The 224,518-nt window shown below is 68.6% G+C and carries 201 protein-coding genes and 1 pseudogene (2 of these 202 only partly in view); 101 read left to right on the top strand and 101 right to left on the bottom strand.

Going from position 1 to position 224,518, the window contains the following annotated elements; all coding sequences use genetic code 11:
- Together fliG and fliF are read right to left on the bottom strand one after the other, a co-directional pair.
- Positions 1-651: the 5' portion of a flagellar motor switch protein FliG gene (gene fliG / locus FFI97_RS15355; RefSeq protein WP_062469343.1), read on the bottom strand. It extends 351 nt beyond the left edge of the window; the window shows 651 of its 1,002 coding nt (coding positions 1-651); it begins with the start codon at positions 649-651; its stop codon lies beyond the left edge, outside the window.
- Complete coding sequence (gene fliF / locus FFI97_RS15350) at positions 644-2,344, bottom strand: flagellar basal-body MS-ring/collar protein FliF (protein WP_139700347.1); 1,701 nt, start codon at positions 2,342-2,344, stop codon at positions 644-646. Before fliF ends, fliG begins: the two co-directional genes overlap by 8 nt.
- Positions 2,345-2,624: 280 nt before the next feature.
- On the opposite strand from fliF, the gene fliE reads away from it, so the two are divergent.
- The 24 genes from fliE to FFI97_RS15230 all read left to right on the top strand — a co-directional run bounded on the left by fliE (position 2,625) and on the right by FFI97_RS15230 (position 26,608).
- Positions 2,625-2,942 (top strand): flagellar hook-basal body complex protein FliE, encoded by a 318-nt coding sequence (fliE, locus tag FFI97_RS15345; RefSeq protein WP_139700348.1) that lies wholly within the window; start codon positions 2,625-2,627, stop codon positions 2,940-2,942.
- A 166-nt stretch (positions 2,943-3,108) separates the two neighbouring features.
- Positions 3,109-4,764 carry a flagellin gene (locus tag FFI97_RS15340; protein WP_139700350.1) on the top strand — a complete coding sequence of 552 codons (1,656 nt, stop codon included), beginning with the start codon at positions 3,109-3,111 and terminating at the stop codon, positions 4,762-4,764.
- Between the two features lie 163 nt (positions 4,765-4,927).
- A complete protein-coding gene (locus FFI97_RS15335; protein WP_139700351.1) occupies positions 4,928-5,293 on the top strand; it encodes a flagellar protein FlaG in 366 nt (121 codons plus the stop codon).
- A 54-nt stretch (positions 5,294-5,347) separates the two neighbouring features.
- Positions 5,348-6,796, top strand: coding sequence for a flagellar filament capping protein FliD (gene fliD / locus FFI97_RS15330; protein WP_139700353.1), 1,449 nt, complete (start codon positions 5,348-5,350; stop codon positions 6,794-6,796).
- A 14-nt stretch (positions 6,797-6,810) separates the two neighbouring features.
- Positions 6,811-7,230 carry a flagellar export chaperone FliS gene (gene fliS, locus FFI97_RS15325; protein WP_070061560.1) on the top strand — a complete coding sequence of 140 codons (420 nt, stop codon included), beginning with the start codon at positions 6,811-6,813 and terminating at the stop codon, positions 7,228-7,230.
- The gene (locus FFI97_RS15320) at positions 7,230-7,595 is read left to right on the top strand and encodes a flagellar protein FliT (protein WP_223301366.1); all 366 of its coding nucleotides are present in this window, start codon (positions 7,230-7,232) and stop codon (positions 7,593-7,595) included. Before fliS ends, FFI97_RS15320 begins: the two co-directional genes overlap by 1 nt.
- A gap of 31 nt (positions 7,596-7,626) precedes the next feature.
- The gene (locus tag FFI97_RS15315; protein WP_260685033.1) at positions 7,627-8,847 is read left to right on the top strand and encodes a flagellar hook-length control protein FliK; all 1,221 of its coding nucleotides are present in this window, start codon (positions 7,627-7,629) and stop codon (positions 8,845-8,847) included.
- The gene (locus FFI97_RS15310; RefSeq protein ID WP_139700357.1) at positions 8,844-9,128 is read left to right on the top strand and encodes an EscU/YscU/HrcU family type III secretion system export apparatus switch protein; all 285 of its coding nucleotides are present in this window, start codon (positions 8,844-8,846) and stop codon (positions 9,126-9,128) included. The genes FFI97_RS15315 and FFI97_RS15310 overlap by 4 nt, the downstream gene beginning before the upstream one ends.
- Before the next feature lie 350 nt (positions 9,129-9,478).
- Complete coding sequence (gene flhD / locus FFI97_RS15305) at positions 9,479-9,841, top strand: flagellar transcriptional regulator FlhD (RefSeq protein ID WP_370869944.1); 363 nt, start codon at positions 9,479-9,481, stop codon at positions 9,839-9,841.
- Positions 9,838-10,428, top strand: coding sequence for a flagellar transcriptional regulator FlhC (gene flhC / locus FFI97_RS15300; protein WP_070061562.1), 591 nt, complete (start codon positions 9,838-9,840; stop codon positions 10,426-10,428). Before flhD ends, flhC begins: the two co-directional genes overlap by 4 nt.
- 62 nt (positions 10,429-10,490) lie before the next feature.
- Complete coding sequence (gene motA, locus FFI97_RS15295; RefSeq protein ID WP_070061563.1) at positions 10,491-11,351, top strand: flagellar motor stator protein MotA; 861 nt, start codon at positions 10,491-10,493, stop codon at positions 11,349-11,351.
- Positions 11,352-11,364: 13 nt separating this feature from the next.
- Positions 11,365-12,273 carry a flagellar motor protein MotB gene (gene motB, locus FFI97_RS15290; protein ID WP_139700362.1) on the top strand — a complete coding sequence of 303 codons (909 nt, stop codon included), beginning with the start codon at positions 11,365-11,367 and terminating at the stop codon, positions 12,271-12,273.
- 52 nt (positions 12,274-12,325) lie between these two features.
- Positions 12,326-14,353, top strand: a complete 2,028-nt coding sequence (cheA, locus tag FFI97_RS15285; protein WP_144004461.1) for a chemotaxis protein CheA — start codon at positions 12,326-12,328, stop codon at positions 14,351-14,353.
- 22 nt (positions 14,354-14,375) lie between these two features.
- Positions 14,376-15,662, top strand: a complete 1,287-nt coding sequence (locus FFI97_RS15280; protein ID WP_144004460.1) for an EAL and HDOD domain-containing protein — start codon at positions 14,376-14,378, stop codon at positions 15,660-15,662.
- Positions 15,663-15,720: 58 nt separating this feature from the next.
- Positions 15,721-16,581, top strand: a complete 861-nt coding sequence (locus tag FFI97_RS15275) for a CheR family methyltransferase (RefSeq protein ID WP_260685006.1) — start codon at positions 15,721-15,723, stop codon at positions 16,579-16,581.
- Complete coding sequence (gene cheD / locus FFI97_RS15270; protein ID WP_095946640.1) at positions 16,578-17,171, top strand: chemoreceptor glutamine deamidase CheD; 594 nt, start codon at positions 16,578-16,580, stop codon at positions 17,169-17,171. Before FFI97_RS15275 ends, cheD begins: the two co-directional genes overlap by 4 nt.
- A 2-nt stretch (positions 17,172-17,173) precedes the next feature.
- Positions 17,174-18,265 carry a chemotaxis response regulator protein-glutamate methylesterase gene (locus FFI97_RS15265; RefSeq protein ID WP_139704682.1) on the top strand — a complete coding sequence of 364 codons (1,092 nt, stop codon included), beginning with the start codon at positions 17,174-17,176 and terminating at the stop codon, positions 18,263-18,265.
- A 37-nt stretch (positions 18,266-18,302) separates the two neighbouring features.
- Positions 18,303-18,695: a chemotaxis response regulator CheY gene (gene cheY / locus FFI97_RS15260; protein WP_056582361.1), complete on the top strand. Its 393-nt coding sequence runs from the start codon at positions 18,303-18,305 to the stop codon at positions 18,693-18,695.
- On the top strand, positions 18,692-19,336 hold the full coding sequence (gene cheZ, locus FFI97_RS15255) for a protein phosphatase CheZ (RefSeq protein ID WP_070061569.1): 645 nt from the start codon (positions 18,692-18,694) through the stop codon (positions 19,334-19,336). Before cheY ends, cheZ begins: the two co-directional genes overlap by 4 nt.
- 134 nt (positions 19,337-19,470) lie before the next feature.
- Positions 19,471-20,613 carry a flagellar biosynthesis protein FlhB gene (gene flhB / locus FFI97_RS15250; RefSeq protein WP_095744088.1) on the top strand — a complete coding sequence of 381 codons (1,143 nt, stop codon included), beginning with the start codon at positions 19,471-19,473 and terminating at the stop codon, positions 20,611-20,613.
- Complete coding sequence (flhA, locus tag FFI97_RS15245; protein WP_139704656.1) at positions 20,610-22,718, top strand: flagellar biosynthesis protein FlhA; 2,109 nt, start codon at positions 20,610-20,612, stop codon at positions 22,716-22,718. The genes flhB and flhA overlap by 4 nt, the downstream gene beginning before the upstream one ends.
- Positions 22,715-25,039 carry a flagellar biosynthesis protein FlhF gene (gene flhF / locus FFI97_RS15240; protein ID WP_139704658.1) on the top strand — a complete coding sequence of 775 codons (2,325 nt, stop codon included), beginning with the start codon at positions 22,715-22,717 and terminating at the stop codon, positions 25,037-25,039. Before flhA ends, flhF begins: the two co-directional genes overlap by 4 nt.
- 5 nt (positions 25,040-25,044) lie before the next feature.
- Positions 25,045-25,848 (top strand): MinD/ParA family protein, encoded by an 804-nt coding sequence (locus tag FFI97_RS15235; protein WP_139704660.1) that lies wholly within the window; start codon positions 25,045-25,047, stop codon positions 25,846-25,848.
- Between the two features lie 25 nt (positions 25,849-25,873).
- Positions 25,874-26,608, top strand: coding sequence for an RNA polymerase sigma factor FliA (locus FFI97_RS15230; protein WP_139704662.1), 735 nt, complete (start codon positions 25,874-25,876; stop codon positions 26,606-26,608).
- A 6-nt stretch (positions 26,609-26,614) separates the two neighbouring features.
- Here the strand turns inward: FFI97_RS15230 and FFI97_RS15225 are convergent, their stop codons facing one another.
- From FFI97_RS15225 to FFI97_RS15205, 5 genes are all read right to left on the bottom strand, one after another.
- Positions 26,615-27,478 carry an oxaloacetate decarboxylase gene (locus FFI97_RS15225; protein WP_139704664.1) on the bottom strand — a complete coding sequence of 288 codons (864 nt, stop codon included), beginning with the start codon at positions 27,476-27,478 and terminating at the stop codon, positions 26,615-26,617.
- A gap of 29 nt (positions 27,479-27,507) precedes the next feature.
- Positions 27,508-28,698 carry a 2-methylaconitate cis-trans isomerase PrpF gene (gene prpF, locus FFI97_RS15220; RefSeq protein WP_139704666.1) on the bottom strand — a complete coding sequence of 397 codons (1,191 nt, stop codon included), beginning with the start codon at positions 28,696-28,698 and terminating at the stop codon, positions 27,508-27,510.
- Positions 28,699-28,700: 2 nt separating this feature from the next.
- Positions 28,701-31,295, bottom strand: a complete 2,595-nt coding sequence (acnD, locus tag FFI97_RS15215; RefSeq protein WP_139704668.1) for a Fe/S-dependent 2-methylisocitrate dehydratase AcnD — start codon at positions 31,293-31,295, stop codon at positions 28,701-28,703.
- Between the two features lie 61 nt (positions 31,296-31,356).
- Entirely contained in the window at positions 31,357-32,514 is a 1,158-nt protein-coding gene (gene prpC, locus FFI97_RS15210) for a 2-methylcitrate synthase (protein WP_139704670.1), read from the bottom strand.
- Positions 32,511-32,912, bottom strand: a complete 402-nt coding sequence (locus tag FFI97_RS15205) for an acyl-CoA thioesterase (protein WP_139704672.1) — start codon at positions 32,910-32,912, stop codon at positions 32,511-32,513. The genes prpC and FFI97_RS15205 overlap by 4 nt, the downstream gene beginning before the upstream one ends.
- Before the next feature lie 120 nt (positions 32,913-33,032).
- On the opposite strand from FFI97_RS15205, the gene FFI97_RS15200 reads away from it, so the two are divergent.
- Positions 33,033-34,460 carry a short-chain fatty acyl-CoA regulator family protein gene (locus FFI97_RS15200; protein WP_139704674.1) on the top strand — a complete coding sequence of 476 codons (1,428 nt, stop codon included), beginning with the start codon at positions 33,033-33,035 and terminating at the stop codon, positions 34,458-34,460.
- 12 nt (positions 34,461-34,472) lie between these two features.
- Here FFI97_RS15200 and FFI97_RS15195 read toward each other — a convergent pair whose 3' ends face one another.
- The 4 genes from FFI97_RS15195 to FFI97_RS15180 all read right to left on the bottom strand — a co-directional run bounded on the left by FFI97_RS15195 (position 34,473) and on the right by FFI97_RS15180 (position 41,487).
- Positions 34,473-35,930 (bottom strand): efflux transporter outer membrane subunit, encoded by a 1,458-nt coding sequence (locus tag FFI97_RS15195; RefSeq protein WP_144004459.1) that lies wholly within the window; start codon positions 35,928-35,930, stop codon positions 34,473-34,475.
- Complete coding sequence (locus FFI97_RS15190; protein ID WP_139706415.1) at positions 35,930-39,094, bottom strand: efflux RND transporter permease subunit; 3,165 nt, start codon at positions 39,092-39,094, stop codon at positions 35,930-35,932. Before FFI97_RS15190 ends, FFI97_RS15195 begins: the two co-directional genes overlap by 1 nt.
- A 9-nt stretch (positions 39,095-39,103) precedes the next feature.
- Positions 39,104-40,339: an efflux RND transporter periplasmic adaptor subunit gene (locus tag FFI97_RS15185; protein ID WP_139706413.1), complete on the bottom strand. Its 1,236-nt coding sequence runs from the start codon at positions 40,337-40,339 to the stop codon at positions 39,104-39,106.
- 197 nt (positions 40,340-40,536) lie between these two features.
- Positions 40,537-41,487 (bottom strand): LysR substrate-binding domain-containing protein, encoded by a 951-nt coding sequence (locus FFI97_RS15180; RefSeq protein ID WP_139706411.1) that lies wholly within the window; start codon positions 41,485-41,487, stop codon positions 40,537-40,539.
- A gap of 182 nt (positions 41,488-41,669) precedes the next feature.
- Between FFI97_RS15180 and FFI97_RS15175 the strand changes: the two genes are divergently transcribed.
- The gene (locus FFI97_RS15175) at positions 41,670-43,034 is read left to right on the top strand and encodes an amidohydrolase (protein ID WP_139706409.1); all 1,365 of its coding nucleotides are present in this window, start codon (positions 41,670-41,672) and stop codon (positions 43,032-43,034) included.
- Here FFI97_RS15175 and FFI97_RS15170 read toward each other — a convergent pair.
- Positions 43,010-43,951, bottom strand: coding sequence for a LysR family transcriptional regulator (locus FFI97_RS15170; protein WP_139706407.1), 942 nt, complete (start codon positions 43,949-43,951; stop codon positions 43,010-43,012). The two genes, FFI97_RS15175 and FFI97_RS15170, sit on opposite strands and share 25 nt — an antisense overlap.
- A gap of 144 nt (positions 43,952-44,095) precedes the next feature.
- On the opposite strand from FFI97_RS15170, the gene FFI97_RS15165 reads away from it, so the two are divergent.
- Complete coding sequence (locus FFI97_RS15165) at positions 44,096-45,298, top strand: MFS transporter (protein WP_139706405.1); 1,203 nt, start codon at positions 44,096-44,098, stop codon at positions 45,296-45,298.
- Between the two features lie 64 nt (positions 45,299-45,362).
- On the opposite strand, the gene FFI97_RS15160 is transcribed toward FFI97_RS15165, so the two are convergent.
- Positions 45,363-45,764, bottom strand: coding sequence for a phage holin family protein (locus FFI97_RS15160; RefSeq protein WP_062482043.1), 402 nt, complete (start codon positions 45,762-45,764; stop codon positions 45,363-45,365).
- A 198-nt stretch (positions 45,765-45,962) separates the two neighbouring features.
- On the opposite strand from FFI97_RS15160, the gene FFI97_RS15155 reads away from it, so the two are divergent.
- Complete coding sequence (locus FFI97_RS15155; RefSeq protein ID WP_070061585.1) at positions 45,963-47,378, top strand: sensor histidine kinase; 1,416 nt, start codon at positions 45,963-45,965, stop codon at positions 47,376-47,378.
- Positions 47,379-47,481: 103 nt separating this feature from the next.
- Positions 47,482-48,675, top strand: a complete 1,194-nt coding sequence (locus tag FFI97_RS15150) for a hypothetical protein (RefSeq protein WP_139706403.1) — start codon at positions 47,482-47,484, stop codon at positions 48,673-48,675.
- Positions 48,676-48,765: 90 nt separating this feature from the next.
- On the opposite strand, the gene FFI97_RS15145 is transcribed toward FFI97_RS15150, so the two are convergent.
- The 8 genes from FFI97_RS15145 to FFI97_RS15110 all read right to left on the bottom strand — a co-directional run bounded on the left by FFI97_RS15145 (position 48,766) and on the right by FFI97_RS15110 (position 56,695).
- The gene (locus FFI97_RS15145; RefSeq protein WP_056578680.1) at positions 48,766-49,368 is read right to left on the bottom strand and encodes a LuxR C-terminal-related transcriptional regulator; all 603 of its coding nucleotides are present in this window, start codon (positions 49,366-49,368) and stop codon (positions 48,766-48,768) included.
- Positions 49,369-49,444: 76 nt separating this feature from the next.
- The gene (locus tag FFI97_RS15140) at positions 49,445-50,776 is read right to left on the bottom strand and encodes a tryptophan--tRNA ligase (RefSeq protein WP_062482122.1); all 1,332 of its coding nucleotides are present in this window, start codon (positions 50,774-50,776) and stop codon (positions 49,445-49,447) included.
- Positions 50,777-50,793: 17 nt separating this feature from the next.
- Positions 50,794-51,465, bottom strand: a complete 672-nt coding sequence (locus tag FFI97_RS15135) for a site-2 protease family protein (RefSeq protein WP_062482125.1) — start codon at positions 51,463-51,465, stop codon at positions 50,794-50,796.
- 43 nt (positions 51,466-51,508) lie between these two features.
- Positions 51,509-52,144, bottom strand: coding sequence for an L-threonylcarbamoyladenylate synthase (locus FFI97_RS15130; RefSeq protein WP_139706401.1), 636 nt, complete (start codon positions 52,142-52,144; stop codon positions 51,509-51,511).
- Between the two features lie 16 nt (positions 52,145-52,160).
- Positions 52,161-53,138: a DMT family transporter gene (locus FFI97_RS15125; protein WP_139706399.1), complete on the bottom strand. Its 978-nt coding sequence runs from the start codon at positions 53,136-53,138 to the stop codon at positions 52,161-52,163.
- On the bottom strand, positions 53,135-53,992 hold the full coding sequence (locus FFI97_RS15120; protein ID WP_062482136.1) for a 3',5'-nucleoside bisphosphate phosphatase: 858 nt from the start codon (positions 53,990-53,992) through the stop codon (positions 53,135-53,137). Before FFI97_RS15120 ends, FFI97_RS15125 begins: the two co-directional genes overlap by 4 nt.
- Before the next feature lie 132 nt (positions 53,993-54,124).
- On the bottom strand, positions 54,125-55,699 hold the full coding sequence (locus FFI97_RS15115; RefSeq protein ID WP_139706397.1) for a GMC family oxidoreductase: 1,575 nt from the start codon (positions 55,697-55,699) through the stop codon (positions 54,125-54,127).
- A 9-nt stretch (positions 55,700-55,708) separates the two neighbouring features.
- Positions 55,709-56,695: a Bug family tripartite tricarboxylate transporter substrate binding protein gene (locus tag FFI97_RS15110; protein ID WP_139706395.1), complete on the bottom strand. Its 987-nt coding sequence runs from the start codon at positions 56,693-56,695 to the stop codon at positions 55,709-55,711.
- Between the two features lie 107 nt (positions 56,696-56,802).
- Here FFI97_RS15110 and FFI97_RS15105 point away from each other — a divergent pair, with 107 nt between their 5' ends.
- Positions 56,803-57,744 carry a LysR family transcriptional regulator gene (locus tag FFI97_RS15105; RefSeq protein WP_185993615.1) on the top strand — a complete coding sequence of 314 codons (942 nt, stop codon included), beginning with the start codon at positions 56,803-56,805 and terminating at the stop codon, positions 57,742-57,744.
- 13 nt (positions 57,745-57,757) lie between these two features.
- Here the strand turns inward: FFI97_RS15105 and FFI97_RS15100 are convergent, their stop codons facing one another.
- The gene (locus FFI97_RS15100) at positions 57,758-58,792 is read right to left on the bottom strand and encodes a transporter (RefSeq protein ID WP_144004458.1); all 1,035 of its coding nucleotides are present in this window, start codon (positions 58,790-58,792) and stop codon (positions 57,758-57,760) included.
- A 194-nt stretch (positions 58,793-58,986) separates the two neighbouring features.
- Here FFI97_RS15100 and ppk2 point away from each other — a divergent pair, with 194 nt between their 5' ends.
- The 3 genes from ppk2 (at position 58,987) to FFI97_RS15085 (ending at position 62,559) form a co-directional block, all read left to right on the top strand.
- Entirely contained in the window at positions 58,987-59,913 is a 927-nt protein-coding gene (gene ppk2, locus FFI97_RS15095) for a polyphosphate kinase 2 (protein ID WP_174254434.1), read from the top strand.
- A gap of 49 nt (positions 59,914-59,962) precedes the next feature.
- Positions 59,963-60,997, top strand: coding sequence for an alpha/beta hydrolase family esterase (locus FFI97_RS15090; RefSeq protein WP_139706974.1), 1,035 nt, complete (start codon positions 59,963-59,965; stop codon positions 60,995-60,997).
- Between the two features lie 71 nt (positions 60,998-61,068).
- Positions 61,069-62,559: an MFS transporter gene (locus tag FFI97_RS15085; RefSeq protein WP_144004457.1), complete on the top strand. Its 1,491-nt coding sequence runs from the start codon at positions 61,069-61,071 to the stop codon at positions 62,557-62,559.
- On the opposite strand, the gene FFI97_RS15080 is transcribed toward FFI97_RS15085, so the two are convergent.
- Positions 62,508-62,936, bottom strand: a complete 429-nt coding sequence (locus FFI97_RS15080; protein ID WP_139702788.1) for a hypothetical protein — start codon at positions 62,934-62,936, stop codon at positions 62,508-62,510. The genes FFI97_RS15085 and FFI97_RS15080 overlap by 52 nt on opposite strands.
- Positions 62,920-63,615 carry a nucleotidyltransferase domain-containing protein gene (locus tag FFI97_RS15075; protein ID WP_260685005.1) on the bottom strand — a complete coding sequence of 232 codons (696 nt, stop codon included), beginning with the start codon at positions 63,613-63,615 and terminating at the stop codon, positions 62,920-62,922. The genes FFI97_RS15080 and FFI97_RS15075 overlap by 17 nt, the downstream gene beginning before the upstream one ends.
- Between FFI97_RS15075 and FFI97_RS15070 the strand changes: the two genes are divergently transcribed.
- The 6 genes from FFI97_RS15070 to urtE all read left to right on the top strand — a co-directional run bounded on the left by FFI97_RS15070 (position 63,598) and on the right by urtE (position 70,100).
- Positions 63,598-63,921 carry a nucleotide pyrophosphohydrolase gene (locus FFI97_RS15070; protein WP_139702783.1) on the top strand — a complete coding sequence of 108 codons (324 nt, stop codon included), beginning with the start codon at positions 63,598-63,600 and terminating at the stop codon, positions 63,919-63,921. The two genes, FFI97_RS15075 and FFI97_RS15070, sit on opposite strands and share 18 nt — an antisense overlap.
- A 117-nt stretch (positions 63,922-64,038) precedes the next feature.
- On the top strand, positions 64,039-65,307 hold the full coding sequence (gene urtA, locus FFI97_RS15065) for an urea ABC transporter substrate-binding protein (protein WP_013543023.1): 1,269 nt from the start codon (positions 64,039-64,041) through the stop codon (positions 65,305-65,307).
- Between the two features lie 193 nt (positions 65,308-65,500).
- Complete coding sequence (urtB, locus tag FFI97_RS15060; protein WP_139702782.1) at positions 65,501-67,048, top strand: urea ABC transporter permease subunit UrtB; 1,548 nt, start codon at positions 65,501-65,503, stop codon at positions 67,046-67,048.
- The gene (urtC, locus tag FFI97_RS15055; RefSeq protein ID WP_139702781.1) at positions 67,045-68,268 is read left to right on the top strand and encodes an urea ABC transporter permease subunit UrtC; all 1,224 of its coding nucleotides are present in this window, start codon (positions 67,045-67,047) and stop codon (positions 68,266-68,268) included. The genes urtB and urtC overlap by 4 nt, the downstream gene beginning before the upstream one ends.
- Positions 68,265-69,143, top strand: coding sequence for an urea ABC transporter ATP-binding protein UrtD (gene urtD / locus FFI97_RS15050; RefSeq protein WP_139702780.1), 879 nt, complete (start codon positions 68,265-68,267; stop codon positions 69,141-69,143). The genes urtC and urtD overlap by 4 nt, the downstream gene beginning before the upstream one ends.
- A 264-nt stretch (positions 69,144-69,407) precedes the next feature.
- Complete coding sequence (gene urtE, locus FFI97_RS15040) at positions 69,408-70,100, top strand: urea ABC transporter ATP-binding subunit UrtE (RefSeq protein ID WP_139702778.1); 693 nt, start codon at positions 69,408-69,410, stop codon at positions 70,098-70,100.
- 4 nt (positions 70,101-70,104) lie between these two features.
- Here the strand turns inward: urtE and FFI97_RS15035 are convergent, their stop codons facing one another.
- Positions 70,105-70,917: an IclR family transcriptional regulator gene (locus tag FFI97_RS15035; RefSeq protein WP_139702777.1), complete on the bottom strand. Its 813-nt coding sequence runs from the start codon at positions 70,915-70,917 to the stop codon at positions 70,105-70,107.
- Positions 70,918-71,015: 98 nt separating this feature from the next.
- Between FFI97_RS15035 and FFI97_RS15030 the strand changes: the two genes are divergently transcribed.
- The 8 genes from FFI97_RS15030 to FFI97_RS14995 all read left to right on the top strand — a co-directional run bounded on the left by FFI97_RS15030 (position 71,016) and on the right by FFI97_RS14995 (position 79,896).
- The gene (locus tag FFI97_RS15030) at positions 71,016-71,801 is read left to right on the top strand and encodes an enoyl-CoA hydratase-related protein (protein ID WP_139702776.1); all 786 of its coding nucleotides are present in this window, start codon (positions 71,016-71,018) and stop codon (positions 71,799-71,801) included.
- A gap of 2 nt (positions 71,802-71,803) precedes the next feature.
- On the top strand, positions 71,804-72,970 hold the full coding sequence (locus FFI97_RS15025) for a CaiB/BaiF CoA transferase family protein (protein WP_139702775.1): 1,167 nt from the start codon (positions 71,804-71,806) through the stop codon (positions 72,968-72,970).
- Between the two features lie 46 nt (positions 72,971-73,016).
- Positions 73,017-73,982, top strand: coding sequence for a Bug family tripartite tricarboxylate transporter substrate binding protein (locus FFI97_RS15020; RefSeq protein WP_139702774.1), 966 nt, complete (start codon positions 73,017-73,019; stop codon positions 73,980-73,982).
- Positions 73,979-74,746: an enoyl-CoA hydratase/isomerase family protein gene (locus FFI97_RS15015; protein ID WP_139702773.1), complete on the top strand. Its 768-nt coding sequence runs from the start codon at positions 73,979-73,981 to the stop codon at positions 74,744-74,746. The genes FFI97_RS15020 and FFI97_RS15015 overlap by 4 nt, the downstream gene beginning before the upstream one ends.
- Before the next feature lie 117 nt (positions 74,747-74,863).
- Positions 74,864-76,120 (top strand): MFS transporter, encoded by a 1,257-nt coding sequence (locus tag FFI97_RS15010; protein WP_139702772.1) that lies wholly within the window; start codon positions 74,864-74,866, stop codon positions 76,118-76,120.
- A 36-nt stretch (positions 76,121-76,156) separates the two neighbouring features.
- Positions 76,157-77,707: an alkaline phosphatase D family protein gene (locus tag FFI97_RS15005; RefSeq protein WP_139702771.1), complete on the top strand. Its 1,551-nt coding sequence runs from the start codon at positions 76,157-76,159 to the stop codon at positions 77,705-77,707.
- An 89-nt stretch (positions 77,708-77,796) separates the two neighbouring features.
- Positions 77,797-78,807 (top strand): aldo/keto reductase, encoded by a 1,011-nt coding sequence (locus FFI97_RS15000; RefSeq protein WP_139702770.1) that lies wholly within the window; start codon positions 77,797-77,799, stop codon positions 78,805-78,807.
- Between the two features lie 150 nt (positions 78,808-78,957).
- Positions 78,958-79,896 (top strand): VTT domain-containing protein, encoded by a 939-nt coding sequence (locus FFI97_RS14995; RefSeq protein WP_139702769.1) that lies wholly within the window; start codon positions 78,958-78,960, stop codon positions 79,894-79,896.
- Between the two features lie 16 nt (positions 79,897-79,912).
- Here the strand turns inward: FFI97_RS14995 and FFI97_RS14990 are convergent, their stop codons facing one another.
- Entirely contained in the window at positions 79,913-80,209 is a 297-nt protein-coding gene (locus FFI97_RS14990) for a hypothetical protein (protein ID WP_260685004.1), read from the bottom strand.
- A gap of 125 nt (positions 80,210-80,334) precedes the next feature.
- Positions 80,335-81,078 (bottom strand): LysM peptidoglycan-binding domain-containing protein, encoded by a 744-nt coding sequence (locus tag FFI97_RS14985; RefSeq protein ID WP_139702767.1) that lies wholly within the window; start codon positions 81,076-81,078, stop codon positions 80,335-80,337.
- Between the two features lie 158 nt (positions 81,079-81,236).
- Here FFI97_RS14985 and FFI97_RS14980 point away from each other — a divergent pair, with 158 nt between their 5' ends.
- From FFI97_RS14980 to FFI97_RS14970, 3 genes are all read left to right on the top strand, one after another.
- On the top strand, positions 81,237-82,601 hold the full coding sequence (locus FFI97_RS14980) for a cache domain-containing protein (RefSeq protein WP_095744124.1): 1,365 nt from the start codon (positions 81,237-81,239) through the stop codon (positions 82,599-82,601).
- Between the two features lie 5 nt (positions 82,602-82,606).
- On the top strand, positions 82,607-83,287 hold the full coding sequence (locus FFI97_RS14975; protein WP_144004455.1) for a response regulator: 681 nt from the start codon (positions 82,607-82,609) through the stop codon (positions 83,285-83,287).
- A 386-nt stretch (positions 83,288-83,673) separates the two neighbouring features.
- A complete protein-coding gene (locus tag FFI97_RS14970; RefSeq protein ID WP_260685003.1) occupies positions 83,674-83,916 on the top strand; it encodes a hypothetical protein in 243 nt (80 codons plus the stop codon).
- Positions 83,917-84,080: 164 nt separating this feature from the next.
- Here FFI97_RS14970 and FFI97_RS14965 read toward each other — a convergent pair whose 3' ends face one another.
- Positions 84,081-85,430, bottom strand: a complete 1,350-nt coding sequence (locus FFI97_RS14965; RefSeq protein ID WP_139702765.1) for an ImmA/IrrE family metallo-endopeptidase — start codon at positions 85,428-85,430, stop codon at positions 84,081-84,083.
- A 153-nt stretch (positions 85,431-85,583) separates the two neighbouring features.
- Between FFI97_RS14965 and FFI97_RS14960 the strand changes: the two genes are divergently transcribed.
- Entirely contained in the window at positions 85,584-86,231 is a 648-nt protein-coding gene (locus FFI97_RS14960; RefSeq protein ID WP_139702764.1) for a DUF938 domain-containing protein, read from the top strand.
- Positions 86,232-86,336: 105 nt separating this feature from the next.
- Positions 86,337-86,894 (top strand): C40 family peptidase, encoded by a 558-nt coding sequence (locus tag FFI97_RS14955; protein WP_062472146.1) that lies wholly within the window; start codon positions 86,337-86,339, stop codon positions 86,892-86,894.
- A gap of 22 nt (positions 86,895-86,916) precedes the next feature.
- Here FFI97_RS14955 and FFI97_RS14950 read toward each other — a convergent pair whose 3' ends face one another.
- From FFI97_RS14950 to FFI97_RS14910, 9 genes are all read right to left on the bottom strand, one after another.
- Positions 86,917-88,209 carry an FAD-dependent oxidoreductase gene (locus tag FFI97_RS14950; RefSeq protein WP_139702763.1) on the bottom strand — a complete coding sequence of 431 codons (1,293 nt, stop codon included), beginning with the start codon at positions 88,207-88,209 and terminating at the stop codon, positions 86,917-86,919.
- 106 nt (positions 88,210-88,315) lie between these two features.
- The gene (locus FFI97_RS14945; RefSeq protein ID WP_139702762.1) at positions 88,316-89,692 is read right to left on the bottom strand and encodes a DUF5666 domain-containing protein; all 1,377 of its coding nucleotides are present in this window, start codon (positions 89,690-89,692) and stop codon (positions 88,316-88,318) included.
- Complete coding sequence (locus FFI97_RS14940; RefSeq protein WP_139702761.1) at positions 89,689-90,537, bottom strand: DUF6502 family protein; 849 nt, start codon at positions 90,535-90,537, stop codon at positions 89,689-89,691. Before FFI97_RS14940 ends, FFI97_RS14945 begins: the two co-directional genes overlap by 4 nt.
- A gap of 118 nt (positions 90,538-90,655) precedes the next feature.
- Positions 90,656-91,180, bottom strand: a complete 525-nt coding sequence (locus FFI97_RS14935; protein ID WP_139702760.1) for a GspH/FimT family pseudopilin — start codon at positions 91,178-91,180, stop codon at positions 90,656-90,658.
- 16 nt (positions 91,181-91,196) lie between these two features.
- Complete coding sequence (locus FFI97_RS14930; RefSeq protein WP_139702759.1) at positions 91,197-94,268, bottom strand: pilus assembly protein; 3,072 nt, start codon at positions 94,266-94,268, stop codon at positions 91,197-91,199.
- Between the two features lie 26 nt (positions 94,269-94,294).
- Positions 94,295-94,906, bottom strand: coding sequence for a PilX N-terminal domain-containing pilus assembly protein (locus FFI97_RS14925; RefSeq protein WP_139702758.1), 612 nt, complete (start codon positions 94,904-94,906; stop codon positions 94,295-94,297).
- A complete protein-coding gene (locus FFI97_RS14920; protein WP_139702757.1) occupies positions 94,903-96,033 on the bottom strand; it encodes a PilW family protein in 1,131 nt (376 codons plus the stop codon). The genes FFI97_RS14925 and FFI97_RS14920 overlap by 4 nt, the downstream gene beginning before the upstream one ends.
- Positions 96,030-96,581, bottom strand: a complete 552-nt coding sequence (locus FFI97_RS14915; RefSeq protein WP_260685002.1) for a prepilin-type N-terminal cleavage/methylation domain-containing protein — start codon at positions 96,579-96,581, stop codon at positions 96,030-96,032. Before FFI97_RS14915 ends, FFI97_RS14920 begins: the two co-directional genes overlap by 4 nt.
- The gene (locus tag FFI97_RS14910; RefSeq protein WP_139702755.1) at positions 96,578-96,982 is read right to left on the bottom strand and encodes a type IV pilin protein; all 405 of its coding nucleotides are present in this window, start codon (positions 96,980-96,982) and stop codon (positions 96,578-96,580) included. Before FFI97_RS14910 ends, FFI97_RS14915 begins: the two co-directional genes overlap by 4 nt.
- A 230-nt stretch (positions 96,983-97,212) precedes the next feature.
- Between FFI97_RS14910 and FFI97_RS14905 the strand changes: the two genes are divergently transcribed.
- A complete protein-coding gene (locus FFI97_RS14905) occupies positions 97,213-99,285 on the top strand; it encodes a carbon starvation CstA family protein (protein WP_095744137.1) in 2,073 nt (690 codons plus the stop codon).
- Between the two features lie 17 nt (positions 99,286-99,302).
- Entirely contained in the window at positions 99,303-99,509 is a 207-nt protein-coding gene (locus FFI97_RS14900) for a YbdD/YjiX family protein (RefSeq protein ID WP_062472123.1), read from the top strand.
- A gap of 52 nt (positions 99,510-99,561) precedes the next feature.
- On the opposite strand, the gene FFI97_RS14895 is transcribed toward FFI97_RS14900, so the two are convergent.
- Positions 99,562-100,446: a LysR substrate-binding domain-containing protein gene (locus FFI97_RS14895; RefSeq protein ID WP_221937674.1), complete on the bottom strand. Its 885-nt coding sequence runs from the start codon at positions 100,444-100,446 to the stop codon at positions 99,562-99,564.
- A gap of 70 nt (positions 100,447-100,516) precedes the next feature.
- Between FFI97_RS14895 and FFI97_RS14890 the strand changes: the two genes are divergently transcribed.
- The 3 genes from FFI97_RS14890 to FFI97_RS14880 all read left to right on the top strand — a co-directional run bounded on the left by FFI97_RS14890 (position 100,517) and on the right by FFI97_RS14880 (position 102,641).
- Entirely contained in the window at positions 100,517-101,569 is a 1,053-nt protein-coding gene (locus FFI97_RS14890) for a YeiH family protein (RefSeq protein ID WP_139702754.1), read from the top strand.
- Positions 101,570-101,674: 105 nt separating this feature from the next.
- Entirely contained in the window at positions 101,675-102,094 is a 420-nt protein-coding gene (locus FFI97_RS14885) for a sel1 repeat family protein (RefSeq protein ID WP_139702753.1), read from the top strand.
- An 82-nt stretch (positions 102,095-102,176) separates the two neighbouring features.
- Complete coding sequence (locus FFI97_RS14880) at positions 102,177-102,641, top strand: hypothetical protein (RefSeq protein ID WP_139702752.1); 465 nt, start codon at positions 102,177-102,179, stop codon at positions 102,639-102,641.
- Between the two features lie 20 nt (positions 102,642-102,661).
- On the opposite strand, the gene FFI97_RS14875 is transcribed toward FFI97_RS14880, so the two are convergent.
- The 3 genes from FFI97_RS14875 to FFI97_RS14865 are packed head-to-tail and all read right to left on the bottom strand — an operon-like array spanning position 102,662 to position 105,067.
- Positions 102,662-103,492: an urease accessory protein UreD gene (locus FFI97_RS14875; protein ID WP_095744141.1), complete on the bottom strand. Its 831-nt coding sequence runs from the start codon at positions 103,490-103,492 to the stop codon at positions 102,662-102,664.
- Positions 103,493-103,514: 22 nt separating this feature from the next.
- Positions 103,515-104,042, bottom strand: a complete 528-nt coding sequence (locus FFI97_RS14870; RefSeq protein WP_139702751.1) for a nucleoside deaminase — start codon at positions 104,040-104,042, stop codon at positions 103,515-103,517.
- The gene (locus tag FFI97_RS14865) at positions 104,039-105,067 is read right to left on the bottom strand and encodes an ABC transporter substrate-binding protein (protein ID WP_139702750.1); all 1,029 of its coding nucleotides are present in this window, start codon (positions 105,065-105,067) and stop codon (positions 104,039-104,041) included. The genes FFI97_RS14870 and FFI97_RS14865 overlap by 4 nt, the downstream gene beginning before the upstream one ends.
- 351 nt (positions 105,068-105,418) lie before the next feature.
- On the opposite strand from FFI97_RS14865, the gene FFI97_RS14860 reads away from it, so the two are divergent.
- Positions 105,419-106,492 carry an aromatic ring-hydroxylating oxygenase subunit alpha gene (locus FFI97_RS14860; protein ID WP_139702749.1) on the top strand — a complete coding sequence of 358 codons (1,074 nt, stop codon included), beginning with the start codon at positions 105,419-105,421 and terminating at the stop codon, positions 106,490-106,492.
- A gap of 11 nt (positions 106,493-106,503) precedes the next feature.
- Here FFI97_RS14860 and FFI97_RS14855 read toward each other — a convergent pair whose 3' ends face one another.
- The 5 genes from FFI97_RS14855 to FFI97_RS14835 form a co-directional block, all read right to left on the bottom strand.
- The gene (locus tag FFI97_RS14855) at positions 106,504-108,003 is read right to left on the bottom strand and encodes a carotenoid oxygenase family protein (protein WP_139702748.1); all 1,500 of its coding nucleotides are present in this window, start codon (positions 108,001-108,003) and stop codon (positions 106,504-106,506) included.
- 12 nt (positions 108,004-108,015) lie between these two features.
- Positions 108,016-108,453 carry a DUF2141 domain-containing protein gene (locus FFI97_RS14850; RefSeq protein WP_139702747.1) on the bottom strand — a complete coding sequence of 146 codons (438 nt, stop codon included), beginning with the start codon at positions 108,451-108,453 and terminating at the stop codon, positions 108,016-108,018.
- A gap of 145 nt (positions 108,454-108,598) precedes the next feature.
- Positions 108,599-109,708, bottom strand: coding sequence for an AI-2E family transporter (locus FFI97_RS14845; RefSeq protein ID WP_139702746.1), 1,110 nt, complete (start codon positions 109,706-109,708; stop codon positions 108,599-108,601).
- Between the two features lie 161 nt (positions 109,709-109,869).
- Complete coding sequence (locus tag FFI97_RS14840) at positions 109,870-110,577, bottom strand: GntR family transcriptional regulator (protein ID WP_062472095.1); 708 nt, start codon at positions 110,575-110,577, stop codon at positions 109,870-109,872.
- 5 nt (positions 110,578-110,582) lie between these two features.
- On the bottom strand, positions 110,583-111,914 hold the full coding sequence (locus tag FFI97_RS14835; RefSeq protein ID WP_062472092.1) for a C4-dicarboxylate transporter DctA: 1,332 nt from the start codon (positions 111,912-111,914) through the stop codon (positions 110,583-110,585).
- Between the two features lie 236 nt (positions 111,915-112,150).
- Between FFI97_RS14835 and FFI97_RS14830 the strand changes: the two genes are divergently transcribed.
- The gene (locus FFI97_RS14830) at positions 112,151-112,798 is read left to right on the top strand and encodes a nucleoside/nucleotide kinase family protein (RefSeq protein ID WP_139702745.1); all 648 of its coding nucleotides are present in this window, start codon (positions 112,151-112,153) and stop codon (positions 112,796-112,798) included.
- A gap of 12 nt (positions 112,799-112,810) precedes the next feature.
- Here FFI97_RS14830 and FFI97_RS14825 read toward each other — a convergent pair whose 3' ends face one another.
- The 5 genes from FFI97_RS14825 to FFI97_RS14805 all read right to left on the bottom strand — a co-directional run bounded on the left by FFI97_RS14825 (position 112,811) and on the right by FFI97_RS14805 (position 118,731).
- Positions 112,811-113,713, bottom strand: coding sequence for a helix-turn-helix domain-containing protein (locus tag FFI97_RS14825; protein ID WP_070061640.1), 903 nt, complete (start codon positions 113,711-113,713; stop codon positions 112,811-112,813).
- Between the two features lie 41 nt (positions 113,714-113,754).
- Complete coding sequence (locus tag FFI97_RS14820) at positions 113,755-115,059, bottom strand: ABC transporter substrate-binding protein (protein WP_139702744.1); 1,305 nt, start codon at positions 115,057-115,059, stop codon at positions 113,755-113,757.
- A gap of 211 nt (positions 115,060-115,270) precedes the next feature.
- Positions 115,271-116,470, bottom strand: a complete 1,200-nt coding sequence (locus tag FFI97_RS14815; RefSeq protein WP_139702743.1) for a dihydrolipoamide acetyltransferase family protein — start codon at positions 116,468-116,470, stop codon at positions 115,271-115,273.
- A complete protein-coding gene (locus tag FFI97_RS14810) occupies positions 116,471-117,484 on the bottom strand; it encodes an alpha-ketoacid dehydrogenase subunit beta (protein ID WP_139702742.1) in 1,014 nt (337 codons plus the stop codon).
- A gap of 5 nt (positions 117,485-117,489) precedes the next feature.
- Entirely contained in the window at positions 117,490-118,731 is a 1,242-nt protein-coding gene (locus FFI97_RS14805; protein WP_139702741.1) for a 3-methyl-2-oxobutanoate dehydrogenase (2-methylpropanoyl-transferring) subunit alpha, read from the bottom strand.
- A gap of 184 nt (positions 118,732-118,915) precedes the next feature.
- Between FFI97_RS14805 and FFI97_RS14800 the strand changes: the two genes are divergently transcribed.
- The gene (locus tag FFI97_RS14800) at positions 118,916-119,890 is read left to right on the top strand and encodes a hypothetical protein (protein ID WP_139702740.1); all 975 of its coding nucleotides are present in this window, start codon (positions 118,916-118,918) and stop codon (positions 119,888-119,890) included.
- On the opposite strand, the gene FFI97_RS14795 is transcribed toward FFI97_RS14800, so the two are convergent.
- Positions 119,859-120,473, bottom strand: coding sequence for a DUF308 domain-containing protein (locus FFI97_RS14795; protein ID WP_139702739.1), 615 nt, complete (start codon positions 120,471-120,473; stop codon positions 119,859-119,861). The two genes, FFI97_RS14800 and FFI97_RS14795, sit on opposite strands and share 32 nt — an antisense overlap.
- Before the next feature lie 150 nt (positions 120,474-120,623).
- Between FFI97_RS14795 and FFI97_RS14790 the strand changes: the two genes are divergently transcribed.
- Positions 120,624-122,093, top strand: a complete 1,470-nt coding sequence (locus tag FFI97_RS14790) for an HD domain-containing phosphohydrolase (RefSeq protein ID WP_139702738.1) — start codon at positions 120,624-120,626, stop codon at positions 122,091-122,093.
- A 25-nt stretch (positions 122,094-122,118) separates the two neighbouring features.
- On the opposite strand, the gene FFI97_RS14785 is transcribed toward FFI97_RS14790, so the two are convergent.
- A complete protein-coding gene (locus FFI97_RS14785) occupies positions 122,119-125,664 on the bottom strand; it encodes an indolepyruvate ferredoxin oxidoreductase family protein (protein WP_139702737.1) in 3,546 nt (1,181 codons plus the stop codon).
- A gap of 236 nt (positions 125,665-125,900) precedes the next feature.
- Here FFI97_RS14785 and FFI97_RS14780 point away from each other — a divergent pair, with 236 nt between their 5' ends.
- The gene (locus FFI97_RS14780) at positions 125,901-126,815 is read left to right on the top strand and encodes a LysR family transcriptional regulator (protein WP_260685001.1); all 915 of its coding nucleotides are present in this window, start codon (positions 125,901-125,903) and stop codon (positions 126,813-126,815) included.
- 9 nt (positions 126,816-126,824) lie between these two features.
- On the opposite strand, the gene FFI97_RS14775 is transcribed toward FFI97_RS14780, so the two are convergent.
- The gene (locus tag FFI97_RS14775; protein WP_139702736.1) at positions 126,825-127,478 is read right to left on the bottom strand and encodes a dihydrofolate reductase family protein; all 654 of its coding nucleotides are present in this window, start codon (positions 127,476-127,478) and stop codon (positions 126,825-126,827) included.
- 71 nt (positions 127,479-127,549) lie between these two features.
- On the opposite strand from FFI97_RS14775, the gene FFI97_RS14770 reads away from it, so the two are divergent.
- Positions 127,550-127,984, top strand: coding sequence for a VOC family protein (locus FFI97_RS14770; RefSeq protein ID WP_139702735.1), 435 nt, complete (start codon positions 127,550-127,552; stop codon positions 127,982-127,984).
- 64 nt (positions 127,985-128,048) lie between these two features.
- Here the strand turns inward: FFI97_RS14770 and tuf are convergent, their stop codons facing one another.
- Positions 128,049-129,245 carry an elongation factor Tu gene (gene tuf, locus FFI97_RS14765; RefSeq protein WP_139702734.1) on the bottom strand — a complete coding sequence of 399 codons (1,197 nt, stop codon included), beginning with the start codon at positions 129,243-129,245 and terminating at the stop codon, positions 128,049-128,051.
- A 999-nt stretch (positions 129,246-130,244) separates the two neighbouring features.
- Positions 130,245-132,134 (bottom strand): FG-GAP repeat protein, encoded by a 1,890-nt coding sequence (locus FFI97_RS14760; protein WP_139702733.1) that lies wholly within the window; start codon positions 132,132-132,134, stop codon positions 130,245-130,247.
- Between the two features lie 591 nt (positions 132,135-132,725).
- On the opposite strand from FFI97_RS14760, the gene FFI97_RS14755 reads away from it, so the two are divergent.
- On the top strand, positions 132,726-133,388 hold the full coding sequence (locus FFI97_RS14755) for a tRNA-uridine aminocarboxypropyltransferase (protein ID WP_062472152.1): 663 nt from the start codon (positions 132,726-132,728) through the stop codon (positions 133,386-133,388).
- Positions 133,389-133,438: 50 nt separating this feature from the next.
- Here FFI97_RS14755 and FFI97_RS14750 read toward each other — a convergent pair whose 3' ends face one another.
- Positions 133,439-133,834, bottom strand: a complete 396-nt coding sequence (locus tag FFI97_RS14750) for a hypothetical protein (protein WP_221937673.1) — start codon at positions 133,832-133,834, stop codon at positions 133,439-133,441.
- On the opposite strand from FFI97_RS14750, the gene FFI97_RS14745 reads away from it, so the two are divergent.
- Complete coding sequence (locus tag FFI97_RS14745) at positions 133,771-134,106, top strand: ATP-binding protein (RefSeq protein ID WP_390350013.1); 336 nt, start codon at positions 133,771-133,773, stop codon at positions 134,104-134,106. The genes FFI97_RS14750 and FFI97_RS14745 overlap by 64 nt on opposite strands.
- Before the next feature lie 117 nt (positions 134,107-134,223).
- Here the strand turns inward: FFI97_RS14745 and FFI97_RS14740 are convergent, their stop codons facing one another.
- Both FFI97_RS14740 and FFI97_RS14735 read right to left on the bottom strand, forming a co-directional pair.
- The gene (locus FFI97_RS14740; protein WP_139702732.1) at positions 134,224-134,604 is read right to left on the bottom strand and encodes a cupin domain-containing protein; all 381 of its coding nucleotides are present in this window, start codon (positions 134,602-134,604) and stop codon (positions 134,224-134,226) included.
- Positions 134,589-135,059, bottom strand: a complete 471-nt coding sequence (locus FFI97_RS14735; RefSeq protein WP_139702731.1) for a hypothetical protein — start codon at positions 135,057-135,059, stop codon at positions 134,589-134,591. Before FFI97_RS14735 ends, FFI97_RS14740 begins: the two co-directional genes overlap by 16 nt.
- A gap of 465 nt (positions 135,060-135,524) precedes the next feature.
- On the opposite strand from FFI97_RS14735, the gene FFI97_RS14730 reads away from it, so the two are divergent.
- Positions 135,525-135,920, top strand: coding sequence for a hypothetical protein (locus FFI97_RS14730; RefSeq protein WP_139702730.1), 396 nt, complete (start codon positions 135,525-135,527; stop codon positions 135,918-135,920).
- Between the two features lie 27 nt (positions 135,921-135,947).
- On the opposite strand, the gene FFI97_RS14725 is transcribed toward FFI97_RS14730, so the two are convergent.
- The 3 genes from FFI97_RS14725 to FFI97_RS14715 form a co-directional block, all read right to left on the bottom strand.
- Complete coding sequence (locus FFI97_RS14725; protein WP_139702729.1) at positions 135,948-138,077, bottom strand: tripartite tricarboxylate transporter substrate-binding protein; 2,130 nt, start codon at positions 138,075-138,077, stop codon at positions 135,948-135,950.
- 144 nt (positions 138,078-138,221) lie between these two features.
- Positions 138,222-138,668, bottom strand: coding sequence for a hypothetical protein (locus tag FFI97_RS14720; protein WP_062479342.1), 447 nt, complete (start codon positions 138,666-138,668; stop codon positions 138,222-138,224).
- Between the two features lie 140 nt (positions 138,669-138,808).
- Positions 138,809-139,132 (bottom strand): winged helix-turn-helix transcriptional regulator, encoded by a 324-nt coding sequence (locus tag FFI97_RS14715; RefSeq protein ID WP_139702728.1) that lies wholly within the window; start codon positions 139,130-139,132, stop codon positions 138,809-138,811.
- Between the two features lie 58 nt (positions 139,133-139,190).
- Between FFI97_RS14715 and FFI97_RS14710 the strand changes: the two genes are divergently transcribed.
- The 4 genes from FFI97_RS14710 to FFI97_RS14695 all read left to right on the top strand — a co-directional run bounded on the left by FFI97_RS14710 (position 139,191) and on the right by FFI97_RS14695 (position 141,775).
- Complete coding sequence (locus tag FFI97_RS14710; protein WP_185993614.1) at positions 139,191-139,733, top strand: carboxymuconolactone decarboxylase family protein; 543 nt, start codon at positions 139,191-139,193, stop codon at positions 139,731-139,733.
- Positions 139,734-139,770: 37 nt separating this feature from the next.
- Complete coding sequence (locus FFI97_RS14705; protein ID WP_139702726.1) at positions 139,771-140,097, top strand: EthD family reductase; 327 nt, start codon at positions 139,771-139,773, stop codon at positions 140,095-140,097.
- Between the two features lie 41 nt (positions 140,098-140,138).
- Positions 140,139-140,849, top strand: a complete 711-nt coding sequence (pyrF, locus tag FFI97_RS14700; RefSeq protein WP_139702725.1) for an orotidine-5'-phosphate decarboxylase — start codon at positions 140,139-140,141, stop codon at positions 140,847-140,849.
- A gap of 530 nt (positions 140,850-141,379) precedes the next feature.
- Positions 141,380-141,775 carry a hypothetical protein gene (locus FFI97_RS14695; protein WP_139702724.1) on the top strand — a complete coding sequence of 132 codons (396 nt, stop codon included), beginning with the start codon at positions 141,380-141,382 and terminating at the stop codon, positions 141,773-141,775.
- 53 nt (positions 141,776-141,828) lie between these two features.
- Here the strand turns inward: FFI97_RS14695 and FFI97_RS14690 are convergent, their stop codons facing one another.
- The 9 genes from FFI97_RS14690 to FFI97_RS14650 form a co-directional block, all read right to left on the bottom strand.
- Positions 141,829-142,725 carry an NAD(P)-dependent oxidoreductase gene (locus FFI97_RS14690; protein WP_139702723.1) on the bottom strand — a complete coding sequence of 299 codons (897 nt, stop codon included), beginning with the start codon at positions 142,723-142,725 and terminating at the stop codon, positions 141,829-141,831.
- Between the two features lie 4 nt (positions 142,726-142,729).
- Positions 142,730-144,178 (bottom strand): aldehyde dehydrogenase family protein, encoded by a 1,449-nt coding sequence (locus FFI97_RS14685; RefSeq protein ID WP_139702722.1) that lies wholly within the window; start codon positions 144,176-144,178, stop codon positions 142,730-142,732.
- 188 nt (positions 144,179-144,366) lie between these two features.
- Positions 144,367-145,767, bottom strand: coding sequence for an amidase (locus tag FFI97_RS14680; protein ID WP_139702721.1), 1,401 nt, complete (start codon positions 145,765-145,767; stop codon positions 144,367-144,369).
- 7 nt (positions 145,768-145,774) lie between these two features.
- Entirely contained in the window at positions 145,775-147,268 is a 1,494-nt protein-coding gene (locus FFI97_RS14675) for an ABC transporter substrate-binding protein (RefSeq protein ID WP_139702720.1), read from the bottom strand.
- 52 nt (positions 147,269-147,320) lie between these two features.
- The gene (locus FFI97_RS14670; RefSeq protein WP_139702719.1) at positions 147,321-148,136 is read right to left on the bottom strand and encodes an ATP-binding cassette domain-containing protein; all 816 of its coding nucleotides are present in this window, start codon (positions 148,134-148,136) and stop codon (positions 147,321-147,323) included.
- Positions 148,137-148,144: 8 nt separating this feature from the next.
- Positions 148,145-149,137, bottom strand: coding sequence for an ABC transporter ATP-binding protein (locus FFI97_RS14665; protein ID WP_139702718.1), 993 nt, complete (start codon positions 149,135-149,137; stop codon positions 148,145-148,147).
- A 6-nt stretch (positions 149,138-149,143) separates the two neighbouring features.
- Positions 149,144-150,031 carry an ABC transporter permease gene (locus FFI97_RS14660; RefSeq protein WP_139702717.1) on the bottom strand — a complete coding sequence of 296 codons (888 nt, stop codon included), beginning with the start codon at positions 150,029-150,031 and terminating at the stop codon, positions 149,144-149,146.
- Positions 150,028-150,978, bottom strand: coding sequence for an ABC transporter permease (locus FFI97_RS14655; RefSeq protein WP_070061679.1), 951 nt, complete (start codon positions 150,976-150,978; stop codon positions 150,028-150,030). The genes FFI97_RS14660 and FFI97_RS14655 overlap by 4 nt, the downstream gene beginning before the upstream one ends.
- A 197-nt stretch (positions 150,979-151,175) precedes the next feature.
- Positions 151,176-152,267: a tartrate dehydrogenase gene (locus FFI97_RS14650; protein WP_070061680.1), complete on the bottom strand. Its 1,092-nt coding sequence runs from the start codon at positions 152,265-152,267 to the stop codon at positions 151,176-151,178.
- Between the two features lie 273 nt (positions 152,268-152,540).
- Here FFI97_RS14650 and FFI97_RS14645 point away from each other — a divergent pair, with 273 nt between their 5' ends.
- Positions 152,541-153,398: an aldo/keto reductase gene (locus FFI97_RS14645; RefSeq protein WP_139702716.1), complete on the top strand. Its 858-nt coding sequence runs from the start codon at positions 152,541-152,543 to the stop codon at positions 153,396-153,398.
- Between the two features lie 88 nt (positions 153,399-153,486).
- Positions 153,487-155,520 (top strand): TRAP transporter substrate-binding protein DctP, encoded by a 2,034-nt coding sequence (gene dctP, locus FFI97_RS14640; protein WP_139702715.1) that lies wholly within the window; start codon positions 153,487-153,489, stop codon positions 155,518-155,520.
- A gap of 18 nt (positions 155,521-155,538) precedes the next feature.
- Here the strand turns inward: dctP and FFI97_RS14635 are convergent, their stop codons facing one another.
- The 9 genes from FFI97_RS14635 to FFI97_RS14595 form a co-directional block, all read right to left on the bottom strand.
- A complete protein-coding gene (locus FFI97_RS14635) occupies positions 155,539-157,029 on the bottom strand; it encodes a nucleobase:cation symporter-2 family protein (RefSeq protein WP_070061682.1) in 1,491 nt (496 codons plus the stop codon).
- A gap of 222 nt (positions 157,030-157,251) precedes the next feature.
- Positions 157,252-158,013 carry a GntR family transcriptional regulator gene (locus tag FFI97_RS14630; RefSeq protein ID WP_095744177.1) on the bottom strand — a complete coding sequence of 254 codons (762 nt, stop codon included), beginning with the start codon at positions 158,011-158,013 and terminating at the stop codon, positions 157,252-157,254.
- Between the two features lie 14 nt (positions 158,014-158,027).
- Complete coding sequence (locus tag FFI97_RS14625) at positions 158,028-158,765, bottom strand: aspartate/glutamate racemase family protein (RefSeq protein ID WP_070061684.1); 738 nt, start codon at positions 158,763-158,765, stop codon at positions 158,028-158,030.
- Positions 158,766-158,792: 27 nt separating this feature from the next.
- The gene (locus tag FFI97_RS14620) at positions 158,793-160,286 is read right to left on the bottom strand and encodes an NCS1 family nucleobase:cation symporter-1 (RefSeq protein ID WP_139702714.1); all 1,494 of its coding nucleotides are present in this window, start codon (positions 160,284-160,286) and stop codon (positions 158,793-158,795) included.
- Positions 160,287-160,506: 220 nt separating this feature from the next.
- Positions 160,507-162,201: an S-layer protein gene (locus tag FFI97_RS14615; RefSeq protein ID WP_139702713.1), complete on the bottom strand. Its 1,695-nt coding sequence runs from the start codon at positions 162,199-162,201 to the stop codon at positions 160,507-160,509.
- Between the two features lie 185 nt (positions 162,202-162,386).
- Positions 162,387-163,613 (bottom strand): M20 family metallopeptidase, encoded by a 1,227-nt coding sequence (locus FFI97_RS14610; protein ID WP_139702712.1) that lies wholly within the window; start codon positions 163,611-163,613, stop codon positions 162,387-162,389.
- A 23-nt stretch (positions 163,614-163,636) separates the two neighbouring features.
- Positions 163,637-165,424: a 2-oxo-4-hydroxy-4-carboxy-5-ureidoimidazoline decarboxylase gene (uraD, locus tag FFI97_RS14605; RefSeq protein WP_139702711.1), complete on the bottom strand. Its 1,788-nt coding sequence runs from the start codon at positions 165,422-165,424 to the stop codon at positions 163,637-163,639.
- Positions 165,421-166,383, bottom strand: coding sequence for an allantoinase PuuE (gene puuE, locus FFI97_RS14600; protein ID WP_062480836.1), 963 nt, complete (start codon positions 166,381-166,383; stop codon positions 165,421-165,423). The genes uraD and puuE overlap by 4 nt, the downstream gene beginning before the upstream one ends.
- Before the next feature lie 129 nt (positions 166,384-166,512).
- Positions 166,513-167,187: a GntR family transcriptional regulator gene (locus tag FFI97_RS14595; RefSeq protein ID WP_056574067.1), complete on the bottom strand. Its 675-nt coding sequence runs from the start codon at positions 167,185-167,187 to the stop codon at positions 166,513-166,515.
- A 94-nt stretch (positions 167,188-167,281) separates the two neighbouring features.
- Between FFI97_RS14595 and uraH the strand changes: the two genes are divergently transcribed.
- Entirely contained in the window at positions 167,282-167,632 is a 351-nt protein-coding gene (uraH, locus tag FFI97_RS14590; RefSeq protein ID WP_139702710.1) for a hydroxyisourate hydrolase, read from the top strand.
- Positions 167,633-167,634: 2 nt separating this feature from the next.
- Here the strand turns inward: uraH and FFI97_RS14585 are convergent, their stop codons facing one another.
- On the bottom strand, positions 167,635-168,138 hold the full coding sequence (locus tag FFI97_RS14585) for a hypothetical protein (RefSeq protein ID WP_070061691.1): 504 nt from the start codon (positions 168,136-168,138) through the stop codon (positions 167,635-167,637).
- Positions 168,139-168,191: 53 nt separating this feature from the next.
- On the opposite strand from FFI97_RS14585, the gene xdhC reads away from it, so the two are divergent.
- The 4 genes from xdhC to FFI97_RS14565 all read left to right on the top strand — a co-directional run bounded on the left by xdhC (position 168,192) and on the right by FFI97_RS14565 (position 173,459).
- Positions 168,192-168,998, top strand: coding sequence for a xanthine dehydrogenase accessory protein XdhC (gene xdhC / locus FFI97_RS14580; RefSeq protein WP_139702709.1), 807 nt, complete (start codon positions 168,192-168,194; stop codon positions 168,996-168,998).
- A 215-nt stretch (positions 168,999-169,213) separates the two neighbouring features.
- Positions 169,214-170,425, top strand: a complete 1,212-nt coding sequence (locus tag FFI97_RS14575; RefSeq protein WP_095744185.1) for a urate hydroxylase PuuD — start codon at positions 169,214-169,216, stop codon at positions 170,423-170,425.
- Between the two features lie 69 nt (positions 170,426-170,494).
- The gene (locus tag FFI97_RS14570; protein ID WP_139702708.1) at positions 170,495-171,841 is read left to right on the top strand and encodes a glycerate kinase; all 1,347 of its coding nucleotides are present in this window, start codon (positions 170,495-170,497) and stop codon (positions 171,839-171,841) included.
- 175 nt (positions 171,842-172,016) lie between these two features.
- Positions 172,017-173,459 carry an NAD-dependent succinate-semialdehyde dehydrogenase gene (locus tag FFI97_RS14565; RefSeq protein ID WP_095946746.1) on the top strand — a complete coding sequence of 481 codons (1,443 nt, stop codon included), beginning with the start codon at positions 172,017-172,019 and terminating at the stop codon, positions 173,457-173,459.
- Positions 173,460-173,548: 89 nt separating this feature from the next.
- Here FFI97_RS14565 and FFI97_RS14560 read toward each other — a convergent pair whose 3' ends face one another.
- The 6 genes from FFI97_RS14560 to FFI97_RS14535 form a co-directional block, all read right to left on the bottom strand.
- Positions 173,549-174,124 (bottom strand): DUF2059 domain-containing protein, encoded by a 576-nt coding sequence (locus FFI97_RS14560; protein ID WP_139702707.1) that lies wholly within the window; start codon positions 174,122-174,124, stop codon positions 173,549-173,551.
- A gap of 73 nt (positions 174,125-174,197) precedes the next feature.
- Positions 174,198-174,914 carry an MgtC/SapB family protein gene (locus tag FFI97_RS14555; RefSeq protein WP_139702706.1) on the bottom strand — a complete coding sequence of 239 codons (717 nt, stop codon included), beginning with the start codon at positions 174,912-174,914 and terminating at the stop codon, positions 174,198-174,200.
- 88 nt (positions 174,915-175,002) lie between these two features.
- Entirely contained in the window at positions 175,003-177,768 is a 2,766-nt protein-coding gene (mgtA, locus tag FFI97_RS14550) for a magnesium-translocating P-type ATPase (RefSeq protein ID WP_139702705.1), read from the bottom strand.
- 24 nt (positions 177,769-177,792) lie between these two features.
- Positions 177,793-178,536: a hypothetical protein gene (locus FFI97_RS14545; RefSeq protein ID WP_139702704.1), complete on the bottom strand. Its 744-nt coding sequence runs from the start codon at positions 178,534-178,536 to the stop codon at positions 177,793-177,795.
- Between the two features lie 219 nt (positions 178,537-178,755).
- A complete protein-coding gene (locus FFI97_RS14540; protein ID WP_139702703.1) occupies positions 178,756-178,971 on the bottom strand; it encodes a hypothetical protein in 216 nt (71 codons plus the stop codon).
- A 289-nt stretch (positions 178,972-179,260) separates the two neighbouring features.
- Positions 179,261-179,539, bottom strand: a complete 279-nt coding sequence (locus FFI97_RS14535; RefSeq protein WP_260684999.1) for a hypothetical protein — start codon at positions 179,537-179,539, stop codon at positions 179,261-179,263.
- Between the two features lie 201 nt (positions 179,540-179,740).
- Here FFI97_RS14535 and FFI97_RS14530 point away from each other — a divergent pair, with 201 nt between their 5' ends.
- The gene (locus FFI97_RS14530; protein WP_139702702.1) at positions 179,741-180,217 is read left to right on the top strand and encodes a low molecular weight protein-tyrosine-phosphatase; all 477 of its coding nucleotides are present in this window, start codon (positions 179,741-179,743) and stop codon (positions 180,215-180,217) included.
- A gap of 18 nt (positions 180,218-180,235) precedes the next feature.
- Here FFI97_RS14530 and FFI97_RS14525 read toward each other — a convergent pair whose 3' ends face one another.
- Genes FFI97_RS14525 through FFI97_RS14510 form a run of 4 tightly spaced genes read right to left on the bottom strand, consistent with a single transcriptional unit; the run spans position 180,236 to position 185,506 of the window.
- Positions 180,236-180,682, bottom strand: coding sequence for an acyl-CoA thioesterase (locus FFI97_RS14525; RefSeq protein ID WP_139702701.1), 447 nt, complete (start codon positions 180,680-180,682; stop codon positions 180,236-180,238).
- A gap of 20 nt (positions 180,683-180,702) precedes the next feature.
- Positions 180,703-181,695, bottom strand: a complete 993-nt coding sequence (locus FFI97_RS14520) for a Bug family tripartite tricarboxylate transporter substrate binding protein (RefSeq protein WP_139702700.1) — start codon at positions 181,693-181,695, stop codon at positions 180,703-180,705.
- A gap of 14 nt (positions 181,696-181,709) precedes the next feature.
- Positions 181,710-183,332 carry an indolepyruvate oxidoreductase subunit beta family protein gene (locus FFI97_RS14515; protein ID WP_139702699.1) on the bottom strand — a complete coding sequence of 541 codons (1,623 nt, stop codon included), beginning with the start codon at positions 183,330-183,332 and terminating at the stop codon, positions 181,710-181,712.
- A 14-nt stretch (positions 183,333-183,346) separates the two neighbouring features.
- Positions 183,347-185,506, bottom strand: a complete 2,160-nt coding sequence (locus FFI97_RS14510; RefSeq protein WP_139702698.1) for an indolepyruvate ferredoxin oxidoreductase subunit alpha — start codon at positions 185,504-185,506, stop codon at positions 183,347-183,349.
- A gap of 87 nt (positions 185,507-185,593) precedes the next feature.
- Here FFI97_RS14510 and FFI97_RS14505 point away from each other — a divergent pair, with 87 nt between their 5' ends.
- From FFI97_RS14505 to FFI97_RS14455, 11 genes are all read left to right on the top strand, one after another.
- Positions 185,594-186,508 carry a LysR family transcriptional regulator gene (locus tag FFI97_RS14505; RefSeq protein WP_139702697.1) on the top strand — a complete coding sequence of 305 codons (915 nt, stop codon included), beginning with the start codon at positions 185,594-185,596 and terminating at the stop codon, positions 186,506-186,508.
- 265 nt (positions 186,509-186,773) lie between these two features.
- The gene (locus FFI97_RS14500; protein ID WP_139706920.1) at positions 186,774-187,553 is read left to right on the top strand and encodes a sulfite exporter TauE/SafE family protein; all 780 of its coding nucleotides are present in this window, start codon (positions 186,774-186,776) and stop codon (positions 187,551-187,553) included.
- 187 nt (positions 187,554-187,740) lie between these two features.
- On the top strand, positions 187,741-189,354 hold the full coding sequence (gene xdhA, locus FFI97_RS14495) for a xanthine dehydrogenase small subunit (RefSeq protein WP_139706917.1): 1,614 nt from the start codon (positions 187,741-187,743) through the stop codon (positions 189,352-189,354).
- A 2-nt stretch (positions 189,355-189,356) separates the two neighbouring features.
- Complete coding sequence (gene xdhB / locus FFI97_RS14490) at positions 189,357-191,816, top strand: xanthine dehydrogenase molybdopterin binding subunit (protein WP_139706913.1); 2,460 nt, start codon at positions 189,357-189,359, stop codon at positions 191,814-191,816.
- A gap of 94 nt (positions 191,817-191,910) precedes the next feature.
- On the top strand, positions 191,911-192,906 hold the full coding sequence (locus FFI97_RS14485; protein ID WP_139706911.1) for a LysR family transcriptional regulator: 996 nt from the start codon (positions 191,911-191,913) through the stop codon (positions 192,904-192,906).
- A 76-nt stretch (positions 192,907-192,982) separates the two neighbouring features.
- Positions 192,983-194,380 carry an NCS2 family permease gene (locus tag FFI97_RS14480; protein ID WP_062477503.1) on the top strand — a complete coding sequence of 466 codons (1,398 nt, stop codon included), beginning with the start codon at positions 192,983-192,985 and terminating at the stop codon, positions 194,378-194,380.
- 373 nt (positions 194,381-194,753) lie between these two features.
- Positions 194,754-196,301 (top strand): ABC transporter ATP-binding protein, encoded by a 1,548-nt coding sequence (locus tag FFI97_RS14475; RefSeq protein ID WP_139701972.1) that lies wholly within the window; start codon positions 194,754-194,756, stop codon positions 196,299-196,301.
- On the top strand, positions 196,288-197,451 hold the full coding sequence (locus tag FFI97_RS14470) for an ABC transporter permease (RefSeq protein WP_062477508.1): 1,164 nt from the start codon (positions 196,288-196,290) through the stop codon (positions 197,449-197,451). The genes FFI97_RS14475 and FFI97_RS14470 overlap by 14 nt, the downstream gene beginning before the upstream one ends.
- 3 nt (positions 197,452-197,454) lie before the next feature.
- Complete coding sequence (locus FFI97_RS14465; protein ID WP_070061710.1) at positions 197,455-198,375, top strand: ABC transporter permease; 921 nt, start codon at positions 197,455-197,457, stop codon at positions 198,373-198,375.
- Positions 198,376-198,427: 52 nt separating this feature from the next.
- The gene (locus FFI97_RS14460) at positions 198,428-199,597 is read left to right on the top strand and encodes a BMP family ABC transporter substrate-binding protein (RefSeq protein ID WP_062477516.1); all 1,170 of its coding nucleotides are present in this window, start codon (positions 198,428-198,430) and stop codon (positions 199,595-199,597) included.
- A gap of 83 nt (positions 199,598-199,680) precedes the next feature.
- Positions 199,681-200,058 carry a hypothetical protein gene (locus FFI97_RS14455; protein WP_099795720.1) on the top strand — a complete coding sequence of 126 codons (378 nt, stop codon included), beginning with the start codon at positions 199,681-199,683 and terminating at the stop codon, positions 200,056-200,058.
- A 6-nt stretch (positions 200,059-200,064) separates the two neighbouring features.
- On the opposite strand, the gene FFI97_RS14450 is transcribed toward FFI97_RS14455, so the two are convergent.
- From FFI97_RS14450 to fabA, 3 genes are all read right to left on the bottom strand, one after another.
- Positions 200,065-200,460: a nuclear transport factor 2 family protein gene (locus FFI97_RS14450; protein ID WP_139701971.1), complete on the bottom strand. Its 396-nt coding sequence runs from the start codon at positions 200,458-200,460 to the stop codon at positions 200,065-200,067.
- A gap of 104 nt (positions 200,461-200,564) precedes the next feature.
- The gene (fabB, locus tag FFI97_RS14445) at positions 200,565-201,785 is read right to left on the bottom strand and encodes a beta-ketoacyl-ACP synthase I (protein ID WP_139701970.1); all 1,221 of its coding nucleotides are present in this window, start codon (positions 201,783-201,785) and stop codon (positions 200,565-200,567) included.
- Positions 201,786-201,795: 10 nt separating this feature from the next.
- The gene (gene fabA / locus FFI97_RS14440; RefSeq protein ID WP_056574156.1) at positions 201,796-202,311 is read right to left on the bottom strand and encodes a 3-hydroxyacyl-[acyl-carrier-protein] dehydratase FabA; all 516 of its coding nucleotides are present in this window, start codon (positions 202,309-202,311) and stop codon (positions 201,796-201,798) included.
- Between the two features lie 234 nt (positions 202,312-202,545).
- Between fabA and FFI97_RS14435 the strand changes: the two genes are divergently transcribed.
- Positions 202,546-203,613, top strand: a complete 1,068-nt coding sequence (locus FFI97_RS14435; RefSeq protein WP_139701969.1) for an adenosine deaminase — start codon at positions 202,546-202,548, stop codon at positions 203,611-203,613.
- Here FFI97_RS14435 and FFI97_RS14430 read toward each other — a convergent pair.
- On the bottom strand, positions 203,574-204,887 hold the full coding sequence (locus FFI97_RS14430) for an MFS transporter (RefSeq protein WP_139701968.1): 1,314 nt from the start codon (positions 204,885-204,887) through the stop codon (positions 203,574-203,576). The two genes, FFI97_RS14435 and FFI97_RS14430, sit on opposite strands and share 40 nt — an antisense overlap.
- Before the next feature lie 106 nt (positions 204,888-204,993).
- Between FFI97_RS14430 and FFI97_RS14425 the strand changes: the two genes are divergently transcribed.
- The 3 genes from FFI97_RS14425 (at position 204,994) to FFI97_RS14415 (ending at position 209,524) form a co-directional block, all read left to right on the top strand.
- Positions 204,994-205,947, top strand: coding sequence for a LysR substrate-binding domain-containing protein (locus FFI97_RS14425; protein WP_139701967.1), 954 nt, complete (start codon positions 204,994-204,996; stop codon positions 205,945-205,947).
- An 88-nt stretch (positions 205,948-206,035) separates the two neighbouring features.
- A complete protein-coding gene (locus FFI97_RS14420; protein WP_095744210.1) occupies positions 206,036-206,845 on the top strand; it encodes a helix-turn-helix domain-containing protein in 810 nt (269 codons plus the stop codon).
- Between the two features lie 117 nt (positions 206,846-206,962).
- The gene (locus tag FFI97_RS14415; protein WP_139701966.1) at positions 206,963-209,524 is read left to right on the top strand and encodes a penicillin acylase family protein; all 2,562 of its coding nucleotides are present in this window, start codon (positions 206,963-206,965) and stop codon (positions 209,522-209,524) included.
- On the opposite strand, the gene FFI97_RS14410 is transcribed toward FFI97_RS14415, so the two are convergent.
- On the bottom strand, positions 209,514-210,686 hold the full coding sequence (locus FFI97_RS14410) for an MFS transporter (RefSeq protein WP_260684998.1): 1,173 nt from the start codon (positions 210,684-210,686) through the stop codon (positions 209,514-209,516). The genes FFI97_RS14415 and FFI97_RS14410 overlap by 11 nt on opposite strands.
- A gap of 262 nt (positions 210,687-210,948) precedes the next feature.
- Here FFI97_RS14410 and FFI97_RS14405 point away from each other — a divergent pair, with 262 nt between their 5' ends.
- Together FFI97_RS14405 and FFI97_RS14400 are read left to right on the top strand one after the other, a co-directional pair.
- Positions 210,949-211,896 (top strand): GlxA family transcriptional regulator, encoded by a 948-nt coding sequence (locus tag FFI97_RS14405; RefSeq protein ID WP_139701964.1) that lies wholly within the window; start codon positions 210,949-210,951, stop codon positions 211,894-211,896.
- 104 nt (positions 211,897-212,000) lie between these two features.
- On the top strand, positions 212,001-212,828 hold the full coding sequence (locus FFI97_RS14400) for an SDR family NAD(P)-dependent oxidoreductase (protein WP_139701963.1): 828 nt from the start codon (positions 212,001-212,003) through the stop codon (positions 212,826-212,828).
- 89 nt (positions 212,829-212,917) lie between these two features.
- Here the strand turns inward: FFI97_RS14400 and FFI97_RS14395 are convergent, their stop codons facing one another.
- The gene (locus FFI97_RS14395; protein ID WP_139701962.1) at positions 212,918-213,856 is read right to left on the bottom strand and encodes a hypothetical protein; all 939 of its coding nucleotides are present in this window, start codon (positions 213,854-213,856) and stop codon (positions 212,918-212,920) included.
- On the opposite strand from FFI97_RS14395, the pseudogene FFI97_RS14390 reads away from it, so the two are divergent.
- From FFI97_RS14390 to FFI97_RS14370, 5 genes and pseudogenes are all read left to right on the top strand, one after another.
- A pseudogene (locus tag FFI97_RS14390) lies at positions 213,855-214,970 on the top strand (BMP family ABC transporter substrate-binding protein). The gene FFI97_RS14395 and the pseudogene FFI97_RS14390 overlap by 2 nt on opposite strands.
- Positions 214,971-215,072: 102 nt before the next feature.
- Positions 215,073-216,359 (top strand): guanine deaminase, encoded by a 1,287-nt coding sequence (guaD, locus tag FFI97_RS14385; RefSeq protein ID WP_139701961.1) that lies wholly within the window; start codon positions 215,073-215,075, stop codon positions 216,357-216,359.
- 85 nt (positions 216,360-216,444) lie between these two features.
- Positions 216,445-217,011, top strand: a complete 567-nt coding sequence (gene dcd, locus FFI97_RS14380; RefSeq protein WP_099795730.1) for a dCTP deaminase — start codon at positions 216,445-216,447, stop codon at positions 217,009-217,011.
- 112 nt (positions 217,012-217,123) lie between these two features.
- Complete coding sequence (locus FFI97_RS14375; protein ID WP_095946773.1) at positions 217,124-218,011, top strand: neutral zinc metallopeptidase; 888 nt, start codon at positions 217,124-217,126, stop codon at positions 218,009-218,011.
- A 130-nt stretch (positions 218,012-218,141) separates the two neighbouring features.
- A complete protein-coding gene (locus FFI97_RS14370) occupies positions 218,142-219,611 on the top strand; it encodes a DEAD/DEAH box helicase (RefSeq protein ID WP_139701960.1) in 1,470 nt (489 codons plus the stop codon).
- A gap of 72 nt (positions 219,612-219,683) precedes the next feature.
- Here FFI97_RS14370 and FFI97_RS14365 read toward each other — a convergent pair whose 3' ends face one another.
- The 4 genes from FFI97_RS14365 to FFI97_RS14350 are packed head-to-tail and all read right to left on the bottom strand — an operon-like array spanning position 219,684 to position 224,114.
- On the bottom strand, positions 219,684-221,321 hold the full coding sequence (locus FFI97_RS14365) for a rhodanese-related sulfurtransferase (protein WP_139701959.1): 1,638 nt from the start codon (positions 221,319-221,321) through the stop codon (positions 219,684-219,686).
- Entirely contained in the window at positions 221,318-221,917 is a 600-nt protein-coding gene (locus FFI97_RS14360) for a cysteine dioxygenase (RefSeq protein WP_139701958.1), read from the bottom strand. Before FFI97_RS14360 ends, FFI97_RS14365 begins: the two co-directional genes overlap by 4 nt.
- A complete protein-coding gene (locus tag FFI97_RS14355) occupies positions 221,914-222,885 on the bottom strand; it encodes an ABC transporter substrate-binding protein (protein ID WP_139701957.1) in 972 nt (323 codons plus the stop codon). The genes FFI97_RS14360 and FFI97_RS14355 overlap by 4 nt, the downstream gene beginning before the upstream one ends.
- Positions 222,882-224,114 (bottom strand): acyl-CoA dehydrogenase family protein, encoded by a 1,233-nt coding sequence (locus tag FFI97_RS14350; RefSeq protein WP_139701956.1) that lies wholly within the window; start codon positions 224,112-224,114, stop codon positions 222,882-222,884. The genes FFI97_RS14355 and FFI97_RS14350 overlap by 4 nt, the downstream gene beginning before the upstream one ends.
- A 147-nt stretch (positions 224,115-224,261) precedes the next feature.
- On the opposite strand from FFI97_RS14350, the gene FFI97_RS14345 reads away from it, so the two are divergent.
- Positions 224,262-224,518: the 5' end (the start) of an ABC transporter substrate-binding protein gene (locus tag FFI97_RS14345; protein WP_062482537.1), read on the top strand. It continues 742 nt past the right edge of the window; 257 of the gene's 999 nt are visible here — the first part of the coding sequence; its start codon is at positions 224,262-224,264; its stop codon lies beyond the right edge, outside the window.

Raw genomic sequence — 224,518 nt, 5'->3', positions numbered from 1 at the left:
GGCAATGGCTTCTTCTTCGACCGTGGTGCTCATCAGGTTGACGATCTCGGCCGCGGTGCGCACGCCGCCCAGGCGGCTGCGGCGCAGGCCCTGGCCCGCGAGCATCTCGGTCAGCACCTCGGTCAGCTCGTTCAGCGCCGAAGGCTGCACGCCGCCGAAGGTGGCCACGCGCATGATCACGTCGTGGCGCAGGCGCGCGGGCAGTTTCTCGAGCACTTCCGACGCCTTCATGCGGTCCAGGTGCACCAGGAGCGTCGCGAGGATCTGCGGGTGCTCGTCACGGATGAGTTCGGCCACCTCGCCGGCCTCGAGTTCGTTCAGGCGCTCGATGCCGCCGTGCGGCTCGTCGGGCTGCAGGATGTCTTCCAGCAGGTTGCTCGCGCGGTCGTCGCCCAGCGCCTTCTTGAGCACGGCGCGGATGTAGCTGGTCGAGCCCAGGTGCAGCGCCGACAGCTGCTCGGTCTCCTGGCGGAACTCGGCCAGCACCGAGGCCAGCTCGTCGCGCGAGACCGCGCTCAGCTTGGACATGGCCAGGCCCAGCGCCTGCACCTCGGAGGTGGGCAGCAGGTGCAGCGCGGCGGCGGCGCGGTCTTCGCCCAGCGCCATGAGCAGGATGGCGCTCTTGCGGGTGCCTGCTTCGCTGCTAGTCATCGGAGTGCATCCAGTGCTGGATCAGGGCGGCCACGAGCTTGGGGTCCTTGTCGGCGGTCTGCTGGGCGTAGTCCATGTCGGCCTTCTGGCGTGCGGACTCGCGCTGCTGCAGGGTTTCTTCGGGCTCGGCCGGGGCCGTGCCGGTGGGGGCCACGGCGCTCGCATCGGCCACGGGCGGTGCGGGTGGCGGCGCGGCCAGGTGCCGGCGCATCAGCGGACGCCCCACGGCGAACCAGGCGAACAGCGCGAGCAGGCCGATGAGCAGGTAGGGGATCAGCGTCTTGCCGAGCGCGAGGTTGTCGCGGTCGCGCCAGAAGGGCACGTCGGGCGCGGGGCCGGCCTCGCTCTCGCCGTCGCGGGCGAAGGCGCTGTTGACCACGTTGAGCGAGTCGCCGCGTTCCTGGCTGAAGCCCATCGCTTCCTTGGCGAGGTTGCGGATCTGCTCCAGCTCGGCCGGCGCGAGTGCGCGGGCGCTGGTCTTGCCGGCGGCATCGACCGTGTCGCGGTGGTTCACCACCACGGCGACCGACAGGCGCTTCACGCCGCCGGCGGCCTGCTGCACGTGGCGGATGGTGCGGTCGAGCTCGTAGTTGGTCGTGACGTCCTTGCGCGTGTTGCTCGGGCCGGCGGGTGCGGCGGTGGGTGATGCGTTCGGTGTGTTCGGTGCGCCCGGCGCATTCGGCGGCTTGGGCGCGGTGATCGGTGCCGTCGGGTTCACCGGCGGCTGGTTCGACAGCGCGCCCGGCACGCCGCCCGGCGGCGCGCCGTTGTGCTGTGCCGATTCGCTGGACTGCTGGCTGCGGATCGCGGCCTGCGCCGGGTCCTGGTTGGGCCGGTACTTCTCGTCGGTGTGTTCCACCACCGAGAAGTCGATCTCGGCCGCGACCTGCGCGCGCACGTTGCTCGCGCCCACCAGCGGCTGAAGAATGGCTTCGATGCGGCGCACGTAGCCCTGCTCGATCTCCTGCGCGTACTTGAGCTGGCTCACGTCGAGGCCCTGGCTGGTGCCGCGCGCCGACGACAGCAGGTTGCCGCGCTGGTCGACCACCGTGACGCTCTTGGCGTCCAGGTCGGGCACGCTGCTAGACACCATGTGCACGATGGCGCTCACCTGGCCTTCGTCGATGCTGCGCCCGCGCATCAGCGTGAGCACCACCGAGGCCGAAGGCTTCTTCTGGTCGCGCACGAACAGCGACGGCTTGGGCAGCGCCAGGTGCACGCGCGCCGCTTCGATGCTGCCGATCGATTCGATGGAGCGCGCCAGTTCGCCCTCGAGCCCGCGCTGGTAGTTGACCTGCTCGGCGAACTGGCTGGTGCCGAACTTCTGGTTGTCCATCAGTTCGAAGCCCACGCCGCCGGCCTTGGGCAGGCCCTGCGCCGCGAGCTTCAGGCGCGTTTCCGCCACCTTGTCGCCCGCGATCAGGATCGCGCCGCCGCCCTCGGCGAACTTGTAGGGCACGTTCATCTGCTGCAGCGACGCGATGATCGCGCCGCCGTCGCGGTCCGACACGTTGGTGTAGAGCACCTTGTAGTCGGGGCCGCGGCTCCACAGGAAGAAAGCGGCCGCCACCGTCACCAGCGCCGCGGCGCCGAGGATCAGCGGCAGCCGGGGCTGCGCGCGCATGCGCTCCAGCATCGGGGGCAGGCCGTTGGCGCCCGCCGCCAGGCCGCCCGTGGGCGCGGCCGTGCTCATCGGCGCGCCTTCGCCGGGGCCGCTGCGCCGCGCAGGGCCGGCGCCGGAGTGAGAGAAGGAATTCGGTGTTGGGATGTCATGCCGGTGGCCGGCGACGTCGTGCGCGGCCTGTGGTTTCGCGAACGATTGTCAGCAGGCGATGTGGAATTCGATCGGTCGAACAGCCGGGGGTTTTGCCCTCAGTTGCGCGTTTGAATGGGGGTCTTCCCTTGATACGCTGCCTGCCGGTCGGAGCGCTCGCGCGCTCCGTGTCAAGTCAGCTGGAAGTGAACTTTTCCCCATGTCCATCAATGCCATCGAATCCGTCCTGCAGCAGATGCGCGCCACCGCGCTGGCCAGCGGCATGGGGCCCACGACGACTGCGCCGGCCAGCGCCGGCGGCTTCGCGGCGGAGCTGCAGCGCTCGCTCGCCAACATCAGCGGCGCGCAGCAGCAGGCCTATGCGCAGGCCGAATCGTTCGAGTTGGGCAAGCCCGGCGTGGCACTCAACGACGTGATGGTCGACCTGCAGAAGGCCAACGTGGCGTTCCAGACCGGGCTGCAGGTGCGCAACCGGCTGGTGACGGCCTACCAGGAAATCATGAGCATGCAGGCATGACGAGGCAGAGGGCGGCAACGTAGAACTTTTTTCGTTGCGGCCCTAAAGGTTTGCGGACACCCGCCGATATCCCCTTCAACGATGGCTTGAGTCTCACCGTGGAAGCGGGTCCAGCGTTACGGCCGATGGCCGGAGTCCACAACCTTTTGTCAATCAGGAGTCGAACATGGCGCAAGTCATCAATACGAACAGCCTTTCTCTTCTCACGCAGAACAACCTCAACAAGTCGCAATCGGCCCTGAACACGGCCATCGAGCGCCTGTCGTCCGGCATGCGCATCAACAGCGCCAAGGACGACGCCGCCGGCCAGGCCATCGCCAACCGCTTCACCGCCAACATCAAGGGCCTGACGCAAGCTTCGCGCAACGCCAACGACGGCATCTCGATCGCGCAGACCACCGAAGGCGCGCTGACCGAAGTCAACAACAACCTGCAGCGCATCCGCGACCTGTCGGTGCAAGCCGCCACCGGCACCAACTCGGCCACCGACCTGGACTCGATCCAGTCGGAAATCGGCCAGCGCCTGGACGAAATCAACCGCGTCTCGGAGCAGACCCAGTTCAACGGCGTGAAGGTCCTGTCGGCCAACGCCGGCAAGCTGACGGTGCAAGTGGGCGCGAACGATGGCGAAACCATCGACATCGACTTGCAGGAAATCAGCGCCAAGACCCTGGGTCTGGACAACTTCAACGTGAACGGCAAGGGCGCCACCAACAAGGCCGCCACCGAAGCCGACCTGCTGGTCGCCGGCTGGGCCAAGGGTGCCACCACCAACGGCAACACCGCCTACACGAAGAACACCGTGGCCGCCACGGCCAACGACGTGCTCGGCAAGATGCAGGACAAGGGTACGGTCGCCATCGGTGCGAACACCACCTACACGTACAGCGCTTCGTCGAAGAGCTACACGCTGACGGAAACGGGCCGCACCGGCGCGGCACTGACGGATTCGCTGAAGGCGCCGGCTGGCCAGAGCCTGTCCGCGACCGTGACCCTTGGTGGCAAGTCGACGGACGTCAAGATCGACAGCTCGGGCGGCATCACTGCAGCCGATGGTTCGGCCCTGTACATCGACCCAACCGATGGCAACCTCACGCCGACCAACAACGGCGGCGGCGCCGCCGTCCTTGCAACCGTCGCATCGCTGACCACGGCGATGGATACCGCCGGCGACACGATCAAGATCAACAACACCGGCGCCGTGTTCACGACCACGGCTGCTGGCGTGATGGACGTCAAGAACGAGCCCGTGGCTGCTGCGACGGTCAATGCCCGTGTCAACGCGTTCGCGGCTGTGGCCACGATCGACATCGACGGCGCTGCGGGCGCCACCAACCCCTTCAGCGTGGCCGTCAACGGCGCGGTGACGGGGGCTGCTGCTGCTGCCCAGTTCGTCGACATCAGCGGTGCCATTAGCGCCGCCACGTCGGAAACGATCACGATGCACGAAAACGGCGCCGTGACCGACAGCAAGGCCAACACCGTCTACGCAGACGCAACGAAGACCGGCGCCCTGACCACCAAGACGGTCAGCAACACCACCGCAACGGTCGACCCGCTCAAGGCCCTGGACGCCGCCCTGTCGAAGGTCGACAAGCTGCGCTCCTCGCTGGGTGCGGTGCAGAACCGTTTCGACTCGGTGATCGCCAACCTCGGCACCACCATCACCAACCTGTCGTCGTCGCGTTCGCGCATCGAAGACTCGGACTACGCCGTGGAAGTGTCGAACATGACGCGCGCGCAGATCCTGCAGCAGGCCGGTACCTCGGTGCTGGCCCAGGCGAACCAGACCACGCAAGGCGTGCTGTCGCTGCTGCGTTGATTCGCTGAGACCGCCGGGCGCCCCTCGCGAGGGCGGCGCCCGGTGTCTTGCTTTTTTGCTCGCAGGCCTTCGGGGCGACCCGAAGCCGCCTGCGTTGTCCTGTGCGGCCACGCTGGTGGCGAGGCCGCACAGGACAACGAACTCCAGAAGAAGAACGCAGACCATGTCCCAGCCCGTACCCGCCGCCTCCGCCGTGGAAAGCCCCTGGCTGCAGCAACTGCTCGCCGGCCGCACCGGCGGTGCCGCTGCGGCCGCCGCCGAGGCCACCGCACTGCGCAAGGCCGAGGCCGAGGTCGAGGAGGCGACGCCGGTGCAGATCGAGATGGCGGTGAAGTCCGTCAATGCCTCGCTGGAGAGCCGCTCGATCAGCCTGCAGTTCGAGGTGGACCGCGACACCGACAAGCTCATCGTCAAGGTGGTCGACCGCAGCAACGGCGAAGTCATTCGCCAGATTCCGACCGAAGAGGTCGTTCGCATCGCCAAGGTCATGGACCGGCAGGCCGGGCTTCTGGTGAGCCAGCAAGCCTGATCACGACCCGCTCCAGACCTCTTCATTTCATTCGCATTTCAGGACACCCCCGACATGGCATCGATCAGCAGCATCGGCGTTGGCGCCAACCTTGACCTGGGCGCATTGCTCACCCAGCTGCAGACCGCGGAGAACCAGCCGCTGGTGGCCCTGAAGGCCAAGCAGACCAGCTACAACAGCAAGCTCTCGGCCTACGGCACGCTGCAAAGCGCGCTCACCGGCATCCAGGCGGCCGCCAAGAAGCTGGGCGACCCGGCGCTGTTCCAGGCCATCACCGGCACACCGAGCGTGAGCGGCATCCTGGCGGCGAGCGGCACCGACCCGAGGTCGGTCGGCACCTATGCCATCGACATCTCGCAGCTCGCGCAGGCGCAGTCGGTCATCGCGAAGGGGCAGGCCAGCACCACCACCGCGATCGGCAGCGGCAAGATCACCATCGACTTCGGCAAGGTGTCCGGCGGCACGCTGGACCCGGCCACCGGCCAGTACACCGGCGCCACCTTCGACAAGGACGCCACGCGCACGGCCAAGCCGATCACCATCGATGCGACCAACAACACGCTGGGCGGCATCCGCGATGCGATCAACGCGGCCAACGCGGGCGTGTCGGCCACCATCGTGAACGACGGCAGCGGCACGCCCAACCGGCTGGTGCTCACCTCCACGCAGACGGGCGAAGCCTCGGCCATGCGCATCTCGGTGGACGGCGACGCCGCGCTGCAGAACCTGCTGGGCAACGACCCCGCCGGCACGCAGAACCTGAAGCAGACCGCCGCGGCGCAGAACGCCAAGCTCACCGTCAACAACATCGCTGTCACCAGCACGAGCAACTCGGTGACCGACGCCATCCAGGGCACCACGCTCACGCTGGTGCAGACCGGCAAGCTCAGCCTGGTGATGAAGGCCAACACGACGTCGGTGAAGACGGCCATCACCGATTTCGTGAAGGCCTACAACGCGCTGCAGAGCACCGCGAAGTCGCTCACGGCCTTCGACACCGACGCCAAGGCCGCCGCGCCGCTGGTGGGCGACTCGACCTTGCGCAACCTGCAGACGCGCATCCGCCAGGCGCTGGTCGCACCGCAGGTGGGCGGCCCGAACGACCTGAAGGTGCTCACGTCCATCGGCATCTCGTTCCAGAAGGACGGCACGCTGGCGATCGACAACGACAAGCTCGACAAGGCCATCGACACCAACCTGGAGGGCGTGGCGAAGCTGTTCTCCAGCGGCACCGGCAGTACCGCCGGCTACGGCAAGCAGCTGACGGCGCTGGTCGACGACCTCACCGGCACCAAGGGCGCGCTCAAGGTCGCCACCGACGGCGTGACGAGTTCGCTCAAGCAGCTCGACACCCAGTACACCGCGATGAAGGAGCGCGCCGACGCGACGGTGGAGCGCTATCGCAAGCAGTTCGTGCAGCTGGACGTGGCGATGAACAAGATGAACGGCACGCTGAAATACCTCGCGCAGCAGTTCGACGCGATGAACGCCAACAAGGGCTGAGGACAGGACGCGACATGTACAGCTCTCACCACTCCCGCACCGGTGCCGGCGTCTATGCGCGCGTCGGCGTGGAGACGCGCGCCATGAGCGCGTCGCCGCTGCAACTGATCCACATGCTGTTCGACGGCGCGAAGACCGCCATCGGCGCGGCGCGCCTGCACATGACGGCCGGTGACATCGGCGCCAAGGGGCAGGCGATTTCGAAGGCCATCAACATCGTCGACAACGGCCTGAAGGCCAGCCTCGACGCCGAGGCGGCCGGCGAGGCCGGCGGCGACATCGTCGGCAACCTGTCGTCGCTGTACGACTACGTGGTGCAGCGCCTGCTGCTGGCCAACCTGCGCAACGACGTGCAGGCGCTGGACGAGGCCGACCGCCTGCTCGATCACCTGGCGTCCGCCTGGCGCGAGATCGACGACAGGCCTTCCAACTGATGATGCAGAGCGTGACCTGGGGGCAGGAACAGATGGCCGTGCGCAGCGAGATCGTCCATTGCTACGAGCAGCTGGCCGCGTGCATCTCGACGATGCTGGCGCTGGCCCGTGCCAAGGAATGGGGGCAGCTGCCCGAGCTGGAGGCCCGGTGCTCGGCGTCGGTCGAGCGCCTGAAGGCGATCCAGCCGCTGGCGTCGCTGGAGCCCGCGCAGCGCGACCTCGTGCTGCGCCTGCTCGAGCGCATCTGCACCGAGCAGGCCGAGCTGTCGGGGCTCATCAAGCCGCAACTCGACGACCTGATCCGCCGCATGGATTCGCTCAACCACCAGAAGAACCTGGGCAAGGCCTACGGCCTCGCGCACTGACGCGAACCGACAGGACGACACCACCGTGGCCATGCTGGGACTCACCGGACTGATCGATGCACTGAGGGCCGCGCGCCTGACGCCGCCGCTCGACCTGCTCGGCCTGCGGCCGGAGACCACGGTGGGCGCGCCCGGTGCGGCGGTGGCCGTGCCGAAGACGGCGAACGACGTGCGCCTGCCGTCGCGCGCGGCGCTGGACCGGCTGGTGCCCTCGGGTGCGTCCGGTGGTGAGGTGGCTGCGCCGCCCGCCGGCGGCGCGCCACCTTCGATCGACACCCGCCTGTCGCTGGCCGCGCGCGTGATCGGCGCGGTGCTGGCCGACCTGCAGGCCGCGCCGGGGCCGGTGCGGGGCGAGGCGCCGTTGCTGCTGCCCGTCGCGCGCCAGGGCACGAACACCGCCGCGCTCGCGGGCACGTTGGCGCAGACGGTGGCGGACAGCGGCCTCTTCTACGAATCGCACCTGGCCGAGTTCGCGGCCGGCACGCGCACGCTCGCGCAGATGGCGCGGGAGCCGCAGGCGCGCTGGGCGAGCCCGGTGATGGTGGCGACGACGACAAGCACAACGGGGCAGGGCGCGGTGGCTGCAGCGACGGTGCTGGCTGCAGTCGATGTTGCGACGCCGCCCGCACCGAATGCGCAGACTCAGGCCCCGCAACTCGACGCGCCGGAAGCCGACATCGCGCAAGCAGCGCGTGCGGTTGCGCGCAGCGAAACCCCCGCTGCGCCCGCACCGGATGCGGCGCGCGTGCAGGCGGCCTACGGCCTCTCCGACGCCGCGCCGGAAATGCCCGCGCCCCGCATCGCAGAACACGCACGCGCTGCGGCCGACGTCGCCAGCACACCCACTCCGCGCAGCGCCGAAGTGATCCATCCGCAAGCCGTCACCGTCGTGCACCAGCTCGACCTGCTGGCCAGCGCGGCCTTTCGCTGGAGCGGCCACGCCTGGCCCGAGGTGCCGATGGCGTGGACCATCGAGGAAGAGCCCGCCAACCCAAGCGCACGCGAAGGCGAACCCATCGAAGAAGAAGGCGCGCGCCGCTGGTCGACCACCGTGTCGCTCGTGCTGCCGCGCCTGGGCGAGGTCGACCTGCGCCTGAGCCTCAGCGGCCCGACCGTGCAGGCGCAGCTGCAGGCGCGCGAGCACGCCACCGTGGCCCGCCTGCGCGGCGACGCCGGCCGGCTCGCGCAGCGCTTCGAGGCGGTCGGTCTTCAGCTGCAGCAGCTGCAGGTCACGGAGAAGGCGGCGGCATGAGCGATGACCTTCACCATCGTCACAGCGCCGTCGTGCTCTCGCACGCGGACACGCGCAAGGCCCCCGTCGTCGTCGCCAAGGGCTATGGCGTGGTCGCCGAATCGATCCTGCGCGAGGCGCGCGCGTACGGGCTCTACGTGCATGCGTCGGCCGACCTCGTGAAGCTGCTGATGCAGATCGACCTCGACCGCCAGATCCCGCCGCAGCTGTACCAGGCGGTGGCGGAAGTGATGGCCTGGATTCACCGGCTGGAAGGCGGCGCCGAGGCTGCGGCGCCTTGATCGGCGGTTGTTCTATGGAAAGTCATTGACCTATTGAAAGACCATGAATAAAGACGCCGATTAACGCTCGGCTGCGTTCGATAGTCTTTATAAATTCAATTGGCGAGGGGATTGCCAATTGCCGGAATACGCACGCTCGTAACAATTGCTTGCGCTATGTGACCGTGCGCCGATGCCAGGACTGAAACCGCTTCCCCAGAGGGAGCTCTGAAGCCTTCCATCGGAAACCGCGTCAAAACCCTTTTACTTTTTGGTCTACTTTGTCTTCGAAGTGTAAATAAGTGTGTATATAATGTATACATGTTGGATGGACGTGCGGAGTCGACATGGAATCGGAAATGGAAGTAGACGTGGAAAATTGCAATGTCAACGCAGGCGGCGTGATTTCGAAGGAAATCGGCGAGATCAATCTGGCCTACATGCTGCTCGCGCAGAAGCTCGTGAAGCGGGACCGGGCGGAAGCCATGTTCCGCCTCGGCGTGGGGCGCGAGCTGGCCGACCTGCTCATGAACATGTCGCTCAGCCAGATCGTGAAGCTGGCCGCGTCCAACTTCCTGCTGTGCAGCTTCCGCCTGGACGACCGGCCCATGTTCGCGGTGGTCGGCGAGGGCAAGGAGCCCGCGCTGCAGCAGGCCCACATGTCGATCCTGATGAGCGCGCGCCAAGCCCAGGCCCAGCCGCAGATGCGCAAAGCGGGTTCGGCCAGCGCATGACTGCCAAGAGCATCCTGGGCGAGGTGCGGCAGGTGCAGCTCGCGGTCGAGCTCATCGGCCTGGGTGCGCGCCTGCAGTTCCTGGAGGCCGTGGTCGCGCTCAGCCGCGAACGCCTGATCCGCCTGTACAAGGAACTCAAGGGCGTCTCGCCGCCCAAGGGCCTGCTGCCGTTCTCCACCGACTGGTACATGACCTGGCTGGCCAACATCCACTCGTCGATGTTCTACAACATCTACCGCTTCATGCGCGACGAGGCCGGCGAGGGCGAGCTGCCCGCGCTCATCAAGGCCTACCGCCTGTACGCCGAGCAGGTCGAGTCGCAGGGCAGCGAGGTCGTGCTCGACTTCACGCGCGCCGAGACCATGGTGCGTTTCTTCGACAGCGACATGCTGCAGCTGAGCCCGTGCAGCCGCTGCGGCGGCCACTTCGTGGCGCATGCGCACGACCACAAGCACGGCTATGTGTGCGTGCTGTGCCGCCCGCCTTCGCGCGCGGGCAAGGCGCGCAAGCCCAAGCTCGAACCGGTGCGCCGCGGCGGCCTCATTGCCGGCGGCCCGGTGCTCGACATCGGCGGCGCCGTCTCGTGAAAGTGCCCCGGCGCCCGGCGCGGGTTTTTTGTTTTGGACGCCTCAGGGCATAGGGGAAGCGCGTGCTGGTACTGGTGGGATATCTGGTGGTGATCGGCGCCGTCTTCGGCGGCTACGGCCTCATGGGCGGGCATTTCGGCGTGCTGTTCCAGCCCGTGGAGCTGCTCATGATCGGCGGCTCCGCGCTCGGCGCGTTCATCGCGGGCAACAACGGCAAGACCATCAAGGCGACCATCCGGGAGTTGCCGCTGCTGCTGCGTTCTTCCAAGCACAACCGCCAGCTCTACATGGACCTGCTGGCGCTGCTGTACGAGCTGCTCGCCAAGGCCCGCAAGGAGGGCATGATGAAGCTCGAGTCCGACGTGGAGGCGCCGGAGCAGAGCGAAATCTTCGGCCGCTACCCGACCATCCTGGCGCACGAGGGCATCACCGTCTTCCTGTGCGACTACCTGCGCCTGGTCATCAGCGGCAACACCGACGCGCACGAGATCGAGGCCCTGATGGACCACGAGATCGACACCATCCGCCACGAGGCGGCCGTGCCCGGCCACAGCCTCTCGCGCGTGGGCGACGCGCTGCCCGCGCTGGGCATCGTCGCGGCCGTGATGGGCGTGGTGCATGCGCTGGGCTCGGCCCACCTGCCGCCGTCGGAAATGGGCGCGCTCATCGCGCACGCCATGGTCGGCACCTTCCTGGGCGTGCTGCTGGCCTACGGCTTCGTGTCGCCGCTGGCCTCGCTGATCGAGCAGAAGGTCGAAGAGGGCATGAAGATCTACCAGTGCGCCAAGGTCACGCTGCTGGCCAGCCTGAACGGCTACGCGCCGCAGCTGGCCGTGGAGTTCGGCCGCAAGGTGCTGTTCTCGACCGAGCGTCCCTCGTTCACCGAGCTGGACGACCACGTGCGCGAAGTCAAGGCACGCTGACCCTGCGACGGCCATGAGCGACGCGAAGCCCCGCATCATCATCAAGCGCGCCCACGGCGGCGGGCACGGCGGCGGCCATGCGGGCGGCGGCTGGAAGATCGCCTATGCCGACTTCATGACGGCCATGATGGCCTTCTTCCTCGTGATGTGGCTGCTGTCGATCTCCAGCCCCAAGCAGCGCGAAGGCATTGCCGAGCATTTCCGCATGCCGCTGCGCGTGGCGCTGGCCGGCGGCGACAAGAGCAGCATGAGCACCAGCATGATTCCCGGCGGCGGCGCCGACGTGATGCACGCCGAGGGCGAGGTGCGCCACACCGAGGCCGACAGCGAGGACGCGGCCGACGCCAGCCGCCTGGCCGAGATGAAGAAGAAGCTCGACGAGCTGATCGAGAAGAGCCCGGTGTTCCAGCAGTTCCGCTCGCAGATCCTCATCGACATCACGACCGAAGGCCTGCGCCTGCAGATCGTGGACAGCGAGAACCGTCCGATGTTCGAGCTGGCCAGCGCCCGCGTGGTGCCGCACATGCGCGCCATTCTTCGCGAGCTGGCGCCCGTGCTCAACGGCCTCCCCAACAAGCTCACGCTGTCGGGCCACACCGACGCCATCGTCTACACCAACGACCGCGCGTACGGCAACTGGGAACTCTCGGCCGACCGCGCCAACGCCTCGCGCCGCGAACTGGTGACCGGCGGCATGACCGAGGACAAGGTGCTGCGCGTGATCGGCCTGGCCGACAGCATGCACCTGGACCGCGCCGACCCGCGCAACCCCATCAACCGCCGCATCAGCATCATCCTGCTGAACCACCGCACGCAGGAGCGCATCGAGCGCGAGAACAGCAACGACGCCGGCGCCACGCGCATCGGCCTGCCGCCACCGGCCGCGCAGGCGCGCACGGCGGCGGGACACACGGCGGGATAACAAGAACAAGGAAGCGGCTTCGCGCAAGCGCGCGGGCCCCGGAGCACCACAGATGGACCTCAGTCAATTCACCCAGGCCTTCTTCGTCGAAGCCATCGAGCTGCTGGCGGAGATGGAGCAGCTCTTGCTCGACCTCGACGTCGAGGCGCCCGACGGCGAGCAGCTCAACGCCATCTTCCGCGCGGCGCACTCCATCAAGGGTGGCGCGGCCACGTTCGGTTTCACCGCCTTGACCCACACCACGCACGTGCTCGAAACGCTGCTGGACAGGGCCCGCCACGGGCAGCTGCACCTGAGCGCTCCGATGATCGATGCCTTTCTGGAAACGAAGGACGCCTTGCAAGAACAACTCACCGCCTACCAGGCCGGCAAGGAGCCGGACGCCGAGAGGGTCGCCCACATCTGCGGCGTGCTGCAGCAGCTGGCGATGGAGAACAATGCCGCCGCCGCGCCGGTGCCGGCACCCGCGCCCGCACCGGCGCCTGTCGTGCAAGCCGCTGCGCCGGCCGAGGAAGGCGGCAGCAGCAGCGACGGCGTGCTGGTCGTGCGCTTCGCGCGCCTGTCCGACAGCGAATGCGAGCTGCTGGCCGGCGAGCTGGCCAACCTGGGCACGGTGCTGACGCGCACGCGCAGCAACGACCAGCTGACCGTGCGGCTGGCCACCACCTGCGACCCCGACGACATCGTGGCCGTGTGCTGCTTCGTCATCGACGAATCGCAGATCGACATCACGCGCGAAGTGGTCGACGTTGCCGAACCTGTGGTCGCAGTTGAAGCACCGGTCGTGCAGCCACCCGCCGCACCGGCCCCTGCGCCGGCCGCCGCCGCGCCCGCGCCTGCATCCGCCGGCGCCAAGGAGTCCAGCTCCATCCGCGTCGACGTCGAGAAGGTCGACCAGCTCATCAACCTCGTGGGCGAGCTCGTCATCACGCAGTCGATGCTCACGCAGGCCGCCACCGTGCTCGACCCCGTGGCCTACGAGCGCTTCCTGAGCGGCCTGGGCCACCTGGAGCGCAACGCGCGCGACCTGCAGGAATCGGTGATGTCGATCCGCATGATGCCGATGGACTACGTGTTCAGCCGCTTCCCGCGCGTGATCCGCGACGTGAGCGCCAAGCTCGGCAAGCAGGTGCGCCTGGACACCTACGGCAAGGAGACCGAGCTCGACAAGGGGCTCATCGAACGCATCGTCGATCCGCTCACGCACCTGGTGCGCAACAGCCTGGACCACGGCATCGAGGCCCCCGAGGTGCGCCTGGCCAAGGGCAAGGACGCCACCGGCCAGCTGCTGCTGTCGGCGCAGCACCACGGCGGCAACATCGTGATCGAGGTGAGCGACGACGGCGCGGGCCTGAACCGCGAGCGCATCCTCGACAAGGCCCGCCAGCAGGGCCTGCCGGTGAACGACGCCATGCCCGACGAAGAGGTGTGGCAACTGATCTTCGCGCCCGGCTTCTCCACCGCCGAGCAGGTCACCGACATCTCGGGGCGCGGCGTGGGCATGGACGTGGTCAAGCGCAACATCCAGGAGATGGGCGGCCATGTGGAGATCCATTCGCGCGGCGGCCAGGGCACGTCCACGCGCATCGTGCTGCCGCTCACGCTGGCCATCCTCAACGGCATGTCGGTGCGCGTGGGCAGCGAGGCCTACATCCTGCCGCTGAGCTACGTCATCGAGTCGCTGCAGCCGCTGCCCGAGCACCTGCACTCCATCACCGCCGACGGCCACGTGATCCGCGTGCGCGGCGAGTACCTGCCGCTCATCGAGCTGCACCGTGTGTTCGATGTGGCCGGCGCGCAGACGCAGCCCACGCAGGGCATCCTGGTGATCGTGCAGGCCGACGACAGCCGCTTCGCGCTGCTGGTCGACGAGCTGCTCGGCCAGCACCAGGTGGTGGTGAAGAACCTGGAGACCAACTACCGCAAGGTGCCGGGCATCTCGGCCGCCACCATCGTGGGCGACGGCAGCGTGGCCTTCATCGTCGACGTGGGCGCGATGCCGCGCATCCAGCGCGCGCAGGCCGCCAGCGCGGCGGCCCTGGCGGGCGCGGCGCGCCGCACCGACGCGCTGGCGTCCTGATCCCGACGCGAGGGACGGCCGCATGAGGTTCGATTTCTTCCGGCGCCCCGGCGTCGACGGCAACGGCGCGCAAGCCGACACAACGCCCGCCATCACGCCCGCCGTGGGCGCCGACGGCCACGTGGCCTACGCCATGCTGCTCGACGGCAAGCGCCGCGTGGTCGGCTACCGCATGGCCTGGCGCGCGGCCGGGCAGGGCACCGACGCGGGTGCGGCGGCCGGCGTCAAGGCGCTCATGGACACGCTGGGCCTGCACCTGAACCCGGGCGGCCACGGCTGGCTGCTGGGCGGGCAGATGGTGTTCGTCGACGTCACGGTCGATGCGCTGTTCCAGAGCGAGCTGCAGTCGCTGCCGCCGCGCAACGTCGTGCTGTGCATGAAGGCCGACGAGCTGATGGACGCCGACATGCGCTCCATCCTGCTGTTCCTGCGCGAACAGGGCTTCGGCTTCATGCTGTGCGGCGGCGTCGCGCTGCCGGACGACGACGAGCTGCGCGCCATCGTCACGCACCGCGAGGTACTGCCCTCCCAGCTGGCGGACGTGTCGCCCGCCGGCCCGGCGCCCATCGCTGCGCGCGTGGCGAACTGGGCCGAGTTCGAGGCCTGCGCCGCACGCGGCGTGCAGGTCTTCGTCGACGGCGCCGTGCGCCTGCCGCCGGCGCGCGACAGCGCCGACGCGCTGCAGCCCGAGTTGCAGCTCATCGTGCACCTGATGCAGATGATCCTGCGCAACGAGGACGTGCGCGCCATCGAGGGCGCGCTCAAGCACGACGCGGCGCTTACCTACCGGCTGCTGCGCTACATCAACTCGCCCTCGGTCGGGCTGGCGGTGGAGATCCACTCGCTGCGCCATGCCGTCGCGATGCTCGGCTATTCGCCGCTGTACCGCTGGCTGTCGCTGCTGCTGGCCACCAGCAACAAGGTCAGCTCGCCCTTCATGATGAAGAAGGCCATTCTGCGCGGGCGTTTCGTCGAGCTGATGGGGCAGGGCATGCTGCCACCCAGTGAGGCCGACAACCTGTTCGTGGCGGGCATGTTCTCGCTGCTCGACCAGCTGCTGGGCGTGCCGATGGAAGGCGTGCTGCGCAAGGTGCAGCTCACCGAGGCGGTGCAGCAGGCGATTTTGTCGCGCAGCGGCGTCTACGGCCCCTTCGTGGCGTTGGCCGAAAGCTGCGAGACCGACGACGGCCGCGCGGCGCGCCTGTCGGAGGCGCTCTTCCTGAGCGCCGCGCAGGTCAACGCCGCGCAGCTGTCGGCGCTGGTATGGGCGCTCGACGCCGGCCCGGCCGTGACCGCACCGCCTGCCTGACCCCCGGAAATGCAAGGCTTTTGCGCGTCTGATCGGCCGATTGGAAACGGCGGTTTCCGTGACCATTGAAAGTCACGCTTCCAGGCTGGCTGTGACGACCGAGTTCCACTTTACCGACCACGACTTCTCCAGAATCCGGACCCTCATCCATCGCCGCGCCGGCATCGCCCTGGGCGAGCAGAAGCGGCAGATGGTGTACAGCCGGCTGTCGCGGCGCCTGCGCGAGTTGCAGCTGCCGGCGTTCGCGCCGTACCTGGACCAGCTCGAGGCGCGCCACGACGGCGACGAGTGGCAGCTGTTCATCAACGCGCTCACCACCAACCTGACCTCGTTCTTTCGCGAGGCGCACCACTTTCCCACGCTGGCCGACCATGTGCGCAAGCGGCCGGGCCCGGTCACCGTGTGGTGCGCCGCCGCCTCGACCGGCGAGGAGCCGTACTCGATCGCCATCACGCTGATGGAAGCGCTGGGCGAGCGCGCGGGTTCGGCCCGCGTCATCGCCAGCGACATCGACACCGCAGTGCTGGCCAAGGCCGCCACCGGCGTCTTCACCACCGAGCAGGTGCGGCGCCTGTCGCCCGAGCGGCTGCGGCGCTTCTTCAACAAGGGCACCGGCACCAACGCCGGCAAGGTGCGCGTGCGCCCCGAGGTGGCCACGCTGGTGAAGTTCTCGCGCGTCAACCTGCTGGACAGCGCCTGGTCGGTGAAGGAGCCGGTGGACGCGATCTTCTGCCGCAACGTGATGATCTATTTCGATAAGCCGACGCAGAAGAAGGTGCTCGACCGCTTCGCGCCGCTGCTCAAACCGGGCGGCCTGCTGTTCGCCGGGCATTCCGAGAACGCCTCGCTCGTCAACCCGGCCTTCCGCCCGCTGGGGCAGACGGTGTACGAGCTGTCGCGCACGCCGGGCCTCGCATGAGCCTGGCGAGCCATCACTACTTCGACCGCGATGTCGGGCGCATGGCCGTCAAGCTGCTGCCCTCCGAGTACTACGTGACCACCGACCACACCGTGCTGAGCACCGTGCTCGGCTCCTGCGTGGCCGCCTGCCTGCACGACGCCCAGGCGGGCGTGGCCGGCATGAACCACTTCATGCTGCCCGACGACGGCGAGCCCGGTGGCGGCTCGATGCGCTACGGCGCCTACGCCATGGACGTGCTGGTGCGCGAACTGGTGCGCGCGGGCGCGCGGCGCGAACGGCTGCAGGCCAAGGTGTTCGGCGGCGGCGCCGTGCTGGCCGGCATGACCACGCTCAACATCGGCGACCGCAACGCCGACTTCGTGCTGCGCTACCTGGAGGCGGAACGCATCGAAGTGGCGGCGCAGGACCTGCGCGGGCCGCATGCGCGGCGCGTGTGCTTCCTGCCCGAGAGCGGCAAGGCCGTGGTGCGCCGCCTGCGCGCACAGACCGAGGTGCTGCGGGTGCGCCGCGACGAAGGCGAGCTGCTGCGCCGGCTGTCGGTGCCCGCCGCGCCGCACGAGATCGACAGAACCAAAGGAAGCCGGTGAGCCTGCCAAGCAAGAAAAAGATCAAGGTGCTCTGCGTCGACGATTCGGCGCTGATCCGCAGCGTGATGAGCGAGATCATCAACAGCCAGAGCGACATGACCGTGGTCGGCACCGCGGCCGACCCGCTGGTGGCGCGCGACCTCATCAAGGTCACCAACCCCGACGTGCTCACGCTCGACGTGGAAATGCCGCGCATGGACGGCCTGGAGTTTCTCGAGAAGCTCATGCGCCTGCGGCCGATGCCGGTGGTCATGGTGTCCTCGCTCACCGAGCGCGGCTCGGAGATCGCGCTGCGCGCGCTGGAGCTGGGCGCCATCGACTTCGTGACCAAGCCGCGCCTGGGCGTGCGCGACGGCCTGCTGAACTACACCGAGCTCATCGCCGGCAAGATCCGCACGGCCGCCAGCGCGCGGCTGCTGCCTGCGCGCCCAGCGGCCACGGCGACGCGGCCCGCCCACGAGGCGGCGCCCGAGGCGCTGCTGCGCAGCCCGCTGCTGAGCACCGAGAAGCTGCTGATCATCGGCGCCTCCACCGGCGGCACCGAGGCCATCCGCGAGGTGCTGCAGCCGCTGCCGCCCGACGCGCCCGCGGTGCTCATCGCGCAGCACATGCCGGCCGGCTTCACGCGCTCCTTCGCGCAGCGCCTGGACGGCCTGTGCCGCATCCGCGTGAAGGAGGCGGAGCAGGGCGAGCGCGTGCTGCCGGGCCATGCCTACATCGCGCCGGGCGGCTTTCACCTGTCGCTGGCGCGCAGCGGCGCCAACTACGTGGCGCACCTGGACCAGGAGCCGCCCGTGAACCGCCACCGGCCGTCGATCGACGTGCTGTTCGATTCGGCGGCGAAGCACGCGGGCAAGAACGCCATCGGGATCATCCTCACCGGCATGGGCAAGGACGGCGCCGAGGGCCTGCTGCGCATGCGGCGCGCGGGCGCGCACACGCTGGCGCAGGACGAGGCCAGCTGCGTGGTCTTCGGCATGCCGCGCGAGGCGGTGGCGCTGGGCGCGGTGGACGAGGTGTCGTCGCTGAACGAAATCAGTCGCCGCGTGATGGCGCATCTTCGCACGTTCGGTGAACGTGCGAACCGGGTATGACGAGTTTGAACAACGACCTGTGGAGCTGGAAAAAATCGTGATCGACAAGAGCATCAAGATCCTGGTGGTGGATGACTTCCCGACCATGCGGCGCATCGTGCGCAACCTGTTGAAGGAGCTGGAGTTCCTCAACGTCGACGAGGCCGAGGACGGCGTGGCCGGCCTGGAGAAGCTGCGCGGCGGCAGCTTCGGCTTCGTGGTGTCCGACTGGAACATGCCCAACATGGACGGCCTGACCATGCTGCAGACCATCCGCGCCGACCCCGAGCTGAAGACGCTGCCGGTGCTGATGGTCACGGCCGAGGCCAAGAAGGAAAACATCGTCGCGGCCGCACAGGCCGGCGCCAATGGCTACGTGGTGAAGCCCTTCACCGCGGCGACGCTGGAAGAGAAGATCACCAAGATCTTCGAGAAGCTGGCCAAGGCATGAGCCAGGACACCCCGGGCGCGGTGGACGCCACCAACAACACCACCGAAGAACTGCTGGGCCGCATCGGCCACCTCACGCGCCAGCTGCGCGAAGGCCTGCGCGAGCTGGGCCTGGACAAGCAGGTGGCCAAGGCCGCGCAGGCCATCCCCGATGCGCGCGACCGCCTCAACTACGTGGCGGCCACCACCGAGCGCGCCGCGCACCGCGCGCTCAACGCCATCGACGTGGCGCAGCCGCTGCAGGAGGCGCTGGCCACCGACGCCAAGGCCCTGACGCAGCGCTGGGACCAGTGGTTCGAGAACCCGATCGAACTCGACCAGGCGCGCGAGCTCGTGCTGGACACGCGCGGCTACCTGAACGACGTGCCGCAGCGCGCCAGCGCCATCAACACGCAGCTCATGGAGATCCTGATGGCGCAGGACTTCCAGGACCTCACCGGCCAGGTCATCAAGAAGATGATGGAAGTCGTCAACGACGTCGAGACGCAGCTGCTGCAGGTGCTGATCGACAACTCGCCGCCCGAGAAGCGCCACGAGGCCGTGCAGAGCCTGCAGAACGGGCCGCAGGTGAAGGCCGGCAACCCTGACGCCGTGACCGACCAGGCGCAGGTCGACGACCTGCTCGAAAGCCTCGGCTTCTGAGCCGCTCGCAGCCTGCTTGATTGGCCGAATTGCAGGGCGATACCGGCCCTGATCGGCAGATTGTTCCGCACCACCGGATCCAATAATTTGGTTCTGGGCAAGGCGTACTTCGCCAGTGCTGGTTCGGAGCATGAATGGCTGAGGAAAGCGATCTCGAGAAAACGGAACCCGCCTCCGAGCGGCGCCTGGAGAAGGCGCGCGAGGAAGGCAACGTGGCCCGTTCGCGCGAGCTCACCACCTTCGTCATGCTCGCCACCGCGAGCGCCGGCCTGTGGCTGGCGGCCGAGTCGCTCGGCGCGAGCCTGAGCGGCGCGCTGCGACGCGGCCTGCAGTTCGAACGCGCCAGCGCCTTCGACCCCGCGCACATGCTCTCGCAGAGCGGGCTCATGGTGCTGCACGCACTCATGGCCATCGGGCCTCTGTTCGCCATGATGGTCGTGGCCGCCGTGGCAGCGCCGCTGATGCTCGGCGGCTGGATGTTCTCCGGCAAGGCCGTTGCACCCAACTTCGGCAAGCTCAATCCCCTGGCCGGCATCGGCCGCATGGTCTCGGCGCAGGCGCTGGCCGAGCTCGTGAAGGCGCTGGCCAAGTCGGCGCTCATCGGCGGCGTGGCGTGGTGGGTCATCGTGGACGACATCGAGGCCGTGATGGCGCTCATGTCGCAGCCCGCGCACGAAGCGCTGCCGCACGCGCTCGTGCTGGTGGCCAAGCACTGCGCGCTCATCGCCGCCACGCTCTTCCTCGTCGCGCTCGTCGATGTGCCGTTTCAACTCTGGAACTACTACCGCAAGCTGCGCATGTCGCGCGAAGACGTGCGCCAGGAGCACAAGGAAAGCGAAGGCGATCCGCACATCAAGGCGCAGATCCGCCGGCAACAGCAGCAGATGGCGCGCCGCCGCATGATGGCCGAGGTGCCCAAGGCCGACATCGTGCTCACCAACCCGACGCACTTCGCCGTCGCGCTGCAGTACCTGGACAGCGACATGCGCGCCCCGCGCGTGGTCGCCAAGGGCACCGAGCTGGTGGCCGCGCGCATCCGCGAGATGGCGAAGGAACACAAGGTCGCGATCCTGGAGGCGCCGCCGCTCACGCGCGCGCTGTATCGGCACACGAAGCTGGGCGAGGAAATTCCCGCAGGGCTGTACACCGCCGTGGCCGAGGTGCTGGCCTGGGTGTACCAGCTCAAGCGCTGGAACAGCGAGGGCGGCGAGGCGCCGCGCACGCCGACCGACCTGCCGGTGCCGGCCGACCTGCAGTATTCGCCGGCGGTGGCATGAACGGACTGAACGACCTGATGCGCCTGCCGGCGCGGATCTTCTCCGGCTCGCAGTTCAAGGGCCTGGCGGGCCCGATCCTCATCATCCTCATCCTGAGCATGATGGTGCTGCCGCTGCCGCCTTTCCTGCTCGACCTGCTGTTCACCTTCAACATCGCGCTGTCGGTGATGGTGCTGCTGGTGAGCATGTACACCATGAAGGCGCTCGACTTTGCAGCCTTTCCGGCGGTGCTGCTGTTCTCGACGCTGCTGCGCCTGTCGCTCAACGTGGCCTCCACGCGCGTGGTGCTGATGCACGGCCACACCGGGCCCGACGCGGCCGGCAAGGTGATCGAGGCCTTCGGCCACTTCCTGGTGGGCGGCAACTTCGCGGTGGGCGTGATGGTGTTCATCATCCTCGTGCTCATCAACTTCATGGTGATCACCAAGGGCGCGGGCCGCATCGCCGAGGTGGGCGCGCGCTTCATGCTCGACGCGATGCCGGGCAAGCAGATGGCGATCGACGCCGACCTCAACGCCGGCCTGATCGGCGAGGAGATCGCCCGCAAGCGCCGCGCCGAGGTGGCGCAGGAGGCCGACTTCTACGGCTCGATGGACGGCGCCAGCAAGTTCGTGCGCGGCGACGCCATCGCGGGCCTGCTCATCATGGTGATCAACATCATCGGCGGCCTCGTGGTCGGCATGCTGCAGCACGGGCTCGACTTCTCCACGGCCGGCAAGACCTACACGCTGCTGGCCATCGGCGACGGCCTGGTGGCGCAGATTCCGGCACTGGTGATCTCCACCGCGGCCGGCGTGATCGTCTCGCGCGTGACCACCGACGAGGACGTGGGCAGCCAGCTCACGGGCCAGCTCTTTTCCAACCCCCAGGTGCTGTTCCTCACGGCCGGCATCGTCGGCCTGCTGGGCATGATCCCCGGCATGCCGAACCTGGCCTTCCTGCTGATCGCGGGCGGCCTGGTGTGGCTTGGCAAGCGGCTGGTGCAGCGCAAGCCGCAGGCGGCCGCGCAGCAGGCCGCCGCGGCCGCCGCCACGCAGGGGGCAGGCGTGCCCGCATCGGCCGAGCAGGCCGAAGCCACCTGGGACGACGTGGCCATGGTCGATCCGCTGGGCATGCAGGTCGGCTACCGGCTCATCCCGCTGGTGGACCAGTCGCAGCAGGGCGAGCTGCTGGGCCGCATCAAGAGCATCCGCAAGAAGATCGCGCAGGAGCTGGGCTTCCTGGTGCCGGTGGTCCACATCCGCGACAACCTGGAGATCAAGCCCAACGCCTACATCATCAGCCTGAAGGACGTGGAGATCGGCCGCGGCGAAGCCTTTCCCAACCAGTGGATGGCGATCAACCCCGGGCAGGTGACGGGCACGCTGACCGGCACGCCCACGCGCGACCCGGCCTTCGGCCTGGAGGCCACCTGGATCGACGCCAGCCTGCGCCAGCAGGCGCAGGTGTACGGCTACACCGTGGTCGATGCCTGCACCGTGATGGCCACGCACCTGAATCACCTCATCCACACCCACGCGGCCGAGCTGCTGGGCCGCCAGGAAGTGCAGCAGCTGCTCGACCAGATCGCCAAGACCGCGCCCAAGCTCACCGAAGACCTGGTGCCCAAGGTGCTGTCGCTGAGCACGCTGCACAAGGTGCTGCAGAACCTGCTCGACGAAGAGGTGCCGATCCGCGACATGCGCACCATCCTGGACGTGATGGCCGAGCACGCGCCCACGGTGAAAGACCCGACCGAGCTCACCACGCTCACGCGCCTGGCGCTGGGCCGCGCCATCACGCAGCAGCTGTTCCCGGGCGACGAGGAGATGCAGGTGATCGGCCTGGACGGCTCGCTCGACAGCGTGCTGCAGCAGGCCCTGAACAACAGCAGCGGCATCGAGCCGGGCATTGCCGACAACCTGCTCAAGCAGGCGCAGGCCGCCATCGTGCGCCAGGAGCAGATGGGGCTGGCGCCGGTGCTGGTCGTGCAGCACGCGCTGCGCGTGCTGCTGTCGCGCTTCCTGCGGCGCAGCCTGCCGCAGCTCAAGGTGCTCTCGCACGCCGAGATCCCTGACGCCCGGACCATCAAGATCACCGCCGCCATTGGAGGACGAGCCGTTTGAATCCACAGACCGACGTGCGCACCACCGCACGCAAATTCGTCGCCGCCACCGGCCGCGAGGCCCTGCGCCTGGTGCGCGAATCGCTCGGCGCCGAGGCCATCGTGCTCACGCACCGTGCCACGGCGCAAGGCGTCGAGATCGTCGCCATGGCCGAGGGCGATGTGCAGGAGACGGTGCAAGCCGCCGTGCCTGCAGTGCCGCCCGTCGCGACCGCATCCGCCGACCCGACCGTGCTCAGCGAACTCCATTCGATGCGCGGCATGATCGAGGAGCAGCTCGCCAGCGTGGTCTGGAGCGACAGCCAGCGCCGCGACCCGGTGCGCGGCCGCCTGCTGCGCACGCTGCTGAGCGCCGGCTTCAGCGCGCGCCTGTCGAAGGCCATGCTCGAGAAGCTGCCCACGGGCCAGAGCTACGCCGACGGCATGGCCTTCGTGCGCTCCGAGCTCGTGCGCGCGGTGCCGGTGCATGAAGACGAAGACGCGCTGTTCGCGCAGGGCGGCGTCTATGCCTTGATGGGCCCGACCGGGGTCGGCAAGACCACCACCACCGCCAAGCTGGCCGCGCGCTGCGTGATGCGCTTCGGCGCCGACAAGCTCGCGCTCGTGACCACCGACAGCTACCGCATCGGCGCCTACGAGCAGCTGCGCATCTACGGCCAGATCCTCAACGTGCCGGTGCATGCCGTGAAGGACGCGGCCGACCTGCAGCTGGTGCTGCACGACCTGCGCGACCGCCACATGGTGCTCATCGACACCGTCGGCATGAGCCAGCGCGACCGCGCCGTGCCCGAGCAGATCGCCATGCTCGGCAGCAGCCAGCGGCCGGTGAAGCGGCTGCTGCTGCTCAACGCCACCAGCCACGGCGACACGCTCAACGAGGTGGTGCACGCCTACCGCCAGGGCCATGCGCTGGCCGGCTGCATCTTCACCAAGGTCGACGAGGCCACGCACCCGGGCGCGCTGATCGACACCGTGATCCGCCACCGCCTGCCGGTGCACTACATCTCGGGCGGCCAGAAGGTGCCCGAGAACCTGGTGCGCGCCGACCGCGCGCAGCTGGTGGACAGCGTGTTCCAGCCGCGCCAGCACAGCCCGCTCTTCGTGCCGGCCGAGGCGGACCTGCCCGACGAGGCTGTGCCTTCGCCGCAGGCGCAGGGCGAGACCGATCGCCTGCGGCTGCGCTACCAGAGCCTGATCCGTGCGATGGCGCACGACGCGCAGGAGCTGGCGACGACCGCCGGCGCGCTGGCCGGTGCGCACATCGGCTTCGATGGTGCGCGCGCGCTGTGGCGCCAGGCCGGTGACGAGGCCGTCGATGCCAAGGCTGTGTTGCACGAGCTGTCGGCGTTTGCGCGCGGCGAGGTGGCTGCGGGATGCGACACCCATGTGCTCGCGCTGGCCGGGCAGGTGGGCCTGCGCGCGACCGACAGCGGCGACGCCTACGTGTGCCATGGCAGCCTGCTGCTGTCGGACCGCAACGGCCTGCCGCTGGCGGCACCGAACCAGTGGCTTTCGACTGCTGCGGCCCGCCAGTCGGCGCAGCCGGGATCGCGTCAGGCGCAGTGGCTGCAGCAACAGGATTTCGGCAAACGATTGGTGCATGTGCTGGGCAAGCCGCCTGCGGTCGAACAGATGCTGGCGTGGCAGACCGAAGGCACGCAGTGGCTGGCGCGCGCGCCGGGCAGCACGGCCGTGACGGATGCGCACACCGGCGCCGCGACCACGCTCGCGCGCCTGGCCTTCGCGTTCGACGATGCGACCGAACGGCCCGTGCGCTATCGCGGCAAGGCCGCGCTGCAATGCGAAGCGCAGGTCGAGGTGTTGCCACGTACCGCGCTCGACCGCGACACCCTGCCGACGCTGCGCTGCGTGGCCGTGCGCGTGGTCGATGCGCGCAGCCGCAAGCTGCTGTCGCAGACCTGCGTGCTCACCAACCTGGGCGACGAAGTGGGCGCGCCGCAGCTCGCGCAATGGCAGGGCTGGGCCGCCGACGTCGAGCCGTGCTTCCGCCTGCTGCGCGATGGCGTGCAGCTCGTGGGCGGCATGGGCGAGCCCGGCGATCCGCACATGATGAAGCGCCTGCTCGTCGCCGGCCAGGTCACGACCACCGTGTGGCGCCTGCTGCAGGCCGAGGGCGAGTGGGCCGACCGCACGCGCCTGCTGCTGGGCCAGCTCACGGGCCGCGCCACGCGCGCCGGCCGCGCGCTGACGGGCGGCGCGCTGTACGCGGGCGTGGGCAAGCTGTTCCTGCTGCTCGATGCGCTGGGCACCGAATCGGCCGCGCCTGCGCAAGCGCCGCGCGCGCTGGAACACCTGGGCTGAAGGTCATGAGCGCACGCGTCACGGACCAGGCCGACGGGCTGCGCCGACTGCTCGGGCAGGCGCCGGTGCGCGTCGTCGTCGTCGCGGGCATGGGCCCCGGCGCGGGCGCGACCACGGCCGCGATGAGCCTGGGCGCGGCGCTGGCGCAGCAGGGCAAGGACGTGCTGCTGCTCGACGAACATCACCCCAAGGTGCGCTCGGTGTGCGATGTGTGGGCGCTCCGTCCTCGCGGAACGCTGGCCGATGTGTCGAATCGGCGGCTGCGCATCGACCAGGCCGCTGCGAGCGCGGTGTGCGGCGTGCAGGTGCTGCCCGCTTCGCCCGGCGCGACCATCGACCCGCGCACGCTGTGGCCGCGCGGCATCGTGCTCGTCGATGCGGCCTTCGACGACGAAGGCTGCCTGTCACCGCTGGCGCAGGGCGCCGACGAACTGCTGCTCGTGCTGCAGCCGCACCCGGCAGCCATCACCTCGGCCTACGCAGGCATCAAGCGCCTGCACCGCGCGCATGCGCTGAAGCAGCTGCGCTTTCTGCTCAACGGCGTGGCCGATGCGGGCACCGCGCAGCAGGTCATGCACAACCTCGCGCAGGCCGCCAGCCGCTACCTCGCGCTGTCGCTGCTGCCCGTGGGCTGGGTGCGCACCGACCCGTGGCTCGCTGATGCGGCGCGGCTGCGCCAGACCGTGGTCGAGGCCTTTCCGGCCAGCGCGGCGGCGGTCGATTTCCGCGCCATCGCCGACGACATGGGCCGCTGGACCTGGCGCACGCCCGCGCGGCCGGCCGTGTTCCCGCAGGCGCTCGCGGCCTGAGACACGACCACGAGGACGGACGGCCGTGTACACCGCACAGGGCACCATCGAGAAATCGCATCTGCTGGAACAGCACCAGCCGCTGGTGCGCCGCATCGCGCTGCAGATGATGGCGCGGCTGCCGGCCAGCGTGGAGCTCGACGACCTGATCCAGGCCGGCATGCTCGGCCTGCTCGATGCGTCGAGCCGCTACCAGGACCACCGCGGCGCACAGTTCGAGACCTTCGTCAGCCAGCGCATCCGCGGCGCCATGCTCGACGAACTGCGTGCCAGCGACTGGGGGTCGCGTGGGCTGCGCCAGTCGGCGCGCGGCATCGAGAAGGCGATCCAGGCGCTGGGCCATCGGCTGGGCCGCGCGCCCACCGAAGGCGAGATCGCGAAGGAGCTGAAGGTCGACCTGGAGACCTACCAGTCGATGCTGCAGGACATCCAGGGCTGCCAGCTGCTGTACGTGGAAGACTTTGCCAAGGGCGACCCCGACAACCCCTTTCTCGACCTGCATGCGCAGGAGGCGCGCAAGGGGCGCGGCGACTTCGACGATCCGCTGGCGCGCCTGCTCGAAAGCGGCTTTCGCCACCAGCTGGTGGACGCCATCGGCGCGCTGCCCGAGCGCGACCAGCTGCTGCTCAAGCTCTACTACGAGGAAGAGCTGAACCTGCGCGAGATCGGCGCGGTGCTCGAGGTGAGCCAGTCGCGCGTGTGCCAGCTGCACGGCCAGGCGGTGAGCCGCCTGCGCGCGAAGCTGAAGGACTCTCTGTAGAGAAACTCAGCTGGCGTAGTGCGCGTCGAGCGCATCGAGCTCGGGCTTGCGCACCAGCCGCTGCCGTTCGGCGAAGGGCGCGACCAGCGACGGGTCTTCGTCCATGCGCCGCGTGTCGCGCAGCACCGTGAGCGCCTTCTGCATGCCGGCCAGCGCGCCCTGCAGCGCGGCGTTGGCGTACAGCACGATGCCGTAGCCGAGGCCGCCGAGTTCCTCGGCGCCGAAGATCGGCGTCTTGCCGCCGATCACCATGTTCATGAGCTGGGGCTTCGCCAGCCGCTGCGGCAGCGCGCGGATCTCGTCGGCCGTGGTCACGGCTTCGACGAAGAGGATGTCGGCGCCGGCCTCGCTGAACTTCTGTGCGCGCTCGATCGCGGCCTCGAAGCCCAGCGTCGCCGCCGCGTCGGTGCGCGCCATGACGAGCAGGTCGGGGTCGGTGCGGGCATCGACGGCGGCCTTGATCTTGTTGACCGCTTCTTCGGTGGAGATCACCTCCTTGCCCGAGAAATGGCCGCAGCGCTTGGGCGCGACCTGGTCCTCGAACTGGATGCAGTCGGCGCCCGCGCGCTCCAGCACGCGCACCGTGTGGCGCACGTTCAGCGCATTGCCGAAGCCGGTGTCGGCATCGACGATCAGCGGCAGGTTCACCGCGTCGCGGATGCGCGCCGTGTGGTCGGCGATCTCGTGCAGGCCCATGAAGCCCTGGTCGGGCAGGCCGAACCACATGTTGGTGACGCCCGCGCCGGTGACGTAAATGGCTTCGAAGCCCAGGTCTTCGATGACACGCGCCGACAGCGCGTTGAAAGCGCCCGGCACCAGCACGCCGCGGCGGGCCTCGGCCAGGGAACGGAGGGTCTTGCGAGTCGACATCGGAATTTCCTGTGAATGAATCTGAAAGCTCAAAGGGCGTCGCCGGGCACGCGGACCCAGCCTTCCATCAAGACGCGGGCGCTGCGGCTCATCACCGCCTTGGTCACCTGCCACTCGCCCTCGACCTGGCTGGCCTGCGCGCCCACGCGCAAGGTGCCTGAAGGGTGGCCGAAGCGCACGGCCTCGCGCGCGCCGCCGCCGGCCGCGAGGTTCACCAGCGTGCCGGGAATGGCAGCGGCCGTGCCGATGGCCACCGCCGCCGTGCCCATCATGGCGTGGTGCAGCTTGCCCATCGACAGCGCGCGCACGAGCAGGTCGATGTCGCCGGCCGCCACGGCCTTGCCGCTCGAGGCGGTGTAGCCCGCGGGCTTGGCCACGAAGGCGACCTTGGGCGTGTGCTGGCGGCTGGCCGCTTCGTCGAGCGACTGGATCAGGCCCATGCGCAGCGCGCCGTGCGCGCGGATGGCCTCGAAGCGGGCGAGCGCGGCGGCGTCGCCGTTGATCGCGTCCTGCAGCTCGGTGCCCGTGTAGCCAATGGCCTCGGCGTTCACGAAGACGGTGGGGATGCCGGCGTTGATCATCGTGGCCTGCAGCGTGCCGATGCCGGGCACGTCCAGGTCGTCGACGAGCTTGCCGGTCGGGAACATCGCGCCGCCCGCGCCGTCTTCTTCGGCGGCGGGGTCCATGAATTCGAGCTGCACCTCGGCCGCGGGGAAGGTCACGCCGTCGAGTTCGAAGTCGCCGGTCTCCTGCACCGCGCCGCCGGTCATCGACACGTGCGCGACGATGGTCTTGCCGATGTTGGCCTGCCAGATGCGCACGACGGCCACGCCATCGCGCGGCACGCGGTCGGCATCGATGAGGCCGTTGCTGATCGCGAACGGCCCCACGGCCGACGAGAGGTTGCCGCAGTTGCCGCTCCAGTCGACGAAGGGCCGGTCGATCGACACCTGGCCGAACAGGTAGTCCACGTCATGGCCGGGCCGCTCGCTCTTCGAGAGGATGACGGTCTTGCTGGTGCTCGACGTCGCGGCACCCATGCCGTCGATCTGCTTGCCGTAAGGGTCGGGGCTGCCGATCACGCGCAGCAGCAGCGCATCGCGCGCCGGGCCCGGCACCTGCGCCGCCTCGGGCAGGTCCTGCAGGCGGAAGAACACGCCCTTGCTGGTGCCGCCGCGCATGTACGTGGCGGGGATCTTGATCTGCGGAAGGTGCGGCATCGTCAGTCGGCTTTCGTGGCGGCGAGGAAGTCCTGCGCAAAGCGCTGCAGCACCCCGCCGGCTTCGTAGATGGAGACCTCTTCGGCGGTGTCGAGGCGGCAGGTCATGGGCACGTCGAGCCGTTCGCCGTTGCGGCGGTGCACGACCAGCACGAGGTCGGCGCGCGGGTTGCGCTCGCCGGTCACATCGTAGGTCTCGGTGCCGTCCAGGCCCAGCGTGAGGCGGTTGGTGCCGGGCTTGAACTCGAGCGGCAGCACGCCCATCCCGATGAGGTTGGTACGGTGGATGCGCTCGAAGCCCTCGGCCGCGATCGCTTCCACGCCGGCCAGCCGCACGCCCTTGGCGGCCCAGTCGCGCGACGAGCCCTGGCCGTAGTCGGCACCGGCCACGATGATCAGTGGCTGCTTGCGCAGCATGTAGGTCTCGATGGCCTCCCACATGCGCATCACCTCGCTCTCCGGCTCGACACGCGCGAGCGATCCGGCGCGCACCGTGCCGTCGGCCTTGCGCACCATCTCGTTCTTCAGCGTGGGGTTGGCAAAAGTGGCGCGCTGCGCCGTGAGGTGGTCGCCGCGGTGCGTGGCGTAGGAATTGAAGTCGTCCTCGGGCAGGCCCATGCGCTGCAGGTACTGGCCGGCCGCGCTGTCGAGCAGGATCGCGTTCGACGGCGACAGGTGGTCGGTCGTGATGTTGTCCGGCAGGATCGCCAGCAGGCGCATGCCCCTCAGCGTGCGTTCGCCGGCGAGCGCGCCTTCCCAGTACGGCGGGCGGCGGATGTAGGTGGAGGCGGGGCGCCAGTCGTACAGCGGCGCGACCTGCTCGCCGGTGTCGGGCTGGATCGCGAACATCGGCTCGTACACCTGGCGGAAGTGCGCGGGCTTCACGCTGGCCTTGACGATGGCGTCGATCTCTTCGTCGCTCGGCCAGAGGTCCTTGAGGCGGATCTCCTTGCCGTCGACCACGGTGAGCACGTCCTTCTCGATGTCGAAGCGCACCGTGCCTGCGATGGCGTAGGCCACCACCAGCGGCGGCGAAGCGAGGAAGGCCTGCTTCGCATACGGGTGGATGCGCCCGTCGAAGTTGCGGTTGCCCGAGAGCACGGCGGTGGCGTACAGGTCGCGTTCGACGATCTCCTGCTGGATCGCAGGGTCGAGCGCGCCCGACATGCCGTTGCACGAGGTGCAGGCATAGGCCACCACGCCGAAGCCCAGCTGCTCGAGCTCGCCCATCAGGCCGGCATCTTCCAGGTACAGCGTGACCGCTTTCGAGCCGGGCGCCAGCGAGGTCTTGACCCACGGCTTGCGCGCCAGGCCCACGCGGTTGGCGTTGCGCGCGAGCAGGCCCGCGGCGATCACGTTGCGCGGGTTGCTGGTGTTGGTGCAGCTGGTGATGGCCGCGATGATCACCGCGCCGTCGGGCATCTGGCCGGGCACCTCGTCCCACGGTGCGGCGATGCCGCGCGCCGCGAGGTCGGCGGTGGCCACGCGCGCATGCGGGTTCGAGGGGCCAGCCATGTTGCGCACGACCGTTGACAGATCGAACTGCAGCACGCGCTCGTACACGACCTCGCCGAGCGTGTCGGCCCACAGGCCCGCCTGCTTCGCATAGACCTCGACCAGGCGCACCTGCTCGTCGGCGCGGCCGGTGAGGCGCAGGTAGTCGAGCGTCTGCGTGTCGATGGCGAACATCGCCGCGGTGGCGCCGTACTCGGGCGCCATGTTGGAGATGGTCGCGCGGTCGCCCAGCGTGAGGCTGGCTGCGCCTTCGCCGTGGAACTCGAGGTAGGCGCCCACCACCTTCGCCGCGCGCAGGAACTCGGTGAGCGCGAGCACGACGTCGGTGGCCGTGATGCCCGGTTGCGGCCGGCCCGCCAGGCGCACGCCGACGATGTCGGGCAGCCGCATCCACGAGGCACGGCCGAGCATCACGTTCTCGGCCTCGAGCCCGCCCACGCCCACGGCGACGACGCCCAGTGCATCGACGTGCGGCGTGTGGCTGTCGGTGCCGACCAGCGTGTCGGGGTAGGCCACGCCGTCCTGCGCATGCACGACGGGCGACATCCGCTCCAGGTTGATCTGGTGCATGATCCCGTTCCCCGGCGGGATCACCTCCATGTTGCGGAAGGCCCGCTTCGTCCATTCGATGAAGTGAAAGCGGTCTTCGTTGCGCCGGTCCTCGATGGCGCGGTTCTTCGCGAAGGCATCGGGGTCGAAGCCGCCGCACTCCACCGCCAGCGAATGGTCGACGATGAGCTGCACCGGCACCACGGGGTTCACCTGCGACGGGTCGCCGCCCTGTTCGGCGATGGCGTCGCGCAGGCCGGCCAGGTCGACCAGCGCGGTCTGGCCGAGGATGTCGTGGCAGACCACGCGCGCGGGGAACCACGGAAAGTCATGGTCGCGCCGACGCTCGATGAGCTGCGTGAGGCTCTGCACGAGGATCGCCGGGTCGCAGCGGCGCACGAGGTTCTCGGCATGCACGCGTGCGGTGTAGGGCATCGGGGCCCAGGCGCCGGGGCGGATCGCCTCGACGGCTGCGCGCGCATCGAAGTAGTCCAGCGCGGTGCCGGGAAGGTTCTTGCGGTAGTCGGTGTTCATGGGGGTGCTTGTCGCTCGGCACCCGCGCGCAGGCACGGGCGCTTTTCTTCTTCTCGTGTTTTTACTTCCGATCCTGGATCGGCGCGAACTTCAGGTCTTCGGGGCCCGTGTAGTTGGCGCTCGGCCGGATGATCTTGTTGTCGATGCGCTGCTCGATGATGTGCGCCGCCCAGCCCGACGTGCGCGCAATGACGAACAGCGGCGTGAACATGGCCGTGGGCACGCCCATCATGTGGTAGCTCACGGCACTGAACCAGTCGAGGTTGGGGAACATCTGCTTCACGTCCCACATCACGGTCTCGAGCCGCTCGGCGATGTCGAACATCTTGGTCGAGCCGGCCTCCTGCGACAGCGTGCGCGCCACGCCCTTGATGACCACGTTGCGCGGATCGCTCACGGTGTAGACCGGGTGGCCGAAGCCGATCACGACCTCCTTGGCGGCGACGCGGCGGCGGATGTCGGCCTCGGCCTCGTCGGGTGCGTCGTAGCGCTTCTGGATTTCGAAGGCCACCTCGTTCGCGCCGCCGTGCTTGGGGCCGCGCAGCGCGCCGATGGCGCCGGTGATGGCCGAGTACACATCGGAGCCCGTGCCCGCGACCACGCGCGCCGTGAAGGTCGAGGCGTTGAACTCGTGCTCGGCATAGAGGTTGAGCGAGGTGTGCATGGCGCGCTCCCACTGCGCGCTGGGCTTGCGCCCGTGCAGCAGGTGCAGGAAGTGCGCGCCGATCGAGTCGTCGTCGGTTTCCACTTCGATGCGCCGGCCCTGCGTGGACCAGTGGTACCAGTACAGCAGCATCGAGCCGAGCGAGGCCATCAGGCGGTCGGCGATGTCGCGCGCGCCGGGCAGGTTGTGGTCTTCCTTCTCGGGCAGCAGGCAGCCCAGCGACGAGACGCCGGTGCGCATCACGTCCATCGGGTGCGCGCTGGCGGGCAGTTGCTCCAGCGCCTCCTTCAGGCTCGCGGGCAGGCCGCGCATGGCTTTGAGCTTAGCCTTGTAGGCGCGCAGTTCGGCGGCCGTGGGCAGCTTGCCGTGCACCAGCAGGTGCGCGATTTCCTCGAACTCGCAGACCTCGGCGATGTCCAGGATGTCGTAGCCGCGGTAGTGCAGGTCGTTGCCGGTGCGGCCCACGGTGCACAGGGCGGTGTTGCCGGCGGTCACGCCCGACAGGGCGACGGATTTCTTGGGCTTGAAGCCGGTGGGGGTGGCGGTGTCGTTCATGCGGGTTCCTTGTCGGTGTGCAGGTAGGCGTTGCGCAGGCGCGCGGGACGGCCGCGGCCGTCGACGGCCACCATCTCGAACAGGCCTTTGAGCGAAGGGCGGGCCTCGCCGTCGGGCGGCTCGGCCGCGCCGGTGACGCAGACCGTGAGCGAGCTGCGTCCGGCGCGCGTCACCCAGGCCCGCAGGCGCAGCACATGGCCGACGGGCACGGGCGCGAGGAACTGCGCGTCGCCCAGGCTGGCCATCACCACGTCGGACTTCGCGAAGGCGCGCGCGGCGAGGAAGGCGGCCTTGGACATCAGCAGCAGGGCGTTGCCGCCGAACAGCGTGCCGTAGTGGTTGGCGTGCTCGGGGAACACGATGTCGGTCAGCTCGATGGCGGCGGATCGGTTTGTCATGCTTCGCAATTTACGCAATCGAACACTCATAATGAAGGCCTGAATTGGCGAATAGTTGCGAATGAAGACGGCTGATTTTGCAAATATTGCGAATATCGCAAAGACCCACGAGGTGACCCGATGAGCAAGACCTTCATGGGCGTGCGCCTGCGCACGCTGCGCGCCGAACGCGGCCTCACGCAGGTGGCGCTGGCCCAGATGCTGGGCCTGTCGCCGAGCTACCTGAACCAGATCGAGCAGAACCAGCGCCCGCTCACCGTGGCGGTGCTGCTGCGCATCAGCAAGACGCTCGGCGTCGACGTGCAGCAGTTCTCCGAGGACGAAGAGGCGCGGCTCGTGGCCCGCATGCGCGAGGCGCTGGCGGACAACCCCGGCGGCGAGGCCGTGGCGCTGCCCGAGCTGCGCGAGGTGGCGTCGCAGATGCCGGCCGTGGCGCGCGCGCTGCTCGCCTTGCACCGCCGCCACCAGGAGGCGCAGGAGCGGCTGGAGCTCATGGCCGCCGAACTCGGCGACGGGCGCGGCGACATCTCGCGCAGCCGGCCCATGCCTTTCGAGGTGGTGCGCGATTTCTTCTTTGCCCACCAGAACCATTTCGACCCGCTCGACACGGCCGCCGAAGCGCTCGCGGCGCAGGCCCGCGCGCAGGGCGGACCGCTCGCCGAATGGCTCCAGCAGCGGCTTCTTTCGGCGCACGGCGTGCGCGTGGTGCCGGGCGACGAAGGGGAGGGCGTGCTCGACAGCCAGCGCCGCTACGACCCGGCCCGCCGCGTGCTGCGCCTGTCGGCGGGCCTGGAGCCCGGCCAGCAGGCCTTCCAACTGGCCACGCAGCTCGCGCTGCTGGAGCAGGCCGCGCTCATCGAGTCGCTGGTCGTGCAGGCCGATTTCGGCGACGCCCCGGCCCACGCGCTCGCGCGCATCGGGCTGGCCAACTACTTCGCGGCCGCCGTGCTGCTGCCCTACGGCCCGTTCCTGCAGGCGGCCGAGGCGCTGCGCTACGACATCGACCTGCTCGCGCGCCAGTTCGGCGTGGGCTTCGAAACCGTGTGCCACCGCCTGAGCAGCATGCAGCGACCGGGCGCGTCGGGCGTGCCCTTCTTCTTCATCCGCGTGGACCGGGCCGGCAACATCTCCAAGCGGCAGTCGGCCACGCACTTCCACTTCTCCAAGACCGGCGGCACCTGCCCGCTGTGGAACGTGTACGAGGCCTTTGCGCAGCCCGGGCGCGTGCTGCCGCAGCTGGCGCGCATGCCCGACGGCCGCGCCTACCTGTGGATCGCGCGCACCGTGTCGCACGGCCAGCGCGGCTTCGGCTCGCCGAGCAAGACCTTCTCGATCGGCCTGGGCTGCGACATCCGCCACGCCCCGCGCCTGGTCTACGCCAAGGGCCTGGACCTGAAGGACCCCGACGTGCCCACGCCCATCGGCATGGGCTGCAAGGTGTGCGAGCGCGTGGCCTGCCCGCAGCGGGCGTTCCCGTTCATCGGGCGGCCGCTGGATGTGAACGAGAACGAAAGCCGGTTCACGCCCTACGCCGTGGCCGGCGCGTAGGGCGGTGGTGCGTCAGTCGCCCTGCGCAGGCTGCTGCGTGCCGGACGCCTCGCTCCACCCACCGCCCAGCGCCTTGTAGATCGCCAGCCGGTTCGTCTGCTCCGTGAGCTGCAGGCCGATGAGCGTCTGCTGCGCCGCATAGTCGCTGCGCTGCGCGTCCAGCACGTCGAGGTAGTTGGCGGCGCCGCTCTTGAAGAGCGACTGCGAGAGCTCGAAGCTGCGCGCGGTGGCGGCGCGCAGCGAGCGCTGCGCGTCGAGGCGTTCGGCCAGCGTGCGGCGTTCGGCCAGGGCGTCGGCCACTTCGCGGAAGGCGGTCTGCACGGCCTTCTCGTAGGTGGCGATCTGGATCTTCTGCTGCGCCTGCGCCACTTGCAGGTTGGCGCGGTTGGCGCCGCCGTCGAAGATCGGCACGCTGATCGACGGCGCGAAGCTCCAGGCCTTGCTGCCGCTGGTGAACAGGCCCGAGAGCGTGCTGCTCGCGGTGCCGGCCGAGGCGGTGAGCGCGATGCGCGGGAAGAAGGCCGCGCGCGCCGCGCCGATGTCGGCATTGCTCGCGCGCAGCGCGTGCTCGGCGGCGCGCACGTCGGGCCGCTGCTGCAGCACACTCGACGACAGGCCGGCCGGGGGCACGAGCAGCTGCGCCACGTCGGCGGTTGTGGCGGCGGTCGGCAGCAGCTCGGGCGGCGGCGTGGCGCCGACCAGCAGCGCGAGCGCGTTGCGGTCCTGCTCGACCTGGCTGTCGAAGGCCGCCGCGTCGGCGCGCGCGGCATCGACGGTGCTCTGCGCCTGCGCCAGCGCCAGGCCCGACTGCGCGCCGAGCGCGTGGCTGCGCTGCACCAGCTCGAAGGACTTGCGCTGGCTCTCGAGCGTGCCGCGCGCGAGCTGCAGGCGCTGCTCGTCGGCGGCCAGTTGCAGCCACGCCGTGGCGACGGAGGCCACGAGGCTGATCTGCGTGCTGCGCTGCGTCTCCTCGGTCTGGAAGTAGCCCTGCAGCGCCGACTCGCCGAGGTTGCGCACGCGCCCGAACAGGTCGAGCTCGTAGGCCGTCATGCCGAGGTTGGCGCTGTACTGCGAGGCGATGCGCGATTCGCCGCTGGTCGAAAGGCTGCCCGGCGTGCGCGAGCGCGTGCCGCTCGCGCCGGCGTTGACGGTGGGGAACAGGTCGGCCCGCGCGATGCCGTACTGGGCGCGCGCACGCTCGATGTTGAGCGCCGCCACGCGCAGGTCGCGGTTGTTGGCGAGCGCGAGCTCGATCACGCCTTGCAGCTGCTTGTCGACGAAGAAGTCGCGCCAGCCGATGTCCAGGGGTGTGGTCGTCGTGACGCCGGCCGAGGGCAGGGCCGACGGGACCGGCGAGGCGGGCGTTTCGTACGCGGGCGCGAGGTTGACGCAGCCCGCGAGCACGGCCGAGGCCAGGGCGGCGCCGGCCAGTGCGCGCAGGGGAAGGCGGGGAAGGGTGGTGCGCGTCATCATTGCGCTCCCTGTTCCGCAGGCAAGGCATCCGGCGGTGTGTCGGCCGGCTTGCGGCGGCCTTCCAGCCAGCCGCGGATCATCGCGAAGAACAACGGCACGAAGAAGATGCCCAGCGCCGTGCCGACCACCATGCCGCCCAGCACCGCGGTGCCGATCGACTGGCGTCCACCCGCGCCCGCGCCGGTGCCGATGGCCAGCGGCAGCACGCCGAAGCCGAAGGCCAGCGAGGTCATGAGGATGGGGCGCAGCCGCAGCCGCACAGCCTCCAGCGTGGCCTCGATCACGCCCTTGCCCTGCTCCTGCAGCTGCTTGGCGAACTCGACGATCAGGATCGCGTTCTTGGACGACAGCCCCACCGTGGTCAGCAGGCCGACCTGGAAGTACACGTCGTTGCTCAGGCCGCGCAGGCTGGTGAACAGCAGCGCGCCCACGATGCCCAGCGGCACCACCAGGATCACCGAGAACGGCACCGACCAGCTCTCGTACAGGGCCGCGAGGCACAGGAACACGAACAGGATCGAGATGGCATACAGCACCGGCGCCTGCGCGCCCGACAGGCGCTCCTGGAACGAGGCGCCGGTCCATTCGTAGCCGATGCCGGCGGGCATCTGCTTCATCACTTCGTCGACCGCGGCCATGGCGTCGCCCGAGCTCACGCCGGGTGCGGCATCGCCGACGAACTCGTAGCTGGGGCTGCCGTTGTAGCGCTGCAGCTGCGGCGAGCCGTACGTCCAGCGCGAGCTGGAGAAGGCCGGGAACGGCACCATCTGGCCCAGGCTGTTGCGCACGCTCCAGCGGTCGATGTCGGTGGGCAGCATGCGGAAGGCCGTGTCGCCCTGCATGTACACGCGCTTGACGCGGCCGTTGTCCAGGAAGTCGTTGATGTAGGTGCCGCCCATCGCGCTCGACAGGGTGCTGTCGATGTCGGACGTGGCCAGGCTGGCCGCGCCGGCGCGCGCGTCGTCGATGTCCACCGCGAACTGCGGCGTGTCGTCCAGGTTGTTGCTGCGCACGTTCGCGACCTCGGGGCGCTTGGAGAGCAGGTCGATGAGCTGGTCGCGCGCCTTCACCAGCGCGTCGTGGCCCAGCCCGTTGATGTCCTTCAGGTGGAAGTTGAAGCCCGCGTTGGCGCCGAGCCCGCGCACCGCCGGTGGCAGCAGCACGAAGATGCGCGCGTCGCGAATGGTCGAGAGCTCCTTGTTGGCGCGCCGCGCGAGTGCGGCGGCCGACTGGCCGGCGCCTTCGCGCTCGGCCCAGTCTTTCAGCTTCACGAAGGCGCGCGCCGAACTCTGGTCCCCGTTCTGCCCGGTGATGACGTTCACGCTCACCACCTCGGGTTGCTTGGTGAAGTAGTCCTGCATCTGCGTGACCACCGGCTGCAGGCGCGCGTCGGACGCGCCCGGCGGCAGCGTCACCTGCACCTGCAGGAAGGCCTGGTCTTCATCGGGCAGGAAGGAGGTGGGCAGGCGCATGAACAGCAGCGCCATCACGGCCGCGATCAGCAGGTACACCACGAGGCTGCGCTTGCCGCGCCGCACGATGCCGCCGACGATGCCCTGGTAGCGGTCGGCGCCCTGGTCGAAGCGGCGGTTGAAGCCCGCGAAGAAGCGGTCGACCGCGCCCAGCACGCCCTTGCGCGGCGCCGCGTGGCCGCCCTTGGCGACCGGCTTGAGCAGCGTGGCGCACAGCGCCGGCGTGAGCGTGAGCGCCACGAACACCGACAGCGCCATGGCCGAGACGATGGTGATCGAGAACTGGCGGTAGATCACGCCGGTCGAGCCGCCGAAGAAGGCCATCGGGATGAACACGGCTGACAGCACCAGCGCGATGCCCACGAGCGCGGGCGTGATCTCGGCCATCGACTTGCGCGTGGCCTCCTTGGGCGAGAGCCCTTCCTCGTGCATCACGCGCTCGACGTTCTCCACCACCACGATGGCGTCGTCCACCAGCAGGCCGATGGCCAGCACCATGCCGAACATGGTGAGCGTGTTGATCGAGTAGCCCGCCACGGAGAGCACGCCGAAGGTGCCCAGCAGCACCACCGGCACGGCAATGGCCGGGATCAGCGTGGCGCGGAAGTTCTGCAGAAAGATGTACATCACCAGCACGACCAGCACCATGGCCTCGGCCAGCGCCTTCACCACCTCGTCGATCGACGCGCTCACGAAGGGCGTGGTGTCGTAGCTCACGAAGGTCTGCATCTGGTTGGGAAAGAGCGGCTGCAGCTCGGCCACCTTGGCCTTCACGGCCTCGGCCACCTGCACCGCGTTGGCGCCGTCGGCCAGCACGATGCCCATGCCGGCGCCCGGACGTCCGCCCAGCACCGAGCGCACCGTGAGGTTCTCGGCGCCCAGCTCGACGCGGGCCACGTCGCGCAGGCGAACCACGGCGCCGTCGGGCGTGGCGCGCAGCACCACGTTCTCGAACTCCTCGACCGTCTTCAGCTTGCTGCGCGCGGTGATGGTGGCGTTGAGCTGCTGCTGCGCGCCGGCCGGCAGCGCGCCGAGCTGGCCGGCCGAGACCTGCGCGTTCTGCGCGGTGATGGCGTTGCCCACGTCGGAGGGCATGAGCGCGTACTTGCGCAGCTTGTCGGGGTCCAGCCACAGGCGCATGGCGTAGCCGGTGCCCAGCGTCTGCACCTCGCCCACGCCGTCGACGCGGCTGATGACGTCGACCAGGTTGCTGCTGATGTAGTCGCCCACGTCCACCGCCGAGGCGCTGCCGTCGCCGGAGAACATCGAGACGATCAGCAGGAAGTCGTTGCCGCCCTTGGTCACGGTGACGCCGCGGCTTTGCACCTGCTGCGGCAGGCGCGACATGGCCTGCTGCAGCTTGTTCTGCACCTGCATCTGGGCCACGTCGATGTTGGTGCCCGCGTTGAAGGTGAGCGACAGGCGCGCCACGCCCGACGAGTTGCTGGTCGACTGCATGTACAGCAGGTTGTCCAGCCCCTTCATCTGCTGCTCGATGACCTGGGTGACGGAGTCTTCGACCGTCTTGGCCGAGGCGCCGGTGTAGGTGGCGTTGATGGACACGCGCGGCGGCGCGATGTCGGGGTACTGCTCCAGCGGCAGCGTGCGGATGGCCATCAGGCCGGCGAGCATGACGACGATGGAAAGCACCCACGCGAAGATGGGGCGGTCGATGAAGAACTGGGCCATGGCGGGGCCTCAGCGCGCGACGGTGGCGGAAGCGGCCGACGTGGTGTCAGGCGTGGCGCTCGCGACGGAGGTGCCGGCCGGCTTCGCGCCCAGGTCGACCGTGCGCACCTTGTCGCCCACCTTCACGCGCTGCGAGCCTTCCATGAGCACGCGATCGCCCGCGGCCAGGCCGTCGATGACTTGCCAGCGTGTGCCGATGGCACGGCCGATGCGGATGGGCCGCTTCTGGACCTTGTCCTCGGCGTCGATCACCAGCGTGGAGGCGCTGCCGTCGGGCGCGCGCGTGACGGCCTGCTGCGGCACCAGCAGCGCGGCGTCGTTCACGCCTTCCTGCAGCACGGCGCGCACGTACATGCCGGGCATCAGCAGCTTGTCGGGGTTGGGCACCACGGCGCGCAGCGTGACGCTGCCGGTGCCGGCATCGACCGTCACGCCGCTGAAGGTGAGGCGCCCCGCGTGCGGGTAGGGGCTGCCGTCTTCCAGCAGCAGCTGGATGCGCGCCTCGGCCTCGCTGGCGCGCTGCAGCCGGCCGCTGGCCAGCTCGCGCTTCAGGCGCAGCAGCTCGCTGCTGGACTGCGTGACGTGCACGTGGATCGGGTCGAGTTGCTGCACGGTGGTCATGGCCGCCGCCTGGTTGGCTGTGACCAGCGCGCCCGGCGTGACGGTGGACAGCTCGGCCCAGCCGGTGATCGGCGAGGTGATGCGCGTGTAGCCCAGCTGGATGCGCGCGGTCTGCTCGGCGGCGCGGGCCACGCCGAGGTCGGCTTCGGCCTGCTGCTCGGCGGCCTGGGTCTCGTCGAACACCTGGCGGCTGATGGCGTCGATCTTCACCAGCTCGGCATTGCGCTTGGCGACCGTGCGCGCCGTGGCCAGGGCCGACTCGGCCTTGCGCACGCTGGCCTGCGCGCTGGCGTGGGCGGCCTGCAGCGAGGCGGGGTCGAGCTGGTAGAGCACCTGGCCGGCCTTGACCTGCGAGCCTTCGGTGAAGAGCCGCTCCTTGAGGATGCCGCCGACCTGCGGGCGGATCTCGGCGATCACCGGGGCCGCGGTGCGCCCGGGCAGCTCGGTGCTCAGGGCCAGCACCTCGGACTTGAGTGTGACGATGCCGACTTCTTTCGCGGGGGCGTTGGCCGCCTTGGCCGCGCCGGGGGCCTCCACATTGGTGCGCGAGCACCCCGCGAGGGCGGCGGCGATGCACAGGGCCGTGAGGAGCGGGGCGGAGCGGGAGGCAAAGTGGACGGGCATGGACAGGCAGAAGTAACGAAAGCCAAAGATGGAGCGGGCTCGCGCCGTCGAGTTCAATGCCGCGGCGCGGGGGCGGCGAACTTTACAGAGCGGAAACCGTGCCATGTCCCGAGGGGACTGGCGGGTGGCGTCGAGTGTGCGGCCCCACAGTTAAGCGGGTGTGAAGCGGGGCATTGCGCGCATGAAAAACCCGCCTGCTACGGTTTCTTCCTAGCCTGCGCGAAGAGGAAATCGACCAGCAGCTGCAGCGGGCCGACCTCGTTGTCGGTGCGGTAGAGGATGCCCAGCGGCGCGATGGGCGCGTTCATGCGCAGCGGCAGCTCGGCCACGGCCGAGCGGTCGAGCTGGTCGAGCACGGTGCGCGGCACCGGCACCACCACGTCGGGCTGCGAGAGCAGGGCGCGCACCAGCTGCGGCGTGAGCACCTGGATGGCATGCGGCCGCGGCACGATCCGTTCGGCGGCCCAGGCCGCTTCCATCACCTGGCGCACCGCGAAGTGCGCGGGCGGCAGCACCCAGCGCGAATCGGCGAGGTCGCGCAGCCGCAGGCGCTTGCGCTGCACAGCCGGGTGGCCGATGCCGGCGATGACCACCACCTCGTCGCTGCGCAGCGGCACGAAGCGGTGGGCATCGGGCACGCGCGCCGGCTGGCGCAGCAGCACGGCGTCGAAGGCGCCCGCGCGCAGGCCGATCGTGAGCCGTTCGATGTTGCCTTCCTCGATGAACAGGCGCAGCTTGGGGTGCTTGGCATGCAGCAGGTTCAGCGCGGGCTGCAGCACGCTGGCGATGGCCGCCTCGATGGCGCCGATGCGCAGCGCGCGCGTCTCCTGCGCGGCCAGCGCCGCGAGGCCGTCGCTGGCCACCTGCATGGCGTCGATCACCATGCGCGCGTGCAGCGCCAGCAGGCGCCCGGCCTCGGTGATGCGCATGCCGCGCGCGTGGCGCTCGAACAGCGGCATGTCGAGCAGGCCCTCGACCTCCTGCAGCATCTGCGTGGCCGCCGGCTGGCTGATGTGGATCGCCTCGGCCGCGCGGCGCAGGTGCGAGTGCGCGGCCAGCGCGTCGATGAGCTTCAGGTGGCGCAGGCGCAGGCGCGCGAGCAGCCGCTCGTGCAGCACGGAAGAGGGTGTGGGCGTGTCGGCGGCCATCGATAGGCAATCATTATCAGTCGATGCAAAAGCGATTGGACGCCAATCGGTGGCCTTCCTACGCTCACGGGGTCGGGCGGCAGACAAGGGCGCATCGGCTGCCGGCCCGACGGGGCCGTGCGGACGAAGGGCTCCCGCCCGGCGGGTCCTTCCCTTTCTTGCTTTTCTCACAACACATCACCATGTCCCACCGATTCCGTCCGGCCACGCGCCTGTGCCTGCCCATCGTCCTTGCCGTCTCGTCCCTGTGCGCCTCGGCGCAGGAGGCGCCTGCCGCGGTCACACCGCCCGCACCGGCCGCCGCCGTGCCGCTGTACCCGCTGATCGCCGAGCGCTCCAAGGCCATCGAGCAGAAGGTGATCGACTGGCGCCGCGACATCCACCAGCACCCCGAGCTGGGCAACCAGGAAAAGCGCACCGCCGCGCTGGTCGCGGCCCACCTGAAGGCACTGGGCTACGAGGTGCGCGAAGGCGTGGCCGTGACCGGCGTGGTCGCCACGCTGCGCGGCGGCAAGCCCGGCCCGGTGGTGGCGCTGCGCGCCGACATGGACGCGCTGCCCGTGAAGGAACAGGTCGACGTGCCCTTCGCCTCCAAGGCGCGTGCCCAGTGGGGCTTCGCGACGGTCGACGTGATGCACGCCTGCGGGCACGACGGCCACGTGGCGATCCTCATGGGCGTGGCCGAGGTGCTGGCCTCGATGAAGGCGCAGCTGCCGGGCACCGTGAAGCTGATCTTCCAGCCGGCCGAAGAGAAGCTGCCCAACGCCGAGATCGGCGGCGCGCGCCGCATGCTGGCCGAAGGCGCCTTCGACGCGCCCAAGCCCGACGCGGTGTTCGGCCTGCACCTGGTCTCGGCGCTGAACACCGGGCAGATCGGCTACAAGAGCGGCCCCATCACCGCGAGCTCGGACACCTTCAAGGTCAGCGTGAAGGGCCGCCAGACGCACGGCTCGCAGCCCTGGAGCGGGGTCGACCCGATCGTGCTGGGCTCGCAGATCGTGCTGGGCTTCCAGACCATCGCGAGCCGCCAGGTCAACGTGACCAAGGAGCCATCCGTGTTGAGCGTGGGCACCTTTAATGCGGGCACGCGCTACAACATCATTCCGGATTCGGTGGAGATGAGCGGCACGCTGCGCACCTACGACGACGAGATGCGCCAGTTCATCATCAAGCGCATGGGCGAGACCGCCTCGCACATCGCGCAAAGCGGCGGCGGCACGGCCGAGGTCCGCGTCGAGGCCGACGGCTACGCCCCCACCGTGAACGACCCGGCCCTGACCGCCAGGATGGTGCCCAGCCTGCAGCGCGTGCCCGGCGCCACGCCGATCGTGATCCCGAAGGGCACGGGCGGCGAAGACTTCTCGTTCTTCGCGCAGAAGGCGCCCGGCCTGTTCGTGATGATCGGCGCCACGCCGCCCGGCCGCGACGCGAACAAGGCCGAGCCCAACCACTCGCCGCGCTTCTTCGTCGACGAGGCCAGCCTGCTGGTGGGCGTGCGCACGCTGACGCAGCTGACGGTGGACTACATGGCGGGCGCGCAGCGCTGACCTGAGCGAATCGGCTGCTCCAGCGCATCCGAAAGCGGAAACAGGTGCTGCGCGATGAAGTCCACGAACACACGGATCCTGGGCGACAGCTGCCGGCTCGACGGCCACAGCACGTGGAAGATCATGTGTTCGCGGTTGTGGTCGTCCAGCACCGTGACCAGGCGGCCCTGTTCCAATTGCGGGCGCACGGCGATCTCCGGCACGCAGGCAATGCCCAGCCCCTGCTCGGCAAAGCAGACCTGCGGATCAAGCGTGTTGGTCACCATGCTGGCCGGCAGGTCGATGGCGGGCGCGCCGGCCGCAAGGCCCAACGGCCACACGTCCAGCTTGCCGGTGCTGGGAAAGCGATAGAGCAGGCAGGCGTGGCTTGCCAGGTCTTGCGGTTCGCGCGGCACGCCGGCCCGGCGAAAGTAGGCCGGCGAACCGACGATCACCTTGCGGCACGAGCCGATGCGGCGCGCCATCAACCGTGAATCGCTGGGCTCGCCGGTGCGGATGACCGCGTCGAAGCCTTCCTCGATGACGTCCACCAGCCGGTCGGCGTAGTCGATGTCCAGTTCGATGTCGGGGTAGAGCCGCTTGAATGCCGCCAGCTTGGGCATGAACAGCGTGCCCACCGACGGCAGGCTGATGCGCAGCTTGCCGCGGGGTGCGCTCTGTGTCTGCAGCAGTTCCGCTTCGGCCGATTCCACCTCGCAGAGGATGCGCCGGCAGCGCTCCAGGAACAGCGCGCCTTCCGGCGTCAGGTGGACGGTGCGCGTGGAGCGATGGAACAGCCGCACGCCCAGCCGTTCTTCGAGCCGCACGATGGCCTTGCTGACGGCCGAGGCCGAGATGCCCAACTGCTGCCCTGCGGCTGTGAAGCTGCGCGTTTCGCCGGCGCGAACGAAGACGTTCAGCGAACCCAGGTTTTCCATGGAGCGACTTTGATTGATGACTGGAGAGTCATATGTATTTGAAACTTTAGCCCATTTTTCATTGATGAATTCCCGCCCACACTGCGGTGAACGCCAACGCGGGCCACCCGGCCAACGCGGGCACAGACAATGGAAAACAACTGAATGACCACCACAACCGCCACCGGGGGCGAGCGCACTGAACGACTGCCCGTGGCCGCCTTGCTGGCCCTGTCGATGACCGGCTTCCTGGCACTGCTGACGGAAACGATGCCGGCCGGCATGCTCTTGCGCATCAGCCAGGACCTGGGCGTGTCGGAAGCGCTCGCGGGCCAGTTCGTGACCCTCTATGCCATCGGCTCGCTGGTTGCGGCCATCCCGCTGACGGCGGCGACGCTGGGCTGGCGGCGCCGACCGTTGCTGATCGCGGCGCTGGTTGCCGTGCTGGCCTTCAACACGCTCACGGCGCTGACGTCGAGCTATGCAGTCGCGCTGGTTGCGCGCTTCCTGGCCGGCATGGCGGGCGGCCTGATCTGGGGGATGCTGGCGGGCTATGCGCGGCGCATGGTGCCCGAGCACCTCAAGGGGCGCGCGCTGGCAGTGGCCGGGCTGGGGGCACCGCTGGCGTTGTCGCTGGGCGTCCCGCTGGGGACGTTGATGGGCGCCACGCTGGGCTGGCGCACCGCGTTCGGTGGCATGTCGCTGCTCACGCTGGCGGTGATGGCCTGGGTCTTCCTGCAGGTGCCCGACTATCCGGGGCAGCCGGCCGAAAAGCGCGCGCCGGTGCGCCGGATCTTCGTCACGCCCGGCGTGCGACCGGTGCTGGCCGTGCTTGCGCTGTGGGTGCTGGCGCACAGCATTCTCTACACCTACGTGATGCCGTTCCTGGCGCCGGCCGGCCTGTCTGATCGGGTCGATGCGGTGCTGCTTGTCTTCGGCGTGGCGTCGCTGGCGGGCATCTGGATCAGCGGGCTGCTCATCGACCGCATGCTGCGCTCGCTGGTGCTGCTCGCCCTCGCGGGCTTTGCGCTGGCGTCGCTGGCCCTGGGCGTCGCCGGCACGCAGCCGGTGGTGGTCTATGTCGCGGTGGCCGCGTGGGGGCTGACCTTCGGCGGCTCCGGGGCCTTGCTGCAGACCGCGTCGGCCGAAGCAGCCGGCCCCGGCGCGGACGTGGCGCAATCCATCCTCGTCACGGTGTGGAACATCGCCATTGCGGGCGGCGGCATCGTCGGTGGCGTGCTGCTGGAGACATCGGGCGTCGGCGCTTTTCCATGGGCACTGCTGGTGCTGTTGCTTCCCGGCCTTCTGATTGCCTGGGCATCGCGTGCGCACGGATTCCCCGCGAGACCGCACCGGTCGTCCAACTGATTCCGAAGGGCGCAGAGCATTTCGCGCGCAACGGGCGGGGCCCGCGAGAAAGGCAGGGGCTCGCTCAGAGCCAGTTGCCACCCTGCGGCATCTGGATCTGCTCGGCCGGGTCGCCGCCTGTCACGAACGAGCCGATGACGATGCTCAGCAGCGAGACGAAGATGCTCGCGAACAGCGCGGTCCAGAAGCCCGACACCTTGAAGCCCTTCACCAGCGCCGCCACCAACAGGATCATCAGCGCGTTGATGACCAGCAGGAACAGGCCGAAGGTCAGCAGCGTCAGCGGCAGGGTCAGGAAGATCAGCAGCGGCTTGACGATGGCGTTGGCCAGCCCGAGCAGCAGCGCCGACACGATCAGCGCCGAGGTGCTGTCGAACTTGAGTCCCTTGAAGAGGTGGCTGGCGACCCACAGCGAGATGCCGGTGATGGCCCAGTGGACGAGGAAAGGGGTGATGTTGTTCAGCATGGCGTGCGGTGTGTGTCGGCAGCCCGCATGGTAAACGGGGCGTCGCGGCGGACCGCTGTGCGGGGCGGGCGGATTTTCTGCGGTTACTTCCCGAAACCATGGCCGACAGGCCGTTAAGATCGCGAACTTCCGGCGCCTGCGCAGGCGCCTGTCTCCATCTTTCTCTGGTTTGGCCGAATCCACCACGGTCATGCATCCATGGCGAATGCGTCGATCGCAAGCGTGACACCCGCTCCGGCGTCGGCCGACGAGGCCGAGTCGTGGGTGCGCGGGGAACTCATCCGCAGCCTGATGCGCTCGGCGCGCGGCTCCTACCTCGTCTCGGCGGCGCTCATGCCCGCCATGGTCGGCCTGAGCTGGGGCCACGTGCCCCGCTGGGAGCTGCTGACCTGGCTGGCCGCCGGCATCATCGCCACCGCCTGCCGGGCCTGGGGCGCGCGTGTGTACGCCGTGCGCTATGCGGGGCGCAGCGCGGTCGCGCAGCAGCAGTTCACCGACCGCTACGGCTTCGTGTGGAGCACCAGCGCGGTGGTCTGGGGCTGCTCGGTGCTGCTGTTCTTCGAGCGCACGCCGCAGGTCAACCAGTTCATGAGCTGGCTCATCGTGGCCGGCGTGGGCACCTTCCCGCTCAATGGGCTGGCGCTGCACCCGCCGCTGCTCAAGCGCTACGTCAACACGCTGTTCATCACCATGCTCGGCGCGGTGCTGGTGCGCCTCGTGGCCGTCACCATGCAGCACCCGCATTTCCAGTACGGCTACCTCATGCCGCTGCTGCCGGCGCTGCACTGGTTCCTGCTGCTGCGCGCCGGCCGCAACATCCATGAGACCGCGCGCAACAGCCTGGAGCTGCTGTTCCACAACCACATCCTGATCAAGTCGCTCACACAGCAGCGGCAGGCGGCGGTGTCGGCCGTGGCCATGAAGAACCGCTTCCTGGCCAGCGCCGCGCACGACATGCGCCAGCCCGTGCTGGCGCTGTCGCTGTACGCCGACTGGCTGCGCAACGAGCCCGAGCTGGTGCTCGAACTGGCCCCGAAGATCGTGCGCGCCACCCACGCTGTGAACGCGCTGTTCGACTCCATGTTCGACCTGGCGCGCATCGACGCGGGCCAGGTGCGGCTGCACATCGAGCGCGTCGACGTGGCCGAGCTGCTGCACGACCTGGAGCTGCAGTACCGCCCCGTGGCCGAGAGCCGGGGGCTGGACTTCCGGGTGCACGTGACCGAGGGCTCGTTCCTCACCGACCCGATCCGCGTGCGCCGCATGATCGGCAACCTCCTCGCCAACGCCATCAAGTACACGACCGAAGGCGGCGTGCTGCTGGCCGCGCGCCAGACCCGCGAGGGCATGCGCGTGGAGGTGTGGGACACCGGCATCGGCATCGCACCCGAGCACCTGCGCGATGTGTTCCTGGAGTTCTACAAGGTCGCCGACCATGCCGGCACCTCCGACGGCTTCGGCCTCGGCCTGGCCATCGTGGCGCGGCTGTCGCACGTGCTGGGCCACCCGGTCAGCGTGCGCTCGCGCCTGGGCAGCGGCAGCGTGTTCCGCGTGGCGCTGCACGATGCCGACGAGGCGGTGGCGCAGGCGCGGGTGAGTGCGTCGGGCGGCTGAGCGGCGCTCGATCACACAGGTGCCGCAAGGCCGCGGCGAGCGCGCGAATGCGTCGCCGGCTCTGCTATCTTCCCTGTCAATACACAAGGGAGGATCAGGCGATATGGCGATTCAGTTCAAACACGCATTGGGCGTTGCGGCGCTCGCATTGCTGACCGCATGCGGTGGCGGTGGTGGTGGCGGCGGAGGGCCTGTCTTCGGCCTGCCTTCGCCAAATTCGGGAACGGGCACGGGAGGACCTGCCGGCCCCTCGGAGCCGGAGACACCGGCACCCGTCGGGGATGAACCGCCGCAAGCCCGCGTGGCAAAACCCATCGATACGACCCTGGGGCTGGTCCTCAAGCTCGACGGCCGCACGAGCCAGGCGGCACAAGGGCGTTCGCTGCGCTACGTGTGGGTGCTGCAGTCCAAGCCCTTGAACAGCAAGGCGGTGCTCACGGGCGCCGACAGTGCAACCCCTTCTTTCCTCCCGGACGTTCCCGGCGAGTTCGTGGTTCGCCTCGTGGTGAACGATGGGGTGAAGGACAGCGAGGCGGCCTACCTGACGGTCACGCCCACCGCGCCGGCGGCGACGGGGCCACATCTCAAGTTCGCGTTGATCGAGACGCTTGCCGCGCCGGACAACGGAAACAGGTACATCCCCGATGCGAGCTGCGGCGGCTATCGGTCCGACACGCACTTCAAGGATTTCTGGCCGACAGCACTCGATGCGCGGGATTGCTTCGCGATCAATTCCCCGCTCGAGCTCGAGGGGCGTTCGATGGGTTCCGGTTCGGCAGGAAGTCTGGATTTCCTGGTCCGCCGAATGGGTGAGACCGTCGTCGCGACCCCCGGAACCCTGCCGGCTGACACGCCAGCCACACCGGTCAGTGCGGCCTATGAAGTGACGGCAAATCCCGAGGCATTGGCGCGGACCCCGATCGGCAAGAGCAACGGGTTCTCCTTCCGCTACAGCCTGGAAGGGGCCCGGATGATCTACTGGCCGGATGATCCGCGCGTTGCCATCCAGCGGCCCAAGGCGCGATACCGCATCGCCGGAACGGTGGTGCCGGCCAACGCGCCTCTCGGATGGGAGGTGACAGGGCAGACCTCGGTTCGCATCGAGGTCACGTTGATCACCGATCGGGACAGCCCGTACGTCAAGGTTCCCGTCTATTCAAAGACGTTCGACACGGAGTTTTCCGAGAACGTCGAGCTCGACCTCAATGCGGCGGTCTATCAAGTGGTTCCGAACACGCAGGGGATCTACACCGTCGAGGTCGTGCATAAGCTCGTGTACCGGCGAAAGCCCTCCTGAGCGGATGCATGGAGGCGCCTGCAGGGGGCGCCTCCATGAAAAAACCGCGCACGAGGCGCGGTTCCTGATCAAGCCAGCTCTGGTTCAGGCTCAGCCCGAGAGCAGCCCATTCGTGCGTGCATAGTGCAAGGCCTGCGTACGGCTCTTCACGCCCAGACGGCGGAACAGGCGCCACAGGTGCACCTTCACCGTGTGTTCGCTGATCTCCAGGTCGGTGGCGATGTCGCGGTTGCTCATGCCCTTGTCGAGCATGGCGATCAGCTGGGTCTGGCGCTTGGAGAGCTTGCCGCTGTTGGCGGCCGGCATCTCTTCGGTGTCGTCTTCCGATCCGGCCATCAGCAGGCCGCGCAGGGCGGCTGCCAGCTCGTTGGAGCTGGCCGACTTCTCGATGTAGGTGTCGGCGCCGGCCTCGATGCAGGCGTCTTCCATGTCGGCGGCCGGGGCTGCCGAGTACACGGCGATCGGCACGTTCGGATAGACCTGCTTGACCGCGATCACGCCCGAGACGCCATTGGTGTCCGGCAGCTTCAGGTCCAGGCAGAAAAGAGTGGGCGCGCCACGCTGCTGGACCGAACTGGCGAGCTTGTCGAGCCGCTCGAGCTCGACGATGTTCTCGGCGGGGCGCAGGCGACGCAGGACCATCACGATCGCGTCGCGCATCAGGGGGTGGTCGTCGATGACATAAATGCTCATGTTTTCTTCCTTTGTGATCGCACCGTCTTCTCTCTTGTCACACCCGCCGGCGGATGGCCCGCGGGTTGTTGCCGGATCAATGTCCCTGGGTGGTGGACGTTGCCTCCGCCAGTGCCTCCAGCGCCTCGGTGGCGGCGCGAGCCTGTTGCGCGTCGACCGGTTCGAGCTGCGCGGCCAGTGCCGTGAGCGCCGCGCCGCGTTGCGCCTGCAAGTCGGCGATGGTACGGCCGGCTTCTTGCGGTGACGCGAATCCACGGCTTTGCAAAAGGGTTTCGCCGCGCGCATCGAGCAGCTTGAAATAGAACAGGCCGTCGGCCTTCTCGCGGTATTGCTTGAAGCTGGGCTTCGCCACCTTGGCGGCCTTGGTACCGGCGCCGTCGCGGCCCGCCGCGAGGTTGCGCAGGCCGACCGCATGGCGCAGCGAGGTCATGAAGGGGCGCGACAGCTTGCGCGCCTTCTCGGCGCCCAGCAGCAGGATGCGCTCGATCTCGGCCGGGTCGTTCATGAGCGCCTCGTAGCGCGCGCGCAGCGGCGCCACCTCGCGGTCGATGCGCTCGAACAGCACCTGCTTGGCGTCGCCCCAGGCGATGCCGTCGGCGTACGCCTTGCGCAGGGCCTCGGTTTCCTCGGCGCTGGCGAAGGCCTGGTAGATCTGGAACAGGGCCGAGCCCTCGGTGTCCTTGGGCTCGCCGGGCGCGCGCGAGTCGGTGACGATGCTGGCGATCTGCTTTTGCAGCTGCGCGCGCGGTGCGAACAGCGGGATCGTGTTGTTGTAGCTCTTGCTCATCTTGCGGCCGTCGAGGCCGGGCAAGGTGGCGACCGCATCGTCGATCTCGGCGTCGGGCAGCGTGAAGTGCTCGCCGTACTGGTGGTTGAAGCGCTGCGCCATGTCGCGCGCCATCTCGATGTGCTGCACCTGGTCGCGGCCCACGGGCACCTTGTGGGCGTTGAACATCAGGATGTCGGCGCCCATCAGCACGGGGTACATGAACAGGCCCGCCGTCACGTCGGCGTCGGGCTCCTCGCCCTTGGCGATGTTCTTGTCGAGCTGGGCCTTGTAGGCATGCGCGCGATTGAGCACGCCCTTGCCGGTGACGCAGGTGAGGAACCAGGTGAGCTCGGTGATCTCGGCGATGTCCGACTGGCGATAGAAGGTGACGCGTTCGGGGTCGAGGCCACAGGCCAGCCAGCTGGCCGCAATTTCGAGCGTGGAGCGCTGGATGAGCGCGGGCTCCTGCACCTTGATGAGTGCGTGGTAGTCGGCCAGGAAGAAGTAGCTCTCGACGCCGGCCGCGACACTCTGGCGCACCGAGTGGCGGATGGAGCCGACGTAGTTGCCGAGGTGGGGCGTGCCCGACGGCGTGATGCCGGTCAGGACGCGCAGGGGAGCTGGAGAAGACGAAGCCATGTGACGGAAGGAGAAACTTAGAGCAGCATTGCCTTGAGCGGCGTGATGAGCAGGTTGACCACGAAGTAGCCGGCATCCATCAGCGGGCGCAGCCAGTAGTTGCTGACGATGCCGGCGAGCACCAGCGCCATCACGATGAAGAAGCCGTAGGGCTCGATGCGCGCCAGGAAATTCTGCGCCGGGCCGCTGGGCAGCAGGCCGGCCAGCACGCGGCCGCCGTCGAGCGGGGGCAGCGGGAACAGGTTGAAGGCCCACATCACGAGGTTGACCAGCACGCCGCCCTGGCACATCTTGATGAAAAAGGTTTCACTGACGCCGGCCGCGACGATCACGATGAGCAGCACGGCCCACAGGATGGCCTGGATGAAGTTGGAGGCCGGGCCCGCGAGTGCGACCCACACCATGTCGCGCTTGGGATGGCGCAGGCGGTTGAAGTTGACCGGCACCGGCTTGGCATAGCCGAACAGGAAGGCGCCCGAGGTCGCGAAGTACAGCATCAGCGGCATCAGGATGGTCCCGATGGGGTCGATGTGCTTCATGGGGTTGAGCGTCACGCGGCCCATCATGGCCGCGGTGTTGTCCCCGAAGTGGCGTGCCACGTAGCCATGCGCCGCTTCGTGCACGGTGATCGCGAAGATCACCGGCAGTGCGTAAATCAGAACCGTCTGTATCAGATTGGAAATATCCACTGCGCGATTGTGTCAGAGAGGAATGGGGCGGCCGAGCCGTTCGTCAGAGGCCAAGCACCGCGAGCGCACCCCGGCCCTGGCGCACCACGACCGGGTCGTCGCCCGAGCCCATGGGCGTGAGGTCGACCACGGTGGTCGGCTGCGACGGGCAGGCGCCGGCGTCGATGACGGCGCCGATCTGCTTCTCGAAGCGCTCCCGGATTTCCTGCGCGTCGTTCAGCGCTTCGGTCTCGCCGGGCGCGATGAGGGTGGTGGCCAGCAGTGGCGCGCCGTGCAGTTCCAGCAGCTCCAGCAGCACCTTGTGGTCGGGCACGCGCAGGCCGATGGTCTTGCGCTGCGGATGGCTCACGCGGCGCGGCACTTCCTTGGTGGCTTCGAGCAGGAAGGTGTAGGGGCCGGGCGTGGCGGCCTTCAGCAGGCGGTACTGCTTGTTGTCGACGCGCGCGTAGTTGGCCAGCTCGCTCAGGTCGCGGCACAGCAGCGTGAGGTGGTGCTTCTCGTCGACCTGGCGGATGCGGCGCAGCTGGTCGACCGCGTCCTTGTCGTCCAGGTGGCAGGCCAGCGCGTAGCTGGAGTCGGTGGGCACCGCCACGACTTCGCCGCGCGCGAGCAGCGCCACGGCCTGCTTCAGCAGGCGCTGCTGGGGGTTCTCGGGGTGGACTTCGAAGTACTGGGCCATGGTGAATTGCTCCTGATCAGGATTCCGCAGGCTCGATCGGCACGCGCCGCTCGCGCACGGTGAGCCACGCGCCGGCGGCGCCGCACACGGCGATCATCGCCATGCCGATCAGCGAGAAGCGGTCGGGCACGTGGGAAAAGATGAGCCAGCCGCCCAGCATCGCGAAGGCGATCTGCGCGTACAGGTACGGGGTGAGGGTGGAGGCCGGCGCGCGCTGGTAGGCCAGGATCAGCATGAAGTGTCCCACCGTGCCCATGAAACCCATGAGGCACAGCAGCGCCCACCATTCCCACGAGGGCAGGGCGGTCCAGGCGAAGGGCACGGCCACCGAGGCCAGCAGCGTGCCGACCCAGCCCGTGTAGAAGTGCATGGTCAGCGGGTTCTCGGTCTGCGCGAGCTTGCTGGTGAGCACCTGGAACCAGGCGTTGGTCAGCACCAGCCCCAGCGGCAGCAGTACGGCCCAGCTGAAGCTGCCGCCGCCCGGTCGCAGGATGACCAGCGTGCCGATGAAGCCGCCCGCCACCAGCGTCCAGCGCAGCGGCGACACCTGCTCCTTGAGCGTGGTGGCGGCCAGCAGCGTGATCACCAGCGGCGCGATCAGCACGATCGACGTGAACTCGGCCAGCGGCATGTAGCGCAGGCTCAAAAAGGCAAAGAGGCTCGAGCCCAGCAGCAGCGCCCCGCGCAGCGCCTGGTAGCGCGGGTGCTGCGTACGCAGCAGGGCCGTGCCGCGCAGCGGCAGCAGCACCAGCGTGGTGGCCACGGCCTGGAAGGCATAGCGGAACCACACGCCCATGAGGATCGGCACGGCCAGGGTCGAGTACTTGGTGGCGGTGTCGAGCGTGGCGAAGCAGGCCACCGCGAGGATGACCAGCCCGATGCCTGCCAGGATGCGTTCGGATTCGGTGCGGCGGCGGGTGTGCGCCGCGGCGCGTGCCTGGGCGAGCGCGGCGCTGGCCGCGTTGTCGATGCCGGGCCCGGGGCTCTGGCTCACTGCTGGATGCGGTGGCCGAGCAGTTCCCACACCGGCGTGAGGCTGCCGGGCAACGGTGGCAGCTTGCCGAGATCGCAGTGGCTCTCGTCGGGGCTGTGGAAATCGCTGCCGCGCGAGGCGGCGAAATCGAACTCGAGCGCCTTGTCGGCGTACTCGACGAACTCGGCCGGCGTGTGGCTGCCCGTGACGACCTCGATCGCCTGGCCGCCGTGCGCCTTGAATTCGAGGAACAGCGCGTACTCCTCGTTGGCCGTGAACTTGTAGCGGCCCGGGTGCGCGATCACGGCCATGCCCTTGGCGGCGGTGATCCAGTGCACGGCGTCCTTCAGCGAGGCCCAGCGGTGCGGCACGTAGCCGGGCTTGCCTTCGGTGAGGAACTTGCGGAACACCTCGGGGGTGTCGCGGCAGTGGCCCTGCTCGACCAGGAAGCGCGCGAAGTGCGTGCGCGAAATGAGTTCGGGGTTGCCGACGAACTTGAGTGCGCCTTCGTAGGCGCCGTGGATGCCGACCTTGGCCAGCCCCTCGGACATTTCCTGCGCGCGCTTGCCGCGGCCGCCGCGCGTGTCGTACAGGCCCTGCGACATGGCGGCGTCGTCGGGGTCGAAGCCCAGGCCGACGATGTGCACGGTTTCGTTCGCGAAGGTCACCGAGATCTCGGTGCCCGTGAGGTAGCGCATGCCGTTTTCGCGCGCCGCAGCAGCGGCGCGGTGCTGGCCGCCGACCTCGTCGTGGTCGGTGAGGGCCCAGAGCTCGACCCCGTTGGCGGCGGCGCGGGCGGCCAGCGCTTCGGGCGTCAATGTGCCGTCGGAGACCACGGAGTGGCAGTGAAGATCGGCATTGAGAGTAGAAGACACCGGCCGATTCTAGGCGCTCTCGCCCGCCGACACCGGCGTGTGGATGCTTCGCGTTGCTACTAGATAAATAGCATTAACCTCATCGCCCAAGCGGCTTGGCGCGTGCCGTCCCGCAAGGCAGTGCGTGGCCGCTCAGGCGCGCAGGTCGTGCTTGACGAGGTCGGCGGCGCGCTCGGCGATCATGATGATCGGCGCGTTCGTGTTGCCCGACACCAGCCGCGGCATCACCGAGCCGTCCACCACGCGCAGCCCCTGCAGGCCGTGGACCCGCAGGCGGGCATCGACCACCGCGGCGGCATCGTCGGCGGGGCCCATGGCGCAGGTGCCCACCGGATGGAAGATGCTGCCGCCGCGGCGGCGCACCCAGTCCAGCAGCTGCGTGTCGCTGGCCAACGCGGGCCCGGGCTCGTGCTCCTGCGCCAGGTAGCGCGCCAGCGGCGGCGCGGCGGCGATCTCGCGCATCTTGCGCACCAGCCGCACGGCCAGCGCGCGGTCGGCTTCGTGCGACAGGTAGCGCGGCTGGATCGACGGCGCCGCCAGCGGATCGGCCGAGCGCAGCATGATCTCGCCGCGGCTGTGCGGGCGCAGCAGGCAGGCCGACAGCGTCACGCCCGGGAACGGGTGCGGCGGCTGGTGCGGCCGTTCGAAGCTCACCAGCCCGAAGTGGATCTGCGCATCGGGCCACCCCGCGGCGTCGTCGCCCGCCGCAAAGAAGGCGCCGGCGCGGTAGACGCCGCCGTTCAGCGCGCCGCCGCGCGTCAGCAGGTAGCGCATGAACTCGCGCGCGCTGCGCCAGCGGCTGTGGGCGATGTCGTTGAGCGTCTCGATGCCGTGGCAGCGGTAGCTGGGCCGCGCCTGCAGGTGGTCCTGCAGGTTGCGGCCCACGCCCTCGAGCGGCGCCACCACCGGCAGGCCCAGGCGGCCCAGCATCCCGGCCGGCCCCACGCCCGAGAGCTGCAGCAGCTGCGGCGACTGGATGGCGCCGGCGCTCAGGATCACCTCGTGCCGCGCCGAGACGCGTTCGGCCTTGCCGTCGCGCACGCACTCGACGCCGACGGCGCGCCGCCCCTCGAAGCACACGCGGGTCGCCTGCGCGCCCGACAGCACGCGCAGGTTGGGTCGGCCCCGCGCCGGCGCCAGGAAGGCCCGTCCGGTATCCATGCGCCGGCCGTGGCGCGTCGTCATCCGGAAGTAGCCGGCGCCGCTGTTGTCGCCACCGTTGAAGTCGGCCGTGGGCGCGATGCCGGCATGCGCCGCCGCGGCGATGAAGGCATCGGACAGCGCATCGCGCGGCAGCGCGGACACCCACAGCGGCCCGTCGGCCGCGGGCTGCGACCGGTCGAAGTAGGGGCGCACGCTGTCCCAGTCCCAGCCCGGGTTGCCCAGGGCGGCCCACTGGTCGTAGTCGGCGCGGTGGCCGCGCAGGTACAGCATGCCGTTGATGAGGCTGGAGCCGCCCGGCCCCCGCCCGCGCGGCCAGGGCAGGCGGCGCTGCGCCATGTCGGGCTCGGGGTCGGTTTCGAAGCACCAGTCGTGCCGGGGGTGGCCGACCGTCTTGAAATAGCCGATGGGAATGCGCAGCCAGGGGTTGCGCGAGGGCTGTCCCGCCTCGACCAGCACCACCTGCAGCGCGGGGTCTTCGCTCAGGCGGGCGGCCAGCACACAGCCCGCCGAGCCGCCCCCGACGATCACGATGTCTGCCTGCATCGCGCGTGCTCAGTCGGCCTTGATGCCGGCGCCGCGGCCCAGGCGCAGCCACTTGTCCGACTCGGCCGCCAGCACGGTGCGAAAGCGCGCCGGCGTCATCGGCTCCGGCTCGAGCGCCAGCGCGGCCAGGCGCTCGCGCACCTCGGGCGCGGCCAGCGCCTTGGCGAGCGCATCACTGAGCCGCTCGACGATCTCGCGCGGCGTGCCGCTGCGCACCGTCATGCCGTCGAAGGAGCGCAGCTCGAAGCCCGCGTAGCCCTGCTCGATCATCGTGGGCACGGCGGGCAGGGCCGGCAGGCGTTGCGCGCCGGTCACCGCGAGCGCGCGCAGCTTGCCGACCTGGATGTGGGGCAGCGCCGCCGACGCGGTCAGGAACATGGTGTCCAGGCGCCCGGCCAGCAGGTCGCCCACCGCCATCGGGAACTGGTTGTACGGCACGTGCGTGAGCTGGCTGCCGGTCTGCTGGGCGAACAGCGCGCCGGCCAGGTGCGCCGGCGTGCCGTTGCCGCCGGAGCCGAAGCTCAGCGTGCCCGGCCGGGCCTTGGCCGCGGCCTCCAGCTCGCGCGGCGAGCCCAGCGCCGAGGCGGCGGGCGCCACCAGCACGTTGTAGCTCCAGGCCGTCATGCCGACCGGCTCCAGGCTCTTGAGCAGGTCCAGCGACTGGCCCGGGAACAGCAGCGGCGCCACCAGCGAGGCCGACGACAGCATGTAGACGGTGTAGCCGTCGGCCGGCTGGCGCAGCACCTCGCCCAGGCCCACGGTGCCGGCCGCGCCCGGCCGGTTCTCGACGAACACGGTCTGGCCCAGTCCGCCTGCCATGCGTTCGGCCACCACGCGGCCCGCCACGTCCGCCGGCGTGCCGGGCGCCCACGGCACGATCAGGCGCACGGGCCTGGACGGGTACGCCTGGGCCGCGGCGCCGGCGGGCAGCAGGCCGGCCAGCAAGGCGGCAGCCATGAGGGCGGCGCAAAGAAATCGCTTCGTCGGTTCGGTCATCGCGGGTCTCCGGGGTGCCAGGGCGGTGGGCGGATTCTGGGCAGGCCGGGGGAGGGCGACAAATGAGAAATCCGAGCGTACTCATACCGTTGCCGATATAAATGACCATGGCCTCCTTCCTGGAACGAAACCTCACGCTGCGCCAGCTGCGGCTGCTCAGCCAGCTGGGCCGCACGCTCAGCCTGAGCAAGTCGGCCGAGCTGCTCAACACCACCCAGCCCGCGTTGTCGCGCACGCTGGCCCAGCTCGAGGCCACGCTGCAGGTGCGCCTGTTCGAGCGCACCACCAAGCGCATCGCGCCCACGGCGGCGGGGCTGAGCATGGTCCGGCATGCCGACCGCGTGCTGGGCGAGCTCATGCTGGCCGAGGAGTCGCTGCGCGACCTGCGCGTGGGCGTGAGCGGCGAGCTGCGCCTGGGCGTGCTGCCGGTGTTCTCGGCGCAGCGGCTCGCGGCCGCGCTGCTGCAGGCCTCGCAGATGCTGCCCCACGTGCGCCCGATGGTGCAGACGCTGGAGATCGAGGACCTGCACGCCGCGCTGCAGGACGGGCGCATCGACCTCATGCTCGCGCACGCGGAGTGGACGGTCGACCTCAACCGCGTCGAGGTCACGCCGCTGTACGAGGAGTTCAGCAGCATCGTGGCGGCGCCGCGGCACCGGCTGGCGCTCAAGCGCGCGCCGACCTGGGCCGAGGCCGCCAACGAGCGCTGGGTGCTGCCGCCGCACCGCACGCCGCTGCGGCCCAAGCTGGACCGCATGCTGTCGGTGCACCGCCGCCCGGGCGGGCCGCATCCGGCCGACATCCAGGCCGACTCGGCCCCGCTCGCGCTGCACCTCGTGCGCAGCTCGGGCCTGCTGTGGGCCACCGCCAACCACTACGCCGAAGACTTCGAGCGGCGCGGGCTCGTGCGCCGCATCGCCATGCGGGGCGAACTGCTGCGCGGCCCCATGTGCGCCTTCCGCCTGCGCAGCGAGGCGATGAACACGCCCACGCGCGTCTTCCTGCAATGCATGCAGGACGCGGCTACCGCGCCGCTGCCGTCGGATTGAGCGCGGGCGCGCCTCAGCGCTTCTTGCGAAACGCCGTCCAGGCGGCCACGGCGGTGAAGGTGGCGACGATCGCCACCACGATCCAGAACCCGTGCTTGTGCTCCGCCAGCGGGATGCCGCCCACGTTCATGCCGAACAGGCCGGCCAGGATGTTGATCGGCAGCGCCAGCACCGTGACCACCGTCAGCACGAACAGGCTGCGGTTGTTGTCCTCGTTGACGTTGGCGGCGATTTCTTCCTGCAGCAGCTTGATGCGCTCCTGCAGCGCCTGCATGTCGCGCAGCACCACCGAGAACTCCTCGGTCGAGCCGCGCAGCTCCTGCACGTCGGGCTCGGCCATCCAGGCCGGCGGGCCCTGCAGCAGGCGGAACAGCGCGGCCGGCTCGGGCGCCAGCAGCCGCTGCAACCGCACCAGCAGCCGGCGCAGCACGCCCAGGCGCGCGCGCTTGTGGTCCAGGCGGCCGGCCAGCAGCTCGTCCTCGATGCGGTCGATGCGCGAGGTGACGCCGCGCACGATCTTCACCAGCACGTCGGCCTGCGCGCGCAGCAGGTGCTCGAGCAGCTCGGTGCTCGAGCGCGGCGCCTCGCCCGCCTTCACGGCCGTGCGCAGCGCGTCGACCGAACGCAGCGGCTTGGTGCGCGCCGTGACCACCAGGCGCGGGCCGACGCTGATCCACAGCGTCGAAATGTCCGAGGGCTCGAAGCTGAACTCGAAGTGCACGTCGTTGATGACCGCGATCAGCGAGTCGTCGGCGCGCTCGATGCGCGTGGAGGGCAGGCCTTCGTGCAGCGTCTCGTAGAAAGTGTCCGACAGCGCCGCGTGCCGCACCAGCCAGCGTTCGGCGTGCGCATGGCTCAGGTTGAAGTGCAGCCACACGTAGGCGTTGCTGTCGCCGAGCTGGCCGGCATCCGCCAGCCACGCGGCGGCCTGCGCCGAATCGATCGCCCGCGCGGGTTCCGGCGCCGCGGCGTCGAACAGGTAGCCGCAGATCAGCCCGGCTTCGTCGCCGCCATAGGACTGCGCGGCGAGGTCATGAAATACCGACAAGGTGCGTGGTCAGAAAAGACATGTGAACAGGCAGACGCCCGTTTGGCGGGCTGCCGGCGTGCCCCGGATGGTGTTCGTGCCATGTGACAACGGCGTGTCGGCTTACAGAAAACAGCCGCAAAACCGTCACGCCGCCGTCATGCGGCGGGTGCAGCATGCTTTTTGTCTACCCGCCACTCTTGCCCCTTTTCATCATGCTGACGAGCGCACTTCCCGACCACGAAGACCTGATGCAACGCATCGCCCGCGACCTGATCGACAGCTACGACGAAGAGCTCGAACTGGAGATCGAAGACCGCAACCTCGACGGGCTCGACCCCGCATCGGCCGCGTCTTCCGTGTCCGACAAGGCGGCGCGCCAGGCCTACTTCAAGGAACTCTTTCGCCTGCAGGGCGAGCTGGTCAAGCTGCAGGACTGGGTGCAGCACAGCAAGCAGAAGGTGGTCATCCTTTTCGAAGGCCGCGACGCGGCGGGCAAGGGCGGTGTCATCAAGCGCATCACCCAGCGCCTGAACCCGCGCGTGGCCCGCGTGGCCGCGCTGCCCGCGCCCAACGACCGCGAACGCACCCAGTGGTACTTCCAGCGCTACGTGGCGCACCTGCCGGCCGCCGGCGAGATGGTGCTGTTCGACCGCAGCTGGTACAACCGCGCCGGCGTCGAGCGCGTGATGGGTTTCTGCAGCGACGACGAGTACGAGGAGTTCTTCCGCACCGTGCCCGAGTTCGAGAAGATGCTCGTGCGCTCGGGCATCAAGGTCATCAAGTACTGGTTCTCCATCACCGACGACGAGCAGCACATGCGCTTCCTGGGCCGCATCCACGACCCGCTCAAGCAGTGGAAGCTCAGCCCCATGGACCTCGAAAGCCGCCGCCGCTGGGAGGAATACACCAAGGCGAAAGAGATCATGCTGGAGCGCACCCACATCCCCGAGGCGCCGTGGTGGGTGGTGCAGGCCGTCGACAAGAAGAAGGCGCGCCTGAACTGCATCAGCCACCTGCTGGGCCAGCTGCCCTACCAGGAGGTGGCGCACGCGCCGGTCGAGCTGCCGGCGCGCGAGCGGCATGACGACTACCTGCGCCAGCCCGTCCCTGCCAGCATGATCGTCCCGGAAATCTACTGAGGCCTTCGCGGCCGTTTGGCCGCCCGGCGCTTTGCCTGCACACTGCGCCATGGCCCGTCGCTCCACCGCTTCTTTCTTCGCCCGCGCCTATGAGCGCAACCTGAAGGCGCTCACCAAGCTCACGCTGAGCAACGGCAAGCGCGTGGCCGGCCAGGTGCAACGCGCGACCGCCAAGCGGCTCAAGCCGCCGCCCGGCAAGGGCGACTGGATCAGTGGCATGGCGATGGGTGCGGGCGGGGCGCGCGGCTATCACCTGTTCCGTCCGGCCGACCTGGTGCTGCAGCCCGGCGAGAAACTCCCGCTCATGGTCATGCTGCACGGCTGCGGCCAGACCGGTCGCGACTTCGCGGCCAGCACGCGCATGAACGCGCTTGCCGTGCGCCAGCGCTTTCTCGTGCTCTACCCCGAGCAGGACCGCATCGCTCATCCGCAGGGCTGCTGGAACTGGTACGAGCGCCGCTCCGGCAAGGCCGACGCCGAGGCCGCCACGCTGATGGCCGCCGTCGACCAGGCCTGCATGCTGTACCCCGTCGACCGCGACCGCGTGGCCGTGGCCGGCCTGTCGGCGGGCGCGAGCATGGCGGCGCTGCTGGCCACGCGCTACCCGAACCGCTTTCGCGCGGTGGTCATGCACTCGGGCGTGGCGCCCGGCGCCGCGAAGTCGTCGGCCACCGCGCTCGGCGCCATGCGCGGACAGCACGTGCCGCCGATGCCCGTCACCGCGGTCGGCAAGGCCATGGGCGCGGCGGCCGTCTTCACGACGCTGCCGCCGATGCTGGTGCTGCACGGCGACGCCGACGCCGTGGTGGCGCCCAGCAATGCCATGAGCAGCGCGGCCGTCTGGGCCACCGCCGTGGGCGCGCACGCCGGCATGGCGCGCGACCTGCAACGCGGCCAGCGCCGCGCCATGCGCGTGACCGACTTCAAGCGCCAGGGCCGCACGCTGGTCACGCTGTGCGAGATCGCGGGGCTTGGCCACTCGTGGAGCGGCGGGTCGCGGGGGCAGCTGTTCAGCGACCCGCTCGGGCCCGACGCCACGCGCATGACCTGGGCCTTTGCGTCCGCGCAGTTCGACAGGCGCTGAGCACCTGAGCCTCGTGCGCATGACCTTGGAGGTCATTGCCGCGATGCCCGCCGGTGCCGACAGTGGGGGCCATGACCTCGTCGAACCCCGCCGCTTCCATCCCGTCGATCACGTCCGCCGTGCCCGGCCGGCTGGGCCTGTGGGTCATGCTCAGCGGCACCTTCCTGGTGGTGCTCGACTTCTTCATCGTCAATGTCGCGCTGCCATCGATGCAGCACGACCTGCAGGCCAGCGCGGGCACGCTGCAGCTGGTGGTCGCGGGCTACGGCCTGGCCACCGCCGCGGGCCTGGTCACGGGCGGGCGGCTGGGCGACCTGTTCGGCCGGCGTCGCATGTTCATGCTCGGCCTGCTGCTGTTCACGCTCGCCTCGGCCGCCTGCGGCGTGGCGCCGAACGCCGGGCTGCTCGTGGCCGCGCGCCTGCTGCAGGGCCTGGCCGGCGCGTTGCTGCAGCCGCAGGTGCTCGCGATGATCGGCCTGGCCTACACGGGCGAAGACCGGACACGCGCCTTCGCGGCCTACGGCCTCACGCTGGGCCTGGCAGCCACGCTGGGGCAGCTGGTGGGCGGCGCGCTGATCCATGCCGACCTCGCGGGGCTCGGCTGGCGCAGCTGCTTTCTCATCAACGTGCCGATCGGCCTGCTGGCGCTGGTGCTCGCGCCGCGCGTGGTGCCCCCGCTGGCGCAGGGCCGCGGCGACAGCCGGCTCGACCTCGCCGGCATGGCGCTGGTCGCGGCCGGTTCGGTGGCCGTGGTGCTGCCGCTGGTCGAGGGGCGCCAGCAGGGCTGGCCGCTGTGGAGCTGGCTGTGCCTGGCCGCCGCCGTGCCGCTGTGGGGCCTCTTCGCCGGGCAGCAGCGCCGCCTCGCGGCACGCGGCGGCGCACCGCTGGTGGCGCCGGTGCTGCTCGCGAACCGCCGCTTCTTGACCGGACTGCTCACCACGCTGGCCTTCTATGCGGGCAATGCCTCGTTCTACTTCGTGCTCGCGCTCTATCTGCAACAGGGGATGGGGCTGGGCGCGCTCCACTCGGGCATCGTCTTCACGGCGCTGGCCGTCGGCTTCTTCGCGACCTCGATGGCCGGCGCCCGCATCGCCCGCCGCTTCTGCGGCAAGCCACCGATCGCGCTCGGCGCCCTCGTGCTCGCGGCGGGGCATGCGCTGCAGTGCGCCAACGTGGCTGGCTGGCCGGGGCACACACATGTCGTGGCGTGGATGGTGCCGCTGCTGTTCGTGCAGGGCGCGGGGCTCGGCATGGTGATGGCGCCGCTGGTGTCCACCGTGCTGGCCGGCTTGCCGCCGCAGCACGCGGGCGTGGCGTCGGGCGTGCTGTCGATGGTGCAGCAGGCGGGCAATGCGCTGGGGGTGGCGTTGGTGGGGATCCTGTTCTATGGGCAGTTGGGGCACGGCGGCGACGCCGCAGGCCATGCGAGCGCGCTCGGCGTCGCGCTGCTCTACCTGATGGGCACGGCCTTGCTGGTGGCCGTGTTGCATCGCACAGGCGTGCGACAGCGTCAGGTGGTGGCAGGCGGGGGCAAACCGGACAGCGCCGAGGCCACGCGCTGACAGGCGACGATGAGGTCGCGAACGATGCGTTCGTCGATATTCATGTCGCCTTCGTATTCACCGAGGTTGCGGATCTCGTGCCCCTTGGCCAGCACGCGCCAGACTTCCGGCCCCAGCGCCAGGGTGTGCGGCAGCACCTGGAAGACGATGAAGCGGTTGCCCGATCGATAGCCGTGCCATCGCAGTGCAGCGAGGCACAAGGCGTGTGCCGCGTTGTAGGCCAGATCGAAGCGGCTTTCCAGCGAGAGCTGGGTGACCTGCGCATCGGCCAGGCGAGCCAGTCCGGAGCGAAGCAGGCCCGCGAATTCGCGCGCATCGGGTGCTTCGGCCGTCAGCGGTTTCGACGGGCCGCACAGGTTGTCAAGCGGGGAGGGCATGCGCGTCGCCAATCACCCAGAGCTTGGGCTGTGCCATGACGCGGGTGGCGAAAGCTTCGCCGTCCTTGAGTTTTCGCATCAGTTCTTTCCTCGTGAACAGGGTCGGGTTCACTGTACGGCCGAGGCGCGCCGAGACGGCGTCGAGGGCGAGAAAGAGGTCCGAATAGGCAAGTTCTTCACTGATCAGCAGCAGGTCGATGTCGCTGGCGGCGGTGTCGCTCTTCTTGGCCACCGAGCCGAAGACGAAGGCCGCTTCGATCTTGTCGGCCACGGGCGCCAGTGCATCGCGCAACGGGCCCGCGAGCCCGAAGGTCTTGCGCACGATGCTGCACAGCTCCTCGAAGATCGGTGCGTCCGCGTTCGCGCGGTAGTGTTTCTGGTTCCCGACACGCGACGTCGTGAGCAGCCCGCTGTCGGTCAGCTGCTGGAGTTCTCGCTGCACCGCGCCCGAGCCTGCGCCGGTAAGCTTGATCAATTCACTGGAAAAGAAGCTCCGGTCCGGCTGCCCGAAGAGACAGCCCAGCACGCGTTGCTGCGTGGTCGTGAACAAGGCGTCCGCCAGGCTGGCGGACTTCTCGACAACTGGTGCCGGTGATTTCAATTTACCCATTTTGGGCATGTTAATGCCCAAAATGGGTTTTTCCAACCCTACAGGAATGCCATGGCCGATGACCTCCAATCGCTGACCCAGGCCTTGCGCGACTTCGCACAAGCCCGCGACTGGGAGCAATTTCACTCCCCCAAGAACCTCGCCGCCGCGCTGTCGGTCGAAGCGGCCGAGCTGCTCGAACATTTTCAATGGCTCACCGAAGCGCAAAGCCGGGCGCTGCCCGCAGACGAGCGCGCGCAGATCGGCACCGAGATCGCGGACGTCCTGCTCTACCTGCTGCAGCTGGCCGACAAGCTCGGCATCGACCCGGTCGAGGCGGCGAAGCACAAGATGCTCGCCAACGCCGTGAAGTACCCGGCCCCGCCACCCGCCTGAGTACCTCCGTGTACGCCACCCGGCGTATTTCCCCTTTGTGGTGCGTTCCGCAGACTCCTCTCCATCGCCAGCCCCGCGCTGTCGACAAGGTTCAACCCACCCGGAGCAGGAGTCCACATGCAACGTCGTTTCACACTCAAGGCGCTCACCGCCGCCGTCGCGCTGGCCAGCATTTCTGCTGCGCCCGCATTTGCTGCCGACACCATCAAGGTCGGCGTGCTGCACTCGCTGTCGGGCACGATGGCCATCTCGGAAACCGTGTTGAAGGACACGGTGCTGATGGCCATCGACGACATCAACAAGAAGGGCGGCGTGCTGGGCAAGCAGCTGGAGCCCGTGGTGGTCGACCCGGCCTCCAACTGGCCCCTCTTCGCTGAAAAAACCAAGCAGCTGCTCGGCCAGGACAAGGTCTCGGTGATCTTCGGCTGCTGGACCTCGGTGTCGCGCAAGTCGGTGCTGCCGGTGGTCGAGGAAATGAACGGCCTGCTGTTCTACCCCGTGCAGTACGAGGGTGAAGAGCTTTCGAAGAACGTGTTCTACACGGGCGCCGCGCCCAACCAGCAAGCCATTCCGGCCGTCGACTACCTCATGAGCAAGGAAGGCGGCGGCGCCAAGCGCTGGGTGCTGCTGGGCACCGACTACGTGTACCCGCGCACCACCAACAAGATCCTGCGCGCCTACCTCAAGAGCAAGGGCGTGGCCGACAAGGACATCGACGAGAAGTACACCCCCTTCGGCCACAGCGACTACCAGACCATCGTTGCCGACATCAAGAAGTTCTCGGCCGGTGGCAAGACGGCGGTGGTGTCGACCATCAACGGCGACTCCAACGTGCCCTTCTACAAGGAACTGGGCAACGCGGGCCTGAAGGCCAAGGACGTGCCGGTCGTCGCCTTCTCGGTGGGCGAAGAAGAACTGCGCGGCGTGGACACCAAGCCGCTCGTGGGCCACCTCGCGGCATGGAACTACTTCATGTCGATCAAGAACCCGACCAACACGGCGTTCATCAAGCAGTGGAGCGACTACGCCAAGGCCAAGAACATCGCCGGCCACAAGGACAAGCCGCTCACCAACGACCCGATGGAAGCCACCTGGATCGGCATCCACATGTGGAAGCAGGCGGTGGAGAAGGCCAAGTCGACCGACACCGACAAGGTGATCGCCGCGATGGCCGGCCAGACCTTCACGGCACCGTCGGGCATCGTCTCGAAGATGGACGAGAAGAACCATCACCTGCACAAGAGCGTGTTCATCGGCGAGATCAAGGCCGATGGCCAGTTCAGCGTGGTGTGGAAGACGCCGGGCCCGGTCAAGGCCAAGCCGTGGAGCCCGTACATCGAAGGCAACGACAAGAAGCCCGATTACCCCGCTGGCAAGTCGATGTAAGTCTTCGACAAGTCCCTTGCCTTGCTCCATCTCCCCTCGGGGAGAGGGCGGGGGTGAGGGCAACGGCGGTCGATCCGGTCGCCGTGTTTGTTTGAAGGCCGCAAGCCCTCACCCCAACCCTCTCCCCCAAGGGAGAGGGGGCAACACGAATCTCATGATGCTTCGACGAACCCTTCACTGCGCCTTCGCCGCCATGCTCCTCGCAGCATCGGCCGCCCACGCGCTGACCGCCGACGAAGCCCGGGCCATCGCCTCCGGCGAGTCCGAAGCCCGCATTGCCGCGCTCAACAAGGCCGTCCTCACCGCCGACGACAAGACCGCCGCGTTCATCCAGGCGATGTCCGATGACGCCGTGAAGTACACCGAAGACAAGGTCTTCGTGATGAAGGACGACAAGGGCTTCGATCCCGTCACTGGCGCCGAGCTGAAGGTGCCCGACACCGCCGAAGACGTCGTCAACAACAACCTCATGCGCGGCGCGCTCGATGCCGCGCAGGCCGCGCTCAAGCTCACGAGCACCGACGACGCGGTGCGTGCCGAAGCCGCGCAGGCGCTCTTCAAGGAGCCCGACGAATCGCGCATTCCGATGGTCGAGAAGGCGCTGGCCGCCGAGACGAATCCGAAGATCAAGGCGCAGCTTGAACTCGTGCGTGCCGCCAGCTTGCTCACCAGCGCCGACAAGGCCAAGCGCCTGGCCGCGGCCAAGGAGCTGGGCAACAACCGCAGCCCCGACACCAAGCTGCTGCTCAACCAACGCCTGGCCGACGAAACCGAGGCCGACGTGAAGGCGGCCATCACCGCATCGATCGCCAACATCGACGGCGCGCTGGTCTGGGGCGACCGCATCAACGCCGTGTTCAGCGGCATCAGCCTGGGCTCGGTGCTGCTGCTCGCTGCGCTCGGCCTGGCCATCACCTACGGGCTGATGGGCGTCATCAACATGGCGCACGGCGAGCTGATGATGATCGGCGCCTACGCCACCTACGTGATGCAGGGCATCTTCCAGAAGTACATGCCCGAGGCAGCGTTCGGCTGGTACCTGGTGGCCGCGATTCCTGTGTCCTTCCTCGCCTCGGCGCTCGTGGGCGCGGTGCTCGAACGCGGCGTGATCCGCTTCCTCTACGGCCGGCCGCTCGAGACGCTGCTCGCCACCTGGGGCATCAGCCTGATGCTGCAACAGCTCGTGCGATCGCTCTTCGGCGCGCAGAACGTCGGCGTCGAAAACCCCGGCTGGATGAGCGGCGGCTTCACCATGCTGAGCAACGTCACGCTGCCCTGGAACCGCATCTGCATCATCGTCTTCGCGGCGCTCGTGCTGCTCGCGATGGGCTGGCTCATCGGCAAGACGCGCCTGGGCTTGTTCGTGCGCGGCGTCACGCAGAACCGCCCGATCGCCTCGTGCATGGGCGTGAACACCGCGCGCATCGACACCTACGCCTTCGCGCTCGGCTCCGGCATCGCGGGCCTGGCGGGCTGCGCGCTGAGCCAGATCGGCAACGTCGGCCCCGACCTGGGCCAGAGCTACATCGTCGACAGCTTCATGGTGGTCGTGATGGGCGGCGTCGGCCAGCTCGCGGGCACCGTGTATGCGGCGCTGGGGCTGGGCATTCTCAACAAGTTCATCGAAGGCTGGGCGGGCGCGGTGCTCGCGAAGATCGCGGTGCTTGTCTTCATCATCATCTTCATTCAAAAGAGACCTCAGGGCATCTTCGCCATGAAGGGCCGGAGCGCAGAAGCATGAGCAAGGTCGCATTGCCAACCAAGGGGCCGCTGCTGAGCGGCAAGGGCTGGACGGCCTTCTTCGTCGCGCTCATCGTCGTGTGCGCCGTGGCGCCCGTGCTCAACATGTGGGTGCCGGCCGACAGCCCGCTGCACATGAGCGACTACGCCGTGGCGCTGGTCGGCAAGATCATGTGCTACGCCATCTGCGCGCTGGCCATGGACCTGATCTGGGGCTACACCGGCATCCTGTCGCTGGGCCACGGCCTGTTCTTCGCGCTGGGCGGCTACATGATGGGCATGTACCTCATGCGCCAGATCGGCCGCGACGGCAACTACAAGAGCGACCTGCCCGACTTCATGGTGTTCCTCGACTGGAAGGAACTGCCCTGGCACTGGACCTTCAGCGGCAGCTTCGGCATGACGCTGCTGCTGATCGTGGCGGTGCCCGGCCTCATCGCCTTCGTGTTCGGCTTCTTCGCCTTCCGCTCGCGCATCAAGGGCGTGTACTTCTCGATCATCACGCAGGCCATGACCTTCGCCGCCATGCTGCTGTTCTTCCGCAACGAGACCGGCTTCGGCGGCAACAACGGCTTCACCGACTTCAAGCGCATCCTGAACATCCCGATCGCCACGCAGGAGATGCGCATGACGCTGTTCGCGCTCACGGGCCTCACGCTGCTGGGCTTCTTCCTGTTCGCCAAGTGGCTCATCGGCAGCAAGTTCGGCCGCGTGCTGCAGGCCATCCGCGACGCCGAAACGCGCGTGATGTTCTCGGGCTACAACCCGCTGCCGTACAAGCTCACGATCTGGGTCATCTCCGCCGTGATGTGCGGCGTGGCCGGCGCGCTGTACGTGCCGCAGGTCGGCATCATCAACCCGGGCGAGATGAGCGCGGCCAACTCCATCGAGATCGCCGTGTGGGCCGCAGTCGGTGGGCGCGCCACGCTGATCGGTCCGATCCTCGGCGCCTTCATCGTCAACGGCGCCAAGAGCTGGCTCACCGTGGCCTACCCCGAGTACTGGCTGTACTTCCTGGGCGCCTTGTTCATTGCTGTCACGCTGTTCCTGCCGAACGGCATCGTGGGGTTGGTGCGCAAGTGGCTCTCGCGCGAGAAGACGCAGAAGGCCGCAGCGCCGGCCGCAAAGGAAGCGCGGCGCGAGCCCGCCGCCGCGCATGCCGAGCCCGAAGCGACCGTGCAGGCGCCCCTGGTCGCCGACGTGAAGGGAGCCCGCGCATGACGCCCGACCTGATGGAAGCCGGCGCCGAGCGCGCCGCACGCGCAGCCGGCCTGCACGCGGCCACGGGCCAGACCGAATCGGGCGGCCGCACCGCAGGCTTCAGCCGCATCGCCACGCCGGGCGAAGTCGACGTCACCCACGGCCGCATCCTGTACCTCGAAGACGTGAGCGTGAGCTTCGACGGCTTCAAGGCCATCAACAAGCTCTCGCTGGACATCGCGCCGGGCGAGCTGCGCTGCATCATCGGACCCAACGGTGCGGGCAAGACCACGATGATGGACATCATCACCGGCAAGACCCGGCCCGACTCGGGCACCGTGTTCTTCGGCAGCACCATCGACCTCTTGCGCCATCGCGAGGCCGACATCGCGCAGCTGGGCATCGGCCGCAAGTTCCAGAAGCCGACGGTGTTCGAGCACCTCACCGTGTTCGAGAACCTCGAGCTGGCGCTCAAGACCGACAAGGGCGTGCGCGCCTCGATGCTGTTCAGGCTCGACTCGGCGCAGAGTGACCGCCTGGCCGAGGTGCTGGAAACCATCCACCTGGCCGACAGCGTGTCGCGCCTGGCCGGCAACCTGAGCCACGGCCAGAAGCAGTGGCTCGAAATCGGCATGCTGCTCATGCAGGACCCGAAACTGCTGCTGCTCGACGAGCCCGTGGCCGGCATGACCGACGAGGAAACCGCGCGCACGGCCGAGCTGTTCCTCACGCTCAAGGGCAAGCATTCGTTGATGGTGGTGGAGCACGACATGAGCTTCATCCGCACCATCTCCGAGATCGTGACCGTGCTGTGCGATGGCTCCGTGCTCGCGCAAGGCACGCTCGACGAAGTGCAGGCCGACGAACGCGTGATCGAGGTCTACCTTGGGCGGTGAATTTCTAGCCACGGCCGGAGCCGTCGGCATCAACGCCACGACCAGCGCCCGGTGTGCGGTGCGGCGTGGGCGGCCCCTCTGTGCCGCCGAGGAGCGCAGCGTTTCGCGGATCAGGGCTCGCAGCTGTCTGAGCGCAGCGAGTTCTGCGAGACCCCGCGAAACGCGAGCACCGCAGGGCAGCCCGAAGGGCCGGCACAGTGGGGCCGACCGCGCCGTGCCGCCCACCGGGTGCCCCCTGATAAAGACCAAGGAAGGCGTCCCACCATGCTGACAGTCAAGAACATCCACCAGTACTACGGCGGCTCCCACATCCTCAGAGACGTGAGCTTCCAGGCCACGCTCGGCAAGGTCACGGTATTGCTCGGCCGCAACGGCGTAGGCAAAACCACGCTGCTGAAGTCGCTCATGGGCCTCGTGCCCATCAAGAGCGGCAGCATCGAACTCGAAGGCAAGCCGATCCACAAGGCCACGCCCTACGACAGGGCCAGGGCAGGCATCGGCTTCGTCCCGCAGGGCCGCGAAATCTTCGCGCGGCTCACGGTGGAAGAGAACCTGCGCATGGGCCTGGCCTACAAGAGCGGCGGCACGCCCATTCCTGCGGAGCTGTTCGAGCTGTTCCCCGTGCTCAAGCAGATGATCAACCGAAGAGGCGGCGACCTCTCCGGCGGGCAGCAGCAGCAACTGGCGATCGCCCGCGCCCTCGCGCCCAAGCCCAGGCTGCTGATCCTCGACGAGCCCACCGAGGGCATCCAGCCCAGCATCATCAAGGACATCGGCCGCGTCATCCGCATGCTGGCCGACCGCGGCGACATGGCCATCGTGCTGTGCGAGCAGTACTACGACTTCGCGCAGGAGCTGGCCGACGACTACCTCGTGATGGAGCGCGGCGAAGTCATTGCGCGCGGCCTGGGCAAGGACATGGAAGCGCAGGGCGTGCGGCAGCTCGTCGCGATCTGACGCGCTACCGCGCCCACGTCTTGCGCAGGTCTGCCGCGAGGCGCAGCAGCAGATCAGCGTGCGCCTGTAGCGCGTCCGCCGACACCTCGCCCGTCGTCGGAAAACTCACGTTCATCGCATAGAGGCTGCCTGACGGCGCACGCAGCGGCAGCGCCACCGCCGTCATGCCCGGCGCCCAGTTCGCGTGGCAATAGCCTTGCGCGTCCACCGCACGCAGGGCCGCATCCACCTGCCGCTGCAGCGCGGGCCAGTCGCTGCCATGCGCCTTGCGCAGCTGGCCCAGCAAGGCCTTGCGTTCCGTCGCCTGCATGCCCGCCAGGAAAGCGCAGCCCAGCGACGTGCTCGCGATCGGCAGGCGCGAGCCCGGCAGGATGCGCCGGAAGATGCCCAGCCGGCTGAAGCGCACCGAGTCCAGGTACACCATCTCCAGCTGGTCGGCCACCGCCAGGCCCACGTTCACGCGCCGGCCCTCGGCCAGCGCACGCATCAGCGGCAGGGCCTGCGCCAGCGTCTGCTCCGAGGTGCGAAACGACAGGGCCAGACTCAGGCACGCGGCCGTCAGCCGGTAGCCGCGCTGCTCCAGGTCGTAGGCAAGAAAGCCCGCATCCACCAGCGAGCGCGTCAGCCGGCTCACCGTGGGCCGCGGCAGCTGCGTGCGGTCGGCCAGCTCGGCGTTGGTCAGCACGTCCACCCCATGCCGGAAGGCGCGCAGCAACGCCAGCCCGCGCTCGAGCGAATGGCTGCCCGGCGTGCTGCGCACGAAGGTGCCGGTCGACTGCGTTTCGGCCCGGGTAGAGGTGGAGCGGGGCGTGGCCATGATTTCGGTGAGCGAAATTGCAGCATTGTCACCGCCAGGGCGCGCCGGAATACTGAGCCCATGCCCGACACAGGGCGAGCAACGAACCGGAGACACGCTTGGAATTCACGGAACTCAGGTACGCGGTGACCGACCGCGTCGCCTCGATCACCTTCGACCGCCCCGACCGGCTCAACGCCTGGACGCCCACGCTGGAGGCCGAGCTGCGCGAAGCCATCCACCTGGCGCAGGCCGACGACGAGGTGCGCTGCGCCGTGCTGACCGGCGCCGGTCGCGGCTTCTGCGCCGGCATGGACATGGCGGTGCTGGGCGCAGCCGCCCGGCCGCCCGTGCCGCAGGCGCCCTCAGACGACGACCTTGCGCAGCGCTACGGCTACCTCGGCGGTTTCGACAAGCCGCTGATCGCCGCGATCAACGGCGCGGCGGCCGGCGTCGGGCTGTGCCTCGCGTTGCACGCCGACCTGCGCTACGTGGCGGCCGGCGCCAAGCTCAGCTTTCCCTATGCGCGCCGCGGCCTTGTGGCCGAGCACGGCACGGCCTGGCTGCTGCCGCGCCTCATCGGCCCGATGCATGCGGCCGACCTGCTGCTGACCGGCCGCACGGTGATGGCTGAGGAGGCCGACCGCATGGGGCTGGCCTGCCTGCTGCCGGCCGAGGGCTTTCTCGACGCGGTGCTCGCGCGCGCCGGCGAGATCGCGAACACCGCCTCGCCGCGCGCCACCCGTGTCATCAAGCAGCAGCTGCGCGCCGCCCGCTACCAGACGCTGGGCCAGGCCACCCGCGAGGCCGACCGTGAGATTGCTGCCTGCCGCGACACCGACGACTTCCGCGAGGGCGTGCAGCACTTCCTCGACAAACGCGCCCCCCGATTCACAGGACATTGAACATGACGCCCCCTCTGCACAACAACATCGCCGCCGCGCAGCCCCTGGCCGGCATCAAGGTCATCGAGGTCGGGCAGAACATCGCCGGGCCCTACGCGGGAGAGATCCTGTCCTCGCTCGGCGCCGAGGTGGTGAAGATCGAGCGGCCCGGCGCGGGCGACGACGCGCGCGGCTGGGGCCCGCCGTTCTGGCGCGGCACCGCGACCACCTTCCAGGCCATGAACCACGGCAAGAAGAGCATCGCGCTCGACCTGAAGAACCCGGCGCACGTGCAGTGGCTGCGCGAACACGCCACCGAGGCCGACGTGTTCATCCAGAACATGCGCCCCGGCTCGCTCGAAGAACTGGAACTCGGCCCCGACGTGCTGCGCGCGCTCAACCCCCGGCTGGTGTACTGCTCGCTGTGGGCCTTCGGGCACAAGGGCCCGATGCGCCTGGCGCCCGGCTACGAGCCGATGGTGCAGGCCTTCGCGGGCATCTTCAGCATCAACGGCGCCGAGAGCGGCCCGTCGGCGCGCGTCGGCATGCAGGTGCTCGACCTGGGCACCGGCATCTGGGCCGCGCTGGGCTGCATCGCCGCGCTGCTGCGGCGTGCGACGACGGGGCAGGGCTGCGTGGTCGACACCTCGCTGTTCGAGACCGCGCTGGGCTGGCTGCAGGTGATGATGGCCGGCTTCCACGCCACGGGCCGCCAGCCCGAGCGCCACCGCAGCGGCAACCCCAACGTGGTGGTGTTCCAGGCGCTGCCCACCGAAGACGGCGAAATCGTCGTCGCCGCCGCCAACGACCGGCTGTTCGCCAAGCTCGCGCGCGCCACGGGCCACGACGAGTGGACGCGCGACGAACGCTTTGCGAGCAACGCATTGCGCGTGCAGCACAAGGCGCTGCTCATCCCCGCGCTGGAGGCCGTGTTCCGCACGCGCTCGACGCGGCAGTGGCTCGACGCACTGGAGCCGCTGGGCATTCCGTGCGCGCCGATCCAGGACTTCGCGCAGGTGCTGGCGCAGCCGCAGACCGAGGCCATCGGCATCTTCCAGACCGTGCCCGACGAAGAACTGCGCATCGTCGGGCTGCCGCTGTCCTTCGACGGCGACCGGCCGCAGGTGCGGGCCCGCGCGCCCAGTGTGGGCGAGCACAACGAGGCGCTGGGCGCCGGCGCGCTCGGCTGAGCACCCACCGGCCACGACATTCAAAAACAGACAGGAGACACATCCCATGCACAGAAGACACTGCCTCGCCTGGCTGGCGGGCCTGCCGTTCGCGGCCACCGCCGGCACCGCGCTTGCTCAGGACAAGGACAAGCCGATCCAGATCATCGTGCCCTTCGGCCCCGGCGGCTCGGGCGACATCTCGGCGCGCATGCTGGCCGAGTTCCTCACGCGCAAGACCGGCCGCGCGGTGGTGGTCGACAACCGCCCCGGCGGCAACGGCATCATCGGCGTGGAGGCGGTGCGCAACGCGCCGGCCGACGGCTCGGTGCTGCTGCTGGCCACCACGTCCACGCACCTGGCCAACCCCAGCCTGTTCCGCAAGCTGCCCTACGACCCGGGCAAGGACTTCCGGCTGGTCGGCTCCTTCGGCCCCGGCTCCACCTACATGCTGGTGCGGCCCGACGCGCCCTACAAGACGCTGCAGGAGTTCGTGGCCGCCGCGAAGAAGGCGCCGGGCAGCATCAACTACGGCCACTTCAACGCGACCTCGAAAGTCACGGGCGCGCTGTTCGCGCACGAGGCCGGCATCGAGCTCGCGCCCATTCCGTACAAGCAGGTGAGCCAGGCGATGTCGGAGCTCATCGCCGGGCAGATCCAGGTGGTGTTCACCGACACCGTGGCCGGCGACGCCTTCGTGGCCTCGGGCCAGCTGCGCGCACTGGCGGTGCACAGCGACGCGCGGCTCAAGCGCTACCCGGCGCTGCCGCTGATCGCGGAGACGTACCCGAAGTTCACCATCCGCGGCGGCTTCCTCGGCATTGCCGTGCCGGCCGCGACGCCGGTGGAGATCCAGCAGAAACTCAACACCTGGATCAACGAGGCCGTGACCACCGACCCCATCCGCTCGCGGCTCGAGGGCTTTGCCTTCGCGCCGGCCAAGGTCAGCCTCGCCGACCTTGCCACCTTCGAGCGCCAGGAGCGCGAGAAGTGGAAGGGCTACGTCGACATCGCCAAGCTGGAGGTCCAATGAGCCACATCGCATCCCTCGAGTCGGGCCACGCGCACGTTGCGCTGCTCGAAATCCGCCGCGGTCCTTTCAACTACGTCAACGAGGCGCTGCTGCGCGAACTGGCCGACCACCTCGACCGGCTCGACGCCGAGCCCGGCTGCCGCGCCGTCGTGCTGGCCGCCGAGGGCCGCGCCTTCAGCGCCGGCGCCGACTTCAACAGCGGGGACGACGACGGCACCTCGCGCGACCCCGGCCCGCTGTACGCGCAGGCGATGCGGCTCTTTCGCAGCGCCAAGCCCCTCGTCGCAGCGGTGCACGGCGCGGCGGTGGGCGCGGGCCTCGGCCTCGCGGTGGCGGCCGACTTCCGCGTGAGCTGCGCCGAGGCGCGCTTCAGCGCCAACTTCAACCGCCTGGGCTTTCATCCGGGCTTCGGCCTGAGCGCCACGCTGCCGCGCCTCGTCGGGGCGCAGCAGGCCGGGTTGCTGTTCTTCACGGGGCGGCGCATCGGCGGCGAGGAAGCGCTGCGCATCGGCCTCGTCGACCAACTGGTGCCGGCCGACGAGGTGCGTGCGAGCGCGCTGACGCTGGCGGGCGAGATCGCGCTGTCGGCCCCGCTCGCCGTCGAAGCCACGCGCGCCACCCTGCGGCGCGGCCTGGCCGACGCCGTGGCCGAGGCCAATCGCCACGAGCGCGAGGTGCAGTGCGTGCAGTTCGCGACCGACGACTTCAAGGAAGGCGTGCGTGCCATGGCCGAGCGCCGGGCGCCGCAGTTTCAGCGGCGCTGAGGCTTTCGGCCGCAAGACGGTACCGACGCGCCGCACGAGAGCATCTTCACAATTTAAGGGTTTACCCTAGAATCGGGCCTTGCCCGCGTCCGCCGGGCACCCCCCAGGAGCCCGGCCTTGAACGCCTCACCGTCCGCCCGCGAAGGCGCGGAAACCACTGCCCTTGCACCGTCCGTCTCGTCCGCCCAGTTCCTGCGCGCGGTGCTCGCGCTCGGCGTTGGCGGCTTTGCCATCGGCACCGGCGAGTTCGTCATCATGGGCCTGCTGCCCGAGGTCGCGAAGGACATCGCCGTCACCATCCCGCAGGCCGGCCACGTCATCAGCGCCTATGCGCTGGGCGTGGTCATCGGCGCGCCCGTGCTCGCGGTGCTGGCCGCCGGCTGGGGCCGCCGCACGCTGCTGATCGCGTTGATGGCCGTGTTCGCAGCCGGCAACTTCGCCAGCGCGATGGCGCCCGGCTACCTGTCGCTCAACCTGCTGCGCTTTGCCACCGGCCTGCCGCACGGCACCTACTTCGGCGTGGCCGCGCTCGTGGCCGCCACGCTCGCGCCCCCGGGGCGCCGCGCGCGCGCCGTCGGCCTCGTGATGCTGGGGCTCACCGGCGCCACGCTGGTCGGCGTGCCCATCGCGGCGTGGCTGGGCCAGTTGTTCGGCTGGCGCGCGGCCTTCGTGTTCGTGGGCGTCATCGCGCTGGTTGCCGTGGTGCTGTTGCGCCGCGACGTGCCCGACATCGCACCCGCCGCCGGCGCCAGCCCCTGGCGCGAACTCGGCGCGCTCAAACGCAAGCAGGTGTGGTTCACGCTGGGCATCGGCGCCATCGGCTTCGGCGGCATGTTCGCCGTGTTCAGCTACATCAAGCCCACGCTGATCGAAGTGGCCGGCCTGCCGCTGGGCGGCGTGCCCTTCGTGCTCGCGCTGTTCGGCCTGGGCATGGTCACCGGCAACCTCGTGGGCTCGCGGCTGGCCGACAAGTCGCTCATGCGCACCATCGGCGGCGTGCTCGTCTACGCGGCGCTGGTGCTCGCCACCTTCACCTTCGCGGCGCACCACGTCGTGACGGCGGCCTTCACCGTGTTCCTCATCGGCACCACCGTCGCCATCGGCCCGGCCCTGCAGATCCGCCTGATGGACGTGGCCGGCGACGCGCAAACGCTCGCCGCCGCGCTCAACCACTCGGCCTTCAACATGGCCAACGCCCTCGGCGCCTGGCTCGGCGGCGTCGCCATTGCGGCCGGCCTGGGCTGGACCTCGACCGGCTGGGTCGGCGCGCTGCTGGCGCTGGCGGGCGTGGGCATCTTTGCCTGGGCGGTCGCCAGCGCGCGTGCGGATGCGCGGCGGCCGGTGGCGGTGGTTTGCGAAGGGTCGGCGGGCTGAGGCTCGCCGAACGGGGCATCATCGCGCTGCATGCCGATGACACCCCCATCCTTCACCCGCCGACGCCTGCTGCACACCGTCCTCGCCGCCGCCGCGCTCGGCCATCCCTTCCTGCACCTGCGCGCCCAGCCCTCGGCTTCGCGCGACCCGTTCACGCTCGGCGTCGCCTCGGGCGCGCCACGGCCTGACGGCATGGTGCTGTGGACGCGGCTCGCGCCCGACCCGGTGCAGGGCGGCGGCATGGGCGAGGCGTCCGTGGCGGTGCAGTGGGAGGTCGCCGAGGACGAGCGCTTTCGCCGCATCGTGACCAAGGGCATCGCCAGCGCCGAGGCCGACCTCGCGCACTCGGTGCACGTCGAAGTGCAGGGCCTGCGCCCGGGCCGCCCCTACTGGTACCGCTTCACAGCCGCCGGCGTGCGCAGCCCCGTCGGCCGCACGCGGACCACGCCGGCCGAGGATGACGCCACCGTGCAGCCGCTGCGCTTCGCCTTCGCTTCGTGCCAGCAGTACGAGGAGGGCTACTACGCCGCCTACCGCGACATGGCTGCGCAGCCGCTCGACTTCGTGGTGCACCTGGGCGACTACATCTACGAAAGCACGCGCGGCTCGCACAACGTGCGCCGCCACGAGGGCGGCATTCCCACCGACCTGGCCGGCTTTCGCAACCGTTACGCGCTCTACAAGACCGACCCGCACCTGCAGGCCGCGCACGCGGCCTTCCCGTGGCTCGTGACCTGGGACGACCACGAGGTTGCCAACGACTACACCGACGACGTCTCGCCGCGCACGCCCGACCCGGCGCAGTTCCTCGCGATCCGCGCCGCCGCCTACCAAGCCTGGTACGAGCACATGCCCGTGCCCGCCTCCATGCGCCCGCGCGGCGCCAGCGCGACCATCTACGGGCGCCATCGCTTCGGCCGCATGCTCGGCGTGATGCTGCTCGACGGCCGCCAGTACCGCTCGCACCACGCCTGCCTCCCGAGCCGCAGCACCAAGCCGCTGGTCGACTGCGCCGACCGGCTGACCCCGGAGCGCAGCCTGCTCGGCATGCAGCAGGAAGCCTGGCTCGCGAACGAACTCGCCACGCCGCCGGCGCGCTGGACCGTCATCGCCCAACCCACGTTGCTCGCCGAGGCCGACCGCCAGCGCGGCCCCGGGCACGGCTACTGGATGGACGGCTGGGACGGCTACGCCGCCGCGCGCACGCGCCTGCTCGACGCGCTGACCGCCAACCCGTCGCGCGGTGGCGATGCGCTGGTGCTCGGCGGCGACGTGCACGCCTTCTGGGCCGCCGACCTGCGCCGCGAGCCGCAGGGTCCCGTCGTCGCGACCGAGTTCGTCGGCGGCGCCATCACCTCCGAAGGACCCAGCGCCGCCAGCGTGGCCCACATGCGCGCGAAGAACGAACACCTGCGCTACGGCCGCGCCGACAAGCGCGGCTACGGCCTCATGACGCTCGACGCGCGCGGCTGCGCCGTCGAGTTCCGCGCGGTGGACGACGAGAAGAACGCCGACTCCGCCGTCGCGGCCATGGCCCGCTTCTCGGTCGAACGCGGCGCGCCCGGCGTGCACCTCGAATCCACCTGAATCTCCAGCGCCTGCAGGAATGCGCGGCCGTGCCTATGATGGCCGCCGCCTCTTTCCCTCCCTCTCTCACCTTCTCGGAGCGAGCCTGCATGAGCATCCCCACCATCCGCCTGGGCCGTACCGGCCTCACCGTGTCCCGACTGGCCCTGGGCACCATGACCTTCGGCCTGCAGACCGACGAGGCCGTGTCGCACCAGATCCTGGACAAGGCCGCCGACGCCGGCATCAACTTCCTCGACACCGCCGACGTGTACCCGCTGGGCGGCACCATCGAGACCACCGGCCGCACCGAAGAGATCATCGGCAACTGGCTCGACAAGCAGGGCCCCGCCGGCCGCCGCCGCTTCGTGGTCGCCACCAAGGCCGTCAACAAGGTCGGCCCCAACCCGTGGGACCAGGGCGCTTCGCGCAAGCACCTGCTCGACGCCATCGACCTGTCGCTCAAGCGCCTGAAGACCGACCACGTCGACCTGTACCAGCTGCACATGGACGACCGCGAGACGCCGCTCGAAGAAAGCCTCGAGGCGCTCGACGTCATCGTGAAGTCGGGCCGCGCGCGCTACATCGGCGTGTCGAACTTCCTGGCCTACCGCTTGGCCCGCGCGCTGGGCAAGGCCGAGCTGCACCGCTTCACGCGCTTCGTGTCGGTGCAGCCGCGCTACAGCCTGCTGTTCCGCGAGATCGAGCGCGAGCTGCTGCCGCTCGCGGCCGAAGAGGGCCTGGGCGTGATTCCCTACAACCCGCTGGCCGGCGGCCTGCTCACCGGCAAGTACAAGCCCGGCGCCAAGCCCGAGGAGAACACCCGCTTCACCCTCGGCACCGCCGGCGGCATGTACCAGGACCGCTACTGGAACGACCGCAGCTTCGACACCGTGACCCAGCTGCACGCGCTGGCCGACGAAGCCGGCGTGCCGCTGGCCACGCTGGCCGTGGCGTGGGTCATGGCCAACCCGCTGATCACCGCGCCGCTGCTGGGCGCCAGCCGCCCCGAGCAGCTCGACGCCACCGTGGCTGCCGCCAGTTACACGCTCGACCCGGCGCTCAAGCAGAAGCTCGACGCGCTCACCGCCGAGTACCGCAAGGGCGACGCGCCCCGCTGAGCGAACGGGCGTGCGGGCGCCCCGGATGGCCTGCCCGCAGTACGTGCTTGGGCCATGCGGGAGAATCGCGCCCGGCATGAGCACATCCCACACCCCCTCCCGGCGCGCCGCCCTGCGGCCCCCGGCAACGAACGAACGGCGGCCCGCAGCATGGCGCAGCTGATGTCGCTGCTGGTGCAGAACGCGATCCTGGTGGTGTTTGCCGCCAGCTTTGCCGCGCGCCTGGGCCTGCCCGTGCCGGCCGCGGCCGTGCTGGTCGTCACCGGCGCGCTGCTGGCGGCAGGCGACGTGTCGGTGGTCGGCGTGGTGCTGGCCGCCGTGGTCGCCAACCTGCTGGGCGACGGCGCGTGGTTTTATGCCGGGCGCCGCTTCGGCTACCGCTTCATGCGGCTGCTGTGCCGCATCTCGCTGTCGCAGGACTCGTGCGTGCGGCGGGGCGAGTCGCTCATTTCGGACTGGGGCGGCATGTCGCTGGTGGCCGCCAAGTTCGTGCCCGGCGTCTCCGTGGTGGCGCCGCCCATGGCCGGCGCGCTGGGCATGTCGGTGCGGCGCTTTGTCGGCTTCGACATCGTCGCCGCGCTGGTCTGGACGGGCCTGTTCCTCGGCCTGGGCTGGCTCTTTCGCGACCAGATCCAGCAGGTGCTCGCCGTGCTGGCGCAGGCCGGCGGCATCGCCACCGCCGCGCTGGGCGTGGTGCTGCTCGTGATGCTCGCCGTGCGCTACTGGCGCCGCCGCGCCTTCGCGCGCCTCACCGGCATGCCGCGCATCAGCGTCGACGAGCTGTTCGACCTCATGAGCGGCGACGTGCCGCCGCTGGTGATCGACGTGCGCGGCGAAGCCGGCGTGCAGGTCGACCCGCGCCGCATTCCGGGCGCGCTGTCGTACACCCTCAAGGCGCTGCAGCAGCGCAACCTGGACCTCACCATCGACCCCGACCGCGACGTGGTGCTGTACTGCAACTGCCCCAACGAAGTCTCGGCCGCGCAGGCCGCGCGCGTGCTGCTGGCGCGCGGGGCGCGGCGGGCGCTGCCGCTGACGGGGGGGCTGGATGCGTGGGTGGCTGCGGGGCGGCCTACGAGCCTGCACTGACCTGCTTCGCAGCTGCTCATCGCAGCTGCGTCATCGGGCATTCCAGAACAAGCCGGGTGGGCAAGGGCGAGTCTCGCCAGCCGGGCGCGTCTTTCTTTCGGTAGGCCTCGAGCGACGGATAGCCATCGGCCGTCCAGTCGGTGCCGTCCACCTGTTCGAGCGCGACGACTTCATACAAGCACTTGGCGTTGCGTGCCTCGAAGCGAAAGGCCATCCGCCCGGGTTCGCCGGGGCGGCTCATGTCCAGCACCTCATAGCTGCTGCGTGCGCAGCGGCTGAAACTCGATCGCCATTCGATGGTCTGGCTGCGCACGTGGAGCACACCGTTGCATGCCCGGCCCGTGCCGGTGAACTTACCGGTGAATGCGTGGGCGTGCGCGGGACCAGCCACAACTACTGAGCAGGCGAGTGCCAGGAGGCGCCGCCCGATGTTTCGGCCTACTTGCATGCGGTTGCCTCGGAGCCTCTGCGAACGGCCGCCAAGGCATAGCCGAGCTTGTCTGCATACGTCGCATCACCATCCACGTTGTAGTAAGTTGCCGCTCCCGATACCGTGATGGGCTTCCAGCCTGTGATGACCCTCTGAACCGAGGCCCTCTGGTAGTGCAGCACCTCGCCGGGCCGAAGCATGTGTGCGGACGGATTGAGCCGCTTCATCACCTCTGGCGTGCTGCCTTTCGCTCTGGCGATGCTGTTCAGGGTATCGCCAGCTTTCACGACGACCTGATGGGTGCGGGTGTCTGCATCGGGCACGCTCTGAAAAGAGAAATTGGCCATGCGCAGCAGCAGATAGCCGATGCCCGCCCGGATGTTGTCGGCAGGCGCGCGGCGCACGCCGTCGACGGAGAGGCTTCTGCGGTAAGAGGGCGGGAGGATCAGGTCACCGCCGTCCTTGCCACCCAGCAGCGCCTGGAGGCCCAGATCTCCTGTATTGCCGATCTGCATCGGGCGGGTCTTCCACTGCGGCCGTTTGGCCCCGGTTTCGACCCACAGCATGGCCTTCACCAGGCGCCAGTCCAACGGGACGTAGCCCTTGGTTCGAGAGAGGTGCATGTCGTATTCATGGACGGCCGAGCGGATCTCGCAGTCGTGGCTGTTCCACTTGTCGTCGGCGTTGTCGATGCCGCGCTTCCAGCCTTCATTCTCTGTCTCGGCTGCCGTCGTCTTTTGCGTCTTGCGCATACGTGCTCCCTCTTCCGTTTGTTGATGTCCCCGTGTTGTAGGCCGGTTCGGCGCTGCACACTGTCACCCAACGTCACCCGGTCCTTCTTCCCCGGAATTTCTCCGCGAAGCCGCGAGGCCAGCTCCCTGCCCACCCCCAGTGGTAGTCTCCCTCCCCGATGAACCTCCGCACCAAGATCGTCGCGCTGGCCGTTGCGCCCCTGCTGGTTGCGCTGGTGCTCGTGGCCCTGGCCGTGCGCCACCAGGAGCACGACCTGGCCCAGCGCGAGCGGGCGCTCATCGAGCGCAGCTACATGGCCCAGCGCCGCAGCGAGCTGCGCAGCTACGTCGACCTGGCCGTGAGCAACCTGCTGCCGCTGTACGAGTCGGGCCTGGACGACGAGGCCACGCGCACCGAGGCGCTGCGCCGGCTGGCCACGCTCAACTACGGCGACGACGGCTACTTCTTCGTCTACGACATGGACGGCAACTCGCTCATGCACTCGCGCCAGCCCGAGCTGGTCGGCCAGAACCTGTGGAACCTGCGCGATTCGCATGGCCGCTTCACCATCCAGGAGCTGATCAAGGGCGCGCGCGACAAGGGCGGCGCCTACGTCGAGTACGAATGGCGCAAGCCCTCCAGCGCGCAGATGGCGCCCAAGCTCGGCTACGTCACCGCGCTGCCGCGCTGGAACTGGATGGTCGGCACCGGCCTGTACCTGGACGACATCCAGTCGACCATGGACACGCTCGACCGGCAGATGAACGCCAACGTCACCGCCACGTTGCTGTGGATTGCCGGCATCGCCGCGCTGTGCCTGGGCGTGGTCAGCGCGGCCGGGTTATTGCTCAACCTCAGCGAGCACCGCACGGCCGAAGCCAAGCTGCGCCTGCTTGCGCGCCGCGTGGTGCAGTCGCAGGAAGAAGAGCGCGGCCACCTCGCGCGCGAGCTGCACGACGGCACCAGCCAGACGCTGGTGTCGGCCAAGCTGCTGATCGAATCGGCGGTGGAGCAGCTGGACCGCGCGCACCAGTCGCCGCCGCCCGCGCTCGGCAAGGCGCTGCAGCGGCTGAACGATTCGCTCACCGAGGTGCGCCGCATCTCGCACCGGCTGCGCCCCGCGCTGCTCGACACCCTGGGCCTGCCCGCCGCGCTCGAGCGCCTGGGCGCCGAGTTCGGTGAAGAAGGCGGCGTCGACGCATCCATCATGGTCGAGGGCGAACCCTTCGAGCTGTCGCAAGAAGCCAAGACCGCGCTCTTTCGCGTCACGCAGGAAGCGTTGACCAATGTGCGCAAACACGCGCGTGCGCAACAGGTGCACATCGCACTGGGCTTCGACGAAGAGGCCGTGCGCCTGGAGATCAGCGACGACGGCGTCGGCTTCAACGTCGAGGCCATGCAGCTCGACCCGCAGCGCGGCATCGGCCTGCGCAACATGCGCGAGCGCATGGAGTCCATCGAAGGCCGGCTGCGCATGCGCTCGGGCCGGGGCCACACGTCCATCGTGGCCGAAGTGCCCGTGCGGCGCGCAAAGCCAGAATAGCGGCCATGAAAGAAGACCCCGCCGCTGCTGCCGCTGTCCCCGTGGTTGTGCGCCTGTTCCTGGTCGACGACCACCCGCTGGTGCGCGACGGCCTGCGTGCGCGCCTGGGCGCCATGCCCGGCCTGGAGATCGTGGGCGAGGCCGGCAGCGCGGCCGAGGCGCTGGCACTCATCGGCCCCGCGCAGCCGCACCTCGTGCTCATGGACGTGGGCATGAAGGACATGAACGGCATCGAGCTGGCGGCGCTGCTGCTGCAACAACAGCCGCAGCACCAGAAGCCCGCGCCGCGCATCGTGATGCTCAGCATGTACGACAACCCCGAGTACGTGCAGAAGGCCCTGCAGGTCGGCGCGCGTGGCTACGTGCTGAAAGACGCGCCGGCGGCGGAGATCGTGGCGGCCATCGAGGCCGTGTCGGCGGGCGGCACCTTCCTGAGCCCGGCCGTGTCGAAGAAACTCTTTCGCAACCAGACGCCGCGCCCGCTGCTCACGCCGCGCGAGAGCGAGATCTTGAGCGCGCTCGGCCGCGGCGAATCGAGCAAGCAGATCGCACGCGACCTCGGCCTGAGCGTGCGTACCGTGGAGGCGCACCGCCAGAGCATCAAGCGGCGCCTGGGCATCGAAGGGCAGGCAGAGCTCATCAAGTACGCGGTGGAGCACGCGCGGGAGTTCGGCGGGCAGGGCTGAGGCGCTGCGGTCGATGCGGGGCTCGGACCCTGCTTTCAGGGCCTGACTGTCAGGGCTTTGTGAATCGCCGCTGCCGCAACGCGATTACTTGCGCGAACCGCGCATTCCTCGGCGAAATTTCTCTCTGTGCCGGGCGGGACTTCTCTACAGTGAATGCCCCTGTGATGAAACGACCCGCCATGTGGGCGAGGAGGGCAACACACACCACACCGCACCACGGACCACTGACTGATTGAGTGAATGAATGAACCGCTTCGCCTCACGGCGGGCCATCGATGCAGATCGATCGATGCGAACGTGAGGCACAAAAGGCGACGGCCACGGTGCGCGAACACCATGACCGTCTAACCAAGTGACGTGCAATCCCTTGAAGAAGGGCACAACAAATGGCTAAACGAATTATGGCCCGGGCTACCGAGCCGACCTCTTCCCGCGCGACCACCCCCAGCGCAGCAGACCTGCTGGAGTGCAAGCTGGAACAACTGAACTCACTGCTGTGGTGCTGCCACGGCGCCGGCGATGGATGGTTCGAAGATGCGGGGGCAGGGCATCGGGACAACCTGCTTTGGATCGCGTCGGATTTGGCGCGGGATGCGGCGGCGTTGTTTCAGGAGAGTGGGGGAGGGTGAGGGGCGGGCCCCTGCGTGGATGTTAGGGCGTCGGCCTCGAACTGAGCGCTGTCGTTCTTCAGCCTGTGGCGGGAGGCCTGTTTATGGAACGAAGCAGAAGTTGTGTGCGGCGGATCGAAGAGAAGCCGCAAGGTCTGCGTGACATCCATACTCTTTTAGGGCTCTCAGTGAGCCGTTGCAGCCAGGATGCTTTGAATGGATTGCGGGCCGGAACGCCTGCGAGCGTCGTGAAGCAGGCCCATCGACTCAAGTCTGATCTGCGCTGCGGAACGTGACACTCCATAGCGCTGCATCAGATGGCCCACGACGGCGTCGAAGTTCTGCAAATTGCATGGCTGATCATCAACATACAAAGGACCATAGCCTCTGTCCGAAATTTCCAATGTACGCAGCATCTGATGGAAATCGCTGGTAACGAAAGCTCTTGGCATCAGAAGACTAGCTGCGAGTAGATTGGCTTGCAGCTCCAACCGGGCAACGTCGTTGCCTGTGGAACCTATCGAGCGCCGTAAGTCGAAGTCACCGTCATCGCAACTTTCTCGGATCAGAAATCGGCCGTGATCCAAGAGATGGTGCGCGAGTTCATGTGCGAGCGTGAAGCGATCACGTCCGCGATGCATCGGCTCAACCGCGTACACCTGAATGGTAGGTGGCTCGAACTGGATTCGACCAAGAACCGGAAATGCAATGGCATTGGGTGACGAGAGGACTCCCGTTTCGACGACCAACCCTGTGCGCAGCGCCTCGTGGCTACAGAGCACATCCAGGTTCACCTCGCCCCCCGAATAGCCGATGGTTGAGAGAGCTTTCATAGCAGTTCTCTCAAGGTTCTCCATGGTAAGAAAAGGAACTTGACTCTTGAGCCTGCTTCGCGGATTTGTAATGCGCCGTATCAGCGCCGGGGGCAACGTGTCACCGAAAAGCACGTCTTCGAAGAAGTCCCAAAGCGAATTTGTCGCTCGAGAGGGAGACTGCATGTACATGTCGAACGCTTGGCTCGCGAAATCCTCTCGCGTAAGGGCAGATGCGATCGTTTCCGCTTGTTCGGCTGCGGAACTGTGTGCCGTGGCGGAAGATGAACGGTGCAACTCCCACTTGTGACTGCCCGGTTCGAAGTAGCGAAGTAGGCCTATGCCTTTGGATCTCGCGTATTCGACTGCTCCGTGCTGGAAGGGCGCCGTTGAAGCGATGATCATTTTGCAGTTCGCGGCGGCGACCTGCTGGACTTTCGAGAAGAACTCCTCTGCATCACTGACGGGCACGTGATCTTTGTAGTTCTTGCACTCGATGAGAACGAGGTGTGAGTATTTCTCGGCTCCGGGAAGGTACACCTCGATCGCCACGTCAAAAATTATCTCTGAGCCGCGATCCTTCGAGAAGTAGCCCTTCTTCCAGTAGAACTTGCATTGCTCCTTCTTCAAGTAGAAACGGTCTGCCTCGATCTCAGTTTGAAGTAGATCTCGAATGATGAGCTCTAGCGCATCCCCCTTTTTGGTTGTTGACCGGTGCTTCATCAGACCCTCTGAATGTCTAATTGATATGAGGAGTCCGAGCCTATCTCACCAGAAATATCAACATGGAGTGCTTCATCCACGGGGGATCCTTTCTCGAGGCATTCTGCAACATCTGCCTTGCAACCCAAGGTGTATTAACCCGAGATTTCTTTGATGCTCAATCTTCCTTCCAGCCCAGCCGCCGACCGCAACAAACAACCCATCCTCGATGCCCTGACCCGCATCCTCGGTGAGCGAGGCACCGCCTTGGAAATCGCCTCTGGCACAGGCCAGCACGCCGCCTGGTTCGCCGCCGCCATGCCCTCATGGACCTGGCAGCCCACCGACGCAGACGCCCGCTCGCTCCCCGCGATCGCCAGTCGCGTCGAGCAAGCCGCGCTGCCCAATCTGCGCCCGCCGCTGCTGCTCGACGTGATGGCGCCGCAATGGCCCTCGCAAGGCTCCGCGTTCGCTCAAGAAGGCAAAGAAGAAGAAAAGTTCGACGCCATCTACTGCGCCAACATGCTGCACATCGCACCCTGGCCCACCTGCGCCGCGCTGATGGCCGGTGCCGCGCGGCATCTGCGTGCCGGCACCGGCCTGCTGATCACCTACGGGCCTTACTTCGAAGACGAAGCACAGCACGGCCCCACGGCGCCGAGCAATCTGGCGTTCGACGAAGACCTGCGCGCGCGCAATCCCGCCTGGGGCATTCGCCGGCTCGACGACGTCGTGGCAGAGGCGCGCCGCGTCGGCCTCGCATTGCGCGAGCGGCACGCGATGCCGGCGAACAACCTGCTGCTGGTCTTCGGCTTCAGTTGATGCCGATGAAGGGCGAGGGCGTTGTCGCCCGCCAAGGGGCTCTGCATTGCGATCCGGCTCACTCGCGCTAGAGTCGGGCCACGTCCACAAGACCGGCCTGCGCCCATGCTCGACACACCATTGCCGACGCCTCCTCATTCCCCCGCATCGCTGTCGCTGCTGCAGCAGCGGCTCCTGTTTCGACTGATCCCCGCTGTCACCGCCTGCCTCCTGGCCATCGGTTGCGCGAGCCCGCCGCCGACGCGCACGCCCGGTGGTTCGGTGCCCAGCAGCAACATCCCGCCGCTGACGTCGGAGCAGTCGAACAGCATCACGATCCATGCGCTGGGGCTGGTCGGTACGCCGTACCGCTATGGCGGCAACTCGCCCGAGGGCGGGTTCGATTGCAGCGGGCTCATCGGCTACGTGTACCGCCACAGTGTGGGTCAGGTGCCGCCGCGCACGGTGTCGCGCATGGCGGGCTTCGGCCGGCCGGTGCCGATGTCGGAGCTTCGCTCGGGCGATCTGGTGTTGTTCGGCTCGGCGTCGCCCACGCATGCGGGCATCTATGTGGGCGACGGGCGTTTCGTGCATGCGCCGTCCACGGGCGGCGAGGTGCGGCTCGACCGGCTCGACGGCGTGTACTGGTCGCGTCAGCCGACGCAGGCGCGCCGGCCCGGCTGATCCGACGAGTCCGACTCGCGCGTTACGCGCGCGGCGATTGCACGTGCTCGGCCCGCACGCCGATGCCCACGGCACGCGCGGGCAGGGTGCGCAGCCACGGCCAGCGCCCCAGCAGGCGCAGGGGCCAGGGCATGGGGCGGGGCGCGGTCGATGCAGCCGCCTTGCGGCTGAGTACGGGCATCAGCACGCGGTCCTGCACGAGGCGCTGCGCGGCCTGGGTGACGCGCACGGGCCATTCGCGGCGGCGCTGCAGCTGGGGCAGCAGGTTGTCGATCTCCTTGTCGGTGGCGTTGCCGGCCAGCGACGCGGCCAGCAGGTTGGCGGCGGCCACGGCGTCCTGCACGGCGAGGTTGATGCCGACGCCGCCCACGGGCGACATGGCGTGCGCGGCGTCGCCGATGCACAGCAGGCCGGGGCACGACCACGATTCGAGCCGGTCGACGCTCACTTCGAGCAGCTTCACGGCCTCCCAGTCGGGCAGGGCCTCGGGCAGGCGCGTGGCGAAGAAGGGCGCGATGCGCGCGATCTCGGCATGGAAGGCGGCAATGCCGCGCGACTGCAGTTCGGCGCTGCCGCCCTTGCGGATGACGAAGGCGCATTGCCAGTAGTCGCCGCGGTTGAGCGTCACCAGGAGGTGGCCCGCCGCGATGTGGCCGCCGGTGGCCTCGGGGTCGCCGGGGAGCTTGGGAATGCGCATCCACAGCACGTCGATGGGCGCGCCGTAGCTGATGTGCGGCAGCGCGGCCGCATCGCGCAAGGTGGAGTGGCGGCCGTCGGCGGCCACGATGAGGGAGGCGTGCAGCTCGATGTCCTTCGGGCCGCCGCTGTCGGGGCTGCGGGCGCCGACGCGCACTTTCACGCCGTTGACGCGGCCCTTGTCCTGCAGCAGGCCGACGGCCTCGGCGTCGGTCCACAGCTCGAAGCCGGGGTAGCGCCGCGCCTCGTCGCACATGAAGTCCAGGAACTCCCACTGCGGCATGAGCACGAGGAAGCGGGCGTGCGTGGGCAGCCGCCTGAAGTCGGCAATGGTCACGCCGCGGCCCTCGTAGGTGCCGCGCAGCTCTTCGATGCGGTTGTGCGGGCGCTGCAGGAAGGCGTCGAGCAGGCCGAGTTCGTGCAGCACTTCGAGGGTCGAGGGGTGCACGGTGTCGCCCCGGAAGTCGCGCAGGAAGTCGAGGTGTTTCTCGAGCACGACGACGGGCACGCCCGCGCGCGCAAGCAGCAGGCCCAGCACCATGCCGGCCGGGCCGCCGCCGGCGATGCAGCAGCGGGGCGACGGGGTGGGAGCGGGCGCAGAGGTGGTGTGGGTGTCCATGGCTCCGATCGATCCGGTCGCGCCATGGGTGGCGTGGCCTGTGGGGTGCGCGGTGCATGCACCCTGGGTGCACGCACTGCGCGGCCGGACCGCCGGGGCCCGGACCTCAGGGCTGCATGAAGCTCACGCGCTGGGCGATGAGCACGCCGTCGACCACGCGGTCGCCGACGACGGTCACGCGCTTGCCGTTGCCCAGGTCTGCGGCGGTGCCGTTTTCGAAGATGGTACCGGAGCCGCCGGCATCCACGCGCTGGCCGCGCACGGTGAAGTCGGCGGCCGACACGTAACCGCCGATGGCGCCGATCACGGTGAACGACACCGGACCGCCGGTGCCGGGCACGTGGCGGATGCGCAGTTTCTTGACCACGAGCACCTGGCCCGAGAGGAAACCGTCGACCTCGACCTTCACGCCGTTGCCGATGGAGCCGCTGGGCCCGCCGGTGATCTGGGCGTTGCGCGCGTCGATCTTGTTGCCCAGGACGCGGAAGTCGCCGAGCGCGGCGAAGTCGGTGACCACGCCCGCCAGCTGCAGCGCGATGCCGTCGGCCGAGGGAATGGCGTACCAGCCCTGCACCTGGGTGGCGGTGAAGCGGCCGGCGGCCGGTGCCGCCGTGCCGCGCACGCGGACGATGGCGCCGTTGGCCAGGCTGGCGGCGTCGATGCCGGGGCCGAAGGCGGCGCTGGCGAAGTCGACGGTCAGCAGGCCGAGCGTGAACTGCTGGCCGCCGCGGTCGAGGTTCTGCACGGTGCCGGTCACCAGCGGGGCGGTGGTGGCGGGCGCCACCTGGACGCGCGTGGCGCGCAGGATGCCCGGCGCGGCGGGCAGGCCCCACACCTGCACCACGGCGGTGTCGACGAGGTCGGTGGCGCCCTTGGCGTCGCCCCAGACGGTGGCGTTGTCGGTGGTCACGCGGGCACCCATCACGGTGAAGCTGCCGTCCTTCAGGTCAATGGCCGACACGGCGCCGCGCAACTCGGCGGCCGAGACGACCGTGGCGGCGATGCCGTTGTTGAAGTCGGCGTCGACCTTGCCGGCGATGCGCGCGCTCATGCCGATCTGCAGCTCGGTGGTGTCCTCGAGGCTGAAGGTGGCGCTGTCGGTGTTGTAGCGCAGGCCGTTGAGGATCACGCTGCCCAGGCCGTCGGCCGCGCCGATGCCGGCGGCGTCCGCGGTCACGCCGGTGCCGCCGGAGCCCACGCCCGAGCCGTCGCCGTTGGTGTTGCCGGCGGTGCTGTCGCCGCCGCCGCCGGTGCTTCCGGTGCTGCCGTTGCCCGTGCCGCTGCCGGAGCCGGCGTCACCCGAGCCACCGTCGCCGCCCCCACCTCCGTTGCCGTTACCGGTGGCCGTGGTGCCGGAGGTGCCGAAGCCCAATGTGCCGCCGCCACTGCCACCGCCGCCTCCCCCGCAGGACAGAAGCAGGGCCATGGCGCCGGCCATCAGCAGGCCGCGCACGAGTCGCAAGGAGAGGGGAGGCGTGTTCATCGGTGGGACTCGTTGTGCTGGGGCGCTCCGGGGGCGGGCGCGCCTTCTTCGTCTTCGTAATACGTGTAGATGCCGACGCGGATGCGCGCCTTCGCGGAGGCCTTGGCCTCGGGGGGTACGCGGTCGACGGCTTCGGTCATCTCGCGGGCCAGCTCGTGGTGCAGGCCGGCCCAGCGTTCGCGCACGAGGCGTTCGATGGCCGTGCAGTCGGCCAGCGTGAGCCCGCGCGCGTACACGGCGCGCTCGAGCATGCGGGGCTGCTCGCCCAGGGTGTTGGAGACGGCGGCGAGCAGGTGGTCGCGGCCGTTGTCGCCCAGGAAGGCGAGCATCGATTGCAGGTCTTCCACCGGCACGAAGCCGTCGGCCGTGAGTTCGGCGCTGCCGTCGCTCTCGGCCACCATCTGCAGGCGCACCAGCTCGTCGAGGATGGTGCGGTGGTGCACGTTGCCCCGGCTGGCCAGGCGGGCCACGCGTTCGAACGAGGGCCCGTCACCCTCGGTGACGACGGGCAGGCGGCGCAGGGTGTCGTCGTCGGTGGTCATCTGTAACCACAACGTAAAAGTCTTGGCAGCCGCTGACAGCTCGGTGTGGGGCAGCGGGTCGACGGTGGCGCGGACCTTGGCGGTGACGACCTTGCGGTTCAGCCCGGTGGTGACCGAAATCTGGCTGAGGTTGGGCTTGGTCACGCCCTGGGCGCGCCAGGTGCGCTGGGCTTCCTCGATGAGCAGGTCGCGCAGCAGGGCTTCGAGGTGCGGGTGCTTGACGCCCATGGCCAGCGCCAGCCGGACCACGGGCCTGAGGATGCGAGCGCAGGCGGCAAGGGCCCAGTCCAGCCGGTGTTCCATGAATGCGGGAGCGTTGTTCCTGGTGAAGGTCGTCAAGGCAAGAGAGGCGGGACCGGCGCCCGGGCTTGCCACAGGGCCCTATTGTCGTTCGTCCGGCGGACCCCCTCGGCCGGCCGGGTCAGGTCGCGGCGCAGGTGCCGCCGCTCGCCCGGGTGACGGTGGTGCGCCCGGTGGCGCTGATGCTCACGGCGCGCGACTGGTCGGCGCTCGGGGTGGCGCGGCAGATGGTGATGCGGCTCTGGCCGGCGCCCAGGCCCGTGGCCTGGAACACGACGGCGCTGGCGCCGCCGGCCTCGCGCAGCCGGTAGCCGCTGGCGGCCGCGGGCTCGACGCGCAGCACCTGCGTGTCGCTGCGCACGATCCAGCCGGCTTCCCACTGCCCGTTGGTGCTGCAGCTGGTGCCGTTGGCCGAGGCGCACAGAGTGACGGGGGCGTTGCGCTTGATGGCCTCGCTGCGCGCCAGCTGGCTGCCCGCGACCAGCGCCGTGCTGTAGCTGCTCAGGCGGGTGGACAGCCGGATGCCGTCGAACGAGGGCACGGCAATGGCGATCAGCACCACCAGCACGGCCAGCGTGACCATCAGCTCGATGAGCGTGAAGCCGCGCGGCCGGTTGCGGGCCTGCCTGGGGTGGGGGTTGCGCATGCGCGGGTGCACGGCTTTACTTCTGGATGAACCAGTAGACCCGGCCCTTGGGCTGCTTGAAGGCGGCCTTGGGCGCGGTGCCCTTGGGGCTGAGGAAGGAGTCGGGGTTGGCGCCGATGACCACGTCGCGCATACCGCCATCGCCGTCCAGCTGGACACGGCCCACGACCGGCGTGGGCGCGAGGCCGCCGCCCACCACGTTCTGGAAGCGCCCGTTGGTGCCCTGGGCGGCCGCGTTGACGTACGACACGTTATAGACCCGCGCGGTGCCCAGGTCGGCCCGGCACGACTGCGTGTTGGGGTTGGTGGGCGTGTGGGTGTTGAAGGTGGTGGTGCCGTAGGCGGTCACCGAACCGGTCACGACCTGTTCGCCCGCTGCGAGCCCGAGGTACCAGCCCTTCTTGGTGGCGAGGTCGGACGAACTCGGCGTGCTCGCGTCGGTGATGGCCTGCAGCGAGGTATGGCACAGCACTTCGTTGCCGGTGCCGCAGCGGTCGGCCTCGCTGGTCAGCCAGGTGGCGTCGGTGGGCTTGTCGACCAGCATGTAGAAACGGTTGGCCACGCCGAGTGCGACGTTGTAGTGGCGCAGCGGCTTCTCGCGGTCGCCCGAGCCCAGCAGCACGACGTAGGCGCCGTTGTCCGCGACCACGTCGGGGCCGAACATGAACTTGCGGTTCGGCGTGCAGGTGGTCACCGTGTCGCAGCCGAGCGAGGCGATCTGGGTCATGGCCCAGGCGGACGGGGCCGCGCTGCCGATGGCGATGCGGTAGACATTGCCGCCCAGGTCGGCGGCGTAGGCGATGGTGGCGATGCCCAGGGCGTCGGTGACCACCGTCACTTCGCCGACCACGGGGCGGGCGGTGGTGAACACCTTGAGCTGCGCGCCGGTGTTGGCGTCGAGCACGTAGATCCGGTTGCCCTTCACGCCGGCGCCGCAGGCCTGGGCGGCGCTGTTGGTGTCGACGTCTTCGCACTTGTCGTAGCCGCCGCCGAAGATCAGCAGAGGGCTGCTGCCGCTGCCGTAGCCGGTGGCGCGCAGCACCTTCGGCGCCGACCAGGTCTGGCCGATGCCTTCGAAGCCGGTGTCGCAGCCGGTGTCGTCGTTCTGGTTGGGGCAGCCCTTGCGCCACTTCAGCGTGGGCGCGGCGGGCGACGAGACGTCGAAGGCGTAGACCAGCCGGCCGCCGCGGCGCATGCTGGCGTAGAGCCAGGCGGTGCTGCCCTGGCGGTAGGCCGCGACCGCGCCGTCCATGCCGTAGGGCTTGGGCGCCACCGCGCCCAGGCTGACGGGCAGGCCGGGGAAGTTGATGCGCGTGGTGTTGTCGTACAGCCGCTTGAGGCTGCCGTAGAACTCGGGCGGCATGAACGACCACAGCTCGGAGCCTGCGGCGGCCCCGCCGATGGCCGTGTTGCGGTTGCCGTTGATGGCGCGCAGCACGCCGTCGTTGCCGCCGTAGAACACCACGACCTGGGGCGAGGCGTCGGTGCCGTAGTTGATGGCCACCGGGCGCGAGTGCACGACGTCGCCGTGCACGGACGGGCGCATGGCGCTCGAGGGCACCGGGTTGCCCTGGGCGTTGGGCCGTTCGTCGCCCTTGTTGTCCAGGCCGCGCGCCCAGTTGATGAGCTGGGTGCGCTCGGTGGTTGCGGTAACGCCGAGTGCGGTGGTGGTGATGGCCGTGTTGGCGTCGTCGAAGGCGGTGAGGGCGGTGCAGCTTCCCGCCGCGCAGGTCTTCATGTTGCGCACGGCCGGCACGATGCCGCGCAGCATGTAGCCCTGCGCGCCTTTTTCCACCACGTTGCCGTCGGGGCTGTCCGCGGCTTCCTTCTTGAGGCAGTCGCCGGACGGCCGGAAGCTCCAGTAGGCGTCGGTGTCGCTGGCGGCCGGCGTCCAGAAGCTGCGTGCGCAGGGCGCGATGAAGCCGGTCTGGTTGTTGACCGCGTTCTTGTCGTCGGCGTCCTGCAGGATCAGCTGGCTGCTGCTGTCCAGCCCGAGCTTGTACTGCTTGAGGTTGCCGTTCCAGCGCGGAAAGGCGTTCTCGTCGGGGCGGAACATGCCCACGAACACCTGGTTCAGGTAGGTGCCCTGGGTGTTCACGCTCACGGGCAGGCTCACCGAGGAGAACACGCTGTTGACCGACTGGATCTTGCTGAAGATGTCGTCCAGCGCCTCGCCGAGCGCGGCGCCGAGTTCGGGCTTGCTCGAGAGGTCGTAGTACTCGCCGTTGCTCTGCTTGGCCATGCTCTGCAGCAGCGCGCTCCAGCCCGGGCCCTGGCCCTGGGTGGCCTTGGCGGCCTCGATGGTGTAGACCTTGACGCCCATGCTGGTCTGCAGGAAGCGCGCCCATTCGTCGGCCGTGTTGTCCTGCGAGCCGCTGGGGCTGAGCGTGATCTGGGCGGTGCTGCCGCCGGCGGCGCGCAGGGCTTCGTTGGAGAGCTGGTTGTCGTTGTTGTTGTCCTGCGCTGCGCCGTTGCTGATGTAGATGACGAAGGTGCCGATGCAGTTCTCGGTGCTCGGGCCGACATAGGTGCTGGCGTTGACGCTGGCCAGGGCGTTGCGCGTGAGCGCGTAGATGGCCTTCGATGCCGCGGTGCCGCTCACGTTGCCGGTGTAGTCGGTCTTGACCTTGCCGTTGCCGGCGATGGGCGCGGCGCTGGCCAGGTAGCGGTAGACCTCGGCCATGGTCTTGCCGGCCTTGCCGCCGTTGGACTTGTCGGCCACCTTGTCCAGGCTGCGGATCATGGCGCCGTACTTGAGCTTGGTGCCGCTGTCGAGCGTGCGCACCGCGGCGCGCACGTAGCCGCCGTCGCTGTTCGAATTGCCCTGGCCGGTCTCGGTGAACATCATCAGGCCGACCTTGAATTTGTCGGCCTGCAGGCTTTCGAAGGCGCTGGCGAGCGCGTTGAGCTCGGCGGTGAAGGGCTGGTTCCAGTTGGCCGTGTTGTCCAGCACGAACAGCACGTTCGGGGCCTGGGTGACGGCGGGGTTGTAGCCCACGAAGAGGTCGATGTCCTCCGCCTGCGCCGCCTGCATCGGCAGCGCGAGCAGCACGGCGGCCCACAGCGTGGTGAGTAGTTTCCTTGTCATGGCGGGGACCCGTTCATCGTCGTGGTTCAAGAGGCGGCCGGCGCGGGTTCGGCTGGCGCGACCGGCGGCGGCGCGCACAGCGCTTCGAACTGCGCCTTGTTGAGCAGCGCCCGCACGCCCTGGCGCACGGAGGTGGTGGTGCCGGTGGCGCCGGGGGTGGTGTCGGTCACGGTGGTGCTGATGTCCCACACGGCGTTGTACTGGTCGGGCAGGGCCGCGAGCCCCGAGCCGCTGCTGGAGGCGCCGCCCGTGATGCCGCCTGGGCCCGTGCTGCCGCCGCCGCCGCTGTCGACGGCCTTGGTGGCGCGCACGCACACGGGCGGGGCGACGGTGACCTTGTAGTCGTCCACGCCGTCGTTGTTGATGTCGACCATGCTCACGGTGCCCTGCGGCGGCGCGAGCGACGGGGTGCCGTCGCTGCCGGGCACCAGCAGGCTGGCCGCGACCTCCTCGATCGCGCGGTTGGCGGCGGCCACGGCTTCGTTGCGGGTCTGCAGGTTGCCCACGGCCTTGAGGTTGGCGCCGCTGAGGTTGAAGGCGGCGGTGACCACGAGCGTGATCAGCAGCAGCATGATCATCCCGATGATCAGCGCGGCGCCGCGCTGAGGGGCGACTGCGGACGGGGCGCGTGGCTTCATGGCGTTTCCCTCCGGCCGGTGACGTTGGTCAGGCGCACGGTGGTCGCGAACGCGTGCCGCTTGTAGTGGTCGTTGAACGGCCCGAGCGTGGCGGCGCCCATCTGGTAGGTGCGCGTGTCGGTGTGGCCCGGGGAGATGGCGGTGGCGCGCGCCAGCACATACAGCTTCACGGCCACCGTGTTGACCAGCTGGTCGGCGGTGCAGGTGGCGCCGCAGTGCACGAAGGCGCCGTCGGGGCTGCCGTCGCCGCGGTTGGACGGGGTGGACTTGTTCGCCGGGTCGGCCCAGGCGATGGCCTGGGTGTAGTTGACGGCGGCGCCGGTCTTGCTCAGCGTGTCCAGTCCGAGCTCGACGCGAAAGCCCTCGACGCCTTCGATCAGCGCCGTGGGCGGCTGCTGCGCGAGCGTGCCGCCCACCAGGTCGAAGCGCGAGCGTGCCAGCGTGGGAATGCCGTCGCCCACGGCCTCGGCGTAGTCGCGCACGTAGTAGATGTCGGCCACCAGCTTGCGCTTGGGCGAAGGGGTGGTGCAGTCCTTGAGGAACATCTGGTCGAAGGCGCCGGTCGAGAGGTCGAACGACGAGGGCTTTTGCGTGCCGCACAGCGACGACTGGAAGTACATCGCCCCGGCCGCGTCGGCGTCGCAATGCGCCGTGCCGGGCAGGCAGGTTTCGGCGTGGCGCACCACGAGGACGTCGGTGTTGGCCTTCTTGTGCGTCAGCAGGTCGGTGCAGGTGGCGGGCACGCTGCTGTAGACCTGCACGGGCAGGTCGAGCAGCTGGCGCTTGTAGTCCTCGGTCCAGTTCGCCGCCGAGTAGGCCAGGCACGGGTCGGGCACGGCGCCGGTGGGCACGTGCGTGGGCGCGGCGCTGACCGTGAGGTCGTCGAACTCGGGCATGTAGTTTTCCCAGAAGCCCGCGTGGGAGAGTTCGTTCTCGAGCACGAAGATGCTCAGGCGCCCGGTCTCGATCTGGCGGTTGACGCGTTCCATCTCGCGCTGGGAGCCGCTCACGTTGAGGAACAGCGTGAGCAGCGCGGCCATCACGATGAGCATGATGGTGATGGCCACCATCAGCTCGATCAGCGTCAGCCCGCGCTGGGCGCGGCGTGCGGTGGGGCGCGGGTTCATGAGAGCGATCCGATGCGCACGAGCGTGGTCACGGTGCGGCGGCACAGGTCGTTGATGCACTTGGTACCGGTGTCGTAGAGGTCCTTGCCGCAGGCCACGCCAGCCGGCGGCGCCGAGATCGGGCCCAGGCCCTGCCAGGCGACGGTCACGAGGTACTCGTTGTTGCCCATGTCCTGCACGCAGCCGCGCCCGCCGATGACGGTGCCCAGCTTGTCGTTGCCCGAGAACTCGGCCGCGCCCTGCAGCGCGTTGCACCACTCCCTGGCGTCGATCTGCTGGCGCGTGCCGGTGCCGGTGGGGCAGGCATCGGTGCCGCCCAGCGGTGCGCTGGTGGCGTAGCTGGCCGCCACGCGGCGGTTGATGGCGATGCGGTTGGCCATGTCGTTGAGCAGGATCAGCGCCTGCGAGCGCTGGTACGACTCCATCTCGGAGGCCTGCAGCCGGGCCTGCAGGCCGACGAGGCCGAACAGGCCGAAGGCCAGCACGAGCAGGGTGACCAGCACCTCGATCAGCGTGGCGCCGCGCTGGCGCTGCAAGGCGGGGCTCACCATTTGTTGGGCGGCGTCTTCACGCCTTCGCTGGTGAGCCCGAGGTTGCCGTCGCTTTGCTGGCTGCCGATCGCGGTGAAGGTGATCGTGAAGGTGGGCGGGCCGGATTCCTGCAGAGCGACGTCGTAGCTGTAGTTGCTGCTGACTTCGGCGGGCAGGCTGTAGCCGCTGGCAGTCAGTGCCGTCTTGTCGGCGTAGCCGCGGTTGGCAATGAGGAACTGCTGCTGCCGGTTGGCGATGTCCATCATCTGCGCCTGGGCCGCCGAGCGCTTCGATCGCACGATGTACTGCTGGTAGCTGGGCAGGGCGATCGACGCCAGGATGGCCACGATGACCACCGTGATCATGACCTCGATCAATGTGAAGCCGCGGGGGGCGCGTGCCTGCGAATGCTGGGTCATCGTGGACTCGTCAGAGATGTTTCACATTGTTAGTGAATGTGAATTTATCACATCTAATGTGTGCGCAACGGATTTGCGGCGCTTCCCGCGGCGGTCCGGTGGAGGCGATCCGGGCGTGGATAGGGGTTATCCATTAGGCAATTCCACCCGCCCGGCCCGCGCAGTTCGACGGATGCGGCCCGGCGGCGGGCGGGGAACACTCGCCCGGTTCATATCGAGGAGACATCCGCATGCCCAACATTCGCCGCCATCTGGTGTGGCTGGCCGTGGCCGTGCTCGGCGCTTTTGCGCTGGGCACCGTCGCCCTGAGCCGGGGGGAAAGCATCAACGCCCTCTGGGTCGTGACCGCCGCGCTCTGCACCTACCTGATCGCCTACCGCTACTACAGCCTGTTCATCGCCGACAAGGTGCTGGGGCTGGACGCCAACCGCAAGACGCCCGCGCACCGCCACAACGACGGCCTGGACTACGTGCCGACCGACAAGAACGTGCTGTTCGGCCACCACTTCGCGGCCATCGCGGGCGCCGGCCCGCTGGTGGGCCCGGTGCTCGCGGCGCAGATGGGCTACCTGCCCGGCTTGCTGTGGGTGCTGGCGGGCGTGGTGTTCGCGGGGGCGGTGCAGGACTTCATCATCCTGTTCATCTCCACGCGCCGTGACGGCCGATCGCTGGGCGACCTGGTCAAGCAGGAGATGGGTGTGGTGCCCGGCATGATCGCGCTGTTCGGCACCTTCATGATCATGATCATCATCCTGGCGGTGCTGGCCCTCATCGTGGTGAAGGCGCTGGCCGAATCGCCCTGGGGCAGCTTCACGGTCGCCGCGACGATTCCGGTGGCGCTGTTCATGGGCGTGTACCTGCGCTACATCCGCCCGGGCCGCATCGGCGAGGTGTCGGTGATCGGCTTCGTGCTGCTCATGGCGGCCATCTTCGGCGGCCAGTGGGTCAGCCAGCACCCGGTGTGGGGCCCGGCCTTCACCTTCGACGGCAAGGCGCTCACCTGGATGCTCGTGGGCTACGGCTTCGTGGCCGCCAGCCTGCCGGTGTGGCTGCTGCTGGCGCCGCGCGACTACCTCTCGACCTTCCTGAAGATCGGCACGATCATCGCGCTGGCCATCGGCATCGTGGTCGTGATGCCCACGCTGCAGATGCCTGCCATCACGCAGTTCGCGCAGGGCAACGGCCCGGTGTGGTCGGGCAGCCTGTTCCCGTTCCTGTTCATCACCATCGCCTGCGGTGCCGTCTCGGGCTTCCACGCGCTGATCTCTTCGGGCACCACGCCCAAGATGCTGGACAACGAACGCCACGCGCGCTTCATCGGCTACGGCGGCATGCTGGCCGAATCCTTCGTCGCCGTGATGGCGCTGGTGGCGGCCTCGTGCATCGAGCCGGGCATCTACTTCGCGATGAACAGCCCGGGCGCGCTGGTCGGTACCACGGTGCAACAGGCCGCGGCAACGATCTCCGGCTGGGGCTTCGTGGTCACGCCCGAGATGCTGCTGCAGACGGCCAAGGACGTGGGCGAGACCACCATCCTCGGGCGCACCGGCGGCGCGCCGACGCTGGCCGTGGGCATGGCCCACATCCTTCACCAGGTGATCGGCGGGCAGGCCATGATGGCCTTCTGGTACCACTTCGCGATCCTGTTCGAGGCGCTCTTCATCCTCACGGCGGTGGACGCCGGCACACGCGCCGGCCGCTTCATGCTGCAGGACCTGCTGGGCAGCTTCGTGCCCGCGCTCAAGCGCACCGACTCGCTGCCGGCCAACCTGATCGCCACCGCGCTGTGCGTGGCGGCCTGGGGCTACTTCCTGTACCAGGGCGTGGTCGATCCGCTGGGCGGCATCAACACGCTGTGGCCGCTTTTCGGCATCTCCAACCAGATGCTGGCCGCGGTGGCGCTGATGCTGGGCGTGGTCGTGCTGTTCCGCATGAAGCGCGAGCGCTACGCCTGGGTGGCGGCGGCGCCGGCCGTGTGGCTGCTGGCCTGCACGCTGACGGCGGGCTGGCAGAAGATCTTCTCGAGCGATCCGAAGATCGGCTTCCTGTCGCACGCGGCCAAGTACGCCGACGGCCTGGCCAACGGCGTGCTGATCGCGCCGGCCAAGACGCCCGAAGCCATGTCGCGCATCGTCTTCAACGACCGGCTCGACGCGGCGCTGTGCGCGCTCTTCATCTTCGTGGTGCTGAGCGTGCTGGTCTACAGCATCAAGGCCTGCCTGGCCGCTCGCGCGGCCAACCGGCCGACCACGCAGGAGACGCCGTTCGAGGCGATGGGCGCGGCCTCGTCCGCCGCCCACTGAGCGAACGCAAGCACGCCATGGGCCTCGCCATGCCGGAAGCCGGGCGCTACATCGCCCGCTCGATCAAGCAGTCGCTGCGGCTCATGGTCGGGCTGCCCGACTACGACGTCTACCTGACGCACATGGCGGCCACCCACCCGGACCGGGCGCCGATGAGCTACGAGGAATTCTTCCGCGAACGGCTCGAGGCGCGCTACGGCGCGGGCAAGGGGCGCTGCTGCTGACGGGTAGCGGTTGAAGGAAAAAAGGGCGCACACGGTGCGCCCTTTTTTATTGTCACGAGGCGTCGAGGATCTGCGCCATCCGCAGCGCCGCCGGCGAGAGCGGCCGGTTCTTCAAGGCCAGCCGGTACAGCGGCCGCGACAGCACCGCGCCCGGCAGCTTCAGCTCGCGCAGCGTGCCCAGCGCGAGCATGTCGGCCACCACCACGCGCGGCAGCATCGAGATGCCGACGCCGCTGGCCACGGTGCGCGCAATGGCTTCGTTGCTCGCCATTTCCATCCACGGCGGCGCGTCGATGCCGTGCGCCGCGCACAGCGCCTCGGTGGCCTGGCGCGTGCCCGAGCCCGGCTCGCGCAGGATCCAGTTCTGCCGGCCCAGCAGCGCGGCCGTCACGCCGCGCCGGGGCAGGGCGGCGTCGGGCGGCGCCACGATGGCGAGCGGGTCGGTGGTCCATTCGCGCACGTCCACGCGCTCTTCGTCCACGCGACCCTCGACCAGCGCAAGGTCGATGCGGCATTCGAGCAGCTGCTCGCACACCCACTGCGTGTTGCCGACCGTGACGCGCGGCACCACCGCCGGATAAGCCGCGCAGAAGGCCGCGATCTGCGGCGGCAGCCAGTAGCTCGCCACCGTGGTGCTGGCGCCCAGCGTGAGGCTGCCGCGCTGCACGCCGACGCGCGCGCGCACGTCGTCCAGCGCCGCGCGCTCCATCGCGAAGATGCCGCGCGCATGCGTGAGCAGCGACGCGCCGGCCTCCGTGAGCCGCAAGCCCTTGCCCGCGCCGCGCTCGATGAGCGTCAGGTCGAGCTGGTGCTCCAGCTCACGGATGCCCTTGGACACCGCCGGCTGGCTGATCCACAGGCCCTCGGCCGCGCGCGAGAAGCTGCCCGCCTCGGCCACGGCGACGAACAGGCGCACCAGGTGCAGGTTCAGGGTCATAACTTAACTTCATGCATCGGTGAAGTTTATGTCTTTGACTCATGGGGTGTCGATTCCTAAGCTCGGGTCCATGTCCTCCCTTGCCGCCTCCTTGCCCGGTTTCTCCTTTGTTCGCCGCTGCGGCCCCGGCGTGTTGCTGTCTGCACTGCTGGCGACCGCCGCCGCGCTGCTGGCCGAATGGCCGCCGATGGTGCACCTGGGCCTGAGCGCGCTCACGCTGGCCATCGCGCTGGGCATGGTGGCGGGCAACACGGTGTTCCCCGCGGTGTCGCAGCGCACCGGCGCGGGCGTGGACTTCGCGCGCAGCGCCTTGCTGCGCGCGGGCATCGTGCTCTACGGCTTTCGCATCTCGCTGAGCGACATCGGCGCCGTCGGCTGGCCCGGCGTGCTGATCGCGATGGCGATGGTGGCGCTGACCTTCGGCCTCGCCGTGCGCATCGGCACGCGCTGGCTGGGGCTCGACCGCGAGACGGCCGCGCTCATCGGCGCGGGCAGCGCCATCTGCGGCGCCGCCGCCGTGATGGCGACGCAGCCTGTGGTGCGCGGCGAAGAGCACAAGGTGTCGATCGCCGTCGCCACGGTGGTCGTGTTCGGCACGCTGTCGATGGTGGCGTACCCGCTGGTCTATCCGTACCTCGGGCTCACGGAACATGCCTTCGGCCTCTTCGCGGGCTCCACCATCCACGAGGTGGCGCAGGTGGTCGCGGTGGGCGAGGCCGTCAGCCCGGGCGCGGCGAACGCGGCCGTGGTCGAGAAGATGCTGCGCGTGATGATGCTGGCGCCGTTCCTCATGGGCCTGTCGTTCCGCGTGGCGGCCTCGACGCCGGGCGCGTCGAGCCTGGGCGCGTGCTGGCGCCAGGTGCGCGTGCCATGGTTCGCCGTGCTGTTCATCGCCGTGAGCGCCGTGCATTCGCTCGACGTGCTGCCGCATGCACTCGTCGCCGCGTTGGTGCAACTCGACACGCTGCTGCTGGCCACCGCCATGGCCGCGATGGGCCTGCGCACCAGCGCCGCCAGCCTGCGCAAGGCGGGGGCGCAACCGCTCAAGCTGGGGGCGCTGCTGTTCGTGTTCCTGACGGCCGGCGGCTATGCGGTGAATGCGGCGGTGCTGGCGATGTTCTGAACGGGGGCTCAGGCGGCGCCTGAGGCGTCCTGCGTGAATTCCAGTTTCTCCTGCGCGCGCCTTCGCGGGACCATCGGTGCCACGCAACCCGTGGAGAAAAAACCGATGTCATCCGAACTCAACCAGATCGTCAGTTGGTCGCTGCGCTGGCGCATTGTCCTGTCAGGCGCGCTGTGCCTAGTCGCCGCCATCGCCGCGGCCAAGCCCTTCGACGCGAACGTCGATCTGCAGACCGAGCAGCGCTACCAGCTCGCCCTCGAAGCGCAGGCCGCACGCGATTACCGCACGATGCTCGAGCAACTGCGCCAGGCCGCCACCGAAGGCCATCCCGAGGCGCAGGAGATGCTGGGCATGGTGTTGCTGACGGGGCAGACTTTGTACGGCCCGGCCGTGAAGGCCGACCGCTGCGAAGCGCGCACGTGGATGCTGCGCGCTGCCGGGCAGGGCAGCGAAACGGCCAGGGTGCAGCTGGCGTTTCTCAACAGGCTGCGCAGCGCGCCGTCCGGAAAGATCGCCTGCGGTTGAAGGCGGGGGCTGTGCGGCCATACTCGGCGCTCCTTCACGAGCGCGCCGTTGCATGCCCACTCCTTCTTCTGCGAACCGACGCATGCGCACCGTGTCCTGGATGCTGTCCGCGCTCGCGCTCGCCGGGTGCACGGCAACAGGCAACAAGCCCGACGCGACCGTCACCCGGACCGCCGACGGCTACGAGGTCACGCTCTACGCCACCCGGGGCTTGATGGTGCATGACCCTGTGTCGCTGATCTTCCACCGCAGCTACGAACTCGAATCCCGCATCCGGGTGCCGTCGATCGAAGGGCGCATCGACGCAGCCGACGCCTCGGTGTACGAGGTGAGCGAGTTCGACAAGGCGGCCGAGAAGAAGGCGCCCTCCACGCACCCTGTCGACCTCCGGCTGCGGGAGCACTACGAGAAGGAGCGCAGGCCGCGCCTCACGGGCGCGTTCGTTTTCTCGGGCAAGACGCTGACGGTCGACGTGCAGGCGGTGGGGCAGAACGGTTCGTCCCCGTATCCGTTCAACGGCACCTACCGCCTGAAGACACGACAGTAGCGGCGACTGCCGGCTGCGTCTCAGGTCGCCCAGATGCGCGGCGTGGCGGCCGGCAGTTGCCACAGCTCGCTGCGCCACGCCTGCCAGACCTGTCGCAGCAGCTGCATCGCAGGCTCGACCACCGGCGCGAGCACACGCAGCACCACCACCTCCGCATGTGGGCTGGTCGCGCCCGCGCTCTCGTGCAGTTCGTGCACGTCGAGCAGCCCACGCGCCTGCGCGAGCAGGGCCTCGCGCCGTGCCTTGGCCATCGGCGAACCCGCCACGACGAACAGCGAGGCGAGGCAGCGGTGGCCGCCCAAGCCCAGCGGGCTTTGCAGCAGGCGGTGGTCGCTCGCATCGATGCGCCCGCGCTCCAGCCACACGCCGGGCGCCTCGATGTGCTGCAGGTAGGTGCCGCGTTCGAAGGGCTGGTGGGCATTCGGCAGGCCGAGTGCGCACACGTCCCAGCCGATCATCTCCGCGCCCGGTGCGACCTCGAGCGTGAGCCGGTTCTCGGCCTGGCAACCGCTGTAGCAGATGGCTTCGAGCGGCAGCCATTCGAGCCGCGCGCCCGGTGCGAGGCGGATGCGCGTGCGTTGCAGCGCGGTCTCGCCTTCGGAGCGGTAGAAGCGCGAGGCGCCGGGCGTGGTGATCAGGCCGTGGCTGCCGTCGGCGGCTTCGATGTCGATGTCGAGCGTGTCGCCGCCCACGAGGCCGCCGGGCGGGTGCACCAGCACGTTGTGGCACACCGCATCGCCCTCGGGGTAGAGGCTCTGCAGGATGCGCAGCGGGCCGTCGTGGCGGAAACGGGCGACGCTGCGGTCGGCTTCTTTTTGGTAGGCGAGGTGGAGACGGGCGTGCCAGGGCATGCGGCGAGTCTAGTGCGCTGGCTCAGGTCTTCCAGGCGCCGTCGTGCGCGGCAGCCGCTTCATCGATGAGCGCAGGCCCGATGCACTCGATCGGATGCGGCGACGCACGGAACACGTCGCGGCACGACAACTCCGCGTCGCGCTGGTCCTGCCGCTCGCCACGGAACACGCGCAGCCGCTGCGCGTCGATGCCGAACACCACGCGGCCGATGTTCGACCAGAAGATCGCGCCCGCGCACATCACGCACGGTTCGCCCGACGCATAGAGCGTGGCGCCCGCCAGTTCTTCGCGCGTGAGGCCGCGGCCGGCCAATGCGCGCAGCGCGTTCACTTCGGCGTGCGCGGTGCAGTCGCCGGTTTCTGCGTTGCTGTTCGCGGCCTCGGCCAGCACTTCGCCGGCGGCCGAGACGATGACCGAGCCGAAGGGCCGGTTGCCGCGCCGGCGCGCGGCGTGCGACCACACGATGGCCTTGCGCAGGTAGCGGCCGTCGCGCTCGTCGAGCGTGATTTCTTCGGGGAGGGCGGAGGTGGAGTTTTCAGGAAGGTTCATGCCTTGGGTGCGGGAAGAAGGCGCTCGCTGCGCGCAGGCAACATCGCGCCGTTGAAGAGGGCGTCGGCCGAGGGCCGCGTCTTCAGGCCGAAGGTGTCGGCCACCTCGTCGACCTGCTGTTCGAGCGTGAGCTTGCGGATGTCGCCCAGCCCGTGGCCGCGCGTGTCCGCCGCGCCCACGTACTGCGCCGTGAGGCCCCAGCGTTCGAGTTCGACCTTCTCGTCCAGGATCGGTTCGCGCTGGCGCATGGCCGCGATGCTGGGCACCGGGTTGGCAAAGGTCTCGACGATGGCGCGGTTGGTTGCGCGCAAGAAAGCCGCCACCACCTTCGGGTTCTGCGCGATGAGGTTGCTGCTCGCGAGGATCGCGTTGCCGTACAGGTTGACGCCCGCGTCCGCGTACTTGAGCACCGAGAGCTCGTCGGCCTTCATGCGCGCGAAGAGCGAGACGGCCGAGTCGTGGAAGTAGGTGGCGGCATCGACGTCGCCGCGCACCATCACGTTGTCGCGCGCGCTGAAGTCGGTGGTCTGCCACTGGAAGGCGTCGCCGCGCATGCCCTGTTTGCGCGCCACCATCGGCCAGGCGCGGCGCGTGGACTCGACGGCGGCGGCCGCGACCTTCTTGCCGGTGAGGCTCTTGAAGTCGCCGGTCACGCCGCGGTCCTTGCGCCCGATGATCACGAACGGTGCACGGTTGTAGTACTGGTACACGGCCTGCACCACCGGCGTGCCCGGGTTCTGTGCATTGAACTCGACCAGCGAGCTGATGTCGCCCAGGCCCAGCTGGTAGACGCCGCTCGCGATGCGGGTGATCGATGCGACCGAGCCGGCGCCGGTGTCGATCGTCACGTCCAGCCCCTCGTCGCGGTAGTAGCCCTTGGCCTGCGCCAGGAAGAAGGGCGCGGTCTGGCCGTTGATGCGGAAGTCGAGCGTGAACTTGAGCGGTGTGAGCTTGCCGCCCTGCGCGAAAACGGCAGGGGCGGCGAGGGTGGCGGCAGCGGCGGCAAGAAAGGATCGGCGTTGCATGGTGGGGCCTCGGAGTCGGTGGTCTTGACGGATGCCTCCCACCGCGGGCGGGAGGCGCCTCAAGAGCAATTTCCGGGCGGGCGCACGGGGTTGGTGCGTGCGCTGCTGAACGCTTCTACTCTTGCTCGCTGTCTTGCATGAGGCATGCCAGGGTGCGGCGCTCGGGCATGGCGGCGCGGGGCTTGGACGCGCGACAAGGGCGCGCCACAATCCGGGCGCGCTAATTGCAAGTCGATCGGCGCAGAGTAGAAGCGTTCAGCCTCGCGCATGCCTTTTCAACCGGCATGCCGACGAAGCAGGAAATTGCTCTTTCACGTTCGTTCCCCCACGCAACAACGAAGGAGTTCGCCCATGCTCGTCACCCGACAACCCGTCTTCCGCAAGTTCTGGCATGCCGTCATGCCGCTCACCGAACTGGCCCACGGCCCCAAGCCCTTCCGGCTGCTGGGCGAAGACATCGTTCTGTTTCTCGACGCCGACGGTCAGCCGGCTGCCCTGCGCGACCGCTGCTGCCACCGCACCGCGAAGCTCTCGAAGGGCTGGTGCGTGGATGGCGAAGGCAAGGCCTGCGGGCAGGGCGCGATCCAGTGCGGCTACCACGGCTGGACCTACGACCGCAGCGGCCAGGTGGTGCGCATTCCGCAGTACGAGCCCGACCGCAAGATCTCGCCCGAGTACAGGACCACGGCCTACCCCTGCACCGCGCGCTACGGCTATGCCTGGGTGGCGCTGGAAGAACCCATCGCCGACATTCCGGCCATTCCCGAGTTCGACGACCCGGGCTATCGCACCATCTTCCAGTTCTACGAGGAGTGGCAGACCAGCCCGATGCGCGCGCTCGAAAATTCCTTCGACAACTCGCACTTCAGCTTCGTGCACCGCGCCACCTTCGGCGTGGCCGCAAGCCCGAAGCCGAGCAGGTACGAGCTGGTGGAAAACGAGTCGGGCTTTTACGCCGAGACGGTGATCGAAGCGACCAACCCGGTGAAGTTCCACGCGATCAGTGGCGTGACCGATGCGATCACCACGCGCCACATGCGCAACGCCTACTTCCTGCCGTTCGCGCGCCGCCTCGACATCGAGTACCCGAGCGGCATCCGCCACATCATCATCAACTGCTTCACGCCCATCGACGACGGGCGCATGCAGCTGTGCCAGTGGCTGTTCCGCAACGACACCGAGGCCGACTGCGCGGCGCAGATGCTGATCGACTTCGACGAGGAGATCACGCGCGAGGACAAAGACATCCTCGAATCGACCGACCCCGATGCGCTGGTCGACACGCGGCGGCGCGGCGTGGAGTACTCGATGGAGTCCGACCGGCCGGGCATGCTGATCCGCAAGCACCTGATGCAGCTGCTGGCCAGGCACGGCGAGGCGGAGGTGCACCGGGGTATGACGATCCCGATCGCGAAGGTCGCCTGAACGGGCGGCGTTCAGGCCTTCACGAAGGCGCCGTGCAACCCCAGCGGCAGCGCGTAGGGCAGCGTCGCCTGCGCCACCGGCCCGGCGGCCAGGTGGTCGGCGGCGAAGCACGACAGCACCGTGCGCTGCCGCCCGAAGTCCAGCGCGGTGCCCAGCACCCAGCCGGCCTTGGCGCCGTCGGGCACGAAGACGTGCTCTTCCACGATGGCCTGCGCGCCGTAGCTGAAGCGCTGGCTGCGCCCGCTCTCGATGTCGGTGCGCGCGACGGCGCCGAAGCCGGGCACGTCGGCGCGCGTCTGCGTGGCGTGCACCACCTGGCGGTGGCGCAGGCCGACGCGGCGCGGGTCGATGCGCGGGAACTCGGCCTCCAACGGCAGTTCCCGCTGCGTGGCCTTGCCCATTCCCAGGTCGAGCGTGGCGACGGTCAGGCGCGGTTCGTTGCGGCGCACGCGGCGCGCGCGCATCACCTCGCGGTTGCTGGTGAACACCGATTCGGCGTTCTGCGTGCGCACGTAGTCGATGTGGATGCGCGCACCGCGCGGCGTGTCTTCTTCCCACGCATTGCCGACGTGGAACAGGAAGCCGGCGGGCAGCTCGAGCAGCTGGCGCTTGTCGCAGTCCTGCTTGTCGACCACCAGCGCGCGCATGCCGAGTTCAGGCCGCCAGACGTGGGCATCGAGAAAGCTCGCGCCGGCCTCCTTGCGCTTGCTGTCGTACACCAGCGGCGGCATGAGGAACACCAGGTGCCGCGCGGTCACGGCGAAGTCGTGGACCATCGGCAGCTCGGGCACCGGCACCACGGCCGCGCGGCGCAGCGCGCCGCCGGGCGCGATCTCGTACAGCGCCAGCAGGCTCTGGCCCGAGCTCACGCCGAAGTTCCACACGGTGCCGTCCGGGTCGACCTTGGGGTGGGCCGAGAAGGGCATGCCCGCGAGGTCGGCGCGCCAGGTCTTCACGCCCAGCGTGTCGAGCGTGCGCGCGTCGATGCGCGTGGCCGAGCCGCCTTCCCACAGCGCCAGCACCTCGCCCTGCATCGGCAGCACGCTGGTGTTGGCGACGTTGATGGCGTCGGCCGAGGTGGGCGGCTCCACGCCCGGCGGCATGGTGCCGAAGGCTTCGGTGAGGTGGCGGCCGGCCTTCACTTCGGCCACGCGCTTGGGCGTGGCGACGTAGCGGCCCTGGTGGCGCACGTCGGCGCCTTCGATGACGAAGCGATGCACCATGCCGTCGCCGTCGAACCAGTGGTGGTAGCGCTCGCCGCCCAGGTCGTGGCCGGCCGGGCCGATGCGAAACAGCGTGCCGGCGACGGCGTCGGGAAAACGCCCGCGCACGGTGGCGCGGGTCAGGGGCAGGTCGCCCGGGGGCGTGGCGAAGCCGATCTTCCAGGGGGCGTCGGCGGCTTCGAACTGGGCTTGCCAGTTGTCGGTGGTGCCGGCGGCACGCGCCAGCGGGCTGAACAGGGGCAGGGCGCCGGCTGTGGCCAGCAGGCGCAGGAGTTCGCGTCGTTCCATGGCCGTGTCTCCTCAGCGCAGGTGGATGACGGCTTGGGCGTCGGCGTCGATGCGCAGCGCCGCGGCCTCGAAGTCGGGCGCGCCGCGGTTGCCCTTGGCGTCGTTCGAGAAGCCGTAGCGTTCGATCGGCATGCCCACCAGGTTGGTGTCGAGCTTGCCGTTGCCGTTCTCGTCGGCGAACACGCGCAGCGCATAGCGGCCCGGCGCCAGGTCGGTGAAGACGAAGCGGGCCTTGCCTTCGCGCAGGGGCGCGGTCTGCGAGGCGAGGGCCTTGCTCTCGGCGTAGCTGGCGGCGTCGTTGTACAGCGCGACGTAGAGCGTGGCGCCGGCGGCCGTGCCGTCGGCGATGCGCAGGTTCAGGTCGGCGGCCAGGGCGCCGAGCGGGGCGAGCGCGGCAGCGGCGATCAGGCCGCGCGCGGCGGGGCGGGAGAGGAAAGCGGGAAGGTGCATGGCAGGCCTCGTGGTGGGTGGAGGGCCCGACGATCCCGCAGTCGCCGGGCGGTGCCCAGCGTCATGCGACGGAATGCGCGAATGCGCGCGCGAAATGCGCGCAGAGGGAGTGAACGCCGGGGCCCGGGAAGGGCCGCGACCGGTGTCAGGCCTTGTCCTGCCCGTTCTTCGGGGCTTCTGCGGCGTCTTCGGTCGCGTGCCCCGTGCCCACATGGCCCGAGTCCGCAAAGAGGCTCCAGGCCGCCATGAACAGCGCCGCGATCACCGGTCCGATCACGAAGCCGTTGATGCCGAAGATCGCCATGCCGCCGATGGTGGACATCAGCACGATGTAGTCGGGCATCTGCGTGTCCTTGCCCACCAGCACGGGGCGCAGGATGTTGTCGACCAGGCCGATCACGAACACGCCGATGAAGATCAGCACGCCGCCCTGCCAGAAGTGACCGGTGGCCAGGTAGTAGATGGCCACGGGGCCCCAGATCAGTGCCGCGCCCACGGCCGGCAGCAGCGACAGGAAGGCCATCAGCACCGCCCACAGCAGCGCGCCCTGCACGCCCAGGAACCAGAAGGCCAGCCCGCCGATGGTGCCCTGCGCAATGGCCACGGCCACGTTGCCCTTCACGGTGGCGCGGATCACGGTGGTGAACTTGTTCAGCAGGTAGTGCGTGTGCGGCTTGGCCAGCGGCAGCGCGTCGCGCATGGTCTTGGACAGCGAGGTGCCGTCGCGCACCAGGAAGTACAGCAGGTACAGCATCACGAAGAAGCTCACCACGAAGTCGAAGGTGTTCTGCCCGATGGCCAACGCCTGGCTGGCGATGAGCTGGCTGGCCTGGCCCGCGATGGCCGAGACGCGCGCCTGCCAGGCGGCCATGTCGCCCAGGTTGAAACGCTCCACGATGTTCAGCAGCCACTGCGGCGTGGCGTCCAGGATCTGCTGGAAGTAGGCCGCGAAGTTGATCTGGCCCGAGCGGATGCTCTGCGTGATCAGCGCCACCTCCTGCACCAGCGACACGCCCACCATCGCCAGCGGCAGGATCACGATGAACAGGCAGATCGCCAGCGTGGACAGCGCGGCCACGTTGCGCCGGCCGGGCATCTTCTTGAGCAGCCACTTGAACAGCGGCGTGAACAGGATCGCCAGCGCCACCCCCCAGAGCACCGCGCCGAAGAACGGCATCAGCACCCACAGAAAGGCGACGGTGACAGCAGCAAGCAGGGCGAGGAAGACGCCGCGCTGGAGTTGGGGAGAGTTCATAAGTGTCTCGGACTGTAGCCGAGCCGGAACCCGCCGCCGTGTCAGCCGGCGCGCCCTTGTGCGGCGCAACAGGGTTGCCAATGAAAAACGCCGCAGGCGAAGGGCCGGCGGCGGGTGTCAGCTATGTAATCGATAGCTGATCGTGGCACAAATGCACAGCTTCAACGCCTGGCCGCGCGCGGCAGCGCCACCGGCGCCAGCGTGGCGCGCAGCCGGCTCGGCGCATCGGGCTCGGCGGTGGCGTCGACCTCCAGCGCGCGTTCGACATTGCCGATGTGGTCGAGCATGAGCTGGCGCGCCTGCTCGATGTTGCCGGCCTCGAGCGCCGCGACGATCGCGCCGTGCTCCGCGCATGACTGCCCGGCCTCGTGCTTCGATTGGTAGAGCGTGGCCGCCAGCGTGGTGCGCGCCGTGAGGTCGCGCAGCACGTCGACCAATAACTGGTGGCCCATCTGCTCGGCCAGGCAGACATGGAAGTCGGCCAGCAGGAAGGCGCGCGTGGCGGCGTCGGCGCCTTCGATGGCGCGCTGCTCGTCGGCGATGTGGTCGCGCAGCTTGCGGATCACCTGGCCCAGCGGGCGGCCCTCGCTGGCCGCGAGGATGCCGGCCTCGACGATGCGGCGCGCCGAGAAGGCGTCGCGCGCCTCCTCGGCCGAGGGCTCCACCACGTACCAGCCGCGGCGCGACTGCACCTCGACGAAACCGCGTGCCTGCAGCTGCATCAGCGCCTCGCGCACCATCGTGCGGCTGACCGAGAAGTTCTCGGCCAGCGCCTGCTCGCCGAGCCGGTCGCCGGGCGCGAGCTTCTGCGCGAGGATGGCCTCGACGACGCGTTCGGCGATGGCGGTGGGGCTGACGTCGGCGGGCATTTTTTTCAGTGGGCGGTGGAAGCGGCGGTGCCGGTGTTTACCACGGGCGCCTCGGCCAGCGGCTCGTCGTCGGGTGAATAGGTGCCGTCGAGCACGGCATGGGCACGTTCGCGGTCGATGTCGCCTTCCCACGCGGCGATCGCGACGGTGGCCACGCAGTTGCCGATCAGGTTGCCCAGCGCGCGGGCGATGCCCATGAACCAGTCGACCGACAGCACCAGCACCAGGCCGATGGCAGGAATCGCCGGAATCGCATGCAGCGTGGCGGCCAGCACCACGATCGCCGAGCCCGGCACGCCGTGCGCGCCCTTGGAGGTGACCAGCGCAATCGCCAGGATGGTCAGCAGGTCGGCCATCGAGATCGGCGTGTTGGTGGCCTGCGCGATGAACACCGCCGCCAGCGTGATGTAGATCGAGAACGCGTCGAGGTTGAACGAATAGCCCGTGGGAATCACCAGGCCCACCGTCGAGTCGCGGATGCCCATGCGGCGCAGCTTGGCCATGATCTGCGGCAGCACGCTGTCCGACGAGGTGGTGGCGAACACGATGGCCAGCTCTTCGCGCAGGTAGCGCAGCAGCTTCCAGAGGCTGAAGCCCGACATGCGCATCACCAGCCCCAGCACCACGAACACGAAGACCAGCACCGCGCCATAGAAGAGGGCGACCAGCATGCCCAGCTGCTTGAGCGAGCCGATGCCGTACTTGCCGACCGTGAAGGCAATGGCGCCCAGCACGCCCAGCGGCGCCAGCTTGATGATGATGCCCATGATCTTGAACAGCACCAGCGAGAGCGCGTCGACCACCGCCGCCACCGGCGCGCCGCGATCGCCCAGCAGCGACAGCGCGCAGCCGAACAGCACCGCGAACAGCAGCACCTGCAGCACGTCGCCCGTGGCGAAGGCGGCCACCACCGTGGTGGGAATGAGCTTCATCAGGAACTCGACCGTGCCGCCGCTGGTGAGCTTGTCGGCGTTGGAGGCGTAGGCGCTCATGGCGCTGGCGTCCAGCGCCTTGGGGTCGACGTTCATGCCCACGCCCGGCTCGAACACGAAGGCCAGCACCAGGCCCATCGCCAGCGCGATGGTGGTCAGCACCTCGAAGTAGATCAGCGCCTTCACGCCGACCCGGCCCACGCGCTTGAGGTCGCCCGCGCCGGCGATGCCGTGCACCACCACGCAGAACACCAGCACGGGAATGATCATCTTGATCAGCTTGATGAAGCCGTCACCCAGCGGCTTGAGCTTGGCGGCGAACTCGGGGGCAAAGAGGCCGACGAGCACGCCGATCACCAGTGCGATGACCACCTGTCCGAAGAGCGATTTGGCAAAGCGAGGCATGGAAATCTCCTGTCGTTGTCGTGTCGAGGTTTTGCATGCAAGGATCGCTTTTTCTTGCATACAAGAAATGTAGGCAAGAAGATTGCAGGGGGTTCAGAGGGTATTCCCGGGGCGTTCCGGCTGCCTGCGGGGGGCTCGGGCGTGAACCTCCCGGCTTTGAAGCGCCGTGCGCCATGTGCAAAGAACGAAGGCGCCATCGGCAAACTCCGGGGCGGCGCGGGCGATACGCTGCAGCCATGAACGCCATGCCGCAGCCCTTCTTTCTTCCTTCAGATTCAGTCACACGCCTGCATGCCCTGATGGCTGGCGGCCAGCGCAAGCTGCTGGGGCTGGTCGGTGCGCCCGGCGCAGGCAAGTCCACGCACGCGATGGCGTTGCGCCAGGCGGCTGGCGCCGGCTGCGCGCAGGTCGTGCCGATGGACGGCTTTCACCTCGCCAACGTCGAATTGCAACGGCTCGGCCGTGCCGACCGAAAGGGCGCGCCCGATACCTTCGACAGCGCCGGCTACGTCGCCCTGCTGCAGCGGCTGCGCAATCAGCGCCCCGACGGCGACATCGTCTACGCCCCCGAGTTCCGCCGCGAGATCGAGGAGCCGATCGCCGGTGCCATTGCGGTGCTGCCGTCGACGCCCCTCGTCATCACCGAAGGCAACTACCTCCTGCACGACGCCGGCCCCTGGGCGGGGGCGGCGGCGATGCTCGACGAAGTCTGGTACGTGGACATCGACGACGCGGTGCGCGAGGAACGCCTGGTCGCGCGCCATCGGCAGTTCGGCCGCAATGCCGAAGCCGCGCGCGACTGGGTGGCCAGCACCGATGCACCGAACGCGCGCCTGATCGCGGCAACGAAGGCACGCGCTCACCACGTGTTCACATGGCCTTGAGGCCCTCCGCCCTCAGCGAGGGTCCGCAAACGCCTTGCGAAACGCGGAAGGCGTCATTCCCTTCACCGCAAGGAAGCGGCGGTTGAAGTTGGCGACGTTGTTGAACCCGACGTCCTGACAGATCGCGGCGATCGGATCGCGCGCATGCGCCAGCAGCTGGCACGCCCTGGACACGCGCAGCTGGATCAGGAAGTCCGTGAACGTGTTGCCCGTGCGCCGATGAAAGAGGCGCGAGAAGTGGCTCTTGCTCATGCCGAAATGCCGAGCCACCCGCGGCATCGAGAGGTCTTCGGCATAGCGGTCGTTCATGAAGCCGATGATCGCGTCGATCTGCGCCATCGAGCTTGCGTCCTCTGCCGCATCGGTCCAGGGGTTGGAGAGCAGCCGGTAATCCTTCCACTCACCGAGCACGCAGAGGAACTCGAGGAAGACCGAGAACCTCGATATGCCCTGGCTGGCGCGGATGCGGCCGAAGTAGTCGCCGGCGAGCGCCGACATGTCGAAGAATTCGATGCCGCGTGCAGACCGGTCCAGAAGGGGCAGCACGTCCTTGAGTTCCGAGATCGATTCGGACGCCCGGTCCAGCGGCCCCCGGTCGAAGACGATGCAGTGATCGCGCAGTGCCACGCCGCCGGCGGGTGCGTTCGTCGAGATCCAGTTGTGAGGAAGCCTCGGGCCTGTGATCACGAGGTTGCCCGGCTCGAAGGTGCCGATGTAGTCCCCCACGAACATTTTTCCGCAGGTGGACACGACCAGGTGGATCTCGTAGTCGTCGTGGTAGTGCCACCGGATGAGCGGCGAGGGCGTGCCGTGGCTCACGCAGCGCACGAGCCTGTCGAGATCGGACGAGGGGCTGTAGCCGAGCTCTGCGTTGCGGCACAGCGGATCTTCCCTGGACGGGTGAGACTTTTCCATGCGCTTTCCGATCGCCCGTTGCGTTGGCTTGAAAGCGCCGGCTACTTGTAGTAGCCGGCCTTCTTCATCTCTCGCTCGGCGATGCTCTGCGAGGTCTTCAGCGCCTGGTCGACCGTGACCTTGCCCGACAGCGCCGCGCTCATCTGCTGCCCCACGCCGGTGCCGATGGCCTGGAACTCGGGAATGGCCGCGTACTGCACGCCGACGTACGGCGACTTGGGCAGCGTGCTGTCGCTGAGGTTGGCGCTGTCGATGGCCTTCTTCTCGGCGGCGGCGAACTTGGCGACCTTCTGGAACTCGGGGTTCGCGTAGGTCGACTTGCGCGTGCCGGTGGGCACGGAGGCCCAGCCGTTCTCCTTGGCCACGAGGGTGACGTACTCCTTGGAGGTCGCCCACTTCACGAAGGTCTGTGCGGCAGCGCCCTTGGTCGAGCTGGCGGGAATGGCGAGGTTCCAGGTCCACAGCCAGTTGGCGCCCTTGGGCGTCACGGCGACGGGTGCCTGCGCGAAGGCCACCTTGTCGGCCACTTTCGACTGCTTCGGGTCGCTGATGAACGAGGCCGCGATGGTCGCGTCCACCCACATGCCGCACTTGCCTTCGTTGAACAGCGCCAGGTTCTCGTTGAAGCTGTTGGCCGAGGCGCCCGGCGGGCCGTAGGCCTTCATGAGGTCGACGTAGAAGCCGATCGCGTCCTTCCAGGGCTTGGTGTCGATCTGCGGCTTCCACTGCATGTCGAACCACTGGCCGCCATGCGTGTTCACGAGGGTGGTGATCGGGCCCATGTTGTCGCCCCAGCCCGGCTTGCCGCGCAGGCACATGCCGTACAGGCCGCCCTTGGGGTCATGGATCTTGCCGGCCAGCTCCTTCACCTGCGCCCAGGTGGGCTGCTCGGGCATCTTGAAGCCGACCTTGTCGGCCAGGTCCTTGCGGTACATGAGCATCGAGCTCTCGCCGTAGAAGGGCGCCGCGTACAGCTTGCCTTCGTGCGACAGGCCGGCGCGGATGGCGGGCAGCAGGTCGTCGGCGTCGTAGGCGGCATCGGTGGCGACGGGCTGCAGCCAGCCCTTCTTCGACCAGATCGGCGCCTCGTACAGGCCAATGGTCATCACGTCGAACTGGCCGCCCTTGGTGGCGATGTCGGTGGTCACGCGCTGGCGCAGCGTGCCTTCCTCGAGCGTGACCCACTTGAGCTTGATGTCGGGGTTCGCCTTTTCGAAGAAGGGCGTGAGCTTCTGCATCTCGATCATGTGGCCGTTGTTGACGGTCGCGATGACCAGTTCGGTGGCCGAGACGGAAAAAGCGAACGCCGAGCCGGCCAAGCCTGCAAGCAGTTTCGTATAGGTCATGAGGTGTCTCCCATCGGGTTTGAAATCGGCGATTCCGATCTCCCCCAAGGATCGCGAGGATGGTCCGATTCCTGTAACGCGTCGACTTGCCGGAATTGATACTTCGGTGCTTTTTGGTCTAGCGATTTTCCCTAGCCGGCCGGGGGGGCGATGAGGCCGGTGCACTGCGCAGACGCCGGTTCATGCCGCATGCCGTGCACATGGCCGACAGCTACTCGATGAAAAGCAGCGCCGGACACTCGAGCGACGCCCGCACGGCCTGCACGAATTCGGCCGCCAGCTGGCCGTCGACCACGCGGTGGTCGAAGGAGGAGGACAGGTTCATCATGCGGCGCGCGACCACCGCGCCGCCCAGCATCACCGGGCGCTGCACGATGCGGTTGACGCCGACGATCGCCACCTCGGGCGCGTTGATGATCGGCGTGGAGGCGATGCCGCCCAGCGCGCCCAGGCTGGTGACGGTGAGGGTCGAGCCGCTCAGCTCGTCGCGCGTGGCCCGGCCCGCGCGCGCGGCGTCGGCCAGCCGGGCGATCTCGGTCGCGCTCGACCAGAGGTCGCGTGCCTCCGCATGGCGCAGCACCGGCACCATGAGGCCGGCCGCCGTCTGGGTCGCGATGCCGACGTGCACCGCGCCGTGACGCGTGAGCACGCCCGCCTCGTCGTCGAAGCGGGCGTTGATCTGCGGAAAGCGCGGCACCGCCAGCACCACCGCGCGCACCAGCAGCGGCAGCAGCGTCAGGTGCGCCCGCTCGCCGCCCCAGCGTTCGTTGATGCGGGCGCGCAGCAGCTCCAGCTCGGTCACGTCGACCTCCTCGACGTAGGTGAAGTGCGGGATGCGGCGCATCGCGTCCTGCATGCGCTGCGCGATGCGGCGGCGCACGCCGGTCACGGGCACGGCCTCCTCGTCGTGGCGCTCGGCGTAGTGCGCGGCATCCGGCGCCGGCGGACCGGGCCGGCGCAGCAGCCAGGCGTCGAGGTCCTCGTGCAGGATGCGGCCGTCCGCGCTGCTGCCCGGCACCTGCTGCAGATCGATGCCGAGGACCGCCGCCCGATGGCGCACCGCGGGCGCGGCGAGCGGCTTGCCGCCTGAGGGGCGTGCGCGTTCGACTGGTGCCGGTGCAGGCGCCGCCGCCGATACAACCGGCGCCTCCTCCCGTGCCTCACCGCCGCCGGCCACGTCGATCCGGATCAGCTCCGCGCCCACCGCGATCTGCTGCCCCACCTCGCCGCCGAGCGCGACCACCTTGCCCGCGACCGGCGAGGGAATCTCAACGGTGGCCTTGTCGGTCATCACGTCGGCCAGCACCTGGTCTTCAGCCACCGTGTCGCCGGGCTGCACGCGCCACGCCACCAGCTCCACCTCGGCAATGCCTTCGCCCAGGTCCGGCACCTTGATCGTGAGCGTGCCCATTCAGTTCTCCATGGCGCGGCGCAAGGCCGCGCCGACGCGCGCCGGGCCCGGGAAGTAGGCCCACTCCTGCGCATGCGGGTAGGGCGTGTCCCAGCCGGCCACGCGCCCGATCGGCGCTTCCAGGTGGTGGAAGCAATGCTCCTGCACCAGCGCCGTCAGCTCGGCGCCGAAGCCGCTGGTGCGCGTGGCCTCGTGCACGATCACGCAGCGGCCGGTCTTCTTCACCGAGGCGACCAGCGTCTGCAGGTCCAGCGGCCACAGGCTGCGCAGGTCGATGATCTCGGCGTCGATGCCGGTCTCGCGCGCGGCCGCTTCGCAGACGAAGACCATGGTGCCGTAGCTGATCACCGTCAGGTCGGTGCCGGGGCGGAACACCGTGGCCGACTCCAGCGGCACCGTGTAGTAGCCCTCGGGCACCTCGCCCAGCGGATGGGCCGACCAGGGCACCAGCGGCCGGTCGTGGTGGCCGTCGAAGGGGCCGTTGTACAGCCGCTTGGGCTCCAGGAAGATGACCGGGTCGTCGTTCTCGATCGAGGCGATCAGGAGGCCCTTGGCATCGCGCGGGTTGGAGGGCATCACCGTGCGCAGCCCGCACACGTGCGTGAACAGCGCCTCCGGGCTCTGGCTGTGCGTCTGGCCGCCGTAGATGCCGCCGCCACAGGGCATGCGGATGGTGATCGGCGCGGTGAAGTCGCCCGCCGAGCGGTAGCGCAGGCGCGCCGCCTCGGACACGATCTGGTCGTAGGCCGGATAGACGTAGTCGGCGAACTGCACCTCCACCACCGGGCGCAGGCCGTAGGCGCCCATGCCGATGGCCGAGCCGACGATGCCGCCCTCGTTGATCGGCGCATCGAACACGCGCGAGCGGCCGTACTTGGCCTGCAGGCCTTCGGTGCAGCGGAACACGCCGCCGAAGTAGCCCACGTCCTGGCCGTAGACGATCACGTTGTCGTCGCGCTCGAGCATCACGTCCATGGCAGAGCGCAGGGCCTGGATCATCGTCATCGAGGCCATGGCCGTCACCCCTCGGACGCCAGCTGTTCGCGCTGGCGCTTCAGGTGTTCGGGCATGTCCTTGTAGACGTCCTCGAACAGGGCGGCGTCGCCGGCGACGTGGCCGTCGGCCATGGAGCCGAAGCGCTCGGCCTCCTTCACCGCGGTGTTCACCTGCGCCTGCATGTCGGCCTGCGTCTGCGCGTGCTCCTGCTGCGACCAGGCGCCGATCGCCGTCAGGTGCTGCGCCAGGCGCGCGATCGGATCGCCCAGCGGGAAATGCGCCCAGTCGTCGGCCGGGCGGTAGCGCGACGGGTCGTCCGAGGTCGAATGCGCGCCGGCGCGGTAGGTGACCCACTCGATCAGCGTCGGCCCCAGGTTGCTGCGGGCGCGCTCGGCCGCCCAGCGCGAGGCCGCCAGCACCGCGAGGAAGTCGTTGCCGTCGACGCGCAGCGAGGCGATGCCGCAGCCCACGCCGCGTGCCGCGAAGGTGGTGGCCTCGCCGCCGGCGATGGCCTGGAAGGTGGAGATCGCCCACTGGTTGTTGACCACGTTGAGGATCACCGGCGCGCGGTAGACATGCGCGAAGGTCAGCGCCGTGTGGAAGTCGGACTCGGCGGTGGCGCCGTCGCCGATCCAGCCCGAGGCGATGCGCGTGTCGCCCTTGATCGCCGAGGCCATGCCCCAGCCCACCGCCTGGATGAACTGCGTGGCCAGGTTGCCCGAGATCGAGAAGAAGCCGGCCCGCTTCATCGAATAGCACACCGGCAGCTGCCGCCCCTTGAGCGGGTCGCGCTCGTTGGACATCAGCTCGCAGGTCAGCTCCAGCAGCGTCACGTCGTCGCGCGCCAGCAGCAGGCCCTGCTGGCGGTAGGTGGGAAAGCACATGTCGCCCTGCTGCAGCACCAGCGCGTGGCCGGTGGCGATGGCCTCTTCGCCCAGGCACTGCATGTAGAAGGAGATCTTCTTCTGCCGCTGCGCGATCAGCATGCGGGCGTCGAAGGCGCGTGTCTTCATCATCGCGCGCAGGCCGCGGCGCAGCAGATCGGGGTCGGCCGGCGGCGCCCACGGGCCGACGGCGCGGCCGTCGTCGTCGAGCACGCGCACCAGCGTGTAGGCCAGGTCGCTGGTGTCGGCCGGCGATGCGTCGACCGGGGGTTTTCGCACCTCGCCGGCACGCGACAGGTGCAGGTAGGAGAAATCGGTCTCGTGCCCCGGCCGCCCGGTGGGCTCCGGTACATGCAGACGAAGAGATGTGCCTTGGCTCATCGCGTTGTCTCCGCGCTCGATGGCATCGCGCGCCACCACAGCCTAGCGAATTTCGGGCGCGGGCGCAGCCGGTCAATCGCGTAATTCGTTTGTCTCCCGAGACGCATGGGCCTCCCATGGATGGGGGAGGCGACGTTTCGAGGCGGCTCCTAGCATCCGCGCACCCACAACGAGGAGCCTCCCGATGAAGATCGCCTTTACTTCCTGCTTCAGCGCCCAGACCTTCAAGGAACAACCGGTCTGGACCCAGGTGGGCGCGTCCGGCGCCACGCACCTGGTGCTGCTGGGCGACTCGGCCTACTACGACGCGGACGGCTCCAGCATGGGCGCCATCAAGGCCATGGGCGCGAACGACTTCGCGATCCACGCCTTCGGCCGGCTGCGCGACCAGCTGAACCAGAAGGAGTTCGCCAAGCTCGTGCGCAAGACCGACCTGCAGATCCATCCGATCTGGGACGACCACGACTTCCTGTGGAATGGCGCCTGCGGTGCGCAGATCGAGGGACAGCCTTCCTACCGGCACCTGCTGGACCCGACCCGCGCGGCGTTCCAGGAATATCGCAAGGCGCTGGATTCACACGATCCGAAGACTTTTCCCAAGGCCGGCGATCCCTGGGCCTCGGGCGTTCCCGAACCCGGCTACCGGCCCCTCATGCTGAGCAATGTCGGCGACGCGGATGGCCCGGTGATGCTGCACCTCACCGACGGCCGCAGCTACAAGACCAAGGGCGGCGAGGACGCCGTGCTCGGCAAGAAGCAGATGAACAAGCTGAAGAAGGCCATCGAAGACTCGGACGAGAGGACCGTGCACCTGATCGCCAGCGGCCTCACCTTCGAAGCCCGCCACGGCGAGACCTGGATGGACTGCGCGGCCGAGCACGCCGCGATCCTCAAGCTCGCGGAGAAGCGCCGCATCCTCATCCTCAGCGGCGACGTGCACGAGAACCGCTTCGCCGTGCCGTGGCCGGCAGACCCCTGGAGCCTGTTCGAAGCCACGTCCTCCGGCGCCGCGCTGCGCACGGCCGTCACCGTCGGCGCGCTGCAATGCAACTGGGGGCTGGTCGACATCACGAAGGACCAGGTGAACATCGAGCTGTCGCAGCTGAACATGGACACGCGCCGCCGCGTCATCGACCGCAAGAAGTGGAAGATGCTGTAGGCGTGGCGGCGAGCGGGTTCACGGGCCGCTCCTGCGGCTTGCGAAGCAGGATCACGAGGCCGGAGATCAGGAAGTACACGGCGCCCACCGTCGCATGGCCTGCGAGTGTCTGCAGGACCGGGGCATCGGTGCCTTGCCGTGCGACGAAGAGGCCGCCGGCCAGCGCAGACTGCGCGCCGCTCAGCATCATCACCCACTGCCCCCGATGGCTCTTTCGGCGGCGAACGGCCGTCGCCAGCTGCAGAAGGCCCGACACGATGGCCCAGACGCCGAAGATGGCCAGGCCGATCTGGAGCCCGAGCACCAGCGAGGCCGCAACGGCCACGGTGACCAGCGCGCTGATCCAGGTGTTCAGCATCTGGCTGGGGTTGGCCCGGGGGCCGCCCGTCATCCGGGCGTCCACTAGGTTCGCCAGCGCGTCCCACGCCGGATAGACGACCAGCAGGATCGTCGTCAGCACCGGCGACTGCCTGGCGACGCTGAAGGCCAGCGCGACCCACACGAAGGAAAAGGCCGCGCGGGTGAAGTAGAGCTTGCGCAGCCAGGCGGCCGGCTGCAGAGGGGGTTGGATGATGTCGGGCATGGAAGGGGGTGGGTAGGAGGAGGGGGGGCGCCTCGCACGAGGCGGGTGCAACGATTCTTCTGCGTTCCCCCGGACCACGGTATCGGTCGAATGACCGACACGCGCCGAACCGGCGGCTGTGCGATGCTGTGCGCTCGCCCCCGCGATCCCATGCCCGAAGACACCACCCTCACCGCTTTCGACGCGGCCCGCGCGCTCGCCTTCATCGGCGACCTGAGCATGGGCCAGCCCATCGACCATTCGCTGCGCACTGCCTGGCTGGCCGGCATGATCGCGACACAGGCCGGCTGCCACGCGGCGCAGGTCGAGGTCGCGCAACACGTGGCGCTGCTGCGCTGGTCGGGCTGCACGGCGAACGCGCAGGAGTTCGCGGACTTCCTGGAAGACGACGTGCTGGGTCGGCGAGCCCTTCTGGCCTCCGCGCAACCGCGCCTGCGCCAGCCCCACCAGGCGTCCATCCCCGGGGCCGTCGTGGCGATGGCCCAGATCCATTGCGAGATTGCCGGCGACATCGCGAACATGCTCGGCCTGGGGCCCGAGGCCGAAGCCGCACTGCGCGCCGTCTTCGAGGCCTTCGACGGCAGCGGCGTCCCGGGCCTGCTGCAGGGCGAGGACGTGCCACTGGCGACCTACGTCGTGTCCCTGGCGAGCGATCTGGAAATCTTCAGCCGCCTCTACGGGCTCGACGAAGCCCTCACGCTCGCGCGGGGGCGCGCCGACAGCCTTTACCCCGGCTTCCTGGTCGACGCCTGCGCACCGCACGCTGCAGCATGGATGACGCGGCTGGATGCGTCGCCCGCGCCGTGGACCGATGCTGCCGATCCGCCGGTGTCGATGCGCCGGCGCGTCGGGCTGGAACTCGTCGGCGACGTGAGCGATCTCAAGCTGCCGTGGATGACGGGCTACTCGCGGCGCGTGGCCCGCCTGGCGCGCGATTGCGGCGCCCAGTTGGGCCTGAGCGAAGCGATGTGCCATCGCATCCACCGGGCCGGCCTGATCCACGGCATCGGGCGGGCCGCGGTGCCCAACGCCATCTGGAATGCGCCCGAGCCGCTGCCGGCCGCGTCGATAGAGCGCCTGCGGCTCGTGCCGTACTGGACGTCCCGCGCGGCGGGGCAGATCGACGGCCTTGCGGCAGAAGCAGAGATCGCCTCGTTCGCCTTCGAGCGGCGCGATGGCTCCGGCTACTTTCGTGGCCGCTCCGGCGCGTCGATGCCGCTCGAAGGGCAGGTCGTCGCGGCGGCCGAGCAGTGGGTGTCGCACCGCACCCGCCGCCCGTGGCGACCCGAACTGACCGATGCCCAGGCGCGCGATCGCATGCAGGCGGACGCCGAGGCCGGCCGCTTCGATGCAGAGGTCATCAGTGCACTGCTCGCCTGCGCGCTCTCGGGCACGCCTGCGAAGCCCGTGGTGCCCGCGCAGGACGACGCGTCGCTGTCCCAGCGCGAGCTGGACGTCCTGCGCTGCATCAGCCAGGGCGACAACACGAAGCAGGTCGCGCGTGCGCTGGGCATCAGTGCGAGCACGGTGCGCACGCACGTCGAACGCGTGTTCCGCAAGCTCGGTTGCTCGACCCGCGCGGCCGCCACGCTGAAGGCCTCTGCCAGAGGCTTGCTGTAGCGGGCCGCGCCGGCCGCTCCATCGACTAAGCGGCCACAGGCTCCGGCCGAACCACCCGCGCAGGCACCGCGCTGTCGAGCTGCCCGTGCAGCATCTCCCACCGCACGCGCGCCGACACGATGCTTTCTTCCTTCACATGCCCGAAGCCGCGGATCTGCTCGGGCAGGCGCGCCAGCGACAGGGCGGTGTCGAAGTCGATGCGCTCGAAGCGCGCGAGCAGGTCTTCGACCATCGCGCGGTAGTCGGCAACCAGCTGGCGCTCCATGCGGCGCTCGGCGGTCCGGCCGAACGGATCGAGCGCCGTGCCGCGCAGGCCGCGCAGCTTCGCGAGCACGCGGAAGGCGCCGAGCATCCACGGGCCGAAGCTGGTCTTGACCGCGCGGCCTTCGGCATCGCGACGGCCCAGCATCGGCGGTGCCAGGTGAAAGCGCAGCACCGGCTTGCCTTCGAACTGCTCGCCGAGCTTCTCCATGAAGCGCGGGTCGGCATACAGCCGCGCCACCTCGTACTCGTCCTTGTAGGCCATGAGCTTGAACAGGCCCGAGGCCACGGCCTTGGCCAGCACCGTGCTGCCGCGCGTGCGCTGTTCGGCCTCGCGCACGCGTTCGACGAGGTCCGCGTAGCTGCGCGCGTAGGCCGCGTTCTGGTACGCCGTGAGGAACGCGGTGCGGTCGGCCACCAGCGCTTCGAAGCTCTGGGGTTTCTGCAGCGACACCACCTGCGCCGGCGCGGCCTGGCGCGTGACGGCCGCGAGGTCGAGCGCTGCCTTGCGGCCCCAGCGGAACGCCGCCTGGTTGGCCTTCACGGCCACGCCGTTGATCTCGATGGCTTTGTCGAGCGCTTCGGCCGACAGCGGCACGAACCCCTTCTGGAACGCGAAGCCCAGCAGGAACAGGTTGGCCGCGATGGCGTCGCCCATGAGGCGCGTGGCCAGCTGCGTGGCGTCGATGAAGTCGGCGCGGCCTTCGACCGATTCCTCGATGAGCGCACGCACCTGCGCGGCGGGGAACTGCCAGTCGGGCTGCTGCGCGAAGTGCCCGGTCGGCTGTTCGAAGGTGTTGACCAGCGCGTAGGTGCGGCCCGGCCGCATGCGCGCGATGGCGTCGGGCGCGCCGGCCGTGAGCATGTCGCAGCCCAGGATCAGGTCGGCCTCGCCGGTGGGAATGCGCTGCGCCTTCAGCTGCGCCGCGTCGCGCGCGATGCGCACGTGCGACGTGACCGAGCCGTTCTTCTGCGACATGCCCGTCATGTCGAGCACGCTCACGCCCTTGCCCTCGAGGTGCGCCGCCATGCCGATCAGCGCGCCGATGGTGATCACGCCCGTGCCGCCGATGCCGGTGATGAGGATGTTGTGCATGCCTTCGAGCGCGAGCGGCACCGGTGCGGGCAGGGCGGGTTCCTCGGCGGCCTTCACGGCCACGGGTGCGTGCTTGCGCGGCTTCACGCCCTCGACCGTCACGAAGCTCGGGCAGAAGCCCTTGATGCACGACTCGTCGGCGTTGCACGCGCTCTGGTCCACGCTGCGCTTCAGGCCGAGGTCGGTTGGCTTGGGCAGCAGGGCGGTGCAGTTCGACTGCTCGCCACAGTCGCCGCAGCCTTCGCACACCGCGTCGTTGATGAACACGCGCCGCGCGGCGGGCGGGAACTCGCCCTTCTTGCGGCGGCGGCGCTTCTCGGCCGCGCACACCTGGTCGTAGATCAGCACCGACACGCCCTCGAAGCCGCGCAGCTCGCGCTGCACCGCGTCCATGTCGTCGCGGTGGTGCACGCTCAGCGCAAAGAGGCCGTCGCGGTCGGGCGGCAGCAGGCTGCGGTCGGCCCAGCGCGTCGGGTCCTCGGCCACCAGCGCGATGCGCTTCACACCTTCGGCCGCCACCTGGTGCGCGATGCGCGGCACGGTGATCGGCCCGTCGACCGGCTGGCCGCCCGTCATCGCGACCGCGTCGTTGTAGAGGATCTTGTAGGTGATGTTCACGCCCGCCGCCACGGCCGCGCGAATCGCCAGCGAACCCGAGTGGTAGTAGGTGCCGTCGCCCAGGTTCGCGAACACGTGCTTGCGCTTGGAGAACCACGCCTGCCCCAGCCACGGCGCGCCTTCGCCGCCCATGTGCGTGGTGGTGCGGTTGTGCTCGGGGTAGATGGCCGTGGCCATCACGTGGCAGCCGATGCCCGCGAGCGCGAGGCTGCCTTCGGGCACCTTGGTCGAGGTGTTGTGCGGGCAGCCCGCGCAGTACCAGGCCGGGCGCGAGGGCGTGGCCACGGCCTTGCCGAGCACCACGTCTTTCGCGTCGAGGATCGCCAGCCGCATGCGGATGCGGTCGCTGGTGTGAAAGCGCGCCACGCGCCCGGCGATGACGCGCGCGATCTGCGCCACCGAGAAGTCGGCCGTGGCCGGCAGAAGCCACTGGCCGCGCGGGTGCGCGCCCCATTCGCCCTGCTCGTCGAATTTGCCGATGACGCGCGGGCGCACGTTCTCGCGCCAGTTGTACAGGTGCTCCTTGAGCTGGTACTCGACGATCTGGCGCTTCTCCTCGACCACCAGGATCTCTTCGAGCCCGTCGGCAAACTCGCGGATCGAGTCGGGCTCCAGCGGCCAGGGCATCGACACCTTGAACAGCCGGATGCCGATGCGCGCGGCCTCGTCGGCGTCGATGCCGAGTTCTTCGAGCGCTTCGAGCACGTCGCGGTACGACTTGCCCGAGGCCACGATGCCCAGCCGCGCCTGCGGCGAATCGATGGTCACGCGGTTCAGGCGGTTCTCGCGCGCGTAGGCAATGGCGGCGTAGATCTTGTAGTCCTGCATCAGCGCTTCCTGCTTGCGCGCCTGCACGCCGAGCGTGTCGGTCGACAGACGCGCATGCACGCCGCCGGGCGGGAACACGAAGTCCTTCGGCAGGCGCGTGTGCACGTCGAGCGCGCCCGCGGCAATGGAGCCGGACGACTCCACCGTGTCGGCCAGCGCCTTGAAGCCGACCGGCAGGCCGGCAAAGCGCGACATCGCAAAGCCGTGCAGGCCCAGCTCGATGTATTCCTCCACGCTCTGCGGATAGAGCATCGGGATCATCGAGGCGGCGAACAGGTGATCGCTCTGATTGGGCAGGGTGGATGACGACGCGCCGTGATCGTCGCCCGCCACCAGCAGGATGCCGCCCTTGGGCGATGTGCCCGCGTGGCTCATGTGCTTGAACACGTCGCCGCAGCGGTCCACGCCGGGCGCCTTGCCGTACCACATGGCGAACACGCCATCGACCGCGCTCTCGCCGGTCAGGTGCACCTGCTGCGTGCCCCACACGGCGGTGGCGGCCAGCTCTTCGTTCACGCCGGGCAGGAACTTGACGGCGTTGGCTTCGAGCTGCGGCTGGGCTTTCCACAGCGCTTCGTCCAGGCCGCCGAGCGGCGAGCCGCGGTAGCCCGAGACAAAGCCCGCGGTGTTCAGGCCGGCCTGCTGGTCGCGCCATTTCTGCACGAGCATGAGGCGCACCAGCGCCTGGATACCGCTCAGGTAGATCCGGCCTTCGGTGGCCGTGTATTTGTCGTCCAGCGCAACGCTGGCGAGTTCGTGGGTTGCCATGAGAGAGAAGACTCCGGGTAGGACTCGTGGAATGCGGGCGTGGCCCCGGTAGAGGGCCGGCCCGCGAAACGCCTCGCCGGGGTTGCCGCCGAGACAGCGACGATTCTTTCGCACCTCGGACCGAAAGTGCTTCTTCGTTTCGACGGGGAAACCCGCATTCCGGAAGAACCATCGCCGCCGCCGTCGATTCGCCGAAAGGCCTTCGGCCACGCGGCCGCAACCGCACAGGCCCGACAATGTCCGCCCGATCGACCGAGAACCCGATGAGACCCGACCTGGATTCGCTGGCGCTGTTCCTGCGCGCCATTGAGCACGGCAGCCTGTCCAAGGCGGCCGCCGAGAGCCACATGGTGCTGTCGGCCGCGAGCCGGCGCCTGGCCATCCTCGAGAGCCAGCTCGGCGTGGGGCTGCTCAACCGCACCTCGAAGGGTGTGACGCCCACGGGCGCGGGCGAGTCGCTGGCGATGCATGCGCGCCAGATCCTGCGCGACGTGGACCGCATGCGCGCCGACCTGTCCGACTACGCGCAGGGCGCCACCGGCCGCGTGCGGCTGCATGCCAACGCGTCGGCGATGGGCCAGTTCCTGCCCGACGACGTGGCCAGCTTTCGGCTGCGCTACCCCGAGATCCGCGTGAGCGTGGAAGAGCACCGCAGCGTCTACATCGTGCAGGCGATTCGCGACCGCCAGGCCGATGTGGGCGTGATCACCAGCGAGGCGGTTGACCCGGCGCTGCACTTCATTCCGTACCGCACCGACCGGCTCGTGGCCATCGTGCGCCAGAAGCATCCGTGGCGCGGGCGCGAGGTGTCGTTCGAAGAACTGCTCGACTTCGATTTCGTGGGGCTCGAAGACGACTCGGCCATCTCCCGCACCATGGAAGACGCCGCGATGAGCGCACGCAAGGTGCTGCGCCTGCGTGTGCGCGTGAAGAGCTTCGAGGCCGTGTGCCGGATGATCGAAGCGGGGATGGGCGTGGGCATCCTGCCCGAGGGGGCGGCGGTGACCTACCGCAAGGAGATGAAGCTGCGCTTCATCAACCTCACCGATGCGTGGGCTTCACGCCGGATGTACCTGTGTACGCGGCAGGAGGCGTTGAGTTTTCCGCAGCGTCGGTTGGTGGACCATCTGCTGGCGCGGGGGATGCCGTAGGGCGCGGGCTCATTCGGAGCGACGCAGGAACACATGCATGGCGCGCTCGCCCGCCACCTGCCGTTCGCAGCGGTAGCCCAGCGCCGGCAGGTCCAGGCCTGCGAACAGCGCTTCCCCCTGGCCCAGCAGCACCGGCCGCAAGGCCAGGTGCAGTTCGTCGATCAGGCCGGCCTTCAGGTATTCGCGCACGGTGGCCACGCCACCGCCCACCCGCACGTCACGCCCACCCGCGGCGGCCCGTGCCTGCGCCAGCGCGTCGTGGATGCCGCCGGTGACGAAGTGGAAGGTGGTGCCGCCTTGCATCGTCAGTGGTGCGCGGGCATGGTGGGTCAGCACGAAGACCGGCACGTGGTAGGGAGGCTCGTCGCCCCACCAGCCCTTCCAGCTCTCGTCGGGCCAGGGACCGCGCACCGGCCCGAACATGTTGCGCCCGAGGATCCAGGCCCCCATATCGGCGAAGCCTTGCTCGGCCATCTCGTTGTCGATGCCGGTCTCGCCATTTGTCTCGCCTGTCTGAAGCATCTGCTGCCAGACGCGCGTAGGCATGAACCAGTCCATGAGTTCGGGGCCGCGAACGCCCAGCGGATGCGCCAGACTCTGGTCCGGGCCGGCCGCGAAGCCGTCGAGCGAAACACCGAAGCTGCGCACAAGCAATCGAGGCATGGGGTCGTCTCCTGCAAAAGCGGAGACGCAGTGTAGACCTTGCAACACCGTTGAAAGAGGAGCCGAAGGACATGACACTCAAGCGAATGGACAACATCCTGATCGTTGTCGACGATCTGGAAGCGGTGAAGGCGTTCTTTGTCGCGCTGGGCCTGACGCTCGAGGGCCAGACCACGGTGGAAGGGCCTGCTGTCGGCAGCCTCATCGGGCTGGGAGATGTCCGGGCCACCCTCGCCATGCTGCGAACGCCCGATGGGCAGGGAATCGAACTGGACAAGTTCCACACGCCGGATGCGGTCAGGTTCGGGCCTGTGAATGCACCGGTGAACACCTTGGGTCTTCGCCGCATCATGTTTGCCGTCGATGGCATCGATGCGGTCGTTGCGCGGATGCAAGCCCATGGCGCGGAACTCATCGGCCAGATGCAGTACGAGAGGTCGTACCGGCTCGCCTACATCCGGGGGCCTGAGGGCATCATCGTCGGGCTTGCCGAGCAGCTCGGCTGAGGCTCAAAAAAATGCCCCTGCCGCCCGGCAATCGGGCCACAGGGGCAAGTGGCGCATCAGCCTTTCAGCCGAGCACCTCGGTCACGATGCCTGCGCCGACGGTCTTGCCGCCTTCGCGCATCGCGAAGCGCATGCCGTTCTCGATGGCCACGGGCTTGTTCAGCTCGAAGCTGATCTGCGCCTGCGCGCCCGGCTCGACCATGCCGGTCTCGGTGTTGACGCGAATGACACCCGTCACGTCGGTCGTGCCGAAGAAGAACTGCGGCTGGTAGCCCGAGCCGAACGGGGTATGGCGACCACCTTCGTCCTTGCTGAGAACGAAGATCTGTGCGCGCCCCGTCCGGTACGGCTTCAGCGCACCGGGCTTCACGACCACCTGGCCTCGCACGACAGCGTCGCGCTTGACCCCGCGCAGCAGCAGGCCGACGTTCATGCCGGCCCGCGCCTCGGCGACGTCCTTGTGAAAGGACTGCACGCCGGTGACGACCACCTGCTCGTCGCCGTCCGCGCTGAGCCCGACGATCTCCAGGCTGTCACCCACGCGGATCACGCCGCGCTCCACACGGCCGCTGACCACGGTGCCGCGGCCCGCGATGGTGTGCACGCCCTCGACGGGCATCATGAACGGCGCGTCGTAGTCGCGCACCGGATCAGGAATGCACGCGTCCAGCGCATCCACGAGCTCGACGATGCATTGCACGTCCGACCCTTCGAGGTCGCCGCGTTCGGCGGTGGCCAGGGCCTTCAGTGCGCTGCCGAACACGAAGCGGGCCTCGTGGTAACCGTGCGCGGCCAGCAGCGCGCCGATCTCCATTTCGATCAGCTGCTCGATCTCCGCACGGTCACTCGCGGCAACGAGGTCCATCTTGTTCACGAACACCACCATGTGGCCGACGTTCACCTGGCGCGCCAGCAGCACGTGCTCGATGGTCTGCCGCGCGGCGCCTTCGGTGCCGTCCACCAGCAGGATCGCGCCGTCCATCTGCGAGGCGCCGGTGATCATGTTCTTGATGTAGTCGGCATGCCCGGGGCAGTCGATGTGTGCGTAGTGACGGCCGTCCGACTCGTACTCGACGTGCGAGGTATTGATCGTGATGCCGCGCTCGCGCTCTTCCTTCGCGTTGTCGATCTGTCCATAGGACAGCGCATCGCCGCCAAAGCGCGCGGCCTGCACGAAGGTCAGAGCAGCCGTCAGCGTCGTCTTGCCATGGTCGACGTGACCGATGGTTCCGACATTCACATGAACCTTCTTGTTCATCATGTTTCTCTCCAGTTTGAGATTGAAAAACCGACGCGATTCGCTGGCCAGGCGAAACGGTCGGCGGGTTGTCGGTGCGCGCGCACCAAACTCGCGGTGCCCGCCATGCGGGCAATAAAAAAGCCTGCCGGGGTGGACCACCCGACAGGCTTTTTTTCTTGCCTGAAGGATGGACCTCCAGGCGCACGAGGGCCTGAAGGCTCTACACGAACCACTCCACGGAGTTGACGCACAGCACTGCGCCGGCAGCGCGTGCGGCGGAAGAAAGAAGCTCTCGTTCGGGGCTCATGTCCAAATCTCCAGGTGGGCAAGCGGAAAACAAAAAACCCGGTGGCTTGAGGCCTACCGGGTCTTGTGAAACTCAGGAGGCCGAGCCTCCAGGTGGAAAGGCTCTAGGAACGCAATTCGGCAAAAAAGGCACGCAGCGAAGTCACCGCGGCTGCGCGGGTCATCGATGCATCTTGCGTGGTCAGGAACTGCTTCATGGGGCTCTCGTGCGGTTGGTGTTGGCCGCAACGCGATGGTTGATCTTTTGGGGGGAGCGCAGGCTAACACCGCGATGGCGATCCGGCAACAGGGGCGTTGCACGCATGCAGCAATGATTGCGCAGTGCTTCGTCGCAGATGTCGACAGGTCGCGTTCGTGGCGCTGTGGTGCAGGCCGATGCAGATGATGGCAGGTTGAATGACCGATTCTTCGCGAGGAACTGGGGAGCGGGAATGGCAGCAACGGGCCCGAAGCAGCTGTATGTCTTGCTCCGAAGCGGCCCTCGGAATCCGACCTGGCCGCGTCCATCTGCGTCAGCGTTGCAAACGCTTGTAGAAGCTGCGCAGGCGCGACAGGTGTGCAACAACATCCAGAACGCAGTGCGCAGCTGTCAGAGTTCACGTCTACCAGGTGGCGTGGGGCTGTCGTCGCGCGGCGTCTTTTGCCGGCGCGCAGGAAGAAGCGCGGGGCGAGGCGCCAACCCGTCCGTCAACGCCTGCGCTCTGCTTCTTGCTCTCAGTACAAATGAACTGGGTGGCTGCCGCCGGCGGTATTGCCCGGATGGGGCTCTGCAGGCTGCGAGACCGCCAGCGTGCCGCCGTCGGCCGAGAGCGCCAGGGAGACGGCGAACCCGGCACTGCCAGTGCTCGCGTCCGGGCCCTCCAGGCGGGCCTGTTGGGCCCAAGCCCCGCTCGTGCGCGTGTACACGTACGCCGCACCTGGGAGACGGAAGGTCAAGGACCCGGCGCGTGCGCAGTTCTCCCCGACCGCCAGCGTGGCGCCATCCGCCGACAGGGCCACGCCGCCCATGCCAAAGCACTGTTCGGCACTCGTGGCCGGGGGCTTGACATAGCCCTGCTGGGCCCAGCTGCCATCTGTTCGGCTGTACACATACACCGTGCCAACCAGACGCACGCTGGTGTTCCCCTGGTTGCCATCGATGCCGGTGGCGCTGCTGAGCTCGACGGGTGCCGCGACCGCCAGCATGGTGCCGTCAGCCGAGAGGGCAACACTCACGCCAAAAATCGCGCTGGCAGGGTCGGACGCCTTCACATAGGCCTGCTGGGTCCAGGTGCCGTTCGTACGGACGTACACGTACACCGCACCAGGGCGGGGCGTGCTGTTGTCCGGACCTGCGTACTCGCCGGGCTTGACGCCCGAGGTGCCGCTGTCCTCGAACGGCGCCCCGACCGCCAGCGTGGCGCCATCGGCGGAGAGCGCCAAGCTCAGTCCGAAGTGGTCCCCTGCATCGGTGTTCGAGGCCTTCACGTAGGCCTGCTGGACCCACGTGCCGTTGCGGTGCGCGTACAGGTACACCGCGCCTGCGTAGGGCGCACTGTTGTTGAGCTGGTCGCCGTCAACGCCGGTGGCGCCGCTCGCTTCAGAGTCCGCCCCGACCGCCAGCGTCGCGCCATCGGCGGAGAACGCCACGCTGTTGCCGAAGTGGCCGCCAGCCGTCCTCGCGCCTTTCACATAGGCTTGCTGGGCCCAGGCGCCATTCCGACGGGTATAGACGTACACCGCACCGGTGTCGGTCGCACTGTTGTCCGCTTGGCCGGCATCGATGCCGTAGGCGCTGCTGTCCTCGGCGGGCGCGCCGACCGCCAGCGTCGCGCCATCGGCTGAGAGCGCCACGCTCATTCCGAAGTTGTCCCCTGCATCGGTGTTCGAGGCTTTCACATAGGCCTGCTGGACCCAGGCGCCGTTCACGCGGGTGTACACGTACACCGCGCCGGCCCCCCGTGCGCTGTCGTTCGATTGGTCGCCTCCAATGCCGGTGGCGTTGCTCTCCTCCTGGGGCGCGCCGACTGCGAGCGTGGTGCCATCGCCTGACAGGGTCATGCTGATGCCGAACAGGTCGTCAACGCCGGCGTTGGACGCCTTGACGTGGCCGATGGCCTTGACCGGGTCGGGTACGAGCGCGGCCGACGCCGGCCCGCAGCCCGACGCGTTGCACGCCCGCACGGTGTAGCTGGCGTTCAGGCGCAGGTGCAGCGCCACGGTGTACTGCAGCGTGGTCACGCCCACGTTGGCGCCGACCTGGCTGGTATTCGCCGCACCGGCGCCGTCGGGGTCTTCCTGCAGTTGGTAGTAGCTTGCCCCTGCCACCGGGCTCCAGCTGAAGTCGTAGCGCTGGGCTGCATAGCCCACGGCCAGGTCGGCCGGCGCGCTGGCCGGCACGGGCACCGCCACGCCCTGGCAGCTCACGGCGACGTCGCTCACCGGCGCATCCGCCTGGCCCCGATCGTTGACCACCGCGCACAGCTGGCCCTCGGGTTGGGCGAAGACGGTGACCTGGTAGCGCGCGCCGCTGGCCACCGGCGTGGTGAAGCGGAAGGCGCCGTCGGCTGCGATGGTCAGGTCGTCGCCCGCGTTGTTCTGCAGCACGAGGCCGGGTGCCGCCAAGCCGCTGACCGTGCCGCCGATGGCATAGGTTGCAGTGGGCGGCGCTGTCGGTACAGTGCCTACAGTCGAGGAGGGTACGGCCCCAGTGGCTGAACCGCGATGGTCTCCACCGCCGCAGCTGGCGAGCAGCGTCGCCGTCAGCAGCGCGGCCGAGGTTGCCGAGCGCCGACCTTGCCAGCAGGTCCAGAGGCGGCGTGAGCAATGGGTGGCAAGGGCGGACGCTGCCAGCGCCTCGTTCCAGATATTGGACAGCGCAAGCCGAGGAAGAGAAAGGGACGAGCGCATGGGGGCCTTGATGGATGCAGACCGGCGCGATCCTAAGCACGCGCTGGTGGGAGCGCATTGGACTAAAGTCTCATGCCCACCGCCGTTTCTGCCCGTTCGCCAACAGCGAAGCCTTACCAGGGGATGCTTCGCCCGCTCAAGAATTTCTTTGGCTCTCGAGAAAACGTCGGCTTTGAAGCGCTGCCAAGGTCGGCTCAGGGCCCACTGCGGTCTTCCGACATTGTCCAAAGCTGCCGGTCGTCGCGCCACTAAGAGACATCTCCTTCCACGCATTGTCTAGCCAGGCACGCTGAATAAAACCCAACCATGTCCGCCGCTGTAGTCCCACGCCCCCAGTGCACCGCTTGCCTGCGCCCGCTCAGCGCCTGCATTTGCCGCTGGGTCGCGCCCACTGCCCACACGGTGGAGGTACTAGTGCTGCAGCACCCGTTGGAGGTACACCAGGCCAAAGGCAGTGCCCGCCTGCTGCACCTCAGCTTGGCGCACTGCCGCTTGGTGGTGGGTGAGGCATTTGCCGTACCCGTCTGGCCGGAGGACGGCAAGCACACGCTGCTGCTGTACCCGGACAGTCTGCAAGATACCGCCCCGGACCTGCGAGTCCCACCCCCGCTACCGCCCGAGTGGCCGCAAGCCCCGTCGCGCCTGCGCCTGGTCGTGCTGGACGGCACCTGGCGCAAAAGCCGAAAGATGCTCTACCAAAGCCCGCCACTGCAACAGTTGCCCCGCTTGGCCCTGCACAACCTGCCGCCTTCGCACTACCGTATCCGCAAAGCCCATGGGCCCGACCAACTGTCCACGCTGGAGGCGACCTGCTCCGCCTTGTGCCAACTGGAAGGCGGTGCGGCGCGGTTCCAGCCCTTGTTGAATGCCTTCGACGGGTTTGTCGAGTACTTGGAGCAGGCTGGCGGGCAGCGAAACGCGCAAACCGACAAGTCCTGCCCTCGATCAAGGGATACAGGGTTCATTTAAGCGACCAGGTGAATGGCCGGTTTTGGCCGACTGTAGCCGGCTACAGCCGATCAGCCGGCTAGATTCCCGTCAGTCGCATCGCAAAGCCATTGCTCAAACCATTCGACCGGCATGCGCACCTGCTCAAACGAGCCAGTGCGAAGTTCCTGGAACGAGTACGTGTTGGTAAGAAATAGGTCCCACTGGGTGTCCACAGCAGTGAGGATGGGGAGTAGCCGCTCGACGTCGGGGGGAGCATCCACCTCCAGGTACTGACACCAGAATTGGTCACACCACTCCGCAATTTTCTCGTGCGAATATGGTGAGCCCGTGGACAGCGCACCCCAACGTAGCATCTGAACGGCTGCCGCGACGGTGAACGGCATATCAACGGGTGCATGTGATGGTGTGCTCATTTGAAGGCTTCGCGCGAATGTCCGGTCGTGGCCGACTGGCGCCAGCAGCATGCTACCTTCCGGACCGATACGGCTCGTTGGAATCACAGATGGACGTACATCAGCCTCGCCGCCCGCACCGACCCGGTTGGCTGCCCGTTGTCGACGCCGCGCGTTGCACGGGCTGCGGCTGGTGCGTCGCCGCGTGCGACCTTCACCTTCTCAGTCTCGAAGTCGAGCAATGGAAGAAGTTGTCGACGCTTCAAGACGCGGATCGGTGCACGGGCTGCAGCGATTGCGCAGTGACTTGCCCTTTTCATGCGATCACCATGCGAAAGGGCTGAAACGCCCTCGCCGCCCAGGCACTCCGCAGACCCGGGCGCGTGAGCCGGATGGCCGCGGGTGTCATGCCCCGTTCGACCATCCCGAAGAAGTCCCTTCCCGAGGCCTCTCACCTCAGGTCAGCTTTTGGACTTTGCGTATTCCTCCGCGCTCATCATCTCCAGGCCGACGAACGGCGCGTTGCCTTCGACCCATGCGTCGTGACCCGGCGGAATGGTGTACGACATGCCTTGCTCGATGACGGTCTGCGAGCCGTCATTCATTTGCACGGTGATCCGGCCGGACACCGCGTACCCGACGTGAGCCACCTGGCAACTGTCCGTGCCCACGACCGGCTTGATGCACTTCGACCAGCGCCATCCGGGCTCGAACTTGAAGCGTCCGAGCGTGTAGCCCTCGAGGCGGACCACTTCGACGCGGGTCTTTTCGGGCGCTCGAACCTCATCCGGTTCGTCATGGGATTTCGTCTGAAGCTTGCTGACGTTCATCGGGCTTGCCATCGCGACTCTCCTTGCGGCACGAGTGAGCAGACAGTCCGCGGCAGTCTCGTGCCGAACCGCACGTGAACGATGGAATGGTAGTCCTGGGTCACGCTGGCGATGACCTGTTGCTTGCACGGCAGTGCCGCTCTTGCAGCAGGTTTCATGTGGCAGTTTGCGTAAGCCGGGTTACAGAGAATCTTCGTCCACCACCAGCGACAAGACGGACCAGCGCAGTCGCTGGCCCAGTTCGATTCGCGCTCCCGGTGCAGTACCCAGCGGCGTCCGTCGCGCAGGAAGCTCCATCGCAGCCCGCCTCGCAGAGGTACCTCGCTCACGGTGAAGCTCGCGGGCATGCGCACGCGCTGGACCAGGTCGGCCAGTTTGCTGGCCAGCGCGGGGCTGTCGACGATCAGGCCCAGCTCCGTGCTGCAGTTGGAACGCGGCGCCACCGGGCATTGGCGGATCGGCGTCACCTTCGACCTGGACGAGGGGCTCACGCAGTGCCTTCGCGCGAAATCGGCAGGCCGTTTACAGCCACCGTACGCACGACACAGCGCCATACAAGCCACTGCACCGTTGCCCTCACAGTGCTCTGCCGCCGTCGCCGGCGCCGTTGCCACGGAGTTGGCGCAGGCCACCCCACAACGCCCTTCGGCCACCTTGCCGAGGGGCCCTCGGAGCACAAGCCGTGTCGTCGCAGAAAAAGAACGCCGCCTTCCTCGTCTCGACCTCGGGCCACCGCCTCCGGCGTGGCCGTGGCGCGCAGGAAGCAGCAGGCCTCGTTCGCGTACGCCGGCCGGATCTGGCGCGCAGAAAAGTAGCGCTTTTTAGTTAATGCCATGTAACGCCATCGGGCGTTACCGACAGGCCAACCAGGCGCTTGGACGCACGCGCACGGCTGAACGCATGCCGGCTGCGCGACGTCAGAGGGGCATGTCATGTTCACCCGTTACGCCATCCGCGCGCTGCTGTGCATCGCCGCCGTGCCCGCCATCTCCGAGGAGCCCGCACCCATCCATGGCCGCGTGTTCCTCAGCAAAGCCGAGGTCGAGAGCACCTTGATCGGCAAGCCCATCGTCTCGAGCAATCTGTCGACCGGCATGGTCTCGCGCTGGCAGTTCCATCCGGATGGCCGCGTCGACTTCGTCAACCAGAGTGGGCCCGGCAAGGCGTCGGGCAAGTGGGTTTTCAACGCCGACGGCGCGATGTGCGTGACGATGATTGCTCGAACCGGATGCCGCTACTGGTTCAGGAACGAAAAAGACGGTGCCATTGCGAATGCCAGGACCAGGGAGCCGAATGCGCCGACCGTGGCCGAGATACGGTTCGAGTGATGGTGCGGGACAGTGCCCTCAGCGCCCTCAACGCGCCGGTGATGAAAGCGCACGCATCCAGCGTTCGCGCTCTTCGTCTTCCAGCGCCAGCAGGCGCTCCGGCGAACCGCCGCCGCCGACCACGCGAAGGTCTTGCAGCTGCTTGCGCACCTCGGGCGTGGCAAGCACCTGGGCCACGGCTTCCTGCAGGGTGCGATTGGATGCGGCCTCCGAATTCGCGGGCGCCCAGAGGCTGAAGTGGTCGTAGGTCGTGTAGCCGGCCAAGGGCGCGCTCGAGCCCAGCGTCGGCCACGGCACACCCTCGAAGCTTTGCGGGTGCGCCGGGTCGGCGGTGGTGCCCAGCACACGCAACTGGCCGCGCCGCACGGCGACCGCCACGCCGTTCACGGGCGCGAACAGCAGGTCCACCGCATGTTCCTTGGTGATGACGTCCGAGTCGGGGTACATGCCCTTGAAGACCACGCGCTGCACGTCGACGCCGCTCGCTGCGCGGAACTGGCCGAAGGCGAGGTGGCCCGTCCAGCCGTCGTCGCCCGTGCCGATGCGCAGGCTGCCCGGGTGGGCCCGTGCGTAGGCCAGCAGGTCGTCCGTGCTGCGGATGCCCAGTGTGTCGGCCTTCGTGCTGTCGATGGCCAGCACCAGAGGCTCCGATGCCAGCAGCGTGACGGGGCGAAGGGAATGCATCAGCGCATCGATCGGCGCGGGCTGGTGCACGCCCTCGATGCCTCCGCGCGGCAGCCGCAACGCCGCGAGCAGGACCTTCTCGTTGCCGCCCTCCGTCATCAGCCGGCGATAGTCGGCCTCGGTGGCTGTCGGCACGTGATCGACCTGCACGCTGCGTCCCAGCAGGGTGGGCAAGTGGCTGGCCAGCATCTCGGCATAGTGGCCGCTGCGGCCACCGGGCGGAACCAGCACGGTGACGTGCAGCGCGGGCTGCGGCACGGCGGCAAGCCATTGCCCTGCATCGTTCATCAGGCCATAGCGTATTTCCCACGCGCCGCCCGTGGACGTGTTGCGCACCAGGGCTTCGGCCACCCAATGGCGACCCACGCGGTGGAACTGCCGGATGATCGGCCGTTCGTCTTGCCACCCGGGCGGCCGCCAGTCCTCTGGGAACGCACCCGAGACGACAGCGTAGCCATGACGGAACCGGCGCGCCGATTCGAACTGCGGCGCGATCGCCCATTGGCCCCGCGCGTTCTGGTAGCCCCATCGGCCGGTGGCCGCATCCTTGACCGGCCGCAGCGCGGCGCCGGCATTGCTGCTGCCATGCAGTCGTTGCCAGCGACACACCTGCGGCGTGCCGGCGTTGCGCTGGAGGTCCAGCCCGTCGGCGGTGCACAGCTGGATCCGCCGCTGGGCTGTGGCATCGGGCCGCTCGCCGAAGATGAACGGAATCACCATGCGTCCGCGCGCGTCGATCAGGCCCGAGCCGGTGGAGCCAGGCGTCACCATCTGCCGCTTGTAGTCCATCCACCGTGCCGTGGTGATGTCCCGCGGCGGGGCGGGGGGGCGCCACTGTCCCCGTGCATCGCGCAAGCCGGGCTGTGCGAACACCGTGTCCACCTGCAGCTCGGAAGGCACGGGCCTGGACCCATCGGGCATCAGGTAGGAGAGGGCGGCGGGGGAGTCGAGGGAGATCGTGTCCTTGCCATCGCAACTCACGGGCGGAACGGCCCACTGGCCTTGCGCATCGATGCGCCCGTTGGCCGTGGTGGTGCGCAGCCCGCCGCCGGGCTTTCGCTCCACCAGCCACACCCGGTGCAGCGGCTGCAGTGCGGGATTGACGGAGATGTATTCCTGCCGCACGACCTGCCAGCGTCCGTCGCAGAAGCTGCGCGCCGTCGGCGAAAGGAAAAGCACGCGCCCGTCGAGGCCGTCGAACAACGCGGGGGCGCGCTCGCTGTGCTTGCCCGGATTCAGGCTCAGCCAACGCGCCCGTTCGATCAGGTTGGGGGCGATGCCGATGGTGAAGGTGAAGATGTCTTCCCATGGTGGCGCCTGTGCATCCACTGGCTGCAGTTGCCAGGTCGGCTGCATCGGCAACGCGCGTTCCGGGTTGGCGTACAGCGCCTGGTAGGTCGGTGGTGCGGCGCGGGCCGGACCGAGAGCGATGCCGAGCCACAGCAGGGCGGCAAAGAGGCGCAGCCGCTTCATCGGGTGAGCGAGAAACAGGGGTTCAGCCTCGGGTCGTGGCCGTAGACGGAGGCCATTCCATCGCAGGCATCGCAGTTCGCCGAGGCGCTCGCGGTTGAACGCGCGGCGGCTGTCTGCCTGCTTGAACGATTTGTGGGCCCACGCTCAAACTTCGTATGCATAGATGCAAGTGAGCTCGGCCCCTTTCAGTGCGGATTGAAAGGGCTCAGGCGCATTCTTGAGGATGGCGCCAAAGCTGGCGTTGAGTTTGCCGGCACCCATGCTGCCTTTGTACTTGATGCTCTTGGGCTTGGCTTGAAGCTGGAGTTTGTTCGAACCGGACAGCGCAGCTTCCAACCTGAAGACGCCATGGCGGAAATCGGTGGACTCGGAGGTTTCCGCCTGGGGCGAAACCAGGCGCATGGTTTGCCCGCCGTAGGAGAGCTTCAGATCGACCTCCACGATGGAGGCGGGAACATCACCCACCAAGGTGAGTGCCTGCCCCGCGTGACTGCCCGTGCAGTTCAGTCGCGCCGTATTGGCACCCGCGAGGGCCTGACCCGAGAGGGCGGACAGCAACACGAGGGCGCAGAGAGGAAAGATTTTTCTCATAGGTTTTCCAAGGCACTGACGCGATGTGTCCCGCACGATCTGCGAGACAGGCTGGGCAGCGCGAACATGCCGGTCACGGGCTCCTCCACAAAAACGTTTCTGATCATAGGCGGAGCCATTCGCCGCGGATGCTCCGCTTCTCATCGCTTTCCTTGCCCCCACTGGTCCGCCCAGGCTGACAACGGCTTCAGCGCCTTCGAAAGCCGCCGCCCTTCGTCCGTCAGTCGATAGCCACCCTCGGCATGTTCGACCAGATCGACTTCCCTCAGTTCGGTGAGCCGCGTGTTGAGCAATCGGGTGTTCGTCTCGCACGCGTCCTGCAGCGCTCTGAAGGTCAGCGAGCCCTCCCGAAGTTCCCAGAGCACGCGCAGCGCCGTGCGCCGTCCCAACAGGTCCAGCGCGACCATGAGGGGGCGGCCGGTGGTGGAGCCGCGAACTGGGTGGCCGATGCGAGGTGTCGTCATGCTTTACTTTATACAGCAACGGACCTACGATGGCGTGGCCCTTGAATCAGGAGTCTGCATGCCCGCACGCATCGAGCCAGCAACGCCACCATTTGGTGAAGACATTTCCAGGTCACTCGACAGGGTGATGAAGGGACAGCCCCCCTTGCGGCTGTTCACGACCTTGGCACGCGACCCGCGTCTGTTTCAGAAGTTCTTTGCCGGCGGGTTGCTGGACAAAGGCCACCTGAGCATCCGACAGCGCGAGATCGTGATTCACCGCACCACGGCATTGTGCAAATCCGAATATGAATGGGGCATCCATGTCACGGTCTTCTCGAGGCTCGCTGGCCTGACGCCAGAGCAGGTTCAGGCGACCGTCACGGCTTCGGCGAACGACGCCTGCTGGTCGGCCGAGGACCAGGTGCTTCTGCGCCTGTGCGACGCCTTGCACGCGCACGCCGACATCGACGATGGCCTGTGGGACGCGTTGCGAACGTACTTCAGCGAAGAAGCCATCATCGAACTGCTGATGCTGGCTGGCTTCTATCGCACCGTCAGCTACCTCACGAACGGGCTGCGCCTGCCCCTGGAAGCGTCGGGCGCGCGATTCCCCGCTTGAGGCGATCAACCAGCGTGCAACCCCAGGAGAAATCTCGATGATCAAGGTCAGTGTCATGTACCCCTACGCCGCAGGCGCGCGCTTCGATCACGCGTACTACCGCGAGAGGCACATGCCCATGATGAAACGACTGCTCGGCGCTGCGTGCCTGTACTACATGGTGGACAAGGGCATCTCGGGGCGTGGTGTGGGCACCGACCCTGCGTACATCGCCAAGTGCGACTTCGTCTGCACCTCTGTCGACGCTTACCGGGCGGCCTCTGCCCAGCACCAGGAGGAGATCCGGGGCGACATCGGCAATTACACGGACATTCAACCCGTGGTGCAGATCAGCGAGGTGGTCGTGGAGCGTTCGGAGGCCTGAGTTCCCTCCGAGCGCGGGGCGTCGGCATGGAGGACAAACCAATGAGTACGGACAGCCGCATCATCGTTTCGCTCGACTTCCCTGCCGCCGCATTGGCGGCGGACCTCGTGAAGCAACTGGGCGCAGCGACCACGCACTACAAGGTCGGCCTGCAACTGCTGACCGCGGCAGGACCTTCGGTCGTCCGCGAGCTCGTTGATGCCGGGAAGAGCGTTTTCCTGGATCTCAAGCTGCTGGAAATTCCCAGCTCGGTGGCGGGCGCGGTCACCGCAGCCGGACATCTGGGTGCGTCGATGGTGACGGTGCACGCCTCGGGCGGTTCCGCAGTGCTTCGCTCGGCCGTCGAGGCCGCGAGCCCTTTCCCTCAACTGAAGGTGCTTGCGCTCACCGTCATCACCAGCATGGGTGACCAGGATCTGAAAGAGGTGGGCGTTGCCTCGACGGTTCCAGAGCAGGTCGCACGACTGGGCCGTCTGGCCGCTGCGGCCGGTTGCCATGGCGTTGTGTCGTCGCCATTGGAGGTGAGGCTGCTTCGCGAGATCCTGCCGCCCGATGCCTTGATCGTGACGCCAGGCACGCAGCTTCCAGGCGATGAAAAGAATGACCACGCGCGGGCTGCGACGCCCTCGCAGGCCATCGGGGCTGGCGCGACGCACGTGGTCATCGGCCGTCCCATATCGCGTGCCCCCCATCCTGCTGCCGTGTTCGCGGCCGTGCGCGCTGAGCTGGCGACCGCCATCCAGCAACGCTGAAGCGGTCAGGCTGCCTTGGACTGGCGGTCGCGCAAAAAGCGATCGACGGCTGCCCAGCGCCAACCCTGTCGATACGACCCTCGACGTGGGTCAGGTCTGCGCGGAAATCAACAGGCCGTTCACAAGCGCGGTACCCACGACACAGCGCCATACAAGCAACTGCACAGTTGCCTTCACAGTGCTCTTTCGCCGTCGTCGGCGCCGTTGCCACGGAGTTGGCGCAGGCCACCCTACAACGCCCTCCGGTCACCTTGCCGAGGGGCCATCGGAGCACAAGCCGTGTCGTCGCAGAAAAAGAACGCCGCCTTCCTCGTCTCGATCTTGGGCCAACGCCTCCTGGCGTGGCTGTGGCGCGCAGGAAGAAGCAGGCCTCGTTCGCGTACGCCGGCCGGATCTGGCGCGCAGAAAAGTAGCGCTTTTTAGTTAATGCCATGTAACGCCATCGGGCGTTGCTGACAGGCCAACCAAGCGCTTGGACGCACGCGCACGGCTGAACGCATGCCGGCTGCGCGACGTCAGAGGGGCATGTCATGTTCACCCGCTACGCCATCCGCGCGCTGCTTTGCATCGCCGTCGTGCCCGCCATCTCCGAGGAGCCCCTGCCCATCCGGGGCCGCGTGTTCCTGAGCAAAGCCGAGGTCGAGAGCACCTTGATCGGCAAGCCCATCGTTTCAAGCAATCTCTCGACGGGCATGGTCTCGCGCTGGCAGTTCCATGCGGATGGCCGCGTCGACTTCGTCAACCAGAGCGGGCCTGGCAAGGCTTCGGGCAAATGGGTGCTCAACGCCGACGGCTCGATGTGCGTGACGATGATTTCTCGAACCGGGTGTCGTTACTGGTTCAGGAACGAGAAAGACGGTGCCCTTGCGAATGCCACCACCAGGGAGCCGAATGCGCCGACCGTGGCGGAGATACGGTTCGAGTGATGGCGCGAGAGGGGGCGGTTCGGCTCAGCACTTCGCACGCGCCCCGAAGAATTTCAGCGCAGCGCTTCGACCAGGTCCAGCACCATGCGATCCGGCCCGAAGGTCTCGACTCCGTGCGCCAGCAGGGCATCCACAGCCTGCGCAATGCCATGGCTCGAAGACGATTGCTCCGCCATGTCGTTGTAGTACCCCAGGTCCTTCTTCGCATTCGCCATCGAGAACTTCAGTGAATCGGTGCTGCCCGTCAGCAGCTTGGGCTTGAGGCGTTCCAGCGCCACGCCGTTGCCGCCGCCCTTGGCGAGCACGTCCACGAACACCTCGGGCTTCACGCCGGCGCGCTGCGCGCAGGCCGCGGCTTCGCACAGCAGTGCCACGGTGCCCAGTGACACGAAGTTGTGCAGCAGCTTCATCGCATGGCCCGCGCCCACATCGCCGACGTGCGTGACGTTCTCGGCAAAGCAGCGCAGCAGCGGCAGGCACGAGGCCAGCACGTCGGCGTCGCCGCCCACCAGCAGGTTCAGGCGGCCTTCGGCGGCCTCCTTGGCGGTGCGGGTCATCGGCGTGTCGAGGAAGCGGCCGCCCTTGGCGAGCACGGCCTGCGCGACCTTGGCGGTGGAGGCGGGCACGGCGGTGGAGCAGTCGATCACCACGGTGCCGGGGCGCAGCGTGGTCAGCGCGCCGTTGTCGCCGAGCATCACGGCCTCGACCTGCGGCGTGCCGGTGACGCACAGGATCAGCACATCGACCTGCGCGGCCAGCGTGGCCACGTCTTTCACCGAGGTGGCGCCGGCCTTCAGCAGGTCGTCGATCGGCTGGTTGCCCGCGTGCTCCAGCACGGTGAGCTGGTGGCCGTGCTTGACGATGTTGCTGGCGATGCCGTGGCCCATCAGGCCGACGCCGACGAGGCCGACTTTGCGCGAGGTTTGTGGTTGCTGTTCAGTGGTGGTCATGAATTCATCCGTGCTTGATGGCGATGGTCTTGAGGGTCGTGAAGCCGAGCAGGGCCTCGAAGCCCTTCTCGCGGCCGAAGCCGCTCGACTTCACGCCGCCGAAGGGCAGTTCTACACCACCCGCCGCCCCGTAATTGTTCACGAACACCTGGCCGCAATGCAGCTTGTGCGCCATGCGCAGCTGGCGCGCGCCGTCGCGCGTCCACACGCCGGCCACCAGGCCGAAGTCCGTGCCGTTGGCCAGACGCACCGCCTCGGCCTCGTCGGCGAAGGGCATCACAGCCAGCACCGGACCGAAGACCTCGCGCTGGGCCAGGTCGCTGTCATGTGGCACGTCGCGGAACAGCACGGCCTCCTGGTAGTAGCCGGTGGACGGGGCCTGCGGCGACACCGTGCCGCGCGCCGCCACCTTCATGCCGCTGGCCTCGGCGGTCGCGACCATGTCGCGCACCTGGCGGAACTGCTTCTCGTTGATGAGCGGGCCCATGTCCAGGTCTTCGGCGGGCGTGCCCGCGCGCACGGCCGTGAAGCGCTTCGCGAGGCGCTGCACGACTTCTTCGTAGATCGACTGCTCGACCAGCACGCGGCTGCCCGCCGAGCAGGTCTGGCCCGCGTTCTGGATGATGGCGTTGAGCAGCACGGGCTCGGCCGCGTCGAGGTCGGCGTCGGCGAACACGATCTGCGGCGACTTGCCGCCCAGTTCCAGTGTCACGGGGCAGTGGCGCTCGGCCGCGGCCAGGCCCACGCTGCGGCCGGTCATGGTCGAGCCGGTGAACGAAATGTGGTCGATGCCCGGGTGCGCGCACAGCGCGGCGCCGGCTTCCTTGCCGTAGCCCGTGACCACGTTGAGCGCACCGGCCGGAAAGCCGACCTCGGTTGCGATCTCGGCCAGGCGCAGCAGCGACAGGCTCGCGTCTTCCGCCGGCTTGACCACGCAGGCGTTGCCCGCAGCGAGCGAGGCGCCCACGCTGCGGCCCGCGATCTGCATCGGGTAGTTCCAGGGAATGATGTGGCCCGTCACGCCGTGCGGAATGCGCACGGTGAGCACGGTGTAGCCGCGCTCGTAGGGCAGTGTGTCGCCGTGCAGCTTGTCGCAGGCGCCGGCGTAGTACTCGAAGTAGCGCGCCAGCGCGGTCGCGTCGTTGCGCGCCACGCGCAGCGCCTTGCCGGTGTCGCGTGCCTCGAGCTGCGCCAGCTCTTCGTGGTGCTGCATCACGGCGGCGCCGAGCTTGGCGAGCAGCCGGCCGCGCTCGAGCGCGGTGGTGGCGCCCCAGGGGCCGTCGAAGTGCTCGCCCATGGCCTGGCGCGCGGCGCGCACGGCGGCGTCGATGTCGGCAGCGGTGCCGCGTGCGATCTCGCCGAATTTCCGGCCGTCGCTCGGGTCGATCACGTCGATGGTGGCATTGCCTTCGGACGCCACGCGGCGGCCGTCGATGTAGTGGGTGGCGTTCATGGGAAGGTGTGTCTCCGTGTGGCGGGTCAGGTCGGGTCAGAAGGTGTGAATGAATCCGGCGTGGCCGAGCAGCCCGTCCAGGCGCGCCCCATCAAGGCGCAAAGCGCAGCCATAGCTTGGGCTATGGCGAGCATTTGCAACGCAGAGGGGGTGTGTCTGGGCGGGATGAGCGGGCATGGCGGGTTCGTTCACACCTTCTCTGGCCAGGGCTTCTGGGCGTCGCGAATCTGTTCGAAGGCGCGGCTGAACTGCAGCACGCCCAGGTCGTCGAAGCGGCGGCCGGCCACCTGCAGGCCGATGGGCAGGCCTTCGGTCGAGTAGCCGCAGTTGACCGACGCAGCAGGCTGCTCCGACATGTTGTAAGGCACCGTGAAGCCGATGTGTTCCAGCGGCCGCATCGGGTCGTTGGTGGGCGAGGCATGGTCCGCGGGCGCGGGCATGTTGGGCGACACCGGCGAGATCACGAAGTCGTAGGCCTTGGTGGCGGCGACCGTGGCCGCGCGCGTGGCGACGAACTGGCTGTAGCCGTCGAAGACGTGCGCACCCGAGAAACCGGCGGCGCTCTCGGCCCACTCGCGGATGTACGGCAGGATCTTCGCGCGCTGCTCGGCGCTCATGGCCTGCATGTCCAGGCACGAGCGCATGCGCCAGAAGTGGTCCATGCCCTGCAGCATCTGCGGCGTCATGAAGGCGGGGATTTCCTCGACGTGCGCGCCGGCGGCCTCGATGCGCCTGGCGGCATCGCGCACGGCCTGCGCGATCTGCGGATCGAGCGGCAGGCCGCAGCCGGCGTCCATGTGCAGCGCCACGCGCTTGCCCTTGAGGAACGACGGATCGACCTCGAAGGCGTTCCAGTCGATCACGGGCGGCGGCAGTTCCGAATAGTCGCGGTCGTCGGGCTGCGCGACCGAAGCCATCATCAGCGCCGCATCGGCCACGGTGCGCGTCATCGGGCCGGCGCAGCGGCCCATGTAGGGCGAGCTCAGCGGAATGCGGCCGAAGCTGGGCTTGAGCGTGAAGATGCCGCACCAGCTGGCCGGCAGGCGCAGCGAGCCGCCGATGTCGGTGCCCACGTGCAGCGGGCCGTAGCCTGCGGCGGCCGCCGCACCGGCGCCCGCGCTGGAACCGCCCGGCGTGCGCGAGGTGTCCCACGGGTTGCGCGAGAGGTCGTGAAAGCTCGACAGTCCCGACGACAGCATGCCCAGGTCGGGCATCGTGGTCTTGGCGACCATCACCGTGCCGTCGGCCTTCAGGCGCGCGGCGGGGGGCGAGTCGTAGGTCATCGGCACGAGCTCGTAGGCGGCGGTGCCCAGCGGCATCGGGTCGCCCTCGGTCGCGAGGTTTTCCTTGATGGTCACGGGCACGCCGTCGAGCGTGCCGCGCGGCGTGCCTGCGAGCCAGCGTTGCTCGGAGGCGCGCGCCTGTTCGAGCGCGGCCTCGGGGCGGAACAGCCAGGTGGCGCGCAGCTGCGGCTCGCAGGCCGCGATGCGTTCGTTGACCGCGCGCGTCACCTCGACCGGCGAGAGTTCCCTGGCGGCGTAGGCGGCGTGCAGTTCCTGCACGCCCAGGGCGTAGAGAGGTTTCGTCATCGCCGCATCAACCCCACGAGATGGCAGCCAGGTCGTTCGCGACGATCGGCATGTTCGGCCACAGGCCCTTCACTTCCTTGCGCGCGACCGTGGGGAACACGGCCTGGAACAGGAAGCCGTTGACGGCGTCGTTGGCGAGCATCTTCTGCGCCTCGCCGAGCAGCGCGTTGCGCTTCTTCTCGTCGGGTTCGCTCTGGACCGAGGCGTACAGGTCGCGGAACTTCTTCGAGTCGTAGCCCCAGTAGTAGTCGGGCTCGGTGTACTTCACGAGGTCGAAGGGCTCCACGTGCGCGACGATGCTCAGGTCGAAGTCATGGCCGCCGCCGAAGGTGCCGCTGAGCCACTGGGCCCATTCGACGTTCTGGATCTTCACGTGGATGCCGATGGCCGCGAGCTGGGCCGCGATCACCTCGCCGCCCTGGCGTGCGTACGAAGGCGGCGGCAGCGTCATGCGCAGCTCCAGCGGCGTCTTCACGCCCGCATCGGCCAGCAGCTTCTTCGCCTTGGCGATGTCGAAGGGGTTGATGCCGGTGGTGTCGACATAGCCCGGCGCGCCGATCGGGTAGTGGCTGCCGATGGCCTTGCCGAAGCCGTCGGCCGCGCCCTGGATCACCACGTTGCGGTCCACCGCGGCCAGGATGGCGCGGCGCACGCGCACGTCGTCCAGCGGCTTGCGCTTGTTGTTGATGGCCAGGATCACCTTGCTGCGCGTGCCCACTTCGAGCACACGGAAGCGCGGGTTGGCGCGGAACTGGCCCACGCTGCGCGTGCCGGCGCGCGGGAAGATGTCGATGTCGCCGGCCATCAGCGCCGCGGTCTGCGCGGCCGAGTCGGACATGAACTTGAAGACGAACTTGTTGACCTTGGCCAGCGCCGGGTTGCGGTACGTCGGCGACTTCACCAGTGCGCAGGCCGAGCCGCGCTGCCAGCTGTCGAGCTTGTAGGGGCCGGTGCCCACGGGCTTGGTGGCGTTGGTGTCGGCGCTCTTGGGCTCGACGATGCAGGCGGTGGCCTGGCCGAGCATGAAGAGCAGGTCGGGGTTGGGCTGCGCGGTGGTGATGACCACCGTGTCGGCGTCGGGCGTCTTCAGGCTGATCTCGCTGAAGAAGCGCTTGTCCTTGTTGGTGCTCTTCTCGCCGGCCGCGCGCTCGAAGCTGAACTTGACGGCGGCCGCGTCGAAGGCTTCGCCGTTCTCGAACTTCACGCCCTTGCGCAGCTTGAAGGTGTGGGTCTTCAGGTCGGGCGACACGGTCCAGCTCTCGGCCAGCAGCGGCGTCACGCTGCCGTCGGCGTTGATCTTGGTCAGCGTCTCGAAGATGTTGTAGTGCGCGATCTCGGCGATGGCCGAGGCGGCGGCGGTGGTCGGGTCCAGGCCCGGCGGTTCCAGCGGCATGCCGATGGTCAGCATGTTCTTGCCGGTCTGGGCCTGCGCGAACAGCGGAAAGGCGCCGGGGATCGCGGCGGCGATGGCGGTGCCCATGAGGGTGCGTCGCTTCAACATTCGGGGGTTCTCCTGGAAGAAAAAAGGGGCTGCCGGTTCGACCCGTTCGGGCCTACCGCGATGGCGTGTGCAGCACGGCCGACAGCAAGGTGCGTGTGTATGGGTGTTGCGCGTGGGCAAAAAGTTCGGCGGGCTGGCCGCGTTCCACGATCTGGCCCTTGAACACCACGCACACCTCGTCGCACAGGTGGTTCACCACGGCGAGGTCGTGGCTGATGAGCAGGTAGCTGATGCCGAACTGCTGCTGCAGGTCCTGCATGAGGTTGAGCACCTGGGCCTGCACCGAGACGTCGAGCGCGCTCACGGGCTCGTCAGCGACGATGAGCTTGGGGCGCGTGATGAGCGCGCGTGCGATCGCGATGCGCTGGCGCTGGCCGCCGGAGAACTCGTGCGGGTACTTGTCGAGGTCGGTGGTGCGCAGGCCGACGGCCGCGAGCGCTTCGGCGGCGCGTTCGCGCTGCTCGGCGCGGCGCGTTTCGGCCAGCGCTTCGAGCGGCTCGGCGACGATGCGCGCGACGGTCTGGCGCGGGTCGAGCGAACCATACGGGTCCTGGAACACCATCTGGAAGTCGCGCCGCGCCGTGCGCAGCTCGGCCTTCGAGAGCGCGTGCAGGTTGCGGCCTTCGAGGGCGACGCTGCCCGAGGTGGGCGTGTCCAGCGCCATCACGAGGCGCGCGATGGTCGACTTGCCCGAGCCCGATTCGCCGACGATGCCCACGCTCTTGCCGGCTTGCACGCTGAAACTCACGCCGTTGAGGGCCTTCACGGTGGGCGGCGGGCCGAAAAGTTTTTCGCGCGGCAGGGCGTAGTGCCGCACGAGGTCGGTCACCTGCAGCAGCGGGGTCGAAGAGGAAGACGTCGAAGTCATCGGGATGCTCATGCGGCGGCCAGCGTGGCGTGCGCAGCAACGGCGTCGAGGTGCAGGCAGCTCACCGCATGGCCGTTGGGTTGGCGGGCCACCGGCGGTTTCGTGGTGTGGCAGGCGTCGGTCGTGAAGTCGCAGCGGCCCGCGAAGCCGCAGCCGCGCGGAATGTCGACCAGCTCGGGCACGCTGCCGCGGATGGTGGGCAGCCGGCCCGCGCGCACGGCGCCGAGCGCGGGGCGCGCCGCGAACAGGCCGCGCGTGTAAGGGTGGGCGCGGTCGGCAAAGACCGCGTCGGTGGGGCCGCTTTCCACGGCGCTGCCGCCGTACATCACGAGCATGCGCTGCACGCTGCTGGCGATCACGCCGAGGTCGTGCGAGATGAGGATCAGCGCCATGCCCATTTCGGCGACCAGGCCCTGGATCAGGTCGAGCACCTGCTTCTGGATCGTCACGTCGAGCGCGGTGGTGGGCTCGTCGGCGATCAGCAGGTCGGGCCCGCAGGCCAGCGCCATCGCGATGCCGATGCGCTGGCGTTGGCCGCCCGAGAACTGGTGCGGGTAGGCGTCGAGGCGCGAGGCGGCATCGGGAATGCCGACGCGGTCGAGCAGGTCGAGCGCTTCCTTGCGCGCCTGCGCCTTGGTGAGGCCGCGGTGCAGCATCAGCGGCTCGCCGACCTGGCGCGCGATGGTGTGCACCGGGTTCAGCGCCGTCATCGGCTCCTGGAAGATCATGCCGATGCGGTTGCCGCGCAGCTGGCACATCTGCTTTTCGGGCAGGCCGACGAGTTCCTGGCCGTCGAGCTTGATGCTGCCCGTGACCTTGGCGGTGGAGGGCAGCAGGCCCATGAGCGACATCACGGTGATCGACTTGCCGCAGCCTGATTCGCCGACGATGCCCAGCGTTTCGCCGCGCTCCAGCGAGAAGGAAATGCCGCGCACGGCTTCGGCCGGGCCGCGCTGGGTCTGCAGGCCGATGTGGAGGTCGTTGACTTCGAGAAGGGGCATGGCGGTCTACCTTGCGCGGGCCAGGCGCGGATCGAGCAGGTCGCGCAGACCGTCGCCCAGCAGGTTCAGGCCGAGCACCGCGAAGGCGATGGCCATGCCCGGGAAGACGGCCAGCAGGGGCTGCTGGAACATGAGGGTCTGGGCTTCGCTGAGCATGCGGCCCCAGGAGGGCTGCGGCGGCTGCGTGCCGAGGCCGAGGTACGACAGCGCAGCTTCGGCCAGGATCGCGATGGCGAAGCGGATGGTGATCTGCACGATCAGCACGGCGGAGATGTTGGGCAGCACGTGCTGCATCGTGATTGCGAAGCTGCCTTTGCCGCAGGCGCGTGCGGCGGCCACGTATTCGCGCGACCAGATGGCGTTGGCCGAGGCGCGCGTGATGCGTGCGAAGGTTGGGATGTTGTAGATGCCGATGGCGACGATGGCATTGACGATGCCAGCGCCGAACACCGCGGTCATCATGATCGCGGAGAGGATGGCGGGGAAGGCGAGCGTGAAGTCCGACAGGCGCATCACGGCTTCCTCGACCCAGCCGCGTTTCGCAGCAGCGAGCAGTCCCAGCGCGGTGCCGGCCACGAGGCCGATGCCCACGGCGATCACGCCGACGAGGATGGAGGCGCGTGCACCCACCAGCAGCAGCGAGGCCACGTCGCGCCCGAACGCATCGGTGCCGAGCCAGTGCGTGGCCGAGGGGCCCTGCATCTTGTTCGCCATGTCCATCGCGTAGGGCGACCACGGCGTCCAGACGAAGGAGATCAGAGCCGCCAGCAACAGCAGCAGCGCGAACACGCCGCCGATGACAAAGCTGCGGTGCTTGACCGCGCGGCGCCAGAAGCCGGGCGCGAGAGGTGCGGCGGATGCTGGCACGGAGGAAGGGGAGAGGATGGCGCTCATATGTCGCTCGCCTTGATGCGCGGGTCGATGACGGCATAGAGCACGTCGACCACGAAGTTCACGATGACCACCATGGCCGCGAGCAGCATCACGCAGTTGCGCACCACGATCAGGTCGCGGTTGCTGATGGCCTGGAAGATCAGGCGGCCCAGCCCGGGCAGGTAGAACACGTTCTCCACCACGATGGTGCCGGCCAGCAACTCGGAGAACTGCATGCCCATGACGGTGATGACGGGGATCATCGCGTTGCGCAGCACGTGGGTCCACAGCACCATGCGCTGCGACACGCCCTTGGCGCGCGCGGTGCGAACGAAGTCTTCGCGCATCACCTCGAGCACGGCCGAGCGTGTGATGCGCGCGAGGATCGCGGCCTGCACCACTGCGAGCGACAGCGCGGGCAGAAGCAGGGACTTGAGCCCCGCGAAGATGCCTTCGCCCCAGCCCTCGAAGCCGCCGGCGGAGAACCACTGCAGTTGCACCGAGAACACGAGGATCAGCAGGATCGCGAACCAGAAGTTGGGAATGGCGATGCCGACCTGGGCCATGCCCATGAGGCCGACGTCGCCGAGCTTGTTGTGGCGCGCGGCGGCGGTCACGCCCACGAGCAATGCGATGACGACGGTCAGGGCCATCGCCATCACGGCCAGTGGCACGGTGAGGGCCAAACGTTCGAGGATCAGGTCGATGACGGGCGAGCTATAGGCGTAGCTGTCACCGAGGTTGCCGGTGAGCAGGCCACCGATCCAGTGCCAGTAGCGGGTCCACGCGGGCTGGTCCAGGCCGAGCTTGGTGGCCAGGGCGGCGACGGCGTCGGGCGAGGCGTCGGGGCCCATGAGCATCTGCGCGGCGTTGCCGGGGAGAATTTCGAGCACCAGGAACACGATGACGGATGCGCCGATCAGCGTGCCGATGAGCGTCAAGGTGCGCTTGAGCAGGAACAGGCCCATGATTCAGTGGCTCCGTTGTTTGTCGCTGTTCAGGGCGTGTGCCCAGGCCACCGGGTACTTCCCTCCGCGAATGTCCCCCGGCCTGCGGCCTCCTCCTTTATTTCGCTGCGGGAAGCACCCAGTGCCCTGGGCACGGGGGCACGCTGCGGGTGTGCGCAGCGCGTTTCGCTTCCTGCGAAAAAGAGGGTCGGGAGGTGTCATGCCGAAGCGATGCACTCGGCAATCGCGCGGCCCACGTCCACCGTGTTGGCGGTGCCGCCCATGTCGCGCGTGCGCGGGCCTTCGCTGAGCACGGTCTCGATCGCCGAGAGCACGGCCGCCGAGGCCTGTGCGTACACGGGGTCGTTGTCGCCCAGGTGGTCGAGCATGAGCGCGGCCGACCAGATCTGGCCGATGGGGTTGGCGATGCCCTTGCCTGCGATGTCAGGCGCGGAGCCGTGCACGGGCTCGAAGAGCGACGGGAACTTGCGCTCCGGGTTCAGGTTGGCGCTGGGCGCGATGCCGATGGTGCCGGTGCAGGCCGGGCCCAGGTCGGAGAGGATGTCGCCGAACAGGTTGGAGGCCACGACCACGTCGAACCAGTCGGGGTGCTGCACGAAGTGCGCGCACAGGATGTCGATGTGGTACTTGCTCGTGGCTACGTCGGGGTAGCGCGTGGCGATCTCGGCCAGGCGCTCGTCCCAATAGGGCATGGTGATGGAGATGCCGTTCGACTTGGTGGCGGCAACCAGGTTCTTGCGCTTGCGGCGGTTGGCGAGCTGGAAGGCGTAGTCGATGATGCGGTCGACACCCACGCGGGTGAACACGGCTTCCTGGATCGCCATCTCGCGCGGCGTGCCTTCGAACAGGCGACCGCCGACCGAGGTGTATTCACCTTCGGTGTTCTCGCGCACGACGAGAAAGTCGATGTCGCCGGGCTTGCGGTGCGCCAGCGGGCCCGGCACGCCAGGCATCAGACGCACGGGGCGCAGGTTGACGTACTGGTCGAAGTCGCGGCGGATCTTGATGAGCAGGCCCCACACGGCGATGTGGTCGGGCACCTTGGCGGGATCGCCCACGGCGCCGAAGTAGATGGCGTCGTGGCCCTGGATCTTGTCGGCCCAGTCGGCCGGCATCATCAGGCCGGTGCGCACGTAGTGGTCGGAACCCCAGTCGAAATGGTCGTACGCGAAATCGATGCCGAAGCGCCGACTGACCGCGTCGAGCACGCGAAGGCCCTCGGGCATGACTTCGACGCCGATGCCGTCTCCGGGAATGACGGCAATCCTGTGCTTTTGCTTCTGCTGCATTGACTCAACCTGTTCCTGAACCGTTTCGATAAGAGCGCCGACGCTTGTGACACCGGGCCGTCAAAAAATTCTAGGAGCGGGTGAGGCGCGCGCGATGGGGGTTGGCACCCACCGGGCATTGACAAAAAGAGAAGGTCAAAACGCCAGAACACGGCGGAAGATAAGCAATTGATGGTCATCGAACTGACTTGAGCTTCGAAAAATTAGAAGGCACCGGGGGCGGAAAACCCGCACCCGGGCACCCGCCGAAAGGGCCTGCGTACCATCGTGCCCATGCGAACACTTCCACTCCCCACCGGCGGCGAGATGCCGGTTCTCGGTCTCGGCACCTGGCGCATGGGCGAAGACGCCACCCGCCGCGCGGCCGAGGTGGCCGCGGTGCGCGAAGCCATCGGCCTGGGCTACCGCCTGATCGACACGGCCGAGATGTACGGCGAGGGCGGCGCCGAGACCGTGGTCGGCCAGGCCGTGGCCGAGGCGCTGCGCGCGGGCGATGTGCGGCGCGACGAGCTCTTCGTCGTCAGCAAGGTCTACCCGCACAACGCCAGCCGCCGTGGCACGGGCCAGGCCTGCGAGCGCAGCCTGGCGCGGCTGGGGCTGGAGCGCATCGACCTGTACCTGCTGCACTGGCGCGGCAACCACCCGCTGGCGCACACGGTCGAGGCGATGCACGAACTGGTCGCGGCCGGCCGCATCGCCCACTGGGGCGTGAGCAACTTCGACACCGACGACATGCAGGAGCTGGCGGAGCTCATCGGCCAAGGCCCGGCCTGCGCGGCCAACCAGGTGTACCTGTCGCTCGGCGAGCGCGGCCCCGAGTTCGACCTGCTGCCCTGGCAGCGCGAACGCGGCATGCCGCTGATGGCCTACAGCCCGATCGACCAGGGCGCGCTGGCGGGCGACGAGGCATTGGGCCGGCTGGCGGCCGACCTCGGCGTGAGCGCCGCGCAACTGGCGCTGGCCGCGGTCATCGCGCGCCCGGGTGTGGCGGCGATTCCGAAGGCGGTGCGCAGCGCGCACCTGAAAGAAAACAGGGCCGCCGCCGAGCTGCAGCTCGATGCGACGACCCTGGCGGCGCTGGACCGGATCTATCCGGTGCCCCAGCGCAAGACGCCGTTGGCGATGATCTGAGATCAAGCGGAACCTCCCTCAAACGAGGGATGCGGACTTGCATGGCTTTCAGTGGAATCCAGGATCGACGAAACGACCCTCAAAGGCCATGACAATGAAACGAAGAATTGCTTCAGGTGGGGTGTCATTTCACCGCCTGCTATCTCTTGGTTCCCTGCCGTTGGTACTCTTGGCTTGTCCCGCGGTGTCATGGGGACAGGGTTCTGCAATCGCCTGGCCGGTGGTTAGCACGCAGCTCACACAAACGGGGAAGGACGCCGTTGCATATCTGACGGTCAAGGCAGCGCCGGCCGGTGCACCTGTTTCACTGACGTCGGAGGCCAAGGAGGTCGCAGCGTTCTGTGCCGATGCGGCTGCGAGGCGTGCAGGTGTATACGTTGCGCCTTTGTCGGTGTATCGCCGTTGCTTCCCGGATGTACCGTCGATGGCGGCATTCGACCTTCCCTTCTTGGCCAGCGACTGGAGTCAGGCGAATCGGTTGCTTGCCGGCCCCGTTGGACTCTCAGTGGCTCAAGGATTTGCGACCACAGGTCATGACGTCCTGTTCTTCTGGCAGGGCGAGGCACGCATACTCGCGTCCGAAAAATCGATCACCAGTGGAAAGGACCTGCAAGGTCGAACCGTTCTGGGGCCATCCACTTATGCGAGCACGAATGCGGTCGTTCAACTCGGTGGCTCGGCGGTTGCGGTGCCGCTTCCGGAACGCTATGAGCTCGCCCGGGAGGGTTCGGACAAGGTGATCGACATACCCTTGGCCGAAATAGACAAGCTTCCTCCGAACCAGAACAACATCCTGTTGAGCAATCACTCGCTGGACCCTGTCGTCCTGATGGCTTCGACGAGTGCATTGGAGTCGCTCAACGCGCAGCAACGAGGATTCTTGGAGTCGGCGCTCTCTGATGCGACGCAGATCCAAGCAGCGGCCGCCCGATCTCAGGAGACCACTCAAAAGGCAGAACTGATGAGAAGAGGCGCCAACGTGACGGCTCTCACGAGCGTGACGAAGGCGAACTTTTCCTCTGGCGCCCTGGCCAGTTCATCCGCATTGCGCGCGATGGAGGTTTTTGCGATGAGCTCGTCTACGCTGAAGGCCTCGAGTCTCAAGCAAGTCAAGAGCCAGGAGCAATCGGTCTACGTGAAGGTGCTCTTCGCTACAAATCGAGCGGTCGCGAAGAACGCCGTTGGTGGAGATCTGTCCTCCGATCTAACCTACGGGCAAGCCAATGTCGAACTGGCCTACGAGGGGAACAACGACTATGTTCCTCCTTCGCTCAGTGTTCCAACGCAATGGGCGAATCTGTTTACGCCAGCCATCAAAGGCAAGGGGGTTCAGGTGAATTGGACGCTCACGACGAAAAAGCCCTTTGCGAAAGAGCAACTCTCTGCACCTCCATCGTTGCCTTCCAAGGCGCCGCTGCTCTACGTGCATGGATTTGCCAATTCATTCGACGATGCCCTGCAACGCGGTGCATGGCTGTCTTGGAACGTGGGCCGCCCTGTGCTTGCGTTTTCCTGGCCGTCCCGTGGGGTTCAGCTACCTGCCAGTTATCGGACTGATCAGAAGACTGCGGATAAGAGTGTGGATGCGCTGGTCTCGGTTCTGCAGACGCTGGGCGTACGCAACGGTGTGACAACCGATGTTGATCTGGTGGTTCACAGCATGGGGGCTCGCGTCATGCTGGCGGCGTTGAAGGCCATAGACCAGAAGCCGGTCGCAGAGCGACCGCGCTTTCGGCGCTTGATTATGGTTGCGCCTGACATTCCGACGACTGGACTTGCAGCCAACTGGAGTGCGCTGCGCCAATATTTTGGGCGAGATGCTTCTTTGTATATTTCCGACCATGACCTTGCGCTTGGGATTTCGAAGGAGGGGATGAACCCCGACGAAGGTCCTCGGGCGGGCTTGGCCCCGCCAATATTCACTGGCACTGGCGTCGAATCCATCTTCATTGGACGCAACGACTTTTCCTTGACCGGACACTCGTATCACGTGGTGAACAACGCCATATCCAGAGATCTGATCGAAGCGCTGAAGTACGGCGTGAATGCGAGCGAGCGATGGGGGCAGATACGTTCCCCGGACCAGAAGTATTTCGTAATCCAGGGGCTGAAGGATCTTTGATCAGCGGGCTTCGAGAGCTCAGTGCGCGTCGGCGTGCTTGGCCGCCGCGATCACCGCCTCTTCGTCGTGCTTCGCACCGTTGAGGAACAGGTTCAGCAGCACGGCCGTGATCGATGCCAGCAGGATGCCCGACTCGATCAGCGAGTGGATCGAGTGCGGCATCCACTGCTTGAAGTTGGGGGCGATGAGCGGAATCATGCCGACGCCGATGGCCACGGCGACGATCATCGCGTTGTGGCGGTTGGTCTTGAAGTCCACGCCCGACAGGATGCGGATGCCGGTGGCGGCCACCATGCCGAACATCACGAGGCCCGCGCCGCCGAGCACCACGGTGGGCAGCGACTCGACCAGCGCGGCCATCTTCGGCAGCAGGCCCAGCACGATCAGGATCACGCCGCCGGCCACGCACACGTAGCGGCTCTTGATGCCGGTGACGGCCACCAGGCCCACGTTCTGCGAGAAGCTGGTGTAGGGGAAGGTGTTGAAGATGCCGCCGATGAGCGTGCCCAGGCCGTCGGTGCGCAGGCCCTTGGCCAGGTCTTGCTGGCTGATCTTGCGGTCGGTCATTTCGCCCAGCGCGAGGAACATGCCGGTCGATTCGATCATCACGACGATCATGATGAGCGTCATCGTGAGGATCAGGATCGGGTCGAACAGCGGCATGCCGAAGTGAAAGGGCAGCACGACATCGACCCAGGCGGCCTTGCCGACCTTCTCGTAGGTCATGAGGCCGGTGAGCGAGGCCACCACCGCGCCGATCACGATGCCCAGCAGCACTGAGATGTTGGCGATGAAGCCCTTGGCGTACTTCACGATCAGCAGGATCGACACCAGCACCAGCGCGGCCACGCCGAAGCCCGACAGGTCGGCGTACTTGGGGTTGGGCACGGTGGGCATGATCGCGAAGCCCTTGGGCACCGCGGGGATCGAGCTGCCCGGCGAGGTGACCTCGGCCAGCCACTTGGCGTACACCGGGTCGACCAGCGCGGGCGCCGTCGGGCCCACGGGGTTGCCGAAGATCCAGTTGATGCCCACGCGCATCAGGCTGATGCCGATGACCGCGATGATCGTGCCCGTCACCACCGGCGGAAAGAACCGCAGCATGCGGCTCACCAATGGCGCGATCAGTATCGATATCACCCCCGCGCCGATGATGGCGCCGAACAGCAGCTGCGCCCCGTTCTGCCCGGGGTTGGCGTTGGCGATGGCGACCATGGGCGCCACCGAGGCGAAGGTCACGCCCATCATCACGGGCAGCTTGATGCCGAACCACTGCGTGGCGCCCAGCGCCTGGATCAGCGTGGCGATGCCACAGCAGAACAGGTCGGCCGAGATCAGCAGCGCGACCTCGTCGGGCGAGAGCTTGAGCGCACGGCCCACGATGAGCGGCACCGCGACGGCGCCTGCGTACATCACGAGCACGTGCTGCAGGCCGAGGGCCGCGAGCTTGCCCGAAGGCAGGCGCTGGTCCACGGGATGGACATTGCTGGAAAGGGAATCTGCCGTCATCGTTGTCTCCTGGCGCGGCGAGGGGAACGGAGCAGTGATGCGCGTCGCAGAGCCGTCGCGCACACCAGTTGTGTACGCGAAACTGTATACAATTTATGCGGCAATCCGGATTCAGGTAAACCCGAATCCGGCGAAGAAGCGCTGTGGGAGGCGCGCGCTGACGCCTCCGGCGTTTCGGCCGGCTCTCAGGTATCGGGAGTGGGGCGCGTCAGCGACGCGGGCTCAGGCCAGCAGCGCCTTCACCAGGTCGAGTTGGCGGTCGGGCTTCTCGGTGCCCAGTTCGAGGCTGGCCTCGATGCGTTCGAGGTGCTCGATCATGCAGGTCACGGCCGCTTCGACGTCGCCCTTGCGGCACAGGCGCAGGAAGTCGGAATGCTCGTCGGACGAGCAGTGCGGGTCGTTCGACGAGTGGTAGAGCATCGCGATCAGCGAGCTGCGCGCCACCAGCTCACGCACCATCTCGGCCAGCGTGTGGTTGCCGGTGGCTTCGGCCAGCGCCACGTGAAAGTCGCCCAGCAGTTTCTCGCGCACCGTGCCCATGGTGGTGCTCTGGCGCAGCGCGGTGCGTTCGAACTTGATGTGCTGCTCGAGCGTCTGGTAGTCGCGCGGCCGGGCGTTGGCGATGAACAGGCGCACCACCTCGCGCTCGAGGATGCGGCGCACCGCGAACACTTCGCGGGCCTCGTCCACCGTGGGCTGGCAGACGAAGGCGCCCTTGTCGGGAATCATCTCGATGAGCTTGTCCTTCGACAGCATCAAGAGGGCCGCGCGCACCTTGGTGCGGCTCACCGAGTAGACGCGGCCCAGCGCCTCTTCGCGCAGCCAGGTGCCCGGCGGCAGGCGCTTCTCGACGATCGCGGTGGCGATGTCGTTGGCGATGCTCTCGATGGAACTGTTCTTGTCGGCCGGCGCCGCGCCGTTCTCGGCCGGTGCGGCAACGGGGGCGGCGGAAGGGACGGAGGTTTTGGAACTGGCGCGGGGCATCCGTCGATTGTGGCTCAGCGCGTGAGGGTGAAGGCCTCGAGCGCGCCGATCATGGGCTTGGGCAAGGGCCTTGCCAGCTCGCCGCGTTTGCTGGTGCGCAGCTTCAACGCCACCAGCGATTCGATGAGCTTGGTGCCCGCGGCCACGCCGTCGATCACCGGCACGCCGAGCACCTGCTCGATGTGCGCGCACAGGTCGGTCATGCCGGCGCAGCCGAGCACGATGCAGTCGGCGCCGTCTTCTTCCAGCGCGCGCCGGCATTCGTCGACGATGCGCTCGCGGGCGTTGGAGCCCGGCTCTTCCAGCTCGAGCACCGGCAGCTCGCAGGCGCGCACGTTGGCGCAGAAGCGCTCCATGCCGTAGATCTCGGCCAGGTGCCAGGCCTGGCCCATGGTGCGCCCCAGCGTGGTCACCACGCTGAAGCGGCTGCCGATCATGCTGGCCAGGTGCATCGCCGCTTCGGCGATGCCGACCACCGGGCCACGCGCCAGCTCGCGCGCCGCCTTCAGGCCCGGGTCGCCGAAGCAGGCGATCACGTAGCCGTCGATGCCGTCGCGCTCGCCCGCCGCGATCTCCTGCAGCAACCCCGGCACGGCCAGCGCCTCGTCGTAGTGGCTCTCGATGGAGACCGGCCCCATGGCCGGGCTCACGGCCACGATCTCGGTGCCGGCGTGCGCCACCGCGCGGGCGCAGGCACCGATCTTCTCGGTCATGCTCCAGGTGGTGTTGGGGTTGATGATCTTGATGCGCACGGCGCGGTCCCTTCTTCGGTCAGTTCTTCAAGTCTTGTTGTTGCGGTTCAAGAGCACGTAGAGCACGAAGCCCAGGCCCATGCCGATGAACCACGCATAGTTGGCGGCGCCGCGCAGCGTCGGCACCATCACGCACAGGATGGGCACGAGGGCCGAGGGCACCAGCGCCTGGATCGCCTTCGGGTTGTAGCCGCCGCTGTACCAGTACTTGCCCTGCTTGCTCATGGTGTAGAGCGCGTCGACGTCGATCTGCTGCTTGCGCACGATGTAGTAGTCGGCAATCAGGATGCCGAACAGCGGCCCGATGAACGAGCCCAGCACGTCCAGCGTGTAGTGAATGACCTCGGGGCTGTTGTAAAGGTTCCAGGGCGTGAGAAACACCGAGCCCACCGCGGCGATCATGCCGCCCGTGCGCCAGCTGATGTGCTGCGGCGCCACGTTCGAGAAGTCGAAGGCCGGCGACACGAAATTGGCCACGATGTTGATGCCGATGGTGGCGATCATGAAGGTCAGCGCGCCCAGCACCACGGCCGTGGTGCTGTCGATCTTGCCCACGGTGTGCACCGGGTCGGTGATCAGTTCACCAAAAACGGGCAGCGTGGCCGCCGTGGTGATCACGGTGAGCAGCGAGAAGAACACGAAGTTGACCGGCAGGCCCCAGAAGTTGCCTTTCTTCACCGCGTCGAAGCTCTTGCCGTAGCGCGAGAAGTCGCCGAAGTTGAGCATCGGCCCGCTGAAGTAGCTCACCACCAGCGCGATGGCCGAGAGCATCACCGGCAGCGCGTCCCAGCCCTGGAACTTGATGCCGCCCAGATTCAGGTCGATGTTGCTCCAGCCGGCCTTCCACACCAGCCAGCCGCACAGCACCGCCATTACCACGTACACCGCCGGGCCGGCCCAGTCGATGAACTTGCGAATCGCTTCCATGCCGTGCCAGAACACGAAGGCCTGCAACACCCACATGACCATAAACGCCACCCAGCCCAGGGCCGAGAGGCCGACGAAGCCGTACTGCGCCACGTCGGCATACGGTGCCAGGCCCGGCGCCATGTGCAGCGCCAGCACCATGAAGGCCGCCGACGCCAGGTAGGTCTGCACGCCGTACCAGGCCACCGCGATCAGTCCGCGGATGATGGCCGGGATGTTGGCGCCCAGCACGCCGAAAGAGGCGCGGCACACCACGGGGTAGGGCACGCCGGTCACCTGGCTGGGCTTGGCCACCAGGTTGCAGAAGACCTGCACGATCACGATGCCCACCAGCAGCGCCACCAGCACCTGCCAGCTCGACAGGCCCAGCGCGAACAGGCTGCCGGCCGTGATGTAGCCGCCCACGCTGTGCACGTCGGACATCCAGAACGCAAAGATGTTGTATTGCCCCCAGGTCTGCTTCTTGAGCGGGGCGAGGTCCTCGTTGGTCAGGCGCGGGTCGTAGCCCGGCTTGATGAGGGCATTCGATTCCGCGTGCGGCGCGATGCCGGCTTCGCTGGCCCCGGCGGGGGCATGGCTGGCGACTGTGCTCATGGTCTTTCCTCGTACTTGGTTGGGATGAGGGACTTTTTGACGCAAATTTCGCGCCGTCTTTATGGGTGCGTTATTTGTATACAAAAATTGAACTCAATCAAGACCATGCGGGGAATCATATATCCGTAGATTCCCTGATGCGGGGCGGGCCGGGGCAAAGAAAAAGCGCCATGCCCCGCGAGGGACATGGCGCCTTGAAGGCCGGGGGCGGGGGCGCCGCCTACTGTGCCGCCACCTTCACGAACACCGGATTCGAATAGAACCACAGGTCGTTGTAGTTGCGCGCATTGATCGCGTTGAAGCGCGTGACCGGGTCGTCGCCGGCCGGCGTGGGCGTGCGTGCATCGAACAGCGGCTCGCCGCCCGCGGTTTCGTTCGGCACGTCGGTGCCCAGGTTGGTGCCTCGCAGGCGGAAGTACTGGTTGTTGCCGGCCTTCACGGTGTAGCTCACCGCGAAGTAGCCTTCGGTATCGAGCGTCCAGTCGGCGCGGGTGAAGCGCTTGACCACGCGGGTCGTCGGGTTGGTGTCGCGCGCATAGCCGGGGGTGCCCGGGAGTTCGCGGCCGGTCACGTCGCCGGCGATGAGGTCGATGTGGTCGACCACCGGCTTCACGTTGGCGTACACGCCGCTGCCGAGCTGGTACTCGAAGTTGTTGCGCTCGGGGCTCTTGAAGCGGATGGTGATCTTCAGGTCTTCGCCGGGCTTGGCGCTCACTTCGGCGCCCATCTCGCCGGCACCCTTGGCGCTTTGCACCTTGAAGTCGAGCGCGTCGATCAGGCTGCCGTTGACCGCGAAGAGCTTGCCCGAGCGCATCGCGGTGAGCAGCGACTTCGGGTCCTTGATGTCGCCCCAGAGGTGGTTCCTGGCGTACTCGCCGGGCGCGTAGCCGCTGCTGTACAGGCCCTTGGAGGTCGTGAAGTGGTAGTCGGAATCGGCCGTGTTCCAGATGCGGCGGCCTTCTGACAGCAGGGCGTCCCAGGTGCCGCCGAGTTTGGCGACGAGGTAGTCGACGCCGCCGTAGGTGCGCGAGGGCAGGTTGGCCGGCGTGTAGGCGCTCTCGTAGCCGCCGCGGTCGGGCTCCATCTGGTTGCCGACCATGCCCTCGAGCGAGAACACGATGTCGGGCGCGGCGTCGTTCATCTCGCGCAGCTGGGTGGCCGTGTACTTGCCGGGGCTGCGCGAGGGGTGGTTGATCTGCAGGTAGCTGGAGTCGGGGTAGTTCTTCTTCAGCCACGCGATGGCCTTGAGCACGTCTTCGTGCGTCGTGAAGGCGCGGGCGTCCTTGGCGTTCCAGGCGGCCACGTCGGCGGCCGGGAACAGCGCGGGGTCGCGGTTGGTGAACAGGTATTCGAACTGGCTCACGGCCTTGAGTGCCGCGTCGGACATGGGGCTGTCGGTCAGGATGCCGACGTTGCCGTGGTCGTGCGTGGCCATGTCCCATTCGAAGGACGCGAAGATCGTCTTGTCGGCGTACTTGCCGCCGGCCTGCAGTGCCTTGATGCGCGGCACCTGATAGAGGGCCATGCCTCGCGAGAACGGAATCGCTGGGTCCAGCTTGCGGCCGTCGTTGTCATAGGAAGACATGCGCAAGTGGTCCGACAGCGCGACCCAGTCGAGGCCGAAGGTGTCGAAGGCCTTGGCGAGCACCTGGTCGAGCGTGGAGATCTGCTGCGTGTCCTCCGACTGGATGGTGTGGACATGCAGGTCGCCCACGGTCCAGCGGCCGGCCGGCGCGGCCGGTGGTGGTGTGGCGGGCGAGGGCGCCGGTGCGGGGGCCGGCGGTGCGACGGGCAGGCCGGCGAACGGCGCACCGCTGCCGGAGCCGCCGCCGCAGGCGGTCAGCAGGGCCGCGCCGAGCGCGAGCGAAGAGAAAAGCGTGGTGCGAAAGCGGGGTGCGGGAGACAGGGTTTTCATGGCGACACAAGCAGCAACGGCCAGCGCATGGCTGGCCGTCGCATCGGGATTTCAACGAGGCGGACGGCGTGAAAGCGCATCCGCCGGAGAACCCCGGAGTCTGAAATCCTGTCGTGACGCTTCGATGAAACCGAGATGAAAGTTCACGCCCGAAGGCATGCGCTTTCAGTCGCAGTTCAGGGCGTTCAGGCCAGCAGGTCGGCCAGCGTGCGCGCCACCACCTTGGTCGCGCGGCGCAGGTCTTCAAGCACCACGCGCTCGTCGCTGCGCTTGGCGTGCGACTCGAGCACGGTGCGCGGGCCGGCGCCGTAGATCACGCCGGGAATGCCGGCTTCGACGTATAGGCGCACGTCGGTGTACAGCGGCGTTCCCATGGCCTTGATGGGTTCGCCGAACAACTCGCCGCCGTGCTTCTGGATCGCGTCGACCAGCGGCTTGTTGCCGGCCAGCGGCTTCATCGAGTTGGCGAGCAGCATGCGCTTGATCTCGACCGTGATGCCCGCGCTCTCGGCGGCGGCATCGGCGATCACCTGGCGGATGTTGGCCTCAACCTCGACCGGGTTCTCTTCGGGGATCATGCGGCGGTCGAGCTTGAACACGACCTTGCCGGGCACGACGTTGGTGTTGGTGCCGCCCTCGATGCGCCCCACGTTCAGGTAGGGGTGCGTGATGCCCTCGACCTTCGACGTGACCTTCTGGTAGAGCGTGTTCTGCGCGTACAGCGCGTTCAGGATCTTGGTGGCGCCCTGCAGCGCGTCAATGCCGGTGGTGGGCACGGCGGCGTGGGCCATCTTGCCGTGCACGGTGACTTCCATCTGCAGGCAGCCGTTGTGGGCGGTGACCACTTCGTAGCTGAAGCCGGCCGCGATCATGAGGTCGGGCTTGGTCAGGCCCTTCTCGAGCAGCCAGCCCGGGCCGAGGATGCCGCCGAACTCTTCGTCGTAGGTGAAGTGCAGCTCGATGCTGCCCTGGGTGGGCTTGGCCACGGCCTCGAGCGCGCGCAGCGCGAAGGTGAAGCTGGCGAAGTCGCTCTTGCTGACGGCGGCGGCGCGGCCGTACAGGCTGCCGTCGACGATCTCGCCGCCGTAGGGGTCGTGCGTCCAGCCTTCGCCGGGCGGCACCACGTCGCCGTGGGCGTTGAGCGCCACGGTGCGCCCGCCGTTGCCGTACTTGCGGCGCACGATCAGGTTGGTGATCGATTCGAGGCCGTAGTCCTTCACGTCCTGCGCGGGCACGGCGTGCTTCTCGGCGTCGAGGCCGAAGTCTTTCAGCAGCTCGGCGGTGCGCTCGGCGTGCGGCGCGTTGTTGCCGGGCGGCGTGTCGGTGGGCACCTGCACCAGTTGCTGCAGGAATTGCACTTCCTCGTCGAAGTGGGCGTCGATCCAGGCGTCGAGTTTGGCGTAGTCGGTCATGGTGGTTGTTCTTGTGGGGTCGGTCAGTGGGCTTGTTCGGCGGCGAGGTTGTCCAGCAGGAGCTGGAAGGCCTGCACGGCGAGCTGGATGTCGTCGTTGGTGCTCGACTCGAGCGGGTTGTGGCTGATGCCCGAGTTGATGCCACGCACGAAGAGCATGGCCTGCGGCATCACCTCGTGCAGCTTCATTGCGTCGTGGCCGGCGCCGCTGGGCATGCGGAAGAGCGGAATGCCCAGCGCATCGACGGCCTGCTCCCAGCGCTGCTGCCAGGCGGGGGCGCTCGGCGCGGCGGCGGCGCGCATGGTTTCCTCGAGCTCGTAGCGCACGCCGCGGCGTTCGCAGATGTCCTTCAGTGCGGCGACCACGTCGTTGGCCAGCGCATCGCGCTGTGCGTTGTTGGGCGCGCGCAGGTCGAGGCTGAACTTGCAGCGGCCGGGCACGACGTTGATCGAACCACTCGGCACTTCGAGCATGCCGACGGTGCCGACCGAGTCGCCGTCTTTGGCGGCGCGCTGCTCGGTGTAGAGGATGAGTTCGGCCACGGCGGCGGCGGCGTCACGGCGGCGGTCCATGGGCGTGGTGCCGGCGTGGCTGGCCATGCCGATGACTTCGCCCACGTAGCGCACGCTGCCGTTGATGGAGGTGACGATGCCCAGCGGCAGGTCGAGCTCGGTGAGCACCGGGCCCTGTTCGATGTGCACCTCGACGAAGCCGAGGTAGCGCGCGGGGTCGCGCTGGATCTTCGGAATGTCTTCTTCCTTCAGGCCGGCGTGCTGCATGGCCTCGCGCATGGTGATGCCGTCGGCATCTTTCTGGTCGAGCCAGCGCGGGTCGAAGTGGCCGATGAGCGCGCCCGAGCCGAGGAAGGTGGCCTTGTAGCGCTGGCCCTCTTCTTCGGCGAAGCCGACGACCTCGAAAGCGAAGGGCAGGCGGCGGTTCTGGCGCTTGAGTTCGCGCACGCAGGCCATGGGCACGAAGATGCCCAGGCGGCCGTCGTACTTGCCGCCGTTGCGCACGGTGTCGTAGTGCGAGCCGGTGAGCAGGGTCTTGGCGTCGGGCGTGGCGCCTTCGTAGCGGCCGACCACGTTGCCGACCGCATCGATGTGCACGGAGTCGAAGCCGCAGTCGCGCATCCAGCCCGAGATGTTCGCGGCGCAGGCGCGGTGCGCGTCGGTCAGGTAGGTGACGGTGAGCTGGCCCTTCTCGGCATAGCCGGGGTCGGTGTGCACCGACAGCTGTTCCTGCCAGTCCCACACGTCGTTGCCGAGCGTGATGTCGGCGCCGAACTTGTCGTTCAGGCGGATCTCGGCGATGCGGTGGATGTTGCGCAGCGCCTCGCCAAGTTCGAAGCTCGGGTGGTTGTGCAGCCGGCGCGCAAAGGTCTCGATGATCTCGCGCTTGGCCAGGCCCGTGCCGCGCGGGCCGCGCACGGCCAGGATGAACGGGAAGCCGAACTTCGCGTTGTAGTCGGCGTTGAGCTTCTGGATCTGCGCGAACTCTTCGGGCGTGCAGTCGGTCAGGCCGGCCTTGTTCTGCTCGTTGGTCGACTCGGCGGTGAGCGTCTTGCTGACCATGGCCTTGCCGGCGAGCTCGGGGTGGGCGCGGATCAGGCCGATCTGCTCGTCGGCCGACGACGCGGCCAGCGCCTGCACCAGCGCGTGCTTCAGATGCGCGAGCGAGCGGAAGGGGCGCTGCACCAGCGCGCGCTGCGCGATCCAGGGCGAGTGTTCGTACACGCCGTCGAGCATGGCGACGGCAGCGGCCGGCCCCGCGGCGTTGAGTTGGGCAAGGGTGAGGAGAGGGGTGCTCATGATGCGGCTCCGGCTTCGAAAGGATGTGCCTGCTTCCAGTGGCGTGCGATGTCGACGCGGCGGCAGACCCAGACCTTGTCGTGCGTGGCGATGTGATCGAGGAAGCGCTGCAGCGCCGTGATGCGGCCGGGGCGGCCGAGCAGGCGGCAGTGCATGCCGATGCTCATCATCTTCGGGCTGTCGTCGCCGTTCGGGTCGCCTTCGGCGTACAGCGCGTCGAAGGTGTCCTTCATGTACTGGAAGAACGGGTCGGCGTGCGAGTAGCCCTGCGGCAGCGCAAAGCGCATGTCGTTGCAGTCCAGCGTGTAGGGCACGATGAGCTGGGGCACGACGCTGCCGTCGGTCTTTTGCACCTTCATCCAGAAGGGCAGGTCGTCGCCGTAGTAGTCGCTGTCGTACTCGAAGCCGCCGTAGTCGGCCACGAGGCGGCGGGTGCGCGGGCTGTCGCGGCCGGTGTACCAGCCGAGCGCGCGCTCGCCGGTGAGCTTTTCGATCGCTTCCATGCCCAGGCGCATGTGCTCGCGCTCGGTGGCTTCATCGAGGTTCTGGTAATGGATCCAGCGCCAGCCGTGGCAGGCGATCTCGTGGCCGAGTTCCTTGAAGGCGGCCGTGAGCTCGGGGTAGCGCTGCAGCGCCATGCCCACGCCGAACACGGTGAGTGGCAGGCCGCGCTTTTCGAACTCGCGCAGGATGCGCCACACGCCGGCGCGCGAGCCGTACTCGTAGATGCCTTCCATGCTGATGTGCCGGTCGGGGAAGCTCGCCGGGTTGAACATCTCGGAAAGGAACTGCTCGGAGCCCGCGTCGCCGTGCAGCGTGGCGTTCTCGCCGCCTTCTTCGTAGTTGAGGACGAACTGCACCGCCACGCGCGCGCCGCCGGGCCAGCGGGCGTGGGGCGGGTTGCGGCCGTAGCCGATCAGGTCGCGCGGGTAGGGCAGGGTGGTGTCGTAGACGGTCATATCAAGAACGATCGTGGCAGTGGTCGTGACTCATTCGCGAAACACCGTGGAACCGGCTTTGCCGGGCCACTGGTGTTGCCCCCTTGAGGGGGGAGGCGGCTACACGAAGTGAGCAAGCAACGGGGGTGGTCATGAGAGCGCGAGGGAGATGTCGTTGGTCGGGACCTTGCGGTCGAAGGTGAGGTTGGCCTCGACGTGTTCCAGATGCTCGGTCATGAGGCGCACGGCGAGTTCCTCGTCGCGCGCGGCCAGCGCCTTCACGATGTCGGCGTGCTCGTCGTTGGAGTGCTCGGCGGCGCTGGTGCTCTGGTACATGAGCGTGATGAGGGCGCAGCGCGAGATCAGCTCGCCCAATATTTGCGCCAGCACCTGGTTGCCCATGAGCTCGGCCATGCGCACGTGGAAGTCGCCCAAGAGCTCGGTGCGGCCCGACACGTCTTCGCCGCCGACGGCCGATTTCTCGAGCGCCACGTGCTCCTTGAGCGCCTTGATCTTGGCGGGCGTGACGCTGCGCACGAAGGCGCGGGTCATCTCGGCCTCGAGCATGCGGCGCACCGCGAACACCTGCTTGGCCTCGTCGACGGCGGGCGCGGCCACGAAGGCGCCGCGCGCCGGCTCGAGCCGGATCAGCTTGTTCTGCGAGAGCTGGAACAGCGCCTGGCGCACCAAGGTGCGCGACACGCCGAAGTGATCGGCCAGCTTCTGCTCGGCGAGCTTGGTGCCGGGCTGAAGGCGGTGCTCGACGATGGCCTTCGTGAGGGCATCGACGATCGAACGGGTGGTGGAGGACTCCATGTTTTTCATGATAGACCCAAAGCCGGTAACTGTATACACTTTTGTCCACCGGAATTTCCCGCACTCTGATCTCACCGATCCGACACCCTTTGAAGGAGGCCTCATGGGCTTGAGCACTCACGTACTGGACACGATGCACGGCGGCCCCGCGGCCGGCATGGAGGTGGCGCTGTACACCACCGACGGCGACGCCGCGACGCTGGTGAAGCGCTTCACGCTGAATTCGGACGGCCGCAGCGACGGACCGCTGTACGACAACAACTCGCTGAAAGTCGGCACCTACCGGCTGGTGTTCGACGTGGCGGGTTACTTCAAGGCCCGCGGCGTGACGCTGCCGGAGCCGAACTTCCTGAACAAGGTGGCGCTGGACTTCGGCGTGGCGCACACCGACCAGCACTACCACGTGCCTTTGCTCGTGAGCCCGTGGAGCTACTCCACCTATCGCGGCTCCTGAGGTCAGTCGCCTTGTTGCTGCCCTTCGGTCAGGGTGTCGAGCTGGAAGCGCCCGCTCTTGTCCCACAGCCAGGTGTCGGTCCACGTGACCGCGCCCAGGCGCTGGGCGGGCGGGAAGGGCGCGGCCTGCAGCACGGCGCGCTCGATCTCGGCGATCACCTCGGGCGCGTGCTTGGGCGCGCGCAGCCAGTGCATCGAGACCACCTTGCCGCCGGCGTCCAGGTTCACCTGCAGCGTGCCGACCGCGTACAGCAGCGGCGGCATCTGTCCCTTGTAGATGCGCGAGGCGTTGGCGTTGTAGATGTGGCGTGCGGCGTCGCGGCGGTACTCGCGTGCGGTGGCAGCACTCGAGGCGCGCGGTGCGGGCCCGCTGCCCTGTGCGCTGCTGGCGCCGCTCAGCTGGCCGGGCACCGAGCCCGTCGAGCCGCAGCCGGCGAGCCACAAGGCGGAAAGAACAGTGGCGGCCCAGGCGAGGCGGCGCGGCGTAAGCTGGCGGTTCGTCATCATCGCCGGGGTTATACCGTGAGTTGTTGCTGCCTCGGCAACCGAAGGTTTCGGGCATGAACGGTGCGGTCGATCAATTGCTGGCGCGTCTTCGCACCGAAGACGCGGTTCTGGTGCGCGTCGAATCGACCCAGGGCTCGGCCCCGCGCGAGGCCGGCACCTGGATGGCCGTCTGGGCCGACGGGCTCACGGCCACCATCGGCGGCGGGCAGCTGGAGTTCCAGGCCACGCAGGAAGCGCGCGAAATCCTGGCCGGCACGCGCAGCCTCGACGGCGTGCAGCGCTACCCGCTCGGCCCGAGCCTGGGACAGTGCTGCGGCGGCGTGATGTTCCTGACCTACCGGCGCATCGGCGCCGCCGACGCGCCCGCGCTGCAAAAAGAACTGGTGGCGCAGCTCGAACCCGTGGCCCTGTTCGGCGGCGGCCACGTGGGCGCCGCGCTGGCGCGCCTGCTGGCCGTGCTGCCGTTCTCGGTGCGCTGGATCGACAGCCGCGACGGCGTGTTCCCCGACGCACTGCCCGCGCAGATCGACACCGAGCACTCCGAGCCCGTGCAGGACGCCGTGGCCGCGCTCGCGCCCGGCAGCCGCGTGCTGATCATGAGCTTCAGCCACGCCGAAGACCTGGACATTGTCATCGCCTGCCTGAAGCGCCTGCGCACGCGCAACGACCTGCCCTACATCGGCCTCATCGGCAGCAAGACCAAGTGGGCCACCTTCCGCCACCGGCTGGAGGCGCGCGGCTTCACGGCCGACGAGCTGGCGCGCGTCACCTGCCCGATCGGCGTGCCCGGCATCACGGGCAAGGAACCCGAGGTGATCGCGGTCGCCGTGGCGGCACAGTTGTTGCAATCGCTGGGCTGAACAGGGTTTTCCCTTGGCGACGACGCCGCAAATAGCATCCCGCCTCGTGTCAAAACTGTATACACTTTCGGTCCACAACAAGCCGCAGCGGAGCGAGGTCGTTTTCAACGGACCTGCGTTCGCGGCACTTTCTCTGCTTACAGCGCCCGCGGTGGTGAGCAGGCTGAAACCCCTCCTTGGCGCCCCCACGCGCCAACAGGGTTGAGAGAGAGCACATGGAAAGCTACTACCTCGACTGGGCCAACCTGCTGCTGCGCTGGGTCCACGTCATCACCGCCATCGCCTGGATCGGCGCCTCCTTCTACTTCGTGATGCTGGACAACAGCCTCGAGAAGCCGCAGGACCAGGAATCGCTCGACAAGGGCGTGGGCGGCGAGCAATGGGCCGTGCACGGCGGCGGCTTCTACAACAGCCAGAAGTACGCGCTGGCGCCCAAGAAGCTGCCCGACCACCTGCACTGGTCGTACTGGGAAAGCTATTCGACCTGGCTCACGGGCTTTGCGCTCTTCACGATGTCGTACCTGTGGAACGCGAGCACGTACCTCATCGACAAGAGCAAGATGGACTGGCAGCCCGGCGCCGCCATTGCCGTGGCGCTGGCCTTCTTCGTCGTGTTCTGGATGGTCTACGACGGCATCTGCCAGATCTTCGGGCGCCGCAAGAATGGCGACACCATCGTCGGCGTGCTGATCGCGATCTTCATCGTCTTCGCGACCTGGCTGGCTTGCCAGTGGTTCGCGGGCCGCGCGGCCTTCCTGCTGGTGGGCGCCATGATGGCCACCACCATGAGTGGCAACGTGTTCTTCTGGATCATCCCGGGCCAGCGCAAGAACGTGAAGGCGCTGCGCGAAGGCCGGCCGGTCGACCCGGTGCACGGCCAGCGCGGCAAGCAGCGCAGCGTGCACAACACCTACTTCACGCTGCCGGTGCTGTTCGCGATGCTGAGCAACCACTACAGCTTCACCTACACGCACAAGTACAACTGGATCGTGCTGCTGCTGATCATGCTCGGCGGCGCGGCCATCCGGCAGTTCTTCGTGGTGCGCCACCGCTTCAAGCTGGGCAACGCGGGCAACCCGCTGCCCTACGCCATGGTCGGCATCGCGGTGCTGGGCCTGACCATCGTGTGGATGAAGCCCGAGCCGGCCGCCCCCGTCGCGGCCACCGCCGCCCAGGCCGCGCCCGCCGTGGCCTACCAGGACGTGCAGAAGGTGCTGGAGCAGCGCTGCTTCATGTGCCACGGCGCGGCCGTGCAGATGAAGAACGTGCGCGTCGACACGCCCGACCAGGTGACGGCGCATGCGCAGGCGATCTACCAGCAGGTCGTGGTGACCAAGATCATGCCGATGAACAACGCGACGAACATCACCGACGAAGAGCGGGCGTTGATCAGCCGCTGGTTCCAGGCCGGCGCCAAGACGAACTAGAAGACGGTGGCCTGCGAGGGCGGGCCACCGGTCGTCGCACAATCGCCGAATGGAGACAACACGCAAGCCATGACCGCATCGACCTCGCCCTCAGCCATCGCCGCTACGCCCGATCCGCGCGAAGCCCCGCGCGCCTTCCTCGAACACCTGTACCGCGTGGCGGTGGACCGCGCACTGCCGCTGTCCACGCTGGGCGCGCACCTGCCCAAGCCGCCCAAGGGCCGCACCGTGGTGCTGGGCGCCGGCAAGGCCGGCGGCTCGATGGTGCAGGCGCTCGAGGCGCTGTGGCCGGCCGACGCCCCGTTGTCGGGCCTGGTCGTCACGCGCTATGACCACATCCCGCCGCGTCCCGAAGGCGTGCCGCAGCGCATCGAGCTCGTCGAGGCCGCGCACCCCGTGCCCGACGCGGCCGGCCAGCAGGCGGCCGAGCGCATCCTGGCGCTCACGCAGGGCCTCACGGCCGACGACCTCGTGCTGTGCCTCATCTCCGGCGGCGGCTCGTCGCTGCTGGTGCTGCCCGCCGAAGGCCTCACGCTGGCCGACAAGCAGCGCATCAACAAGCAGCTGCTCGACAGCGGCGCCCACATCGGCGAGATGAACTGCGTGCGCAAGCACCTGTCGCGCATCAAGGGCGGCCGGCTCGCGGCGGCCTGCGCGCCGGCGCGCGTGGTCACGCTCACCATCAGCGACGTGCCGGGCGACGACCCGGCCGTGATCGCCAGCGGCCCCACCGTGCCCGACGCCACCACCTGCGCCGACGCGCTGGCCATCCTCGACCGCTACGGCATCGAGGTGCCGGCGCCCGTGCGCGCGCAGCTCGCCAGCGGCGCGCTCGAAACCCCCAAGCCCGACGACGCCGCGTTCGCCGGCCACAGCACCCACCTCATCGCCACGCCGCAGCAGTCGCTCGAAGCCGCCGCCGCGGCCGCGCGCGCCGCCGGCATCGGCGTGCACGTGCTGAGCGACGAAATGGAAGGCGAATCGCGCGAAGTGGGCAAGGTGCATGCGGCGCTCGCCCGCGCCGTGGCCCTGCGCGGCGAGCCCTTCGCCCGGCCCTGCGTCATCCTGTCGGGCGGCGAAACCACCGTCACCATCCGTCCGCGCCAGCCCGGCCAGGCCAAGGGCCGTGGCGGGCGGGCCGGCGAGTTCTGCATGGGCCTGGCCGGTGCGCTCATGGGCCAGCCGCAGGTGTGGGCGCTGGCCGCCGACACCGACGGCATCGACGGCGTGGAAGACAACGCCGGCGCCTTCGTCACGCCCGACACCCTGGCGCGCGCCACGGCGCAGGGCAAGAAGCTGTCCGATCACCTCGACCGCAACGACGCCTACGGCTATTTCGACGCCATCGGCGACCTGTTCGTGACCGGTCCGACGAACACCAACGTCAACGACTTCCGCGCGATCCTCGTGCTGTAGGCGCGCCCCGGCCCCTGGCGGGGGCCGCCGGCAAGCTTTGTGAACTCAGGTTAATCTACGGCCCCGGCGGCACTTGGCCGCCGTTGTCGCATGCGCACCCCCACGGGGTGCCGCGCCGCGCGCCCGATTTCCCGTTTCGTTTTCACCATCCAGTCCTCGAAGGAAAGAGTTCGCCATGACCGCCACCTACACCGACACCCGCCTGCTGATCGACGGCCAATGGGTCGACGCCGCCGACGGCAAGACGCTCGACGTGCTGAACCCCGCCACCGGCAAGGCCATCGGCAAGGTGGCGCACGCCAGCATCGTCGACCTCGACCGCGCCCTGGCCGCCGCCCAGCGCGGCTTCGAAGCCTGGCGCGACACGCCCGCCAACGAGCGCGCCGCCGTGATGCGCCGCGCCGCCGGCCTGATCCGCGAACGCGCCCTGGACATCGCCAAGCTGCTGACGCAGGAACAAGGCAAGCCGCTGGGCGAGGCCAAGGTCGAAATGATGGCCGCCGCCGACATCATCGAGTGGTTCGCCGACGAAGGCCGCCGCGTGTACGGCCGCATCGTGCCCTCGCGCAACCTGGCCGCGCAGCAGCTGGTCATCAAGGAGCCGGTCGGCCCCGTCGCGGCCTTCACGCCGTGGAACTTCCCCGTCAACCAGATCGTGCGCAAGCTCGGCGCCGCGCTGGCCACCGGCTGCTCCTTCCTGGTGAAGGCGCCCGAGGAAACCCCGGCCTCGCCGGCCGCGCTGCTCAAGGCGTTCGTCGACGCCGGCATTCCGGGCGGCGTGGTGGGCCTGGTGTTCGGCAACCCGGGCGAGATCTCGAGCTACCTCATCGCGCACCCGATCATCCGCAAGGTCACCTTCACTGGCTCGACCCCGGTCGGCAAGCAGTTGGCCGCGCTGGCCGGTTCGCACATGAAGCGCGTCACGATGGAACTGGGCGGTCACGCCCCGGTGATCGTGGCCGAAGACGCCGACGTGGCGCTGGCCGTCAAGGCCGCCGGTGCCGCCAAGTTCCGCAACGCGGGCCAGGTCTGCATCTCGCCGACCCGCTTCCTGGTGCACAACAGCCTGCGCCACGAGTTCGCCAGCCTGCTGGTCAAGCACGCCGAAGGCCTCAAGCTCGGCGACGGCCTGGTCGAAGGCACCAACCTCGGCCCGCTGGCCAACGCCCGCCGCCTCACGGCCATGGCCCACGTGCTGGAAGACGCGCGCAAGAAGGGCGCCACGGTCGCGACCGGCGGCGAACGCGTCGGCGACACCGGCAACTTCTTCGCACCCACCGTCATCACCGACGTGCCGCTGGACGCCGACGTGTTCAACAACGAACCCTTCGGCCCCATCGCCGCCATCCGCGGCTTCGACACGCTCGAAGAAGCCATCACCGAAGCCAACCGCCTGCCTTTCGGCCTGGCCGGCTACGCCTTCACCAAGTCGATCAAGAGCGCGCACCTGCTGAGCCAGAAGCTCGAGCTGGGCATGCTGTGGATCAACCAGCCCGCCACGCCCTCGCCGGAAATGCCGTTCGGCGGCGTGAAGGATTCGGGCTACGGTTCGGAAGGTGGCCCCGAGGCAATCGAGGCGTACCTGAACACCAAGGCTGTTTCGATCCTCGGCGTGTAAGTCAGTCGCCCATCGACGGCCTCTGTACCGCTTCTTGCGGCAAGGCGGCATCGCTCAAGGCGGTGCCGCTTTTTTTTGACGGGCCGCAGCTATTTGGGATCGAGCTTGTAGGCGTCGTAGATTCTTTTCATGTCTTTCTGAAGCGCTGCAGTTGCCGCCTGGGCGGCTGCGAGCATCTGTTGGCTCGCGACAGGATAGAACGCCCGCGAAAATTTTTCGCTGGAGGCTGCGACGAGCTGCCCGGATGGAGAAGAGTAAAAAGCGATCGCTACGCGGAGGTCGGCCTCGCTGAGATCAGGCAGGAAATGCTCGATGTAGAACGCTTTGAATTCCGCGCCGGTGCTGTAACTGCACACAGTTACTCTGTAGCGCCTGTGCGCGGCTTCGACATCAGGCCAGTAGGACGATTTGGGCGTGAGCGATCCAAAGCTCCTTGGATCCACTGTGTAGGCCTGGGTGGCGAAGCTTTGCGGTCCTTCTTCTGTGCACCGCGCCAGCAGTTCCTCGTACATCACGCCTAGGCGAGCAGCGTCGAAGAACTGCGCCGCCAGTTGCTTTTTTGAATCCGTCGACGATACCGAAGACGGCGAGGGCTGAGCGTGTGCTGCAACCATGGCTGTCAGCGTGGCCGCGATGGCAAAGCGTCCTCGGATGCGAACTTTCAATGTTTCTCTCCCGTATTTTCCGAACCCTGCCGTAGCGGGTTCTGTAGGTTGTCGGCACGGGATGGTAGCGCTGCTAATCCTCCGCGCAGGCGTTCCAGAACGCCTGCTGAACGCCTTCCAGCGTTTCCAGCTCCGCGATCACCTGGTCGAGCTCTTCGGGCTCGACCGCGGTGGCGTACAGCGTTGCCGCAATCTCCGTGTCGGCCTGCCCGAAGGCGTGCTGGTCGATGTCGCGCACCGGGTAGTTCGCGGCTTCCAGCTGCACCAGCAGCTGGTCCATCACCTCGGGCCGTGCCGCGCGTGAGCAGATCACGCGCACCGTGTACGTGGCCTCGCTCGATTCCTCGTGCACCGGGCGGCGGTTGATGCGGTTCACCACCGGCCGCAGCAGCGTGTTGCTTGCCAGCACGAAGAGCGCGGCGATCAATGCTTCGCCCAGCAGATCGGCGCCCGCGCAGGCGCCCACCGCGGCCGACCCCCACAGCGTGGCGGCCGTGTTCAGGCCCGTGATGTTGGCGCCTTCCTTCATGATCGCGCCGGCGCCCAGAAAGCCGATGCCCGAGACCACGTAGGCGACCACGCGCACCGCGCCGTCGGGGCCACCCAGGCGGGCCGCCATGTCGACGAACACGGCCGCGCCCACGGCCACCAGCGTGTTGGTGCGCAGCCCCGCGGTGCGCTGGCGCACCTGGCGCTCGAAGCCGATCAGCGAGCCCAGCAGAAAGGCCGCGCCCACGCTGACCAGGGTGTCCAGCAGCGAAGGCAGGTTGATGTGGCGAATGGCTTCCATGCGTGATCCTCCTGATCCTCTGTGTGCGAAGCAGGGTAGCGGCCTTGTGTGACAGCCGCGACCCTGCGTCCGCTGGGTGGTTCTTGTCTTACTGCCAGCCGTACTTGCGCGCGTACCAGCCCTTCACGGCCTGCGTCAGCGTCGCGTAGCCGACGAGCATCAGCACCAGCCACGGGAAGTACGCGAGCGGCAGCGCCTGCAGCTTGAAGTAGTGCGCCAGCGGTCCCATCGGCAGCCAGATGCCCACGGCCGCAATCGCCGCGCCCATGGCCAGCAGCGGCCAGGCCGCGCGGCTTTGCAGGAACGGAATCTTGCGGGTGCGGATCAGGTGCACGATCAGCGTCTGCGACAGCAGGCCCTCGATGAACCAGCCCGACTGGAACAGCGTCTGGTGCTCCACCGAGTTGGCCGCGAACACGAACCACATCACGGTGTAGGTCAGGATGTCGAACACCGAGCTCAGCGGCCCGAAGAACACCATGAAGCGGCCCAGGTCGGACGGGTTCCAGCGCTGCGGCGTCTTCAGGAACTCCTCGTCCACGTTGTCGAACGGGATCGCGATCTGCGACACGTCGTACAGCAGGTTCTGCACCAGCAGGTGCAGCGGCAGCATTGGCAAAAAGGGCAGGAAGGCACTGGCCACCAGCACCGAGAACACGTTGCCGAAGTTCGAGCTGGCCGTGATCTTGATGTACTTGAGCATGTTGGCGAAGGTGCGGCGGCCTTCGACCACGCCTTGCTCCAGCACCATCAGACTCTTCTCGAGCAGGATGATGTCGGCCGATTCCTTGGCCACGTCCACTGCGCCGTCCACCGAGATGCCGATGTCGGCGGCGCGCAGCGCGGGCGCGTCGTTGATGCCGTCGCCCATGAAGCCGACCACGTGGCCGTTGGCATGCAGCGCCTGCACGATGCGTTCCTTGTGCGCGGGCGTGAGCTTGGCGAACACCTGGCGCATTTCGACCACCTGCCGCAGCTCGGCCTCGTTCATGCGCTCGACCTCGTGGCCCAGCACCATGCGCCCGGCGTCGATGCCGACGTCGCCGCAGACCTTGCGCGTGACCAGCTCGTTGTCGCCGGTCAGCACCTTCACCGCCACGCCGTGCGCGGCCAGCGCCTGCAGCGCGGGCGCGGTCGATTCCTTCGGTGGATCGAGGAAGGCGACGTAACCCAGCAGCGTGAGCCCCGCCTCGTCGGCCACGCCGTAGGCCGGCTTGCGCGCACCGGCATGCAGCGTGCGGCTGGCCACGGCCACCACGCGCAGGCCCTGGGCATTGAGCTCCGAGGCCACGCGGTGGATGCGCGCCATCACGTCGGCGTCGAGCGCGAGCACTTCGGCGCCGCGTTCGACCGAGGTGCACACCGACAGGATCTCTTCGAGCGCGCCCTTGCAGATCAGCAGGTGCTCGTCCTCGCCGTGCGCCACCACCACCGACATGCGACGGCGCGAGAAGTCGAAGGGCACTTCGTCGACCTTGCGCCAGCTTGTCTGCAGCTGCGCATCGAGCTGCACCTCGGCGTGGCTGAGCACGGCCTTGTCGAGCAGGTTCTTCAGCCCGGTCTGGTGAAAGCTGTTGAGGTAGGCCTGCTGCAGCACGTGGTCGGAGTCTTCGCCCCAGGCGTTGGTGTGGCGTTCGAGCACGATGCGGTCCTGCGTCAGCGTGCCGGTCTTGTCGGTGCACAGCACGTCCATCGCGCCGAAGTTGTGGATGGCCTCGAGCCGCTTCACGATCACCTTGCGGCGCGACATCACGACCGCGCCCTTGGCCAGCGTGGCCGTCACGATCATCGGCAGCATCTCGGGCGTGAGGCCGACCGCGATCGACAGCGCGAACAGCGCCGCCTCCCACCAGTCGCCCTTGGTCACGCCGTTGATCACCAGCACCAGCGGCGCCATCACCAGCATGAAGCGGATCAGCAGCCAGCTCACGCGGTTGATGCCGGCCTGGAAGGCGGTGGTGCCGCGGTCGGTGGCGCTCACGCGCTGGGCCAGCGCGCCGAAGAAGGTGCGCTCGCCGGTGTGCACGATCACCGCGGTGGCGGTGCCGCTGATCACGTTGGTGCCCATGAACAGCAGGTTGTCGCGCTCCAGCACGCCGGCCTGGTGGTCGGCGGCGGTGGCTGCGAACTTCTCCACCGGCATCGATTCGCCGGTGAGCGCCGACTGGCTGATGAACAGGTCCTTGGCCGAGAGCAGGCGCGCGTCGGCCGGGATCATGTCGCCGGCCGACAGCGCGATCACGTCGCCGGGCACGAGGTCGCGCATCGGCACTTCGATGCGTTGCGTGCCGGCGTGCGCGAGGTCGAAGCCGTCGTCACCGGCGCGTCCGGCCTTCTCGCCGGGCGCGGGGCGCAGCACCGTCGAGGTGTTGCTGACCATCGCCTTGAGCCGGTCGGCGGCCTTGTTGGAGCGCGACTCCTGCAGGAAGCGCAGCACGGTCGACAGCAGCACCATGCTGCCGATCACCACCGTGGCCTTCGTGTCCTCGGTGATGTAGGAGACCAGCGCGAGCACCGTCAGCAGCAGGTTGAAGGGGTTGCGGTAGCACTGCCACAGGTGGTTCCACCACGGCAGCGGCTGCTCGTGGCGCACCTCGTTGCTGCCCAGCCGCTTGCGCAGCGCCAGCGCGTGCACCTCGGTCAGGCCTTGCGATGAGCTGTTCATGCGCACCAGCACCTCGCCCGCGTCGGTGTGCGAGGCGGCGGCCAGCGCCTTGGCGATCTCGGCCGGCATCGCGGCCGAGCCCAGACTGCTGGGCTTGGCGCTCAGCAGCGTCTGCCAGCGCTCGAAGTGGTGCCGCATGTGGCGGCTGCGCAGGAAGCTTTCGAAAAAGGACTTCAGGACGTTCTTCATTGTTCTTCTCCTGTGTGAGGGCGCTCAGCGAGCGAACGCCCAGGTGAGGCCCAGCGTCCAGCCGCGCGGGCCGTCGTGGCGCAGGTCGCGGGCATGGCTGAGGTCGACGTTCAGGGCCGGCGTGGCCGCCCAGCGCAGGCCGGCGCGCCAAGCGTTGCGCCCGCCTTCGCGGAAGCGCTCGGCCACGAGCGACAGCGCGGGCAGGGCGGCCCATTCGAGCGCCGCGCCCGAGTGGCTGGTGCTCGGCTGCGCGCGATGGAAGTCGCGGCCCAGGTTCAGGTGGGCGCGCCAGGCGTCGTCGAACTGCCAGGTGACGGGGATCACCACGCTGCCGTCGGTGAGACGCAGCGAGGCGTTACCGACGTTGCTGCGTTGCCACGAGGCAGAGGCCAGCACGCCGGCGCTCAGCGTGTTGGTGAGCGCGAAGGCCCACTTGATCTGCGGGCCGGCGCGCAGCGTGCGGCCTTCGGCGTTGCGCTCACGCTCGAGGTTCAGGCCGAGCTCGACCGGGCCGACACGGCAGGCCGGGCCGAGGTGCACGAGGCGCTGGCCGGCCCAGGTTTCGATCTGGCACTGGCCCGGATCGAGGATGGCGGCGTCGTCCACCGAATGGTGGCCGCCGGCGGCGTGGGTCTGCGTGGCGGCCAGGCCGCAGAGCGTGGCGAGCCAGGCGCGGCTTGGCGCGCGGCGGCGGAAGGTAAGAGGGCGGGCGTTGGAACGGGCGGCCGTGGCCGTCCGCACGACACGCCGAAGGCGTTCGCGGGTCATGGGTGTTTCTCCTTCGGGTGCGGCGCGCCGCGAAGGAGGGAAACGCCCGTGACGACTTGCTTAATTACTCAGCAGTCAGCCGGCGGCGCTCCTCCGCAGCGCGGCAGGCTGCGAGGTGAATGGGGGATCGATCGGGCAGTGAAGGCGGCGCACAGCGGCGCAAGCAAGGGTCCGGGTCCATGAGGGCCTCCTGTTCTGTGGGGGTGGCAGGGGCGGGCTTCAGCGGCGCGTGGTGCCGTGGCCGGGCTGTTCGAGCAGCAGGAAGAAGCTGCGGATGCGGCGCGTGGTCCACAGCGCGGCGGCGCGGTCCAGGGCCTGCTCGTCGTCGACGTGCGGGGCCGGGTTCACACGCACAGGCGCACCGGCGTGCGCCGACGGGCGACCGTGAGACGGTCGCACCTGCGGATGCAACGGACGAATCTGAAACTGGCGCATGACAAGGCTCCTTCACGCTGAAGGGCCTCGCGCACGGACGCACGCAAGCTGACTGACAAAGTCAGCGACGAAGAACAACGGGAATCGGTAGGGGGAGCCGCTTGCCCGTGGGGCAAGGGGTTCGCGCTGCGGACACGGCGGCCGCAAGCGCGGGAGCTGCCTGCGCTAGAGGGCCGGGGGTGTCACGCCTGCCGAGGCACGCGTCTTGTCACTGATCCAACTGGCACTGTCCACGCACGGGGCTCCGAAATGATGATTTCCGGATTGTTGCACCGCATCATTGCCAGCGTCAACCCTTGGCATGAAGCAACAGGCTGCGCCGGGGTGGCGCGAGGTGGAGGCGGGCGTCGTTCGCGCTGCGTTCGATGGGGCTCGGAAACCAGCGAAAGACGTTCGAGTCGCCGCGCCAGCCGTCGCTGAAGCGCACGAACAGGAAGCCCGACATCGCATTGCCCAGGTCGTCCACCGGAATGCCCGCGGCGCGCAGGGCCTCGACCTCTTGCGCGGCGCTCATGTCGAAGGGAAGTTTCAGCGTGATGCTCGCGCTGTGAAGACTGGGTCGGGGCATCGTGACCTCCTTTGCACTGACCATGGGCCGTAGTGAAGCGCAAGGAGTTGTGTCAGGCGATACCGAAGATATGGGAGCTGTCCATTGGACAGAGAGGGTGCGAATCGCCCTCGCTCCCTCGTGGCATCCCCCGACCGGGGGATGCGATGGGTAGGGTGGCCTATGCCGAATGCCTGCCCTCTTTGCCTATAGTTGGCGCGCATGAAACCAAGCACCCCCGCCATCCTGTTCGTGTGCACAGGGAACATCTGCCGCTCGCCGACTGCGCACGCATTGCTGCTTCACAAGGCGCAGCGCGCGGGCTTCGCGGTGGAGGTCGACAGCGCCGCCATCTCCGACGAGGAGCGCGGCAATCCGCCCGATCCGCGCTCGGTGGCCGAGGCGCTGCGGCGCGGCATCGCGATGCCCGCGCACCGCGCACGCCAGGTGCATGCGGCCGACTTCGAGCGCTTCGATTGGCTCGTCGGCATGACGCAGCAGCACTGCGCCGCGCTGCGCCGGCGTGCGCCCGCGGAGGCGGCGCGCAAGGTGCGCCTGCTCTCGGAGTTCGCCGATGCCATCGGCGGTGAGGTGCCCGACCCGTGGTACGGCGGCCACCAGGCCTTCATCGAGGCCTTCGACCTGATCGACCTCGGCGTGGAAGGCCTGCTCGCGCAGCTGCGTCGCGAGGCGGCCTGAGCCTGCAGGCGGTGTAGCTCAGCCCGTGCAGAGCGCGCGGATCGTCGGCGGAATCGGTACCGCGCGGATGCCGCCGCCTTCGCGCTTCGCGGCAAAGATCCGCACCTCTTCGCATTCGAGGATCAGGTCGTCGCCACGCGTCACGCGGTAGGTCTGCACGAAGCTCTTGTCGCGCCATTCGGTGATACGCACCGCGATCTGCAGCGTGTCGCCGTAGCTGGCCGCCTTGACGAAGCGCGTGTGCGTGTCGACCAGTGGCGTGCCGATCACGCCGAGGGTGCGGGCGGTGTCTTCCCAGCGCGGCACGCCGCACTCGGCGAAGAAGTGGCGCGAGGCCGCGTCGATCCAGCGGAAGAAGTTGGGAAACCAGACGATGCCGGCCGGGTCGCAGTCGCCGAACTCGACGCGTGCGGTGTAGACGACTTCCTTGCCGGAAGCGTCGGTGGGAGAGGGAGTGCTGCTCATCCGTCGATTGTCCCGGCTGCTCAGTCCGCCTTGATGCCGCGCTCGCGGATCAGCGCGCCGAAGCGTTGCGAATCGGCCGCCGCGCGGCGCTGGAAGTCGGCCGGCGTGCCCGGTGCCGGCTCGCCGCCGATGGCCGCGATGCGCTCCTTCACCGCCGGCAGCGCGAGCGCGCGGTTGATCTGCGTGTTGAGCTGCGCCACCACCTCGGGCGGCGTGCCGGCCGGTGCGTAGAAGCCGAAGACGGTGTCGGCGTCGAAGCCGCGCAGGCCGGCCTCGTCGAGCGTGGGCACGTCGGGGAACTGCGACGAGCGGTGCGGGCTGCCCACGGCCAGCAGCTTGAGCTTGCCGGCGCGCACCTGGTTCAGGGCAATGCCGGGGTCGAAGGCGTAGTCGATCTGGCCGGCCAGCAGGTCCTGCAAGGCGGGCGCCGCGCCGCGGTACGGCACGTGCAGCGCGAACAGGCCGGCCTGGCTCTTGAACATCTCGCCCGCCAGGTGCGGCGAGCTGCCGTTGCCCGGCGAACCGTACGACAGCTTGCCGGGGTTGGCCTTGAGGTAGGCCATGAACGACTTCACGTCGGTGGGCGGCAGGGAAGGGCGCGTGACCAGGAACACCAGCACGCGCGCGGCGGCGGCCACGGGCACCAGGTCCTTGGCGGGGTCGAAGCTCATGCGCGCATACAGGTGCGGGTTCACCGACACCATGCCGCCCGAGCTCATGAGCAGCGTGTAGCCGTCAGCCGCCGCGCGCGCCACGGCCTCGCCGCCGACGTTGCCGTTGGCACCGCCGCGGTTCTCGATCACCACGGGCTGCTTCAGCGCTTCCTGCAGCGGCTGCGAGACGGCGCGCGCGAGCTGGTCGGCCGCGCCGCCGGCCGGGAAGTTGACGATCACCTTGATGGGCTTGGAGGGCCAGGTGTCGGCGTGCACGGTGGGCGCGCACAAGGCGGTGCTGGCCAACGCGAGCGCCAGCAGCAGGCGGCGCGATGAAACGGGGGCGGAACGTGGGGTCATGGTTCTTTGTCTCCTCAGATCGTGGTCGTTGTCTTGGGCCGCTTCATCCAGCGGATGGGTTGCGCCTGCACCGGGCGCGGCGCGGCGCCGTGGCGCGTGAGCGCGGCATCGAGCGCCTTGCCGCCTTCGTCCGCGAGTGCGGCCTCGCGGGCCGCGGCGATCGCCTCGGCGCGCGCGGCGGGCTGCAGCGTGGCGCGGCCCGCGAGCTCGTCGATCACGTGCAGCAGGTTGTGCTTGCCGCGCTCGTTGGTGCTGCCGTAGCCCTTGATGAGCCGGCCGCACAGCGCCAGTTCGCGGCCCAGCGCCCAGTGCGCGCGCGTGCCGGTCTCGACGGCGGCGAGCCAGCGCTCGATCAGCGCCTGCTCTTCGGCAAAGCGGCTGCCGCGTCGGCGCAGCCAGGTGAGCGAGGCCAGCAGCCGCAGCGAGGCCATGCCCAGCACCGAATGGCTGCCCACCTGCAGCGGCAAGGCCCACGGCGCAAGTCCGCGCGACTGGCGGGCGCGGTCCCAGGCGGTCACGCGGCGCGCGAGCGACGGCGGCAGCAGCGCCGCGAACTCGGGCGCGCCGGGCTTGAAGTGGTCGTAGACCTTCACGAGGTCGTCGTCGCCGGCGCGCACTTCCTGGCGCACGCGCTGCGCACGGCTGGCGCGGCCCTTCAGCGCGGCCACGCGCACGATGTCGTCGAAGGCCATCCACAGCGCCAGCCAGCGCGCCATTTCGCGCGTGACCGCGAAGCCCTGCGCGCCCGACGGATCGGCGGCGCGCTCGGCCTCGAGCACCCGCGCGAGGCGATCGGCGTACAGCGCGGCGTAGGCGCCGTCCTGGTAGTCGCGCACCCGTGCATGGCCCAGCGTGAGCATGTCGTGCACGGCCGGCGGAAAGCGGCGCGCCACCTCGTCGGGCAGGGCCTGCGGCGGCGGGGGCGCGTCGCGCGTGTCGTCGCCGGCCAGCACGCCCTGCACGAAGGCGGCCTGGGCGCGCGGCGCGCGCACGGCCTCGAAGGCGGCGGCAAAGCCGCGCAGGCTGGCGGCGGCCATCTTGCCGAGCTTGTCGGGCGCGGCCGCGTCGCCGCCGCGCACCGCGCGTTCGTAGGCCTCGCGCGGGAACGGGAACAGGCCGCTGCCCGCGATCGCGCCCAGCATCACGGCGCTGACCACCGTGCCGGCCTCGCGTGCCATTGCGCCCATGTCGAGCACGTGGTGCTCGCGGCTGAAGGCCTTGACCACGTCCAGCAGGCGCTGCGCGTCGGCGCGGCCGTCGCCGGGCACCATGCGCTCGGCCGTGGTGAGCACGCGCGCCGACGAGCTGATGACCAGCGTGCGCAGCGGCGCGCTCATGCCGTTGCCGATCTGGCGCGTGGTCTCCAGCAGCTCCGACGAGACGATCGCGTCGAGCGCGCCCGGCACCGGGCCCAGGCTGAACACCGGGCGCCGGCCGCCCAGCTGTGCCATCGGCACCGGGAACACTTCGAGGTAGTAGGTGGTGGCGCCGGTGCGCTGCGCCACGCCGGGGATCGACGTGCTCTGCGCCGCGTAGCCCGCATGTCGCGCGGCGTCGACCAGCCATTCGGTGAGCACGCCGCCGCCTTCGCCGCCGAGGGCGCAGACGAGGAGGGTGGTGGGACGGTTCTGTTCCATGTCTCGGTTCTCTTTCATGCCGGCCGCAGGGCGCCGACGATCGCGCTGCGCAGGCCGTGCAGCAGGCGTTCGTGCCACTTCGGGTTCTGCACCACCTCGGCGCGGTAGAAGCTCGGGCACAGCGTGGCCGCGTGCGCGTTGGCGCCGCACAGGCCGCAGCCCACGCAGCCGTCGATGACCACGGCCACCGGGTCGACCTTCAGCGGATCGGGGTTGTCCTTGAGCGTGAGCGTGGGGCAGCCCGACAGGCGGATGCAGGCGTGGTCGCCGTTGCACACGTCCTCGTCGACGCCGTACTTCACGCGCACCACGCGCTTGCCTTTTTTCAGCAGGCCGGCGATCCACGGCTTGATGCGGCGTTGGCGCTCCAGCTGGCACTCGCCCTCGGCGATCACCACCTTCAGGCCGTTGAAGTCGCTCGTGAGCGCCTCGGTGAGCGTCTTGCGCATGCGCTCCACGTCGTAGGTGGTGACGGTGCGCATCCACTGTACGCCCAGGCCCTTCAGCGTGGCCTCGATGGTCTGGTTCTTGTCGACCAGGCTCTGCTGCTTGTCGACGGCGCGCTCCTTGATCTCGTCGTCGGGCGTGGAGATGATGTCCTGCGTGCCGGTGGCCGAGGTGTAGCCGTTCTTGAAGATCAGCAGCACCGCGTCGTCGTCGTTGAACAGCGCGCTCTGCACGCCCGTGAGCAGGCCGTTGTGCCAGAAACCGCCGTCGCCCATGATCGACAGCGTGCGCCGGTTCATCATCGGCGCCACGCCCGCGCGGCTGGCCAGGCTCATGCCGTAGCCGAGGATCGAGTGGCCCATCGAGAAGGGCTCGAAGGTGCCGAAGGCATGGCAGCCGATGTCGGCCGCGATGTGCACCGGCCCCGTCTCCTGCTGCGCGAGCTTGAGGGCAGAGAACACCGGCCGCTCGGGGCAGCCCACGCAGAAGCTCGGCGGGCGGTTGGGCAGCGGCGCATCGAGCCGGCGCGCCACCGCCTCGCGGCGTTCGCGGTTGCCGGCCAGCCAGGCCTGCGCCGACGTGGCGGCTTCGCTCGCGCCGAGGTAGCGTTCGGCAAAGGCCGCGAGGCCGCCCGACAGCACCTCCACGCCGTACTCGCCGGCCTGCGGCAGCAGGTCCTTGCCGTGCAGCGGCGTCTGGATGTCGCGCCGGCGCAGCAGCGTGGCGATGTCCTGCTCGATGTACTCGGGCTGGCCTTCTTCCACCACCAGCACCGCGCGCTTGCCCACGCAGAAGTCGGCCACCTGCTCGGGCACCAGCGGGTAGGTCACGTTGAGCACCAGGATCGGGATGTCGGTGTCGCCGAAGGCATCGGCCAGGCCCTGCTGCTGCAGGCTGCGGATCAGTGCGTTGTACAGCCCGCCCTGCACCACGATGCCCAGGTCGGGGTGGCGCTGGCCGGGCATCAGCTCGTTGAGGCCGTTCGCCACGATGTGGCGGCGCGCGGCCGGCATGCGCTCGTCGCCCTTGAGCTTCTCGTGGCGGAAGGTGACGGGCGGGTGCGCCAGGCGCATGTAGTCGAAGCCCGCGGGCTCGTCCATCAGCGCGCGCGTGGACACGGCGGGCGCGATGTTGTCCTTGCAGTCGAAGCTGCCGCGCACGTGGCAGGTGCGGATGCGCAGCTCCATCAGGCAGGGCATGTTCGAGGCCTCCGACAGCTGGAAGCCCTGCTCGACCATGCGCACCATCACGCCCAGGTCGGGCCGCGGATCGAGCAGGCACATGCTCGACTTGAGCGCGTAGGCGTGCGTGCGCTCCTGGATCACGCTGGCGCCTTCGCCGTAGTCCTCGCCCACCACGATCAGCACGCCGCCGGTCACGCCGGGCGACGACAGGTTGGACAGCGCATCGGCCGCCACGTTGGTGCCGACGATCGACTTCCAGGTCACGGCGCCGCGCAGCGGGTAGTGGATGGAGGCGCCGAGCATCGCCGCCGCCGAGGCCTCGTTGGAGCAGGCCTCGACGTGCACGCCCAGCTCGTCCATGTAGGCCTTGCCCTGCACCATGACGTCCAGCAGGTGCGACACCGGCGCGCCCTGGTAGCCGCCGACATAGGCCACGCCCGACTGCAGCAGGCCCTTGGTGATCGCGAGGATGCCCTCGCCGTGGAAGGTGTCGCCCGCGCCCAGGCGCAGCATTTCCACTTCCTTGCTGAATGAAACTTCCATCGTGTCTCGTGCTTCTTGTCGTGGGGAGAACGCGGGAGTGTGGGCGGACCTGCGTCATACTTCAATCCAATGAGCCAGCTATCGAATATGAATGGAGTGCATATTGATTCGGTCGACCTCAACCTGCTGCGGTTGTTCGACGCCGTCTACCGCACCCGCAACGTGAGCCGCGCCGCCGAGGCCCTGGGCCTCACGCAGCCGGCGGCCAGCCACGGCCTCACGCGGCTGCGTCTGCTGCTGGGCGACGCGCTGTTCACGCGCAGCCTCGGCGGCGTGGCGCCCACGCCGCGCGCCGAGCGGCTGGCGGTGCCCGTGCAGTCGGCGCTGGCGATGCTGCAGCAGGCGCTGGCCGAGCCCGAGCGCTTCGACCCGGCGGCCTCGCGCAAGCTCTTTCGCATCCACATGAGCGACATCGGCGAGGGCCGCTTTTTGCCCGCGTTGATGGCGCGGCTGCGCGAGCTGGCGCCGGGCGTGCGCGTGGAGACCATGCCGCTCGCGCCGGGCGAGATCGCCACCGCGCTGGACAGCGGCAGGGTCGACTTCGCCTTCGGCTTTCTGCCGCACGTGGAGGACACCCAGCGCACCCAGCTGCTGAAAGACCGCTACATCGTGCTGCTGCGCCAGGGCCACCCCTTCGTGAAGCGCCGGCGCAGCGGCCAGGCGCTGCTGGCCGCGCTGCACGAACTCGACTACGTGGCCGTGCGCACCCACGCCGACACGCTGCGCATCCTGCAGCTGCTGAACCTCGAAGACCGCCTGCGCCTGACGACCGAGCACTTCATGGTGCTGCCGGCCATCGTGCGCGCCACCGACCTGGCGGTGGTGATGCCGCGCAACATCGCGCGCGGCTTCGCGGCCGAGGGCGGCTACGCCATCGTCGAGCCGCCGTTTCCGCTGCGCGACTTCACCGTGTCGCTGCACTGGAGCAAGCGATTCGAGGCCGACCCGGGCAACCGGTGGTTGCGGCAGGTGATCGTGGCCCTGTTCTCGGAGCGCGGCTGACCGCGACCGCCGACAGCGTGCCCCGTGACCAGGGCACTGGGTGCTTCCCGCAGCGAAATCAAGGAGGAGGGCGAAGCCCGGGGGACATTCGCGGAGGGAAGTACCCGGTGGCCTGGGCACGCGCCCCGGACACACGCGTTATTCTCAAACGTTCCCGCCTCGCGCCTAAGTCCCCCGATCCCCGTCCGCATGTCCGTCCCGCATCCCCTGTCCCCCGCCTTCCTTCAACGTCCTGCCAGCCTCGGCGCGCGCTGACAGCCTCCCGGTGCAAGCGATTCTTTCCGGGGCCGTCCCGGTCCTGATCTTCATGGCCTGCGTGGGCCTGGCCACCTACGCGCAGAACCTCACGGGCTTTGCGTTCAGCCTCATCCTGCTGGGCCTCGTGTCGGTGTTCGACATCGCCAGCGTGAACGACGCGGCCAATGCCGCGACCGTGCTGAGCCTCATCAACGCCTGGGCCTACTTTCGCGCGCGCCCCGGCCCCGTGCCCTGGCAGCTGATGAAGCCCGCGCTCAACGGCAGCACCGTCGGCGTCATCGTCGGGCTCATGCTGCTCGTGTGGCTCAGCGGCAGCGCCGTGTCGTGGCTGCGGGGCCTGCTGGGCGTGTCGATCCTGGTCTGTGCCGTGCTGCTGTTGCTGCAGGGCAAGCCGCTGCCGGCCGTGTCGGGCCGCACCAGCTTCGCCCTCATCGGCGGGCTCTCGGGCGTGCTGGGCGGGCTGTTTTCCGCCTCCGGCCCGCCCATCGTCTTCCACATGTACCGCCAGCCGCTGGACCGCGAACTCGTGCGCCGCGCGCTGCTGCTGATGTTCGCCTTCAACTCGCTCGTGCGGCTCGTCATCGTGGTGCCCACGGGCCACTTCTCGTGGCATTCGGCGCTGCTGGCCGGCTGCGCCATGCCCGTGGTCTACGCCGCGACGCGGCTGCACCATCGCCTGCCCAACAAGCTGCAGCCGCGCACCTTGCAATGGCTGGTCGCCGGCCTGCTTTTTGCGGCCGGCGTGACGCTGCTCGCCACCGCCTGGAGCGCGATCGCGCACGGCTGAGAAAACAGCCGGAAACCCTCGGTTTCCGGCGTGGCCCGGGAATTGCAACGTCAATCCAAGGGTTTCCCCGGACGTGGCATACCGACCCTCACATACGCGTTATGGGCGTGCCCGTATGCAAGACCCCACGCAAGCCGCTAACGTCCATGACTGGCCCACGACGGGCCGCCCACGAGCCTGAAAAAGCATGAGCACCGAGAGCAGCAGCAATCCGATTCAACCGATCCGCTTCTTCCATCGCGAAAAGATCGTCGACGTCAGCGGGGTCCATCCGACCCGCTCGGTGCTCGACTGGCTGCGCGAAGACGCGCGCTGCACCGGCACCAAGGAAGGCTGCAACGAAGGCGACTGCGGTGCCTGCACCGTCGTCATCGGCGAGCTGGCCACCGACGCCCACGCGCCAGGCGCGGTCGACGGCCTGCAGCTGCAGACCGTCAACGCCTGCATCCAGTTCCTGCCCACGCTGCACGGCAAGGCGCTGTTCACGGTCGAAGACCTCAAGGGACAGTGCGCGTCGCAGTGCAAGCCCAAGGCCGAAGCCCCCGCCAAGCACGCCGTTCACCCGCTGCACCCCGTGCAGCAGGCCATGGTCGACTGCCACGGCTCGCAGTGCGGTTTCTGCACGCCGGGCTTCGTGATGTCGCTGTGGGCCACCTACGAACACCACCAGGCCGAGGGCACGCAGCCCACGCGCCAGCAGCTGGCCGACGACCTGTCGGGCAACCTGTGCCGCTGCACCGGCTACCGCCCCATCCTCGACGCCGGCCAGCGCATGTTCGACCTGCCGGCCGTGCGCCTGGACACCGCGCCCGTGGTGGCCGCGCTCACCGCGCTGAAGAACGACGGCCTGGACTACGCCGCCCCGCTGGGCGCCCGCATCGACCACTTCCACGCCCCCAAGACCATCGCTCAACTCGCCGCGCTGCGCGTGCAGAAGCCGCGCGCCCAGCTGCTGGCCGGCTCGACCGACGTCGGCCTGTGGGTCAACAAGCAGTTCCGCGACCTCGGCGACATCATCTATGTCGGCGACGTGGCCGAGATGAAGACCGTGGAAGAGCGCGCCGACGAGCTGTACATCGGCGCCGGCGCCTCGCTCGAAGCCGCCTTCGGCGCGCTGGTGGCCCGCGTGCCCAGCCTGGCCGACGTGTGGCTGCGCTTTGCCTCGCCACCGATCCGTCACGCCGGCACCATGGGCGGCAACGTCGCCAACGGCTCGCCCATCGGCGACTCGCCGCCGGTGCTGATGTCGCTGGACGCCGAGATCGAGCTGCGCCGCGGCGACGTCGTGCGCCGCATGCCGCTGCCCGCGTTCTATCTCGATTACATGAAGAACGAGCTGCAGCCCGGCGAGTTCGTGCAGGGCCTGGCCGTGCCGCTGGCCGCCATGCGCCGCCAGGTGCGCGCCTACAAGATCAGCAAGCGCTTCGACTGCGACATCTCTGCGCTGTGCGCGGGCTTCGCCATCGAGCTGGAAGCCGGCAGCGACACGGTGAAGGCCGTGCGCCTGGCCTTCGGCGGCATGGCCGCCACCGTCAAACGCGCCGCCAACGCCGAAGCCGCGCTCGTGGGCAAGCCCTGGACGCAGGCCAGCGTGGCCACCGCCAAGCTGGCGCTGGCGCAAGACTTCAAGCCGCTCTCCGACATGCGGGCCTCGGCCGACTACCGCCTGCAGGTGGCGCAGAACCTGATCCAGCGCCTGTGGCTCGAAACCCGCACGCAGGACGCGCTGTCCCTCGAAGAAACCAGCGTCTGGAGCGTGATGCCCCATGTCGTTGCCAAGGTGGCGGCGGAAGGACTCTGACCATGAACAAACCCATCGACGCCCGCCTGCTGCAGCCCGCCGAGGCCTTTGCCGACTACCTGAAGAACACCGCCGCCCGCATCGACGTGGGCGCCGAAGCGCTGGCCCACGGCCGCGGCATGCGCGTGGGCATCAGCCGCCCGCACGAGTCGGCGCACCTGCACGTGGCCGGGGAGGCCACCTACATCGACGACATTCCCGAGCTCGCCGGCACGCTGCATTGCGCGCTGGGCCTGTCGCCGGCCGCCAACGGCCGCGTGACGGCGCTGTCGCTCGACGCCATCCGCGCCATGCCCGGCGTGGTCGCAGTGCTCACCGCCGACGACATCCCCGGCACCAACGACTGCGGCTCGATCATTCACGACGACCCGATCCTGCTGCCCGTGAACGACGGCGGCGAGATCCGCTACCTCGGCCAGCCCGTGTTCGCCGTGATCGCCGAAACGCGCGATGCCGCGCGCCGCGCCGCCGCCAAGGCCAAGGACGCGCTGACCATCGAGGCGCAGCCGCCCGTGCTCACGCCGCAGGACGCGCATGCGCGCGGCCAGTACGTGGTGCCGCCGATGCACATCGTGCGCAGCGGCGGGGCCGCCAACGAAGGCGACGAGGCCGCCGTGCGCGCCGCCATCGCGAAGGCACCGCACCGCCACACCGCCACGCTCGACGTCGGCGGGCAGGAGCAGTTCTACCTCGAAGGCCAGATCAGCTACGCCATCCCGAAAGAGGGCGGCACGCTGCACATCCACTGCTCGACGCAGCACCCGAGCGAGATGCAGCACCTGGTGGCGCACGCGCTGCACCTGTCCTCGAACGAAGTGCATGTGGAATGCCGACGCATGGGCGGCGGCTTCGGTGGCAAGGAATCGCAGTCGGCGCTGTTCGCCTGCGTGGCGGCCATTGCGGCGCGCCAGCTGCAGCGCCCCGTGAAGCTGCGGCTGGACCGCGACGACGACTTCATGGTCACCGGCCGTCGCCACTGCTTCTGGTACGAGTACGAGGTGGGCTACGACGACGAGGGCCGCATCCTCGGCGCCGAGATCACGATGGTGTCGCGCGCCGGCCATTCGGCCGACCTGTCGGGCCCGGTGATGACGCGCGCGCTGTGCCACTTCGATAACGCCTACTGGCTGCCCAACGTGAGCATGCACGGCTTCTCGGGCAAGACCAACACGCAGAGCAACACCGCGTTCCGCGGCTTCGGCGGCCCGCAGGGCGCCATCGCCATCGAGAACATCATGGACTCGGTGGCGCGCGAGCTGAAGCGCGACCCGCTCGACGTGCGGCGCGTCAACTTCTACGGCAAGGGCGAGAACAACGTCACGCCGTACCGCCAGACTGTGACCGACAACATCGTCCACGAACTCGTGGCCGAGCTGGAAGAAACCAGCGACTACCGCCTGCGCCGTGAAGAGATCGCCGCCTTCAACGCGAAGAGCCCGGTGCTCAAGCGCGGCCTGGCGCTGGCGCCGCTGAAGTTCGGCATCTCGTTCAACGTGAAGCACTTCAACCAGGCCGGCGCGCTGGTGCACGTGTACACCGACGGCTCGATCCTCGTGAACCACGGCGGCACCGAGATGGGCCAGGGCCTGAACACCAAGGTGGCGCAGGTGGTGGCGCACGAACTGGGCGTGAGCTTCGAGCGCGTGCGCGTCACCGCGACCGACACGACCAAGGTGGCCAACACTTCGGCCACGGCCGCCTCGACCGGCGCCGACCTGAACGGCAAGGCCGCGCAGGACGCCGCCCGCCAGATCCGCGAACGCCTGGCCGCCTGCGCTGCCGAGCGCCATGGCGGCAACGCCGCCGACGTGCGCTTTGCCAACGACCAGGTCGAAGTGAACGGCCGCACGCTGGCCTTCAGCACCGTGGTGGGCGAGGCCTACCTCGACCGCAAGCAGCTGTGGTCCGACGGCTTCTACGCCACGCCCGGCCTGAGCTGGGACAAGGACAAGATGCAGGGCCGCCCGTTCTACTACTACGCCTACGGCGCGGCGGTGAGCGAGGTGGTGGTCGACACCCTCACCGGCGAATGGAAGCTCTTGCGCGCCGACATCCTGCACGACGCGGGCAAGTCGCTGAACCCGGCCGTGGACATCGGCCAGGTCGAGGGCGCCTTCATCCAGGGCATGGGCTGGCTCACGACCGAAGAACTGGTGTGGCACCCGGCGAGCGGCAAGCTCACCACGCACGCGCCGAGCACCTACAAGATCCCGACGGCCAACGACTGCCCGCCGGTGTTCAACGTGCGCCTGTTCGAGGGCCAGAACTTCGAAGACTCCATTCACCGCAGCAAGGCCGTCGGTGAACCGCCGCTGTTGCTGCCGTTCTCGGTGTTCTTCGCCATCCGCGATGCCGTGTCGGCCGCGGGCGGGCACCGGGTCGATCCGCCGCTGAAGGCGCCGGCCACGAGCGAATCCATCCTCCGCGCCCTGACCGCGGTGCAGGCAGCCTCTGGCGAATGAGCACCGGCCGTGCTCGCACGGTCCGAGCGTCCTTCCGTTCTCCAAATGTTGCGCTGTATAACTGTTCGCACAGACAAGAAAGGTGTGAACAGCCATGAGAGACCAGGCGCTTTTCGACAAGATCGACCTTCATCTGATTCGGGTGCTTCATACCGTGCTGACCGACCGCAGCGTCTCGCGCGCCGCCATCCGCCTGGGCATGTACCAGCCGGCCGTCTCGGCCGCGCTGAAGCGCCTGCGCGAGCTGTCGGGCGATCCGCTGCTGGTGCGCTCGGGTTCGGGCATGGTGCCCACCGACGCGGGGCTGCGCATGATCGAGCCCGCGGCCAGCATCCTGCGGGCGGCCGAGATGCTGTTCTCGGATGCACGCGGCTTCGAGCCGCAGTCGGCGGCCACCACGTTTCGCATCGCGGCCAGCGACTACATGGACCCGCTGTTCCTGCCGATGCTGGTGGCGCAGGTCAAGCGCGAGGCGCCGCTGTGCCAGATCGAGATCCATGCGCTCTCGCCCGATTCGGACTACCACGGGCACCTCGCGCTCGGGCAGGTCGACCTGGTGATCGGCAACTGGCTCAAGCCGCCGGAAGACCTGCACATGGCGCGCCTCTTCGGCGACGAGGTGGTGTCGCTGGTCAACCAGGACCATCCGGCCGTGCGGCGCGGGTGGGACCTGGAGACCTGGCTGGCGGCCGAGCACATCGCGCCCACGCCCATGCACCCGGGCGGGCGCGGCATCATCGACCAGATGCTCGACGAGCTGGGGCGGCAGCGCAACATCACGGCGCGCTGCGCGCACTTCAGCCTCATTCCGGACATGGTGGCCTCGAGCCTTTTGGTGCTCACCACCGGGCGCCAGTACTGCGAGCGCTTTGCCACGCGGCTGCCCGTGAAGATCCTCGAGTGCCCGGCTGCCTTGCCGCGCCTCATGTACTACCAGCTCTGGCACGAACGCACGCATTCGTCGAGCTCCGCGCGCTGGCTGCGCGAATGCATCAAGGGCGTGGCGGCGTCGCTGCGGCCCGGCTTCGATGCCGCGCCGGCTGCCACCGCCCGAACCCTGCCGGCTGAGCCGCTTTCCGATCCTCCCTGAGCCCTCCGTCGCGCCGGCGTCGCGACCGAGGCAACGATGAACGAACCGCCACATACAACAGCTGGAGACAAGCGAAATGAACAGGTATGAAGAGGTGCCCAAGGCCACCACTCCCCGGGCCGCCGGGGCCACCGAGGCGGCGCCGTTGCGTGCGGCCACCGCACCGGCCAACGCCGGTCTGCTGGAACGCTTTTTCAAGCTGACCGAGCACAACACCACCGTGCGCACCGAAGTCATCGCAGGGCTGACCACCTTCCTGACGATGGCCTACATCATCTTCGTGAACCCCTCGATCCTCGGGGACGCGGGCATGCCCAAGGGCGCGGTCTTCGTCGCCACCTGCCTGATCGCGGCCATCGGCACGCTGATCATGGGCCTGTACGCCAACTACCCGATCGCCATGGCGCCGGGCATGGGCCTGAACGCCTACTTCGCCTACGTGGTCGTGCTCGGCATGGGCTACACGTGGCAGACCGCGCTGGGCGCGGTGTTCATCTCGGGTTGCCTGTTCCTGATCGTGACGGTCACCGGGTTGCGGGAGCTGTTCATCGCGGGCATACCGCAGTCCTTGCGAACGGCGATCACCGTGGGCATCGGCATGTTCCTGGCGCTCATCGCGCTCAAGAGCGCGGGCGTGGTCGCGGCTTCGCCGGCCACCTTCGTCACGCTGGGCGACCTGCACTCGGCTCCCGTGATCCTGGCGACCATCGGCTTCCTCATGATCGTGGCGCTCGACCGGCTCAAGGTGCGCGGCGCCATCCTGATCGGCATCCTCACGGTGACGGTGCTGTCGTTCTTCTTCGGCGGCAACAAGTTCCACGGCGTGTTCGACGCACCGCCGTCCATCGCGCCCACCTTCATGCAGCTGGACATCCTGAGCGCGCTCAAGGGCGGCATCCTGAACGTGGTGCTGGTGTTCTTCCTGGTCGAGATGTTCGACGCCACCGGCACGCTGATGGGCGTGGCCAAGCGCGCGGGCCTGCTGGTGCCGGGCAAGATGGAGCGCATGAACAAGGCGCTGCTGGCCGACAGCGGCGCGATCTTCGCGGGCTCGCTGCTGGGCACCTCGAGCACCACGGCCTACGTGGAAAGCGCGGCCGGCGTGCAAGCCGGTGGCCGCACCGGTCTCACGGCCGTGGTGGTGGCGGTGCTGTTCCTGGCCTGCCTGATGATCTCGCCGCTGGCGGGCTCGGTGCCGGCCTACGCCACCGCACCGGCGCTGCTGTTCGTGGGCTGCCTGATGCTGCGCGACCTGGTCGAACTCGACTGGGAAGACACCACCGAGGTGATCCCGGCCGCCGTCACGGCGCTGGCCATGCCCTTCACCTACTCGATCGCCAACGGCCTGGCCTTCGGCTTCATCACCTACGCCGTGCTCAAGCTGTGCACCGGCCGGGCACGGGAAGTGCATGCGATGGTGTGGGTGATCGCGGCGATCTTCCTGTTCAAGTTCGCCTACATCGGCGGACACTGAGAGGCTGAGTAGAGCGCCGTCGGGCGCCGATGGTCGCGGGGACGCCCGGGCCTGTAAACACTGTGTTTTGGTGCCGCGTTGGCCGGCAAAGGGGCTGGATGCAAGGCGCCCGCGCGCAGCAAGGCTTCTGCCTTGCAAGCGCGGGCAACGCCGCAGGCAGCCCCTTTGCCGGCCAACCCGGAGGGAAGGCCTGCCAGGGCGGGCCACTCGGCGTTGCGCTCCTTGCGTGTGCGCATGCACACGCGGCGTCACGCGCCTTGATTGGCCCGCCCTGGCAGGCCTTCGCGGCACCAAAACACAGTGTTTACAGGCCCTAAACTTATAGCTGTCCCCGCTTGTTGATGTTGAACGAGACAAACCCACGAAACCCGGCATGACAACCCCCAGACTCCAGCTGGCGCACATCACCAAGCGGTACCCCGCGGTGGTGGCCAACAGCGACATCTCCCTGGCCGTGCAGCCCGGCGAAATCCATGCCGTGCTCGGAGAGAACGGCGCGGGCAAATCGACCCTGATGAAGATCATCTACGGCTCGGTCAAGCCCGACGAAGGCACCGTCACCTTCGACGGCCAGGCGGTGAACCTGCGCAACCCGCAGCAGGCGCGCGCGCTGGGCATCAGCATGGTGTTCCAGCACTTCAGCCTGTTCGACACGCTCACCGTGGCCGAGAACGTCTGGCTGGGCCTGGACAAGTCGCTCGCGCTGGCCGAGGTGGCCCGCAGCATCACGGCCAAGGCCAGCGAGTACGGCCTGGACATCGACCCCTCGCGCCCCGTGCACACGCTGTCGGTGGGCGAGATGCAGCGGGTGGAGATCATCCGCGCGCTGCTCACCAACCCCAAGCTGCTGATCTTGGACGAGCCGACCTCGGTGCTCACGCCGCAGGCCGTGATCCGCCTGTTCGGCGTGCTGAACAAGCTGGCCTCGGAAGGCTGCAGCATCCTGTACATCAGCCACAAGCTGCACGAGATCCAGGAGCTGTGCACCGCCTGCACCGTGCTGCGCGGCGGCAAGGTCACGGGCGTGTGCAACCCGCGCAACGAGAGCACCGAATCGCTCTCGCGCCTGATGATCGGCAGCGAGCCGCCGCCGCTGCAGCACCGCCCGCTGCATGCCGGCGCGGTGGCGCTGCGCGTGCAGGGCCTGAAGCTGGCGCGCGAAGACCAGTTCGGCGTCGACCTGGACGACATCTCGTTCGACGTGCGCGCGGGCGAGGTCGTCGGCATCGCCGGCGTCTCGGGCAACGGCCAGAAGGAACTGCTGTACACGCTCTCGGGCGAGGACGTGCGCGCCGAGCCCGCCATGGTGCGCGTGTTCGACCAGCCGGCCGGCCGGCTGCGCCCGCGTGCGCGGCGTGCGCTGGGCCTGCATTTCGTGCCCGAGGAACGGCTGGGGCGCGGTGCCGTGCCCACGCTGGGCCTGGCGCACAACCTGCTGCTCACGCGCAGCAACGCGGTGGGCAAGGGCGGCTGGATCCGCACCGCCGAGCTCGACAAGCAGGCGCGTTCCATCATCGATCGCTTCAAGGTGAAGGCCGGCGGCCCGGGCGCGGCGGCGCGCTCGCTGTCGGGCGGCAACCTGCAGAAATTCATCGTCGGCCGCGAGATCGACGCCAACCCGAAGCTCTTCATCGTCTCGCAACCCACCTGGGGCGTGGACGTGGGCGCGGCCGCGCTCATCCACGCCGAGATCCTGGCGCTGCGCGATGCGGGCTGCGCCGTGCTCGTGATCAGCGAGGAGCTGGACGAGCTGTTCAACATCTGCGACCGGCTGCACGTGATCGCCAAGGGGCGGCTGTCGCCCTCGATCGACCGCGCGGCGGCTACGCTGCCGCAGATCGGCGAGTGGATGAGCGGCCTGTGGCCGCAGGCGCAGCCCCACCAGAACAACAAGAAGGAGGGCGCGCATGCTCAAGCTTGAACCCCGCCCGGAGCTGTCGCGCTTCTGGAGCTATGGCTCGCCGATCCTGGCGCTCTTGATCACCGTGCTCATCGGCGTGGCGCTGTTCGCCGCGCTCGGCAAGGACCCGGTCAAGGGCCTGCAGGTGTTCTTCTACGAACCGATCAAGAGCGGCTATGCCATCGGCGAGCTGATGGTGAAGGCCACGCCGCTGCTCATCATTGCGCTCGGCCTGGCTGTGTGCTTTCGCTCCAACGTCTGGAACATCGGCGCCGAAGGGCAGTTCGTCTGCGGCGCCATCGCGGCGGGCGGCGTGGCGCTCTTGGCCGACAAGAGCACCGGCAGCTGGATCGTCGTGGCCATTCTGCTGGCGGGCATCCTGGGGGGCATGGTGTGGGCGGGCATCGTCGCGTTCCTGCGCGACAAGTTCAACGCCAACGAAATCCTCGTGAGCCTGATGCTGGTCTACGTGGCCACGCTGATGCTGAGCTACCTGGTCTTCGGCCCCTGGAAAGATCCGCAGGGCTACAACTTCCCGCAGACCAAGACCTTCGAGGCGGTGACGCAGATCCCGCGGCTCATGAAGGGCTCGCGCGTGTCGATCGGGCTGATCATCGCGCTCGTCGGCGCGGGCGCGCTGTGGGTGTTTTTGTTCCGCACACGCGCGGGCTTTGCGCAGCAGGTCGGCGGTCTGGCGCCCGCGGCGGCGCGCTATGCGGGCTTCTCGGCACGCCGCGCGGTGTGGATCGCGCTGCTCACCTCGGGCGGCGCGGCCGGCCTGGCCGGCGCGCTCGAAGTGGCGGGCCCCATCGGCCAGCTCACGCCGTACGTGCCCGCAGGCTACGGCTTCGCGGCCATCATCGTGGCCTTCGTCGGGCGGCTGCATCCGGTGGGCATGATCTTCTCGGCCATCCTGATGAGCATGTTCTACATCGGCGGCGAACTCGCGCAGTCGCGCCTGGGCCTGCCCAAGTCGCTCACCGGCGTGTTCCAGGGCCTGCTGCTGTTCACGCTCCTGGCCTGCGACACGCTCATCGCCTACCGCATCCGCCGCAAGGCCGGCGCCAAGGCCGCGACGCTGACCACGAGCTCGCTGCAGGTCAGCACGCCGATCACCGCGCCGACCGCGCCCGTTGCGCCGACCGCGCGCGCCACCGAAGGGGGTCTCTGAACCATGGAAAGCTACGCACTTCTGCTGGGCTCGACCCTGAGCGCGGGCACCGTGCTCGCCATCGCGGCGCTGGGCCTGTTGATCAACGAGAAGGCCGGCGTCGTCAACCTCGGTGCCGAGGGCATGATGCTGTGCGCCGCCATCGCGGGCTTTGCGACGGTGGTCATCACGCACAACCCGTGGCTGGGCTTTCTGGCCGGCATGGCGGCCGGCGCGCTGCTCGCGGCCTTCTTCGGCGTGCTGGTGATCTGGCTCAACACCAACCAGTACGCGACGGGGCTCGCGCTGAGCCTGTTCGGCGTCGGCTTCTCGGCCTTCGCGGGCATCAGCTTCGTGCAGGCCAAGCTGCCCGAGAGCACGCCCTTCGCCATTCCCGTGCTGGCCGACATTCCGCTGGCCGGCCCGGCGCTGTTCCGGCACCACCCGATGGTGTACGTGGCCGTGCTGCTGACCATCGGGCTCATCTGGTTCCTGTACCGCACCCGCGCCGGCCTCGTGCTGCGCTCGGTGGGCGAGTCGCCCGAGTCGGCGCATGCACTGGGCTACCCGGTGCGGCGCATCCGCTTCCTGGCGGTGATCGCGGGCGGCGCGCTGTGCGGCCTGGCGGGTGCGTACCTGTCGACCGTGTACACGCCGCTGTGGGTCGAGGGCATGGTCGCCGGCCGCGGCTGGATCGCGCTGGCGCTGACCACCTTCGCCACCTGGCGCCCGATCCGCGTGCTGCTCGGCGCCTACCTGTTCGGCGGCGTCTCGATGCTGGGTTTCCACCTGCAAAGCAGCGGCGTCGACGTGCCCTCGCAGTTCCTCAGCATGGCCCAGTACATCGCGCCGATCGTGGTGCTGGCGCTGATCTCGCGCAACCCCGCCTTCATCCGCATCAACATGCCGGCATCGATGGGGAAACCGTTCTACCCCGGCTCATAATCGCGTTCTCGTTTTTTTGCCAACCCGTCCTTTTCTTCCGAGGATTTCGACAATGAATGATCTGAACAAGCGTTCCCTTCTCAAGCTCGCCGCCCTCACCGCGGTGGCTTCGGCGGCCCTCATCGGCTGCGGCAAGAAGGAAGAGGCGGCCGCCCCCGCAGCATCGCCGGCGCCGGCCCCCGCGGCCGCCCCGGCCCCCGCACCGGCGGCCCCGCTGAACATCGCATTCGCCTATGTCGGTCCCGTGGGCGACGGCGGCTGGTCCTTCGCGCACGACAACGCCCGCAAGGCGCTCGAGAAGGAATTCGGCGACAAGATCAAGACCACCTTTGTCGAAAGCGTGCCCGAGTCGGCCGACGCCGAACGCGTGTTCCGCGACTTCGTGGGCCAGGGCAACAAGCTGATCTTCGGCACCACCTTCGGCTACATGGAGCCCATGCTCAAGGTCGCCAACGACAGCAAGGACGTGAAGTTCGAGCATGCCACCGGCTACAAGACCGCCGAGAACATGCGCACCTACGACAGCCGCACCTACGAAGGCGCGTACATGGCCGGCGTGATCGCCGGTTCGATGACCAAGAGCAACACGCTGGGCGTGGTCGGCTCGGTGCCGATCCCTGAAGTGTTGCGCAACATCAACAGCTTCACGCTGGGCGCGCAGTCGGTCAACCCGAAGATCACGACCAAGGTCGTGTGGGTGAACGAGTGGTTCAGCCCGCCCAAGGAAACCGAAGCCGCCACCGCCCTCATCAACGGCGGCGCCGACGTGCTGTTCCAGAACACCGACTCGCCGGCCGTGCTCAAGACCGCCCAAGAGAAGGGCAAGCGCGCCTTCGGCTGGGACTCCGACATGACCGCCTACGGCCCGAAGGCCCACCTGGGCTCGGCCATCATCAACTGGGCGCCGTACTACATCAAGACCACGCAGGACGCGCTGGACGGCAAGTGGGCCACCGGCCAGACCTGGTGGGGCGTGAAGGAAGGCGCGATCGACATCGTCTCGATCGCCGAAGACGTGCCCGCCGAAGCCAAGGCCAAGGTCGAGGAAATCAAGAAGGGCCTGAAGGACGGCAGCTTCTCGATCTGGAAGGGCCCGATCGTCGGCCAGGACGGCAAGGAGCTGATCGCCAAGGACGCGGTCGCCGACGACAAGTTCCTGTCGGGCGTGAACTTCTACGTCAAGGGCGTGGAAGGCAAGGTGCCGGGCGGCGACAAGAAGTAATCATTGGTCGATCGCTTCGGCGATTGCCACGAGAAGGGTCGTCTGCGGACGGCCCTTTTTCATTCAGGAAAAGGATTCACACCATGAAGCTGCAGAGGGTCATGGCGGCAGGCGCGGCACTGCTGGCCGTGTCGATGTCGTTCGCCGCACCGCCGACGTTCTCGAAGGAAGAGCAGCGCCTGCGCAAGGCCGTGGACGACGCGGAAATGTGCTTTCACTTCGCCGGCGAATTCAACGGCGACGGTTCGGCGCACGACAAGGAAGTGGCGCGCCAGCAGCGCCAGCACTGCGGCAAGGAAGGCCAGCAGCTGGTGCTGCGCGCCTACCGCAAGAACCCGCAGGACACGCGCCTCTACCCGGCGGTGCTGCGACTGGACGGGCTGATGCCGGGGCTCACGTTGCCCGCGGCCGAGAAGGCACGACTGTGTGCCGTGGCGAAGACGGAACTGGCCTGCCCCTGAGCGCGCTTATTGCTGCGCCGCCGCCTGCAGCTGCGCCGCCATCTTCTGGTGGATCAGGTTCACCGCCTTCAATGGCCGCAGCATCACCTTGAACTCGGTGATCTTGCCTTCGGCGTTCCACTTCATCATGTCCACGCCGTTGATGGCGATGCCGTCCAGTTCGAGTTCGAACTCGAGCACGGCGTCGTTCGGGCCCTGGAGTTCGCGCACGTAGCGGAAGCTCTCGTTGAAGAAGACCTGGAAGGCCGCGGCGAGGTACTGCTTGGTGATGGCCTTGCCGACCTGCGGCCGGTGCACCACGGGTGACAGGAAGACGGCGTCGTCGGCCAGCAGGGCGTCGAGGCCCGCCACGTCGCGTGTCTTGACGAGCCGGTGCCAGGTGGAAAGGGTGTCGATCGCCATGGGTCTCCTCGCGCGGTGGATGGATGGAAGAACGGAAAACCCAGTCTAGCGAAGCGCCTGCGGGCCCGTCGTCGCGGGCGCGACGGGGCCGGCAGGTGGCCGGGCTACGCGCCCTGCCAGCGCTTGAGCACCAGCGTGGCGTTGGTGCCGCCGAAGCCGAAGCTGTTGCTCATCACGGTGTCGACGGTGGCGTTTTCGCGCGTCGCGGTGAGGATGGGCATGTCGGCCACGTCGGGGTCGAGCGCCTCGATGTTGGCCGAGCCGGCCATGAAGTGGCCTTCCATCATCAGCAGGCAGTAGATCGCCTCGTGCACGCCGGCGGCGCCCAGCGAGTGGCCCGACAGGCTCTTGGTGGAGCTGATGGCCGGCGCCTTGTCGCCGAAGACTTCGCGCACGCCCTTCATTTCCATGACGTCACCGACGGGCGTCGAGGTGCCGTGGGTGTTCAGGTAGTCGATGGGCGTGTCGACGGTGGACATGGCCATCTGCATGCAGCGCACGGCGCCTTCGCCGCTGGGCGCGACCATGTCGTAGCCGTCGGAGGTGGCGCCGTAGCCGACGATCTCGGCGTAGATCTTGGCGCCGCGTGCCAGCGCGTGGTCGAGCGACTCGACCACGACCATGCCGCCGCCGCCGGCGATGACGAAGCCGTCGCGCTCGGCGTCATAGGCACGCGAGGCCTTCTCGGGCGTGTCGTTGTACTTGGTGGACAGCGCGCCCATGGCGTCGAACAGGAACGACTGGGTCCAGTGCTCTTCCTCGCCGCCGCCGGCAAACACGATGTCCTGCTTGCCCATCTGGATCTGCTCCATGGCATTGCCGATGCAGTGCGCGCTGGTGGCGCAGGCCGAGGCGATGGAGTAGTTCAGGCCCTTGATCTTGAAGGGCGTGGCCAGGCAGGCCGACACGGTGCTGCTCATGGTCCGCGTCACGCGGTAGGGGCCCACGCGCTTGACGCCCTTTTCGCGCAGCAGGTCGAGCGCTTCCATCTGGTTCAGCGTGGAGGCGCCGCCCGAGCCGGCGATGAGGCCGGTGCGCGGGTTCGACACCTGCTCCTCGGTCAGGCCGGCATCGGCGATGGCGTCCTTCATGGCCAGGTAGGCGTAGGCCGCCGCGTGGCCGACGAAGCGATAGAGCTTGCGGTCGATGAGGTCTTCGAGGGGAAGGTCGATGGAGCCGGCCACCTGGCTGCGCAGGCCCATTTCGGCGTAGGCCGGCTGGAACCGGATGCCGGGGCGGCTGGCGCGCAGGTTGGCGGAGACGGTCTCCTTGTCGTTGCCCAGGCACGAAACGATGCCCAGACCGGTGATGACGACGCGTCGCATGGCGAAACCCTCAGAAGTTGTCGGTGGAAGTGAACACGCCGACCCGCAGGCCCTCGGCGGTGTAGATCTGGCGGCCGTCGACGCTCACCGAGCCGTCGGCGATGGCCAGGTTCAGCTTGCCCTTGAGCACGCGCTTGATCTGGATGCTGTAGGTGACGAGCTTGGCGGTCGGCAGGACCTGGCCCGTGAACTTCACTTCGCCCGAGCCCAGGGCCCGGCCGCGGCCCGGCAAGCCTTGCCAGCCGAGGAAGAAGCCCACCAGCTGCCACATGGCGTCCAGGCCCAGGCAGCCCGGCATGACCGGGTCGCCTTCGAAGTGGCAGGCGAAAAACCACAGGTCGGGCGTGATGTCGAGTTCGGCCGTGAGTTCGCCCTTGCCGTAGGTACCGCCCTCGGCGCTGATGTGGGTGATGCGGTCCACCATCAGCATGTTCGGGGCGGGCAGCTGGGCGTTGCCGGGGCCGAACAGTTCGCCGCGGCTGCAGCGCAGCAGGTCTTCGCGGGTGAAGGCGTTTTGTAGGGTCATGCGAGTCGATCAAGGACGGCGCCAGGGGCACGAATGCACGCTGCGCGCGGATTGGAGGGAACACGCCCGATGCCGGGCCTGCCGGGGTCCAAGCCTAGCGCATCCGCCATGGCCCGATTTGACCCAGATCAGTTTGGGGGAAATGGGGCTGGCAGCGTATACGTTTTCGGGGATGCCGCGCAGGGTGTCTGCCCTTATGCTGTGCGCGATCACAACGTCGATTTCCCACGCCCCATGACCGATTCCAGCCGCCCCCTCTTCGACCCCAGCTTCGCGCAGCGCATCCCCGCCGAACGCCTGCCCGAGCTGCTGCGCGCCATGCCCAAGGCCGAACTGCACATGCACATCGAAGGCTCGCTCGAGCCCGAGCTGATCTTCGCGCTCGCGCAGCGAAACGGTGTCTCGATCCCGTATGCCAGCGTGGAAGACCTGCGCAAGGCCTACGCCTTCACCAACCTGCAGACCTTTCTCGACATCTACTACGCCGGCGCCAGCGTGCTGCTGAAAGAGCAGGACTTCTACGACATGGCCTGGGCCTACCTGGAGCGCGCCGCGGCCGACCACGTGGTGCACACCGAGATGTTCTTCGACCCGCAGACGCACACGGCGCGCGGCGTGGCCATGGAAACGGTGGTCAACGGCCTGCACCGCGCCTGCGTCGATGCGCTGCCGAAGCTGGGCGTGAGCGCCTCGCTCATCCTGTGCTTCCTGCGCCACCTGAGCGAGGAAGAGGCCTTCGAGACGCTGGAGCAGGCGCTGCCGTACCGCGACAAGTTCATCGGCGTGGGGCTCGATTCGAGCGAGGTCGGCCACCCACCCGAGAAGTTCGCGCGCGTGTTCGCGCGCTGCCGCGAACTGGGCTTCCATCTCGTCGCGCACGCGGGCGAAGAGGGCCCGCCGGCCTACGTGTGGAGCGCGCTCGACGTGCTGAAGGTCGAGCGCGTCGACCACGGCGTGCAAAGCGCCAAGGACCCGGCACTGATGAAGCGGCTGGCGCAGGACCGCATTCCGCTCACCGTGTGCCCGCTGTCGAACCTCAAGCTGTGCGTGTTCCCCGACCTGTCGCAGCACAACCTGGGTGCGCTGCTCGACGCGGGGCTGGTCGCCACCGTCAACTCGGACGACCCGGCCTACTTCGGCGGCTACATGAACCAGAACTTCACGCAGACCTTCGCCGCCACCGGCCTGGGCGTGCAGCAGGCCTGGCAGCTCGCGGCCAACAGCTTCGAGGGCAGCTTCATCGACGCGGCCGCCAAGCGCGCCTACGTCGACCGGCTCAACGCCGTCTTCGCGACCTTCTGAGCCAGCTCTGCCGTGCAGGCGCCGGGACCGGCATTGCGGCGCGGCACGAGCAGCGGCATGGCCACCAGCGCACACGCACTGGCCGCCAGCCACACGACCGGCCAGCCCTGCAGCGCCAGCAGGTGCGGAATCGAGAAGGGCGTGACGAAGCACACGAGGAACACGCTGGTGTTCGCCATGCCCAGCGCGGTGCCGGCGCGCGCCGCGCCGGCCAGCGTGGCCAGCTCGGTGTACGCCACGCCGTGCCAGGCCGACACGCACACGCCACTCACGGCCAGCAGCGCGATCAGCGCCAGCCGCAGCGGCGCGGACGGCGGCTCGGTGCCCGCTGCCATCACCAGCGCGGCCAGGCCCGCGAACAGCAGCACGCTGAGCGCGCTGCAGGCGCGCAGGTAGGCCGGGCGGTTGCGGCGGCGGTCGGTCCAGCGGCCGCTCCACACGCGCATCGCCATCGCGCCGACCTGCACGAAGACCATGGCCGCGGTGATCGTGCCCAGGCCCACGTGGCCGAAGTCGTGCAGGAACACCGTGCCGAAGGACAGCACCGCGAACTGCGGCGCGCACAGGATGCCGATGCCGGCCACGATGCGCCACACGCGCACGTCGCGCAGCGGGCCGGTCTTCGGCGCCGGCGCTTCCACGTTCGCGTGCCGAGGCGCCACGGGCGGCTCGTGCACCCAGGCCCAGCTCATCGCCGCGCTCAGCGCGCACAGCAGCGCCAGCAGGCCGTACAGCGCGGCAAAGCCGAAGTGCAGCGCCACGAAGGGCAGCACCAGCGCGCCGATGCCGCCGCCCATCGGCACGGCGGTCTGGCGGATGCTCATGGCCAGGCCGCGCTCGCCGGCGTCGAACCACGTCATCACCGCGCGCCCGCTGGCACCGTTCACGCTGCCGCCGAGCAGGCCCACCAGCAGCAGCCCCGCGCCGAGCACGCCCAGGCCCGGCACATGGCCGGCGCCCGGCGCGGCCCACAGCGCCATCGCGACCAGCGCGATCGCCGTGCTGCCCAGGCCGGCCAGCAGCACGGGGCGGTCGCCCCAGCGGTCGGTCAGCAGGCCCCAGGGCAGCTCGCTCACGGCAATGCCCAGGCCCATGAGGCCGAGCACCAGGCCGAGCGCGGCGTTGTCGAGCTGGTAGCCGGTGCGCATGAGCACGGCGGTCATGGGAATGCCGCTGAAGGCGACCGAGAAGGCCGCGTTGGCGGCCACGCCGGCGGCGAGCACCTTCCAGCGGTGGCGGGGCGACAGCGGGGGGGAGGAGGGCGATTGGGTCATGTTGCAGCGCAGTGTCCGCCGCTGCAAAGGTTTTGAAAATCAGAAAATAATGAGCGGATCGTCCTGAAATTCAGGATGATCGAAAAGCCTCATGCAAGGACCCGCGATGACCCAGGTGATGTTCGATCTCGACGTGCTGCGCACCTTCTCCACCGGCATGGCCCTCGGCAGCTACGCGCGCGCGGCCGACAAGCTGGGCCGCTCGACCTCGGCCGTGAGCGCGCAGCTCAAGAAGCTGGAGTCGCAGGCCGGCACCGTGCTGTTCCGCAAGGAGGGCCGCGGCCTGGCGCTCACCGATGCGGGCGAGACGCTGCTGGCCTACGCGCACCGCATGCTCGAGCTCAACGACGAGGCCAGCGCCGCCCTGCGCGGCGCCGACCTGCAGGGCTGGGTGCGGCTGGGCCTGCAGGAAGACTTCGGCGAGACGTTGCTGCCGGCCGTGCTCGGCCGCTTCGCGCGCGCCCACCCCAAGGTGCGCATCGAGGCTTGCGTGGCGCGCAGCGGCGAGCTGCGCGAGCGGCTCGAGCTGGGCCAGCTCGACCTGGCGCTGGCCTGGGACGCGGGCGACCAGCCGCTGTCGCCGCATGCCGAGCGCGTGGCGCGGATGCCGCTGCTGTGGATCGGCCCCACGGCGCCCGAACGCGTCGATGCGCCCTGGTGGACCGAGCGCGAGCACCGCGCGGGCGTTCGCACCGTGAAGAGCAAGGAGCCGCTGCCGCTCATCATGCTGGACGCCCCGTGCCCGCTGCGCGAGATCGTCATCACCGCGCTCGACCGCGCCGGCCTGCCGTGGCGCCGCGCCTTTGGCAGCGCCAGCCTGGCGGCGCTGTGGGCCGCGACCTCGGCCGGCCTGGGCCTGACCGTGCGCACGCCGTTCGGCTTGCCTGCGCATGTGCGCGCGCTCGACCGCGCGGTGCTCTCGCTGCCGGCGCTGCCGCAGATCTCGCTCGTGCTGTACCGTGCGCAGGCCCGCGCCGAAGCGCCGGCGAGCCGGCTGGCCACGCTGCTGCTGGAGGCCGTGCGCCAGCATCTGCAGCTCGAGACCGTGCAACCCCGCTGAGCGCAGGCCCTTGCGCGGGCCGCCGCCGCGATGCGTGAGAATCCGCCGCTGGAGACAAGTACAAGAGACAAGACCCAAGCGAGACGGCATGACCACCACGCGGCACAACTCCCTGCACCTGTGGGACGACAGGTTCCTCTACATCACGCCGGCGATCCAGTCGGGGCTCACGGCCCGTTCGTCGGCCACGCTGCTGGCCTCGGTGAGCGGCCATCCCTTCACGCTGGAGGCAGTCGACGGCACGCGCGTGCGCTGCACCGCCGCGCTGGTGGGGCCGCATGTGTCGCGTCGCCTCGACGTCGACGGCTGCGGGCTGCTGTCGCTCAACCTCGACCCGGCCTCCAGCGCCTACCGCATGCTCTCGCGGCACCTGGGCGGCCACGGCATCCAGCCGCTCGACGCGCGCCGTTTCGGCCGCGCGCGCGACGACTTCGAACCGGCGCAGCACGGCGCGCTGTCCGACCGGCGCCTGCAGCTGCTCAGCTCCAGGCTGGTCACCGCGATCACCGAGTGCCCCGAGATCGAAGCCGCCATCGACCCGCGCATCGAGCGCGTGCTGCAGGCCATTCGCACGCATGCGGGGCAGATCCCGCTGCGCGAGCTGTCGGCGCTGGCCTTTCTCTCGCCCGACCGGCTCACGCACCTGTTCGCGCAGCAGGTGGGCGTGTCGATCAAGCGCTACGCGCTGTGGACCAAGGTGCGCCGCACGGTGCAGCAGTTCACCGCGCGCCGCCCGCTGACCGACGTGGCGTTGGTCAGCGGCTTCACCGACGCGGCGCACATGAGCCGCACCTTCCAGCGCTACTTCGGCCTGTCGCCGTCCTTCCTGTCGAACCAGGTGCGCGTGACGGCCGACGAGCAGGCCTCGCACGCGTGGGGGCGCGGGATGGCGCACTGAGTCTTCAGCGGTCTTCAGGCGCGGCGCAGGACAGCGGCTGCGTTCAAGCCGCAGCCGGTCTGCGTGCCTAAGCTGGCGGTGCTCCATCAAGAGAGCGCCCATCCAACTGGAGACAGCATGAGACCTCGGACTTTCCTGCGCGGCGCAACGCCGCGATCACTCTGGCTTGCGCTCGTGGCCGCCGCCGCACTGACCGCCTGCGGTGGCGGCGGAGGCGGTGGCAGCAGCAGCTTCCCCTTCTTCCCCGGCACGGGCGGCAATCCACCCGCAGAGAACAACGCCTACAAGGCCGAGATCCGCCGCACCACGATGGGCGTGCCGCACATCAAGGCCGCCGACTGGCCCGACCTGGGCTACGGCTACGGCTACGCGCAGGCCGAGGACAACCTGTGCACCATGGCCGACTCGTTCCTCACCTACCGCGGCGAGCGCTCGCAGTACTTCGGTGCCGACGCGAAGCTCGTGGCCAGCAGCACCATCGGCCTGCCGAAGAACATCGACGCCGACTTCTTCCACCGCCACGTCATCTCGTCCGACGTGCTGCAGCAGATGATCGGCGCGCAGGCCGACTACATGCAGCGACTGGTGGAGGGCTTCGCCGCCGGCTACAACCGCTACCTGCGCGACGCGAAGGCCGGTGGCAGCGCGCACGCGGCCTGCCGCACCGAAGCCTGGGTGAAGCCGATCACCGCCGAGGACATCTACCGCCGCATGTACGCGACCAACCTGGCGGGCGGCTACAGCAACTTCCTGGCGCACATCGCGAACGCGACCCCGCCCGTGCCCGCGGCGCCGACGAAGGTCGCGGCACGCAGCACCAGCAACAGCAAGAAGAAAGAGCCGCCGCTGCAGCTCGCCGCACGCGATCTCGCCGTGCCCTTGCAGGTCGGCGGCGAGGAGGGCGTGGGCAGCAACATGATCGGCTTCGGCACCGCCGCCACCGGCGACGCGAGCCCGCTGCTGTTCGGCAACCCGCACTGGTACTGGCGCGGGCCCGATCGCTTCTACCAGGCGCAGCTCACCATTCCGGGCAAGCTCAATGTGAGCGGCACCTCGTTCCTGGGCATTCCGGTGACGCTGATCGGCTTCAACGACAACATCGCGTGGAGCCACACGGTCTCGACCGCCAAGCGCTTCGGCTTCTACGAACTGCAGCTGGCCTCGGGCGACCCCACCAGCTACATGCGCGACGGCAACGCGGTGAAGATGCAGGCCCGCGAGATCACCGTGCAGGTGAAGCAGGCCGATGGCAGCGTGGCGCCGGTGACGCGCACGCTCTACAAGTCCGAGTACGGGCCGATCATCAACCTGCAGTACCTCAGCGACAAGCTGCCGCCGTGGACCACCACCATGGCCTACGCGATGCGCGACATCAACGACCAGAACTTCCGCACCTTCCGCAACTGGCTGCGCTGGAGCCAGGCGAAGTCACTCGACGAGTTCATTGCCATCCAGCGCGAAGAAGCCGCCATTCCGTGGGTCAACACCGTGGCCGTGGGCCGGGGCAGCGCCAAGGCCTGGTATGCCGACATCGGCGCGGTGCCCAACGTGTCGGTGGACCAGATGGCGACCTGTTCGAGCAAGAGCCCGATCGGCGGGGCGCTGCAGGCCGCGCCGGCCCTCGCACGCGTGCCGGTGCTCGACGGCTCGCGCAGCGCCTGCGACTGGCAGACCGACCCCGACTCGGCGCAGAAGGGCGCGCTGGGCGCCGCCCGCATGCCCAGCCTGCTGCGCGACGACTACGTGGCCAACATGAACGACAGCTATTGGCTGGCGAACCCGAAGGCGCCACTCACCGGCTTCCCGGAGATCATGGGACCGGCCGGCACCGACCCCGTGAGCTTCCGCACGCGCCTGGGCCATCTGCTCGCGCAGGGCCGCATCGACGGCACCGACAGCCACGGCGCGCGGGGCGCCACGCCCGACAGCGTGAAGCGCATGGTGCTGGACAGCCGCGCGCTGACGGCCGAGCTCTTCAAGATGCAGGCGCTGCCGCTGGTGTGCGCGAAGGCCACCATCAACGTCGCCAGCGATCCGCTGACCAGCGAGGCCATCGGCCGCGACATCGATGTCTCTGCAGCCTGCAGCGCGCTGCAGGACTGGAACGGCACCGGCGTTGCGGGTGCGCGCGGTGCGCATGTGTGGGACGAGTTCTGGAGCCGCGCCTCGCGCATTCCTGCGGCGGACCTGTACAGCGTGGCCTTCAACCCGGCCGACCCGATCCGTACCCCGCGCGACCTGAAGCCTGACGCCGCGCCCGTGCTGCAGCAGGCCTTCGGCGCCGCCGTGGCGCGGGTACAGGCCAGCGGCTTTGCCGAGAACGCGGCGCGCGGCGACTATCTGTTCGCCACCCGCGGCGGTCAGAAGATCCCGCTGTATGGCGGCTGCGGCGGCCCGGGCTACTTCACCATCGCCTGCTCCGAGAACCGGCTCGACAAGGGCGGTTACACGATGGACCTCAACCCGAACGGCAACAGCTACATGCACATCGTGCGTTTCCCCGAGGGCGGCGTGGAGGCCCACACCTTCCTGACGTTCTCGCTGTCGGACGACCCGGGCTCGGCACACAACGCCGACTACACCCGGGCCTACAGCGCGGGGCAGTGGCTGAAGGTGCCGTTCTCCGAAGCGGAGATCAAGGGCGACGCGGCCTACCGCAGCGCCGTCGTCAGCGAATAGCCGACGACGCGGCGGCTCGCTGCGCGAGCCAGTTCCACCCGGCGCCTGCGGCCATGAGCACGCAGGTGCCGAGAAACACGGCGCGCATGCCGATGTGCCCGCCCACGAAGCCGCCCAGCAGCGGGCCCGCCACCTGGCCCGCGTACTGCGCCGACGTCGAGTAGCCCAGCATGTTGCCGGCCACGCGCTCGGGCACGTTGTGGCGGATCACGCTCGCGATGCACGGCAGCAGCCCGCCGAGCGACAACCCCATCAGGAAGCGCAGCACCACCAGCTGCCAGCCCGATGTGACGAAGGCCTGCGGAATCAGCAGCAGCGCCGACACCGCGAGGCAGCCGACGATCACGTTCCAGTGCCCCACGCGGTCGGCCAGCTTGCCCAGCCGCGAGGCCGAGAGGATGCTGCCGAGCGCGGCGGCCGACATCACGAGGCCGGCCATCATCGTCACGCGCTGCGGGTCGTCGAGCAGCGTGGCGACGTAGACCGTGATGATCGGCTCGATCGACATGTTCGCGAGCATCAGCAGCATGCCGGTGAAGAGCATCGCGACCAGCGGGCGCTTGTCGGGCACGGCGGCCCAACCGGTGTCGTCGGACGTGCCGCGTTGCCTCGCGGCGGAAGGTGCCTTCTTCTCTTCACGGATGAGAAAGGCCGTCGCGAGAAAGGCGATGAAGATCATTGCGCCGGCCGCGAAGAAGGTGTTGCGGATGCCGACCAGCGGCGGCAGCACCCCGCCTACCAGCGGCCCCACGAGGTTGCCCGCCATGATGGCCGACGACATCGTGCCCAGCGCCCAGCCGGTGCGGTCCTTGGGCGTCTGCGTGGCGACCAGCACCATCGAGCCCGAGGCGTACCCGCCGAGCAGCCCCGCCAGCAGCCGCAGGCCTACGAGCTGCCACACGTTGGCCGCCAGGCCGATCAGCGCCATCGCCACCGCCATGCCGAGGCTCGCGCGGATCAGCATCGGCTTGCGCCCGTAGCGGTCGGCCAGCCGGCCCCACAGCGGCGCGACCAGCGCGGCGCTCAGGAAAGTGGCGCCATAGGCCGCGCCCGACCACTGCACGATGGCCGCGTGGTCCTTCACGCCAAGCTGCTCGACGTACAGCGGCAGGAAGGGCAGCAGCAGCGTCATCGCGATGATGGTCGTGAAGGAACCGAACATGCAGACGGCGAGGTTGCGCTGCCAGTGTGCGTGGGCGCCCGGTTCGGCTGTGGGGGCGCCTGTTGTCGTTGTCGTCGGGTTGGTCATGGTGGGGAACGCCCATTGTGGGACGACCCGCGCGGGCTGGCGCTTGCCGATTGGTGGGGGCACCCATCGCCGCGCGGGAAGGGGGCGGGCCGTATCCCTCCCGCTGGCACGGTGGGACGGGTTGGTCTAGCCTTGCGTCTGCTACCTCAAACAACCCTCTTTTCAGGACATGGCCATGAAACGCATCGGCATGCTCGTCTTCCCCGGCTTCCAGATCCTCGACCTCGCTGCCATTGCCGCGTTCGAGCTCGCGAACCTCCATGCCGGCAAGCAGGTCTACCAGGTCGAGCTGCTGTCGGAAGAGGGCGGCCCCGTGACCAGCTCGTCGGGCGTGGTCACCGACAGCAAGCGCTTCGGCACGGGAAAGTACGACACGCTGGTGATGAGCGGCGCGCTCTTCATCGCGCCCACGTCCGAGAAGATGTGCCGCTTCCTGCGCGCGGGGCTGCGCAACGCGCGCCGCGTGACCAGCATCTGCACTGGCGCCTTCGGGCTGGCGGCTGCGGGCCTGCTCGACGGACGCCGGGCGACCACGCACTGGTCCTTTGCGGGCGAACTGCAGAAGCGCCATCCCGCCGTCAAGGTGCAGCCCGACCGCATCTTCATCAACGACGGGCCGGTGTGGACCTCGGCCGGCATGACGGCGGGCATCGACCTCGTGCTGGCGCTGGTGGAAGAAGACCTCGGCGTGGAGGCGGCCCGGTTCGCGGCGAGGAAGCTGGTCGTGTACCACCGCCGCGCGGGCGGGCAGTCGCAGCATTCCGCGCTGCTCGAGCTGGCGCCCAAGTCCGACCGCATCCAGAAGGCGCTGGTGCATGCGCGCGCCAACCTGCGCGAGACGCTGTCGGTGGACGAACTGGCCGAGGTCGCGCACCTCAGCCCGCGCCAGTTCAGCCGCGCCTTCAAGGCCGAGACCGGGCAGTCGCCGGCGCATGCGGTCGAGAACCTGCGCGTGGAGGCGGCACGCGCGCTGATCGACGAGGGCAGCCTCGCGCTCGGCGTGGTCGCGCGCGAAACGGGCTTCGGCGACCCCGAGCGCATGCGCCGCGCCTTCCTGCGCACGCTGGGGCATCCGCCGCAGAGCGTGCGTCGCGTGGCCCGTCGGGAGGCCGCGACGGCTTGAGCAGGGTATGTCCTGAAAGGTGGCCTATATGACATTTACGCCATCGCCTTGCAGGAAGAGACTTCTCCTCACGGCCACACACCCGTGGCGACGAAGGAAACTCCATGACTGCAACCCAAGCAAATCCGAACAAGGGCACGGCCCTCATCACCGGCGCGTCGTCGGGCATCGGCGCCGTGTACGCGGACCGTCTCGCGCGGCGCGGCTTCGACCTGATCCTGGTGGCGCGCAACCGCGAGCGCCTCGACGCGCTGGCCGCGAAGCTCTCTGACGAGACCGGGCGCAAGGTCGAGGTTCTCCCGGCCGACCTGTCCGACCGGAAGGACATCGCGTCCGTGGAGGCCGTGCTGCGCACCCGCGGCGACATCACCCTGCTGGTGAACAACGCCGGCTTCGGCGCCGCCGCACCGCTGCTCGGCTCGGACATCGACAAGATGGAGGACATGATCGAGCTCAACGTGAGCGCGCTCACGCGGCTCACCTACGCGGCCGTGCCGGGTTTCGTCGAACGCGGCGGCGGCACGCTGGTGAACATCGCCTCCATCGTGGCGATCTCGCCTGAGACGCTCAACGGCGTGTACGGCGGCACCAAGGCCTTCGTGCTGGCGCTGAGCCAGTCGCTGCAGCACGAGCTGAAGGACAAGGGCGTGCGCGTGCAGGCGGTGCTGCCCGGCGCGACGGCCACCGAGTTCTGGGGCGTCGCGGGCGTGCCGATGGCGCACCTGCCCAAGGAGATCGTGATGACGGCGCAGGACATGGTCGACGCGGCCCTTGCGGGGCTCGACCAGGGCGAGCAGGTCACGATTCCGGCGTTGCCTGATCTGGCCGAGTGGGATGCGTTCGACGCGGCGCGGCGTGCGATGTCGGGCCGGTTGTCCAGCACGGCTCCGGCGGCGCGCTATGGCGCCGGTGCCGCCGCGCTACCGGCATGACGCCTGCGTTCGATGGGTGAGGCCGTCGGTCGTGCACGAAGAAGACGTGCCCCGGGAACTCCGCCAGCCTGGCTTCACTTCAGGGGCGGTCAGAGCGGCCGCACCTGCCATGCGGAGTCCGGTCCGAAAAGCGCCCGGCACTGGGGGCATTCCTCGGAGAAGTACGGAATCTCCGCATTGCACGAGGGGCACACGCCGAGGCGGGTCGCGGGGTCGAAGGTGTCCGGCGCCGGCATGTCGTCGGTGGGGAAGCCCGCGGAAGGAAACGAGAGCGGCGCGGCCGACGCAGGCGGCACGATCGGCGTCAGCAATCTTGCTTTCAGCGCGTCGCGTGTCTGCGCGTCCAGTCCTTCGCTGTCGGCATAGGCGTCCACGACCTTGCGTCGTTTCTCGAGCCATTCCGGCTGGTGCTGGCGCCAGACGGCGAAGGCCTCGGCCAGTGCCATGCGCAGCACGGTCGGCGGCATGCCGCGGTAGAACAGGTGCAGTTCGCCGAGATGCGTGACGAAGGAAATGAAGCTCTGCAGGGTCGGTTGCGTCGTGGCGGAGATGTGTTCCCGGCCCGCCAGGCCTTGCGTGGTCTCGCCCGTTGTCGCGACTTCGCGGTTCTCGATCGTGAGCTCGGCCAGCTCGAAGTAGGGCAAGGGGATCGGATCGCGGTTCTTGGCCTTCACCATCACGCATTTCGTGCCGAAGGCCAGGGTGACGGTCTCGTTGGTGAAGAGGTCGTAGCCCGCCGCGTTGGCGACGATGCATGGCTCGAGCACGGGCGTTCGGGGCAGCGGCGTGAAGTCGAAATGCATGCTGAGGGTCATGGCTGGCAGGGTGTGATGCGGAGGCACGGATCGTAGTGAGTGTGCGGCGTTCCTGGCCGCGGCATCCGATGCGTCTGTTCGGCAGGATGCGTTCGCGTTCTGCGGCGGCCATGGCTGGCGGGAGGCTGCGGCATTAAAATCCGAACCCCGCAGCAGGGCGTCCCGGCCTGCTGCGGGGTTTTGCTTTTCCGGGGCCATGTAGAGGAACACCATGTACAAAAACCTCGCGGGCCGCGCCGTTCTGGCGCTGGCAGCCGCTTGCTTTTTATCTCCCGCCCTGTCCCAGACCGCGCCGCCGAAGCCGCCTCCCGCCAAGGACGCGCTGAAGATCGGCTTTGTCTACGTCACGCCGGTCACCGATGCCGGCTGGGTGCGCCAGCATGAAGAAGGCCGCAAGGCCGTCGAGGCCGCGCTGGGCCCCCGCGTGAACACCGTCTTCGTCGAGAACGTGCCCGAGGGCGCCGACGCCGAGCGCGTGATCCGCGATCTTGCGCAGCAGGGCAGCTAGCTGATCTTCACGCCCAGCTTCGGCTACATGGAGCCGACGCTGAAGGTCGCGAAGGACTTTCCTGGCGTGAAGTTCGAATCGATCACCGGCTACAAGACCGCGCCCAACGTCGCCACCGCCAACGCCCGCTACTACGAGGGCCGCTACCTCGCGGGCATCGCGGCCGGGCGCATGACGAAGACCAACGTGGCCGGCTACGTCGCGGGCTTTCCGATTCCCGAGGTGCTGCAGGGCATCAACGCCTTCACGCTCGGCATGCGCTCGGTGAACCCGAAGGCCAAGGTGATCGTGGTGTGGCTCAACGAGTGGTTCGATCCGCCGAAGGAGCGCGACGCGGCGATGGCGCTGTTCAACCAGAACGCCGACGTGCTCGCCTTCCACACCGGCTCCACCGCCGTGATGGCCGCCGCGCAGGAGCGCGGCAAGATGGCCGTGGCCTACCACTCCGACATGCGCAAGATCGCGCCCGACGCGCAGATCGTCGCGGTCACGCACCAGTGGGGTGGCTACTACACGCAGCGCGCGAAGGCCGTGCTCGACGGCACCTGGAAGAGCGGCAACCTCTGGGGCGGCGTGAAGGAAGGAATGATCCGCGTCGGCGACTTCGGTACCAAGGTGCCCAAGGCCGTGCAAGAAGAGGTGCTGGCGCGGCAGAAGGACATCGCGGCGGGCAAGCTGCAGCCGTTCCGCGCGGCGGCGGCCGATGTGCGCGACAACGAAGGCCGCGTCGCGATCGCCAAGGGCGTGCAGCTGAGCGACGAGCAGATCCTGCAGATGAACTGGCTGGCCGAGGGCGTGCAGGGGCGGGTGACGCGCTGAGCGCGGCCTTTTGCCCCGCCTGAAGAGAGCGTTGCGCGTATAGCACTCATACGCGCAGGGCAATTCCCGCCGTCCGGGGCTGGATTACCCTCCGCATCCACGATGAAAAAAGCCTACCGCGCCTCCCTCCTGCGATTCGACGCCGCCGGCCTGCCTGTCTTCGACGAGGACGGCCTGCTGGTCGTCGCCCCCGACAGCACCGGCCGCCAGCGCGTGCTCGACGCCGGCAGCCATGCCGACGTGTCGCAGCGCCATGCTGGCGCCCACACCACCCACCTGCCGGGCCGCATCCTGGCGCCGGGCTTCGTGGACATGCACGTGCATTACCCGCAGACCGACATCATCGGCGCGCCCGCCGCCGGCCTGCTGCCCTGGCTCGAGAACTACACCTTCCCGGCCGAAAGCAAGTTCGCCGACCCCGCGCACTCGCGCGTGGTGGCCGACGTGTTCTTCGACGAGCTGCTGCGCAACGGCGTGACCACCTCGCTGACCTTCGCGACCTCGCACGTCGCCTCGGTCGACGCCTTCTTCGAGAGCGCACAGCGCCGCCAGCTGCGCATGATCACCGGCAAGGTGCTGCAGGACCGCAACTCGCCCGACGGCGTGCGCGACGACACCGAGCAGAGCCTGGTCGACACCGAGGCGCTGATCCGCAAGTGGCACAACGTCGATCGTCTGGGCTACGCCATCACGCCGCGCTTTGCGCCCACCAGCACCGACGCGCAGATGCGCGGCGCCGGCGAGCTGGCCGCGAAGTACGGCGACACCTGGATCCAGTCGCACGTGGCCGAGAACCGCGACGAGGTGAAGTGGGCGCGCGAGCTGTACCCCAAGTCGCGCTCCTACCTGGACGTGTACGCCGACTTCGGCCTGCTGCGCGAGCGTGCCGTGTACGCCCACTGCATCTACCTGGACGACACCGACCGTGCGCTCATGCACGAGACGAAGACGGCCGCCGCCGTGAGCCCCACGAGCAACCTGTTCCTGGGCAGCGGCTTCTTCGACTTCGGCGCGGCCGACCGCCTCGAGCAACCCTACGGCCTGGCCAGCGACGTGGGCGGCGGCACCAGCTTCAGCCCCTTCCACACCATGCTGGCCGCGTACTACGTGGGCCGCGAGGGCCAGACCAAGACCGGCCTGAGCATCGCGCCCTCGCGGCTGTGGTGGCACCACACCGGCGGCGCGGCGCGTTCGCTGGGGCTGGGCGGCGTGGTCGGCAACCTGCAGCCGGGCTGCGAGGCCGACTTCCTGGTGCTGAACCCGTCCGCCACGCCGCTCCTGGCGCGCAAGACCTCGCTGGCCAACAACCTCGAAGAGCTGCTGTTCGCGATGATCGTGCTGGGCGACGACCGGCTGGTCGAGCGCACGGTGATTTCGCAGGCGGGCTGAGCGGCGCCTGCGGGGGGAGGGCGCGCAGGGCGCCCATGCCACAATTCGGCCCCGATTTCCCCCGCAGCAGCATCAGCGAGCGCATATGAGCATCAAGAGCGACAAATGGATCCGGCGCATGGCCGAGAACGAAGGAATGATCGATCCCTTCGAACCGGGCCAGGTGCGCGAGAACAACGGCCACAAGATCATCAGCTACGGCACCTCGAGCTACGGCTACGACATCCGGTGCGCGCCCGAGTTCAAGGTCTTCACCAACATCCACAGCACGGTGGTCGACCCGAAGAACTTCGACGAGAAGAGCTTCGTCGACATGCACGGCGACTACTGCATCATCCCGCCCAACAGCTTCGCGCTGGCGCGCACCGTGGAGTACTTCCGCATCCCGCGCAACGTGCTGACCATCTGCCTGGGCAAGAGCACGTATGCGCGCTGCGGCATCATCGTCAACGTGACCCCGTTCGAGCCCGAGTGGGAAGGCTACGTGACGCTGGAATTCAGCAACACCACGCCGCTGCCCGCCAAGATCTACGCGGGCGAAGGCTGCGCGCAGGTGCTGTTCTTCGAGAGCGACGAGGTCTGCGAGACCAGCTACAAGGACCGCGGCGGCAAGTACCAGGGCCAGCGCGGCGTCACGCTGCCCAAGACCTGACAGCCTGATACGGGCATCCTGACCGCCGGTTACGTTCCGGGCGGCCGGGCCAAGTACCATCCTGCGACGTGCCGGCAAATACGCCGTTCAGCAAGCCGGCAAGGAGACTGCGATGAGATGGGAAGGCAACGAACAATCCGACAACGTCGAAGACCGCCGTGACGGCGGGGGTGGCGGCGGAGGCGGCGGCTTCATCGGTGGGCGCGGCATCGGCATCGGCACCATCGCGGTCGCGCTCATCGCCGGCTGGATCTTCGGCATCAACCCGCTCACCGTGCTGAGCCTGCTCAGCGGCGGCGGCGACCCGGTCCAGGTGCAGCAACAGCAGCAAGGCCCCGCGCCCAAGCCGCCCACCGGCGACCGCGAGGCGGCCTTCGTCTCCACCGTGTTGAAGAATACCGAGGTGGTCTGGACCGATCTCTTCCGCAAGAGCGGCGGCAGCTACCAGGCGCCCCGGCTCGTGCTGTTCCGCGGTGCCACGCCCACGGCCTGCGGTACCGGGCAATCGGCCATGGGGCCGTTCTACTGCCCGGGCGACAAGAAGGTCTACATCGACCTGGCGTTCTACGACACCCTCAAGAACCAGCTCGGCGCGCCGGGCGAGTTCGCGCAGGCGTACGTCATCGCGCACGAGGTCGGCCACCACGTGCAGGACGAACTCGGCATCACCGCCAAGGTCGACGGCATGCGCGGGCGCCTGAGCCAGTCGCAGAACAACGCCATCAGCGTGCGCGTCGAGCTGCAGGCCGACTGCTTCGCGGGCGTGTGGGCGCACCACTCGCAGGAGTCGAAGAAGTGGCTCGACCCGGGCGACATCGAGGCCGCCATGAACGCCGCGCAGAAGATCGGCGACGACGCCCTGCAGCGTTCCGCGGGCCGCGCCGTGGTGCCCGATAGCTTCACCCACGGCTCCAGTGCACAGCGCCAACGCTGGTTCGGCACGGGCTACCAGACGGGTGAAATGAAGTCCTGCGACACCTTCAACGCGCGCAATCTGTAAAGATTGTCTCCCGAGAGCCCTGATTTCATTGGAGTCTTTGCTATTGAATAAATAGCAATTCGGCCTGCGCGGATGTTGTCGTTTCGTTGTCACTGCCGTTTTTTGCGGCAGTGCGACAATAGAAGGCTCAATGACAATGTCCTTCTCCAATCTTTCGCTGGCAGAACCGCTGGCCCGCGCCGTGGCCGAAATGGGCTACGAGACCATGACGCCCATCCAGGCAGAGGCCATTCCGGTCGTGCTTTCAGGCCAGGACGTGATGGGCGCCGCGCAGACCGGCACCGGCAAGACGGCGGCGTTTTCGCTGCCCTTGCTGCAGCGCATGCTCAAGCACGAAAACGCCTCCACCTCGCCCGCGCGGCATCCGGTGCGTGCGCTGGTGCTGCTGCCCACGCGCGAGCTGGCCGACCAGGTCGCGCAACAGGTCAAGCTGTACGCCAAGTACACCAACCTGCGCAGCACGGTCGTGTTCGGCGGCATCGACATGAAGCCCCAGACGCTGGAGCTGAAGAAGGGCGTCGAAGTGCTCGTGGCCACGCCGGGTCGACTGCTCGATCACATCGAAGCCAAGAACGCCGTGCTCAACCAGGTCGAATACGTCGTGCTCGACGAGGCCGACCGCATGCTCGACATCGGCTTCCTGCCCGACCTGCAGCGCATCCTGAGCTACCTGCCCAAACAGCGCACCACGCTGCTGTTCTCGGCCACCTTCTCGCCCGAGATCAAGCGGCTGGCCAGCAGCTACCTGCAGAACCCGGTGACCATCGAAGTGGCGCGGCCGAACGAAACGGCCTCCACCGTCGAACAGCACTTCTACAGCGTCTCCGACGACGACAAGCGCCGTGCGCTCAAGCAGATCGTCAAGCAGCGCGGCATTACGCAGGCCTTCGTGTTCGTCAACAGCAAGCTCGGCTGCGCGCGCCTCGCACGCTCGCTGGAGCGCGACGGTCTGCGTACCACCGCACTGCACGGCGACAAGAGCCAGGACGAACGCCTGAAGGCGCTCGCCTCGTTCAAGGCCGGCGAAGTCGACCTGCTGGTGTGCACCGACGTCGCGGCTCGCGGCCTCGACATTAAGGACGTGCCCGCCGTCTTCAACTTCGACATCCCGTTCAACGCCGAAGACTACGTGCACCGCATCGGCCGCACGGGCCGTGCCGGCGCCTCCGGCCTGGCCGTGAGCTTCGCCAGCGGCGGCAACGATGCGCGCCTGGTGGCCGACATCGAGAAGCTGATCAAGAAGAAGATCGAGCTCGAGCCCGTCGAGTTCGAAGAAGACCGCCCGCGTGGCCGCATCAACGACGGACGCCGCCACTGGCGCGAAGAAGGCGAAGCCGGCGACGCACGCGACGTGCTCGACCAGCCGCGCGAACGCCGCGAAGCCGACACCCGCCGCAGCATGAGCGGTGGTGGCCGCCCGCACCGTGCGCCGTCCGCGCCGCGCGATCCGTTCTTCGACAAGCCCTACGAATCCGGCGAGCGCGAAGCCGCACCGGCCTGGGAAGCGTCGGCCAAGGCCGCGCCCGCACGCGGCATCTCGAGCAACATCAAGAGCAAGCGCAAGGTCGCGGCACTGTTCAAGGCGGCCGAGCCGGGTTGAGCCGGGGTCGCGCGACAGTGAAAGCAGAAAAGCCGGGCATGCCCGGCTTTTTTTCGTCTGCGCTGCGCGCGCTCAGGCCACGCGGAAGTGATGCGTGCCGTCGCGCCCCAGCTGCTCCACCAACCCGTACTCCCAGTCCAGGTAGCCCTGCATGGCCTCGACGGGCGCGTCGGTGCCTTCGTAGGGCCGGCGGTAGCGGTCGGTGCGGGCGGTGGCCAGGCGGGTCTCGCCGGTCTCGGCCGGCAGCCCGGCGGCGAACCAGGCGGTGTTGCCGCCCGTGAGCACCTGCACTTCCACGTCGCGCTGGCCGCGTGCGTCGAGCAGGGCGCGCAGGTCCGCGGCGGCGTAGCGGGCGAGCAGGCTGCTGCCGCAGGTCAGCACGTAGCGCGGGGCGGACGGAAGGGCCTGGCGGTCGAGCGCCTGGGCGAGCTGCGCACGGATCGCGTACCAGGCGCCGGGAATGTGGCGCTTCACGTAGTTGGCGCTCGTGGTCACGTCGATCACGGCGGTGGCGGGCTGCTGCTTCAGCAGCGCGGCGAGTGCCTCGGGTGTGATCTCGGCGACCGTGGCCGCGACGGGCGGGTAGGCCGATGTCGGCGTGCCGGTCTCGCTGAGCGCGGCGGCCGGCGGCACCGCATCGAGCACGTACACCTCCCAGCCCATCTGCGCGAGCCATGAGGCGCTCATCGATGCGCGCACGCCGTCGTCGTCGGCCAGCACGACGCGTGCGCCGCGCACCGGCACCTGGTGGTCGGTTTCCTGCACGAGCTGCCCGCCGGGCGCGCTCGCGAAGCCGGGCAGGTGGCCGGCGGTGTATTCCTCGGGCGTGCGCACGTCGAAGCGGTACACGGTGCGGCCCGGGGCCTCGAGCGTGCCGAGTGCGTCGAGCGCGATGCGGCGCACGCCCGCGGCATCGGCCACGCGGCGCGCGTCGGCCTGTGCCTGCGCGCGGTTCGCGTCCGTCACCGTGGCCGGTGCCTGCCGGCCGGCGCCGTGGTCGAGCACCTGGCCCGCGAGCTTCCAGCCGATGGTGCCGTTGCGCAGCGCCGCGACCGGGTTCGGGATGCCCGCGTTCACGAGCGACTGCGTGCCGATGATGCTGCGCGTGCGGCCCGCGCAGTTCACGATCACGCGCGTGGCCGCGTCGGGCGCGAGCTCGCGCACGCGCAGCACCAGTTCCGCGCCCGGCACGCTGGTGGCCGAGGGGATGCTCATGGTCTGGTATTCGTCGAAGCGGCGCGCGTCGAGCACGACCACGTCGGCGCGGCTGTCGATGAGCGCCTTCACCTCGGGCGCCGACAGCGACGGCGTGTGCCGCTCGTGCTCGACCAGCTCGCCGAAGGACTTGCTCGGCACGTTCACGTCGCGGAACAACTCGCCGCCCGCTGCGCGCCAGCCCTCGAGGCCGCCGTCGAGCAGGTGCACGTTGGTGTAGCCCAGCGCGGCGAAGGTGCGTGCCGCCAGCGGCGCGAGATCGACACCGTCGTGCGCACCGTACAACACGATGAAGGTGTCGCGTCGCGGAATGCGCCGCCACGCTTCGATCTCGATGCGCGACAGCGGCAGGTTGGCGGCCCACAGCGGATGCTCTTGGGCGAAGGGGTCTTCCTCGCGCAGGTCGAGCAGCGCGGTCTCCTCGCGCGCGATCAGCCGTTCGCGCAGCGCGGCGAAGGGCAGCAGGGGAAAGGAGGCGGTCGTTGTCGTCGTCATGCGGCAGTGTTTCGGAGTTCGGCGGAGCGGTCCCACAGGTTGGGCAGCAGCGTGTTGGAGTAGCCGGAGACGAAGGGCTTGCGCCCGCCTTCGGCCGGGTAGGTGTGGCGGCGCACAGCGCCGATGTTGGCGCCGTACACGTGGATGCTGATCGACACGCGGTCGGCATGCGCGTTGTGCACGCGGTGCAGGTCGCCCACGGTGGGCGACACGGCCTCGACATGCCCCGCGTCGAGCCGCACCGGCTCGCCCCGGGGCCGCGCGGTGCCGTCGGCGTCGAGCGCATAAGGCTGGCTGTACTCGGCGCCGCGCAGCATGCCGATGAGGCCCCACACCGTGTGGTCGTGGATCGGCGTGGCCTGGCCCGGTCCCCAGACGAAACTCACGACCGAGAAGCGCTCGGTGCTGTCGGCGTGCAGCAGGAACTGCTGGTAGTAGGTCGGGTCGGCCACGGCGAAGGCGTCGGGCAGCCAGTCGTCCCGCGCCACCAGCGTGCGCAGCAGCGCGCTGCCTTCGGACAGGATGCGCGGCTCGTCGGGCCGGCTGTCGAGCAGCCGGCCGAAGGCGCCGACGAAATCGCGCAGCGGAGCAATCATGCGGGGCGTTTCCAGAGTTGGGTGTCGGTGATCGCGCGCACATCCACGCGTGTGGGAAGGATACCGTCACGCGCCGAGCGGTCTGCCACAGTTTGTAGCGCGGCGATGTCGGCCTCGCTCACGGGCCGCCCTGCCACCGAGGCGCGCGCCGTGATGAGGCGCGCCGACGCGATCGGCAGCCGCGTGAGCTGGCTGTAGGCCTGCGCATAGGCCTCGGGGTTGGCCAGCGCCCAGTCGCCCGCGCGGGCGAGCCGGTCGAGAAACTGCACGATGGCCGCGCGCTTGGCCGCATCGGCCAGCGAATGCTCGCTCGCGGTGATGAAGCCCAGCGCCGTGTTGATGCCGCGCCCGTCGCGCAGGATGCGCCCGCCCTGCTGCAGCGCGATGGCGTAGTAGGGATCGAAGATGGCCCAGGCGTCGATCTGCCTGGAGGCAAACGCGGCCGCCGCGTCGGTGGGCAGCACGAACTTCACCGTGACCTCGTCGCGCCGCACGCCGGCCTCTTCGAGCGCGCCGTAGAGCTGGTACTGCGAGATGCTGCCGCGCGCCGACGAGACGATCACCGTCTGGCCGCGCAGGTCGGCCACGCGGCGCAGCGGCGAGTCGGGCTGCACCACGATGCCCAGCGACTCGGCCTTGCCCACGCGCGTGGCGACGATCTTCAGCGGCGTCTTGCCGACGGCCGCCGCGAGCACGGGCAGGTCGCCGGCCATCGCGGTGTCGACGGCGGCGCTGCGCTGCGCCTCGAACAGCGGCGCGGCGCCCTGGAAGTTGGCCCAGCGGTAGGCGAAGGGCGCGTCGTCGAGGGCCTTGGAGGCCTCGAACAGCGAGCGCAGGCCGCCGGCCTGGTCGCCGAGCACCAGCGTGGCCTGGGGTTGCGCCACCGCGCGCAGCGGGCCGGCCACGGCCAGCGACAGCGCGGCGCCTTGCGCGAGCCAGGTGCGGCGAGAAATTGGCAGCGCGCTCATGCGGCACCTCCCGATGCCTGCAACGCACGCTGGCCCGCCGCGACCAGGATCGCGTCGTTCTGCGGCGTGTGGATGCGGCTGCACAGCACGTCGCGGTAGTGGCGTTCAAGCGGGTTCTGTCGCGTGAGGCCGTGGTTGCCGCTCAGCTGCAGCGTCAGCTCGACCACGCGGATGGCGTGCGTGGTCACGGTGTGCTTGAGCAGGCCGCTGTCGGTCGCGTGCGGTGTGTGGCCGCTGTCGACCGCGGCCGCCGCGTCGTCGAGCAGCACGCGGTTGGTGCGCAGCAGCGCTTCGATTTCGCCCACCTGCTCCTGCACGCGCGGCAGGCTGGCCAGCGGCGCGCCCAGGCTGCCGGGCGCGCGCCGGTTCAAAAAGTCGACCAGCCAGTCGCGCGCGGCGCGCGCCACGGCGTCGTAGAGGCTGCCCAGCAGCACGACCATCCAGGCCTGCTGCGCCGCATGGGCGTCGATGTCGGTCTGGCTGCCGGCGCCGGGCGCCCAGTCGGCGGGCGCGCGCAGGTCGACGGCGTGGTCGGCGGCGATGGCGACGTCTTCGAACACCACCTCGTGGCTGCCCGAGGCGCGCAGGCCCAGGTGGTCCCAGCTCGCGATCACGCGGATGCCGGGCGCGTCGCGCGGCACCAGGAACACGCCGGTGCGTGGTGCGGGCTCGTCGGTGCGGGCCCAGACCGCGAGCCACGACAGGCCCTCGATGCCGGTCGTGTAGAGCTTGTGGCCGTCGATGCGCCAGCCCTCGGGCGCGCGCCGCGCCACGGTGCCGGGCAGGCCGCCGCGCGCGGGCGAGCCCAGCGCGGGCTCCACGCGCAGCGCGTTGATGAGCGCGCCGTGCACCACCGCGTCGCGTGCCACGCGCTCGCGCAGGTGCGCGGGCCAGCGGCTCTCGCGGCGCGCGAGCGCCTGGTGCTGCAGGTAGGTCATGGTGAGGATCAGCGCGGTGGCGGGTTCGCCGCGCGCCACCGCCGCGATCACGCGGCGCGCCGCGGCCAGCGTGGCGCCGCCGCCGCCGTATGCGGCGGGCGCGACGAGGCCGACCAGGCCGTGCGCCTGCAGCGACTCGAAGTTCTGGCGCGGAAAGGCGCCGCTGCGGTCGTGGTCTTCGGCCGTGGCCGCGAACTGCGCCGACAGGCGGGCCAGCACGCTGAGGTCGACGGAGGGCGGGGTGTCTGTTTCGGGAACGGCCGGCGCGCGGCGCAAGGGGAGTGCACTCATGGTGCCCGCACGGTAAAGGCCCGCTGCCAGCGCGCGAAGGATGCATCGCGCATATCCAAATTCGTTTTTCTGCGTTCGTTTTCGGGGCCTGCCTCGGTACGGTCTCGCTTCTCCTCGTGAGTGAGTGAAGAAGAAAGAACACAAGGCATGACACCCGATTTCCCGCTGGACCGACGCCGCCTGCTGCAGGCCGCCGCCGCATGGGGCGTGGCGGCTTCGGGCGTGGCGCAGGCCGCCGCGCCCTCGCGCGACCTGTCGGGCGTGACCCTGCGCGTGGGCACCTACAAGGGCCTGTGGCGGCCGCTGCTCACGGCCTCGGGCCAGGCCGACACGCCCTACAAGATCGACTGGCGAGAGCTCAACAACGGCGTGCTGCACATCGAGGCCATCAACGGCGACGCGCT

It is taken from the genome of Variovorax sp. KBS0712, assembly GCF_006323185.2.
Taxonomy (GTDB): Bacteria; Pseudomonadota; Gammaproteobacteria; order Burkholderiales; family Burkholderiaceae_C; genus Variovorax; species Variovorax boronicumulans.
Note: the sequence above shows the minus strand (reverse complement) of the source record. Positions and strands in the feature narration are given on the sequence as shown.

What these genes read in the sequence shown, in the direction of transcription:
- fliF (WP_139700347.1), bottom strand. Translation starts at nt 2,344, where the DNA reads ATGAGCACGGCCGCGCCCACGGGCGGCCTGGCGGCGGGCGCCAACGGC.
- fliE (WP_139700348.1), top strand. Translation starts at nt 2,625, where the DNA reads ATGTCCATCAATGCCATCGAATCCGTCCTGCAGCAGATGCGCGCCACC.
- FFI97_RS15340 (WP_139700350.1), top strand. Translation starts at nt 3,109, where the DNA reads ATGGCGCAAGTCATCAATACGAACAGCCTTTCTCTTCTCACGCAGAAC.
- FFI97_RS15335 (WP_139700351.1), top strand. Translation starts at nt 4,928, where the DNA reads ATGTCCCAGCCCGTACCCGCCGCCTCCGCCGTGGAAAGCCCCTGGCTG.
- fliD (WP_139700353.1), top strand. Translation starts at nt 5,348, where the DNA reads ATGGCATCGATCAGCAGCATCGGCGTTGGCGCCAACCTTGACCTGGGC.
- fliS (WP_070061560.1), top strand. Translation starts at nt 6,811, where the DNA reads ATGTACAGCTCTCACCACTCCCGCACCGGTGCCGGCGTCTATGCGCGC.
- FFI97_RS15320 (WP_223301366.1), top strand. Translation starts at nt 7,230, where the DNA reads ATGATGCAGAGCGTGACCTGGGGGCAGGAACAGATGGCCGTGCGCAGC.
- FFI97_RS15315 (WP_260685033.1), top strand. Translation starts at nt 7,627, where the DNA reads ATGCTGGGACTCACCGGACTGATCGATGCACTGAGGGCCGCGCGCCTG.
- FFI97_RS15310 (WP_139700357.1), top strand. Translation starts at nt 8,844, where the DNA reads ATGAGCGATGACCTTCACCATCGTCACAGCGCCGTCGTGCTCTCGCAC.
- flhC (WP_070061562.1), top strand. Translation starts at nt 9,838, where the DNA reads ATGACTGCCAAGAGCATCCTGGGCGAGGTGCGGCAGGTGCAGCTCGCG.
- motB (WP_139700362.1), top strand. Translation starts at nt 11,365, where the DNA reads ATGAGCGACGCGAAGCCCCGCATCATCATCAAGCGCGCCCACGGCGGC.
- cheA (WP_144004461.1), top strand. Translation starts at nt 12,326, where the DNA reads ATGGACCTCAGTCAATTCACCCAGGCCTTCTTCGTCGAAGCCATCGAG.
- FFI97_RS15280 (WP_144004460.1), top strand. Translation starts at nt 14,376, where the DNA reads ATGAGGTTCGATTTCTTCCGGCGCCCCGGCGTCGACGGCAACGGCGCG.
- cheD (WP_095946640.1), top strand. Translation starts at nt 16,578, where the DNA reads ATGAGCCTGGCGAGCCATCACTACTTCGACCGCGATGTCGGGCGCATG.
- cheZ (WP_070061569.1), top strand. Translation starts at nt 18,692, where the DNA reads ATGAGCCAGGACACCCCGGGCGCGGTGGACGCCACCAACAACACCACC.
- flhB (WP_095744088.1), top strand. Translation starts at nt 19,471, where the DNA reads ATGGCTGAGGAAAGCGATCTCGAGAAAACGGAACCCGCCTCCGAGCGG.
- flhA (WP_139704656.1), top strand. Translation starts at nt 20,610, where the DNA reads ATGAACGGACTGAACGACCTGATGCGCCTGCCGGCGCGGATCTTCTCC.
- FFI97_RS15235 (WP_139704660.1), top strand. Translation starts at nt 25,045, where the DNA reads ATGAGCGCACGCGTCACGGACCAGGCCGACGGGCTGCGCCGACTGCTC.
- FFI97_RS15225 (WP_139704664.1), bottom strand. Translation starts at nt 27,478, where the DNA reads ATGTCGACTCGCAAGACCCTCCGTTCCCTGGCCGAGGCCCGCCGCGGC.
- prpF (WP_139704666.1), bottom strand. Translation starts at nt 28,698, where the DNA reads ATGCCGCACCTTCCGCAGATCAAGATCCCCGCCACGTACATGCGCGGC.
- acnD (WP_139704668.1), bottom strand. Translation starts at nt 31,295, where the DNA reads ATGAACACCGACTACCGCAAGAACCTTCCCGGCACCGCGCTGGACTAC.
- prpC (WP_139704670.1), bottom strand. Translation starts at nt 32,514, where the DNA reads ATGAACGACACCGCCACCCCCACCGGCTTCAAGCCCAAGAAATCCGTC.
- FFI97_RS15205 (WP_139704672.1), bottom strand. Translation starts at nt 32,912, where the DNA reads ATGACAAACCGATCCGCCGCCATCGAGCTGACCGACATCGTGTTCCCC.
- FFI97_RS15200 (WP_139704674.1), top strand. Translation starts at nt 33,033, where the DNA reads ATGAGCAAGACCTTCATGGGCGTGCGCCTGCGCACGCTGCGCGCCGAA.
- FFI97_RS15195 (WP_144004459.1), bottom strand. Translation starts at nt 35,930, where the DNA reads ATGACGCGCACCACCCTTCCCCGCCTTCCCCTGCGCGCACTGGCCGGC.
- FFI97_RS15190 (WP_139706415.1), bottom strand. Translation starts at nt 39,094, where the DNA reads ATGGCCCAGTTCTTCATCGACCGCCCCATCTTCGCGTGGGTGCTTTCC.
- FFI97_RS15185 (WP_139706413.1), bottom strand. Translation starts at nt 40,339, where the DNA reads ATGCCCGTCCACTTTGCCTCCCGCTCCGCCCCGCTCCTCACGGCCCTG.
- FFI97_RS15180 (WP_139706411.1), bottom strand. Translation starts at nt 41,487, where the DNA reads ATGGCCGCCGACACGCCCACACCCTCTTCCGTGCTGCACGAGCGGCTG.
- FFI97_RS15175 (WP_139706409.1), top strand. Translation starts at nt 41,670, where the DNA reads ATGTCCCACCGATTCCGTCCGGCCACGCGCCTGTGCCTGCCCATCGTC.
- FFI97_RS15170 (WP_139706407.1), bottom strand. Translation starts at nt 43,951, where the DNA reads ATGGAAAACCTGGGTTCGCTGAACGTCTTCGTTCGCGCCGGCGAAACG.
- FFI97_RS15165 (WP_139706405.1), top strand. Translation starts at nt 44,096, where the DNA reads ATGACCACCACAACCGCCACCGGGGGCGAGCGCACTGAACGACTGCCC.
- FFI97_RS15160 (WP_062482043.1), bottom strand. Translation starts at nt 45,764, where the DNA reads ATGCTGAACAACATCACCCCTTTCCTCGTCCACTGGGCCATCACCGGC.
- FFI97_RS15155 (WP_070061585.1), top strand. Translation starts at nt 45,963, where the DNA reads ATGGCGAATGCGTCGATCGCAAGCGTGACACCCGCTCCGGCGTCGGCC.
- FFI97_RS15150 (WP_139706403.1), top strand. Translation starts at nt 47,482, where the DNA reads ATGGCGATTCAGTTCAAACACGCATTGGGCGTTGCGGCGCTCGCATTG.
- FFI97_RS15145 (WP_056578680.1), bottom strand. Translation starts at nt 49,368, where the DNA reads ATGAGCATTTATGTCATCGACGACCACCCCCTGATGCGCGACGCGATC.
- FFI97_RS15140 (WP_062482122.1), bottom strand. Translation starts at nt 50,776, where the DNA reads ATGGCTTCGTCTTCTCCAGCTCCCCTGCGCGTCCTGACCGGCATCACG.
- FFI97_RS15130 (WP_139706401.1), bottom strand. Translation starts at nt 52,144, where the DNA reads ATGGCCCAGTACTTCGAAGTCCACCCCGAGAACCCCCAGCAGCGCCTG.
- FFI97_RS15115 (WP_139706397.1), bottom strand. Translation starts at nt 55,699, where the DNA reads ATGCAGGCAGACATCGTGATCGTCGGGGGCGGCTCGGCGGGCTGTGTG.
- FFI97_RS15110 (WP_139706395.1), bottom strand. Translation starts at nt 56,695, where the DNA reads ATGACCGAACCGACGAAGCGATTTCTTTGCGCCGCCCTCATGGCTGCC.
- FFI97_RS15105 (WP_185993615.1), top strand. Translation starts at nt 56,803, where the DNA reads ATGGCCTCCTTCCTGGAACGAAACCTCACGCTGCGCCAGCTGCGGCTG.
- ppk2 (WP_174254434.1), top strand. Translation starts at nt 58,987, where the DNA reads ATGCTGACGAGCGCACTTCCCGACCACGAAGACCTGATGCAACGCATC.
- FFI97_RS15090 (WP_139706974.1), top strand. Translation starts at nt 59,963, where the DNA reads ATGGCCCGTCGCTCCACCGCTTCTTTCTTCGCCCGCGCCTATGAGCGC.
- FFI97_RS15085 (WP_144004457.1), top strand. Translation starts at nt 61,069, where the DNA reads ATGACCTCGTCGAACCCCGCCGCTTCCATCCCGTCGATCACGTCCGCC.
- FFI97_RS15080 (WP_139702788.1), bottom strand. Translation starts at nt 62,936, where the DNA reads ATGCCCTCCCCGCTTGACAACCTGTGCGGCCCGTCGAAACCGCTGACG.
- FFI97_RS15070 (WP_139702783.1), top strand. Translation starts at nt 63,598, where the DNA reads ATGGCCGATGACCTCCAATCGCTGACCCAGGCCTTGCGCGACTTCGCA.
- urtA (WP_013543023.1), top strand. Translation starts at nt 64,039, where the DNA reads ATGCAACGTCGTTTCACACTCAAGGCGCTCACCGCCGCCGTCGCGCTG.
- urtB (WP_139702782.1), top strand. Translation starts at nt 65,501, where the DNA reads ATGCTCCTCGCAGCATCGGCCGCCCACGCGCTGACCGCCGACGAAGCC.
- urtC (WP_139702781.1), top strand. Translation starts at nt 67,045, where the DNA reads ATGAGCAAGGTCGCATTGCCAACCAAGGGGCCGCTGCTGAGCGGCAAG.
- urtD (WP_139702780.1), top strand. Translation starts at nt 68,265, where the DNA reads ATGACGCCCGACCTGATGGAAGCCGGCGCCGAGCGCGCCGCACGCGCA.
- urtE (WP_139702778.1), top strand. Translation starts at nt 69,408, where the DNA reads ATGCTGACAGTCAAGAACATCCACCAGTACTACGGCGGCTCCCACATC.
- FFI97_RS15035 (WP_139702777.1), bottom strand. Translation starts at nt 70,917, where the DNA reads ATGGCCACGCCCCGCTCCACCTCTACCCGGGCCGAAACGCAGTCGACC.
- FFI97_RS15025 (WP_139702775.1), top strand. Translation starts at nt 71,804, where the DNA reads ATGACGCCCCCTCTGCACAACAACATCGCCGCCGCGCAGCCCCTGGCC.
- FFI97_RS15020 (WP_139702774.1), top strand. Translation starts at nt 73,017, where the DNA reads ATGCACAGAAGACACTGCCTCGCCTGGCTGGCGGGCCTGCCGTTCGCG.
- FFI97_RS15015 (WP_139702773.1), top strand. Translation starts at nt 73,979, where the DNA reads ATGAGCCACATCGCATCCCTCGAGTCGGGCCACGCGCACGTTGCGCTG.
- FFI97_RS15005 (WP_139702771.1), top strand. Translation starts at nt 76,157, where the DNA reads ATGACACCCCCATCCTTCACCCGCCGACGCCTGCTGCACACCGTCCTC.
- FFI97_RS15000 (WP_139702770.1), top strand. Translation starts at nt 77,797, where the DNA reads ATGAGCATCCCCACCATCCGCCTGGGCCGTACCGGCCTCACCGTGTCC.
- FFI97_RS14995 (WP_139702769.1), top strand. Translation starts at nt 78,958, where the DNA reads ATGGCGCAGCTGATGTCGCTGCTGGTGCAGAACGCGATCCTGGTGGTG.
- FFI97_RS14985 (WP_139702767.1), bottom strand. Translation starts at nt 81,078, where the DNA reads ATGCGCAAGACGCAAAAGACGACGGCAGCCGAGACAGAGAATGAAGGC.
- FFI97_RS14980 (WP_095744124.1), top strand. Translation starts at nt 81,237, where the DNA reads ATGAACCTCCGCACCAAGATCGTCGCGCTGGCCGTTGCGCCCCTGCTG.
- FFI97_RS14975 (WP_144004455.1), top strand. Translation starts at nt 82,607, where the DNA reads ATGAAAGAAGACCCCGCCGCTGCTGCCGCTGTCCCCGTGGTTGTGCGC.
- FFI97_RS14970 (WP_260685003.1), top strand. Translation starts at nt 83,674, where the DNA reads ATGGCTAAACGAATTATGGCCCGGGCTACCGAGCCGACCTCTTCCCGC.
- FFI97_RS14965 (WP_139702765.1), bottom strand. Translation starts at nt 85,430, where the DNA reads ATGAAGCACCGGTCAACAACCAAAAAGGGGGATGCGCTAGAGCTCATC.
- FFI97_RS14960 (WP_139702764.1), top strand. Translation starts at nt 85,584, where the DNA reads ATGCTCAATCTTCCTTCCAGCCCAGCCGCCGACCGCAACAAACAACCC.
- FFI97_RS14955 (WP_062472146.1), top strand. Translation starts at nt 86,337, where the DNA reads ATGCTCGACACACCATTGCCGACGCCTCCTCATTCCCCCGCATCGCTG.
- FFI97_RS14950 (WP_139702763.1), bottom strand. Translation starts at nt 88,209, where the DNA reads ATGGACACCCACACCACCTCTGCGCCCGCTCCCACCCCGTCGCCCCGC.
- FFI97_RS14945 (WP_139702762.1), bottom strand. Translation starts at nt 89,692, where the DNA reads ATGAACACGCCTCCCCTCTCCTTGCGACTCGTGCGCGGCCTGCTGATG.
- FFI97_RS14940 (WP_139702761.1), bottom strand. Translation starts at nt 90,537, where the DNA reads ATGGAACACCGGCTGGACTGGGCCCTTGCCGCCTGCGCTCGCATCCTC.
- FFI97_RS14935 (WP_139702760.1), bottom strand. Translation starts at nt 91,180, where the DNA reads ATGCGCAACCCCCACCCCAGGCAGGCCCGCAACCGGCCGCGCGGCTTC.
- FFI97_RS14930 (WP_139702759.1), bottom strand. Translation starts at nt 94,268, where the DNA reads ATGACAAGGAAACTACTCACCACGCTGTGGGCCGCCGTGCTGCTCGCG.
- FFI97_RS14925 (WP_139702758.1), bottom strand. Translation starts at nt 94,906, where the DNA reads ATGAAGCCACGCGCCCCGTCCGCAGTCGCCCCTCAGCGCGGCGCCGCG.
- FFI97_RS14920 (WP_139702757.1), bottom strand. Translation starts at nt 96,033, where the DNA reads ATGAACCCGCGCCCCACCGCACGCCGCGCCCAGCGCGGGCTGACGCTG.
- FFI97_RS14910 (WP_139702755.1), bottom strand. Translation starts at nt 96,982, where the DNA reads ATGACCCAGCATTCGCAGGCACGCGCCCCCCGCGGCTTCACATTGATC.
- FFI97_RS14905 (WP_095744137.1), top strand. Translation starts at nt 97,213, where the DNA reads ATGCCCAACATTCGCCGCCATCTGGTGTGGCTGGCCGTGGCCGTGCTC.
- FFI97_RS14900 (WP_062472123.1), top strand. Translation starts at nt 99,303, where the DNA reads ATGGGCCTCGCCATGCCGGAAGCCGGGCGCTACATCGCCCGCTCGATC.
- FFI97_RS14895 (WP_221937674.1), bottom strand. Translation starts at nt 100,446, where the DNA reads ATGACCCTGAACCTGCACCTGGTGCGCCTGTTCGTCGCCGTGGCCGAG.
- FFI97_RS14890 (WP_139702754.1), top strand. Translation starts at nt 100,517, where the DNA reads ATGTCCTCCCTTGCCGCCTCCTTGCCCGGTTTCTCCTTTGTTCGCCGC.
- FFI97_RS14885 (WP_139702753.1), top strand. Translation starts at nt 101,675, where the DNA reads ATGTCATCCGAACTCAACCAGATCGTCAGTTGGTCGCTGCGCTGGCGC.
- FFI97_RS14880 (WP_139702752.1), top strand. Translation starts at nt 102,177, where the DNA reads ATGCGCACCGTGTCCTGGATGCTGTCCGCGCTCGCGCTCGCCGGGTGC.
- FFI97_RS14875 (WP_095744141.1), bottom strand. Translation starts at nt 103,492, where the DNA reads ATGCCCTGGCACGCCCGTCTCCACCTCGCCTACCAAAAAGAAGCCGAC.
- FFI97_RS14870 (WP_139702751.1), bottom strand. Translation starts at nt 104,042, where the DNA reads ATGAACCTTCCTGAAAACTCCACCTCCGCCCTCCCCGAAGAAATCACG.
- FFI97_RS14865 (WP_139702750.1), bottom strand. Translation starts at nt 105,067, where the DNA reads ATGCAACGCCGATCCTTTCTTGCCGCCGCTGCCGCCACCCTCGCCGCC.
- FFI97_RS14860 (WP_139702749.1), top strand. Translation starts at nt 105,419, where the DNA reads ATGCTCGTCACCCGACAACCCGTCTTCCGCAAGTTCTGGCATGCCGTC.
- FFI97_RS14855 (WP_139702748.1), bottom strand. Translation starts at nt 108,003, where the DNA reads ATGGAACGACGCGAACTCCTGCGCCTGCTGGCCACAGCCGGCGCCCTG.
- FFI97_RS14850 (WP_139702747.1), bottom strand. Translation starts at nt 108,453, where the DNA reads ATGCACCTTCCCGCTTTCCTCTCCCGCCCCGCCGCGCGCGGCCTGATC.
- FFI97_RS14845 (WP_139702746.1), bottom strand. Translation starts at nt 109,708, where the DNA reads ATGAACTCTCCCCAACTCCAGCGCGGCGTCTTCCTCGCCCTGCTTGCT.
- FFI97_RS14840 (WP_062472095.1), bottom strand. Translation starts at nt 110,577, where the DNA reads ATGCCCGCCGACGTCAGCCCCACCGCCATCGCCGAACGCGTCGTCGAG.
- FFI97_RS14835 (WP_062472092.1), bottom strand. Translation starts at nt 111,914, where the DNA reads ATGCCTCGCTTTGCCAAATCGCTCTTCGGACAGGTGGTCATCGCACTG.
- FFI97_RS14830 (WP_139702745.1), top strand. Translation starts at nt 112,151, where the DNA reads ATGAACGCCATGCCGCAGCCCTTCTTTCTTCCTTCAGATTCAGTCACA.
- FFI97_RS14825 (WP_070061640.1), bottom strand. Translation starts at nt 113,713, where the DNA reads ATGGAAAAGTCTCACCCGTCCAGGGAAGATCCGCTGTGCCGCAACGCA.
- FFI97_RS14820 (WP_139702744.1), bottom strand. Translation starts at nt 115,059, where the DNA reads ATGACCTATACGAAACTGCTTGCAGGCTTGGCCGGCTCGGCGTTCGCT.
- FFI97_RS14815 (WP_139702743.1), bottom strand. Translation starts at nt 116,470, where the DNA reads ATGGGCACGCTCACGATCAAGGTGCCGGACCTGGGCGAAGGCATTGCC.
- FFI97_RS14810 (WP_139702742.1), bottom strand. Translation starts at nt 117,484, where the DNA reads ATGGCCTCGATGACGATGATCCAGGCCCTGCGCTCTGCCATGGACGTG.
- FFI97_RS14805 (WP_139702741.1), bottom strand. Translation starts at nt 118,731, where the DNA reads ATGAGCCAAGGCACATCTCTTCGTCTGCATGTACCGGAGCCCACCGGG.
- FFI97_RS14800 (WP_139702740.1), top strand. Translation starts at nt 118,916, where the DNA reads ATGAAGATCGCCTTTACTTCCTGCTTCAGCGCCCAGACCTTCAAGGAA.
- FFI97_RS14795 (WP_139702739.1), bottom strand. Translation starts at nt 120,473, where the DNA reads ATGCCCGACATCATCCAACCCCCTCTGCAGCCGGCCGCCTGGCTGCGC.
- FFI97_RS14790 (WP_139702738.1), top strand. Translation starts at nt 120,624, where the DNA reads ATGCCCGAAGACACCACCCTCACCGCTTTCGACGCGGCCCGCGCGCTC.
- FFI97_RS14785 (WP_139702737.1), bottom strand. Translation starts at nt 125,664, where the DNA reads ATGGCAACCCACGAACTCGCCAGCGTTGCGCTGGACGACAAATACACG.
- FFI97_RS14780 (WP_260685001.1), top strand. Translation starts at nt 125,901, where the DNA reads ATGTCCGCCCGATCGACCGAGAACCCGATGAGACCCGACCTGGATTCG.
- FFI97_RS14775 (WP_139702736.1), bottom strand. Translation starts at nt 127,478, where the DNA reads ATGCCTCGATTGCTTGTGCGCAGCTTCGGTGTTTCGCTCGACGGCTTC.
- FFI97_RS14770 (WP_139702735.1), top strand. Translation starts at nt 127,550, where the DNA reads ATGACACTCAAGCGAATGGACAACATCCTGATCGTTGTCGACGATCTG.
- tuf (WP_139702734.1), bottom strand. Translation starts at nt 129,245, where the DNA reads ATGATGAACAAGAAGGTTCATGTGAATGTCGGAACCATCGGTCACGTC.
- FFI97_RS14755 (WP_062472152.1), top strand. Translation starts at nt 132,726, where the DNA reads ATGTCCGCCGCTGTAGTCCCACGCCCCCAGTGCACCGCTTGCCTGCGC.
- FFI97_RS14745 (WP_390350013.1), top strand. Translation starts at nt 133,771, where the DNA reads ATGGTGTGCTCATTTGAAGGCTTCGCGCGAATGTCCGGTCGTGGCCGA.
- FFI97_RS14750 (WP_221937673.1), bottom strand. Translation starts at nt 133,834, where the DNA reads ATGCTGCTGGCGCCAGTCGGCCACGACCGGACATTCGCGCGAAGCCTT.
- FFI97_RS14740 (WP_139702732.1), bottom strand. Translation starts at nt 134,604, where the DNA reads ATGGCAAGCCCGATGAACGTCAGCAAGCTTCAGACGAAATCCCATGAC.
- FFI97_RS14730 (WP_139702730.1), top strand. Translation starts at nt 135,525, where the DNA reads ATGTTCACCCGTTACGCCATCCGCGCGCTGCTGTGCATCGCCGCCGTG.
- FFI97_RS14725 (WP_139702729.1), bottom strand. Translation starts at nt 138,077, where the DNA reads ATGAAGCGGCTGCGCCTCTTTGCCGCCCTGCTGTGGCTCGGCATCGCT.
- FFI97_RS14720 (WP_062479342.1), bottom strand. Translation starts at nt 138,668, where the DNA reads ATGAGAAAAATCTTTCCTCTCTGCGCCCTCGTGTTGCTGTCCGCCCTC.
- FFI97_RS14715 (WP_139702728.1), bottom strand. Translation starts at nt 139,132, where the DNA reads ATGACGACACCTCGCATCGGCCACCCAGTTCGCGGCTCCACCACCGGC.
- FFI97_RS14710 (WP_185993614.1), top strand. Translation starts at nt 139,191, where the DNA reads ATGCCCGCACGCATCGAGCCAGCAACGCCACCATTTGGTGAAGACATT.
- FFI97_RS14705 (WP_139702726.1), top strand. Translation starts at nt 139,771, where the DNA reads ATGATCAAGGTCAGTGTCATGTACCCCTACGCCGCAGGCGCGCGCTTC.
- pyrF (WP_139702725.1), top strand. Translation starts at nt 140,139, where the DNA reads ATGAGTACGGACAGCCGCATCATCGTTTCGCTCGACTTCCCTGCCGCC.
- FFI97_RS14695 (WP_139702724.1), top strand. Translation starts at nt 141,380, where the DNA reads ATGTTCACCCGCTACGCCATCCGCGCGCTGCTTTGCATCGCCGTCGTG.
- FFI97_RS14690 (WP_139702723.1), bottom strand. Translation starts at nt 142,725, where the DNA reads ATGACCACCACTGAACAGCAACCACAAACCTCGCGCAAAGTCGGCCTC.
- FFI97_RS14685 (WP_139702722.1), bottom strand. Translation starts at nt 144,178, where the DNA reads ATGAACGCCACCCACTACATCGACGGCCGCCGCGTGGCGTCCGAAGGC.
- FFI97_RS14680 (WP_139702721.1), bottom strand. Translation starts at nt 145,767, where the DNA reads ATGACGAAACCTCTCTACGCCCTGGGCGTGCAGGAACTGCACGCCGCC.
- FFI97_RS14675 (WP_139702720.1), bottom strand. Translation starts at nt 147,268, where the DNA reads ATGTTGAAGCGACGCACCCTCATGGGCACCGCCATCGCCGCCGCGATC.
- FFI97_RS14670 (WP_139702719.1), bottom strand. Translation starts at nt 148,136, where the DNA reads ATGACTTCGACGTCTTCCTCTTCGACCCCGCTGCTGCAGGTGACCGAC.
- FFI97_RS14665 (WP_139702718.1), bottom strand. Translation starts at nt 149,137, where the DNA reads ATGCCCCTTCTCGAAGTCAACGACCTCCACATCGGCCTGCAGACCCAG.
- FFI97_RS14660 (WP_139702717.1), bottom strand. Translation starts at nt 150,031, where the DNA reads ATGAGCGCCATCCTCTCCCCTTCCTCCGTGCCAGCATCCGCCGCACCT.
- FFI97_RS14655 (WP_070061679.1), bottom strand. Translation starts at nt 150,978, where the DNA reads ATGGGCCTGTTCCTGCTCAAGCGCACCTTGACGCTCATCGGCACGCTG.
- FFI97_RS14650 (WP_070061680.1), bottom strand. Translation starts at nt 152,267, where the DNA reads ATGCAGCAGAAGCAAAAGCACAGGATTGCCGTCATTCCCGGAGACGGC.
- FFI97_RS14645 (WP_139702716.1), top strand. Translation starts at nt 152,541, where the DNA reads ATGCGAACACTTCCACTCCCCACCGGCGGCGAGATGCCGGTTCTCGGT.
- dctP (WP_139702715.1), top strand. Translation starts at nt 153,487, where the DNA reads ATGACAATGAAACGAAGAATTGCTTCAGGTGGGGTGTCATTTCACCGC.
- FFI97_RS14635 (WP_070061682.1), bottom strand. Translation starts at nt 157,029, where the DNA reads ATGACGGCAGATTCCCTTTCCAGCAATGTCCATCCCGTGGACCAGCGC.
- FFI97_RS14630 (WP_095744177.1), bottom strand. Translation starts at nt 158,013, where the DNA reads ATGCCCCGCGCCAGTTCCAAAACCTCCGTCCCTTCCGCCGCCCCCGTT.
- FFI97_RS14620 (WP_139702714.1), bottom strand. Translation starts at nt 160,286, where the DNA reads ATGAGCACAGTCGCCAGCCATGCCCCCGCCGGGGCCAGCGAAGCCGGC.
- FFI97_RS14615 (WP_139702713.1), bottom strand. Translation starts at nt 162,201, where the DNA reads ATGAAAACCCTGTCTCCCGCACCCCGCTTTCGCACCACGCTTTTCTCT.
- FFI97_RS14610 (WP_139702712.1), bottom strand. Translation starts at nt 163,613, where the DNA reads ATGACCGACTACGCCAAACTCGACGCCTGGATCGACGCCCACTTCGAC.
- uraD (WP_139702711.1), bottom strand. Translation starts at nt 165,424, where the DNA reads ATGAGCACCCCTCTCCTCACCCTTGCCCAACTCAACGCCGCGGGGCCG.
- puuE (WP_062480836.1), bottom strand. Translation starts at nt 166,383, where the DNA reads ATGACCGTCTACGACACCACCCTGCCCTACCCGCGCGACCTGATCGGC.
- FFI97_RS14595 (WP_056574067.1), bottom strand. Translation starts at nt 167,187, where the DNA reads ATGAAAAACATGGAGTCCTCCACCACCCGTTCGATCGTCGATGCCCTC.
- uraH (WP_139702710.1), top strand. Translation starts at nt 167,282, where the DNA reads ATGGGCTTGAGCACTCACGTACTGGACACGATGCACGGCGGCCCCGCG.
- FFI97_RS14585 (WP_070061691.1), bottom strand. Translation starts at nt 168,138, where the DNA reads ATGATGACGAACCGCCAGCTTACGCCGCGCCGCCTCGCCTGGGCCGCC.
- xdhC (WP_139702709.1), top strand. Translation starts at nt 168,192, where the DNA reads ATGAACGGTGCGGTCGATCAATTGCTGGCGCGTCTTCGCACCGAAGAC.
- FFI97_RS14575 (WP_095744185.1), top strand. Translation starts at nt 169,214, where the DNA reads ATGGAAAGCTACTACCTCGACTGGGCCAACCTGCTGCTGCGCTGGGTC.
- FFI97_RS14570 (WP_139702708.1), top strand. Translation starts at nt 170,495, where the DNA reads ATGACCGCATCGACCTCGCCCTCAGCCATCGCCGCTACGCCCGATCCG.
- FFI97_RS14565 (WP_095946746.1), top strand. Translation starts at nt 172,017, where the DNA reads ATGACCGCCACCTACACCGACACCCGCCTGCTGATCGACGGCCAATGG.
- FFI97_RS14555 (WP_139702706.1), bottom strand. Translation starts at nt 174,914, where the DNA reads ATGGAAGCCATTCGCCACATCAACCTGCCTTCGCTGCTGGACACCCTG.
- mgtA (WP_139702705.1), bottom strand. Translation starts at nt 177,768, where the DNA reads ATGAAGAACGTCCTGAAGTCCTTTTTCGAAAGCTTCCTGCGCAGCCGC.
- FFI97_RS14545 (WP_139702704.1), bottom strand. Translation starts at nt 178,536, where the DNA reads ATGACCCGCGAACGCCTTCGGCGTGTCGTGCGGACGGCCACGGCCGCC.
- FFI97_RS14540 (WP_139702703.1), bottom strand. Translation starts at nt 178,971, where the DNA reads ATGCGCCAGTTTCAGATTCGTCCGTTGCATCCGCAGGTGCGACCGTCT.
- FFI97_RS14535 (WP_260684999.1), bottom strand. Translation starts at nt 179,539, where the DNA reads ATGCCCCGACCCAGTCTTCACAGCGCGAGCATCACGCTGAAACTTCCC.
- FFI97_RS14530 (WP_139702702.1), top strand. Translation starts at nt 179,741, where the DNA reads ATGAAACCAAGCACCCCCGCCATCCTGTTCGTGTGCACAGGGAACATC.
- FFI97_RS14525 (WP_139702701.1), bottom strand. Translation starts at nt 180,682, where the DNA reads ATGAGCAGCACTCCCTCTCCCACCGACGCTTCCGGCAAGGAAGTCGTC.
- FFI97_RS14520 (WP_139702700.1), bottom strand. Translation starts at nt 181,695, where the DNA reads ATGACCCCACGTTCCGCCCCCGTTTCATCGCGCCGCCTGCTGCTGGCG.
- FFI97_RS14515 (WP_139702699.1), bottom strand. Translation starts at nt 183,332, where the DNA reads ATGGAACAGAACCGTCCCACCACCCTCCTCGTCTGCGCCCTCGGCGGC.
- FFI97_RS14510 (WP_139702698.1), bottom strand. Translation starts at nt 185,506, where the DNA reads ATGGAAGTTTCATTCAGCAAGGAAGTGGAAATGCTGCGCCTGGGCGCG.
- FFI97_RS14505 (WP_139702697.1), top strand. Translation starts at nt 185,594, where the DNA reads ATGAATGGAGTGCATATTGATTCGGTCGACCTCAACCTGCTGCGGTTG.
- xdhA (WP_139706917.1), top strand. Translation starts at nt 187,741, where the DNA reads ATGAGCACCGAGAGCAGCAGCAATCCGATTCAACCGATCCGCTTCTTC.
- xdhB (WP_139706913.1), top strand. Translation starts at nt 189,357, where the DNA reads ATGAACAAACCCATCGACGCCCGCCTGCTGCAGCCCGCCGAGGCCTTT.
- FFI97_RS14485 (WP_139706911.1), top strand. Translation starts at nt 191,911, where the DNA reads ATGAGAGACCAGGCGCTTTTCGACAAGATCGACCTTCATCTGATTCGG.
- FFI97_RS14480 (WP_062477503.1), top strand. Translation starts at nt 192,983, where the DNA reads ATGAACAGGTATGAAGAGGTGCCCAAGGCCACCACTCCCCGGGCCGCC.
- FFI97_RS14475 (WP_139701972.1), top strand. Translation starts at nt 194,754, where the DNA reads ATGACAACCCCCAGACTCCAGCTGGCGCACATCACCAAGCGGTACCCC.
- FFI97_RS14470 (WP_062477508.1), top strand. Translation starts at nt 196,288, where the DNA reads ATGCTCAAGCTTGAACCCCGCCCGGAGCTGTCGCGCTTCTGGAGCTAT.
- FFI97_RS14465 (WP_070061710.1), top strand. Translation starts at nt 197,455, where the DNA reads ATGGAAAGCTACGCACTTCTGCTGGGCTCGACCCTGAGCGCGGGCACC.
- FFI97_RS14460 (WP_062477516.1), top strand. Translation starts at nt 198,428, where the DNA reads ATGAATGATCTGAACAAGCGTTCCCTTCTCAAGCTCGCCGCCCTCACC.
- FFI97_RS14455 (WP_099795720.1), top strand. Translation starts at nt 199,681, where the DNA reads ATGAAGCTGCAGAGGGTCATGGCGGCAGGCGCGGCACTGCTGGCCGTG.
- FFI97_RS14450 (WP_139701971.1), bottom strand. Translation starts at nt 200,460, where the DNA reads ATGGCGATCGACACCCTTTCCACCTGGCACCGGCTCGTCAAGACACGC.
- fabB (WP_139701970.1), bottom strand. Translation starts at nt 201,785, where the DNA reads ATGCGACGCGTCGTCATCACCGGTCTGGGCATCGTTTCGTGCCTGGGC.
- fabA (WP_056574156.1), bottom strand. Translation starts at nt 202,311, where the DNA reads ATGACCCTACAAAACGCCTTCACCCGCGAAGACCTGCTGCGCTGCAGC.
- FFI97_RS14435 (WP_139701969.1), top strand. Translation starts at nt 202,546, where the DNA reads ATGACCGATTCCAGCCGCCCCCTCTTCGACCCCAGCTTCGCGCAGCGC.
- FFI97_RS14430 (WP_139701968.1), bottom strand. Translation starts at nt 204,887, where the DNA reads ATGACCCAATCGCCCTCCTCCCCCCCGCTGTCGCCCCGCCACCGCTGG.
- FFI97_RS14425 (WP_139701967.1), top strand. Translation starts at nt 204,994, where the DNA reads ATGACCCAGGTGATGTTCGATCTCGACGTGCTGCGCACCTTCTCCACC.
- FFI97_RS14420 (WP_095744210.1), top strand. Translation starts at nt 206,036, where the DNA reads ATGACCACCACGCGGCACAACTCCCTGCACCTGTGGGACGACAGGTTC.
- FFI97_RS14415 (WP_139701966.1), top strand. Translation starts at nt 206,963, where the DNA reads ATGAGACCTCGGACTTTCCTGCGCGGCGCAACGCCGCGATCACTCTGG.
- FFI97_RS14410 (WP_260684998.1), bottom strand. Translation starts at nt 210,686, where the DNA reads ATGTTCGGTTCCTTCACGACCATCATCGCGATGACGCTGCTGCTGCCC.
- FFI97_RS14405 (WP_139701964.1), top strand. Translation starts at nt 210,949, where the DNA reads ATGAAACGCATCGGCATGCTCGTCTTCCCCGGCTTCCAGATCCTCGAC.
- FFI97_RS14400 (WP_139701963.1), top strand. Translation starts at nt 212,001, where the DNA reads ATGACTGCAACCCAAGCAAATCCGAACAAGGGCACGGCCCTCATCACC.
- FFI97_RS14395 (WP_139701962.1), bottom strand. Translation starts at nt 213,856, where the DNA reads ATGGTGTTCCTCTACATGGCCCCGGAAAAGCAAAACCCCGCAGCAGGC.
- guaD (WP_139701961.1), top strand. Translation starts at nt 215,073, where the DNA reads ATGAAAAAAGCCTACCGCGCCTCCCTCCTGCGATTCGACGCCGCCGGC.
- dcd (WP_099795730.1), top strand. Translation starts at nt 216,445, where the DNA reads ATGAGCATCAAGAGCGACAAATGGATCCGGCGCATGGCCGAGAACGAA.
- FFI97_RS14375 (WP_095946773.1), top strand. Translation starts at nt 217,124, where the DNA reads ATGAGATGGGAAGGCAACGAACAATCCGACAACGTCGAAGACCGCCGT.
- FFI97_RS14370 (WP_139701960.1), top strand. Translation starts at nt 218,142, where the DNA reads ATGACAATGTCCTTCTCCAATCTTTCGCTGGCAGAACCGCTGGCCCGC.
- FFI97_RS14365 (WP_139701959.1), bottom strand. Translation starts at nt 221,321, where the DNA reads ATGACGACGACAACGACCGCCTCCTTTCCCCTGCTGCCCTTCGCCGCG.
- FFI97_RS14360 (WP_139701958.1), bottom strand. Translation starts at nt 221,917, where the DNA reads ATGATTGCTCCGCTGCGCGATTTCGTCGGCGCCTTCGGCCGGCTGCTC.
- FFI97_RS14355 (WP_139701957.1), bottom strand. Translation starts at nt 222,885, where the DNA reads ATGAGCGCGCTGCCAATTTCTCGCCGCACCTGGCTCGCGCAAGGCGCC.
- FFI97_RS14350 (WP_139701956.1), bottom strand. Translation starts at nt 224,114, where the DNA reads ATGAGTGCACTCCCCTTGCGCCGCGCGCCGGCCGTTCCCGAAACAGAC.